The 169836-nt window shown below is 62.6% G+C and carries 164 protein-coding genes, 1 tRNA gene and 1 other RNA gene; 81 read left to right on the top strand and 85 right to left on the bottom strand.

From position 1 onward, the window contains the following. Positions 1 to 433: 433 nt before the first annotated feature. From BLU35_RS18065 to BLU35_RS18055, 3 genes are all read right to left on the bottom strand, one after another. Positions 434 to 793, bottom strand: coding sequence for a response regulator (locus tag BLU35_RS18065; RefSeq protein WP_093233952.1), 360 nt, complete (start codon positions 791 to 793; stop codon positions 434 to 436). A gap of 224 nt (positions 794 to 1017) precedes the next feature. Beyond that, a complete protein-coding gene (hpt, locus tag BLU35_RS18060) occupies positions 1018 to 1563 on the bottom strand; it encodes a hypoxanthine phosphoribosyltransferase (protein ID WP_057254766.1) in 546 nt (181 codons plus the stop codon). 63 nt (positions 1564 to 1626) lie between these two features. Beyond that, positions 1627 to 2289 (bottom strand): hypothetical protein, encoded by a 663-nt coding sequence (locus BLU35_RS18055; protein ID WP_093233945.1) that lies wholly within the window; start codon positions 2287 to 2289, stop codon positions 1627 to 1629. Between the two features lie 313 nt (positions 2290 to 2602). Between BLU35_RS18055 and ftsE the strand changes: the two genes are divergently transcribed. The 4 genes from ftsE to BLU35_RS18035 all read left to right on the top strand — a co-directional run bounded on the left by ftsE (position 2603) and on the right by BLU35_RS18035 (position 5993). Next, a complete protein-coding gene (gene ftsE / locus BLU35_RS18050; RefSeq protein WP_057254764.1) occupies positions 2603 to 3262 on the top strand; it encodes a cell division ATP-binding protein FtsE in 660 nt (219 codons plus the stop codon). Beyond that, positions 3255 to 4277 (top strand): cell division protein FtsX, encoded by a 1023-nt coding sequence (locus BLU35_RS18045; protein WP_058321087.1) that lies wholly within the window; start codon positions 3255 to 3257, stop codon positions 4275 to 4277. Before ftsE ends, BLU35_RS18045 begins: the two co-directional genes overlap by 8 nt. Before the next feature lie 97 nt (positions 4278 to 4374). Then, positions 4375 to 5073, top strand: coding sequence for a YdcF family protein (locus BLU35_RS18040; protein ID WP_093233943.1), 699 nt, complete (start codon positions 4375 to 4377; stop codon positions 5071 to 5073). A gap of 128 nt (positions 5074 to 5201) precedes the next feature. Beyond that, positions 5202 to 5993, top strand: a complete 792-nt coding sequence (locus tag BLU35_RS18035) for a lysophospholipid acyltransferase family protein (protein ID WP_057254761.1) — start codon at positions 5202 to 5204, stop codon at positions 5991 to 5993. A gap of 4 nt (positions 5994 to 5997) precedes the next feature. Here BLU35_RS18035 and BLU35_RS18030 read toward each other — a convergent pair whose 3' ends face one another. Continuing rightward, positions 5998 to 6549 carry a gamma-glutamylcyclotransferase gene (locus BLU35_RS18030; protein ID WP_057254760.1) on the bottom strand — a complete coding sequence of 184 codons (552 nt, stop codon included), beginning with the start codon at positions 6547 to 6549 and terminating at the stop codon, positions 5998 to 6000. Positions 6550 to 6751: 202 nt separating this feature from the next. Here BLU35_RS18030 and BLU35_RS18025 point away from each other — a divergent pair, with 202 nt between their 5' ends. Beyond that, complete coding sequence (locus BLU35_RS18025; RefSeq protein ID WP_058321083.1) at positions 6752 to 7762, top strand: DUF2125 domain-containing protein; 1011 nt, start codon at positions 6752 to 6754, stop codon at positions 7760 to 7762. A gap of 61 nt (positions 7763 to 7823) precedes the next feature. On the opposite strand, the gene BLU35_RS18020 is transcribed toward BLU35_RS18025, so the two are convergent. The 3 genes from BLU35_RS18020 to BLU35_RS18010 form a co-directional block, all read right to left on the bottom strand. Beyond that, positions 7824 to 8747 carry a prephenate/arogenate dehydrogenase family protein gene (locus BLU35_RS18020; RefSeq protein WP_093233942.1) on the bottom strand — a complete coding sequence of 308 codons (924 nt, stop codon included), beginning with the start codon at positions 8745 to 8747 and terminating at the stop codon, positions 7824 to 7826. Further along, positions 8747 to 9853: a histidinol-phosphate transaminase gene (gene hisC, locus BLU35_RS18015; protein WP_058321082.1), complete on the bottom strand. Its 1107-nt coding sequence runs from the start codon at positions 9851 to 9853 to the stop codon at positions 8747 to 8749. Before hisC ends, BLU35_RS18020 begins: the two co-directional genes overlap by 1 nt. Before the next feature lie 145 nt (positions 9854 to 9998). Continuing rightward, positions 9999 to 10763, bottom strand: a complete 765-nt coding sequence (locus BLU35_RS18010) for a class I SAM-dependent methyltransferase (protein ID WP_093233941.1) — start codon at positions 10761 to 10763, stop codon at positions 9999 to 10001. 81 nt (positions 10764 to 10844) lie between these two features. Between BLU35_RS18010 and gloB the strand changes: the two genes are divergently transcribed. Both gloB and BLU35_RS18000 read left to right on the top strand, forming a co-directional pair. Beyond that, positions 10845 to 11615, top strand: coding sequence for a hydroxyacylglutathione hydrolase (gene gloB / locus BLU35_RS18005; protein ID WP_057254755.1), 771 nt, complete (start codon positions 10845 to 10847; stop codon positions 11613 to 11615). Next, entirely contained in the window at positions 11615 to 12052 is a 438-nt protein-coding gene (locus tag BLU35_RS18000; protein ID WP_058321081.1) for a cupin domain-containing protein, read from the top strand. Before gloB ends, BLU35_RS18000 begins: the two co-directional genes overlap by 1 nt. A 9-nt stretch (positions 12053 to 12061) precedes the next feature. Here the strand turns inward: BLU35_RS18000 and yddG are convergent, their stop codons facing one another. Together yddG and BLU35_RS17990 are read right to left on the bottom strand one after the other, a co-directional pair. Beyond that, positions 12062 to 12952 carry an aromatic amino acid exporter YddG gene (gene yddG / locus BLU35_RS17995; RefSeq protein WP_058325832.1) on the bottom strand — a complete coding sequence of 297 codons (891 nt, stop codon included), beginning with the start codon at positions 12950 to 12952 and terminating at the stop codon, positions 12062 to 12064. 96 nt (positions 12953 to 13048) lie between these two features. After that, on the bottom strand, positions 13049 to 13825 hold the full coding sequence (locus BLU35_RS17990) for a DUF3108 domain-containing protein (protein WP_057254753.1): 777 nt from the start codon (positions 13823 to 13825) through the stop codon (positions 13049 to 13051). A 380-nt stretch (positions 13826 to 14205) separates the two neighbouring features. Here BLU35_RS17990 and rpmB point away from each other — a divergent pair, with 380 nt between their 5' ends. Next, a complete protein-coding gene (rpmB, locus tag BLU35_RS17985; protein ID WP_034806568.1) occupies positions 14206 to 14496 on the top strand; it encodes a 50S ribosomal protein L28 in 291 nt (96 codons plus the stop codon). Between the two features lie 153 nt (positions 14497 to 14649). Further along, positions 14650 to 15294, top strand: coding sequence for a queuosine precursor transporter (locus tag BLU35_RS17980; protein WP_057254752.1), 645 nt, complete (start codon positions 14650 to 14652; stop codon positions 15292 to 15294). A gap of 113 nt (positions 15295 to 15407) precedes the next feature. Here the strand turns inward: BLU35_RS17980 and BLU35_RS17975 are convergent, their stop codons facing one another. The 5 genes from BLU35_RS17975 to BLU35_RS17955 all read right to left on the bottom strand — a co-directional run bounded on the left by BLU35_RS17975 (position 15408) and on the right by BLU35_RS17955 (position 20662). Then, positions 15408 to 16412 (bottom strand): esterase-like activity of phytase family protein, encoded by a 1005-nt coding sequence (locus tag BLU35_RS17975; protein ID WP_093233940.1) that lies wholly within the window; start codon positions 16410 to 16412, stop codon positions 15408 to 15410. Between the two features lie 202 nt (positions 16413 to 16614). Then, a complete protein-coding gene (cobT, locus tag BLU35_RS17970) occupies positions 16615 to 18510 on the bottom strand; it encodes a cobaltochelatase subunit CobT (protein ID WP_058321077.1) in 1896 nt (631 codons plus the stop codon). Next, positions 18507 to 18959, bottom strand: a complete 453-nt coding sequence (locus BLU35_RS17965) for a GNAT family N-acetyltransferase (RefSeq protein WP_093233939.1) — start codon at positions 18957 to 18959, stop codon at positions 18507 to 18509. Before BLU35_RS17965 ends, cobT begins: the two co-directional genes overlap by 4 nt. A 3-nt stretch (positions 18960 to 18962) precedes the next feature. After that, a complete protein-coding gene (cobS, locus tag BLU35_RS17960; RefSeq protein WP_058321093.1) occupies positions 18963 to 19958 on the bottom strand; it encodes a cobaltochelatase subunit CobS in 996 nt (331 codons plus the stop codon). 74 nt (positions 19959 to 20032) lie between these two features. Continuing rightward, positions 20033 to 20662 (bottom strand): J domain-containing protein, encoded by a 630-nt coding sequence (locus tag BLU35_RS17955; RefSeq protein ID WP_057254748.1) that lies wholly within the window; start codon positions 20660 to 20662, stop codon positions 20033 to 20035. Positions 20663 to 20810: 148 nt separating this feature from the next. On the opposite strand from BLU35_RS17955, the gene BLU35_RS17950 reads away from it, so the two are divergent. Continuing rightward, a complete protein-coding gene (locus BLU35_RS17950) occupies positions 20811 to 21092 on the top strand; it encodes a BolA family protein (RefSeq protein ID WP_057254747.1) in 282 nt (93 codons plus the stop codon). Positions 21093 to 21095: 3 nt separating this feature from the next. On the opposite strand, the gene BLU35_RS17945 is transcribed toward BLU35_RS17950, so the two are convergent. From BLU35_RS17945 to BLU35_RS17935, 3 genes are read right to left on the bottom strand one after another with little or no spacing between them, the layout of a single operon-like run. Beyond that, complete coding sequence (locus tag BLU35_RS17945; protein WP_093233938.1) at positions 21096 to 22406, bottom strand: HlyC/CorC family transporter; 1311 nt, start codon at positions 22404 to 22406, stop codon at positions 21096 to 21098. Then, positions 22403 to 23536 (bottom strand): 3-dehydroquinate synthase, encoded by a 1134-nt coding sequence (gene aroB / locus BLU35_RS17940; RefSeq protein ID WP_058325862.1) that lies wholly within the window; start codon positions 23534 to 23536, stop codon positions 22403 to 22405. The genes BLU35_RS17945 and aroB overlap by 4 nt, the downstream gene beginning before the upstream one ends. After that, complete coding sequence (locus BLU35_RS17935) at positions 23529 to 24119, bottom strand: shikimate kinase (protein ID WP_057254744.1); 591 nt, start codon at positions 24117 to 24119, stop codon at positions 23529 to 23531. Before BLU35_RS17935 ends, aroB begins: the two co-directional genes overlap by 8 nt. Before the next feature lie 235 nt (positions 24120 to 24354). On the opposite strand from BLU35_RS17935, the gene BLU35_RS17930 reads away from it, so the two are divergent. The 5 genes from BLU35_RS17930 (at position 24355) to BLU35_RS17910 (ending at position 28514) form a co-directional block, all read left to right on the top strand. After that, positions 24355 to 24504, top strand: a complete 150-nt coding sequence (locus BLU35_RS17930) for a hypothetical protein (protein ID WP_093233937.1) — start codon at positions 24355 to 24357, stop codon at positions 24502 to 24504. Further along, positions 24501 to 25457, top strand: a complete 957-nt coding sequence (gene xerD / locus BLU35_RS17925) for a site-specific tyrosine recombinase XerD (protein WP_057254743.1) — start codon at positions 24501 to 24503, stop codon at positions 25455 to 25457. Before BLU35_RS17930 ends, xerD begins: the two co-directional genes overlap by 4 nt. 64 nt (positions 25458 to 25521) lie before the next feature. Beyond that, positions 25522 to 26475, top strand: a complete 954-nt coding sequence (locus BLU35_RS17920; RefSeq protein ID WP_057254742.1) for an acetyl-CoA carboxylase carboxyltransferase subunit alpha — start codon at positions 25522 to 25524, stop codon at positions 26473 to 26475. A gap of 363 nt (positions 26476 to 26838) precedes the next feature. Next, positions 26839 to 28278, top strand: coding sequence for a L,D-transpeptidase family protein (locus BLU35_RS17915; RefSeq protein ID WP_093233936.1), 1440 nt, complete (start codon positions 26839 to 26841; stop codon positions 28276 to 28278). Next, positions 28278 to 28514: a sulfurtransferase TusA family protein gene (locus BLU35_RS17910; RefSeq protein WP_057254740.1), complete on the top strand. Its 237-nt coding sequence runs from the start codon at positions 28278 to 28280 to the stop codon at positions 28512 to 28514. The genes BLU35_RS17915 and BLU35_RS17910 overlap by 1 nt, the downstream gene beginning before the upstream one ends. Positions 28515 to 28559: 45 nt before the next feature. Here the strand turns inward: BLU35_RS17910 and BLU35_RS17905 are convergent, their stop codons facing one another. After that, positions 28560 to 29711 (bottom strand): CobW family GTP-binding protein, encoded by a 1152-nt coding sequence (locus tag BLU35_RS17905; RefSeq protein ID WP_093233935.1) that lies wholly within the window; start codon positions 29709 to 29711, stop codon positions 28560 to 28562. A 12-nt stretch (positions 29712 to 29723) separates the two neighbouring features. Further along, positions 29724 to 30794, bottom strand: a complete 1071-nt coding sequence (locus BLU35_RS17900; RefSeq protein ID WP_502688160.1) for a D-alanyl-D-alanine carboxypeptidase family protein — start codon at positions 30792 to 30794, stop codon at positions 29724 to 29726. Positions 30795 to 30986: 192 nt separating this feature from the next. Between BLU35_RS17900 and BLU35_RS17895 the strand changes: the two genes are divergently transcribed. Together BLU35_RS17895 and BLU35_RS17890 are read left to right on the top strand one after the other, a co-directional pair. After that, the gene (locus BLU35_RS17895; protein ID WP_093233933.1) at positions 30987 to 32150 is read left to right on the top strand and encodes a M20 aminoacylase family protein; all 1164 of its coding nucleotides are present in this window, start codon (positions 30987 to 30989) and stop codon (positions 32148 to 32150) included. A gap of 19 nt (positions 32151 to 32169) precedes the next feature. Further along, entirely contained in the window at positions 32170 to 32634 is a 465-nt protein-coding gene (locus BLU35_RS17890) for an Lrp/AsnC ligand binding domain-containing protein (RefSeq protein ID WP_057254736.1), read from the top strand. 134 nt (positions 32635 to 32768) lie between these two features. Here BLU35_RS17890 and BLU35_RS17885 read toward each other — a convergent pair whose 3' ends face one another. Continuing rightward, positions 32769 to 33815 (bottom strand): NAD(P)-dependent alcohol dehydrogenase, encoded by a 1047-nt coding sequence (locus BLU35_RS17885; protein WP_093233932.1) that lies wholly within the window; start codon positions 33813 to 33815, stop codon positions 32769 to 32771. 218 nt (positions 33816 to 34033) lie between these two features. Here BLU35_RS17885 and BLU35_RS17880 point away from each other — a divergent pair, with 218 nt between their 5' ends. Further along, positions 34034 to 34972: an AraC family transcriptional regulator gene (locus BLU35_RS17880; protein WP_057254734.1), complete on the top strand. Its 939-nt coding sequence runs from the start codon at positions 34034 to 34036 to the stop codon at positions 34970 to 34972. Between the two features lie 10 nt (positions 34973 to 34982). On the opposite strand, the gene BLU35_RS17875 is transcribed toward BLU35_RS17880, so the two are convergent. Further along, on the bottom strand, positions 34983 to 35465 hold the full coding sequence (locus BLU35_RS17875; protein WP_057254733.1) for an Lrp/AsnC family transcriptional regulator: 483 nt from the start codon (positions 35463 to 35465) through the stop codon (positions 34983 to 34985). A 78-nt stretch (positions 35466 to 35543) separates the two neighbouring features. Between BLU35_RS17875 and BLU35_RS17870 the strand changes: the two genes are divergently transcribed. Both BLU35_RS17870 and BLU35_RS17865 read left to right on the top strand, forming a co-directional pair. Next, a complete protein-coding gene (locus BLU35_RS17870; protein WP_093233931.1) occupies positions 35544 to 38600 on the top strand; it encodes an aminotransferase class III-fold pyridoxal phosphate-dependent enzyme in 3057 nt (1018 codons plus the stop codon). A gap of 107 nt (positions 38601 to 38707) precedes the next feature. Next, a complete protein-coding gene (locus BLU35_RS17865; protein WP_057254731.1) occupies positions 38708 to 39718 on the top strand; it encodes an amino acid ABC transporter substrate-binding protein in 1011 nt (336 codons plus the stop codon). A 118-nt stretch (positions 39719 to 39836) separates the two neighbouring features. On the opposite strand, the gene BLU35_RS17860 is transcribed toward BLU35_RS17865, so the two are convergent. Next, the gene (locus BLU35_RS17860) at positions 39837 to 42761 is read right to left on the bottom strand and encodes an aminotransferase (protein ID WP_093233930.1); all 2925 of its coding nucleotides are present in this window, start codon (positions 42759 to 42761) and stop codon (positions 39837 to 39839) included. Positions 42762 to 42876: 115 nt separating this feature from the next. Further along, on the bottom strand, positions 42877 to 43620 hold the full coding sequence (hutC, locus tag BLU35_RS17855) for a histidine utilization transcriptional repressor HutC (protein WP_058321064.1): 744 nt from the start codon (positions 43618 to 43620) through the stop codon (positions 42877 to 42879). Between the two features lie 138 nt (positions 43621 to 43758). Here hutC and hutF point away from each other — a divergent pair, with 138 nt between their 5' ends. From hutF to BLU35_RS17825, 6 genes are all read left to right on the top strand, one after another. After that, entirely contained in the window at positions 43759 to 45135 is a 1377-nt protein-coding gene (hutF, locus tag BLU35_RS17850; protein ID WP_057254728.1) for a formimidoylglutamate deiminase, read from the top strand. A gap of 35 nt (positions 45136 to 45170) precedes the next feature. Then, positions 45171 to 46205, top strand: a complete 1035-nt coding sequence (locus tag BLU35_RS17845) for an ABC transporter substrate-binding protein (protein ID WP_093233929.1) — start codon at positions 45171 to 45173, stop codon at positions 46203 to 46205. A 141-nt stretch (positions 46206 to 46346) separates the two neighbouring features. Continuing rightward, a complete protein-coding gene (locus tag BLU35_RS17840; protein ID WP_093233928.1) occupies positions 46347 to 47204 on the top strand; it encodes an ABC transporter permease in 858 nt (285 codons plus the stop codon). Then, positions 47197 to 48024, top strand: a complete 828-nt coding sequence (locus BLU35_RS17835; protein ID WP_093233927.1) for a quaternary amine ABC transporter ATP-binding protein — start codon at positions 47197 to 47199, stop codon at positions 48022 to 48024. The genes BLU35_RS17840 and BLU35_RS17835 overlap by 8 nt, the downstream gene beginning before the upstream one ends. Further along, positions 48017 to 49498 (top strand): HAL/PAL/TAL family ammonia-lyase, encoded by a 1482-nt coding sequence (locus BLU35_RS17830; RefSeq protein WP_093233926.1) that lies wholly within the window; start codon positions 48017 to 48019, stop codon positions 49496 to 49498. The genes BLU35_RS17835 and BLU35_RS17830 overlap by 8 nt, the downstream gene beginning before the upstream one ends. Continuing rightward, entirely contained in the window at positions 49495 to 50076 is a 582-nt protein-coding gene (locus tag BLU35_RS17825; RefSeq protein WP_093233925.1) for a HutD/Ves family protein, read from the top strand. The genes BLU35_RS17830 and BLU35_RS17825 overlap by 4 nt, the downstream gene beginning before the upstream one ends. Before the next feature lie 21 nt (positions 50077 to 50097). On the opposite strand, the gene BLU35_RS17820 is transcribed toward BLU35_RS17825, so the two are convergent. Further along, on the bottom strand, positions 50098 to 50538 hold the full coding sequence (locus BLU35_RS17820; RefSeq protein WP_057254722.1) for an acetyltransferase: 441 nt from the start codon (positions 50536 to 50538) through the stop codon (positions 50098 to 50100). A gap of 315 nt (positions 50539 to 50853) precedes the next feature. Between BLU35_RS17820 and BLU35_RS35665 the strand changes: the two genes are divergently transcribed. Continuing rightward, positions 50854 to 51012: a hypothetical protein gene (locus BLU35_RS35665; protein WP_156414732.1), complete on the top strand. Its 159-nt coding sequence runs from the start codon at positions 50854 to 50856 to the stop codon at positions 51010 to 51012. Positions 51013 to 51700: 688 nt separating this feature from the next. Here the strand turns inward: BLU35_RS35665 and BLU35_RS17810 are convergent. From BLU35_RS17810 to BLU35_RS17800, 3 genes are all read right to left on the bottom strand, one after another. Next, positions 51701 to 51777: transfer RNA gene (locus BLU35_RS17810), tRNA-Met, on the bottom strand. A gap of 135 nt (positions 51778 to 51912) precedes the next feature. After that, positions 51913 to 53142, bottom strand: coding sequence for a tRNA 2-thiouridine(34) synthase MnmA (gene mnmA / locus BLU35_RS17805; RefSeq protein ID WP_058321056.1), 1230 nt, complete (start codon positions 53140 to 53142; stop codon positions 51913 to 51915). A 319-nt stretch (positions 53143 to 53461) separates the two neighbouring features. Next, positions 53462 to 54211, bottom strand: a complete 750-nt coding sequence (locus BLU35_RS17800; protein WP_057254719.1) for a helix-turn-helix transcriptional regulator — start codon at positions 54209 to 54211, stop codon at positions 53462 to 53464. A 480-nt stretch (positions 54212 to 54691) separates the two neighbouring features. Between BLU35_RS17800 and sciP the strand changes: the two genes are divergently transcribed. Together sciP and BLU35_RS17790 are read left to right on the top strand one after the other, a co-directional pair. Then, positions 54692 to 54967 carry a CtrA inhibitor SciP gene (sciP, locus tag BLU35_RS17795; RefSeq protein ID WP_003527546.1) on the top strand — a complete coding sequence of 92 codons (276 nt, stop codon included), beginning with the start codon at positions 54692 to 54694 and terminating at the stop codon, positions 54965 to 54967. Positions 54968 to 55172: 205 nt separating this feature from the next. After that, positions 55173 to 55454, top strand: a complete 282-nt coding sequence (locus BLU35_RS17790; RefSeq protein ID WP_057254718.1) for a GNAT family N-acetyltransferase — start codon at positions 55173 to 55175, stop codon at positions 55452 to 55454. Between the two features lie 301 nt (positions 55455 to 55755). Here BLU35_RS17790 and BLU35_RS17785 read toward each other — a convergent pair whose 3' ends face one another. Continuing rightward, positions 55756 to 56106 (bottom strand): flagellin family protein, encoded by a 351-nt coding sequence (locus BLU35_RS17785; RefSeq protein WP_057254717.1) that lies wholly within the window; start codon positions 56104 to 56106, stop codon positions 55756 to 55758. A 441-nt stretch (positions 56107 to 56547) separates the two neighbouring features. On the opposite strand from BLU35_RS17785, the gene ctrA reads away from it, so the two are divergent. Next, positions 56548 to 57249: a response regulator transcription factor CtrA gene (gene ctrA, locus BLU35_RS17780; protein ID WP_025424706.1), complete on the top strand. Its 702-nt coding sequence runs from the start codon at positions 56548 to 56550 to the stop codon at positions 57247 to 57249. A 249-nt stretch (positions 57250 to 57498) separates the two neighbouring features. Here ctrA and BLU35_RS17775 read toward each other — a convergent pair whose 3' ends face one another. Both BLU35_RS17775 and chpT read right to left on the bottom strand, forming a co-directional pair. Continuing rightward, a complete protein-coding gene (locus BLU35_RS17775; protein ID WP_057254716.1) occupies positions 57499 to 57861 on the bottom strand; it encodes a response regulator in 363 nt (120 codons plus the stop codon). 259 nt (positions 57862 to 58120) lie between these two features. Then, positions 58121 to 58765, bottom strand: a complete 645-nt coding sequence (gene chpT, locus BLU35_RS17770; protein ID WP_057254715.1) for a histidine phosphotransferase ChpT — start codon at positions 58763 to 58765, stop codon at positions 58121 to 58123. 276 nt (positions 58766 to 59041) lie between these two features. Here chpT and BLU35_RS17765 point away from each other — a divergent pair, with 276 nt between their 5' ends. Both BLU35_RS17765 and BLU35_RS17760 read left to right on the top strand, forming a co-directional pair. Continuing rightward, positions 59042 to 59632: a DUF1134 domain-containing protein gene (locus BLU35_RS17765; RefSeq protein WP_093233923.1), complete on the top strand. Its 591-nt coding sequence runs from the start codon at positions 59042 to 59044 to the stop codon at positions 59630 to 59632. Between the two features lie 264 nt (positions 59633 to 59896). Continuing rightward, on the top strand, positions 59897 to 61066 hold the full coding sequence (locus tag BLU35_RS17760) for a coiled-coil domain-containing protein (RefSeq protein ID WP_093233922.1): 1170 nt from the start codon (positions 59897 to 59899) through the stop codon (positions 61064 to 61066). 103 nt (positions 61067 to 61169) lie between these two features. Here BLU35_RS17760 and BLU35_RS17755 read toward each other — a convergent pair whose 3' ends face one another. Together BLU35_RS17755 and BLU35_RS17750 are read right to left on the bottom strand one after the other, a co-directional pair. Then, entirely contained in the window at positions 61170 to 62006 is an 837-nt protein-coding gene (locus tag BLU35_RS17755; protein WP_057254712.1) for a TrmH family RNA methyltransferase, read from the bottom strand. 4 nt (positions 62007 to 62010) lie between these two features. Next, positions 62011 to 62394, bottom strand: coding sequence for a hypothetical protein (locus tag BLU35_RS17750; RefSeq protein WP_057254711.1), 384 nt, complete (start codon positions 62392 to 62394; stop codon positions 62011 to 62013). A gap of 28 nt (positions 62395 to 62422) precedes the next feature. Here BLU35_RS17750 and BLU35_RS17745 point away from each other — a divergent pair, with 28 nt between their 5' ends. Together BLU35_RS17745 and rpoH are read left to right on the top strand one after the other, a co-directional pair. After that, positions 62423 to 63451, top strand: a complete 1029-nt coding sequence (locus BLU35_RS17745) for an RluA family pseudouridine synthase (protein ID WP_093233950.1) — start codon at positions 62423 to 62425, stop codon at positions 63449 to 63451. Between the two features lie 211 nt (positions 63452 to 63662). Next, positions 63663 to 64568, top strand: coding sequence for an RNA polymerase sigma factor RpoH (gene rpoH, locus BLU35_RS17740; protein WP_093233921.1), 906 nt, complete (start codon positions 63663 to 63665; stop codon positions 64566 to 64568). 116 nt (positions 64569 to 64684) lie between these two features. On the opposite strand, the gene BLU35_RS17735 is transcribed toward rpoH, so the two are convergent. After that, the gene (locus tag BLU35_RS17735) at positions 64685 to 67000 is read right to left on the bottom strand and encodes a hypothetical protein (RefSeq protein ID WP_093233920.1); all 2316 of its coding nucleotides are present in this window, start codon (positions 66998 to 67000) and stop codon (positions 64685 to 64687) included. A 63-nt stretch (positions 67001 to 67063) separates the two neighbouring features. After that, a complete protein-coding gene (locus BLU35_RS17730; protein ID WP_057254708.1) occupies positions 67064 to 68362 on the bottom strand; it encodes an adenylosuccinate synthase in 1299 nt (432 codons plus the stop codon). Positions 68363 to 68567: 205 nt separating this feature from the next. On the opposite strand from BLU35_RS17730, the gene BLU35_RS17725 reads away from it, so the two are divergent. Beyond that, a complete protein-coding gene (locus BLU35_RS17725; protein WP_093233919.1) occupies positions 68568 to 69449 on the top strand; it encodes a DMT family transporter in 882 nt (293 codons plus the stop codon). A 302-nt stretch (positions 69450 to 69751) separates the two neighbouring features. On the opposite strand, the gene BLU35_RS17720 is transcribed toward BLU35_RS17725, so the two are convergent. The 14 genes from BLU35_RS17720 to tolQ all read right to left on the bottom strand — a co-directional run bounded on the left by BLU35_RS17720 (position 69752) and on the right by tolQ (position 86557). Beyond that, positions 69752 to 70258, bottom strand: coding sequence for a GNAT family N-acetyltransferase (locus BLU35_RS17720; RefSeq protein ID WP_093233918.1), 507 nt, complete (start codon positions 70256 to 70258; stop codon positions 69752 to 69754). Positions 70259 to 70373: 115 nt separating this feature from the next. Further along, on the bottom strand, positions 70374 to 71969 hold the full coding sequence (gene serA / locus BLU35_RS17715) for a phosphoglycerate dehydrogenase (RefSeq protein WP_093233917.1): 1596 nt from the start codon (positions 71967 to 71969) through the stop codon (positions 70374 to 70376). Between the two features lie 133 nt (positions 71970 to 72102). Next, positions 72103 to 73281: a phosphoserine transaminase gene (locus tag BLU35_RS17710; protein WP_093233916.1), complete on the bottom strand. Its 1179-nt coding sequence runs from the start codon at positions 73279 to 73281 to the stop codon at positions 72103 to 72105. A gap of 254 nt (positions 73282 to 73535) precedes the next feature. Continuing rightward, positions 73536 to 74369, bottom strand: a complete 834-nt coding sequence (locus BLU35_RS17705; protein WP_093233915.1) for an outer membrane protein — start codon at positions 74367 to 74369, stop codon at positions 73536 to 73538. Between the two features lie 186 nt (positions 74370 to 74555). Next, complete coding sequence (locus BLU35_RS17700; RefSeq protein ID WP_093233914.1) at positions 74556 to 75380, bottom strand: outer membrane protein; 825 nt, start codon at positions 75378 to 75380, stop codon at positions 74556 to 74558. A gap of 363 nt (positions 75381 to 75743) precedes the next feature. Continuing rightward, on the bottom strand, positions 75744 to 77096 hold the full coding sequence (gene glmM / locus BLU35_RS17695) for a phosphoglucosamine mutase (protein WP_057254701.1): 1353 nt from the start codon (positions 77094 to 77096) through the stop codon (positions 75744 to 75746). 315 nt (positions 77097 to 77411) lie between these two features. After that, positions 77412 to 79352 carry an ATP-dependent zinc metalloprotease FtsH gene (gene ftsH, locus BLU35_RS17690; RefSeq protein ID WP_057254700.1) on the bottom strand — a complete coding sequence of 647 codons (1941 nt, stop codon included), beginning with the start codon at positions 79350 to 79352 and terminating at the stop codon, positions 77412 to 77414. A gap of 101 nt (positions 79353 to 79453) precedes the next feature. Beyond that, positions 79454 to 80794 carry a tRNA lysidine(34) synthetase TilS gene (gene tilS / locus BLU35_RS17685; RefSeq protein WP_093233913.1) on the bottom strand — a complete coding sequence of 447 codons (1341 nt, stop codon included), beginning with the start codon at positions 80792 to 80794 and terminating at the stop codon, positions 79454 to 79456. After that, positions 80784 to 81821, bottom strand: coding sequence for a tol-pal system protein YbgF (gene ybgF, locus BLU35_RS17680; protein WP_058321045.1), 1038 nt, complete (start codon positions 81819 to 81821; stop codon positions 80784 to 80786). The genes tilS and ybgF overlap by 11 nt, the downstream gene beginning before the upstream one ends. 275 nt (positions 81822 to 82096) lie before the next feature. Next, complete coding sequence (gene pal, locus BLU35_RS17675) at positions 82097 to 82630, bottom strand: peptidoglycan-associated lipoprotein Pal (protein ID WP_057254697.1); 534 nt, start codon at positions 82628 to 82630, stop codon at positions 82097 to 82099. A gap of 245 nt (positions 82631 to 82875) precedes the next feature. Then, positions 82876 to 84186, bottom strand: coding sequence for a Tol-Pal system beta propeller repeat protein TolB (tolB, locus tag BLU35_RS17670; protein WP_058321044.1), 1311 nt, complete (start codon positions 84184 to 84186; stop codon positions 82876 to 82878). 79 nt (positions 84187 to 84265) lie between these two features. Next, on the bottom strand, positions 84266 to 85345 hold the full coding sequence (gene tolA / locus BLU35_RS17665; RefSeq protein ID WP_058321043.1) for a cell envelope integrity protein TolA: 1080 nt from the start codon (positions 85343 to 85345) through the stop codon (positions 84266 to 84268). A 9-nt stretch (positions 85346 to 85354) separates the two neighbouring features. Next, the gene (gene tolR, locus BLU35_RS17660; RefSeq protein WP_025424730.1) at positions 85355 to 85807 is read right to left on the bottom strand and encodes a protein TolR; all 453 of its coding nucleotides are present in this window, start codon (positions 85805 to 85807) and stop codon (positions 85355 to 85357) included. A gap of 27 nt (positions 85808 to 85834) precedes the next feature. Next, positions 85835 to 86557: a protein TolQ gene (gene tolQ, locus BLU35_RS17655; protein WP_057254694.1), complete on the bottom strand. Its 723-nt coding sequence runs from the start codon at positions 86555 to 86557 to the stop codon at positions 85835 to 85837. A gap of 295 nt (positions 86558 to 86852) precedes the next feature. On the opposite strand from tolQ, the gene BLU35_RS17650 reads away from it, so the two are divergent. Both BLU35_RS17650 and ligD read left to right on the top strand, forming a co-directional pair. Next, positions 86853 to 87161, top strand: coding sequence for a hypothetical protein (locus BLU35_RS17650; RefSeq protein ID WP_058321042.1), 309 nt, complete (start codon positions 86853 to 86855; stop codon positions 87159 to 87161). Then, entirely contained in the window at positions 87161 to 88906 is a 1746-nt protein-coding gene (gene ligD, locus BLU35_RS17645) for a non-homologous end-joining DNA ligase (protein ID WP_093233912.1), read from the top strand. The genes BLU35_RS17650 and ligD overlap by 1 nt, the downstream gene beginning before the upstream one ends. Here ligD and ybgC read toward each other — a convergent pair. Beyond that, positions 88903 to 89388, bottom strand: coding sequence for a tol-pal system-associated acyl-CoA thioesterase (ybgC, locus tag BLU35_RS17640; protein WP_058321040.1), 486 nt, complete (start codon positions 89386 to 89388; stop codon positions 88903 to 88905). The two genes, ligD and ybgC, sit on opposite strands and share 4 nt — an antisense overlap. A 126-nt stretch (positions 89389 to 89514) precedes the next feature. On the opposite strand from ybgC, the gene BLU35_RS17635 reads away from it, so the two are divergent. Genes BLU35_RS17635 through BLU35_RS17625 form a run of 3 tightly spaced genes read left to right on the top strand, consistent with a single transcriptional unit; the run spans position 89515 to position 92491 of the window. Continuing rightward, on the top strand, positions 89515 to 90735 hold the full coding sequence (locus BLU35_RS17635; protein ID WP_058321039.1) for an NAD-dependent epimerase/dehydratase family protein: 1221 nt from the start codon (positions 89515 to 89517) through the stop codon (positions 90733 to 90735). Then, the gene (locus BLU35_RS17630) at positions 90732 to 91592 is read left to right on the top strand and encodes a glycosyltransferase (RefSeq protein WP_058321038.1); all 861 of its coding nucleotides are present in this window, start codon (positions 90732 to 90734) and stop codon (positions 91590 to 91592) included. The genes BLU35_RS17635 and BLU35_RS17630 overlap by 4 nt, the downstream gene beginning before the upstream one ends. Beyond that, on the top strand, positions 91589 to 92491 hold the full coding sequence (locus BLU35_RS17625) for an NAD-dependent epimerase/dehydratase family protein (protein WP_093233911.1): 903 nt from the start codon (positions 91589 to 91591) through the stop codon (positions 92489 to 92491). The genes BLU35_RS17630 and BLU35_RS17625 overlap by 4 nt, the downstream gene beginning before the upstream one ends. 21 nt (positions 92492 to 92512) lie before the next feature. On the opposite strand, the gene BLU35_RS17620 is transcribed toward BLU35_RS17625, so the two are convergent. The 4 genes from BLU35_RS17620 to ruvC all read right to left on the bottom strand — a co-directional run bounded on the left by BLU35_RS17620 (position 92513) and on the right by ruvC (position 95801). Further along, on the bottom strand, positions 92513 to 93415 hold the full coding sequence (locus tag BLU35_RS17620; RefSeq protein ID WP_057254687.1) for a metallophosphoesterase: 903 nt from the start codon (positions 93413 to 93415) through the stop codon (positions 92513 to 92515). Beyond that, positions 93416 to 94456 (bottom strand): Holliday junction branch migration DNA helicase RuvB, encoded by a 1041-nt coding sequence (ruvB, locus tag BLU35_RS17615; RefSeq protein ID WP_057254686.1) that lies wholly within the window; start codon positions 94454 to 94456, stop codon positions 93416 to 93418. Between the two features lie 95 nt (positions 94457 to 94551). Then, complete coding sequence (ruvA, locus tag BLU35_RS17610; RefSeq protein WP_057254685.1) at positions 94552 to 95169, bottom strand: Holliday junction branch migration protein RuvA; 618 nt, start codon at positions 95167 to 95169, stop codon at positions 94552 to 94554. Between the two features lie 119 nt (positions 95170 to 95288). Next, complete coding sequence (gene ruvC / locus BLU35_RS17605; protein ID WP_057254837.1) at positions 95289 to 95801, bottom strand: crossover junction endodeoxyribonuclease RuvC; 513 nt, start codon at positions 95799 to 95801, stop codon at positions 95289 to 95291. A 171-nt stretch (positions 95802 to 95972) separates the two neighbouring features. Here ruvC and BLU35_RS17600 point away from each other — a divergent pair, with 171 nt between their 5' ends. Beyond that, entirely contained in the window at positions 95973 to 96974 is a 1002-nt protein-coding gene (locus BLU35_RS17600) for an LLM class flavin-dependent oxidoreductase (protein ID WP_057254684.1), read from the top strand. An 8-nt stretch (positions 96975 to 96982) separates the two neighbouring features. Here BLU35_RS17600 and BLU35_RS17595 read toward each other — a convergent pair whose 3' ends face one another. The 8 genes from BLU35_RS17595 to BLU35_RS17560 all read right to left on the bottom strand — a co-directional run bounded on the left by BLU35_RS17595 (position 96983) and on the right by BLU35_RS17560 (position 106553). Next, positions 96983 to 97612 carry an HAD hydrolase-like protein gene (locus BLU35_RS17595; protein ID WP_057254683.1) on the bottom strand — a complete coding sequence of 210 codons (630 nt, stop codon included), beginning with the start codon at positions 97610 to 97612 and terminating at the stop codon, positions 96983 to 96985. A 71-nt stretch (positions 97613 to 97683) separates the two neighbouring features. Beyond that, positions 97684 to 98430 carry a YebC/PmpR family DNA-binding transcriptional regulator gene (locus BLU35_RS17590; RefSeq protein WP_057254682.1) on the bottom strand — a complete coding sequence of 249 codons (747 nt, stop codon included), beginning with the start codon at positions 98428 to 98430 and terminating at the stop codon, positions 97684 to 97686. Between the two features lie 85 nt (positions 98431 to 98515). Then, positions 98516 to 98998: a hypothetical protein gene (locus BLU35_RS17585; RefSeq protein WP_286161548.1), complete on the bottom strand. Its 483-nt coding sequence runs from the start codon at positions 98996 to 98998 to the stop codon at positions 98516 to 98518. A gap of 17 nt (positions 98999 to 99015) precedes the next feature. Next, positions 99016 to 99849, bottom strand: a complete 834-nt coding sequence (locus BLU35_RS17580) for an MBL fold metallo-hydrolase (RefSeq protein ID WP_082616147.1) — start codon at positions 99847 to 99849, stop codon at positions 99016 to 99018. Positions 99850 to 100128: 279 nt separating this feature from the next. Further along, positions 100129 to 103308, bottom strand: coding sequence for an efflux RND transporter permease subunit (locus BLU35_RS17575; RefSeq protein WP_093233910.1), 3180 nt, complete (start codon positions 103306 to 103308; stop codon positions 100129 to 100131). Continuing rightward, the gene (locus tag BLU35_RS17570; protein ID WP_058321033.1) at positions 103305 to 104459 is read right to left on the bottom strand and encodes an efflux RND transporter periplasmic adaptor subunit; all 1155 of its coding nucleotides are present in this window, start codon (positions 104457 to 104459) and stop codon (positions 103305 to 103307) included. Before BLU35_RS17570 ends, BLU35_RS17575 begins: the two co-directional genes overlap by 4 nt. Positions 104460 to 104942: 483 nt before the next feature. Beyond that, positions 104943 to 105767 (bottom strand): TIGR00282 family metallophosphoesterase, encoded by an 825-nt coding sequence (locus BLU35_RS17565; protein WP_058321032.1) that lies wholly within the window; start codon positions 105765 to 105767, stop codon positions 104943 to 104945. A gap of 213 nt (positions 105768 to 105980) precedes the next feature. Then, the gene (locus BLU35_RS17560) at positions 105981 to 106553 is read right to left on the bottom strand and encodes a 5-formyltetrahydrofolate cyclo-ligase (protein WP_057254677.1); all 573 of its coding nucleotides are present in this window, start codon (positions 106551 to 106553) and stop codon (positions 105981 to 105983) included. 360 nt (positions 106554 to 106913) lie between these two features. Here BLU35_RS17560 and BLU35_RS17555 point away from each other — a divergent pair, with 360 nt between their 5' ends. Continuing rightward, positions 106914 to 107123 (top strand): helix-turn-helix domain-containing protein, encoded by a 210-nt coding sequence (locus BLU35_RS17555; protein ID WP_057254835.1) that lies wholly within the window; start codon positions 106914 to 106916, stop codon positions 107121 to 107123. A 125-nt stretch (positions 107124 to 107248) separates the two neighbouring features. Here the strand turns inward: BLU35_RS17555 and BLU35_RS17550 are convergent, their stop codons facing one another. After that, the gene (locus BLU35_RS17550) at positions 107249 to 107467 is read right to left on the bottom strand and encodes a hypothetical protein (protein ID WP_093233909.1); all 219 of its coding nucleotides are present in this window, start codon (positions 107465 to 107467) and stop codon (positions 107249 to 107251) included. A gap of 112 nt (positions 107468 to 107579) precedes the next feature. Between BLU35_RS17550 and BLU35_RS17545 the strand changes: the two genes are divergently transcribed. Beyond that, on the top strand, positions 107580 to 108449 hold the full coding sequence (locus BLU35_RS17545) for a LysR family transcriptional regulator (RefSeq protein WP_093233948.1): 870 nt from the start codon (positions 107580 to 107582) through the stop codon (positions 108447 to 108449). A 26-nt stretch (positions 108450 to 108475) separates the two neighbouring features. On the opposite strand, the gene ssrS is transcribed toward BLU35_RS17545, so the two are convergent. The 3 genes from ssrS to BLU35_RS17530 form a co-directional block, all read right to left on the bottom strand. Continuing rightward, positions 108476 to 108633: non-coding RNA, 6S RNA (ssrS, locus tag BLU35_RS17540), on the bottom strand. 54 nt (positions 108634 to 108687) lie between these two features. Further along, positions 108688 to 109065: a cell division protein ZapA gene (locus tag BLU35_RS17535; RefSeq protein ID WP_057254675.1), complete on the bottom strand. Its 378-nt coding sequence runs from the start codon at positions 109063 to 109065 to the stop codon at positions 108688 to 108690. Between the two features lie 11 nt (positions 109066 to 109076). Next, positions 109077 to 109346: a DUF4164 domain-containing protein gene (locus tag BLU35_RS17530; protein WP_057254674.1), complete on the bottom strand. Its 270-nt coding sequence runs from the start codon at positions 109344 to 109346 to the stop codon at positions 109077 to 109079. 339 nt (positions 109347 to 109685) lie between these two features. Here BLU35_RS17530 and tkt point away from each other — a divergent pair, with 339 nt between their 5' ends. The 6 genes from tkt (at position 109686) to BLU35_RS17495 (ending at position 116990) form a co-directional block, all read left to right on the top strand. After that, positions 109686 to 111668, top strand: a complete 1983-nt coding sequence (gene tkt / locus BLU35_RS17525) for a transketolase (protein ID WP_065375261.1) — start codon at positions 109686 to 109688, stop codon at positions 111666 to 111668. Positions 111669 to 111743: 75 nt separating this feature from the next. Beyond that, on the top strand, positions 111744 to 112754 hold the full coding sequence (gap, locus tag BLU35_RS17520) for a type I glyceraldehyde-3-phosphate dehydrogenase (RefSeq protein WP_057254672.1): 1011 nt from the start codon (positions 111744 to 111746) through the stop codon (positions 112752 to 112754). 5 nt (positions 112755 to 112759) lie between these two features. Then, entirely contained in the window at positions 112760 to 113350 is a 591-nt protein-coding gene (locus BLU35_RS17515; protein WP_058325893.1) for a putative glycolipid-binding domain-containing protein, read from the top strand. Further along, the gene (locus BLU35_RS17510; RefSeq protein ID WP_093233908.1) at positions 113350 to 114546 is read left to right on the top strand and encodes a phosphoglycerate kinase; all 1197 of its coding nucleotides are present in this window, start codon (positions 113350 to 113352) and stop codon (positions 114544 to 114546) included. Before BLU35_RS17515 ends, BLU35_RS17510 begins: the two co-directional genes overlap by 1 nt. A gap of 247 nt (positions 114547 to 114793) precedes the next feature. After that, positions 114794 to 115819: a class I fructose-bisphosphate aldolase gene (locus BLU35_RS17505; RefSeq protein ID WP_093233907.1), complete on the top strand. Its 1026-nt coding sequence runs from the start codon at positions 114794 to 114796 to the stop codon at positions 115817 to 115819. A gap of 235 nt (positions 115820 to 116054) precedes the next feature. Then, the gene (locus BLU35_RS17495) at positions 116055 to 116990 is read left to right on the top strand and encodes a PhzF family phenazine biosynthesis protein (protein WP_093233905.1); all 936 of its coding nucleotides are present in this window, start codon (positions 116055 to 116057) and stop codon (positions 116988 to 116990) included. Between the two features lie 119 nt (positions 116991 to 117109). On the opposite strand, the gene BLU35_RS17490 is transcribed toward BLU35_RS17495, so the two are convergent. Beyond that, complete coding sequence (locus tag BLU35_RS17490; protein ID WP_093233904.1) at positions 117110 to 117664, bottom strand: TetR/AcrR family transcriptional regulator; 555 nt, start codon at positions 117662 to 117664, stop codon at positions 117110 to 117112. Positions 117665 to 117768: 104 nt separating this feature from the next. Between BLU35_RS17490 and BLU35_RS17485 the strand changes: the two genes are divergently transcribed. Next, a complete protein-coding gene (locus BLU35_RS17485) occupies positions 117769 to 119397 on the top strand; it encodes an MFS transporter (RefSeq protein ID WP_093233903.1) in 1629 nt (542 codons plus the stop codon). Here BLU35_RS17485 and BLU35_RS17480 read toward each other — a convergent pair. Both BLU35_RS17480 and BLU35_RS17475 read right to left on the bottom strand, forming a co-directional pair. Beyond that, the gene (locus BLU35_RS17480) at positions 119303 to 121240 is read right to left on the bottom strand and encodes a tetratricopeptide repeat protein (protein ID WP_093233902.1); all 1938 of its coding nucleotides are present in this window, start codon (positions 121238 to 121240) and stop codon (positions 119303 to 119305) included. The two genes, BLU35_RS17485 and BLU35_RS17480, sit on opposite strands and share 95 nt — an antisense overlap. 111 nt (positions 121241 to 121351) lie before the next feature. Further along, positions 121352 to 121507 (bottom strand): hypothetical protein, encoded by a 156-nt coding sequence (locus BLU35_RS17475; RefSeq protein ID WP_093233901.1) that lies wholly within the window; start codon positions 121505 to 121507, stop codon positions 121352 to 121354. Between the two features lie 305 nt (positions 121508 to 121812). Here BLU35_RS17475 and BLU35_RS17470 point away from each other — a divergent pair, with 305 nt between their 5' ends. The 3 genes from BLU35_RS17470 to rcdA all read left to right on the top strand — a co-directional run bounded on the left by BLU35_RS17470 (position 121813) and on the right by rcdA (position 124169). Beyond that, positions 121813 to 123114, top strand: coding sequence for an MFS transporter (locus BLU35_RS17470; protein ID WP_093233947.1), 1302 nt, complete (start codon positions 121813 to 121815; stop codon positions 123112 to 123114). After that, complete coding sequence (locus BLU35_RS17465; protein WP_057254664.1) at positions 123101 to 123289, top strand: DUF1192 domain-containing protein; 189 nt, start codon at positions 123101 to 123103, stop codon at positions 123287 to 123289. The genes BLU35_RS17470 and BLU35_RS17465 overlap by 14 nt, the downstream gene beginning before the upstream one ends. A gap of 361 nt (positions 123290 to 123650) precedes the next feature. Next, positions 123651 to 124169 (top strand): protease adaptor protein RcdA, encoded by a 519-nt coding sequence (gene rcdA, locus BLU35_RS17460; RefSeq protein WP_043610604.1) that lies wholly within the window; start codon positions 123651 to 123653, stop codon positions 124167 to 124169. A 76-nt stretch (positions 124170 to 124245) separates the two neighbouring features. Here the strand turns inward: rcdA and BLU35_RS17455 are convergent, their stop codons facing one another. Together BLU35_RS17455 and BLU35_RS17450 are read right to left on the bottom strand one after the other, a co-directional pair. After that, the gene (locus tag BLU35_RS17455; RefSeq protein ID WP_093233900.1) at positions 124246 to 125454 is read right to left on the bottom strand and encodes an MFS transporter; all 1209 of its coding nucleotides are present in this window, start codon (positions 125452 to 125454) and stop codon (positions 124246 to 124248) included. 13 nt (positions 125455 to 125467) lie between these two features. After that, a complete protein-coding gene (locus BLU35_RS17450; RefSeq protein ID WP_286161547.1) occupies positions 125468 to 125710 on the bottom strand; it encodes a DUF1127 domain-containing protein in 243 nt (80 codons plus the stop codon). A 115-nt stretch (positions 125711 to 125825) separates the two neighbouring features. On the opposite strand from BLU35_RS17450, the gene BLU35_RS17445 reads away from it, so the two are divergent. After that, complete coding sequence (locus tag BLU35_RS17445) at positions 125826 to 127334, top strand: winged helix-turn-helix domain-containing tetratricopeptide repeat protein (protein ID WP_093233899.1); 1509 nt, start codon at positions 125826 to 125828, stop codon at positions 127332 to 127334. Positions 127335 to 127416: 82 nt separating this feature from the next. On the opposite strand, the gene rpmE is transcribed toward BLU35_RS17445, so the two are convergent. Then, the gene (rpmE, locus tag BLU35_RS17440) at positions 127417 to 127638 is read right to left on the bottom strand and encodes a 50S ribosomal protein L31 (protein WP_034806140.1); all 222 of its coding nucleotides are present in this window, start codon (positions 127636 to 127638) and stop codon (positions 127417 to 127419) included. 207 nt (positions 127639 to 127845) lie between these two features. Here rpmE and BLU35_RS17435 point away from each other — a divergent pair, with 207 nt between their 5' ends. Both BLU35_RS17435 and BLU35_RS17430 read left to right on the top strand, forming a co-directional pair. Next, complete coding sequence (locus BLU35_RS17435; protein ID WP_093233898.1) at positions 127846 to 129648, top strand: ABC transporter transmembrane domain-containing protein; 1803 nt, start codon at positions 127846 to 127848, stop codon at positions 129646 to 129648. A gap of 132 nt (positions 129649 to 129780) precedes the next feature. Then, positions 129781 to 130773 (top strand): Bug family tripartite tricarboxylate transporter substrate binding protein, encoded by a 993-nt coding sequence (locus tag BLU35_RS17430; RefSeq protein ID WP_093233897.1) that lies wholly within the window; start codon positions 129781 to 129783, stop codon positions 130771 to 130773. A 130-nt stretch (positions 130774 to 130903) separates the two neighbouring features. Here the strand turns inward: BLU35_RS17430 and BLU35_RS17425 are convergent, their stop codons facing one another. The 6 genes from BLU35_RS17425 to BLU35_RS17400 all read right to left on the bottom strand — a co-directional run bounded on the left by BLU35_RS17425 (position 130904) and on the right by BLU35_RS17400 (position 137985). After that, positions 130904 to 132550, bottom strand: coding sequence for an FAD-binding dehydrogenase (locus BLU35_RS17425; RefSeq protein ID WP_093233896.1), 1647 nt, complete (start codon positions 132548 to 132550; stop codon positions 130904 to 130906). A 122-nt stretch (positions 132551 to 132672) separates the two neighbouring features. After that, entirely contained in the window at positions 132673 to 133704 is a 1032-nt protein-coding gene (locus tag BLU35_RS17420) for a peptidoglycan -binding protein (RefSeq protein WP_058321021.1), read from the bottom strand. Between the two features lie 3 nt (positions 133705 to 133707). Further along, positions 133708 to 134808, bottom strand: coding sequence for a hypothetical protein (locus BLU35_RS17415; protein WP_057254657.1), 1101 nt, complete (start codon positions 134806 to 134808; stop codon positions 133708 to 133710). A gap of 253 nt (positions 134809 to 135061) precedes the next feature. Next, positions 135062 to 135862: an inositol monophosphatase family protein gene (locus BLU35_RS17410; protein WP_057254656.1), complete on the bottom strand. Its 801-nt coding sequence runs from the start codon at positions 135860 to 135862 to the stop codon at positions 135062 to 135064. 317 nt (positions 135863 to 136179) lie between these two features. Then, a complete protein-coding gene (locus tag BLU35_RS17405; protein WP_245296007.1) occupies positions 136180 to 137259 on the bottom strand; it encodes a tetratricopeptide repeat protein in 1080 nt (359 codons plus the stop codon). Positions 137260 to 137337: 78 nt separating this feature from the next. Next, positions 137338 to 137985, bottom strand: coding sequence for a thiamine phosphate synthase (locus tag BLU35_RS17400; RefSeq protein ID WP_057254654.1), 648 nt, complete (start codon positions 137983 to 137985; stop codon positions 137338 to 137340). Positions 137986 to 138092: 107 nt separating this feature from the next. Here BLU35_RS17400 and BLU35_RS17395 point away from each other — a divergent pair, with 107 nt between their 5' ends. Together BLU35_RS17395 and BLU35_RS17390 are read left to right on the top strand one after the other, a co-directional pair. Then, positions 138093 to 138872 (top strand): sulfite exporter TauE/SafE family protein, encoded by a 780-nt coding sequence (locus BLU35_RS17395; protein WP_057254653.1) that lies wholly within the window; start codon positions 138093 to 138095, stop codon positions 138870 to 138872. A 101-nt stretch (positions 138873 to 138973) separates the two neighbouring features. Further along, a complete protein-coding gene (locus BLU35_RS17390; RefSeq protein WP_057254652.1) occupies positions 138974 to 139234 on the top strand; it encodes an ArsR/SmtB family transcription factor in 261 nt (86 codons plus the stop codon). A gap of 162 nt (positions 139235 to 139396) precedes the next feature. On the opposite strand, the gene BLU35_RS17385 is transcribed toward BLU35_RS17390, so the two are convergent. Continuing rightward, positions 139397 to 139570 carry a YdcH family protein gene (locus BLU35_RS17385; RefSeq protein ID WP_082616141.1) on the bottom strand — a complete coding sequence of 58 codons (174 nt, stop codon included), beginning with the start codon at positions 139568 to 139570 and terminating at the stop codon, positions 139397 to 139399. Between the two features lie 214 nt (positions 139571 to 139784). On the opposite strand from BLU35_RS17385, the gene BLU35_RS17380 reads away from it, so the two are divergent. The 7 genes from BLU35_RS17380 (at position 139785) to BLU35_RS17350 (ending at position 144135) form a co-directional block, all read left to right on the top strand. Beyond that, entirely contained in the window at positions 139785 to 139988 is a 204-nt protein-coding gene (locus tag BLU35_RS17380) for a YdcH family protein (protein WP_057254651.1), read from the top strand. Positions 139989 to 140042: 54 nt separating this feature from the next. Continuing rightward, entirely contained in the window at positions 140043 to 140507 is a 465-nt protein-coding gene (gene purE, locus BLU35_RS17375) for a 5-(carboxyamino)imidazole ribonucleotide mutase (RefSeq protein WP_057254831.1), read from the top strand. Then, on the top strand, positions 140504 to 141559 hold the full coding sequence (locus BLU35_RS17370; RefSeq protein WP_057254650.1) for a 5-(carboxyamino)imidazole ribonucleotide synthase: 1056 nt from the start codon (positions 140504 to 140506) through the stop codon (positions 141557 to 141559). Before purE ends, BLU35_RS17370 begins: the two co-directional genes overlap by 4 nt. Before the next feature lie 172 nt (positions 141560 to 141731). Further along, the gene (gene ykgO, locus BLU35_RS17365) at positions 141732 to 141857 is read left to right on the top strand and encodes a type B 50S ribosomal protein L36 (protein ID WP_034806120.1); all 126 of its coding nucleotides are present in this window, start codon (positions 141732 to 141734) and stop codon (positions 141855 to 141857) included. 74 nt (positions 141858 to 141931) lie between these two features. Then, positions 141932 to 142546, top strand: coding sequence for a tetratricopeptide repeat protein (locus BLU35_RS17360; protein WP_057254649.1), 615 nt, complete (start codon positions 141932 to 141934; stop codon positions 142544 to 142546). A 196-nt stretch (positions 142547 to 142742) separates the two neighbouring features. Beyond that, the gene (locus tag BLU35_RS17355; RefSeq protein ID WP_143032947.1) at positions 142743 to 143084 is read left to right on the top strand and encodes a hypothetical protein; all 342 of its coding nucleotides are present in this window, start codon (positions 142743 to 142745) and stop codon (positions 143082 to 143084) included. 34 nt (positions 143085 to 143118) lie between these two features. After that, positions 143119 to 144135 (top strand): alpha/beta fold hydrolase, encoded by a 1017-nt coding sequence (locus BLU35_RS17350; RefSeq protein WP_093233893.1) that lies wholly within the window; start codon positions 143119 to 143121, stop codon positions 144133 to 144135. A 27-nt stretch (positions 144136 to 144162) separates the two neighbouring features. Here BLU35_RS17350 and pyk read toward each other — a convergent pair whose 3' ends face one another. Together pyk and BLU35_RS17340 are read right to left on the bottom strand one after the other, a co-directional pair. Beyond that, positions 144163 to 145602 carry a pyruvate kinase gene (pyk, locus tag BLU35_RS17345; RefSeq protein ID WP_057254648.1) on the bottom strand — a complete coding sequence of 480 codons (1440 nt, stop codon included), beginning with the start codon at positions 145600 to 145602 and terminating at the stop codon, positions 144163 to 144165. After that, positions 145602 to 146078 carry a DUF1036 domain-containing protein gene (locus BLU35_RS17340; RefSeq protein ID WP_057254647.1) on the bottom strand — a complete coding sequence of 159 codons (477 nt, stop codon included), beginning with the start codon at positions 146076 to 146078 and terminating at the stop codon, positions 145602 to 145604. The genes pyk and BLU35_RS17340 overlap by 1 nt, the downstream gene beginning before the upstream one ends. A 193-nt stretch (positions 146079 to 146271) precedes the next feature. Between BLU35_RS17340 and BLU35_RS17335 the strand changes: the two genes are divergently transcribed. From BLU35_RS17335 to BLU35_RS17325, 3 genes are all read left to right on the top strand, one after another. Beyond that, positions 146272 to 147060, top strand: a complete 789-nt coding sequence (locus BLU35_RS17335) for an N-formylglutamate amidohydrolase (RefSeq protein ID WP_093233892.1) — start codon at positions 146272 to 146274, stop codon at positions 147058 to 147060. Between the two features lie 45 nt (positions 147061 to 147105). Then, positions 147106 to 147411 carry a DUF1244 domain-containing protein gene (locus tag BLU35_RS17330; RefSeq protein WP_057254645.1) on the top strand — a complete coding sequence of 102 codons (306 nt, stop codon included), beginning with the start codon at positions 147106 to 147108 and terminating at the stop codon, positions 147409 to 147411. Between the two features lie 126 nt (positions 147412 to 147537). Then, complete coding sequence (locus BLU35_RS17325) at positions 147538 to 147801, top strand: DUF2312 domain-containing protein (RefSeq protein WP_057254644.1); 264 nt, start codon at positions 147538 to 147540, stop codon at positions 147799 to 147801. A 160-nt stretch (positions 147802 to 147961) separates the two neighbouring features. Here BLU35_RS17325 and BLU35_RS17320 read toward each other — a convergent pair whose 3' ends face one another. After that, a complete protein-coding gene (locus BLU35_RS17320) occupies positions 147962 to 149821 on the bottom strand; it encodes a peptidoglycan L,D-endopeptidase MepK (protein WP_057254643.1) in 1860 nt (619 codons plus the stop codon). Positions 149822 to 150001: 180 nt separating this feature from the next. Next, positions 150002 to 151546, bottom strand: a complete 1545-nt coding sequence (locus tag BLU35_RS17315; RefSeq protein ID WP_057254642.1) for a sigma-54-dependent transcriptional regulator — start codon at positions 151544 to 151546, stop codon at positions 150002 to 150004. Positions 151547 to 151735: 189 nt separating this feature from the next. On the opposite strand from BLU35_RS17315, the gene BLU35_RS17310 reads away from it, so the two are divergent. From BLU35_RS17310 to BLU35_RS17300, 3 genes are read left to right on the top strand one after another with little or no spacing between them, the layout of a single operon-like run. Next, positions 151736 to 153595 (top strand): M3 family oligoendopeptidase, encoded by a 1860-nt coding sequence (locus BLU35_RS17310; RefSeq protein WP_093233891.1) that lies wholly within the window; start codon positions 151736 to 151738, stop codon positions 153593 to 153595. Positions 153596 to 153640: 45 nt separating this feature from the next. Further along, complete coding sequence (locus BLU35_RS17305; protein WP_093233890.1) at positions 153641 to 154840, top strand: aminodeoxychorismate synthase component I; 1200 nt, start codon at positions 153641 to 153643, stop codon at positions 154838 to 154840. Further along, complete coding sequence (locus BLU35_RS17300; RefSeq protein ID WP_093233889.1) at positions 154837 to 155469, top strand: aminotransferase class IV family protein; 633 nt, start codon at positions 154837 to 154839, stop codon at positions 155467 to 155469. The genes BLU35_RS17305 and BLU35_RS17300 overlap by 4 nt, the downstream gene beginning before the upstream one ends. Here the strand turns inward: BLU35_RS17300 and BLU35_RS17295 are convergent. Then, positions 155434 to 156384, bottom strand: coding sequence for a GGDEF domain-containing protein (locus BLU35_RS17295; protein ID WP_057254638.1), 951 nt, complete (start codon positions 156382 to 156384; stop codon positions 155434 to 155436). The two genes, BLU35_RS17300 and BLU35_RS17295, sit on opposite strands and share 36 nt — an antisense overlap. Positions 156385 to 156536: 152 nt before the next feature. On the opposite strand from BLU35_RS17295, the gene BLU35_RS35015 reads away from it, so the two are divergent. From BLU35_RS35015 to BLU35_RS17260, 8 genes are all read left to right on the top strand, one after another. Then, the gene (locus BLU35_RS35015) at positions 156537 to 156677 is read left to right on the top strand and encodes a hypothetical protein (protein WP_353615038.1); all 141 of its coding nucleotides are present in this window, start codon (positions 156537 to 156539) and stop codon (positions 156675 to 156677) included. 227 nt (positions 156678 to 156904) lie between these two features. Next, positions 156905 to 158356 carry a homospermidine synthase gene (locus BLU35_RS17290; RefSeq protein WP_057254637.1) on the top strand — a complete coding sequence of 484 codons (1452 nt, stop codon included), beginning with the start codon at positions 156905 to 156907 and terminating at the stop codon, positions 158354 to 158356. A 173-nt stretch (positions 158357 to 158529) separates the two neighbouring features. Continuing rightward, on the top strand, positions 158530 to 158898 hold the full coding sequence (omp10, locus tag BLU35_RS17285) for an outer membrane lipoprotein Omp10 (RefSeq protein WP_058321013.1): 369 nt from the start codon (positions 158530 to 158532) through the stop codon (positions 158896 to 158898). Between the two features lie 228 nt (positions 158899 to 159126). Next, positions 159127 to 161013, top strand: coding sequence for a 5'-nucleotidase C-terminal domain-containing protein (locus BLU35_RS17280; RefSeq protein WP_093233888.1), 1887 nt, complete (start codon positions 159127 to 159129; stop codon positions 161011 to 161013). A gap of 116 nt (positions 161014 to 161129) precedes the next feature. Further along, positions 161130 to 162167: a ferrochelatase gene (gene hemH, locus BLU35_RS17275; protein WP_093233887.1), complete on the top strand. Its 1038-nt coding sequence runs from the start codon at positions 161130 to 161132 to the stop codon at positions 162165 to 162167. 201 nt (positions 162168 to 162368) lie between these two features. Beyond that, complete coding sequence (locus BLU35_RS17270; protein WP_093233886.1) at positions 162369 to 163367, top strand: SPFH domain-containing protein; 999 nt, start codon at positions 162369 to 162371, stop codon at positions 163365 to 163367. Between the two features lie 3 nt (positions 163368 to 163370). Beyond that, on the top strand, positions 163371 to 163829 hold the full coding sequence (locus BLU35_RS17265) for an NfeD family protein (RefSeq protein ID WP_093233885.1): 459 nt from the start codon (positions 163371 to 163373) through the stop codon (positions 163827 to 163829). 110 nt (positions 163830 to 163939) lie between these two features. After that, positions 163940 to 165385 carry an outer membrane beta-barrel protein gene (locus BLU35_RS17260; protein WP_093233884.1) on the top strand — a complete coding sequence of 482 codons (1446 nt, stop codon included), beginning with the start codon at positions 163940 to 163942 and terminating at the stop codon, positions 165383 to 165385. Between the two features lie 115 nt (positions 165386 to 165500). Here the strand turns inward: BLU35_RS17260 and galU are convergent, their stop codons facing one another. Then, positions 165501 to 166388, bottom strand: a complete 888-nt coding sequence (galU, locus tag BLU35_RS17255) for a UTP--glucose-1-phosphate uridylyltransferase GalU (RefSeq protein WP_057254631.1) — start codon at positions 166386 to 166388, stop codon at positions 165501 to 165503. 399 nt (positions 166389 to 166787) lie between these two features. On the opposite strand from galU, the gene BLU35_RS17250 reads away from it, so the two are divergent. After that, positions 166788 to 168008: a lytic murein transglycosylase gene (locus BLU35_RS17250; protein WP_057254829.1), complete on the top strand. Its 1221-nt coding sequence runs from the start codon at positions 166788 to 166790 to the stop codon at positions 168006 to 168008. Between the two features lie 134 nt (positions 168009 to 168142). Beyond that, entirely contained in the window at positions 168143 to 169396 is a 1254-nt protein-coding gene (locus BLU35_RS17245; RefSeq protein ID WP_057254828.1) for an SGNH/GDSL hydrolase family protein, read from the top strand. Positions 169397 to 169508: 112 nt separating this feature from the next. Here the strand turns inward: BLU35_RS17245 and BLU35_RS17240 are convergent. Then, on the bottom strand, positions 169509 to 169836 hold a 328-nt coding region (locus BLU35_RS17240; protein WP_143032946.1), incomplete at its 5' end, for a transposase.

Below are 169836 nucleotides of genomic sequence, written 5' to 3'. Positions count from 1 at the left end.
CGGCTCACACCGTCGCTCAGCCTGTGGACGTCGAGATGGTCTTTCGAGATGTCGACCCCGATGCTATCGTTCATCATCTTTCGCTTGTCCTGTGCTTGTCATCCGGAGCCGAACTCCGGGTATCCGTTCAGGCCTCAAGGGAAAGACGAGGGCGATCCGACTCTAGCTCGACCCATCAAAAGGTCCGCAATTCCAACGATCCGACCCTCGCCGCTGCGGGAGGGCGGCGACCCTCCCGCAGCGGTTCCGTTCTGACCTGTTCGGCAGCCAATGTCATAAGACAAGCAATTCCAGGAAAAGTGCGAAACGGTTTTCCGTGCGGAATTGCGTAATTTCAAAGACTTAGGTCATCTCAGTGTTTCGATGAAACAATGAAATGATCTAGCCTCACGCCCACGACCTCGGCAGTAATCAGGTGTCGGATTGGGATTCGTCAGGCAGCCAGCGCGAGCGCAACGGCCTTGCGGATATCGGGAAGGGAAAAGGGCTTGGAGATGACGTCGACGATCTTGTCGGCCAGATCGTCGGTCCGCTCGCGCTGTTCGGCATAGCCGGTCATCAGCAGGATCTTCATTGCCGGAAAGGCAGCCGACGCCTGATGCGTCAGCTCGATGCCGTCCATGACGGGCATGCGAATGTCGGAAAGCAGGAGATCGAAAGCCTCGCTCTGAAGGCAGGCAAGGCCATCGGCACCGTCGCCCGCCTCGACCGTCTCGTGGCCATCGAGCTTCAGTGCCCGTGCGACAAAGGAACGCAACGCATCCTCGTCCTCGGTAATCAGGATTTTCGCCATCATGGCCTCCGCGTTTCCGAGGCGCGGCTTTCACGCCGACGCCCGCACCTGATCCAAAAGGTTACAGCGGGCGTCGGTCATCGACCGGACACGACGGCGCTGCAGCACCGCCAATCCGATAGGGAATCACCACGCGGTACATCCCCAACCAACCAGTTTTTCGTTTGTGTTCGGTAAACGCGCGGCGACCGGATTTCAGGGTCGGCGTGCCGTTTTGACACGCCTTACTCGGCGTCGCCGGTGACGACACCTACAAAAGGCAGCTCGCGGAAGGCATAGGCGACATCCATGCCATAGCCGACAACGAAGTGATCGGGGCATTCGAAACCGACATAATCGGCTTCGAGCTCGACCTTCCGCTTGACGCGCTTGTCGAGCAGCACGGCGATCGTCACGTTGCGCGCGCCGCGCTCGTACATCAGCTCCTTGGCGAAACGCAGTGTCCGGCCGGATTCGAGAATGTCGTCGATCAAAAGCACGTCACGCCCATGCACGTCGCTGTCGATATCCTTGATGATCTTCACGCCCTGAGAGACCGTACCGAGCCCGTAGCTCGACAGCGTGATGAACTCGACTTCCGGTGCAAGGCCGGTGTTGTGCATGGCGCGGATCAGGTCTGCAGCAAAGATGAACGATCCCTTGAGCACCGCGATCACCAGCAGATCCTTGTGCGGACCGTTGACGATCATCCCGGCCAACTCGCTGTTGCGCGCGGCAATCGTTTCGGCCGTGTAGAGAGGTTCGATATTCTTACCGCGAACAACGGGCATCAAGGCTTCTCCAGCGTTTCATCCGGAAGACCAAAGCCTTCCCATCCGCGCCGCTTAGCACAATCAGCGGGCTGAAACACCGTTTTCAGCGAAGGAAACCGTCACATCGGGCATTTTTCCACCTGCATAGGGCAGCCGCGTCCTGAAATGGCGGCTCTCGCCCGGCGCGATTGCCGCGCCTTCGGGCATCACGCGCGTGGTCGTAACCTGGCGCCCGTTGGCTGCCACCCCCACCACGACGAGCGGCAGGCGCTGTTCGACATCGGAGCGGTTGTCGATCGAGCCGTAGACGGAAAGCACCCGCATGCCGCCGGAATAGTCGAGCGAGCTCGTGACCCCTGATATCGCAAGCGGCTGGATATCGGCCTGCCCGTCGCCCGCGAAACCGACGATCACCAGAAAGGATGCGAGTGCGAAACCCGCGACCAGGCCGGCGAAGCGGCGCGCCGGCATGTCGCGCAGCCGCGCTTCGGCGAGGCTCAAAAGTCGGCCGGCAAGCGACGTTTCGTCGGCCACGACCGTCAAGGTCGGCCGTTTCTGATTTCCCATCTTGGCGTTGTCGTTGAACACCGGATAGGGCGTTCGGCGCGACGAGGGAGCAATCACCTCGAACTCGGCATCGACATAGTCGACGCGTCGCGCCATCGCGGCTGCCTCACGACCGCCCCGTTCGGGCGGCAGGAAGTCCGCCGAAGCGCCGGCGGTTTTGGTCCGGAATGCATGCATGACCAGTTCCTCCTGTCCCACAGGGGCACGGTGCGGCCACTCGACCTACCGCCTCGACTGCGAAACCATCGGGCAATGCGCGAACCCTTGGCATGCAAGAATCTAGGCATTGCATCAATTCTTTCCGACACGTAAACCGGAATGGTTAATGTTTCGGAAAGACGTCGCGAAAGCGGCACCTTTTCATGAAAAATTAACCGCTGCTTAACCATGATTCCGCTGGCGGTTTTGCCTTTCGAGGCTGGTCGTCCTATGCGCGGAGGACCGGAACCGGCCGTCGGTTGCAGGGCCGTGAGAGAGACTGGGCTGCCGCTTGATTCACTTTGAGAACGTCGGACTGCGCTATGGCATGGGACCGGAAATCCTCCGGGACCTGACCTTCGATATTCCGCGCCGTTCGTTCCAGTTCCTGACCGGTCCGTCGGGCGCCGGCAAGACCACCCTTTTGAGACTGCTGTTCCTCTCGCTGCAGCCGACGCGCGGCCTGATCCGGATGTTCGACCGCAACATCTCGTCGATCCCGCGCGAGGAGTTCCCGATGCTGCGCCGGCGCGTCGGCATCGTCTTCCAGGATTTTCGCCTGCTCGATCACCTGACCACCTATGAGAACGTCGCCCTGCCGCTGCGCGTCCGCGGCAAGGAGGAATCGAGCTATCGCGCCGACGTGCTGGAACTGTTGAAATGGGTCGGCCTCGGCGAGCGCATCAATGTCCTGCCGCCGGTTCTTTCAGGCGGCGAAAAGCAGCGCGCGGCGATCGCGCGGGCGCTGATCGACCGGCCAGAGATCCTGCTTGCCGACGAACCGACCGGCAACGTCGATCCGCCGATGGCCAGGCGCCTCCTCAACCTCTTCCTCGAGCTGAACCGGCTCGGCACCGCGGTGGTGATCGCCACCCACGATCTGTCGCTGATGGATCAGGTGGAGGCGCGACGCATGATCCTTTCGCAGGGGCGGCTCGACATCTATGAGTGACAGCCGCACGAAACGCCAGAAGGACGCGCCCGAGCAGGCGTCGGAGCCGCAACAACGCCGGACGGAAATGCGCGTGCGGCCGACCGGCCCGATCGTGCCTTCGACCAATGTCTCCGGCCATGCGCTGATGTGCGTCATCGCCATCATGTCGTTCCTTGCCTGCCTGACACTCGGCGGCGTCAGCATGGTCAGGGCAACGGCCCAGAGCTGGCAGTCGCAGATCTCCCGCGAGATCACCGTCCAGATCAAGCCGGACGATAGCCTCGACATGGAGAAGGCGCTCGCCGACGCCCGCGATCTGGCGCTGACCTTCAGCGGCACGACCGATGGCAAGATCGTTGATCGCGCCGCCACTGCGCGTCTCCTGGAACCTTGGCTCGGCGAGGGCCTCGATCTCGACGAATTGCCGGTGCCGCGGCTGATCATCATCACCATCGACGAAAACAATCCGCCCGATTTCGCCGCCATGCGCAAGGCACTGACCGAGACGATCCCGCAGGCCTTCCTCGACGATCACCGCACCTGGGTCGACCGGCTCGTCGCCATGGCCAATACCACGGCGATGATCGGCACCGGCGTGCTGGCCCTCGTGTTCTCAGCCATGGTGCTGACGGTGATCTTCGCCACCCGCGGCGCCCTTTCCGGCAACCGCCACATCGTCGAGGTGCTGCATTTCGTCGGTGCCGAGGCCGGTTTCGTCGCCTCCGAATTCCAGAAGCATTTTCTGAGAATCAGCCTCAAGGGTGCCGGCACCGGCGGCCTTTTGGCCGCGCTGTCCTTTGCGCTTGCCGGCTTCTGGCAGTCGCAGACATTGGCAACACCGCAGACCGATCAGGCAACCGCCCTCTTCGGAACCTTTACCATTGGCTATGGTGGCTATCTCGGTATCGCCGCCATCATCGTCGTCATCGCCATCCTGACGACCGTGACCGCTCGCCTCACGGTCATGCGCACGATCTACGAGATCGACCTCATCCGTTCGGACCCCGGCCGCACGGATCTCTACCAGAGCTGAACCGCCCGATGTTTCGCCGTGCCTCGATCTATTCCTTGCCGTAATCTGTGGCTATGTGAAGAGAATCATGATGGCGCGAGAATTACGCGGGAACGGGATGGCCGGAGGAGGCAAATGGCAGGGGAGAGCCGACGATGGCCGGCGGCCCCGCAGCCTCTTGCGCAAAATTCTCCGGCGAACCTTCTTCGTCCTCCTGTTGCCGCTCGCGCTCCTGATCGGCGCCTTCCTCAATTTCGCCGACACCGTCGCATCGCTGCAGCCGCCCGTGCATCCCAAGGCGGATGCGATCGTCGTCCTGACCGGTGGTTTCCAGCGCATCGACCAAGCGGTCGATCTCTTGAAGGGCGGCGCCGGCAAGCGCCTGCTGATCTCCGGTGTCCACCCGACGACCACCGGCAGCCAGATCCGCCGCAACACTCAGAGCTCCGCCGATCTCTTCAAATGCTGCGTCGATATCGGTCATGAGGCGATCGATACCATCGGCAACGCCACCGAGACGGCACAATGGATCCGTGATCGCGGCTATACGAGCGTGCTCGTCGTTACCAACAACTACCATATGCCACGCAGCCTGCTGGAGCTTCGGCGTACCCGCCCGGAGACGGAATTCATCCCCTACCCGGTGGTCAATTCGGATCTCAAGACGACGAACTGGCTGCGCAACCCGATGGTACTGAAATCGATCCTCCTGGAGTTCGGGAAGTATACGATCGCATCGGTTCGCGATCTCGCCGGCGCCCGGCCGACGAGCGGCCTGCGCACCGATTCCTCACGCGCCACGCCGGCGGAAGAATAGAGGCCATCGAGAACGTCGATGGCCTAAAGTGAGAGAGGGCAGTTTTCCTTCTGCACGGTTTCGTGTAGGCAGCGATCAATCGGCCTGACGCCGAGCCCCTTAAGAACTCGCCTACGAGAGCGTACCTGATGATCGTCTTGCGTTCGATCCTTTTCAACATGGTGTTCTACGCCAATCTGATCGTGCAGATGATCGTGCTGACGCCGATCTATTTCCTGCTGCCGCGCAAGAAGGCCTGGTTCGTTCCCAAGAACTGGGTGCGCAGCAATCACTGGCTGCTCGACAAGATGGTCGGGACGACCTTTGAGATCGAAGGCTTGGAGAACCTCCCGAAGGTCCCCTACATCTTCGCTCCCAAGCACCAGTCCTTCTGGGATGCCTATGCGCTGCTCCCCTGGCTCGACGATCCCTTCTACATTCTGAAGCGTGAGCTCACCTGGATCCCGCTGTTCGGTTGGTACATCCTCAAGCAGCGCATGGTTCCGGTAAACCGGGCCGCACGCGGCAAGGCGATGACCAGCGTCATGGATCGCACCAAGCAGGAAATGGCAACCGGCCGCGAACTCATCATCTACCCGGAAGGCACGCGCCGCCCGCCGGGCGCTCCGCCGGAGTACAAGTACGGCATCGCCCGCCTCTACCGCGACCTGAACGTGCCCGTCGTGCCGGTCGCCATGCATCCCGGCCTCTTCTGGCCGCGCCGCAAGTTCCTGCGCTTTCCCGGCCACTTCAAGGTCCGCATCCTGCCGCCGGTCGAGGCGGGCATGGATCCGGATGCATTCCTTGCCAAGCTCATGGAAGTCACGGAGAAGGCCAGTGACGAACTGCTTGTCGAAACGGTGCAGAACAATCCGCACCTGCCGCTGCCGCCAACCGCCGAGCAAAGGCTGAAGGAACTGAAGGCCGCCGGCAGGGCCTGAGCGATCAGGCCCGCGCACGCTGGCGTGTCTGCTCGAGCAGGCCCACCACCTCTTCCAGCCAGTGATCGCGGATGCCCATTTCCTTGAGATGGGCAAGCGTGTTGAACACATACTCGCTGTTCGGCCCGGATTTTCCGGTCGAAACGGCGACGATATCGGCCGCCTCACCGGTGCTGAGCGTTCCGGCATACTGGACGTGGTCGCGGTCGATGACATAGGCAAGCGCCGGCACCCGCCGTCCATCGGCAAGCAGCACCGGCATCGTGCGCTCCTTGTAGACATGCGTCACCAGTTCACGCTCGCGCAGATAATCGGTAACACTCTCCCGCTGCCCACGCTCGACACGAAAAGCCGTGCCGATGCAGGAGCCGCCTCGGTCGAGCCCAAGCACCAGTCCCGGCCGCTGTTCGGTGCCGCGGTGAACCCAGGAATGCACGCAGAGCGACCGGCGATAGCCGAATGCGCGTGCCGTCAGCTTCTCCTCGAAGGCAAAGCCGGGGTTCCACATCAGCGACCCGTAGCCAAAGACCCAAAATTCGTCCATATCCACTGTCATTCAACCCGCGCTGTCTGCTCTCGCCACCGAATCACCATCGGCTTGTAGGAATGGTCAGCCATGTCGGTTTCTACGGCACAGCATCTCGGCACGAAAGAGACAAGCTCGTCCTCGTGCACCCGAAGACAAGAATAGTTTTGCGGATCGGCGGCGCCACCCGAAAGGCAGCCGCAGTCCAGTTTAGAGTGAGGTATCCGCGCCCATGTCGGCAACCGCAGTTTCCAATCCCTCGCCGGTCAGCCGGAAGTTCCGCTGGCTGACGGCAGGCATCGTGCTTGTCGCCGGCATCTATTCGGCCGGCTGGTTCCTCGCCGCCGATCAGATCGAGAAACGCCTCACGGCCCGTCTTGCCGATGGACAGGCAGCCGGCCTCGGCGGCGAATGCACGAACATGGACGTGCGCGGCTTTCCGTTCCGAATCGGCCTCTTCTGCGACAAGGTCCACCTCGACGACACCCGCCATGGCACATCCGCCTCCTTCGGGGCGCTGCGCACAGCCGCCCAGGTCTACCAGCCCGGCCACGCCGTGATCGAGCTCGACGGCCCGGCCGAAATCCGGGCGTCGCCCGGCCTCAACGTCTTCGCCGACTGGACGCTGCTGCATGCGAGCGTGCGTGCGACCTTGTCCGGTGTCGACCGCACCTCGCTCACCTATGACAACCTCACCGGTCGGGTGCGCCTGCCGCTTGCGGGCGACGGTCTTGGCTTCGGCGCCAGCCACGGCGAACTGCACCTGCGCCAGAACGGCGCGGATCTTGATGCCGCTTTGAGCGTCGACAAGCTCGACCTTCGTCCGGAGGAAGGCCCGAGCTACGCGCCGCCGGCCACGGTGGCTGCGGACCTGACCTTCACCGACAAGGCCGGGTGGATGGCAACCACACCGACACCGGAGATGTTTCGCGGCAGCAAGGGCGAACTCCGACAGCTCACCCTCGATCTCGGCTCCGGCATGAACGCCAAGCTTTCCGGCCCCTTCTCGGTCAACGATCAGGGACTGATTTCCGGCGAGTTCTCGCTGACGATGACGAATATCGAGGCCTGGCGGGCCAATCTGGTCAAGCTGATTCCCGACGACGCCAACCTCGTCGACAACACCGCGAACATGCTGAAGGCGCTCGCCAACGGCAAGGACGAGGCGACCGTGAAGCTCAACGTGCGCGACGGCACGGCGTTTCTCGCCTTCATCCCGATCGGCGTCCTGCCGACGCTCTAGATCGTCGAACACCCGCTTCCGGACGGAAGACCGTTCCTCGGTCTTCCTCGACTTGCTCAGCTTATTTCTGATCCATGGCATGCCGGCCGAAGTCCGGCATCGCCGTATCCTGGCCCGCCTGGATGATCGAGCGGCGGATGGCGCGGGTGCGGGTGAAGAGGTCGAAGAGCTTCTCGCCGTCGCCCCAGCGGATCGCCCGCTGCAGATAGGCGAGATCCTCCGAAAACCGTGCCAGCATCTCCAGGATCGCGTCCTTGTTGTGCAGGCAGACGTCACGCCACATGGTGGGATCGGATGCCGCGAGACGGGTGAAGTCGCGGAAACCCGAGGCCGAATACTTGATGACTTCGGACTCGGTGACGGTCTCGAGATCATCGGCCGTTCCGACGATGTTGTAGGCGATGATGTGCGGCAGATGCGAAACGATCGCCAGCACCTTGTCGTGGTGCTCGGCGTCCATTTCCTCGACCATCGAGCCGAGCGTTTCCCAGAAACGCCGGAGCCGCGCGACCGCTTCCCCATCAGCGCCCTCCGGCGGCGTCAGGATGCACCAGCGGCCGCGGAAGAGGCCGACGAAGCCGGCATCCGGGCCCGAGTGCTCGGTACCGGCGATCGGATGCCCCGGCACGAAATGAACGGTCTCGGGCAGATGCGGCGCCATCTGCGCGATCACCGAGCCTTTGGTCGAGCCGACATCGGTGACGATCGCACCGAGCTTCAGATGCGCGGCAATCTCGGCCGCGACGGCACCGGACGCGCCGACCGGGACCGAGACGATCACGAGGTCGGCGTCGCGAACGGCGTCGGCCGCAGACAGTGTATAGCGATCGCCGAGCCCGAGCTCCTGCGTACGCTTCAGCGTCGCCTCGCTGCGCGTGGAGACGACGAGCGTACCGGCAAGCTGCTTCTCGCGGATATCGCGCGCGATCGACGAGCCGATGAGACCAATGCCGATGAGGGCGATCGTTTCAAACTGCTGAGCCATTATTTCCGTCCCATGAATTCGATCAGCGCCGCGATGACGCCTTCGTTGGCTTCTTCCGAGCCGATGGTCATGCGCAGCGCATTGGGGAAGCCGTAGCTGCGGACCGCCCGCAGGATATAGCCGCGGCTGGTCAGGAAATCATCGGCTTCCTCGGCCCGCTTGCCGTTTTCTTCCGGAAAGTGGATCAGCACGAAATTCGTGACCGAGGGCGTGATGCGCAGCCCGATCGCTTCGAGCGCTTCGCTGACACGCGCAAGCCAGGTGAGATTGTGATCGACTGCCGTTGCCACGAAAGCCTGATCACGGATCGCCGCAGCACCCGCCGCGATAGAGGGCGCACTGAGGTTGAAGGGCCCGCGGACACGGTCGACCGCGTCGATCACCTCCGGCGGTGCATACATCCAGCCGATGCGCAAACCCGCAAGACCGTAGATCTTCGAGAAGGTGCGGGTCATCACCACATTGCGGCTGGCCGAGACGAGCTCCAGACCGGCGGCATAGTCGTTGCGGCGCACATATTCGGCATAGGCCGCATCGAGCACCAGCAGCACACCCTCGGGCAGCCCCGCATGCAGCCGGCGGACTTCATCGACGGGGATGTAGGTGCCGGTCGGATTGGCCGGGTTCGCCAGGAAGACGACCTTGGTGCGCTCGGTGACCGCCGCGAGAATGGCATCGACATCGACGCGCGCATCCTTCTCCTTGACGGTAATGGGCGTCGCGCCCGCCGCCAGGATCTGGATCTTGTAGACGAGGAAGCCATGCTCGGTGATGATGCCTTCGTCGCCGGGCCCGAGATAGGTGTGGCAGAGAAGCCCGAGCAGCTCGTCCGACCCATTGCCGCACATGATGTTTGCCGGGTTGAGGCCGTGCACAGCACCGATCGCCTCTCGCAGCGCCCGCGCCTGGCCATCCGGATAACGTTCGAGGTTGAAGGCAGCCGACTGGAAGGCCTCGATCGCCTTCGGGCTTGCGCCAAGCGGTGTCTCGTTGGACGAGAGCTTATGCACCTTGGCGACACCCGGCGCGTGCTCCTTGCCCGGCACATAAGCGGCAATATCCAGGATGCCGGAACGCGGCTCAGGGCTCTTCGAAGCAAGGCTCATCGGGTCAGCTTTCTTTGGCCATCAAAGTGCTGCAGCGACCGATACGTGCCTTGGGAGGCGCGCGGCGCTGCAGGCAGGAAAAGAGGTCAAGCCATTAGCGGCGCAAGCGGCTTTTGTCGAGGGTCCGCCGCGGTTCCCAGGCAGGTTAGCGGGTGGGACGCGGCCTCTCGCGCGTGCTCGGCACGCCCTGCGGCGCCAGCACCGGCACGAAGACGCGGCGCGATGCGCGTGCGGCGACCGGCAGCCCCTGGTAAAGCCGCTTCTGCGCCTCGACGACGATGACGCCGGAGAAGACCGGCCAGAGCGAACGGCCGAGCCGCTCGAAGCCCCGACGCAGCCGCAGGATCGCCCTGAGTTTCGACGGCGGGAAGAAGAGCGCATCCGCCGTGGCACCTGGCGTGAAGTTGGTCTCGCGCAGCAGCGCCGTCAGCTGCCCACGCGAATAGGGTCGCCCGGAACCGAAGGGCGTGTGTTCCATGCGCGCCCAGACGCCGCGCCGGTTGGGCACGACGATGATAAGGCGACCGCCTGGCGCCAGCACCCGCCAGATCTCCTTCATGGTCTCCCGCGGGCTTTCGGCGAATTCCAGCGAATGCACCATCAGCACCCGGTCGATCGAGGCGTCGGGCAGCGGCAACTCCTCATCGAACACCAGCGCCGTCGAGGAGAGCTCGGCAACCGGCCAGTTCACCGCCCCCTGCCCCGCCGGCATGAAGGCGAAGGTGCGCTCCGTGTCCTTGCGGAACCGTTCGAGATAGGGAACGGCATAGCCGAGGCCGACCAGCCGCTCGTCCGGGAGCCGCGCCCAGACGGACGAAAGCGCCATGGTGACGGATTGCTCCGCCATCCGGCCGAGCTCGGAGTGATAGAATTCTCGCAGGTCGACGATATCGGTGTGCATTCGCAACATGTTAGCTTCGAAGCGGTAGACTTCAAGGTAAGGCTCGCTACATTCGGCAGCATTCCCTCTCTTCTGACCGGAGGACGTGCCATGGCCGCGCTCGAACTCGACCTCTTCCTCTGCCGCACCGATAATTTCGGCGTGCTGATCCACGATCCCGAAAGCGGCCTGACCGCCTCTATCGACGCGCCGGAAGAGGCGCCCATCCTGGAAGCGCTGGAGCGGCGCGGCTGGAGGCTTACCCACATCCTGACGACCCATCATCACGGCGATCACGTGGCGGCAAATGACGCCCTGAAGGAACGCTTCGGCGTCACGATCATCGGGCCTTTCGGGGAAGCCTCGAAAATTCCGGGGCTCGACAAGGCCGTGCGCCATGGTGAGCGCTTCGATTTTGCCGGTCGTTCCGTCGAGGTGATCGAGACCCCGGGCCACACGGCCGGTCACATCTGCTTCCACTTCCCGCAGGACAGGCTGCTGTTTGCCGCCGACACCCTGTTTGCGCTGGGCTGCGGTCGTCTGTTCGAGGGGACGGCAGCGACCATGTGGCAGTCTCTCAGCCGGCTGATGGCGTTGCCGGATGACACGACGGTCTATTTCGGCCACGAATACACGCTGTCCAACGCCCGCTTCGCGGTCACGGTCGACCCCGAGAATGCCGAGCTCAAGGCGCGCGCCGCCGAGATCGAGGAGACGCGCTGCGACGGCGGCTTCACCGCACCGACGACGATCGGCCTGGAGAAGCGCACGAACCCGTTCCTGCGCGCCACCGACCCGGGCATCCGCGCCCATCTTGGAATGCAGAACGCCGACGATGCCACGGTCTTTGCCGAAATCCGCAAGCGGAAAGATAATTTCTAGTGGCTGAGACGCAATCGGCGGCGGAGATCATCAAGGCACTCGGTTTGGCGCGCCATCCGGAGGGCGGCTGGTACTTCGAGACCTTCCGCGATACGGCTGGTGGCCCACGCGGGCATTCGACGGCAATCTATTATCTGTTGGAGCGCGGCGAGCGCTCGCACTGGCACCGTGTCCGCGACGCGGTCGAGATTTGGCACTATCACGCCGGTGCGCCGCTCGAACTCAGCATCGCCGAAGATGGAAAATCCGCCGAGACGCTGCGGCTCGGGTCCGACATTCTGAGCGGAGAACGACCGCAGGGCGTGGTCCCGGCCGATTGGTGGCAGTCCGCCGCCTCGCTTGGCGAATGGACGCTGGTCGGCTGCACCGTCGCGCCAGCATTTGATTTCGCCGCCTTCGAAATGGCGGCCCCCGACTGGCAGCCGCCCAAGCGATAACAAGCCCGGTTATTCCGCCGGCTGGGCCACCGTCGCACGATTGCGGAAGATCATGTCCTTTGCAGCAAGCACTGCGCCGCCGGTCACGAACAGGCAGGCGAGCGCGATGCGCCAGGACGGCTCGGCAAAACCGAACAGGATCAGGATCAGCGTCGAAAGCACCGGCGCCGCATAACTCGCGACGCCGAGAAGCTGGATATTGCCGTTCTTCACCCCAAAGTCCCAGGCATAGAACGCCGCTCCGACCGGCAGCAGCCCGAGGCCGACGACCGCCAGCCACTCGAAGGTCGTCGCCGGCCAGACGGTCGTTTCGAGCGCCAGATGGCAGACGAAAGACAGGATCGAGGTCGCAAGACAAAATCCTGTCACGACATCCGTCGAGACCGCTTCGAAGCGGCGGGTGATGAGCGAATAGCCCGACCAAGTGAAGGCGCAGAGAAAGGCGGCGCCGTAGCCAAGCAGATAGGCATCGTCGAAGGCAACGCCATTGCGCGCCACGATCAGGATCGTGCCGACGAGGCCGGCGAGTGCGCCGGCGAGATGATACCAGCGCAAGCGCTCGCCCGGCAGCAGCGCCGAGCCGACGACGATCAGCAGCGGCCAGAGATAGGCGATCAACCCGGCTTCCACTGCCGGGGCGTTGCGCAGGGCCGTGAAATAGAGAAAATGATAGCCGAACAAACCGGCGATACCCGTGATCCAGACCTTGGCGGGTTGCTTGAGCAGCGCCAGGCGCTCCGGCCTCATCCCCAGCACCACCAGGCCGGGCAGGCTGCCGATCAAGAAGCAGATCGCCGAAAGCTGGAACGGCGGCATCTTGCCGGATGCTGCCGTGAACAGCGCGAGCAGCGACCACATCAGGATGGCGGAAAAGCCGATCAGCGTTGCCTTGAATGTCATAGTCGTCCCCTCGCGCGATTTCTCTCACGGAAACCTGCGCCGATAAAATCTTCGTGCTTCGTGGTATTTAACCTTTTAGTTGCACACGACCGCGCGTCAACCACCAAATCGCGTCGCCGAGACCGTGACCGGTCCGAGCTTGGTGGGGATGCGGACATAGACGGGGGCGTAGACGTTCACGTTGGGCGCCTTGGCAAACCAGATTTCCATCGTCTGCAGACGACGCAGATACTCGACATCCTCGCGGCCCTTCTTGTAGCCGGCCTTCGGCACGAAACGGATACCGCAGACGATCACCTCCCCTTCGAAGCCCTTGGTCTTGAAAGGCTTGGTCCCCTTCGGTGAGAGCTTGATGTCGAGCCGCGACTCGCCATCAAAGATCGGCAGCGTGTTGGGGCACACGCGCGCCTCGGCGGGAATGATGAGGCCCGAGAGCGGGTCGAGCACGTTGCGCATGTCGCGTGAGGTGACGGGCACCCAGTTCTTCGGCAAGGGCGTCCGCTTCGGCGTCATGCTGGCTTGCACCACATTGCCGTTGCGATAGGTGACGTTGATCGCCCTGCTCTTCGATCCACTGCGATAGGACATCGAATAGTGCGAGGCGCGCAGGTAGTCCCTGCCGATCACACCCGAAACCTGCGTCTGGCCCGATGTGTGGCTCAGGATGTCGAGCAGACCGGCCGACTTCAGCGTTCCGGATATCGTGTAGCGATTCTTCTGAAGCTCGGTATGGAAGGAGGCGCGCGCAACCGGCAGACCGGCGAGCGAGATGCTGTAATCCGTCAGATGTTCGACATCGGCGGCCGACGATGCTGTGGAAAACGAGACCGCGGACAGCAACGCCGCCACGCGAAAGCCATTTCGCAACTTCATGCCCTTAAAAAATCCATCGCTTGAATATCGCCGCAATACCCTGAAATGCAGGCTCTTTGCGGCTTTTCTACGCCCAGTTCGCTGCAGCCGGTCGTCGGGCCGGCCCCGTGGCCGCCACACGTCCTCATGCAAGAAATAACGCATAGCAAAACCGCTTGGAATGGGTCTCGCAAGGCATTATTCTTGGGAAAACCACGCCTCATATCTGAAGAACGGTCGGGAAAAACCGCGGGTTTTCCGAGAATGCAAGAGGTTTGGCTTGACGGGCGGGCCGTCTCTGACTATAGAACCGCGACTTTCCAATAATGGCCTAGGAACGCGGCCTGGGCTCTGGGCCCGCTACCGCATTGTCCGGCGGCGATAAAGAGAATAGGTGTACCATGTCCCGTAGTTGCGAATTGACCGGCAAGGGCGTCCAGTCGGGCAACAATGTAAGCCACGCCAACAACAAGACCAAGCGCCGGTTCCTGCCGAACCTGTGCAACGTCACGCTGATTTCCGATGCTCTCGGCCAGCGCTACCGTCTGCGCGTTTCCGCTGCAGCTCTCCGCTCGGTTGAACACCGTGGCGGCCTCGACGCCTTCCTGCTGAAGTCGGACGAGAACGAGCTGAGCATGCGCGCTCGCCTGCTGCGCCGCCAGATCGTCAAGAAGGTTGCTGAAGCCGCCTAATCGGCGCCAGCGTCCTGTCTTTGACACGCGTTTAAAAGGCTTGCGGGTTCATCCAGCAAGCCTTTTTCTCGTGCGCGTGTTTCTGCCTTCATCGGCCGGATGCTCGATCCGGCTTTCATCCCTCTAGCTGGTGGCATCTCCCAGGATAAAAAAATGCTGATCAACCGCACTTTCTTCGTCTATATCGCGCTGATGACCCTCGTGGTCGTGGCTTCGAACATCCTCGTACAGTACCCGCTGCCGGGCTCGATTGCCGGCATGCAGCTTGGCGATCTTCTCACCTGGGGCGCCTTCAGCTATCCCTTCGCCTTCCTGGTGACGGATCTTACCAATCGACAGTTCGGGCCGCGCATCGCGCGCCGCGTGGTGGTCGCAGGCTTCATCGTAGCCATCCTGCTCTCCTTCGTCGCCGCCACGCCGCGGATCGCGATCGCCTCAGGTTCGGCCTTCCTGTTCGGGCAGCTTCTCGACATCTCGGTATTCAACCGACTGCGCCGTCAGAGCTGGTGGCATGCGCCGCTCGCAGGCTCGCTGATCGGCTCGGCGCTCGACACCGCAATGTTCTTCTCCTTCGCCTTTGCCCCGTTCTTCGTGTTCTTCGGACCGAACGACAGCTTCGCGCTGGAAACCGCCCCCCTTCTCGGCGTGCTCACGGCCGAAGCACCGCGCTGGATCTCCTGGGCGATCGGCGACTTGAGCGTCAAGATCCTCTGCGGCCTCGTCATGCTGCTGCCCTATGGCGCGCTGATGAGCGTCGTCAAGCCGATGCCGGCAGCGGAAGCCAAGGCATCCGCCTAAACAAGGTCTACCGAAAAGGATCGAGCCGATGATTGCGGTCAAAACGACCGCAATCATCGGCTCTGTCGTTTCAGAGCTTGGATCACTCGCCCCTTGGGCGAAACAAGCATTGCCTACTGCGTCAGCACGGTCGTGAGGCGGAACTCGAGCATCAGATTGCGCTCGAGGATGGAGTGGTTGTCGTCCGAAACGACGATCACCCGAACTTCGCCATCCGGCCGTACGACGACGTCGAGCCCTTCCATATTGTCGATCTGGTGGCGCATGTCGGCTTCGAAGATGACTTCGCCATCGACCACGGTGCCGGGCTTGATCGTGTCGCCGGCAATACGCCGGATCTGCATTCCGAGACCAGAACCGAAAGAGAAGCGCCGTTCCAGCAGCAACAGGTCGCCGTTCGGCAGGAACGCGCCGTCGGTTACCGCATAGGGATCCTTGCGCACGACGGCAAACGCGCCGCGCTGCGGCCCGTCGAGAATGCCCGCCAGCAGATTATCCGCCCTGTCGACGCTGCGCTCTGCAACGGCGATCGTCGCGCCGGCCAGGGGGCCGTCCTTTGGCGCGACTGCGATGGTCTCGATGCCGCCATTGTTGCGCAATTCCTTGATCGGGAACGGCAACGCCAGGCTCCCGATCGGCGTCGATGCAGCAAAGCCCGGGTCCGGGTAGATGTCGATGCGGTGTGCCTGCTCGTAGCTGACGACCACCTGCCCCGACCGCAGCGCCAATCCTTCCGAATCCACCTTCCACTTCGCCAGCCCGACGTCGCCGTTGCGGTCGGCCATCGGCGTGGCGGTAAGGTCCGTAAGACCGGAAAGCCGGCCGGCCGCATCACGGGTCACGGCGCCTTCGAGCCAGTGTCCGGTGTCCATGATCGCGATGAATGAAGTGCCATCCGGCCGAAAACGGATTGCCGACACGGCGCCGAACAGGGAATTCGCAGAGGTCATTTCCAGTCCGCCAACGAACTCCAGCGCGTCGAACCGGGTGGCGCTCGATCCAACCGCGAAACTGCTGATCTGACGACTGCGGATCGGCAGAATTTCGCCGTTCGAGGCGGCCCATGCCGAGCCGGTCGACGCCAAAAGCAGGAGGGCTAGAAGTCCGCGACCGAGCATGGGGAAGTACCTTCAGGGGAAGAGCATCAGGAATGAAACGGAGTACGACGACGAGAGACACCTGCCACGGCGCACTGAGATCATCGCTGCAGCTTGGTAGACTGTAAAATTTTGTCCGTAAATTGACTTCGGCTCAAGGTCGGAACGGGCTGTCGCCGATTGGCGTTCGGAAGCGGCAAACACCACCTCCGAACGAAACAAATTATCCGGCGCGACGAAGACGCGAGGAACCGCGGCGCTGGCTTTCATCCTCGAAGAGCGCGGCCAGCTGCTCGGTCATGGCACCGGCGAGTTCGTCGGCATCGACGATGGTCACGGCGCGACGGTAGTATCGCGTCACATCGTGGCCGATCCCGATTGCAAGCAACTCGACAGGCGAGCGCGTCTCGATCTGCTCGATGACAGCGCGCAGATGCCGCTCCAGATAGTTCCCGGGGTTCACCGAAAGCGTCGAGTCGTCAACCGGCGCACCGTCGGAGATCATCATCAGGATGCGGCGCTGCTCGCGCCGTGCCATCAGTCGCTCGTGCGCCCACATCAGCGCCTCGCCGTCGATGTTTTCCTTGAGCAGGCCTTCGCGCATCATCAGGCCGAGATTGCGGCGCGCCCGGCGCCAGGGCGCATCGGCGGACTTGTAGATGATGTGCCGCAGATCGTTGAGCCGGCCCGGCGCCTGCGGCTTGCCGCCGGCGAGCCACTTTTCGCGCGACTGTCCGCCCTTCCACGCCTTGGTGGTGAAGCCGAGGATCTCGACCTTGACGCCGCAGCGTTCCAGCGTGCGCGCCAGGATGTCGGCGCAAGTGGCGGCAACGGTGATCGGGCGGCCACGCATCGAGCCGGAGTTGTCGATCAGCAGCGTCACTACCGTGTCGCGGAAGTTGGTGTCCTTCTCTCGCTTGAAGGAAAGCGGCTGCATCGGGTCGATGATGATGCGCTGCAGGCGCGCCGTGTCGAGGTAGCCCTCTTCGAGATCGAATTCCCAGGAGCGGTTCTGCTGCGCCATCAGGCGGCGCTGCAGGCGGTTGGCAAGGCGACCCACAGCACCCTGGAGATGGGAAAGCTGCTTGTCGAGGAAGGCGCGCAACCGGTCGAGCTCGGCCTCGTCGCACAGCTCTTCCGAAGCGATCGTCTCGTCGAATTCGCGAGTGAAGACGGCGTAGTCGACTTTCTCGTTGAAGTCGGCGAAGGGCTGGTTCGGTCGCTTGACCTCGCCGGGTGTCTCGCTGTCCTCGTCACCCTCGTCCTGGAGATCGTCGTCGGAGATCTCCGCGCCGTCCATCTCGCCTTCTTCCATCTGCTCTTCGGCAGCCTGGTTTTCATCGGCGGGGGCGGCGTCGTCGCCGGCTTCCTCGTCGCTGGCGTTTTCGTCCTGCTCCTGGCTGCGCGGCTGGTCCTCGTCGGTCTCGCTCTCCTGCTCGTCCGGTTCGATGTCGTCGTCGCCGTACTTCTCGGCGACCTCCATCGAGGTCAGCATGTCGCGCACGACCCGGGCAAAGGCCTGCTGGTCGTTGATCGTCGACGACAGGTTCTGGATATCGCCGGCGGCCTTGCCTTCGATGAACTCGCGCCAGAGGTCGAGCACTTTACCGGCGGAGGCCGGTGGCTTCTCGCCGGTCAACTTCTCGCGCACCAGCAGCGCCACTGCTTCGCCGAGCGGCGCGTCGGCCTGCCGCTCGATCGTGGCAAAATTCGCCTTGGCGTATTTCTCCTCGAGCATGACGTTCAGGTTCTTGGCGACACCCGCCATGCTGAGCGCGCCGATCGCCTCGACGCGCGCCTGCTCGACCGCATCGAAGATCACGCGGGCGTCGGCCCCTTGCGGCGACATCGTCGCGTGGATGCGCGCGTCGTGACAGGCCTTGCGCAGCGCCATGCTATCACCCAGCCCGCGGGTGACGCTGAGTTCCTGCAGCGTCGGGCGCTTGGAAAGCTCCGGCAGACGAATGCGCTCGCCGGTCATGCCCGGCCGCTCGTTGGCGAAGGCGACTTCCACCTCGGCATCGCCCGCGATCGATCGGATGCAGCCGGAAAGCGCCCGCTTGAACGGTTCGGCAGCATTCTCGCGCGTGGTTGGCTTTGCCTTCGAGTTCGAGCTCACGAGAGTTCCTTCTTCAGCCAGATGCGGTGAAATCCCGGCGGGAAATCATCGAGTTTGCCATAAACGTCATAACCCAGCTTCTGATAGAAGCCGTCGCCCTGGAGACTGAATGTGTCGACATAGATGTAACGGGCACCGCGGCTTGCGGCGACCGCTTCGACACGCGCAACGAGCTCACGCCCGCTGCCCGACCCTCTCAGCGCCTCGTCTACCCAGAGCAGTTCGATGAAGCACCAGTTCCACGCCGTGTAGGCGACGATGCCGCCTACGATCTCGTCGCCGTCGTTACGCACCGAAATGGCGAAGCGCTTGTATTTGGCGCTTCCCGCCTTTTCGAGGTTGAAGGCCTTGAGGCCCTTGAAGACCGCGTTGGCGGTCTTCGTGACGCTCTTCTCCTCAACGAAGCGAAGCGCCTGTGCGCCCTCCGCCTCCGCCTCCGCCTCCGCCATGGCTCAGGCGGTGGCTTCCAACACGATGTTGGCAGCGCTTTCCTTGAGCTCGATCCCGAAGGCGCGCTGGTAGTGCTCGGCGACCAGCGCCCGCTCCAGTTCGTCGCACTTGTTGAGGAAGGTCACACGGAAGGCAAAGGCGATATCGCCGAAGATGTGGGCGTTCTCGGCCCAGGTGATGACCGTACGCGGGCTCATGACGGTCGAAAGATCGCCGTTGATGAAGGCGGCGCGCGTGAGGTCGGCAACACGCACCATCTTGGAGACGGTCTCGCGGCCCTTGTCGGCGGTGAAGCCCTTCACCTTGGCGGCGACGATGTCGACTTCCTTGTCATGCGCCAGGTAGTTCAGCGTCGTGACGATCGACCAACGGTCCATCTGCGCCTGGTTGATCTGCTGCGTGCCGTGGTAGAGGCCGGTGGTGTCGCCGAGGCCGATGGTGTTGGCGGTCGCAAACAGGCGGAAGGCCGGGTGCGGACGGATGACGCGGCTCTGGTCGAGCAGCGTCAGGCGGCCGGAGGATTCGAGAACCCGCTGGATCACGAACATGACGTCCGGACGGCCGGCATCGTATTCGTCGAAGACGAGTGCGACATTGTGCTGGTAGGCCCAGGGCAGGATGCCGTCCTTGAACTCGGTGACCTGCAGGCCGTCCTTGACGACGATCGCGTCCTTGCCGACGAGATCGATACGGCTGACATGGCTATCGAGGTTGACGCGCACGCAAGGCCAGTTGAGGCGGGCAGCGACCTGCTCGATATGGGTGGACTTACCGGTACCGTGATAGCCCGAGACCATCACGCGTCGGTTGTGGGCGAAGCCTGCGAGAATAGCGAGCGTGGTTTCGCGGTCGAAGAGGTAATCCGGGTCGAGGTCCGGCACATAGGCGTCGCCCTTCGAATAGGCAGGAACGCGCAAATCCGTATCAATGCCGAAAACCTCCCGGACCGAGATCGTCGTATCGGGGAGGTTGGAAATGTCGAGGTCAATCTTGCTCATCATGTCTCCAGAGCGGCCACCGGACGGCACCCGCGCATTCGCCTGCAAAAGTGCTTCTGTAATAATCCGCGTTGTTAGCAGAAACCAGCCTGTTTTAACAATTGGTAGGCTTGAATAACCGCGCGAAAACGCTCTTCGGATCCCCTATCTCCGCCATTGGCATCGGGGTGATGCTTCTTGACGAGATCCTTGTAGGCAGCCTTGATATCGGCAGCAGTGGCCGAGGCCCCGAGGCCGAGTGTTTCGAACGCCTTTGCCTCGAGCGTCTTCAACTTGCGCTGGCGCGGCTCCGGGCGACGGGCGCGCGCTTCGCTGACGAAGCCGAAGGGGTCGCGCATCCGGGCCTGGGCGCCGGCCGAGCCCGACCGCGTCTGCGACTGCGTCGGACCGTTCTTCGCATTCTTGTTGACGCCGACGGTCCAGGTCGGTCGGTGGCCGGTCACCGCTTCCTTCTGGTAGCGGGCGACCTCGCTATCGGAAAGGCCGGAGAAGTAGTTGTAGCCCTTGTTGTACTCCTTCACATGTTCGAAGCAGAACATGAAGTACTGGCCCTCGGCATTGCGGCCGACGGGCGCTTTATGCACGCCCTTCTGATCGCAGCCGTCCCACTGACAAACGGGCGCAGCCGGCTCCGCCCGGGGCTCAACCTTGCGCCGGGTGCGAATGCGATCGAAGTATTTTGAATCGAGTCTCATGGTGCTCATTATGGGGCTTGGCTGGGGCCACAACAAGAATTGACAAAACGGAATGTTGCTGGCTTTGTGCGGGCATTTTGCGCCGCCAAGCCAGCGATTACCGGGTACTGCAGATCCGCGAGGGGGCGTCAAGCAACCAAGGAAATGGGACGGAAGAATGTCGCTCACGGACACGATCGAAAAGAAGCTGATCGAGGCCTTCCATCCTGAGAGATTGGCGGTCATCAACGAGAGCCACATGCATGCCGGTCATCAGCCGGGTTTCGATGGCGGCGGCGAAACCCACCTGCGGGTGCGCATCGTTTCCAGCGCCTTTACCGGCATGAGCCGCGTCGCCCGTCACCGCGCCATCAATGATCTCCTGAAACCGGAACTCGATGCCGGCCTGCACGCCCTTGCCGTCGAGCCCGCGGCTCCCGGCGAAGCGACCCGCTGGTAGCAATCAAGACGTCGGAGCGGCACCGTCTTCCGCCGGGCGGATGCGCAGCTTGGTGATCCGGTTCTTCACCCGTTTCATCACGATGAAGCGCTTGCCGTGGAAGGTGAAGGCCTGGCGTTCCTCCGGGATGCTCTTGGATTCGTGGATCACCAGACCGGCGACCGTCGTCGCTTCCTCGTCCGGCAGCGACCAGTCCAGCGCACGGTTGAGGTCGCGGATCGGCACCGAACCGTCAACGACGATCGAACCATCCGCCTCCTGGCGCACACCCTGGATATCGAGGTCGTGCTCGTCGGCAATATCGCCGACAATCTCCTCCAGGATGTCTTCCAGCGTCACCAGGCCCTGAACTTGGCCGTATTCGTCAACGACGATCGCCAGATGCAGCTTGCGGCGCAGGAAAGCGTTGAGCTGGTCCTTGAGGTTGGTAGTGTCCGGCACGAACCAGGGCTTCTGCGCGATCTTGACGATATCGAGGTTCTCCGGCTCGACATTGGGCTCCGCCAACGCCCGCAACAGATCCTTGGAGTGCACGACGCCGATGATGTTGTCGGTCGAACCGCGCCAGAGCGGCAGTCGCGTGAACGGGCTTTCGAGGATATCACGAACGCAGGTCTCCGGCGGCTCGTCGGCATTGATCGCCCGCATGGCGGTGCGGTGGATCATGATGTCGGAGACTTCGAGTTCGCCGAGATCGAGCACGCCGCCCAGCCGGTCGCGGTCGGCCTTGATCACCGAACCCTCTCGGTGCAAGAAGTCCACTGCGCCGCGCAGTTCCTCATGCGCCGAAAGCATCGACATATCGGCGGCAAGATTGACGCCGAAGAGATTGAGCAGGCGCCGGACGATCCCGTTGACGACGCTGGAGACCGGCCCGACGATCGCGACGAAGGGCCGAACCAAGGGCGCGACAGCGAGCGCGAAGCGATCGGGCGAAGCAATGGCCCAGCTCTTCGGCAGAACTTCCGAGAAAATAACGAGCAGCACCGTCAGGGCCAGCGTCGCGATTGCCACGCCGGAGTCGCCGAAAAGGCCTATCAGCAGGCTCGTCGTCAACGACGAAGCAAGGATGTTGACGAGACTGTTGCCGATCAAGAGCGTACCGATCAGCCGGTCACGGCGTTCGATCAGCCGGTTGACGATGCCGGCACGCTCCTCGCCGTTGTTTTCGAGCGTGTGCATGCGCGAGCGCGAGGCTGCCGTCAGCGCCGTCTCAGAGCCCGAGAAGAACGCCGACAGCACGAGCAGGCAGAGGACCGAGAGGATCGACAGCCAGTATTCCGCCAGAAAAGCAATAAAGGCTTCGCCTGTCATTGCGGATGTTTTTCCCTCAGGAAGCTCAGGGCCTCCGATGCCGGAACGTCATCGGCCACAAAGGATTGTCCGACGCCGTGCGTCAGAATGAAGGTGAGCTTGCCGCCCTTGACCTTCTTGTCCTGGGCGATCGCGTCCATCAGCCTCTCGGCCGGAGGCAAGGTGCCCGGAATTTCCGACATGCGGGTCGGCAGGCCCACAGTCTTCAGATGCGCCTCGACACGAGACGCATCGTCCGGGCTCGCAAGGTTCATGCGTGCCGAGAACTGATGCGCAAGCACCATGCCGATCGAAACGCCCTCGCCGTGCACCAGCCGGGCGCTGTCGTATTCGGTCGCAGCCTCCAGCGCATGGCCGAAGGTGTGGCCGAGATTGAGCAACGCCCGCAGACCGTTCTCGCGCTCGTCCGCTGCCACGACCTCGGCCTTGGCCTGGCAGCTGATCGCGATCGCCTCGATGCGAGCCGCGCCGCCGGCAAAGACCGCCTGCCAGTTCTTTTCGAGCCAGGTGAAGAAGTCCGGCTTGTCGATCAGCCCATACTTCGCGACCTCGGCATAGCCGGCGCGAAACTCGCGTGGGCTCAGCGTGTCGAGCACGTCGGTATCGGCGAGCACCAGATCCGGCTGATGGAAGACGCCGATCAGGTTCTTGCCGTGCGGGGAATTGATGCCGGTCTTGCCGCCGACGGAGGAATCGACCTGTGCCAAGAGCGAGGTCGGGATCTGGATGAAACGCGAGCCACGGCGCACGATGCCAGCGGCAAAGCCGGTAAGATCGCCGATGACGCCCCCGCCAAGCGCGATCACCGCATCGTTGCGCTCGATCCGGGCGCCAAGCACGGTTTCACAGACCGGGATCAGTTGCTCGAAGCTCTTGGTCTTCTCGCCGGCGGGAAGCACGAGCGACACTGCGTCGATGTCACGCTCCTTCAGGCTCGCCATCAGGGGCTCGAGGTAGCGCGGCGCTACGTTCTCGTCAGTGATCACGGCCATCTTGCGCCCCTTGAGGCGGGCGGCGATCTCCTGGCCGGCGGCGGCAATCAGCCCGGGACCGATCAGGATATCATAGGAACGATCGCCGAGGTCGACGCGGACCTTGCGTTCGGCAGCGGGCGCAACATGGCTATTCATGGTTCTTCTTGTCCTGGTATTCGATAACGGCGGTGAGAACGTCTTCCACCATCGTCTCTTTCTTCACATCGCGCGACAGCACCGTCAGGTCGGCTTCCGAATAGATCGGGTAGCGCGCGTTCATCAGGTTTTCGAGCGTCTGCTTGGGATTTTCGGTCTTCAGCAGCGGCCGGGTATCGCGCTTGTTAACCCGCTCCCAGAGCACGTCGAGCTCGGCATTGAGCCAGACCGTCAGGCCGCCCTTCCTGATCTGTCGGCGCGAGCGCTCGTTGATGTAGGCGCCGCCGCCAGTCGAGACCACACGCGGACCACTTCTCAGAAGCCGTTTCAGCACCCGCGTTTCCAGCGCGCGGAACTCCTCCTCGCCGTAACGGGCAAAGAGATCGCTGATCGTCATGCGCGAGACGCGTTCGATCTCGTGGTCGGAATCGACGAAGGGAATTCCGAGCGCCTGGGCGGTCAATCTTCCGATTGCCGACTTGCCGGCGCCCATGAGACCGATGAACACGAGATTGCGTTTACCGAGTACAAGCTTCGCCCGCTCGGCAAGCGTTGCGGAAACCGGTTCGATCACGTCGTTCATTGGACTTCTTGTTCCCCATTCCCTTTCGGTATCGACAAATCGGGGTGTAGCGTCAAGTCGTCGCGCGCGTCCGCTCACGGTTCTTGAACTCGGCCGAAGCGGCGTTCATATAGGTCTGGCACCCGCCTTCGTGCCGCGCATTCATCCGAACGCGCGATGACGATGGCCGTTTGAACGCCTGCATGCATAGCCTTTGGTCCGCTTCGACCGAACGCTTCATGCAGAGGAGATTGAAATGCCGACCCTGTTCCGGTTCCTGTTCTTTTGTGCCGTCGCCGCCGGATTAGTCTACGGCACGATGGTCTCTCTCGTCACCTTTGTCGAACCGGTTGAGCGCGACGTGACCGTGAAAATCCCGTCCGAGCGGGTGAACAAGCCCCAATGAGCGACCTCTCTGCCGCCCATGTCGAGGCCTTCCTCGAAATGATGAGTGCCGAGCGCGGCGCTGCGGTCAACACGCTGCAATCTTACGAGCGCGACCTGGAGGATGCTTCCTCGCACCTGCGCACGCTCGGAACCGGGCTGACGGCGGCAACCCCGGACGATCTTCGCACCTACCTCGCCCATCTCTCGGGCCAGGGCTTCAAGCCCTCCTCGCAGGCACGGCGCCTCTCCGCACTCCGGCAGTTCTACAAATTCCTCTACGCCGAGGGTATGCGCGGCGACGATCCGACCGGCATTCTCGACGCCCCGAAGAAGGGGCGCAGCCTGCCGAAGACGCTGAGCGTCGAGGACGTCTCGCGGCTGATCGGGCAGGCCGAGAGCGAGGCCGCATCAGGAGGTCCGGACCACCTTGCGAAGTTGCGCATGCATGCGCTGATTGAGCTTCTGTACGCGACCGGCATGCGCGTCAGCGAGCTGGTCTCCCTGCCGGCAAGCGTGCTGGCGCAGAACGGCCGCTTCCTCGTGATCCGCGGCAAGGGCAACAAGGACCGGCTCGTGCCGCTCTCGCAAGCGGCAATCCGGGCGATGCGGGCCTATGGCGAGGCGCTCGCCGAGGAAATGGCCAGGGAGGAAGCGGGCAACCGCGAGAGCCCGTGGCTCTTCCCCTCCTCCGGCAAGCAGGGCTTCCTGCCGCGCCAGGTTTTTGCGCGCGATCTGAAATCGCTGGCGGCACGCGCTGGCATAAGGGTCGCCACGATCTCGCCGCACGTGCTGCGGCACGCCTTCGCCAGCCACCTGCTCGCCAATGGCGCGGACCTTCGCGCCGTGCAGGAACTGCTCGGCCATTCGGACATTTCAACGACACAAATCTATACACATGTGCTGGAAGAACGGCTGCACAACCTCGTGCAAAACCATCACCCTCTTGCCAAACAGGCGAAAAAACAGGATTAGGACGGCCGGGCACGCTGGTTTCGGCCCGCTGGTCCTTGTCGCAAAATGATCGGAAACGCATCTCATGCACAACTATCTCGATTTCGAAAAGCCCATCTCCGACCTCGAAGGCAAGATTCTCGAACTGAAGAAGCTCGCCGGCGAAGACGAGAGCGTGAACACTTCGGATGAGATCGAACGCCTGGAGACGCGCGTCCGCGACGCGATGATCGAGATCTATTCCAAGCTGACGCCCTGGCAGAAGACCCAGGTCGCCCGTCACCCCTCGCGCCCGCACTTCCTGGATTACGCCGCCGAGCTCTTCACCGAGTTCACACCGCTTGCCGGCGACCGCAACTATGCCAACGACGATGCCATCCAAGCCGGCCTTGCGCGTTTCCGCGGCATGCCGGTCGCCGTTCTCGGCCAGGAGAAGGGCAACGACACGAAGTCGCGTATCAAGCACAATTTCGGCAGCCCCCGTCCTGAAGGCTACCGCAAGGCGATCCGCGTCATGGAAATGGCCGATCGCTTCGGCCTGCCCCTGATCACGCTGGTCGATACCGCCGGTGCCTATCCGGGCGTCGGCGCAGAAGAACGCGGCCAGGCGGAAGCCATCGCCCGCTCCACCGAGATGTGCCTCAATGTTCGCGTACCGATCGTCACCGTCGTCATCGGCGAAGGCGGCTCCGGCGGCGCCATCGCGATCGCTACCGGCAACCGCGTCTACATGCTGGAGCATGCGATCTACAGCGTCATCTCGCCGGAAGGCGCTGCCTCGATCCTGTGGCGCGATTCCACCCGCGCCAAGGAAGCCGCCAGCAACATGAAGATCACCTCCGAGGACCTGAAGGCACTCGGCGTCATCGACGGCATCATTCAGGAGCCGGTCGGCGGCGCACACCGCGACCCGAACGCGGTCATCGGCCGCACCGGAACCGTGATCGCCGACGCGTTGAAGGAATTGTCCGGACGCAATGGCGACCAGTTGCGCACGGATCGCCGACAGAAGTACCTCAATATCGGCCGCAACCTCTAAGCTGGACCGGGATGCGGGCGGAAATCCCACGCCCTCTATCCGATCTGGTCCTGGTGGTTCGCGATTGCGCAAGCGGATTTCGCAACTGCAAAGCGGAGTATGGCCAAATCTTGGCCATATTCATGAGGTCATGAACAGCGCATCGGCAGGGCCACCCTGCAGGGTTAAGAATTCGTGAAGTATAATCGCTTAGTGATTCTCTAAAGAGCCCACCCTCGCGGACCTGGGCTTTCCTGCATAATTCCTTAAATCGGCATCGATTTAAGGGCAAAATTATGCAGCTATCTAAAGAGTCACAGCGTCCTTGGCGCGTCAAAGACGCGCGGCGCTGTAGTCGAGTTGGGTTTAAACGGGCCTCTGCTGATGCGTTTCAGAAACCTTGTAGCCTCCGCCGCCATTGTCGCCGCGCTTGCCGGCTGCACCAATGAAACGCTGGACACGACGACATCGGTCGACCTCAGGTCCGTCAAGAACAAAACCGAGTACCAGGTCTCCGGACCCATGGTCAAAAAGATGACCGAACTCGGGATACAGAAGCAGGCCCCGATCGCGCTGCGCATCTTCAAGGAAGAAGGCACGCTCGAGGTCTGGAAGGCCAATACGGCCAACCGCTTCCAGCTTCTGAAAAGCTATAAGATTTGCGCCTGGTCCGGGAAGCTCGGGCCCAAGGTGAAGGAAGGCGACCGCCAGGCGCCGGAAGGCTTCTACCCGCTCTTCCCGCACCAGATGAACCCCAACTCGAACTATTATCTGGCGATCAACACCGGCTATCCCAACACCTACGACAAGGCGAACGGCCGTCAGGGAACGCACCTGATGATCCACGGCGCCTGCTCGTCGTCGGGCTGCTACTCGATGACCGACGAGCAGATGATCGAGATCTTCGCGCTCGCCCGGGATTCCTTCAAGGGCGGCCAGGAAAATGTTCAGCTCCAGGCCTTCCCCTTCCGCATGACCGCGGAAAACATGGCGCGCCATCGCAACAACCCGAATATCGAGTTCTGGAAGATGCTGAAGGTCGGCTACGACCAGTTCGAGATCACCAAGCGTCCGCCCGAAGTGAACGTCTGCGAGAAGAAGTACGTCTTCAACCAGCAGGCCTCCGGCCCGTTCAATCCGAGCGGCCAGTGCCCGGCCATGTCGACCCCGCCTGCGCTGCAAGTGGCGATGGCAGGTTTCGAGAAGACCTACCAGACCGACTACGACAAGGCCATGAAGAAGTATGACGGCATGGTCTGGTACGAGCCGAGCGAAGCCGAGCGCAAGGCGATCGTCGCCAAGCAGCGCGTCGGCCGCGAACTCGCCTATGCGCCAACCGGCAACTCCTTCGACGCCGGCAAGCTGATGAAGGCCAGCGACCTCGAGAAGAAGCTCGCCGACCAGAAGGAAGCGGAAGAGACCAAGCAGGCCGTCGAGATCCAGAAGAAGGAACTCGAAAAGGCGACCGACGGCGGCAAGCACGTCCCGGTTCCAGCCGCCAACCCCGTACCGCAGCCGGTGATGCAGGCAGCCGTCGAGCAGCCGGCGAAGAAATCCTTCTGGAGCCTGTTCTCGAAGAGCGAGCCGGAGGCAGAAGCACCCGCTCCGGCCGTTCAGACACCCGAACAGCAGGCAGCCGTCGCACCGCAGGCGCAGGAACCGGCGAAGACGACCAAGCAAGCACGCACGACGGCGCCAGCTGCGACTGAGCAGCAGACGGCCGCCGTTGCAACGGCACCTGCCCCCGAGGCGGTGGCGGAAACGCCTGTGCTCACCGAAGAGCCGCCGAAGAAGCGCCCCTTCTGGAAAATCTGGGGCAATTGATGCCGAGTGAGACCAAGATCGTCTACGACCTCAGGGGGCTTAAATGCCCCCTTCCCGTTTTGAAGACGCGCAAGCGCATGTCCTCACTAGCCCCGGGCGCATTGCTGGAGATCGAGACGACCGATCCTCTGGCAGTGATCGATATCCCGCACTTCTGCAACGAAGACGGCCACACGCTCGAAGAGTCCGCTGCTGCCGACGGCGGCCACCGGTTTCTGATCCGCAAGGGCGCCTGAGACGCCGCGACGGGCCGCGGCATCACAATGCTATCTGAATGATGATTAAAACCGCATGCCGGGAACGGAGAGCGGGTTGTCGGAAAGCGCCTGCGCGTCCGGCCGGTCGATGCGCGGCTGGCCGGTGAAGGCGTCGAACAGGTCGCGGACAAAGTCTTCCGTCAATCCCTTGGTGATCAGCACCATGCGGGTGCGCCGGTCGTTCGGGTCCGGCCATGCCGTCAGACGCTCCGGCGTATGGAAGACATTCTGCACGCCATGCAACACCAGCGGCCGGTCCGGTCTGTCGGCCACCGCTACGATTGCCTTCATCCTGAGCAGCTTCTCGCCATGAGCCGAACGCAGGAGGTCGATGAACATATCGAGTGCCATCGGCTCGATCGGCCGGTCGTGCACAATGCTGAACGAGCGGATGTCGCCGCCATGCCGGTTCACATCATGATGATGATCGTGGTCATGGTGGTGATCATGATCGTGATGGTGGTCACCATGATCGTGGTGATGATGGTTGTGCTCGTGATGGGCTTCATCCTGCAGCCAGCGGCCGACATCGGCGATCTTCGAGGATGGATCATAAAGGCCGCAGGCGAAAAGCGCTGAGCGTCCCGCCTCGTCGCTGTCGCCATCGATGAGCGGCGCACGCGGATTGAGCGCCCGGATACGAACCGTCAGCGCGTCGCGCGTGGAAGCATCGGCTAGACCGGTCTTGCTGACGACGATGCGGTCGGCGACCGCGATCTGCTTCAGGGCTTCCTCGTGGTTGGCGATCGTCTGCAGGCCGTTGACGGCATCGACGACGGTGACGACGCCGTCCAGCCGGAAGTTCTGCGCGATGATGGGATTGCCGATCACCGATTGCAGCACCGGCGCGGGGTCGGCAAGGCCGGTCGTTTCGATGACGATGCGCTTCAGCGGCCTGATCTTGCCGGTCTGCATCCGGTCCATGAGATCGGCGAGCGTGTCGACCAGTTCGCCACGCACCGTGCAGCAAAGGCAGCCGTCGGAAAGCTCGATAACCCCGTCGCTGGAGGCCTCCACCAGCAAGTGGTCGATCGAGACGTCGCCGAATTCGTTGATGATGACGGCCGTGTCCGAGAGATCGGGATCCTTCAGCAACCGGTTGAGCAACGTTGTCTTGCCCGCACCGAGAAAGCCGGTGAGGATGGAGACCGGCACCGCCGGCAAGGGACTAGCCATCATGAACTCCGATCAGAAGGTCGGCCGCGGCACGGGGATCGGCACATTGGCGGCGTCGCCCTGGCCAGCTTGGTCGGCGACGACTTTCGGCGCCTTCTCACCGCTGCCGGCGATAAGACCGGCGAAGGCGAGATTCAGCGGCCGGTTGATTTCGTGGATATAGGGCGAGAGCAGCTTCTGGCGGCCGCCCTCGTCGCGGCCTTCGCTGCGGACCTTGGCCGCTGCCTTCGAGCAGATCTGCTTGCTGACATCGGCCACCATGTCGCGCGTCTCGCCATAGGGCGGGATCTGCACGAGGGAAGGTTTGCCATTGCCGCTCGTCGTCAGCGCCATCTGCATGAGCCGCGCAGATTCGTCGGCACGCGCGCCGAGGCTATCCTCGCCGAGTACGACAGAGACGACGCTACGCCCGTCACGGGTGGCAGACGAAACCTGGTTGAAGCCGGAGGCGCAGATGAAGCCGGTCTTCATGCCATCGGCGCCTTCGAAGCGTCCGATCAGCATGTTGTAGTTCGGATAGTTCTTCTTGCCGGTGGTAAAGCCTTCCAGCGAGAAATAGGAGGCATATTGCGGGAACTCGCGCTTGAGCGTAATCGCCAGCACCGCAAGGTCGCGCGCCGTCGTATACTGGCCCGGACCCGGCAGACCGTTGGGATTGATGAAGTTGGACGTGGTCATGCCGATGCGGCGCGCCTCGGCGTTCATCCGCTCGATGAAGGCGGGCTCCGAACCGCCGACCGTCTCGGCGATCGCGACTGCGACGTCGTTCGCGGACTTGACCAGCATCATCTTCAGAGCGCTGTCGAGCGTCATCGCCTGCCCGGGCTTGTAGAACATCTTGCTCGGCGGCTCGGACGCCGCATTCTTGGTCATGATGACCGGGCTCTCGAGCGTGAGCTGCCCCGACTTGATGGCGCGGAAGGCCGTATAGGCCGTCATCAGCTTGGTCAGCGACGCCGGATACCATTTCTGGAAGATGTCCTGGTGTTCGTAGACCTTCAGCGAATTGACGTCGACGACCAGCCGCGGATTGGCTGCAGCCGGCAATGCCGCAAGAAGCGTCGCGCACGTCACTGCCGTCACTCCCAGCGCCTTCATCCTGCCACGCATGAAAAAACCTGCTGTCACCACGATAGAACCTCGAAATTCCGCTGTTGCCTCGTCTCGTCCGGCTATTTAGCCTATATGGCGAGGAGATGGCAAAGCCCATTCACGGGCACCCCTGCCAATCCACCGCAGATACACAGTGATCGAACAGACCGACAGGACGAACCGATGCCGATACTCAACCGTGCCGCCGAGCTCCAGAACGAAGTCGCCGAATGGCGGCGCCACCTGCACAGGAACCCGGAGCTCCTGTTTGCGGTCGAAAATACGGCATCCTTCGTCGAAAAGAAACTCAAGGAGTTCGGCGTTGACGAAGTCGTGACGGGCCTCGGCCGCACCGGCGTCGTCGGCCTGATCCGCGGCAATCTCGGCTCGGGCCGCACCATCGGCCTGCGCGCCGACATGGACGCGCTGCCGATTACCGAGACGAGCGGCAAGCCCTGGGCTTCGGAAACGTCTGGCAAGATGCATGCCTGCGGCCACGACGGCCATACCGCCATGCTTCTCGGAGCGGCCAAATATCTCGCCGAAACCCGCAACTTCGCCGGCAGTGTCGCCGTCATCTTCCAGCCCGCCGAAGAAGGCGGCGGCGGCGGTAACGAGATGGTCAAGGACGGCATGATGGAGCGTTTCGCCATTGAGGAAGTCTATGGCATGCACAACATGCCGGGCATGCCCATTGGTCACTTCGGCAGCCGTGTCGGCCCCATTATGGCTTCAACCGACGAGTTCACCATCACCATTAAGGGCCGCGGCGGCCATGCGGCCCAGCCGCACAAGACGATCGACCCGATCGTCGTCGGCACCCAGATTGTCACCGCTCTGCAGACGATCGCCTCGCGCACGGTCGATCCGCTCGCCTCGGTCGTCGTCTCCGTCACCAAGTTCAATGCCGGCTTCGCCCACAATGTCATCCCGGAAGACGCCGTGCTCGGCGGCACGGTGCGCACTCTCGTGCCCGAGGTGCGCGATATCGGCGAGAGCCGCATCCGCACGATCGCCGAAGGAGTGGCGGCCCTATATGGCGCGACCGTCACCGTTCACTACAACCGCAACTATCCGGTGACCGTGAACCATGCGGAAGAGACCGGCTACGCTTTGAAGGCCGCGGCCGAGATCGCCGGGACAAGCAACGTCAAGCCGTCGCTCGACCCGATGATGGGCGGAGAGGATTTCTCCTACATGCTGCTCGCACGTCCCGGCGCCTTCGTGTTCATGGGCAACGGCGACACCGCCGGGCTGCATCACCCGGCTTACGATTTCAATGACGAGGCGATCCCGCACGGCATCTCCTACTGGGTGAAGCTCGCGGAAACGCGACTTGCCGCCTGAGGCATCGGCGGGAGGCACCATGCATCAGATCGACAAGATTGACCGTAGAATTCTCAACATACTCCAGGCGGATGGGCGCATCACCAATCTGGAGCTTGCCGATCGCATCGGCCTGTCGCCGACGGCGACCAGCGAGCGCCTGCGCCGGCTGTTGAAGGAGGGCTACGTCTCGGGTTTCGGCGCACGGCTTGACCCGCACAAGCTCGGCTTCGGCCTGCTGGTCTTCATCGAGGTCATGCTCGACAAGACGACGCCCGACGTCTTCGACCAGTTCGCCGCCGCCGTCAAACAGGCCCCGGCCGTGCTCGAATGTCACATGGTGGCGGGGGGCTTCGACTATCTCGTCAAGACGCGCTTCGAGGATATGGCCGCCTACCGCAACTTTCTCGGCCAGGTTCTCTGGACGCTGCCGGGCGTCAAGGAGACCCGCACCTATGCGGTGATGGAGGAGATCAAGAACGACGGGCCGTTGCCGCTCGTTTGAGCGGTCGCGGCGACCCGCGGGCGTTAATTGCGCGGGCCCTCGCTACCTTTCGGGAGACACCCCACTCCCCATACCCGCCTTTGCAATGCCGAATGGCGCAGCATGCCCGACGAGACATGCCGCGCCTTAACTCGTCACGCCGCGAGGGACGCCATGTCGATGACGAAGCGATAGCGTACGTCGCTCTTGACGACGCGCTCATAGGCTTCGTTGATCTGCTGGATCCGGATCGTTTCGATTTCCGAGACGATGCCGTGCGCGCCGCAGAAGTCGAGCATTTCCTGGGTTTCCTTGATCGAGCCGATCATCGAACCGGAAATGCTGCGGCGCGCCGGCACCAGCGAGAAGGCGTGGACCGGCACGGCGTTTTCCGGAATGCCGACGAGGACGAAATCACCGTCGACCTTCAGGAGATTGACGTAGGCGTTCCAGTCGATCTCGGCAGCGACGGTGCAGATGATCAGGTCGAACGTGCCCTGCAGTGCCTTGAAGGTCTCGGGATCGTTGGTGGCATAGTAGTGGTCGGCGCCGAGCTTCAGGCCGTCTTCCTTCTTGGAAAGCGTCTGGCTGAGAACGGTCACCTCCGCGCCCATGGCGTGCGCCAGCTTGACGCCCATGTGGCCGAGGCCGCCCATGCCGACGATTGCGACCTTCTTGCCGGGACCGGCCTTCCAGTGGCGCAGCGGCGAATAAAGCGTGATGCCGGCGCAAAGCAACGGTGCTGCGGCATCGAGCGGCAGGTTCTCCGGGATGGACAACACATAGCCTTCCTTGACAACGATGCTGTCGGAATAGCCGCCCTGGGTCGGGGTCTTGCCGTCGGCCTCGACGCCGTTATAGGTCACGATCAGACCCGGCATGTAATGTTCCAGGTCGAGGTCGCGCGTGGCGCAGGTGGTGCAGGAATCGACGAAGCAGCCGACGCCGGCGCGGTCACCAACTTTGAACTTGGTGACCTTGGAGCCGACCGCCGTCACGATGCCGACAATCTCGTGGCCGGGGACCATCGGGAAGGCCGAATTGCCCCATTCATTGCGGGCCTGGTGGATGTCGGAGTGGCAGACGCCGCAATATTTGATCTCGATCACCACGTCGTCGTCGCGCGGTTCGCGGCGCTCGAAGGTGAAGGGCGTAAGCGGCTTCGACGCATCGGTCGCCGCATATCCTCTTGCAATGGCCATCAGTCTGTCCTCATTTTGGGAAAGGGTGCAGGTCCGGAGGGAACCCGGCCTGACGCACCTCGAACTATGGGGGCGCAGACACGGTGAGCGTTAGAGCGATCCTGCAAAATTCTTGCACGATCCTACAAGATTGACAGTGAGATCCTGGAGATGGCACGTCGATGCCCTATCTGAGCGTTGCCTCACACAATGCTAAGCCGCTGGAAAGACCGCAGATTATGACAGCCACAAGACAGACTGCCCGCCACCAGATGATCGATGTCATTGCCCGGTTTGCCGAGCGGGACGGCGACCACCTGACCGGGATTTCCGGCCTGACCCTGCATCGCCATGGCGGCGACGCTCCGGTCAATTGCTCGGCCTATAGGCCAAGCCTGGCAATCATCGTGCAAGGGGCCAAACGTGTGGTTCTCGGCGACGAGACACTGATCTACGGCGCGTCGGACTATCTGCTGACGTCGATCGACCTGCCCGTTCTCTCCCAGGTCTGCAAGGCCTCCGCAGAGGAGCCTTATCTCAGTATGGCCTTCACGCTCGATCCCGGCAAGATCCAGGCGCTGCTTGCGTCCTTGTCGCAATTGCCGCAGCCTGCCGCTTCGGCGCGCGGCATGAGCGTCAGCAAGATCACTGTCGATCTCGAAGACGCGGCCCTGCGCCTGCTGCGCCTGCTCGAACGGCCGGACGATATCCCCGCCCTCTTGCCGCTGATCGAACAGGAGATCCTCTACCGGCTTTTGACCGGCCCGCACGGCCACCGCCTGCGGCAGATGGCCACGACCGACAGCCAGCCGCATCAGGTCGGCCGCGCCGTCGCCTGGCTGAAGGAGCACTATTCGCGGCCGCTGCGGATCGACGATCTCGCCAACCGTGTCTCCATGAGCGTCTCGTCGCTGCACCATCATTTCAAGGCGATCACCGCGATGAGCCCGCTGCAATACCAGAAGCAGCTCCGGCTGCAGGAGGCGCGACGGCTGATGCTGGAGGAGCAGCTCGACGCCGGCGACGCCGGCCATCAGGTGGGCTACGAAAGCCAGTCGCAGTTCAGCCGCGAGTATGCCCGCCACTTCGGCGAGCCACCGATGCGCGACATCGGCCGGGTGCGCCGCTCGCTGCTCGAACGGCTGGCTCCGCAGGCGGAGATGTTGAGCGAGGGCTGAGGAGCACGCCTCAACTCCGCTCGATATCCCTTCGCAGCACGATCGACGTCGTCAAATCCTCGACATTGTCCATCGTCGCCACCTCGTTGCGCAACTCGTTGAGCGCATTGATCGAGCCGACCTCGACCTCGACGACGAGATCGAGCTGGCCGCTGACGGATGACACCTTGCGCACCGAGGAAAAGCCGGCGAGCCGGTCGAGCACGCCGATCGACGGCGTGCGCTTCAAAGTCACCAGCAGGAAAGCCTGGATCGTGCCCTCCTCCAATTGCCCGATATCGGCGCGATAGCCGCGAATGACACCGGCCTTTTCAAGCCGGCTGACCCGCTCGGTGGTCGCACTTCTGGAGAGGCCGATGCGGCCCGCCAGCGACTTCATCGGGATGCGCGCCTCTTGCGACAGGATGCTGAGGATCGTGCGGTCGATCGCGTCTATGTCCTGCATCTCTGCTCCTCCGCGGTCCGCCGACAAGATGACGGTTATTATAAACATAGTGCCGGTGCAACCGGCATATTGCCGGATGCATCACGGCACGGCTCATGTAACTCTCGCCGACAGATGAGGGTCCCCATGAACGATATGCTGACGACGACGCCTGACTTTTCGACCGATGCGGCAGCGGCGCTGCTGAAGGAGCACTATGGCCTCGAAGGCTTGCTCTCGCTGCTTGCCAGCGAACGCGACCAGAACTTCAAGGTCGAGACAAAGGGTGGCGACACCTACATCCTCAAGATCATCAACGGTGCCGAACCCGCAGTCGAAAGCGATTTCCAGACGGCGCTACTCGGCCACGTCGGAGCCCATGCCGTCGATCTGCCGGTGCCGCATATCCGCCCGACGCTTAAAGGCGCGAGCCTCGGTTCGACCACGAGTGCGCGCGGCGTCACCCACAGCCTGCGCCTCGTCAGCTGGGTCGAGGGCCTGCCGCTTGCCGAGACGGGGCGCAGCGACGCAGCACTTCAGTCGCTCGGGCAGATGCTCGGCCGCTTCGACGCATCGCTTAAAGGCTTCATGCATCCGGGGGCGCTGCGCGATCTCGACTGGGACATCCGTCACGCCGGCCGCTCGGCCGACCGGCTGCACCACGTCGCCTCCGCTGAAGACCGCGCTTTGCTCGAGCGGTTCCTCACCCGCTTCGAAAAATCCGTCGCGCCGCGGCTCGCGACCCTTCGCGCCGCCGTCATTCACAACGACGCCAACGACTGGAACGTGCTGGTCGCCAAGGCCGACCACGACCAGATCTCCGGCCTGATCGATTTCGGTGATGCACTGCACGCGCCCGTCATTGCCGAAGTGGCGATCGCCGCCGCCTATGCCGGGCTCGATCATCCCGATCCGATCGGCGCCGCCGCTGCAATCGTCCGCGGCTTCCATCAGGAATATCCGCTGGCGGAAGAAGAGGTCGACCTTCTGTTCGATCTCATCGCCATGCGCCTCGTCACTTCAGTCACCATCTCGGCCTCGCGCCGGGCTCACACCGACGACAACCCCTATCTCGCGATCAGCGAGCGGCCGGCCTGGACGCTGCTGCGCAAGCTCGACCGGATGAACCCGCGTTTCGCCACCGCCATCCTGCGCAAGGCCTGCGGCTTCGAAGCAAGCCCCGGCGCCAGCCGCGTCACCACCTGGATCAACGCCAATCGCAAGACGTTGAAGCCCTTGCTCGCGCGCCCGGCTGCGACCTACCCGGCGGCGCTCGTGCCCTATGGCGACCCCTTACATCCGATGACCGTGAAATCGGCCGGTGAACAGCCGGACGAAGCCCAGGCGATCTGGGAAGTCTATTGCCGCGAGCATGGCGTTGAACTCGGCATCGGTCCCTTCGGCGAGGAGCGCACCGTCTATGCCGGCGAGATGTTCGGTTCGCGCTTCATCGACCACACCCGCCGCACCCGCCATCTCGGCCTCGACCTGTTCATGGCCGCCGGCACCAAACTCTATACCCCCCTTGCCGCCACCGTCGTCAGCGTCGAGATCGAAGAAGATCCGCTGGGCTATGGCTGCCTGATCGCGCTTCGCCACGAGCCCGACGGCTGCCCGCCCTTCGTCACACTCTGGGGTCACCTGGCACATGAAGCGGTGGGACGGATCAGGGCCGGCGACCAGCTTGAGGCCGGGGCGCTCGTCGGCGAAATGGGGGCTCCAAAGGAAAACGGCGGCTGGGCGCCGCATCTGCATCTGCAGCTTTCGACCGACACCAGCCTGACCGCGACCGAGATCCTCGGCGTCGGCGAGCCGCAGTTTCTCGACGTCTGGGCCGAACTGTTTCCGGATGCCCGCAACTTTGCCGGCATCGCGGAAGAGTTCTACGAGAAGAAGGGCCGCTCGCACGAAGAGATCGTCAGGCGGCGCAAGGAACTGCTGCTGCCGAACCTCTCGATCTCCTACGACAAGCCGATCAAGTTCGTGCGCGGCGAAGGCGTCTGGCTGATCGACGACAGCGGCCGCGCCTATCTCGACTGCTTCAACAATGTCTGCCACATCGGCCACGCCCATCCGGCGGTGGTCGAGGCGATGGCGAAGCAGGCGGCGATCCTCAACACCAATACGCGCTACCTGCACGACAACATCGTCGCCTATGCCGAGCGGCTCACCGCGACGCTGCCGAAAGAGTTGACGGTTGCCGGCTTCGTAAACAGCGGCTCGGAGGCGAACAGCCTGGCCCTGCGGCTGATGCGCGCCCATACCGGCCGCGAGAACGCGATCACGCTCGACTGGTCCTATCACGGCACGACACAGGAACTGATCGACATCAGCCCCTACAAGTTCCGCCGCAAGGGCGGCAAGGGTCCGAAGCCGCATGTCCATGTGGCGACCATTCCCGACAGCTACCATGCACCCGCCGACTGGCCGGTCGAGGAACACGGCAAACGTTTTGCCGAAAGCGTCGCCGAACTCATCGCGACGATGAAGGCCAAGGGCGAAGGCCCGGGCTTCTTCATTGCGGAATCGATCCCGAGTGTCGCCGGCCAGGTGTTCCTGCCTGAAGGTTATCTGAAGGAAGTCTATCGGCTCGTGCGCGAGGCGGGCGGCGTCTGCATTGCCGACGAGGTGCAGGTCGGTTTCGGCCGCGTCGGCAGCCATTGGTGGGCCTTCGAGATGCAAGGGGTCGTGCCCGATATCGTCACCATGGGCAAGCCGATCGGCGACGGTCATCCGCTGGCGGCGGTCGTGACGACCCGCGAAGTCACCGACAGCTTCAACAACGGCATGGAGTATTTCAACACCTTCGGCGGCAACCCGGTCTCCTGCGCCGTCGGTCTCGCGGTGCTCGACGTGATCGAGGGTCGGGATCTGCGCGGCAACGCCCTTTCGATCGGCAACTATCTGATCGACGCCTTCCGCGCCATGCAGGCCCGCTACGAGGTGATCGGCGACGTGCGCGGCATGGGCCTGTTCCTCGGTATTGAGCTTGTGACCGATCGCAAGACCAAGGCACCGGCGACCGAGTTTGCCCGGGCCGTTTCCAACGGTGCGCGCCGCCGGGGCGTGCTGATGGGCACCGAAGGTCCGCATGACAACATCCTGAAAATGCGCCCGCCGATGATCTTCTCGAAACGCGATGCCGATCATTTGATCGCCGTGCTCGAAGAGACTTTCGCAGACGTATCGAAAACGTTCGGCTAAGGCCGGGCGCAATACCGCCGAAACCAGAACCAATCGGCCGGGATGCGACGCGCATCCCGGCGGCGAAGACGCATGCCCTAAAACATGAAAAAGAGGAGAACAGGACAATGAAACTTGAAGTTCTAGCACTGGCGAGCGCGGCGTTTCTCGCCGGCACCGCCGCCAACGCCGGCATGCTCGATGTTATCAAGGAGCGCGGCGAACTTCGCTGCGGCGTCAGCCAGGGCGTGCTCGGCTTTTCCGCCCCCAACGACAAGGGTGAATGGACCGGCTTCGACATCGATTTCTGCCGCGCAGTCGCAGCCGTTGCCCTCGGCAATCCCGACAAGGTGAAATACGTACCGCTCTCGACCAAGGAGCGCTTCACCGCCCTGCAGTCGGGCGAGGCCGATCTCCTCTCGCGCCAAACCACCTGGACCCTGTCGCGTGACACCGATCTCGGCATGAGCTTCGTCGGCGTCAACTACTATGACGGCCAGGCCTTCATGGTGCGCAACGATCTCGGCGTGAAGAGCGTCAAGGAACTCTCGGGCGCCTCCGTCTGCACCGAGACCGGCACCACGACCGAGCAGAACATGGCCGACTATTTCGGCGCCAACAACATCCAGTACCAGGTGGTCGCCTTCGAAAAGGCCGACCAGACGATCCAGGCGTTCAACACCGCACGCTGCGACGTCTATTCGACCGATGCCTCGGCGCTCTACGCCCAGCGCCTGACGCTCAACGATCCGGATCGTTTCGTCGTGCTGCCAGAAGTGATCTCCAAGGAGCCGCTCGGCCCGGCCGTCCGCCAGGGCGACGATCAGTGGTTCAAGATCGTGCGCTGGACACTGTTTGCGCTAACCGAGGCCGAAGAACTCGGCATCACCAAGGACAATGCCGCCAAGCTTCTCGAAAGCGGCACGACCGGCCAGAAGCGTTTCCTCGGCATCGAAAACGAAGCCGGCAAGTCGCTCGGCCTTGATCCGAAGTGGGCCTATCAGGCGGTCTCCGCCGTCGGCAACTATGGCGAGGTCTTCGAGCGCCACCTCGGCAAGGACAGCCCGCTGAAGATCGAGCGCGGCCTCAACAAACTCTGGAGCCAGGGCGGCCTGATGTACGCCCCACCGGCACGCTGATCCCCCCAGCAATTCCGGCAAAGGTCTCCGTTCGGAATTGCTCGACCAAGGAAAAGCGCCAACGAAAACGCCGCGGCCCTCCCCGCGGCGTTTTCGTTTTGAGAAGGTGCCAGCCAGCCTACCAGCCTTCCTCCAGCACCCGCGCCAGCATGTCAGCGAAAAAGTCGGCGCTCTCCCGGCTCAGGCAGAGCGGCGGCTTGATCTTCAGCACGTTCAGGTGATCGCCCGTCGGCTGCATGATGACGCCGAGATCGAGCAGGCGGTCGCAGATCGCCACCGTCTCCTCCGTCGCCGGCAACAGGCTCTCCCGGTCGCGCACGAATTCGACGCCGAGATAGAGCCCCATGCCGTGCACCGCGCCGATCAGCGGAAAGCGTTCACCCAGCGCTTCGAGCCGCGCCTTCAGATAACCGCCGACGACACGCGCATTCTCCGGCAATCGTTCTTCCGTCAGGATATCGAACACGGTCTGGCCGACGACCGAGCTGACGGGACTGCCGCCGGCGGATGAGAAGAAATACCCTTCCTTCTCCAGCGCGTCGGCAATCTCGCGCCGCGTGATGACGGCGCCGAGCGGGTGGCCGTTGCCCATACCCTTGGCGACGGTGATGATGTCAGGCACGACACCCTGCTCTTCGAAGCCCCAGAAATAGTCGCCGAGACGGCCGTAACCGACCTGCACCTCGTCGGCGATGCAGACACCGCCGCGCGACCGCACCATGGCATAGACTGCGTCGAGATAGCCCTTCGGCAGGGGAATGCCGCCGGCATTGCCGTAGACTGGTTCGCAAATGAATCCGGCAAGCTTCTCGTCCGCGGCGTCCAGTTCGGTAAGCTTCTTGACGACGGAGCGGACATAGCTGTCCGCCGTATCGACGCCACGGAACTCGCCGCGATAGGTGTTGGGCGCCGGCACCGGATGCACCCAGCCAGGGCGGGTCTCCAGCGCCTGCGGATTGTCGGCGATCGAGGTGGAGATCGCGTCACTGGCGACGGTCCAGCCATGATAGGCTTCGAGCAGGGTCACGACATTACGCGCACCGGAATAGGCCCAGGCGAGCCTGAGCGCCAGGTCGTTCGCCTCCGAGCCGCTATTGACCAGGAACACCGTGTCGAGCCCGTCAGGCGCAAGCGCCGCCAGCCGCGTCGAGAACTCGGCGACGGAGGCATAGTGGAAGCGCGAATTGGTGTTGAGCAGCGACCATTGCCGCCCGACGGCGGACGCCAGTCGGGGGTGCCCGTGGCCGAGGATGGTCACGTTGTTGACCATGTCGAGATAGCTGCGGCCCTCGACATCGAAGAGATATTCCTTCCAGCCGCGCTCGATCTGCGGCGGGTGCTTGTAGTAGTTCTTCTGCGGCTTGGCGAAGTGCTGCTGTCGTCGGGTTAGCAACGCTTCGCTGTGCAGTTCCGGCGCATCGCATTCGAAGCCGAGGACGCCGGCCGGTGACGGGCACAGATGCTTCCAGGCCTCTGCCTGATGCGGCATGGCAAAGAGCGGCGGAACGAGGCCATGCTCGCGGCAAAGCTGGACGCGGGTCAGGCCATAGGACTGCTGTTCGCCGGAGACGACGCCCAGCACCGCGCCGGCGGCGGCCGTCTCCTCAAGATCGCCGCTGACTTCCACCCCTTCAAGGAAAAGACTCCCCTCGGCTCCCTCCAGAACCAGCAGCCCGTCCTGCCGGATGACGCGCCCCGCAAACGGGGCAACGATCTCGCGGCCCGCTTCCAGGCAGATGTCGACATGCAGCGCCAGCGTCGCGTCGGGCTTCGGCGAACGCAGTTGCGTCTCGGTCATCCGGTACTCGCCGTAGCGCGTGGTCGCGACACCGATCGCGTGCGCCGCGTGCTGCAACAGCGAAATCGGCAGCCCCTGGTGCTGCCAGCGCTCCTCCGGCAACAGCGGGCTCAGGATCGACAGGTCGATCTGGCGCACGTCGGTCGGCCCGAGCCTCTGGATCAGGCTCTCCCCGGTCACCGGCTGCGATGCCGGCGCAAGCCCCGCCGCCGCCAGGATGGCGTGCTCCATCAGCGCCGAAGGGACCGAAGTCGCCACGTCGAAGATCTCCCGCTCATGCGCGGCATTGCCCTCGACGTAAGTGTTGTCAGGTTCGCGCGAAAGCTGGTGCTCTGAGCTTGCGACCAGCACGGCGGCGCGGGCGACGATCAGCGGCCAGAGCGCCTTCAGCTCCACCTCGGTCAGCGGGCACGCGGCGTGAAACGCCTTGACCGCCGGCAGGATGAACCAGGGGTCGCCGTCAGCATGATGCAGCAAAGAGGCGCAGGTCACGGCAAGCTCGGCGACCAGCCACCCCTTGAGGATATCGCCGAAATCGATGACTCCGTCAGGGATCGGCCGGCCGGATGCATCGGGCTGGCTCACCACATTGTCGTCTGTGACATCATGATGGATCGCCTGGATGCGCAGTTCCGCCGTGATGGGCTGCAGACGCCGCATGGCTCCGACCATGATCTCGGCGATCCGCTTCTTGCGCTGCTGGTCCGGCATGTCGGCGAGAAGATGAAGCACGACGGGACCGGCGCGGCGCAGGTCCCATTGCAGTTCCCGTTCAAGCCCGGGATGTTCGAAGTCCTGCAGCGCCGCGGCCAGCCGCCCGGCCAGCGCGCCGAGCGCGGAAACGGCTTCACGCGAGAGATGCTTGCGCCGGGTCAGCGGCTCGCCATCGAGAAAATTCAGCAGGCGAATCCGGTAGTCCTGGTCGCGGACGGCAACGCTCTCGATCGCCTCGCCCTTGAGCGAGGGCACCACTTCCGCAACACGCGCCAAAGTCAGACGCTCGGAAAGATGCCGCAAGGCCGCATTCTGGGCCTCCAGTTCGAGCGCCCCATATTCCGCGCGGCAGATCTTCAGCACATAGCGTCGCTCGCCGGTATCGATGCGATAGTTGCGGTCCTGCTGGCTGCCGAGTTCGCTGATCGTGCCTGAGAGACCGTAGTGCTCCGCCAGCAACGCCTGCGCCTCCTCGGCACTGACATCGGGCCTGGGCAACTCGGTGCGAAGCTTCAGCGCGTCCTCAACCATGGTCTCGTCATCCTCCCACTCGGCGGTCGATCCTCCGAATCGACCGGAATATTGTCGAGATTAGAGCGGGATGAGGAAAAGATGTGCGGTTTTCTGCGGAAGCCCCAATCCCGATCTACTGCGACATGCCCTCAAGGCGATAGCGCGTGCCGGGATAAAGCAGGCGCGCCGTCGTCACATTGGCTGTCTCCGACCAGGTACGGCGTCGGATCATCAGGCAGGGCTCGTTGCGGTCGATGCCGAGCAGCTTGCATTCCCAGGCCTGCGGCGACACCGCCTCGACGATCTGCTCCGTGCGCGTGATTGGCGCGACCGCAGTCAGATAGGCGTTCGGCGTCATCGTCTGGAAATCCTGCTCCATATAACGTGGGCAGATCGCCGGATTGACGAAACGATCTTCGATCTGGATCGGCAGCCCGTTTTCCGAATGCACCATAATCGAATGGAAGACGCGCGCACCGGTCACGAGCCCGAGCGCATAGCCAATGTCCGACGGCGCGACCTCTTCCTGCATCAGCGTCATGCGCGAGGTGTGCGCGTGGCCGCGCTCGCGGATTTCGTCGGCGATATTGCGCACTTCAAGCAGCGCGGTACTGCCCTTGTGAGCCGCAACGAACGACCCTACGCCCTGAACACGGGTGATCGCGCCCTCGCTTGCCAACTCTCGAAGCGCCCGGTTGGCGGTCATGCGGCTGACGCGGAGATCGGCGACGATCTCGTTTTCCGAGGGAATGCGATGGTGAGCCGGCCACTCGCCGCTCTCGATGCGGCTGCGGATGAACTGCTTGACCGCCTCGTAGCGCGGCACCGGTCCGTCTTCGAATGCGGTCATTTCGTTCCTTCTTCCAAGCGCTGTCATCAACTCAAACCCCGCCTTTCCAGGATGCCGAACAAATCATGCGTATTCGACAATGATTCTTTTCGTTCATTTCGCGCTTGCGCGCCACCGTAAAATATCTATAGTTCCATATACAACTACGTACAGGAAAATCGCACCATGGCAACTTTTCCCGTCAACCGGCTCTTCGCCGACCATGCGCTTCTGCCGACAGGCTGGGCGCAGAATGTCGCCATTGCGCTTGACGCATCAGGCGGGATCGTCTCCATCGAGATCGATCAGTCGATCGCCGATGGCGACGAACGCGTCGCTGGTCCGCTGGTTCCCGCCGTCGCCAACCTGCATTCCCACGCCTTCCAGCGCGCCATGGCGGGCCTCGCCGAGGTCGCCGGCAGCGGCGACGACAGCTTCTGGACCTGGCGGGAAGAAATGTACCGTACCGTCGGGCTGGTGAACCCTGATGATGTCGAGGCGATCGCCGCCAAGCTCTACATGGAGATGCTGAAGGGCGGCTTCGGCCACGTCGCCGAGTTCCACTACCTGCACCATCAGGCCGACGGCACGCCCTATGCCGATCCGGCCGAGATGTCGCTGCGTATTCTCGCCGCGGCCCGCACGACCGGCATCGGCCTCACCCATCTGCCGGTCTTTTACGCGCACGCCAATTTCGGCGGCGTCGACCCCAATCCCGGCCAGCGGCCGTTCCTGCATGATCCGGATCGTTTCCTGGCCCTGCTCCAGCGCCTTGAGCCTCTTTGCCGCGAGGCCGGCCATACGCTCGGCTACGCCATTCATTCGCTGCGTGCGGCGACGCCCGAAGAAATGCGCACGATCCTCGATGCAGCGCCCGTAAGAGGGCCGATCCATATCCATGTTGCCGAGCAGACCAAGGAAGTCGACGACAGCCTCGCCTGGAGTGGCCGTCGTCCGGTTCAGTGGCTGCTTGACGAAATGCCCGTCAACGAGCGCTGGTGCGCAATCCACGCCACGCATCTGACCGACGACGAACGGCAGCGTCTGGCGCGCTCCGGTGCGGTCGCCGGTCTCTGCCCCGCGACCGAAGCCAATCTCGGCGACGGCATCTTCCCGGCGGTCGACTTCATGGCCGAAGGCGGCATCTTCGGCGTCGGCACCGATAGCCATGTGGCGACCAGCGTCGCCGAGGAACTGCGCCTGCTCGAATACGGCCAGCGCCTGCGCGACCGCCGCCGCAACCGGCTGGCCTCCGGCCCCGGCGCCTCGATCGGCCGGACCATCTTCGACGCTGCCCACAAGGGCGGCGCCCAGGCGGCCGGCCAGAAGACGTCAGGCATCGCTGTCGGCGCACGCGCCGATTTCGTCGTGCTCGACGGCGACAATCCCTACATCGCCGCCGCCAGCGACAACCAGATCCTCGACCGCTGGCTCTTTGCGCTCGGCGGCGAGAGCGTCCGCGACGTCATGGTCGCGGGCGAGTGGAAGATCCGGAACGGACGCCACGACCGGGAGGACGATATCGACCGCGCCTTCGCGCGGGTGCTGATGAAACTGAAATAGTAACAGAAGCCAAAATCAAAACAGGGAACAGCTTAATGTCGATCAGCAAATTGAAACTCACCCTTGCCGCCACCGGCCTCGTGCTCGCGGCTTCCACCGGCAGCGCCAGCGCCTCCTATTGCGGCGACGGCAAGACCGTCATGTTCGCCGGCATCGACTGGGAAAGCGGCGCCTTCATCACCGAAGTGATGAAGACCATTCTTGCCAAGGGCTACGACTGCCAGGTGGATTCGATCCCCGGCAACTCGGTGACGCTGGAACAGGCGACCGCCAACAACGACGTGCAGATCTTCGCCGAGGAATGGCTCGGCCGTTCGGACGTCTGGAACAAGGCCGTGGAAGAAAAGAAGGTCGTCGCCGTCGGCAAGACCTTCGTCGGCGCCAGCGAGGGCTGGTTCGTGCCGGAATACGTGATCAAGGGCGACGCGTCTCGCAACCTCGAAGCCAAGGCCCCAGACCTGAAGAGCGTCTCGCAGCTTTCCGACCCCAAGATCGTCGAGCTCTTCGCCGATCCGGAAGAGCCGACCAAGGGCCGCTTCCTGAATTGCCCGTCGGGCTGGACCTGCGAGGGCGTGAGCTCCGCCAAGCTTGAAGCCTACAAGCTCGGCGAGACCTATGTGAACTTCCGTCCGGGCACCGGCACTGCGCTCGATTCCGCCATCACGTCCGCCTATCTCCAGGGCGAGCCGATCCTCTTCTACTACTGGTCGCCGACCGCGATCATGGGCAAGTTCAAGCTCGTCCAGCTCGAAGAGCCGGCCTATAGCGAAGCCTGCTGGAAGGAGCTTTCGAGCGCCAACGGCAAGCGCGATGAGGGCTGCGCCTTCCCGTCGGTCGACGTCTCCTACGGCGTCAACAGCACCTTCGCTCAGGAAGCGCCGGAGATCGTCGCGATCCTCGAAAAGGCGACCTTCCCGCTCGAAGCCGTCAACGGCAGTCTCGCCTACATGGCCGACAACAAGGTCGACGCGACGGCAGCCGCCGCCGAATTCCTGAAGACCAAGGCCGACGTCTGGGGCAAGTGGGTTTCGGACGAAGCCCGCGGCAAGATCGAAGCCAGCCTGAAGTAATCGCGACCCATCGCCAGCTCGGGCTTGTCGCTGCATCCAATGCGCGCGTGAGCCTGAGCTGGCGGTTGGCCACAATACCCGAGGCAAGCGCCGTCGGCGGCTCACCGTGTCCGCAGGCAGCCCGAGCAAGGAACGCGTCCGATGTTTCCGGATTCTCTCAATCTCTCCATTCGCGGACCCGTGAATGATTTCATCCAGGCGCTGGTCAGCGGCTATGGCTGGGTCTTCAAGGCGATCAGCGCCGTCATTCTGAAAGCCGTTCTGTTCATTGAATGGATCCTGCGCGGCCTGCCCTGGTGGGTCGTCATCCTCATTTTCATGGCGCTCGCCTGGCAGAGCTCCAAGCGCTGGGGCCTGACGGTCGTCGTCGGCGTCCTTCTGTTCTTCGTCGGTGTGCTCGGCCTCTGGGACCTGACGATGCAGACGCTGGCGCTGATGCTGATGGCGACGATCGTCTCGGTCGTCATCGGCGTGCCCATGGGCATCCTCGTCGCCAAGAGCCGCGTGGTGCGCAACATCACCCTGCCGGTGCTCGACGTCATGCAGACGATGCCGAGCTTCGTCTACCTGATCCCGGCGCTGATGCTCTTCGGCCTCGGCAAGGTGCCGGCGATCCTCGCCACCATCATCTATGCCGTGCCGCCGCTCATTCGCCTTACCGATCTCGGCATCCGCCAGGTTGACCATGAGGTGGTGGAAGCGGCGACCGCCTTTGGCGGCAGCCCCAACCAGATCCTCTTCGGCGTCGAGCTGCCGCTCGCCACCCCGACGATCATGGCCGGCCTCAACCAGACAATCATGATGGCGCTGTCGATGGTGGTCGTCGCCTCGATGATCGGCGCCCGCGGCCTCGGCGAGCAGGTGCTGAACGGCATTCAGACGCTCGACGTCGGCAAGGGCCTGGAAGCCGGCATCGGCATCGTCATTCTCGCGATCGTACTCGACCGCATCACACAAGGCTTCGGCAAGAGCCAGACGGAGGATCCCCGCAATGGCTGATATCGAGATCCGCAACGTCTACAAGATCTTCGGACAGGACTCCAAGGCCGCGCTCGCCATGGCCAAGGAAGGGCTCAACAAGTCCGAAATCCTCGCCCGCTCCGGCTGCAGCGTCGGCCTCAACAATGTCAGCCTGACGATCGGCGCCGGCAAGATCTTCGTGATCATGGGGCTTTCGGGCTCCGGCAAGTCGACGCTGGTGCGCCACATCAACCGGCTGATCGAACCGACCAGCGGCGAGGTGATGTTCGACGGCAGCAATATCCTGACGCTTGACGCCAAGGCGCTGCGCACCTTCCGCATGCACCGCGTCAGCATGGTGTTCCAGAGTTTTGCGCTGATGCCGCACCGCACCGTGCTGCAGAACGTCGTCTACGGTCAGCGCGTGCGCGGCCTGCCGAAGGCTGAGGCCCGCGACATCGGCATGAAGTGGATCGAGACGGTCGGCCTTGCCGGCTACGACGCCAAGTTCCCGCATCAGCTCTCTGGCGGCATGAAACAGCGCGTTGGTCTTGCCCGGGCGCTCGCCGCCGACACCGACGTGATCCTGATGGACGAGGCCTTCTCGGCCCTCGACCCGCTGATCCGCGCCGACATGCAGGACCAGCTGCTGCAACTGCAGCAGAACCTGTCGAAAACCATCGTCTTCATCACCCACGATCTCGACGAGGCGCTGCGCATCGGTTCGGAAATCGCCATCCTCAAGGACGGACAGGTGGTGCAGGTCGGCACGCCGGACGATATCCTGGAGCGGCCGGCCAACGACTATGTTGCCCGGTTCGTGCAACGCCGACAGGGACGGCCGGAAGCCCATGAGTGAGAGCATAATCCTCGACGCGCCTTTGACGTGGCAGGAAATCGCGGCGGTCGCCAATGGCGCACCGCTCGCGCTTTCCGATGCCGCGCGGCGGCGCATCGTCAATGGGCGCCGCATTGTCGATGCGCTGGTCGAGCGCGGTATCCGCGGTTACGGCATCAACACCGGCGTCGGCGCGCTCTGCGATGTCATCATCGACCGCGAAAACCAGCAAGCGCTCTCGCGCAACATCATCCTCAGCCACGCCTGCGGCGTCGGGGACCCGCTTCCCCGCCCGGAAGCGCGCGCGGTCATGGCGGCCCAGATCGCCAACTTCGCCCACGGCTATTCCGGCGTGCGCGTCGAAACTGTCGAGGCGCTTTTGGGTCTGCTCAACGCCAACCTTATCCCCGCCATCCCCTCGCGCGGTTCGGTCGGTTATCTCACCCATGCAGCCGCAATCGGCCTCGCGCTGATCGGCCACGGAAGCGTCGACGACGGCAAGGGCAAGATCGGCGGTGCAGAAGCCCTCGCCCGCGTCGGCCTCAAGCCATTGCGATTGGAAGCCAAGGAGGGCCTGAGCCTCGTCAACGGCACGCCCTGCGCCACCGGTCTCGCGGCGCTGACGCTTTCCCGTGCCGCCCGCCTGTTCGACTGGGCGGATGCGGCTGCCGCCATGACCTATGAAAACCTCGGCAGCCAGGCCAATGCCTTTGCCGCCGTGCCGCTTGCGCTTCGCCGCTCCAAGGGTCTCGAAGAGGTCGGCGCGTCGCTGCGCACCTATCTTGCCGATAGCCCGATGCTTGCGGAAACCGCAGGCACCCGCACGCAGGACCCCTTGAGCCTTCGCGCCGTGCCGCATGTGCATGGCGCTGCCCGCGATGTGCTGAAGCAGGTTGCCGAAGTCGTCGACCGGGAGCTTGCAAGCCTCACCGACAACCCGGCCGTTTCCGGTACCCCTGAGGCGCCGGAAGTGCATTCGCAGGCCCATGCGGTTGGTGCTGCCCTCGGGCTTGCCATGGACAGCCTGTCGGTCGCGGTCGCCGAAGTCGCCGCCATTTCCGAGCGCCGCATCGACCGGCTCGTCAATCCGCTCGTGAGCCGTCTGCCGGCGTTTCTCGCCGGCGACAGCGGCGTCTCCTCCGGCTTCATGATCGCGCAGTATACGGCTGCCGCTCTTGCCGCGGAAAACCGACGCCTCGCCGCCCCCGCCAGCCTCGATGGTGGCATCACCTCGGCGCTGCAGGAAGACATCCTCACCCATGCGACGCCGGCCGCCTGGAAGGCGCTGTCGATTGCCGACAACCTCGAGACGATCCTCGCGATCGAACTGCTGGCCGCATCCCAGGCCTACGACCTTCAGCCGCGCGGCCGCGCCGCCCGCACCGACGGGCTCTACCGCCGTATCCGCGCGGCGATCCCGACCTATGCCGACGACCGGCCACTGAATGGCGATTTCGCGCGCATGCGCGCACTCATGGAAGAGAGCACGCCATGAAGATTCTGCGCGCGGAGAACTACAAGCGCATGCCGTGGAAGAACGGCGGCGGCGAGACGGTGGAGATCGCCGTCTTCCCGGACAACGCCTCGCTCGCCGATTTCGACTGGCGCGTGAGCATGGCGACCGTGGCCAGCGACGGCCCCTTCTCCAGCTTCCCCGGTATCGACCGCACGCTTTCGATCCTGCAGGGCAAGGGCATGCGGCTTATGATCGAAGGGCGCGAGCCCGCTTTGATAACCGGCGAGGCGGCACCACTGCCTTTCCCGGCCGATGTCGCAACATCGGCAACGCTCGTGGACGCTCCGATCGTCGACCTCAACGTCATGACCCGGCGCGGCAAGCTTACGCATACGGTCCAGCGCCTGGCGATCGGCCATCCGCAGACAGTGGACGGCACAACCGACACGACCATCGTCCTTTGCCATAGCGGTGCCGTGCGCTTGGCAGCGGCAGAGGGACAAGCCGACCTCGCAGCAGGCGACACGGCGATCCTCAAGGGTCCTGCCGCCGTCACGATCGAGCCGACGACCTCAGCCGTTGTGTTCGTGATCACTATCGACAAGCCGGCCGCCTGATCGGGCGCCGGCTTGCGCCAATCAACCCCGGCGCAAATGCAGCAAGGGATAGGGCCGGCCGGCATCGTCGACCGGCGAACGCCCAATCACTTCGAACCCCAGGCGCTGATAGAACCCGGCCCCAGAGGCATTCTGCTCGTTGACGTCTACCGTCAACACCGGATGCAGCGTCATCGCATGCTCGACGAGCCGCCGGCCGACGCCACTGCTGCGCGCCTCCGCGTGAACGAAGAGCGAGTCGATCTGCGCCCCGCTCATGCCCATGAAGGCGAGCGCCTGATCGTTTTCGTCAGCCGCAATCCAGAACTCGGCTGCCGGCAGATACTGGTCGCGAACCATCCTCTCAATGGCAGCGAAGTCCTCCGGCGTCAGGAAGTCGTGCGTGGCGACCACGGCGCCGCGCCAGATCTCGAAGGTGCGCGGATAATCGTCAGGACGGGAGGGGCGAATGGAAATGGTCATGCAACAATCACTTTGAAAAACGAGGCGCCGATGGGATTGCCGCGCTCAGGCCCGGGCCAAAGCAGCGCACAGGACGCCAGATGGTGAAGATGTCCGGTCCCGAATCCGATCCGGCACGACGCGCGCACTCTAGTTGAGGGCGCCCCGATCGCAAGCCGTTCGGCCAGGTGCGCTTTTCAGGCAACGACGATTAAGTTTCCAGTAACCATATCTCATGTTCCCCGGGGAACAGCGCAGCTGACGCCACACGATAGTCTCTATGTCACGGTTTCTACCGACACACGTCAACAAACGCAGGGCTTGGAGGACACGGACATGATCAAAACCGCTTTCGGCGTCAACGTCACCGTACTGGTCTTCTCGATCACCGTGATCGCCATCATGCACTTCGCCCTGTCCCAATATCGGGCGGCCGAAATCGCCGATATCAACCTGCCTGACTACTCGACCATCACTTCGTCGATCCACTACTAAGGCCCTCGTTCCGGCCGCGAAAGTCAGCCAGCGTGTCGAACTGGCTTTCCTCTGTCTGCACCTCCTTCGAGCAAAACGATCTGTAGGCGCTACCATTGATGATGGCGGCGCCTTTTTGCATCGATCAGCCGCCCCATGAACGGCCGGAGAGATTATGATAGGCAACGCCGATCGAGCGAATCGAACGCTCGAAACAGACGTCTATCAATGTTCCCAAAGGGGCCGAGGCAAATATGGCAGATCCGCAAAACGAGCTGAAGCTCAGCACCTTCAAGCTGCACGAACAGGCGGTCCGCGCATCCGTCGGCGGGAAGCAGCTGGCATTGGACGCACTCGAACTCGGCGGCGAAATCCTCGTCGTCCTGACATGGCTTGGCAACTCCGAGAAGGGCCTGCGCAAGCCGGAATATGTCCTGCCCTTGAGCGCGATCATGCACCAGAAGCTGAGCAACGATTCGGACGCGAAGTACAAATGGGCTATCGGTTCACCGCTGCCGCAGTCGCTTTTCGACGGCAGCGCGTCGAGGCAATTCAGAAGGCAGTTCGGTGTCAGAAGCGGGCCGGCACTGACGAGAATAGAAAAGGCGGCAAGCGGCGGCCGCGCCAATCTAGCCCGAAAACTCCGCCACAGGGGGTGCGTTTTCCGCGCTGGGATTACCTATGTCTCAGGTATGGACAATTGGAGAAATGGTAGCGGAGGAGGGATTCGAACCCCCGACACAAGGATTATGATTCCTCTGCTCTAACCTACTGAGCTACTCCGCCGGGTACCGCGTCAGGGCTTCGAAGGAGAAGCCGTCTTGACTGGACGGGCGGCTTATACGGCCCGCTTCCGGGCAGTGTCAAGCCAAGTCTCCGGGAAAATGTGAAGTTTTCACAACAGCCCGGAAATCAAGGGCTTCAGGCGGCCGCAGGCGCCGAAAGAAGCACCTTCAACGCCGCTTCGGCACTCGCTTCGCGCTCCGATTTGCGAATGAAACCGCCGCCATAGACGCGTGCATCCTCGCCGACGCCGGAATAGAGCGCGCAGGCCTGGCCGGGCGCGATGCCGGCTTCGCCTTCGGCGAGCTCCACATAGATGCCCTCCTCGTCCATCGCCAGCACGGCAGGCGCCGGCTGGCGGGTGGAGCGCACCTTGGCGAAACAGTCAAAGCCGCGCGCAGCCGCCACTTCGACGTCCTCGTCGCCCAGCCAGTTGACGTCGCGCAGATAGACGCGGCGGGTTTCGAGCGCCTCCTTGGGGCCGACGATGACGCGGCGCGAGCGCGCGTCGAGATAGACCACGTAAAGCGGCTCGCCGGTGGCGATGCCGATGCCGCGGCGCTGGCCGATGGTGAAGTGCAGGATACCTTCGTGCGTGCCGAGCACGCGGCCGTCGAGATGAACGATCTCGCCGGAAAGGGCTGCATTCGGCTTCAGCTTGGAGACGATGTCGCTGTATTTGCCCTGCGGCACGAAACAGATGTCCTGGCTGTCGGCCTTCTGGGCGACGACGAGGCCCATCTCCTCGGCGAACTTGCGCGTTTCGGCCTTGGAATAGCCGCCGAGCGGAAAGCGCAGATAGTCGATCTGTTCCTGGGTCGTGGCAAACAGGAAGTAGCTCTGGTCGCGCTCGGCATCGGTCGGCCGGTAAAGCGCCCGCTGGCCGGCATAGCGCGGGCTTGGGCTCGGGCGCGAGCGGATATAGTGGCCGGTCGCCAGCGCATCGGCGCCGAGCTCCTTGGCGGTCGCAAGCAGGTCGGCGAACTTGACCGTCTGGTTGCAGGCAACGCAGGGGATCGGCGTCTCGCCGGCGATATAGCTTTCGGCAAACGGATTGATCACCGTTTCACGGAAGCGCGCTTCGTAGTCGAGCACATAGTGCGGAATGCCGAGGGTTTCGCAGACGCGGCGGGCATCGTCGATGTCCTGGCCGGCGCAGCAAGAGCCGGCGCGGTGCACGGCAGCGCCGTGATCGTAAAGCTGCAGCGTGATGCCGAGAACGTCGTAGCCCTCGCGTTTGAGCAGGCCAGCAACGACGGAACTGTCGACGCCGCCGGACATGGCGACGACGACACGCGTATCTTCGGGCTTGCGGTCAAAATCGAGACTGTTCACGGGATCCAATCCGGCCTTCGGGCGGCAATCCATGCGCCGGCCCTGTTTCACGCTTCATGCGATGCTTGGCCGAGGAACTCTCGGCTCACGGTATGCTCGGCTTCTACAGCGACCCTTGCGCGTCTGATCAGACGCGCAAGGGTCGCTGTAGCACTTTGTAGCTGCATGTTTTTGTCCTTTAATCGGCTACGATTAAAGGAAACATGCGGTAGGCGCCGCGCGTCCAATGAGACGCGCAAAGGTCGCCGCAGCACTTTCATTTCCGCGACATATAGAAACTTGTCCGTCCGGCGGCAAGGCCGGCCGCCATACCCGACAGCGCCGCGCGTCCATTGGGACGCGTCATGCCAGCTCAGATCAGCTTCAGCCGCATGGCGCGGGCGATCGCCTGCATGCGGTTGACGGCGTCGAGCTTGCGGGTCGCGCTCTTGAAGTAGCTGCTGACGGTGTAGGTCGAGATGCCCAAGATGATGGCGATCTCGTCGCTGCTTTTGCCCGCAGCCGCCCAGCGCAGGCATTCCACCTCGCGGCTCGAGAGCTTCTCGCGCGCCGAATTGCCGGTGTCGAAGGTACGCTCGAGGCATTCGAAAAGCTGGACCAGCGTCAGATAGAGTGTCGCGCATTCGACGCCGACCGGTGCCTCGCGGCGGCCGGACAGCATGGCGATGAAGGGATCACCATTGCTCGTGTGAAGGAGCACGGCGAAATGGCGGGCCATCTCCGGGTGAGCGAGCAGCCGGTGCACCATGGCCTCGTCCACCGGCTTTGCGGCGATATCGAGGAGCTCGGGTCCGCCGGTTACCGGCAGCTTCGTAAACCGCAGCCGCTCGACCAATGTGCTCGACTGGAAGCTTTCGCAGGCGTCGTATTGGCGGACGAGCTCCGACGGCCAGTTGCTGAGCACCAGCCGCTCGGAGAAGCGCTGCTGTTCGGCGAGCGGCATGCGCGCGATCATGAAATGGCCAAAACCATAGCGGGCGATCAGTCGCCGCATGAGATGCAGAAGTTCGTATTCGGTGCGGACGGCAGCCGTATCGACGTCCGAAAAAATATCCGCCGCTTCAGCCTCGCGCAGCAAGGCCGGTTCATTCGATTCCTTCATCTGCGATCACCACATCCCCAGGCGCCACCGCGCCCGGTCGAGAGAATACAAAAAACGCCTCAGATCACCTGAGGCATGAAGTTCACCCCGGCGAACAAATACAGCCGCCGCTACCGGCCTGTCCGCGCAAGAAACGCGTCCGGTTGTGAAAACTATGACGATGCACCAAGAATGATTGCGGGAGCGCGCATACGACGCTCATCCTTATTTCGGCGCCTCGTTACCAAGAATTTTAGTTAAAGTGAAATGTGGTAATTGCATGGCTCCCATGACAATTCCGGGATAATCCAGGCTCTTCTCAAAGCAATTCACAAGCATAGGGCGCGCAGCCCCATGAATTGAGTGGGGCGGGCGGTCGAAATGGCGCCCCGCCGAAGTGTCTCAAATTATGAGTAAATTGTTACTTCCTGCTTAGGCAAATGTTAAATGTGGCAGGCTAAGGTCACGGTCATATGGTCTTGAGTTTGTGTAGAGAGTCCCATGACCGAAATGATGCGACCACGTGTAAAATATGTCATCGGCCCCGATGGCAGCCCTCTGACGATTGCGGATCTGCCGCCGGCGAATACCCGGCGCTGGGTGATACGCCGCAAGGCAGAGGTTGTTGCCGCCGTGCGCGGTGGCCTTTTGAGCCTTGAGGAGGCGTGCGAACGCTATACCCTCACGGTCGAAGAATTCCTGTCCTGGCAGTCCTCGATCAACGATCATGGTCTTGCCGGCCTGCGCACCACTCGCATCCAGCAGTATCGCCACTAGTTCGCCCATTACAGGGCCATAGGTCGAGCGGCGGCTTCGGGTTCCCCGGAGCCGCCGCCGTCGTTTCAGCCTCGCGGTGAAAGGCGGATTGGTGCTGTTTCGGGAACAGTCTGTGTACCGGCGGCACGGGTTTGGTGGATTTCGATTTCCGGATTTCTGCGCTAGCTTTCGGACAAGGAAACCCGGTTCGCCAAGGAAGGCTGTCATGGAAATCTTACACGAGGAAACTGGATCGCACGGCCGCTACTCGACCGTTGTCGAGGGGCATACCGGGGAAATGACCTATTCGCGCACGTCGCCGCAATTGATCATCGTCGATCACACCCTTGTTCCGGATGCCTTGCGCGGCAAGGGCGTCGGCCAGGCGCTCGCCAAACACGCTATCGAGGAAGCCCGCAAAGGCGGCTGGAAGATCATTCCGCTCTGCCCTTTCATGAAGGCGCAGACGATGCGGCACCCCGAATGGCAGGATGTCATCCAGGCATGAGACACGGCTGCGCGCCGGCAAGCCTCTCCTGATCTCAACAGACTTGCGCTGATCTCAAAATGAGAAGACCCGCCCGAACGCCAAGGCATCGGGCGGGTCTCTTCGTCTTGTCACGATCGTGCCGGATCGGGTCATGCCAGACGCATGCCCCGACAAGGCTGGAAATATCTGCCCCGAAACGGGCTACCTGCCTGACCAGCGCACAAATTCCCCGGACCGGAATCGACCTGGAGATCAAATCGTCCGCTAGATCAAGGGCTTGCGGTTCGGCTGCGCCCGATCGGGGCGCAAGAGCCGCAGCTTATGCCCGCAGGCGGGTCGATGTGTCCCGCTCTTCGAGGGCCGCCGCCTTCGCGTATTCAGCCTGCACTTCTTCGAGCGCGAGCTCGGCAGCATCCTGCTGCGCCTTCAGTTCGCGAATGGAAACCTGAAGATTGTCGGCTCTCTGACGTGCGGCCTTGGCGAAGGTGGGATAGGCGAAGTGCTGGGGATCGGAGATGCCCGACTTCTTTTCCTCGAAAATAATCTGATTTTCCAGATCCTTGGTCATCCGTTCGAACTCAGCCATCATCATCTGAAGCTGGTTCAGTTGACGCTGCTTCTCGCGGACCTGAAATTCCTTCAGGCGGACAAGGCTCTCACGTGCTTTCATACGCAATACTCCCGTGGATAACGAGACCCCGGTTACTGATTTGCCCGCGAGCCGGCCCGAACGGGGCCGGAAACGAAAAATCTTCAGCGATATTAACAAAAGCCTACCGCTGGTAACCTTTCGTTTACGGGCATCGTTAATCATAGGCGTGATGATTTAAGGCTCCGTAAATGCTGAGGCACGAAATGTGACCGCCCTGGCATTAACGAGTCGGAAGAGTCAGATAGTGGCATTTCCTCATGTTTCACATGAGATTAGCCGTTCTGGATTCACGTTTGAAATCAGGAGACTGGTAAAAATATTTAACAAACTCGATACACCTTGCCAGAGGGAATCAGAATTTGTTAACCATTTGGTGGCAGCCTCCAAATCAGGCAACGACTGGATCCGTATCGCGTAAGGGTGCCACGACGACCTTGGGCGGCGGAAAAGGGGAAGAATATGCGGGTTCTATTAATCGAAGACGATAGTGCAACGGCTCAGAGCATTGAGCTGATGCTCAAGTCCGAGAGTTTCAATGTCTACACCACCGACCTCGGTGAAGAAGGCGTCGATCTCGGCAAACTTTATGACTATGACATCATCCTTCTCGACCTCAACCTGCCGGATATGTCCGGCTATGAAGTCTTGAGAACGCTGCGTCTTTCCAAGGTGAAGACCCCGATCCTGATTCTCTCGGGTATGGCCGGCATCGAAGACAAGGTCCGCGGCCTGGGCTTCGGCGCCGACGACTACATGACCAAGCCCTTCCACAAGGATGAGCTGGTCGCCCGTATTCACGCCATCGTCCGTCGTTCCAAGGGTCATGCCCAGTCGGTCATTTCCACCGGCGAGCTGATCGTCAACCTGGATGCCAAGACGGTCGAAGTCGGCGGACAGCGTGTCCACCTGACCGGCAAGGAATACCAGATGCTCGAGCTGCTTTCGCTGCGCAAGGGCACGACGCTGACCAAGGAAATGTTCCTGAACCACCTTTATGGCGGCATGGACGAGCCGGAACTGAAGATCATCGACGTCTTCATCTGCAAGCTGCGCAAGAAGCTTGCAAACGCTGCCGGCGGCGCCAACTACATCGAGACCGTCTGGGGCCGCGGCTACGTGCTGCGCGAGCCGGATGGCGCCGAGTACGCCGAAACCGCCTGATACCCGCAAGGGCCTGCATGACCCCCGCATGATGCGGGCCCAGAGTGTTCACAAAACCCGCCACGAGCGGGTTTTGTCGTTTCTACAGCGCCGCGCGTCTTATCAGGCGCGCAAAGGTCGCTGTAGCACTTAAATTTGCATATCTCACGCCGCTTCCCCTCAATAGGCGCAGCGGCCGGCGGCAAACACGCAAAAGCCGCGGCAGTGGCCACGGCTTTCATCTCATCCGGAATATGTGCGCGTGACGGCTCAGGCCGCCATCGACTGGCTGGCGAAAACGCTGGTCAGGATCTTGCGGTCGAAAGGCTTCAGCAGGAAGTCGTCGGCGCCGGCCCGCTTGCCGGCCATCATCTTCTTCAGATCCGCCTCGACGACGCAGTAATAGATCCGCACCGAAGGGCCGTTCGGGAGCCGCCGGATGTTGCCGATGAGTTCGAGCGCGCCTTCCAGCCCGGCGTCGATGACCAGGATGTTCGGGAGTTCAGCTTCGCAGCGGACAAGCGCCTCGAGGCTGTTCGAGGCCTCGTAAACCATGAAGCCCATGCCGGACAGGATACGTTTCCCAACTTTCCGGACGACATCCGAGCCGTCGGCAATCATCAAGCGCCGCATGTCCAACTCCCTTCGCAACTTACCTATACGCGTACTCGCAGGCTTGAAACAACTCTATACAAATTTGGGAAAGAATTCGTTACGGAGTTTGCTTAATAGCGCCTTTCTTCGCCGCATCAACCATCTGAAAACATTAAGTTTTCCAGAAATGGACGCAAGCAGAAAGAAACAGGACGCACATGTGCGGCCCCGCGCCAGGGCGCGGAACCGCACATTTTAAGGACTTTGAATAGAATGATTGCAGCCGGAGAATGAAACCTCAGGCTGCAACGCGGGTGGTGAAGATGATCTCTTCACCGGTCGATGCAACCTCGATCGTCATGCCGGCTTCCTCGCCGAGCAGCACCGTGTAGTACGGCTGGATCGAATGCGCGTCGACCGCTTCCTCCGGCGTACCGGACAGCAATTCCGTCAGCCTCGGCGGTACGCGCATCATGCGGCCCTTGGCGACCAGGGTGAAGACGGCGTCGAATTCCGGGTTCTCCAGCGTGACGTCGATCGAACCGCCGCGCGGGATCGCCCCATAGGCGATGAGGAAGAGGTTCAGGAGCAGCTTGACCCGGTTCTTGGCGATGATCGCGCGCGGGCCGTGCCAGTTGACCTCGGTCTTCTTTTCGGCAGCCGCGAAATCCTTGGCCGCCTTCTCCGCTTCGCCGGTGTCGATCGAGGCACCGACCGAGCCGGATGCGCCGAAAGCGAGACGGGCGAATTTCAGGCGGACCGAGGCGTTGAGTGCGCTCGTCCGGATCAGGTCCATCGCGTCGGCGTCGGCGCCGCCCTCATCCAGCAGTTCCAGGCCGTTGTTGATGGCACCGACCGGCGAGATGATGTCGTGGCAAACCCGGCTGCACAGAAGCGCGGCCAGATCGGGTCCCGTCAATGTCAGGTTCGGATTCGTTGCCATCGTGTATCCTTGTTGGTTCCGCCGGCCCGCCGCTTGGGGGCACGCGCCATCGTGACGCCGGTAAAGCCTCACGCGAAAAGACGCAAGTCATGGGCTGCCCGGCGCAGCCGTTCATCAGTGGATCATAATGACACCACATTTGGTAAACCGATTGTTAAGACCATCGGTTCAAATTGCATGGAAATGGTCCAGCCCCCTCACTGGTCGCACAGTGGTCTGACTGGCGGCCGCTACAAACCCGCAAGCGAGCAATTTTCGCGCCTGACGGAGGAAACGATGCATCAGATCATGAAGGCAGCCGCACAGGCCTGCCGTGTTGTCCTGGCCACGCTGTTCCTGGTCGCTGCTGCCCAAACGACGGCGCATGCCCAGTCCGCGAACAACAGCCAATATACGATGCAGGAAATCGTCGATGCCGGTCACGGTTTCTTCGGCGAAACTTCGGGCGGCTTGGCGAAAGTCGTCGAACGCGCCTTCGAGCGCTACGGCCTGCCGAACGGCTACATTCTCGGCCAGGAAGGCTCCGGCGCATTCATCGCCGGTCTCACCTATGGCGAAGGCGAACTCAACACCAAAAACGCCGGCCAGCACAGCGTCTTCTGGCAGGGTCCGTCACTCGGCATCGACTGGGGCGGCCAGGGCAGCCGCGCCATGATGCTCGTCTACAATCTGCCGAGCGTGCCGGCACTCTACAAGCGCTTCGGCGGCGTCTCCGGTTCGGCCTACGTCGTCGCTGGCGTCGGCATGACGGTGCTGACCGACGAACAGATCGTCGTCGTTCCGATCCGCACCGGCATCGGCGCGCGGCTCGGCGTCAATGTCGGCTACCTCAAGATGACCCAAACACCCACCTGGAACCCCTTCTGAGGTCAGCTGCATTATTCCTTAAATCGGCATCGATATAAGGGCAAATTATGCAGCAGATCTAAAATGCTACAGCGACCTTCGCGCGTCTAAAGAGACGCGCGAAGGTCGCTGTAGTCGGGTCGGCGCAGGCAAAATCCCGGGCCGGAGACTTGCAGCGCACGAAACGTCATGTTTAGTGCAAGAATGCGGAATTAAGGAGGGCCTGCCGCACCGCGAGGTCCGGCAGGCACTCCGGTTCCGGTACAGTTTTGAAACGGCCAGCTCGTGATCCAATTCGCGCTTCTCTTTGCCCTGGGCTTTCTGACGGCGATCATCATCGGTCTGCTGGTCGCACCGGCTATCCACCGCCGCATCGTGCGCTTTGCCGAAGATCGATTGAAGGCCACCATGCCGCTCAGCCCCCAAGAGGTGCGCGCGCAGAAGGACGCTGCCCGCGCAGCCTACGCCGCTGAAAACGCCCGCACGCAGCAAGCCCTGAAGCGCGAGCGCGACAAAGGCGTGTCGCTGATGCTTGCCAACGAGAAGAGTTTGCACGAGGCACGGCGCCTTGGCAGCGAGAATGCCGACCTGCATGCGCAGCTTGCCGACATGAACGTCGAAGCGGCGGACATGCGCTCTGCCATCCGGCAATTCGAGCAGCGCCTGGAACGGATGAAGGCAACGCTCGACAGCGTCGAGCGCGACAATGCCGGAAAATCCGACGAGATACAGAAGCTCGGCGTCCACCTCGCCCAGCATGCCGCCGAAATCGACAATCTCAAGATCACCCTGGTGGCGCGCGAGACCGAGGTCGAGCATCTGAAGAGCCGTATCGCCACGCTGCGCGACGAGCGCGAAGCCCTGCGTGGCGATCTCAAGGCCGAGACAACCCATGCCAAGGAAATGGAGATTCGCCTCTCTCGCGACGAAACGCGGCTACACCGGCTGGAAGACAAGCTGGCGCGTGAGATGGCAACCAGCGCCGACCGCGAAAGCGCACTCGAGCGGCGCGCGGGAGAAATCGAGCGGTTGAAGACCAAGGTGAAGGATACCAATCAGGAAATGCGCGATGCAGCCAAGGCCCTGCGCGCCGCGGGCATCGCCTTCCCGCTGCGGAAGGAACGCCGGCCGGCCACCGAACCGGCTGCCAACGGTTCCGTATCCCCGCCCGATCAGCCGGCCAGCGAGATTGCTGGCTCCGCAGCCGCCGATGATCTGCGCAACCGCGCCACCGCGCTTTCCGAACGCCTGACCAATTCGAAATCCGCCGCCCATGACGACGCTCTGCGCGACGAGGTTGCGGCAATTGCCGCCGGCATGGTTGCCTTGACGGCGACGAACGAAGGCCCCTCCTCCCCCATCCTCAATCTGCTGGCAGGTGAAGAGCAAGAGCAAGGCGCAGCCAAGCGGGAGAGTTTGGCGAAGCGGGCGAAGGACATTCTACCGCGCGAATAGAGCCCGTTGGGGCGTGTAGACAGTTGACGCCGTTGCACCGGTCGCCAGGTCACGGGATCGAGCCATCTCCTGCGGTCACCGGAAAGCCTGGGAACCTTGAGCGTCAGATGCGGCCGTTGATCAGCGCCACCTGGTGCAGGGCAATGCCGGCCGCCGTCGAGACATTGAGGCTATCGAGGCCCGGGCGCTGGCGGATGCGCGCCGTGCGGATCGAGGTCAGCACGGATTGCGGCAACCCCTCCCCTTCGGTCCCCATGAGAAGTGCCGTACGCGCCGCCGGGGGGATCGCGCCAAGATCGGTTTCTCCGGCGGGAGAGAGCCCCCAGATCGCAAAGCCCGTCTGCTGCAGCCGCTCCAGCATCGCGGCCACCGAGCCTTCGCGCACAAAGGGCACCGTCAGCACCGAGCCGACGGAGACGCGGATCGCCTTGCGATACATCGGGTCGCAGCTCGTCTCGTCCATCAGCACGGCATCGACCCCGAAGGCCGCAGCGTTGCGGAAAAGCGCCCCCATGTTGTCGTGATTGGAGATGCCGCAGGCCGCCAGCACGAGGCTCGACGCCGGCAGCGACGCGATCAAGGCGTCGCGGCCGGGCGCGCCTTCGCGGCGACCGAGCGCAAGCACGCCCCGGTGCATGTTGAAGCCGGCGATCGCATCGAACACCTGCGCGTTCGCCACATAGACGGGCACCGTCGACGGAAATCGTTCGAGGATTTCCTGAACGCCGGCGAGACGGTTTTCGAGCAGCAGGATCGCCTCGGCGGCAAAGCCGCGCCCGCTTTGATGCGCAGCCGCCAGCATGCGCAGCACGACCGTGCCTTCGGCGATGAAGCGGCCCTGCCGTCCCGTCAGGTCGCGCTCCTTGATCGAAACGAAGCCGGCAATCCTGGGATCGGCGGCGTCGTCGATGCGCTGGACGGGCGGGAGGGCGCTCGCCATGCCGTCAGTTGGTCCTGACGGTGATGTCGGCGACGATGCGGCCGGCACCGATATCGAACACGATGGCGCGCGGCTCCGATCCCGGCAGGTTGCCGTAGAAGAGCACCTGGGAGCCGGAGAGCGCCACGTTCGTGACGGTGAAGCCGGCGGGCAGTGCTGCGACCGCATTGACCGGCGCTTCGCTCGGAACGACGGCAGTGGCGGCCTGAACGGGCGCCTTCGCGTCCGTGCGCGTCAGCTTGTAGACAATCGTCCCAAGGACGGCCATAAGCATGACCAACATGACGCCGGCCGAGACGAGCTGAAGCTTCACCATCTTGCGGCGGACATTTTCCATGGCCGGATCTAGCGGCTTGTCTTCCTGGTCATCGGGCTCGATTGCGGTCATGGTTGGCCTTTTTTCGGATTTGAACGGAATGAACGACCCCTTTAAACAAGCGACGGCCAATAGGAAAGTCCTGACGGCGGGCGAGGATGCCGCGGGACGCCTGGATTCCTTCCTGACGGACGCACTTTCGGGTGAATTCTCCCGCAACCGGATCAAGGGCCTGATCGCACAGGGAGCGGTGTCGATCAACGGCAAGGCGGTGACCGAAGCGAAGAAGAAGGTCCATCCCGGCGATGTCTTCGAGATCGACCTGCCCGAACCGGAAGATCCGGAGCCGAAGGGCGAAGACATCCCGCTCGACGTGCTCTACGAAGACGACGACCTGATCGTGCTTTGCAAGCCAGCCGGCCTCGTCGTTCATCCCGGCGCCGGCAACTGGACCGGTACGCTGGTCAATGCGCTCATCCATCATTGCGGCAGCAGCCTGTCGGGCATCGGCGGCGTCAAGCGCCCGGGCATCGTCCATCGCCTCGACAAGGAGACGAGCGGCGTCATGGTTGTCGCCAAGAACGATGCCGCGCACCGCCACCTCTCGGAGCAGTTTGCCGACCACGGCCGCACCGGCCCGCTCGAACGCGCCTATCGGGCCGTCGTCTGGGGCCGCCCGCGGCAGCTGAAGGGAACGATCGACGCCCCGCTCGGGCGTGCCGTCGACCGGACGAAACGCGCGGTCAAGCGCGAAGACAGCGACGACGCCCGCGAAGCCATCACCCACTACGAGGTCGTCGAGCGTTATCTCGAAAAGCCCGATGGCACCTGCCTGGCGTCGACGGTGGAATGCCACCTCGAAACGGGGCGCACGCACCAGATCCGCGTGCACATGGCCCATATCGGCCATCCGCTGATCGGCGATCCGGAATACGGCGCCGCCTTCCGCACCAAGGCGAACTTGTTGCCGGATGCGGCCAGGGCCGTCGTCAATCAATTTCACCGCCAGGCCCTGCACGCCTTCATGCTGCAGTTCGAACATCCGGCGACCGGCGAGACCATGCATTTCGAATCACCGGTGCCTGTCGACATGGAGCAACTGATCGAGGCCCTGCGGAGCGAAGAGTGATCGTGCCCTTGAATTCCGGTGTCGGGATTCCAATTTAAGGCTCAGTCTTTGTTCGTGACATTTCTGTCGCCCGGCGTCACAGATTGGTGAAACCGGACTCCTTGAATCATGCTTTCGCCGTACTTATTTTCTAGGCTCGTGGGGTCTTGACGAAGACCCACATGCCCGGCTTGCCGACCGGAGGCCGGAGACGACAAAGGGGGTGCTTCATATGGCCCGAAACAATTTGCCGACCATTGCCGCTGGAGAAGGCGGCCTCAATCGCTATCTCGACGAAATCCGCAAGTTTCCGATGCTGGAACCGCAGGAAGAGTACATGCTCGCCAAGCGGTACCAGGAGCATGACGACCGCAAAGCAGCGCACAAGCTGGTCACCAGCCACCTTCGCCTCGTCGCCAAGATCGCGATGGGCTATCGCGGCTACGGCCTGCCGATCGGCGAAGTCGTATCCGAAGGCAATGTCGGCTTGATGCAGGCCGTCAAGAAGTTCGAACCCGATCGCGGCTTCCGCCTTGCCACCTACGCGATGTGGTGGATCAAGGCGGCGATCCAGGAATATATCCTGCGCTCGTGGTCGCTGGTGAAAATGGGCACGACCGCCAACCAGAAGCGGCTGTTCTTCAACCTGCGTCGCCTCAAGGGCAAGATCCAGGCGCTCGACGAGGGCGATCTGAAGCCCGAACAAGTCAAGGAAATCGCCACCACGCTCAAGGTGAGCGAGGATGAAGTGGTTTCGATGAACCGCCGCCTCTCCGGCGACGCTTCGCTCAACGCGCCCATCAAGGCGAGCGAAGGCGACTCCGGCCAATGGCAGGATTGGCTTGTCGACGATCACGACAACCAGGAAGAAATCCTGATCGAACAGGACGAGCTTGAAAACCGCAGGGCATTGCTCGCCAATGCGATGAAAGTGCTGAACGACCGCGAGCGCCGCATCTTCGAGGCACGCCGCCTGACCGAAGAGCCGCTGACGCTCGAGGATCTTTCGGCCGAGTTCGACATCAGCCGCGAGCGCGTGCGGCAGATCGAGGTCCGTGCCTTCGAGAAGGTCCAGGACGCCGTGCGCAAGGCCGCTCTCGAGCGCGCCAATACATTGCGGGTCGTCGAGGGCGCATAATAAACGCTCTTCGCGGTTTCCGGGCGCTACGGTTGCCCGTCATCGATAAAAGCCAAATGAAAAACCCGGCGGATCGCTCCTGCCGGGTTTTCTTTGTCCTGTCCGACCGCGCTTGCTTACTGGCTGTTGGTCGCCGCGTCCGTTGCCGGTGCGGCCGTCCAAGCGCGCATCGCCTGGTTGAAGGCGTCGGTTCCGCTCGGCCCCTTCTCCAGCGTCAGCAGTGCGCGGCGCCCGTTCCTGTAGGTCAGCGGAATGTCGATCCAGCTCCGGCTGCGCAGCAGTTCGGTGTTGTTGCCGATCGCGTCCTTCGAATCGTTGAGCGCGATCATATGGAAATCGTCGGTGATCTTGGCCGGAACCGCAATCAGCGCATCGCCGCGATCCTGCTCCGTACGCTTCATCGAAACGCGCTGAACGCTGTCGATCGCGCCGCCTTCGAAGTTCGGCGGCAGCGAGAAGACGAATTCGACGACATGGCTGGCCGGCAAGGACTCGTCGGCGTTGCGCTTGATCGTCATCAACGCGGTCAGACCCCGGTCCGGAATGGTGATCTGCGCCTGGATGGCCGGTTCAGGCTTGGCGTCGCCACCAGGCGATTCTTCCTTTACCGACCACGCAACGGTTCCCGGAATGGCCGTCGGCGAAGACTGGCCGAGACGCTCTTCGTAGAGGAACATCTTCTCGCCATTGGCGATCGCAATCTCCGGCGTCGTCGGCTGACCACCGGTCTGCTGGCCCGCAGGCGGCGTGCCTGCAGCCTGTCCGGCCGTTCCACCTTGGGCAGTGGCCGTTTCGACGGGCTTGCTCGCCTCTGTCTGCTGTGCCACGGACTTGCCTTCCTGCGCGGCGCTCTCGCCGCTTGCGGTGGCAGGTCCATTGTCGACTTCCGAGCCGTCACCAAGAAGGCGTTGGGTGAACTTGGTCGAGCTGTTGTCCGGGACCGCCGTGTCGTCGTGCTGTGCCGGTTCCTGCTGCGTCGATTCTCCCTGGGTTTCCGCCGGCGGAGCGCCCTCTTGTGCCGGCGATCCACCGATGTTTGAAACGGCCGAGGTGACCGATGCCACGATGCCTGAAAGCCAGGCATTGCCGGCTTCCCGGTTCTGCCAGTAGGCGAAGCCGCCGCCACCAAGCGCCAGCAAAGTGACTGCAGCGATGGCGAGGCGCTTGATGCTGAAGCGCGATGGCTTCGGAGTGGCCCGGTAAGATGCCGGCCGCGATGCCGCGGGCGCCAGTGCCTCGGCGCCACGTTCCGGCTCACGCGCAGCCGTCGATGCTGCTGCACCTGCCGTCGCCGCAGCAGCGGCACCTTCGAAACCGAGCAGGTCGTCGATGTGATCCCAAGCGGTGCCTGCACGATCTTGCTGGCTCTGAGGGGTATCGGTCGAGGCCGTCTGTCCGGTCTTCTCGACCGGCCAGGACCAATCGGCAATCTCCGGCTCAGCGCTCTTTTCGGTTCGCCGTTCCTCCAAAGGCGCAAAGGGATCGTTGTCGTCGAACGACCAGTTGCGCGCGGTGTCAACCTTGGGAAGCTCTGCTTCGGCCCTCGGGGTCTCCGCCGGCGCATGCTGCTGCAGCTCTTCCACCGGATGCATGCCAAGAAGCTCGGGGGTATGGGCCGGCTCTTCTTCGCCGACCTGCTGGTCCGTGGGAGCGGCGTGCTTTGCTACGGGAGAGGCGGTCTCCCATTCCGGCAGCTCCCATTCCGAGGCGGCCGACTTTTCTTCGGCGGCCACTGCCGGAACATCATCCCATGTCGGTTCTTCGACAGACCGGGCTTCCTCGTCTATCGACGGGGGAGCGACGGTCTCTTCATAGCTCTCGACCGGAGCTGGCTCCGAATATTCCGCAGCCTCGTAAACCGGGGCATCCGCCTGCGGCTCTTCGACGACGGGGGCGCTCGGCTCCTCTACCGGAGCCTCGGTCGCTTCGACATGTTCGGCAACCGGCTCTTCCGCAACCGGCTCTGCCGGCGCTACCTCTGCGGCTTCGACGTAGTGTTCGGCGGGCTGCGCCGGCTCCTCGTAAACCTCGGCGTCGTGGTCGAGTGCCGCAGTGCTTTCCGCCTCCGGAGCCGCTTCCTCGGCAACCGCAACCGGCTGGCTTTCACCAACCGGCTCGGGCTGCGCTTCGGGCTCCGAAACGACGTCCTCGATCGGCGGCTCGGCGGCTACGGCTTCGGTCGCTTCCTCCACCACCTCCGTCTCTTCGAGCGCGGCCAAGGCTTCGGCATATTCGCTGTCGACCTCGACGATGGCGTTTTCGAGTTTCGCCAACTGGCGATTGATCATGTCGTCCGACGGACGCGGGTTCATGTTTTCGAGTTGGCGGCGCACGGCTGCGCGCGCCTTCTCGTATACCCTGTCCCGCATTTCAGGTGTGTTTTCCGACAGGCCGTCAACGGTCCTGCGAATAACTGCAACAAAATCCGCCATTAGTACTTTCTCATACGCCCAGGTATGTCGTTGCGATCGCGACGCAATGTCATTTCGCCGACACTAGTCCTCAAAGGGGTCCGTCACAAGTATTGTGTCGTCCCGCTCGGGGCTGGTCGAAAGAAGAGCAACCGGCGCACCGATCAGTTCTTCCACCTGGCGAACGTATTTGATCGCTTGCGCCGGAAGCTCCGCCCAGCTGCGTGCGCCGACCGTCGATTCCTTCCAGCCTTCGAGTGTAATATAGACTGGCTTTGCCGAAGCTTGCTGCGCTTGGCTTGCCGGCAGATGGTCGATCTGCTGTCCGTCCAGAGTATAACCGACGCAGATCTTCAGTTCGTCGAGACCATCGAGCACGTCGAGCTTGGTGAGCGCGATGCCGGTGATGCCATTGGCGGCAACGGACTGGCGCACCAGCGCCGCGTCGAACCAGCCGCAGCGGCGCTTGCGGCCCGTGACCGTGCCGAACTCATGGCCCTTTTCGCCGAGGAACTGGCCGATTTCATCGGTGAGTTCGGTCGGGAACGGGCCCTCACCGACGCGCGTCGTATAGGCCTTGGTGATGCCGAGGATATAGCCGAGAGAACCCGGGCCCATGCCCGAGCCGGCAGCAGCCTGGCCGGCAACCGTGTTCGACGAGGTGACGAACGGATAGGTGCCGTGGTCGATGTCGAGCAGCGTGCCCTGCGCGCCTTCGAACAGGATTCGCGCGCCCTTGCGGCGGGCCTTGTCGAGCAGCACCCAGACGGTGTCCATGAACGGCAGCACCTTGGCGGCAACAGAAGAAAGCTCCTGCATGATCGCCTCGTGGCTGATCTCCGCTTCACCGAGACCACGGCGCAGCGCGTTGTGGTGGGTCAGCAGGCGATCGACCTTGGCCGGCAACGTATCGAGATCGGCGAGGTCCATCACACGGATGGCGCGACGGCCGACCTTGTCTTCGTAGGCCGGGCCAATGCCGCGGCGCGTGGTGCCGATCTTCGTGCCGCTATTGGAGGCCGCATCTTCGCGGATGCCATCGAGCTCGCGGTGCAGCGACAGGATCAGCGTGGCATTGTCGGCGATGCGCAGATTGTCTGGCGTGATCGCAATGCCCTGCTTGCCGAGCTTGTCGATTTCGGCGATCAGCGCGTGCGGGTCGATGACGACGCCATTGCCGATGACGGCAAGCTTGCCGGGACGCACGACGCCGGAAGGCAGGAGCGACAGCTTGTAGCTGACGCCGTCGATTACCAGCGTATGGCCGGCATTGTGACCGCCCTGAAAGCGCACGACGATATCCGCGCGCTCGGAGAGCCAATCCACAATCTTGCCTTTGCCTTCGTCACCCCATTGGGAGCCGACCACTACGACATTCGTCATAATTCTCTTCCTGTGCAGGCGCGCAAACGAAGCTGCGCTGTTCTCAAACCCGCGCATCTATACTGTGTTGTCATCTGGAAAGCGACCCCGTTATATCCGGCGTTCCGCCCTTTTTGCATGACAAGGGCGGGATTTAGCGCCTATATCTTCGTCTCTCCCGCCATCGCGGCAACAGGTCGCCCATCCCCGCACAGGTCTGAGCATCGTGAATTCCAGGGCCTACTTCTATCTCTGCGTCACCGCACTCTTTTGGGGCGGCAATTCCGTCGCCGGCAAGATGGCGGTCGGACACGTAAGCCCGATGATGCTGACGACCTTGCGCTGGGTCTTCGCGCTGGTCGTCATCCTGGCGCTGATGACGCCGCAGATCCGACGCGACTGGGACAAGATCCGCAAGCACTGGCTGCAGCTTCTCGCCTATGGCGCGATCGGTTTCACCACCTTCAACGCGCTGCTCTATTCGGCGCTGAAATACACGAGCGCCATCAACGCCGTCATTCTCCAGGCCGGCATTCCGATGTTGATCTTCCTGTTCAACTTCGTGCTGTTTCGCACGCGGGCGTCGATCGCCCAGGTAATCGGCTTTACCGTCACCCTGATCGGCGTGTTGGTGACTGCAGCCCATGGCGACATTTCGAGCCTGTTGACACTCGAGTTCAATTTCGGCGACGCGTTGATGATCATCGCCTGCGTCGTCTATGCCGGCTATACCGTCGCACTGCGCTACAAGCCGACGATGCACTGGCAAAGCTTCATCGCGGCGCCTGCCTTCGGCGCGCTTTTAAGCGCCCTGCCGCTGCTCTTCTGGGAAATCGGCACCGGCACGGCGATCGCGCCGGATGCCACCGGCTGGATCATCGTTCTCTATGCGGCGATCTTCCCCTCGCTGATGTCGCAGGTGCTCTATGTCCGCGGCGTCGAGATGATCGGCGCCAACCGGGCGGGCCTTTTCATCAATGCCATTCCGGTCTTCGGGACGTTGCTCTCGGTGCTCCTGATCGGCGAGACCTTCCACCTTTTCCATCTCGTCGCGCTCCTGCTGGTGCTTGGCGGCATCGCGATCGCCGAAAGGGGCCGTCCGCGCTGACGCCCCCTCGCGTCTGCCGGGCAGGCGTCGCGCAATGATATCTCTTTTCATTGAAAGCTCGCTGGGGAGGCTTCGCGCCAACCAAAACCTCGCTCATTCCTGTGCTTGTCACAGGAATCTCTAGCAGTTCCGCTGGAACTGCGGCACCAGCCCAACTCCTTGGACCCGACGGACGTCGGGTTGCTGGATTCCCGCCACAAGGGCGAGGATGAGGGAGAACGGGACACCCCTCGCGGCAGAAAGCCATCTTTAGGGTTTGTCAGCAGCCTGAATGGCGCCGTTTCCGGCGCCATTTTCATTTATCAGGCAAGAAGCCGCTCCATATAGAGCGCTTCCTCGCCGTAGCTTGAGAGCTTTAGCGCCAGCCGCTCGTCCATCCGGACTTCAAAACCCTGCCTCTCCCAGAAACCGCGGGATCCGTTGACGGAGACGAGCGACATCGACCGCAACCCTTCCGTTCTGGCGGCATCCTCCAGAACAGGAAGAATTCCGCCGCCCGCTCCGGAACCACGCATCTCGGGCAGAAGGGCGAGATCATGGATATACCATGTGTCGGCGGCATCAGGGATTTCGCCAAGCATGCTGTTCAGCGATGGTGGCACGCCTCTGAGCCAAGGATGGCTCAGCACGTAGCCACGCGACTGCCCCTTCGCGTCCAGCATGAAGCAACCGGCAGGGCTCAAGGCGATGCGGTCAGCAAGTACGGCGTCGTCCTCGGGAAAGGCCTGGTGAACCACAAGCTGGATCTCCGATACGGAGGCGAGATCGGGCAGGCTTGCCTCGCGCCAGCGGAATGTCATTTCGGTCATTTCTCGTCACATGCGTTCGAAACAGGAAAACGCACCGGCGGCCACCGGTGCGTCTATATGTCCCGTGATTGGGTCGGCAAAGCGGCAGATCACACCGCCGCTTGCAGCGCCGGCGTCAATCGATGTTGAAGACCAGCGGCTTTGCCTGGCGGATTGCCTGATTGGCCCGCAGCTTGTCAAGAACAGCCTCGGAAACGGCGCCGTCAACGTAAAGCAGCGCAATCGCGTCGCCGCCTTCCTTCTCGCGGCCGAGCTGGAAGTTGGCGATGTTGACGCCGGCGTCACCGAGCGTCATGCCGATGAAGCCGATCATGCCGGGAACGTCGGTGTTGGTGATGTAGACCATGTGGCTGCCGACATCCGCATCAAGGTTGATGCCCTTGATCTGGATGAAGCGCGGCTTGCCGTCCGAAAACACCGTGCCGGCCACAGAGCGGGTCTGGTTGGCGGTCTTCACCGTCAGCTTGATGTAGCCGTCGAAGACGCCGGTCTTGTCGCGCTTGACCTCGGACAGGATGATGCCCTTTTCCTTGATCATCACCGGCGCCGAAACCATGTTGACGTCGGCGACCTGCGGGCGGATCAGACCGGCGAGAACCGCGCTCGTCAGCGCCTTGGTGTTCATGCCGGCGGTCGAGCCGTCATAGAGGATCTCGATTTCCTTGATCGCGCTCTCGGTCACCTGGCCGACGAAGGCGCCGAGAACGTCGGCAAGCCGGATGAACGGCTTCAGGATCGGGGCTTCCTCAGCCGTGATCGACGGCATGTTGATGGCGTTGGAGACGGCACCCTTGACCAGGTAGTCCGACATCTGCTCGGCCACCTGCAGGGCGACGTTCTCCTGGGCTTCCGTGGTCGAAGCGCCGAGATGCGGCGTGCAGACGACGTTCGGCAGGCCGAAGAGCGGGCTTTCCGTTGCGGGCTCGACCTCGAAGACGTCGAAGCCGGCGCCGGCAACATGGCCGGCCTTGATCGCTTCGGCCAGCGCTTTCTCGTCGACGAGGCCGCCACGAGCGCAGTTGACGATGCGCACGCCCGGCTTCGTCTTGGCCAGCGCTTCGGCACTCAGGATGTTGCGGGTCTTGTCGGTCAGCGGCACGTGCAGGGTGATGAAGTCGGCCTGCGCGAGCAGTTCGTCGAGTTCGACCTTGGTGACGCCCATTTCCTCGGCGCGCTCCTTGGAGAGGAACGGGTCGTAGGCGAGAACGTGCATCTTCAGGCCGATGGCGCGCGAGCAGACGATCGAGCCGATGTTGCCGGCACCGATGACGCCGAGCGTCTTGCCGGTGATCTCGACACCCATGAAGCGCGACTTCTCCCACTTGCCGGCCTGCGTCGAGTTATCGGCGGCCGGAAGCTGGCGGGCAACGGCGAAGAGCAGCGCGATCGCGTGTTCGGCGGTCGTGATCGAGTTGCCGAAGGGCGTGTTCATCACGATGATACCGCGGCGCGACGCAGCCGGGATATCGACATTGTCGACGCCGATGCCGGCGCGGCCGATGACCTTGAGATTGGTCGCAGCTGCAATCAGCTTTTCCGTCGCCTTGGTGGCCGAGCGGATGGCAAGGCCGTCATAGTTGCCGATGATCTCGGCGAGCTTGTCCTTGTCCTTGCCGAGCTTCGGCTGGAAATCGACTTCGACGCCGCGGTCGCGGAAGATCTGGACGGCGGTTTCCGACAGTTCGTCGGATACGAGAACGCGAGGTGCCATGAGAGGCCTCCTTAAAGATCAGGTCTGAATGGGAATGCGGTTAGCCAAGCCTCGCTCCCATGGGGAGCGAAGCGGATCACTCAAATCGGTGTGAGATGCGGGCGAAGTCCATTGTTCCTCACCCCTTGTCTGATCAGGCCGCGGCCTGCGTCAGCGTTGCCTTCTGGGTCTCGAAGGCCCAGGTCAGCCACGGCATCAGCGCCTTCATGTCGGCGGTCTCGATCGTGGCGCCGGCCCAGATGCGAAGACCCGATGGTGCATCGCGGTAGTGGCCGATGTCGAAGGCAACGCCTTCCTTTTCGAGAAGCGCAACCACGCCCTTGGCGAAGGCCGCCTGTCCGTCGGCGTCGAGCGCCAGGACGTCCCTGTCGACGATCTTCAGGCAGACCGAGGTGTTGGAGCGGGTCTCGTCCTTGACCGCCAGGTTGGCAATCCAGTCATTGGCGGCGACGAAATCGAAGATCGCCAGCGCATTGGCGTCGGCACGGGCCATCAGGCCCTTGAGCCCGCCGACCTGCTGCGCCCAGAGGAGCGCATCGATATAGTCCTCGACGCAGAGCATCGACGGCGTGTTGATCGTCTCGCCGGTAAAGATGCCCTCGATCAGCTTGCCGCCCGAGGTCATGCGGAAGATCTTCGGCAGCGGCCAGGCCGGAACGTAGGTCAAGAGACGCTCGACCGCACGCGGCGACAGGATGATGACGCCATGGGCGCCCTCGCCGCCAAGAACCTTCTGCCAGGAGAAGGTGACGACGTCGAGCTTGGCGAAATCGAGGTTCTGCGCAAAGGCGGCAGAGGTCGCGTCGCAGATGGTCAGGCCCTTGCGGTCGGCCGGGATGAAGTCGGCGTTCGGCACCCGTACGCCGGAGGTCGTGCCGTTCCAGGTGAAGACCACGTCACGGTCGAAATCGACCTTGGCAAGATCGGGAAGTTCGCCGTAGCCGGCTTCGAATTTGCGCACGTCGGCGAGCTTCAGCTGCTTGACCACATCGGTCACCCAGCCGGCGCCAAAGCTTTCCCAGGCGACCATGTCGACGCCGCGCTCACCGAGCAGCGACCAGAGCGCCATTTCGACGGCGCCGGTATCGGAAGCGGGCACGATGCCGATGCGATAATCGGCCGGCACTTCAAGAATGTCACGGGTAAGATCGATGGCCTGCTTCAGCTTCGTCTTGCCGATCTTGGCGCGGTGAGAGCGACCGAGCGGAGCATTGGAGAGAGCGTCGAGCGTCCAACCGGGGCGCTTCGAGCAAGGGCCAGAAGAGAAATGGGTATTGTTCGGACGGAGGTCCGGCTGTGCAGGCTTTGCCATGCGCTATCCTTCCAGATAGATAGCCCTTCGTTGGGGAAGGGTGTCCCGCCGTCGTCAATATTGTGGACGGGACCGGAAGTCAAGCGCTTTGTCGCAATCGAGAAAATTTATGGCGCCGCGGGCAATATCTGCAAAAGCAGAACGATGTGCGCCGACCGATTGTTGCCGGCCGGCACTTTCGTCAGGGCAATAGGCTGAGGCGATCGGCGGAAAATGTGATCCGGCTGTCGCCGAAACTGTGGCGCTTCAAGGCGTTAGAAGGAGAAGCGCAGGCCGGCGCGGATCTCGTGACGGGACAGTCCATCGTCGAAGCCCTTGTCGCCGGCAGCACCCACCAGCGCCTCGGCGCCGAAGCCGAACATCTCGCCATCGGCGATATGGGAATAGCGATAGCCGACATCGAGCTTCAGCTGCTCGCTAAGGTCATAGGAGACGCCCGCCATCAGCGCATAGGTGAAGCGCCAACTGTCGCGCCCCTCGTAGGAGGTCGAGGTGGGCGAACCGCCACAAGCACCGCCGCCGGCCACACAAGTGGCGCGTTCGATAGCCGTGTCCCAGTTGAGGCGCGTCGCGCCGATGCCGCCGCCGACATAGGGCGTGAAGCCGGCAAGCGTACCGAAATCCACATAGGCGTTCGCCATCAGTCCAAGGGCCGAGTAATCGGCTCCGGTCGAGAAGGCGCAGGACGTGCCGGCCCCTTGCCCGACGCAAGGACTAGCAGACGAGGACGACCCGCTGAACCGACCCTCAAAGTAGTCGGCCGTCAGATCGGCGCGGAATGTATCGGTAAACTGATAACCGACGCCAAGCGAACCGGAGAACGGCTTGTCAAAGCGGGCATTGTCGAAGGAGACGCTGTCATAGGTCAGCGTTCCCGCACCAAAGGTCCGGTAATAGGGATCGCCCTCGCCGCGCCAGGGCGCATAGCCGATATCGCCACGCAGATAGATCGCGCTTGTGCCGACAGTTTCTTTCTCGATGGTGATCTCCGGGGCATTCAGGAGATCCTCGTCGGCCGCCAGCGCGGCGCCAGAGAGAAGCAGGCCGGCACCAAAAGCGGCTCCGCAGAACCCGTTTCGCCAATCCATGCCATGCCCTTTCACCGCTGCTATCCGTGCGGGATGGAGCCATGCCGTCGCCGCTTCGTTCAGCGTTAACTATTGCAGCGACTGGTTAACCCGCGGTTAACCATGCCTGTTAGGAAACGGCAAAGATTTGCGGCAATGAAAAAGGCCACCCGAAGGTGGCCCTGGTACGTGGCGGATACTTTTCGATTACTTGTAGACGATCGGCGGCGGCTCGTAAGGCACTTCGCAGACATTACCGAAGGAGTAGCGCAGACCGGCGCGCGCCTCGTGGATGTAGAAGCCATCGTCGAAGCCCGGACCGCCACCGTTGGCGTAGCCGAACATGTCGCCATCATCGACCTGGCGGAAGCGATAGCCGATGTCGGCCTTCAGGTTGCAGGTCAGGTCGATCGCGGTGCCGGCCATGAGGGCGTAGGTGAAGCGCCAGCTGTCCTTGCCGCCATGATTGGTCGTCGGGTCGCAGGCTGTCGGATCGCTGACACTGCAGCTGGTGTTCCGGAGTCCGTCCCAGCTCACGCGCGTCGCACCGACACCGGCACCGACATAAGGGGTGAAGGCGCCGTAGGTGCCGATGTCCACATAGGCGTTGGCCATGAGACTCCAGGCGGAAACCGAGCTTATGTCACGCGACACGCAAGGGCCTGCAACCGTCCCGCAGCCGCCGCTGGTCGAGCCGGTGAAGTCGCCATTGCCCCAGTAGTCGGCCGTGATGTCGGCGCGCAGGTAATTGTTGAACTGATAACCGACACCGCCGCCGATTACCCAGGAATCATCGATATCAGCGGAATCGAAATCCGCGATCGAGCCGCTCGGCCCACCCTGGTAGAAATTTGCGCCGCGCAGATGGTTCCAGGCGTAACCGACGTCGCCGCGCAGGTACCAGCCGCTGGTCTGGATGACCTCGACGGGCTGCTCCGGCACCGGCTCCATAGGCGGTTGGTAGACATCCGCAGCGAAAGCTGCCGTGCCGCTGAGCAACACAGCAACAACGCCACTCAAAATTCTCTTCATGGCCCACTCCAATACATTCCGTTGCTTGGTTCACCATGAAACCGGTGCCCAAATCCCGATGTTGGTTATGGATAATGAGGAGGAAAGGTTAAGTTCTGATTAACTACAAACGTTTACCGCGATTGTTAAGAAAGCAGCCTATTCTTGCGGTTGCTGTTCCGCTTTACTGTCAGCCTACTGTTCCCATAAGGTGCAGCTAAATAATCGTCGGGACAACGCGCTCTAAAAGCCAGCAACGCTTTCAGATCGGAATTCCAAGGATGGAACGATCTCGTCCCGGGCACCGCTTTCAAGCCACAGCAGGACAAAAAAAGAGGCCGATGCGTCGCACCGGCCCTGGAGGGAAATCAGTCGCTGGGTGTCTCAGGCGGCGTTGCGAACGCTGCCGATGACATTGATCAGCTCGTCGACGATGCGCTCGACCTGGCCACGATCGTCGCCTTCCGCCATCACGCGAATGAGCGGCTCGGTGCCGGAGGGCCGGATCAGCAGGCGGCCGGACTTGGCGAGCTCCGCTTCGGCATCGGCGATCGCCTGGCGCACAGTGGCGTCTTCGAGCGGCTTGCCGGCGGAAACACGAACGTTCTTCAGCACCTGCGGCACCGGCTCGAAGCGGTGGCACACCTCGCTCACCGTCTTGCCCTGGCGCTTGATCACCGCGAGGATCTGCAGAGCAGCAACAAGACCATCACCCGTCGTGCCGAAATCGGAGAGTACGATATGGCCGGACTGTTCGCCGCCGACGTTCAGTCCGTCCTGGCGCATCTGCTCGACGACATAGCGGTCGCCGACCTTCGTGCGTCGCAGATCGATACCGCGTCCCTTAAGATAGCGCTCGAGGCCAAGGTTCGACATGACGGTGGCCGCAACAGCACCCCCGCGCAGCATGCCGTCTTCGGCCCAGCTATCGGCGATCACAGCCATCAGCTGGTCGCCATCGATGACAGTGCCGTTCTCATCGACGATCAGCACACGGTCGGCATCGCCATCAAGCGCGATGCCGATGTCGGCGCGCACTTCGTGGACCTTTTTCGACAGCGTGGCGGGATGGGTGGAGCCGCAATCGAGGTTGATGTTGAGGCCGTTCGGTTCGGTGCCGATGGTGACGACTTCCGCGCCAAGCTCCCAAAGCGCCGTCGGCGCTACCTTGTAGGCGGCACCATTGGCGCAATCGACGGCGATCCTGAGACCTTGAAGCGTGACGTCGCGTGGCAGCGTGCGCTTTGCGTGTTCCAGATAGCGATAGATGTCGCCATCGACGCGCTTCGCGCGACCGATGTCTTCCGACTTCGCCAGCTGCCCCGAGAGGTCCTGGTCGAGCAACGCTTCGATCTTCGCTTCGATATCGTCGGAAAGCTTGTAGCCGTCTGGGCCGAAAAGCTTGATGCCGTTGTCCTGGAAGGGATTGTGCGAGGCAGAGATCATCACGCCGATATCGGCCCGCAGCGAGCGAGTGAGCATGGCAACACCCGGCGTCGGAATCGGCCCGAGCAGGAAGACGTCAAGACCAGCGGCCGTAAAGCCCGCCACCATGGCGTTCTCGAGCATATAGCCCGAAAGGCGCGTATCCTTGCCGATCACCACGCGGTGGCGGTGAGCGCCGTTGCGAAAGATCGTACCGACCGCAATGCCGACCCGCATCGCCAGATCCGGTGTCATCGGAAACAAGTTGGACTGGCCGCGGATACCGTCGGTGCCGAAATACTTTCGCTTCATAAGAACTCCATCGTTCTGCCGGGTCAGGGCTGGCTTGGCCACCTCCGCCTGTCTGCGTTTTCCGCGACTGGGTTTCATTGACCGGACCTCATTCATACTTCTTGGATGCCGTCTGCCTGGCGATCAGCATTCCGTTCAAGGACAGCCATCGCAAACACGTCATGTCTTCTTTGACACAAAAGCGCAGCAAACGGCAGCGAGCCTAACATCAGAAATCGTTACATCCCGTTACCAAATGCCAGAGGCCGCGTGGCAACGAAAAGCCGCCGCTCCCCTTGAGGAGCGGCGGCTCGGATATACTGCCAACCGTGGCAATTATTGCGGCTGCGGCTCGAACCCACCTTCGGATTCTTCGCCCTTGCCCGCCGGACCTTCCTTCTTGGAACCTGCCGAAGGAACGGCCGAGCCGCGATGCGGCGGCGTGTCGTCGCCAAGGTCGCGCGCCGGCTTTTCGCCGCGGATCAGCGCCTTGATCTCTTCGCCAGTCAAGGTTTCGTATTCCAGCAGCCCTTCCGCCAGCGCCACGAACTCGTGGTTCTTCTCGGTGAGGATCTTGCGGGCGGTCTCGTAGGCCTCATCGATCAGACGACGGATTTCGTTGTCGATCTTCTGCGCGGTCGCCTCAGAAACGTTCTTCTGCTGCGCAACGGAGTGGCCAAGGAAGACTTCCTGCTGGTTCTCACCATAGGAAACCTGGCCGAGCTGGTCGGAGAAGCCCCACTGCGTCACCATCGCACGGGCAAGCTTGGTCGCCTGCTCGATATCCGACGATGCGCCCGAGGTGATGTTCTCCTTGCCGAAGGTCAGTTCCTCGGCAACGCGTCCGCCCATCATGATGGCAAGGCGCGAGACCATCCACTTGTAGCTCATCGAATAGCGGTCGCCTTCCGGCAGCTGCATGACCATGCCAAGCGCCCGTCCACGCGGAATGATCGTCGCCTTGTGCAGCGGATCGGCCGAGGGAACGTTGAGCGCCAGGATCGCGTGACCGGCTTCGTGATAGGCGGTCAGCTTCTTCTCGGCTTCGGTCATCGCCGACGAGCGACGCTCCGCACCCATCATGATCTTGTCCTTGGCATCCTCGAATTCGAGCATGGTGACAAGACGCTTGTTTCGGCGGGCGGCCATCAGCGCCGCCTCGTTGACGAGGTTCATGAGGTCAGCACCGGAGAAGCCGGGCGTACCGCGTGCAAGCACCTTGAGGTCGACGTTCGGCGCCAGCGGCACGTTGCGCACATGCACCTTGAGGATGCGTTCGCGGCCGTTGATATCCGGGTTCGGCACGACGACCTGGCGGTCGAAACGGCCCGGACGCAGCAGTGCCGGATCGAGAACATCAGGACGGTTGGTCGCCGCGATCAGGATGATGCCTTCGTTTGCCTCGAAGCCGTCCATTTCGACCAGCAACTGGTTGAGCGTCTGTTCGCGCTCGTCATTGCCGCCGCCGAGACCGGCGCCACGATGGCGACCGACAGCGTCGATTTCGTCGATGAAGATGATGCAGGGCGCATTCTTCTTTGCCTGCTCGAACATGTCGCGCACACGGCTGGCGCCGACGCCGACGAACATTTCGACGAAGTCGGAACCGGAGATCGTGAAGAACGGCACGTTGGCTTCGCCTGCGACGGAGCGGGCAAGCAGCGTCTTACCGGTACCGGGAGGGCCGACGAGCAGCACGCCGCGCGGAATGCGTCCGCCGAGGCGCTGGAACTTCTGCGGATCGCGCAGGAATTCGACGATTTCTTCCAGATCCTGCTTGGCTTCGTCTACGCCGGCAACGTCGTCAAAGGTGACGCGGCCATGCGCTTCGGTCAGAAGCTTGGCCTTGGACTTGCCAAAGCCCATGGCGCCGCGCGACCCGCCCTGCATCTGGCGCATGAAGAACAGCCAGACGCCGAGGATCAGAAGCATCGGAAGAAGCGTGCCGATGTAGCTCAGGAAGCCGGACGAGCCGTCGGTTTCCGGGCGAACCGTGACCGTCACGTCCTTGGCTTCAAGGCGCTCGGTCAGCGCCGTATCGACTGAAGGCGCATAGGTCTGGAACGTTGCGCCGCTTTCGGAATAGCTGCCGATCACTTTCGAGCCGGTGATCACGACTTCCTTGACGCGGCTCGCATCCACGTCCTTGAGGAATTGCGAGAACGGGATCTCGCGCGAGCCGGTGCGCTCCGTCGGCTGCTGGAACATGCTGAACAACGCGATCAGCAGAAGCGCTATGATTGCCCAAAGGGCAAGATTACGAAAATTAGGGTTCATCGAACTCCCCGGAACCTGTCACGGCCCGCGCATTTCGCCGGGCCGCTGTCTTGCTCCCTAACATAGGGTTCTGGCGACGCATTGCCAAGGCAAACCGGCTTCTACCGTTCCATTTCTGTCAATAGATCGTGAACCGGTGGCGGAAGATAACGCTCTCGTCCGAACAATCCCGCGATCCTGTCCGCCATGATCCTGTCGAAACCCGGCAAAAAGGTGTCGTAGAGGCCGATCCTCGGCTCGATAGCGGCCGATGCAACATTTTTGACGTCGTCGGACACGATGCGGGGCGCCGACAACGACACACGACCGGCAACGCCCGGTGGCAGGCCTGCGGCAATAAGTCTCTGCTGTTGTGGTCCGCGACCGCCTTCCACCGTCAGCGCAAGAGGACCGTCGCCACCATTGCGGATCAGAAAGCGGTCATCCCAGACGCCGGTTTGCCCGGCCTGCAACGTCAGATCCTCGATACCGCGCGCCTCCCGATAGAGATAGAGTCCGGTCGAGCGCCGGTCGAAGACGACGCGTCCCGCGGTCAGCCGCCCCGGTGTCCCCTGCTCCAGGAAATTTACCAGCCGTTCCACCGTCTCGGTCGCAGGCAGATGTGCACGGCCGCCGAGGACGGTCGCCAGCGCAAGCAGTGCCCGTTGCCAATCGATGTCGCGGCATTGGCCGGCCATCGAAGAAGGGATTTCCGCGACCAACCCCGCGTGCACCCGCACGTGCCGTTCGAGCAGAGCGGCGGCAGCTGCCGACGATCGCGCCCGGGACCGGGCGCCCCAGGCGCCGGCACCGGTCTCCAGCGAAGATGCCAACGAGGCCCGCGCACGTACCCGCTCGAAGCGCGTGTTCACGTTGCTCGGATCATCGAACCAGCCGACTTTGCGGTCGGTGAGAAAGGCGCGAATGGCTGCGCGGTCGACCGTGAGGAACGGTCGCAGCACCCAGATGCGCCGGTCATAGAGCGTGGCCTCCGCCATGCCCGCGGCACCGGGCCCCTCCCCCCGCCGTGCGCGCATCAGGATCGTCTCTCGCTGGTCGTCGAGCGTGTGACCGGTGACGATTGAGGACGCTTCGAAGCGCTGTGCAGCGTCTGCCAGCAAAGCGTAGCGCGCCTCGCGCGCCGCTGCCTGAATGCCGGTCCTGGGCTTCGGCCCGTCCCATCGGGTGATGATATGCGGTACGCCCAGGCTCTCGCAGAACGCCGCGACACCGCGCGCCTCATCGGCCGATTCCGGCCTCAGCGCATGATCGACCGTGCAGGCGGCGAGGGAAAACTGTGTGGGCTTGGTTGCCTCGATCGCCTCGTTGAGAGCGAGAAGCAGTCCTTTCGAGTCGCTCCCGCCGGAGACGGCCACGAGAATACGTGCTGGTCTATCGAAGGAGGCAAGAAATCGTTTTGCCGTTTCGACAACGGCCAGTGGCGGGTGGGCCTCAGCAGCCAAAACGGCTCTGCTCGCTCGTCACCTTTGCCTTTACCGCCGGCGAAGCCTTCGGGTAGCGCTTGTTGACCTCGCGCAGCGTCGCGCAGGCAGTTTCCTTGTTGTCGAGCGCGCCCAGCGACATGCCGAGCTTCAGCAGCATTTCCGGCGCCTTCGGCGACTTTCCGTGGGCCTGGTGCGCGTTCAGGAAGGTCTTGGCCGCGTCACTGTATTTGCCCTGCGAATACTGCGCCTCACCCAGCCAGAAGCTGGCATCGGCCGCCTTGTCGCCCTGCGGGAACGCGGCCAGATAGTCGCCGAATTCCTGTTCCGCCGTGCTGTAATCGCCGGAGAGAACGTGGCCGTAGGCCGACTGGTAGAGATCGCCGGGGTTGTCGAGCGAGGCGGTCTGCTGATTGCCCGGGTTAGCGTTCAGGCCACCATCGTCGGCGGGCAGACCCGCACCGGCTTCGACACCCGGAGGCGTAGCGTTCGCGCCGGGTTGAGCATCGGTTGTCGCCGAAACCGGATTGCCGCTCTGGTCGAAGACGATCTGGCCAAGCGTGGTCGGCGCAGCCGCGCCATTGGAACCCTGGCTACCAGCCGAAGGAAGACCGGAGGCAGCCATGTCGCTGCCGCCGCCTGCCGGTGCCATCGTCTGGCTATCCGTCACCCCGGGGGTGACGGACGCCTGATCGCTGGTCTTCGGCGTCTGCAATGCGCCGCTCTTCTTCGGGGAGGCCTTGCCGCTTTCCAGGTCCTGGAAGCGGAACTCGTTGTCCTCCTGGAACTTCCGGATCTGCTCCTGCATCTGCAGCAGCTGGAAGCTCATTTCTTCGATACGCCCGTTGAGCGAGCGGATCTGTTCCTCAAGCTGGCCAAGCCGTGCGGTCTCGGCCGACTGCACCTTCACCACGGGCAGGTTCTGCGCGCCGGCTTGAGTTTCAGTCGTTCGGGCCAGCAGCCCTGAAAGCGGCATGGCGTTCGCCGTCTGGCCCAGGCCCGCAAGGGCCGCAAGACCGATCAGCCCCGCCACGACAAATTTCTTCATTTCATTTGTCCTGTTCGAATACCGGTTGTCCCACCCTTGACCAGGGGCCCGCAATACATCTCGCCGAGTCAACTGGGTGATTGCCGCACAGTTTTCCAATTGCCCTGAAAAAGCAACGGAGTTCGGCCAAAGTGTGGTAAAAAAGCAAAGGGCGGCTGAGAGCCGCCCTTTTAATTTAGAAGTCTGTGATCTTAGGAACACGGTGTGTTCCCTGGAACACGGGCATTCCCCCGAACACGTCATGCTACCCGACCGAGCCAGGCTCGGCCGTGAGATTACATGCCAGCGCCACCGAGGACGGTAACCGCGCGGCGGTTCTGCGACCAGCACGAGATGTCGTCGCAGACGGCAACCGGCTTTTCCTTGCCGTAGGAGATCGTCTTCATGCGGTTTGCCGGAACGCCCTGGCTAACGAGGTAGTCGCGGGTGGAGGCCGCACGGCGGGCGCCGAGCGCAAGGTTGTATTCGCGCGTGCCGCGTTCGTCGGCATGGCCTTCGATCGTGATTGCGTAGTTCGGGTACTTGGCGAGCCACTGAGCCTGGCGGGCGAGCGTCTGCTGCGCGTCGGCACGGATCGAGGTGGAGTCGGTGTCGAAGAAGATGCGGTCGCCGACGTTGACGGTGAAGTCCTGCTGCGAACCCGGCGTTGCGGCGCCCGCGCCGCCGAGGCCGAGCTCGTTGGCATTGTTCGGCATGTTCTTCTTCGATGCACAACCAGCGATAGCAAGCGTCATGACCAGGGCGATCATGACCGGGTTGCGAGCGATGGTCTGCATGCGGCCTACGGCCGGGGTGTCAATTCGGCTCATGCGCCGGTCTCCTTGGGAAGTGTCTGAATTCACGGTTGCCAGACTGTAACCGGAAGCGGTTAATCGCTTTTCAACAGTTATGGTTAATAAATCGATAATTTTAGCTCGGGGCCTGCTAGACCAGCACTTTGCGGCGAGAAAGCGGCATCGTTGCCACATTTTCCCGCCGCAAAACGGGTCAGGCCGGAGCGGGATGAGGAAAACTGTGTGCGGTTTTCCGCCCGTATCCCGCTCCTCACCGTGATCTACTCGAGCAGCGGCGACCAGGCCGGGTCGGATGCGAAGCCCTGCGTCTGGATCGGCTGCTCGTTGTAGCCGGAAATATCGATCGAATAGAGCTGCGGTCCGCCGGCACCGGCGCCCTGACGGAAGAACATCAGCACGCGGCCGTTCGGCGCCCAGGTCGGGCCCTCGTTGTGGAAGCCCGTGGTCAGGATGCGTTCGCCCGAACCGTCGGTCTTCATCACGCCGATCGAGAACTTGCCGCCCGACTGCTTGGTGAAGGCGATGAGGTCGCCGCGCGGAGACCAGACCGGCGTCGAATAGCGACCGTCTCCGAAGGAGATGCGACGCTGGCCGGAGCCGTCGGCACCCATGACGTAAATCTGCTGGCCGCCGCCACGGTCGCTTTCAAAGGCGATCTGGCTGCCGTCAGGCGAATAGGACGGTGCCGTGTCGATCGCGGCCGTGTTGGTGAGGCGTGTCGTCGTGCGCGAGCGCAGGTCCATCGTATAGATGTTGGCGTTACCGTCCTGCTGCAGGCTCATGATCACGCGCTGGCCATCAGGCGAGAAGCGCGGCGAAAACGTCATGCCGGGGAAGTTGCCGACGACTTCGCGCTGTCCGGTCTCGAGCTGCAGCAGGTAGACGCGCGGCTGCTGGTTTTCGAACGACATGTAGGTGACTTCCTGGCGGTTCGGCGAGAAGCGCGGCGTGAGCACGATGTCGTTGGAATTGGTGAGCGCACGGGCGTTGAAGCCGTCCTGGTCCATGATCGCCAGCTGACGCTTGCGCGCCGTCTTCGGGCCGCTTTCGGCGACATAGACGATGCGCGTGTCGAAATAGCCCTTTTCACCGGTGACGCTCTCATAGATGGCGTCGGCGATGATGTGGGCGACGCGGCGCCAGTTTTCCGGTTGGGTGAAGAACTGCTGGCCGGTCATCTGCTTGCTACCGAACGTATCCCACAGGCGGAACTCCGCCTTCAGCCTGCCGTCGCCTTCCTGCGTCACGCGGCCGGTGACAAGCGCCTGCGCATTGATGACCTTCCAGTCCTCGAAGCGCGGCGTGGCGTCAGGATTGCTGATTTTCTCGATGAAGGCGCCCTTGTTGATCGGTGCGAATAGGCCGGACCGCTTGAGGTCCGCTGCGACCACGTCGGAGATCTTCTGGCCGAGTTCACCCTGAAGGAAGTCGGTAACAGCGATCGGCAGGGGCTCGACCTTGCCCTTGTTGATGTCGATGACAACTTCCGCGTTTGCGGGCGCTGCCGCCACGACGGCGACCAACATGCCCGCGGCCACCATCAGGGCACGGAAAAGAGAGACCTTGATCATAGAGACAAGCCTTTCAGCTTAGTATGAAGGGTTTGCAGGGTTGGTTTGCTATCCGGCATGGGTTCCAATCCCGGCAGCGTTAAAGCGCGAATTCCGAGGGGTCGAAATTCAGCACGAGGGTATTCCATCCTTTTTCGCCTTCATATTTTTCAGGCGGCAGGTTTTGTAGCGGAGCTGAGCGGCGGAGCGCGCGCATGGTGCTGCTTTCAACAGCGCGGCGCGTACCCTCAGGCCCGCCAGTTGCAGTGACCTCAGGCTCGCCGACGATGTTGCCGGCCGGATCCAGCTGTACGCGGATCGTGACGCGAACCTCCGCGACACCAGTCAAGCCGGCGGTCAGCGCCCAATTGCTCTGGATCTGGCCCTTCACGCCGTCGATCTCGTTGGCGCTGAGGCCCACGCCGACGGTCTTCTTGCCGCCGAGCGCCGCCTCTTGCGTCGAGCGCTTGGCGCCACCGGCGGACGGATCCTGCCGGTTGAGCAGCGCTGCAATCTCGTCGGCATTGAACTTGCTTTCCTCGGTGGAGGCTGCCTTCTTCTGTTCCTTCGGCGTTGCCTCGTTCTTGCGCTCAGGCGTCTTGGCGCTCTGGGCCGGCTTTTCGACCTTGGGCTTTGCGGCCGGCGTCGGCACCTTTTCGGGCAACGCTTCGGCTTCCGGGTTCTCCGCCGGCTTTTCTTCGGCTGGCGCCGGTTCCGGCTTGGTTTCCGGTTTCACTTCCTGCTTCGGTTCCGGCAATGCCGCAACTTCGGTCGCAGGCTCGGAGGCGGGCTTCGTCTCCTCGACCTTCTTGATTTCCTGTTCGATCGGATCGGGCGTCGGCTCGGGCTTTTCGTTCTTTTCGGGCGACGCCGTGGCTTCGCTCTTCGACGGCTTGGCGTTCGGCGTCGGCGGCGTCTTCAGGTCCGTGTCGTTGTCGCCGACATTCTCGGCAGGCTGGTTCGTTTCCGGACGCTTGGTCGGAACCGGCGACGACGTCTCCTTCTTCGGCGCCTTCTTGTCGCCCTGCTGAACCTGCGTCATTTCCGAGTAGGGAACGATGTCGACAGGCAGAGCCTCGACGTCGGCGACCTGAAAGTCAGCCGGGCTGCCGAGCGACACCATCGCCCAGGTCAGAACCAGGGCGTGGAGGACAGCAGATGTAGCGAGACTGCCCTTCATCGTGGACGATCACTTTTCCTGTTCTTGCAGCGTGACGAGGCCGAGGTTCTTGAAACCGGCGGCCGAGATGCGAGCCATGACCTTCATGACCGTGCCGTAGTCGGCATTGGTGTCGCCACGAACATAGATGCGCTCGTTGTAACCGGTGGTGGCAATCGCCTCGAGCTTCGGCACGACCTCTTCGATCGCGATCGGCGTTTCCTGCAGGAAGATTTCGCCGGCCGGATTGACCGAAACGGTGATCGGCTGCGTATCGGAATTGAGCGCCTTGGCCTGCGTTTCCGGCAGGTCGATCGGCACGCCGACCGTCATCATCGGTGCTGCCACCATGAAGATGATGAGCAGCACCAGCATCACGTCCACGAAGGGCGTGACGTTGATTTCGCTCATGATCGCTTTCTTGCCGCCGCGGCGACGACGACCGCCGCCCGAACCCTTGGCTCCGCCAACCGACATACCCATCAGCGTGGTCTCCGTATTCTCTGGCGATTATTGCGCGGCCTGGCGCGGGCTCTGCAGCTTCTCGTCGATCTGCCGCGACAGGATGGCGGAGAACTCGTCGGCAAAAGCTTCCATGCGCGCCGAGAGCTTGCCGGCGTCGGCCGAAAACTTGTTGTAGGCGATAACCGCCGGGATAGCGGCGAGAAGGCCGATTGCGGTGGCGAGCAGCGCTTCGGCGATACCGGGCGCCACGACCGCAAGGTTGGTCGACTTCGAACCGGCGATCGCCTGGAACGAGGTCATGATACCGACGACAGTACCGAAGAGGCCGATGAAGGGTGCGGCCGAACCGATCGTCGCGAGCGAGCCGAGCCGGGCTTCGAGCGATTCCGATTCCCGTGAAAGCGTCACATCCATGGCGCGGTCGATACGCATCTGCAGGCCGATCGGCGAGCGGGCGCCGCGTTCGAAGCTCTTCTTCCATTCGCGCATGGCGGAAACGAAGATCGCCCCCATGCCGGCGGTCTGCCGGTCGGCGAGTGTCCGGTAGAGCTCTTCCAGCGACTGTCCGGACCAGAACACCTGCTCGAAACTGTCGAGCTGACGGCGCACACGGCCGTAGTTCAGCGTCTTGTCGACGACGATCGCCCAGGTCCAGACCGAGGCGGCAATCAGCCCCAGCATGACCAGCTTCACGACAAAGCCCGCCTGCATGAACAGCGACCAGAGGGTCACATCGTGCGTCGCAGCGGCCAATCCAACCTGTTCCATCGTCTTCAGTCCCCGAATCCAAACACCCGGCAAGAGCTGCTCATGCTCGTGACCGGGTAGCCCAAACGTCCTGTTTGCAAGAATGCCCGGCACCGCCGTAGATCGCACCATCGCGACCTTTATTAGCTTTAGGTTGCCTTCTTGCCGTCAATTTTGGTCAAAGGATGACGTGCACTGCACAAATCCTGATGCAGTGATTAAGACACCATTATGGTTAAGCAACCGTTACCGAACTGTGTCTTTGCAGTATCACCTGGCCGCCGGAACTTACGTTCGCCGGGCACGTTTCTTCGCCATGGCTCAGCAGACGACACGACAGCGCGACAAACGGCCCTCCTCACCGCATTTTGATCCACGGGACCGGCTGATCCTGGCGCTTTACGCCCAACTCAAGGCCGAGCGCGAAACCCGCGCGGCGTTGGAGGACGCGCTTGCCCACGGCGTTCTGTCGTCCGATGTCCTTCAGGCAATCATCTCCGATCCAGTTCCGGTTGTCACAAGCGAGGATATCGCCCACATCGAACGGGCCCTCGCCCACGAGACCCGACCGGCTGAATCCCCTGATGGGACGCCAACCCTCCGACGATTGAGTGGAGGCGGGTAATGGCTGCACGCCGTGATCCGCTCGCCGAATACAATAAGCGCCGCGATTTCAGCGAGACCCGCGAGCCCAAAGGCACCCGCAGCCACAGCCGGTCGAACCGCAAGCGCTTCCTGGTGCAGAAACATGACGCCACGCGCCTGCATTACGATTTCCGGCTGGAATGGGACGGCGTGCTGAAAAGCTGGGCCGTGACCCGGGGACCGAGCCTCAACCCGCGGGACAAGCGTCTCGCCGTTCGCACCGAAGACCACCCGCTTGCCTATGGCGATTTCGAAGGAACAATCCCCGAGAAGCAATATGGCGGCGGCACCGTCATGTTGTGGGACACCGGTTGGTGGGAACCGGAAAACGATCCGGATGAAGGATTGCGTGAAGGCAAGCTGACGTTTCATCTGCACGGAGAGCGCCTGCAAGGTGGCTGGGCGCTGGTCCGCATGCGGCCACGCCCAGGCGAGAAGCGGGAGAACTGGCTGCTCATCAAGGAGGGTGACGACATCGCCACCGAAGATGGCGAAATTCTCTTGGAGGATCATCAGACGAGCGTCACCACCGGCCGGACCATGGACGAGATCGCCGCGGGAGAAGGCGAACGGAAGAAACATGTCTGGGCTTCCAACAGGAGCACATCGGAGAACCTCAGGGCCGGCGCAGTCGATCCGCCGTCGACGAAACAGAGCAAATCGCCCACACTCTCGACCAGGACGATTTCCGAGGGGCAACGGAAGCGCAAGGAGGCAAGTGCCGTGACACCCGAAACGCCGAAACCGGCAACGAAGTCCGGGGGCAAATCCCAGGTGAAAGCCGCGAAGGCGTCGAGCACGAAAGATAGCTCAACCGCAGCAGAGGAAACGGTCCTCGGCGTGCGGATCACCCATCCGGAGCGGATCCTGTTCGAAGGTCAGAGCATCAGCAAACTCGATCTCGCCCGCTACTATGCCGTCGTCGCGGATCGGATGTTGCCATACGCCGCCGAGCATCTGCTGTCGCTTGTCCGCGCCCCGCAAGGCGTCAAGGGACCGCGCTTTTACCAGAAGCATGCGAGTGAAGGCTTCCCGGACGAGATCAAGGAAGTTCCCGTCACGGAGAGCTCCGGCGAGACCGAGAACTACATGTATGTGCGCGACGCCAAAGGACTGGTCGCCGCCGTGCAGATGGGCACGCTGGAGTTCCACATCTGGGGCTCGCGCTTCGACAAACTCGAGACCCCCGATCGGCTGGTTTTCGACCTCGACCCCGACGAGGGCCTCGACTTCGCGGTCGTCAAGGCGGCGGCCATGGCTCTGCGCGACGCGCTCGACGAGATCGGGCTGACGTCGTTGCCGATGGTCACCGGCGGCAAAGGCGCCCATGTCATCGTGCCATTGGTAGCGCGGGCCACCTGGCCGGAAGCCAAGGCCTTCGCCAAGACCTTTGCCCAGGGTTTTGCCGAGCGCGAACCGGACAATTTCGTCGCCACCATGTCGAAGGAGAAGCGCAAGGGCCGCATCTTCATCGACTGGCTGAGGAACGAGCGCGGCGCGACCGCGATCGCCCCCTATTCCACGAGAGCACGATCCGGCGGACCGGTGGCAACACCCATCAGCTGGGACGAGCTTTCCGCGCTTGAAGCCGCCAACGGCTTCCGGATCCCCGACATTCTCGAACGGATTGAAAGCGGCATAGATCCCTGGCGGGACCTGGCGAAGGTCAGGCAATCCCTGACCAGGAAGATCCTGGACAAGCTCGGAGTCGAGGACGTCGACTAAACCGTGTTTGTCGAGGACGTGCCGGGCTGGCCGGCGCTCTCCTTGGCGTGATGGAACTTGTAGGCTAGCGCCTCCGGCAGCCGCCGCGGCCGGCCCTGGCCGTTGATGACGGCGATGATCACCTTGGAGGCGATCAGCAGTTGCTCGCCGCGACGGATTTCCTGCAGCAGCACCATCTTGGCGCCGCCGGCCTTCTCCGTGACCGTGGTGATCGTCAGGATATCGTCCATACGCGCAGGCAGCTTGAAGTCGATTTCCATGCGGTGGACGACGAAGACCAGACCTTCGCTGTCACCTTCGATCGCGAGCGTCGCCTGTTCGACGCCGAGCAGGCGCAGGAAATCGGTGCGGGCGCGCTCCATGAAGTGCAGGTAGCGGGCGTGATAGACGACGCCGGAAAAATCGGTGTCTTCGTAATAGACGCGCTGGATCAGCCGATGGCCGTTTTCGGTCAGTTCGCCTGCAAGCGAAATCAGGGACATGCTTTTCTCCGCAAGTACATCCCGTTTCCTGTGCAGGAACAAAAAGCCATTTGCAAGCATTGCAGCGTTGTCACAATCCTATCCTATCACGTGACGGACTTCCTTCCCTCGATCAGGAGAACGTGCATGAAGATTGCGATTCTCGGTGGCGACGGTTTCGTCGGCTGGCCTACGGCTCTTCACCTGTCCGATACGGGCCACGACGTCCATATCCTCGACAATCTCTCCCGCCGCTGGATCGATACGGAACTCGGCGTACAATCGCTGACGCCGATGGATTCGATCCAGGAACGTACCCGCATCTGGCATGCAGAAACCGGCCGGCGCATCCATTTCAATCTCATCGATCTTGCCCGCGATTACGAACTCCTCAAGAATTGGCTCGCCGAGCATCGCCCTGATGCGATCGTGCATTTCGCCGAGCAGCGTGCCGCGCCCTATTCGATGAAGAGCGACCGCCACAAGAACTACACGGTCAACAACAACGTCAACGCCACGCACAATCTCCTGAACGCGCTGGTCGAACTCGGGCTCGACGCCCATCTCGTGCATCTCGGCACCATGGGCGTCTATGGCTATTCGACCATTGGTGCTGCGATCCCCGAAGGCTATCTGCCTGTCGGTATCGAAACGATGGGCGGCGAGACCGTCAGCCAGGAAATTCTCTATCCGTCCAATCCCGGCTCGATCTACCACATGACCAAGTGCCTGGATCAGTTGCTCTTCCAGTTCTACGCCAAGAACGACGGCCTCAGGATTACCGACCTGCACCAGGGCATCGTCTGGGGCACCCATACCGAGCAGACGCGCCGCCACGCCCAGCTCATCAACCGCTTCGACTATGACGGCGACTATGGCACCGTCTTGAACCGTTTCCTCATTCAGGCGGCGATCGGATATCCGCTGACGGTACATGGCACCGGCGGCCAGACGCGCGCCTTCATCCACATCCAGGATTCTGTCCGCTGCATCGAGCTGGCGCTGAAGAACCCGCCCGCCCGCGGCAGCCGCGTCGAGATATTCAACCAGATGACCGAGACCCACCGGGTGCGCGACCTCGCCGAGATGATCGCAGCGATTTCAGGATCGCAGATCGCCTGGCTGCCGAACCCGCGCAAGGAAGCGGCCGAGAACGAACTCGTCGTGCACAATGAGAAGTTCTTAGGCCTCGGCCTCAACCCGACGCGGCTGCAGGACGGGCTGCTGTCGGAAATCGTCGATGTCGCGAAGAAATTCGCCTATCGTGTCGATAGAACGCGCGTGCCTGCCGTCTCCGCCTGGACCAAGGACATCGCGCCGCTGATCAACCACGACCCAGAGGGCAAGCGGCTGAAATCCGTTTCATGACATCAAACGACCCTTCGGAGGGGCTGCGCCCCTCCTCGCCACCCTTGGCCGATCATGCCTTCGTGACGCTCGTCACTAATGCCGACTATGCGCTCGGTGCCCGCGCGCTCGCACGCTCCATCCGGCTCACGAGCACCAAGGCGGATATCGTCGTGCTCCATACGGGCGGCGTAGCGCTCGAAGCACTGGCGCCGCTGGCCGAGTTCGGCTGTCGCCTGATCGAGACCGATCTCTTGCCGCTTTCCGATGCCTTCAACGAGCGTCATCAGCGCCGGAACGTGCATGAGAAGGCACCCTTCACCAAGGGCCGCAAACCGGCCTTCCACTCGCCGCTCGACAACTTCTGCAAGCTCAGGCTCTGGCAATTAACCGAATACTGCCGCTGCGTCTTCATTGATGCCGACGCGGTTGTGCTCCGCAACATCGACCGGCTGTATGCCTATCCGGAATTCTCCGCGGCCCCGAATGTCTATGAAAGCCTCGCCGACTTTCACCGGCTGAATTCCGGCGTCTTCGTCGCCGAACCGTCGTTGGCGACATTCGACAGGATGCTCGACCGGCTCGACGCACCCGATGCCTTCTGGCCACGCACCGACCAGACCTTCCTACAAAGCTTCTTCCCGGATTGGCACGGCCTGCCGGTGACGATGAACATGCTGCAATATGTCTGGTTCAACATGCCCGCGCTCTGGGACTGGCGCTCGATCGGCGTGCTGCACTACCAGTATGAAAAGCCCTGGGAAAAAGACCATCCGCGTGCCGGGGCCCTGCGGCCACTGATCGACCTCTGGTTCGCCTACCTGACCGGGGACGACATTCCGGAGATCGCCTCCCTCCCCAATCCGGCGCACCGATGAGCAGGGTGCTGGTCTCCGGCGGCACCGGCTTCGTCGGCCGCTTCATCGTCGAGCATTTGATCGCCAATCGCTACGAGGTGATCGTTAGCGGCCGCCATCCCCCCGATAACAGCTTTTTCTCGCGCAACCTCCCCTTCGTTCCGCTCGTCCTCGATCTGGATCGCGATCAGTCCGCCGCGTTCGATGGCATTGACGGCTTTGTTCATGCCGCCTTCGACCATGTCGAGGGCAAATATCGCGGCGGTGAAGGCGATGATCCGGAGAGCTTTCGCCGTGCGAACATCGATGGCTCGATCCGCCTGTTCGAGACCGCTCGCGCTGCCGGCGTCAAACGCTGCGTCTTCCTGTCGAGCCGCGCCGTCTACGGCAGCAGGCGCCCAGGCCCCATCGACGAGACATTCGCACCCGATCCGGACACGCTCTATGGCGCGGTGAAGGTCACCGTGGAAGATCACCTACGCCTGCTTGCGACCGAGGATTTCAGCGTGGCAAGCCTGCGCGTCACCGGCGTTTACGGCGCGGCCGCTCCTGGCAGGCAGCACAAATGGGCCGAGCTGTTTGCGAACTATCTTGATGGAAAACCGATCCAGCCTCGGATCGGCACCGAAGTTCACGGCGACGACGTCGGCGCCGCAGTACGGCTCATGCTGGAAGCGGATAGCGACACCGTGCGCGGTGAGGTCTTCAACGTTTCGGACCTGCTGCTCGATGTCAGGCAAATCCTGTCGGTGGTGCAGACGCTGACCAGGTCTCGGCACCCATTGCCGGAGGCCGCTTCAGCGGATGGCTATCTCGTCATGTCGACCGAAAAGTTGCGCCGGCTTGGCTGGCAACCCGGCGGATCCGAGCTGTTGGCGACGACGATCAGGGAGTTGGTCACAGACAGCAAGTCGGCGTAAAACCCCCGACGCCTGACCGGGCTAACCGAGGTCGATGACGACGATCTCCGGCGGCACGCCGAAACGGACCGGTGCAAGCGAGCAGCCGAGACCGCCGGAGACGATCAGGTTGCGGTCGTCCTCGACCATGTGCCCATAGGCATAGCGATCGCCGAAACGCGAAGGCACCACGGGCGCGAAGCCGAGAAGCCGCACCTGCCCGCCATGGGTATGACCCGACAGTGTCAATGCGACCCGTGGGGGAACGCTCGGGAAGATGTCCGGCTCATGTGCCAGCAGAACGACCGGATCACCGTCATTCACCTGTGCGAGCGTGCCGTCGAGATCGTCGAGACCCGCCATGCGCTGGCGCTGCCACTTCTTGCCCGGCACCAATGCAAGCTGGTCTTCGAGACCGGCGATCCAGAAGCCCTGCCCGTCCTTTTCCAGCCGGATTGCCCGGTTGCTGTAAACGTTGATGCCGACATCCTGCAGCGCCTTGTGCCCGAAGGTCGGACCGCCGCCATTTTTCTGCGCGGTCTTGTCCTCCCACCAGTCGTGATTGCCCATGACGGCATGCACGCCGAGCGGCGCCGAGAGGGTCGCAAGCGCCTTCGCCCATTCGCTGGAATGCACGTAGCGGGTCACGAAGTTCATGCCGGCCGCATAATCCCCGAGCAGCACCGTCACGTCGCCGCCCAGCGCGTTGGCCTGACGGCAGATCGAAGCGATGCGACCTGCCGGCATCCAGGGCTCGCAGGCATGGATATCGGCGAGCGCGACGACGCGCAGCTTCAACCCGGGCGTCCAGCCGGGCGGCGTCAGGGTGTAGCGGGTCACGTTCAGCCGGGCCAACGGCTCGACGGCGAAGGCGTAACCGCCGAGCGCCGCCATGCTGGCGATACCGCCGCCGATCACTTTCAATAATCCGCGGCGGGTAATCATCTATTCGTCCTCGAGTGTCAGCCGGAACTGCGTCGCCTCGACCTCTTTCGGCGGGTTGAGGCCGATATGTTTCCAGGCATTTGCGGTCAAGATACGACCGCGCGGCGTACGCTGTATGAAGCCCTGCTGGATCAGGTAGGGCTCGATGATGTCTTCGATCGCATCACGCGGTTCCGAGAGACCGGCGGCGATGGTTTCGATGCCGACAGGCCCGCCGGCGAAATTCTGTGCGATCATGAAGAGATAGCGGCGGTCGAGCTGGTCGAGCCCCATATTGTCGACCAGCAGCCGCGTCAGCGCCTCGTCAGCGATCTTCCTGGTCACGGCTTCGGCGCGCGCCACTTCGGCGAAATCGCGCACCCGCCGCAACAGCCGGCCGGCAATACGCGGCGTACCGCGGGCGCGGCGGGCGATCTCGCGCGCGCCATCGTCTGTCATGCCGAGGCCCATCAGCCGGGAACCTCGGCGCACGATCGATTCCAGTTCCTCGACCGTGTAGAAGTTGAGACGCACGGGAATGCCGAAACGGTCACGCAGCGGCGTGGTCAAGAGGCCGAGGCGGGTCGTCGCCGCGACCAGCGTGAACTTCGACAGATCGATCTTTACCGAACGCGCCGCCGGGCCTTCGCCGATGATCAGGTCGAGCTGGAAATCTTCCATCGCAGGATAAAGAATTTCCTCGACCGCCGGATTGAGCCGGTGGATCTCGTCGATGAAGAGCACGTCGCGTTCTTCGAGATTGGTAAGCAAAGCCGCAAGGTCGCCAGCCTTGGCGATAACCGGACCGGAGGTCGAGCGAAAGTTGACGCCGAGTTCCTTGGCCATGATCTGCGCAAGCGTCGTCTTGCCGAGGCCGGGCGGGCCAACGAAGAGCACATGGTCCAGCGCCTCGCCGCGGTTCTTGGCCGCTTCGATGAAAATCTTCAGGTTGGCGCGCGCTTCCGCCTGGCCGGTGAATTCGTCCAGCGACTGCGGGCGCATGGTCGCATCGAGATCTTCACCGCGCTTTTCCGGCGTTATCAGACGTGCCGCGTCAGTCATGCATTCGTTCCAATTGGTCAGTCGTCATGGCGCAGGTACTCACCTGCGTCCGGCCCTCTTCCGTTCTGCCTTGAGCGCCCCGCCAAGGCAAGCGATCATCGCGCCAGTTCCTTGAGGCCGAGGCGAATGAGCTTGGCACTGTCGCCCCCCTCACCGCCATTCTTCAACGCGGCGGCCACCGCATTGGCCGCCTGGTCGCGTGAATAGCCGAGATTGGTGAGCGCCGAAACCGCATCCGATACCGGCGCGGACGCGACCCCTTCGCCGAGTTCCTGCTTGAGGCCGATCGAGCCCGACATCTCGCCGGCAAAGGACGGTGCCTTGTTCTTGAGCTCGGTGACGATACGAACCGCCACCTTGGGCCCGACGCCCGGCGCACGCGAGACCGAGGTCTTGTCCTGCAACGCAATTGCATTTGCCAGTTCGCCCGGCGTCAAGGTCGAAAGTACCGCGAGTGCCACTTTCGAGCCGACGCCCTGCACGCTTTGCAGGAGGCGGAACCATTCCCGCTCCAGCGCAGTCAGAAAGCCGAAGAGCTTCAACTGGTCCTCGCGCACATAGGTCTCGATGAAGAGCATCGCCGCCTCGCCGGCCGATCCGAGCTTGGACAGCGTGCGCGCCGAACAAAAAGCGACATAGCCGACGCCATGCACGTCGAGCACGACATGATCCTCGCCGATCTCGTCGATGGTACCCTTCAATTTGCCGATCATATGGCGTCTCTCGCGGTGGGCTGGGATGGTCGCTCAGACCATCGGGAAATTTCTTGTCTACAGTGCCGCGCGTCTACAAGACTCGCTAAGGTCGCTTTAACACTTTAGATCTGCTGCAACTACGCCATCAATGCGGCGAGCCGGCTTGTCACCGATTGGCGGTTGTGAGCATGACAAATGGCGATGGCCAATGCGTCCGCCGCATCGTTGCCCTTGAATTCGACCTTCGGCATCAGAACCTTGATCATCATGTGGATCTGCTGCTTCTCGCCGTGGCCGACGCCGATCACAGCCTTCTTGACCGCGTTCGGTGCATATTCGGCGACCCTGAGGCCCGCGCGCGCCGGCACAAGCATCGCAATGCCGCGCGCCTGGCCGAGTTTCAGCGTCGCGGTTGCATCCTTGTTGACGAAGGTCTGTTCGACCGCCGCCTCGTGCGGCTGGTAGCTGTGCACCACCTCGGCAAGCCCGTCGTGCAGCTGGCAGAGTCGCGAGGCGAGATCCATCTCGCCATCGGAGGTCACCGTGCCGGAGGCCACGAAGCGCAGCGAGTTGCCGAGCGTCTCGATGATGCCCCAGCCGGTACGGCGGAGGCCCGGATCGATGCCGATGATGCGAATCGTGTTCTGCATGAAATTCACCCTATGATGCTCGCCCGGACGCTGCCAGCAAAAAGTGAACAAAACAAAAACATACGCACAGGTGAGACGGGCTTCAGGATTTCTTCGCCACTGCCCTTGGATTGAGGAAAATTGAGCTTACATAGCCTTTCATCAATTTCCCTCAATAAAGGGCTCCATGCCATGGCGACTTTCTCCGTCCTCGATCTTTCCCCGATCACGCAAGGAGGCAGCATCGCCCAATCACTCGAAAACTCGCGCCGTCTGGCCCAGGCTGCCGAGGAAAACGGCTACCAGCGCTTCTGGCTCGCTGAGCATCACGGCATGAAAGGCATTGCCAGTGCGGCGACCTCGCTGGTGATCTCGCATGTGGCCGCAGCCACGAAGACGATCCGCGTCGGCTCCGGCGGCATCATGCTGCCTAACCATTCGCCGCTGGTGATCGCAGAACAGTTCGGCACGCTGGCCGCACTCTATCCCGGCCGCATCGACCTCGGCCTCGGCCGCGCACCCGGCACCGACATGCGCACCGCCCAGGCGCTGCGGCGCAACATGGAAGCAAGCGGCAACAACTTCCCGAACGACGTCGTGGAACTGCAGGCCCTGCTCGGCCCTGTCGCAGAGGATCAGAAGATCATCGCCGTTCCGGGCGCCGATACCAACGTGCCGATCTGGCTGTTGGGCTCAAGCCATTTCAGCGCTCACCTCGCCGGCATGCTCGGCCTTCCCTTCGCCTTCGCATCGCATTTCGCGCCAGACATGCTGCTTTCGGCGCTGGAGATCTATCGCGAGCGCTTCACGCCGTCCGAGACGCTCGACAAGCCGCATGTCATGGTCGGTGTCATGGGCGTCGCCGCCGATACGGACGAAGAGGCCAACTATCTCTTCACCTCGATGCAGCAATCCTTCGTGGCGCTGCGGCGCAATGCGCGCGGACAGTTCCCGCCGCCGGTTCAATCGATGGATGGGCTCTGGAGCTATGACGAAAAGATCTTCGTCGACCATTCGATGATGTATGCCGTCGTCGGCGGGCCCGAGACGATCCGCCGGAAAATCGGAACCTTCCTCGATCAGACGAAGGCCGATGAACTGATCATTTCCATGCCGATCTTCGACATGGAGGCGCGCCTGCATTCGCTTCGCCTCTTCGCCGACGCGCAGAAGGAACTCGTCAAGGCCGCATGAAGCCGCAATCAGATCGCTCCGAAGGCCGGTGCGATTTCATCCATGCGTGAAAAGAACCGATCCGGTCCGAGCCCCTGCAGAAAGTTCGGATCGGCATAGCCCCAAGAAACGGCGCCAGCCGCCACGCCAACCTTGCGCGCAGCCTCGATGTCGCGCGCCTCGTCGCCGATCGCCAGCACGCGCGCCGGATCAAGACCGGAGTGACGGATCGCCCGCTTGAAGTGCTGCGCCTTGCCGAAAAGCGCCGCGCCACACTCATAGAGATCGACGGTCGCCGCCACGTCGCCGAGCGCGGCGCGAATGCCCTCCTCCGCGTTCGAACTGACAATCGCAATGCCGATGCCTGCCGCCTTCAATCGCAAAAGCAGATCGGCCGCACCTGGAAACAGCCGCACGGACGCGGCCTCGGACGCCATGGCCCGGCGCATGAAGCCGGCAATCTGCGGCAGCTTCCACATTGGCACGCCGAGATGCGCGATGATCTCGCGATTGCCCATCGTCCTCAGTGACTGGAATTCCTCGACGGAAAGCTCGCGGAAGCCGTAGCGCCGTGCAGCACTGTTGCACGCGGCCATGAAGCTCGCCGCCGTGTCGGCAAGCGTGCCATCGAAATCGAAGATCGCGAAGTCATAGGTCATCGGGCCATCCAAAGAAAAACCCGTGCCCTTTCGGACACGGGTGCATATTCCGGTAACGATAGGCCGTCCGATCAGGCCGACAGCTTCGCCAGGATCTCGTCCGACACTTCGAAGTTCGAATAGACGTTCTGGACGTCGTCGTCGTCTTCGAGCGTGTCGATGAGCTTCATCAGCGACTGCGCCTTTTCTTCATCGACCGGCACGGTGTTCTGCGCCTTCCAGATCGCATTGACAGTCTCGGCTTCGCCGAGCGTGTCTTCGAGCGCCTTGGAAACGTCGCCGATCGCTTCGAAACCGCAGATGATGGTGTGGCCGTCCTCGTCGGTGGTCACGTCGTCGGCACCGGCCTCGATCGCCGCTTCCATCACCTTGTCGGCGTCACCGGCGGAGAGCTTGTAGGTGATTTCGCCGACACGATCGAAGGAGAACGAAACCGAACCGGTTTCGCCAAGCGCGCCGCCGGCCTTGGTGAAGGTCGAGCGCACGTTGGAGGCGGTACGGTTGCGGTTGTCGGTCAGCGCCTCGACGATAACGGCAACGCCGCCCGGGCCGTAGCCCTCGTAGCGGACTTCTTCGTAGTTTTCCGCGTCGCCGCCGGAGGCCTTCTTGATCGCCCGTTCGATGTTGTCCTTCGGCATCGACTGTGCCTTGGCGTTCTGGATCGCCAGACGCAGACGCGCGTTCATGGCCGGATCGGCCATGCCGGACTTGGCGGCAACCGTGATTTCGCGCGCGAGCTTGGAAAACATTTTCGAGCGCACCGCATCCTGACGGCCCTTGCGGTGCATGATGTTCTTGAACTGTGAATGGCCAGCCATGGCACCCTCTGCATGCATGAATTTGAATGGAATGGGGCGCCTTATAGTTTTATTGCTGCTTTCCGTCCAGCCGGGGCGCGGCTTTTCAGTCGGCAGAGACCTGCGCACGGCTGAGCAGAAAGCTGTGTCCGTCGTCGCGGCGACAGGAAAGGCCGGTGCGTTCGGAAGCACACGCGAACGGCCCCCGTGACCAGCTTTGCCCATAGTCGAGCACCTGAGCTGCCGAGCAGCAGCTCGGATCGCCAACGGCGTGATTGAGTGTGGCGGCCCCTGCACGGCCGAGCGTGGCGCGCACATAGCGCTGCGCGACGATATCGCAGGCAAGCTCAGGCCCACCGTCCTGAGGCTGGTACACCGCGGTGCCGCCGGCCGGCGTGTAGACGCAGCCGATATTGCCCGACGGCATCATGAACATCTCCTGTTCGCCCACGGGCTGTGCTGCCGTCTCGGGTAGACTTTGCTGCTGTTGTCCTTCGGGAGAGGGCATGCGCGGTGGCGGTGCGCCGCCCGCCGCGGCAAGGGTCGAAAGGGAGAGAAAAATCGAAACGCCGACCACAAGCAACTTCATTGGGCGATCCTGAGTGTTCAGACGCCCTTGAGAATATAAATCAATGGTTTGCTTGGCAAGGAACGCAACGATACTTTGATGCTGGCGCTGTCAGCGAAGCGTTTGTCGTAGTCGTCGCCGAACATGTCCAGAAAGGCGTCGATCGGCGGGCCACGGCGGTGCATCGGCAGGATCAGCGAGGCGCGCAGCCGGCTGACCACCCGGCTCATGCTCTCGGCACCCATGGTCAGGCCGCCATCGACAGGCACCATGAGCACATCGAGCCGGCCGATCTGGCGGTAGTGGCTGTCGTCGAGCTCGTGATGAAGATGGCCGAGGTGACCAATGCAAAGATCCGCTACCTCGAAGATGAAGATCGAGTTGCCATCGTGCTCCATTGCGCCACCCGCACGGATATCCGTCGTGACGTTACGGATATAGGTGTCGCCCACCACGAGGTCGTGACGGGCGGGTACGCCGTTCTCGCCCCAGCCATGCAGCACATTCTTGATCGCCGGGTCAGGCGCCAGCGTATAGTGGCTCGAATGCGCCTTGTTCATCGTCGCGACCGTCGGAGGCGACGAGGGCGCGAACCAGCCATTGTAATCGGTCGCGATCGACACGCCGTCTGGCGTCTCGATCAGAAAGGTGGAATGGCCGAGATAGGTGATCGTTACCTCACCGACCACGGCCTTTCCCTTGGTGGCAGCAACGGGCGTGAAGCTGGCGAAGGTCGCCTGCGGTATGGCTTCTGCAATCGCCTGGCACTGACTGACATGGCGGGGTGGTTGCTGCGCATGCGCGACCGACGGCCAGAACGCGTGAATGAGCCAGATGGCGGCGAACGTGTAGACAAGGTACCGGAGCATCAGCCTTCACCTCTCTCACTTGCTTTTCTGACCTCGGGCCCGAAGGGCACGTGGCAGATAGCCGTTGCACAGCGAATGGAAGCCTTTGCCTTCGCTCGGCCTGATGATGGCGTCACGGGCAGGGAGAGAATTGTTCAAGGGCCTGTCTGCGTCCAGTTACAAACGGCTGCCCGTGCTCACATTTGCGTCACCGCCCTCGGCAGGAACAAGGAAACCTGACTCGTCCAACGACAACGCCCCGGCATTGCTGCCGGGGCGTTGCAACCTTGCGATTGCGTCCCGCTACTCTGCTGGATGGGGCGCCGGTTCGGTCATCGTCGCCGGCTTGCGCCGCCGGAAGGACCTGAGCGCGACGTAAAAAACCGGCGTCAGGAACAGGCCGAGGAAGGTCACGCCGAGCATTCCCGAGAACACCGCGGTGCCGAGCGACTGGCGCATTTCCGCGCCGGGACCGGTGGCGATCATCAGAGGCACCACGCCGAGGATGAAGGCAAAGGCCGTCATCAGGATGGGCCTGAGGCGGAGTTGGCTCGCCTCCACCGCCGCCTCGATCGGGGTCTTGCCCTCGTCCTCACCTTGGCGTGCGAACTCGACGATCAGGATCGCGTTCTTGGCCGCAAGGCCGATCAGAACGATCAACCCGATCTGCGTCAGCACGTTGTTGTCGAGACCGCGGATGGACACGCCGACCAGCGCCGAGAGCACGCCAAGCGGCACGATCAGGATAATCGCCAGCGGCAGCACCCAGCTTTCGTACTGGGCCGCCAGCGCCAGGAACACGAAGACCACCGACAGTGCGAAGATGAACACCGCGGTGTTGCCCGTCTGGCGTTCCTGGAAAGCGAGTTCCGTCCACTCAAAGGTCGTGCCCTGCGGCAGGATCTGGGCGGCGAGCGCCTCCATCTTGTCGAGGGCTGTGCCGGTCGAGACGCCCGGCGCAGGGTTGCCCTGCACCGGAACCGATACGTACATGTTGTAACGCTGCACGAGCGTCGGACCGGCGGTGTCGCGGATTTCGACGAGCGTGCCCATCGGCACCAGCGCCCCGGTTGCGGAGCGAACCTTCAGCGCCAGAATATCGTCGCGCTCGATACGGTACTGCTGATCGGCCTGCGCCCGCACCTGGTAGACACGGCCGAAGGCGTTGAAGTCGTTGACGTAGGAGGTGCCGAGGTTGATCGACAGCGCCTCGAAGATGTTGGGGATCGGCACGTTGAGCGTGCGCGCCTTGTCGCGGTCGATCGCCAGGAAGTATTGCGGGCTGGAGGCTGAGAAGGTGGTGAAGACCCCGGTCAGCCCTTCCGTCTGGTTGGCCGTACCCATCATCTGATAGGCAAGCCCCAGCGCGCGCCGCATGTCGGCGCCCTGCCGATCCATGATCTGCATCTTGAAGCCGCCGGAGTTGCCGATGCCGCGCACCGACGGTGGCGGTACGGCAATGATGAAGGCTTCCTGGATGCTCTGCAGGCTGCCATAGAGCTGGCCGATGATCTGGTTGGCACTCTGGCCGTGCTTCAACCGTTCTTCGAAACTCTCGAAGGGGGCGAAGACCACGCCCGAATTGGACGCGTTGGTGAACGTCGCACCGTTGAAGCCGGCAAAGGCGACGGCACTCTTCACTCCAGGGACGTCCTGGATGATCTTCGACGCCCGCTTGACCACCGCATCGGTGCGGTCGAGCGAGGCACCGTCTGGAAGCTGGATGACGACGATTGCGTAACCCTGGTCCATGGTCGGCACGAAGCCGCTCGGCACGATCTGTGCCATGTACCATGTGGCCCCGAGCAGGCCCACAAAGACGAGGAGCGCCGCGGCCACTGCCGTCTTCGTCGACACCAGTTTGCGCACGATCCAGGCATAGCCTTCGGCCATGCGGTCGAAACCGTTGTTGAAGCCGTTGGCCAGTGCCCGGCCGAAGCGCGTCAGCGGGTTGCGGCTCTCGTGATGGCCGTTTTCGTGCGGCTTCAAGAGGATCGCCGCCAGTGCCGGCGACAGCGTCAGCGAATTGAAGGCAGAGATCATTGTCGCCACCGAGATCGTCACGGCGAACTGCAGATAGAACTGGCCGGCGATGCCGGGGATGAAGGCCGTGGGCACGAAGACGGCGGTCAACACCAGCGAGATCGCGATAACAGCGGCACCCACTTCGTCCATGGTCACATGCGAGGCTTCGCGCGGGGTCATGCCGCGCGCGAGGTTTCGCTCGACGTTCTCGACGACCACGATCGCATCGTCGACGACGATACCGATCGCCAGCACCAGGCCGAACAGCGTCAGCATGTTCAGCGAGAAGCCGAAGGCGTAGAGGAAGGCGAAGGTGCCGACCAGCGACACGGGGATGGCGACGATCGGGATGATCGCCGTGCGCCAGGACTGCAGGAAGACGAGAACGACGATGGCGACGAGCAACGCCGCTTCGCCGATCGTCTTGTAGACCTCGTTGATCGATTCCGAAATGAACTCGGTCGGATTGTAGACGATCCGGTATTCGAGCCCTTCCGGGAAATCACGCGCGACGTCGGTCATCACCTTCTGGATCTGCTCGGCAGCGTCGAGCGCATTGGTGCCCGGCCGCGAGAAGATGCCGAGCGCCACCGCCGGGCTGCCGTCGAGATAGCTGTTGTTGACGTATTCGCGGGCACCGAGCTCGACGCGGGCGACATCCTGCAACTGCACGAGGCGACCGGTTTCCGTCGCCTTGACGATGACGTAGCGAAACTGCCGCGCATCGCTGAAGCGACCGTCGGTGGTGACGGTGTACTGGAAGGCGCTGTCGCCCGGCGCCGGCGGACCGCCGATCGAACCGCCGGAGACCTGCACGTTCTGCTCGCGCAACGCTTGCACCACGTCACCGGCCGTCATGCCATAGGCGGACAGTTTTTCCGGATCGAGCCAGACACGCAGCGCATATTCGCGCTCGCCGAACAGGATGACGTCGCCGACGCCGTCGAGCCGCACCAACAGATCGCGGATGCGCGTGCGGGCATAGTTCGAGACGTAGAGCTGGTCATAACGTTCGGTCGGCGAGAGCAGATGCACGACCATCATCAGGTCGGGCGAACTCTTGGCCGTGGTGATGCCGATGCGTCGGACCTCTTCCGGCAGGCGCGGTTCGGCGATCGACACGCGGTTCTGCACCAGCACCTGTGCCTGGTCGAGATCGGTGCCGAGCTTGAAGGTAATCGTCAGCGCCATCGAGCCGTCAGCGGTTGAATAGGAGGACATGTAGAGCATGTTCTCGACGCCGTTGATTTCCTGTTCGAGCGGCGTCGCCACGGTGTTGGCGACCGTATTGGCGTCGGCGCCGGGATAGGCCGCCCGCACGACAATGGTCGGCGGCGCGATTTCCGGGTACTGCGCCACCGGAAGCTGGAAATAGGCAATGCTGCCGACGATCAAAAGGACGATCGAAAGCACCGACGCGAAGATCGGTCGATCGACGAAGAAGTGAGCGAACCTCATTGCGTCGTCCCCGCCGCTTGCGCCTCAGGGGGAAGCTGGATCATCTCGGGCTTTACCTTGGTGCCGGGGCGCGCCCGCATCAGGCCGTTGACGACAATGGTCTCGTCGCCCGTCATGCCGCTGCGGATGACCCGATAGCCATGCAGTTTCGGTCCGAGCCGCACGGGCTTGGTCACCACCGATCCATCGGCTGTCACCTCATAGACGATCCGCTCGTTCTGGTCGGCGCCGATCGCCTCATCCGGAATGAGCACGGCCTTGTAGGTGTTCGAGCCTTCGATCTGCACACGGCCGAAGAGACCGGGCTGCAGCACCAGCTTCGGGTTGTCGAGACGGGCGCGCACGCGCATGGTGCCGCTCTGCGGGTCCACACGGTTTTCGGCAAAGTCGAGCTTGCCCTTGAACGGTTCCTCCTGCGAGTCGGCGATTGTGACGAGTACCTCGAGCGCACCGCCGCCTTCCTGCAACGCACTGCCGCGTTCGCGCGCGACCCGCGCATAGGACAAGAGCCGCCGTTCGTCGACGTCGAAGTAGAAGTCGATCGGATCGAGCGAGACGATCGTCGTCAGGACGGTCTGGTCCGCCTGCACCAGGTTGCCCGTCGACAGCAAGCGCCTGTCGACGCGGCCGCTGAGCGGCGCGGTTATGGTCGTGTAGTCGAGGTCGAGCTTGGCGCGCTCGACCGCCGCTTCCGAACCGCGCACCAGCGCCTGCGCCGAAAGCAGCGCACGACGATGATCGTCAAGCGTCGAAACCGACAGCGTGCCGGTGCCCGTCAGCGATTGCGTGCGCTTGAACTGGGACTCGGCGAATTCCAGCGTTGAGCGCGCCGATTCCAGGGTCGACTCGGCCTGGGAGAGGGCCGTGCGGTAGGGACGCTGGTCGATGACGAAAAGCTTGTCGCCCTTCTTCACCAGGGCGCCGTCGGTGAAATTGACCTCGTCGAGATAGCCGCCGATGCGGGCGCGAACCTGCACCTCGTCGACCGGCTCGAAGCGGCCGATGAACTCGTCGCTGTCGATCACGTCACGCACGACCGGCTTGGCGACGGTCACGACAGGCAACTGCGCGTCCTGTGCTTGGGCACCAACAGCGGAAAGAAGGGAAAGAGAAGCGCCGACGATCATCGGCAAATGCCATTTAGACAACATGCACGCCCTCCGAATGCACTTTGGATGGCGGTGAGCAGCCGGACCGACCAACCACCGCAATCCTTTGAATACTTCAGAACAGGACATGAGCGGAAAATCGCCGCATCACTCTCCCGCTCCGCACAAATACTCGGATCGGCAGCGACCCAAGAGGCAAAGTCACACAAGCAATTAAATGATACAGCGGTCCCCGCTCTGGGCCGGCGAACGCTGTTGGATCGAGATCGCCGGGCAGAGAGCGCCTGCTCCCGATTGTCCGGTGTCGGCAGCACAAGCCCGCAATTCAGGACTGCGGACGGTATTCATCACTGGAAAACACTCGAATACATCACGCCCCGGCCCAGCGTGATTTCGCGATAACCTGCCATCATTTGATGGGGTTGTCACCTTGAAAAAAATCAATTCCCGGAAGGCGATACGTGGCAGCGTGCGCTTCAACCGGAAGCGCGTTCGACAAGCAGGCGGTGCTGCTGGCTTCGTTTTTTAGGACCAGAAATCCGGGATCGTCTCGCCCAGCCTCGGGCCGAGGCGCAGCGGCGCGATCTTTTCGGCAAGCCCGGTGCGGTCGGAGATCTCGACGCCAAGCCCGCAGATGGTCGCGGGACCGGAGGCCGCCTCGAAACGCCCCTTTGGCATCTTCGAAATGAACCGGTTGAGCGGCTCTTCCTTGTCCATGCCGAGCGAGGAATCGTAGTCGCCGCACATGCCGGCGTCGCTCATATAGGCCGTACCGCCATTGAGGATCTGGTGGTCGGCGGTCGGCACGTGCGTATGGGTGCCGACGACGAGGCTGGCGCGGCCATCGACGAAATGGCCAAAGCACTGCTTCTCGCTGGTGGCTTCCGCATGGAAATCGAAGACAATCGCATCCGCCTGCTCGCCGAGCGGGCAGGCGTCGAGGATGGCTTCCGCCGTCTTAAAGGGATCGTCGAGCTCCGGATGCATGAAGACGCGGCCCATGACGTTGGCGACCAGCACGCGGGCGCCGTTGCGGGCGAAAAATAGGTTGGAGCCGCGGCCAGGTGTGCCGGCCGGATAGTTGGCAGGGCGCAGGAACTGATCGTGCCGTTCGCAAAAGACGACCGCTTCCTTCTGGTCCCAGACGTGATTGCCGGTCGTCACCACGTCGGCGCCGGCGTTAATCGTCTCGAGAAAGATGTCTTCGGTGATGCCGAAACCGCCGGCCGCATTCTCGCCGTTGACGACGACGAAATCGAGCTTGAGGTCACCAACCAGTCCTGGAAGCCGCTCCCAGACCGCCGTACGGCCCGTCTTGCCCACCATATCTCCCAGAAACAGAAGCCTCATGCTCGCTCAAATCCCACCAGGGCAGCCCGGCGGAAGCGCGTCAGCGGTTGTTGCGTCCGGAACTGCGTAAAACAAAGAGATAGAGCGTCTACACGATCCCGACCGCGCAGGAAACGCCTTAGATGAAATCAGCGAAAACCGCGCAACGACCTGCCGCCCCGACCTCTGCGGTCTCAAGGCTTTAGCCCACTCCACGGTCTTGGCGAAATGAACTCAGAAATGCCGAAACCCGCTCTCGGTGAGCACGGCGTCGAGCGCGACATCGTGCGGTTCGGCCGGCACGGATGTCACTTCCTGGCAGTCGAAGGCGATGCCGATCAGCTTTGGCAGGTGGCCCTTATTGCGCAGCCGGTCGATGGCGCGGTCGTAATAGCCGGCGCCATAGCCGATCCGGTGGCCGGTCGAATCGAACGCGGAAAGCGGTACGAGCATGATATCCGGATCGAGTTCAGGTGCGTCCGGTCCCGGACCTGTCGTGCCGAATCCGGTGGCGATGACGTCAATGCCATCGAGCAATTCGCGGAAGATGATCGTCTGCTTGTCCATGATCACGGGAAGGCAGAGCCTGGCACCACGCTGCTTCAGCCGCGCCATCAGCGGCCGGATGTCGACCTCGGAGCGGATCGGCCAGAAGCCGGAGACGATGTGTCCGGGATCGAGCGCGATGACGTCGCCAGCGTGATCGGCCATGGTCAGGCTCGCTTCGATCCGCATCTCCGCCGACATTGCATCGCGCAATGCCAGCCTCTCCTTGCGCAGTGCTGCCTTCAAATCCCTCGGTGACATCGCGTCCTCTCCTGCCAACCCGCCGCCCGCCATCGTCGCCGGAGAAAATCACTTCCCGAAATGGCACAAGTTCCCCATCTCTCGCCGATTCCCGGGCCGGCCACCAGCCTGTTTACGCAATGGCATCTTTCGCCCACCCACCGGCATCGCCGCATTTGCAGCAGTTTGCGACAATCATGCCACCTCCTTCCCGGTTCGGCACAGCATTAGCTTTCCATTCATCATGGGCAAGGGTTCCGCTTTCGCGAAACATGAGCCGCGTGCAAATAAGGACACGATTTCAAATAATTAGCAGGAACTAATGCCCGTGTTCGATGTATGGACGCGCTCCTGCAGGCAGCAGTGGAAAAGCCGACGTCCATGAAGGACCAGATGAACGAACTCGACCCGTTGGAACTGCGTTGCCTGACGCTCGCCGCACGCGGCCGCACGCGCCAGGACATGGTGCGCGAGACCGACATTCCGCTCGATCGGATCGATCGGGCACTAACGGATGCCATGCGTAAGTTGCAGGCGGGCAATCTCGCCGAAGCGGTGTTTCGCGCCGCCAGGCTGGACCTCATCTCCTAGAGCATCCCGCTCTCAAGTGGAATCACTGGAGGCGGAAAGATGCTCTAGAATCAAAGTGCTAAAGCGTCTTTGTGCGTTCACCTGAACGCATGGCGCTCTAATCCCGTATCTGCCGGTAAGATCGCTCACAACAGCCAGTGCGACCGGTAGGCGATCGCCAGCTTTTCCCGCTGCATCATGTCGGCTGCCTCATGATAGATCCCCGCATCGCGCAGGAGCGCCGGCTTGCCTGATGGCATGTCCACCGGCACCTCGGGAAACAGGACGTCGCAAGACCATTGCATCGCTCGACGCCGGAGCGCGATGGAGGCTTCGGAAAACGCGAAGAGGACAAGCACGCTCATGGAGAATGACCCTGCGCAAGATGATCGAACCAGCCAATCTTCGTCCTCGCGTTGACATCTGACAAACGAATTGCGAGCATGGCTGCTATCAGAATTTCTGATGGATACAACCATGTCCCTCCCCCTCGACAGCGAATTGCTCAGAACCTTTCTTGCGGTCGTCGACACCGGCAATGTCACACGCGCCGCCAATATTGTCGGGCGCACGCAATCCGCCGTCAGCATGCAGATTAAGAAGCTCGAGGACATGCTCGGCGACGCGCTGTTCGAGCGCCACTCGCGTGGCGTCGTGCTGACGCCGCAGGGATTGCGGCTGCTCGACAATGCCAGACGCATCGTCACGCTGCTCGACGACACGGCCACCGCGATGCGCCAGCCCGCTCTCGACGGCGCGGTCCGGATCGGCATACCCGAGGAATACATCAACTCTACCCTGCCGAAAGCGCTCGGAACCTTCGCCGCCATCCACCCCGGCGTCGAAGTGACCGTTCAGCAGGGCGCTTCGATGACCAACATCGCGGCACTGGAAGCCGGCGAGCTCGATCTCGCTGTCGTCTTTGAACCCGGCGGGCGCACGAAGAACGAAGTGCTCATGATGGACCCGACCGTCTGGGTGACCTCGGAGCAGCACCGCACCGACGAGCGGCGACCGCTCCCGATCGCCACCTATACCTATCTGGAAGGCGGTTGGTGCGACGACCTCGCCCAGCGCAATCTCAGGAAATGCCGCCTGGAAAGCCGCGTGGCCTATGTCAGCCGCACGAGCGGCGGCTTGACGGCTGCAGTGGTGTCGGGCCTTGCCATTGCGCCGCTCGCCCGCAGCAGCATTCCGGCCGGGTGCCGCGAACTGACGGCCGACGACGGCTATGAAGTGATCGACCACTCCAACGTCGTGTTGCGGGTATCGAAAGCGGGGAACGGCAAGGACCGGATCGTCGAGGCCATGGCCGACGCCATTCGCCGGGCCTTTGCCGGAGATTGAACGGCTGCCTGAAGGGGGGGGAGAAGGTGCGATCCACACAACCGATGGATAGTTTACGATCCCGGGTACCTACAAAGTAGGTGGGCGCCATGTGTCCAGACCCACGAGCCCGGACAGGGACGGCTCCCTTGAGATCGAGTATGGCCCCGGGGATTGTGGTTCCTGTCGGGAAGCGCAGACCGCAGTCGATATATAAAGTGTCTCGGTGCTTCGCGCCAGAGGCTCGCCACCGAAACCTTTAGCTTGCTGGTGTCGTGGTGCGGCCGTTCAGCTTGGCGGCAATGCTGTGGATCTGCGCGGTGACTTCGCTGAGCGCAGAGGCCAGCGCCTCCTCGCTCTTCATCTGGTCGGAAAGTGCGGCATCGCGACCATCAGTCAGATTGCCGACCTCGGCCTCGAGGCTCTTCAGCCGGCGGTTGACCTCGCTGAGCTCGTCCATGACCATGATGCCGGCCATGACGGTGAGGCGCAGATCGCCGATCTCGCCAAACTGGCTCTTGAGATGTCCGACATACTGATCGAATTTCGTGGCAAGCTCGGTCAGGTGACCTTCCTGCCCTTCCTCGCAGGCCATCCGGTAGGCCTTGCCGTCGATCGATACTGTGACCTGCGCCATGTCGCTTTATCCTAGCGGTCGAGTACCGCCCGAATGGTTTCCATCGCCGTCACGAGGCGGCGGGAAACCTCGCGGTTAACCTCCTCGAGCCGGTTCGCCCGGAACTGCGACTGGTCGAGTTCCTGTGCCAGTCGCGACCGGTCGGTGTTGACACGCCGAACCTCGCCTTCGAACTCGCCGAAATCCCGTTCCCTGTCAAACCGACCGTCGATCGCATTCTCCAGGGATTGCACTGCGTTCCGCAGTTCATCGATCGCCGCTTTGACAGTCTTTGCCGGCATGTGTTCCGAATACCTCGCCCGTGAGGCCGAATCGCCCGAATCCCGTCCGCCGCTTCGGCTCGATCTTTTTTAAACCTATTACGTAAGTCTCAACAATGCCAAGCTCCGCAAACAACTACGGAAGCTGTGGATGGATTGCGTAGCCGGCTTTCTTCAACGGCAGTGCGAAAGCTCTGTTGCATTGCGAGACAAGGACCGGAACGACCTGCCGTCAAATGGCCGCGGAAGGCCCGTATTTATTGACTCGCACGGCGCACCTGCTATGTGTCAGCCGCTTCTTGCGCGGTCTTTGGAGGATAGAGACCGTTCCCTGACCACCGAACGCAAAACGGAACAGTCATGATCTCTCGCGAAAAACACGACCGGATGGCAAATGCGATCCGTTTCCTTTCCATGGATGCCGTCGAGAAGGCAAATTCCGGCCACCCAGGCCTGCCCATGGGTGCAGCCGACATAGCGACAGTCCTCTTCACGCGCTATCTGAGCTTTGACCCCAAGAACCCCTCCTGGCCGAACCGCGACCGCTTCGTGCTGTCGGCCGGCCATGGCTCGATGCTGCTCTATTCGCTGCTCTATTTGACCGGCTACGAAGACATCACCATCGACGAGATCAAGAACTTCCGCCAGCTCGGCGCCCGCACCGCCGGCCACCCGGAATACGGCCACGCCGCCGGCATCGAGACGACCACCGGTCCGCTCGGCCAGGGCCTTGCCAATTCCGTCGGCATGGCGATCGCCGAACGCAAGCTTCGCGACGAATTCGGTTCCGACCTGATGGAGCACTATACCTATGTGCTCGCCGGTGACGGCTGCCTGATGGAAGGCATCAGCCAGGAAGCGATTTCGCTCGCCGGCCACCTGAAACTCAACAAGCTGATCGTCTTCTGGGACGACAACAACATCTCGATCGACGGCCCGATCTCGATCGCCGACTCGACCGACCAGCACGCCCGCTTCCGCGCCTGCCACTGGAACACCATCGCCGTCGACGGCCATGACCCGGAAGCGATCGCCGCCGCGATCGATGAGGCCCAGAAGTCCGACAAGCCGACGATGATCGCCTGCAAGACGACGATCGGCTTCGGTGCGCCGAACAAGGCCGGCACCCACAAGGTCCACGGCTCGCCGCTCGGCGCCGAGGAAATCGCCGCCACCCGCAAGGCACTCGGCTGGGAAGCCGAAGCCTTCGTCGTTCCCTCCGACGTGCTCGACGCCTGGCGTCTGGCCGGCCTGCGCTCGACCAAGACGCGCAAGGAATGGGAAGAGCGCCTCGAAAAGAGCGATGCCGAGAAGAAGGCCCAGTTCGTTCGCCGCTTCTCCGGCGAGCTCGAAGGCCGTCTGTCCTCCGCCATCGACGACTACAAGAAGAAGCTTGCTGAAACCAAGCCTTCGCCGGCAACCCGCAAGGCTTCCGAAGACGCGCTCGAAGTCATCAACGGCGTTCTCGCCGAAACCATTGGCGGCTCGGCCGACCTGACCGGCTCGAACAACACCAAGACGAGCCAGACCAAGTCGATCACGCCTGACGATTTCTCCGGCCGCTACATCCACTGGGGTGTGCGCGAGCACGGCATGGCCGCTGCCATGAACGGCATGGCGCTGCATGGCGGCGTCATCCCCTATTCCGGCGGCTTCCTGATCTTCTCGGACTATTGCCGCCCGTCGATCCGGCTCGCCGCGCTGATGGGCATCCGCGTCATCCACGTGCTGACGCACGATTCCATCGGCCTCGGCGAAGACGGCCCGACCCACCAGCCGGTCGAGCACATGGCAGCACTTCGCGCCATTCCGAACCTCCTGATGTTCCGCCCGGCCGATGCCACGGAAACGGCCGAATGCTGGCAGCTGGCGCTCGAAAGCCACAACCGCCCGTCCGGCATTGCGCTCACCCGCCAGAACCTGATGGCCGTTCGCACCGAGTATGAGGAAGAAAACCTCTGCGCCCGCGGCGCCTATGACCTGATCTCGGCCGCCGACGCCAAGGTGACGATCTTCGCCACCGGCTCGGAAATCGAAATCGCCGTCAAGGCCTGCCAGGCACTGACCGCCAAGGGCATCTCGACGCGCGTCGTCTCCGTTCCCTGCTTCGAGCTCTTTGCCGAACAGAGCGAAGACTACCAGCAGGCGATCATCGGCAACTCGCCGGTCAAGATCGCCGTCGAAGCCGGCATCCGCCAGGGCTGGGATCATTTCATCGGCAGCGACGGCACCTTCATCGGCATGTCGTCCTTCGGTGCCTCCGGTCCCTACAAGGACCTTTACAAGCACTTCGGCATCACGCCCGAGGCGGTGGTCGCCGCTGCGGAAGCCAAGCTTTCCTGATCAAGTTGCGGGGCGCGCCGAAAGGCGCGCCCCGATGTTTTCGTACTACGTCATCCAGACAGGGAGAGACCCGATATGACAGTAAAAGTCGCCATCAACGGTTTTGGCCGCATCGGCCGCAACGTGCTCCGCGCGATCGTCGAATCCGGCCGCACCGACATCGAAGTCGTTGCCATCAACGATCTCGGCCCCGTTGAAACCAACGCCCACCTGCTGCGCTATGACTCCATCCACGGTCGTTTCCCGGCCGAGGTGAAGGTCGAAGGCGACACGATCACCGTCGGCGGCCGCAAGCCGATCAAGGTCACGGCGATCAAGGATCCGGCAACGCTTCCGCACAAGGAACTCGGCGTCGACATCGCCATGGAGTGCACCGGCATCTTCACCGCCCGCGACAAGGCTGCAGCGCACCTGACCGCTGGCGCCAAACGCGTCATCGTTTCGGCTCCGGCCGACGGCGCTGACCTGACGGTCGTCTACGGCGTCAACCACGACCAGCTGACCAAGGACCACCTGGTCATCTCCAACGCATCGTGCACCACGAACTGCCTGGTTCCGGTCGTCAAGGTCCTGAACGATACCATCGGCATCAGCCACGGCTTCATGACCACGATCCACTCCTACACGAACGACCAGCCGTCGCTCGACCAGATGCACAAGGACCTCTACCGCGCCCGCGCTGCCGCTCTGTCGATGATCCCGACCTCGACCGGTGCTGCCAAGGCCGTTGGCCTGGTTCTGCCGGAACTGAAGGGCAAGCTCGACGGCACGTCGATCCGCGTTCCGACCCCGAACGTCTCGGTCGTCGACTTCAAGTTCGTCGCCAAGCGCAACACCTCGGTCGAGGAAATCACCAACGCCATCAAGGCCGCCTCCAACGGCGCGCTCAAGGGCGTTCTCGGCTACACGGAAGAGCCGCTCGTTTCGCGCGACTTCAACCATGACAGCCACTCCTCGATCTTCGCGATCGACCAGACCAAGGTCGTCGAAGGCAACTTCGTGCGTATCCTCACCTGGTACGACAACGAGTGGGGCTTCTCGAACCGCATGGCCGACACGGCGGTCGCCTTCGCCAAGCTCATCTAAGTCAGATGTTTCGCGCCCTTTCTCCAAAGACGGTCCGCTGGCGTCCGCTGGAAGGGGAAGGGCTCGAACACCTGACGCTGACGCAAACCGAAACAACCGACGGCGCGGTCATCCGCGCCGTCGGCGTTCTCATCGGCAACCGCGGCGGCACGCCCTATGGCGTGCGCTACCGGATCGATTGCGACGACACTTGGCACGTTCGCAAGCTCATGGTCGACACGACGGACGGCCGGAGCCTGCATCTGCGCTCGGACGTCCCGGGCCAATGGATGACGGCGCGAGGCGCTCCCCTCTCCGAGTTCGATGGTTGCATCGATATCGACCTCGCCGGTACACCCTTCACCAACACGCTGCCGATCCGCCGGCTCGACCTCGGTCGCCAGTCCGGCACTGTAAAGCTCAAGATGCTCTACGTGCCGTTCGACACGTTCGAGCCCGTCGTGGACGGCCAGCACTACACCTGCCTCGATGATTTCAGGCTCTACCGCTACGAGGCCGAGGATCGCAGCTTTGCCGCGGACCTGCCCGTGGACGAGGACGGCCTCGTCATCGACTATCCCACCCTTTTCCAAAGACTATCACCGGAGACTATCTGATGACTTTCAAGACCCTCGACGATCTGACCGCCATCGCCGGCAAGCGCGTGCTGGTGCGCGTCGATCTCAACGTGCCGGTCAAGGACGGCGTGGTGACGGACGCGACCCGCATCGAGCGTGTGGCGCCGACCATCCGCGAACTGTCCGAGAAGGGCGCCAAGGTCATCCTGCTCGCCCATTTCGGCCGCCCGAAGGGTGAACCGGTCGCCGACATGTCGCTGAAGACGATCGCGCCGGCCGTCGAAGATGTGCTCGATCAGCGTGTCCACTTCGGCGCCGACTGCATCGGCGACAAGGCGAAGAACGCCATTGCCGATATGAGCGACGGCGACGTGCTGCTGCTTGAGAATACCCGCTTCCACAAGGGCGAGGAAAAGAACGAGCCGGCCTTCGTCGAAGCGCTTGCCGCCAACGGCGACATCTACGTCAACGATGCCTTCTCCGCCGCCCACCGCGCCCATGCCTCGACCGAGGGCCTTGCCCATCACCTGCCCGCCTATGCCGGCCGCACCATGCAGGCCGAACTCGAAGCACTCGAACAGGGCCTCGGCCAGCCGAAACGGCCGGTCGTCGCGATCGTCGGCGGCGCCAAGGTCTCGACCAAGATCGACCTCCTCCAGAACCTCGTGACCAAGGTCGACGCGCTCGTCATCGGCGGCGGCATGGCCAACACCTTCATCGCCGCCAAGGGCATCAATGTCGGCAAGTCGCTCTGCGAGCATGACCTCGCCGACACCGCCAAGGCGATCATTGCTGCCGCCGACAAGGCCGGCTGCGCCATCGTTCTGCCGGACGACGGCGTCATCGCCCGCGAGTTCAAGGCCGGCGCCGACAACGAAGTGGTCGATATCAACGCCATTCCCGCCGATGCCATGGTTCTCGACGTCGGTCCGAAGTCGATCGCCGCCGTCAACGACTGGATCTCCAAGGCCGAAACGCTCGTCTGGAACGGCCCGCTCGGCGCCTTCGAAATCGCCCCCTTCGACAAGGCGACGGTTGCGGTCGCCAAGCATGCGGCCGCCCGCACCCGCCAGGGATCGCTGGTCTCGGTTGCCGGGGGTGGTGATACCGTCGCAGCACTGAACCATGCCGAAGTCGCCGACGATTTCAGCTATGTCTCGACCGCCGGCGGCGCATTCCTGGAGTGGATGGAAGGTAAGCCGCTCCCGGGCGTCGACATCCTCAAGCAGAAGTAACGCATCCAATCGGCGCGCGGACACAACCGCCGCGCGCCGGTCAATCAAGAAAAAATCTTGATTGTTCAATCGATTAAAAAATTTTAAATCGTTTTAGTCGCTTTTCTCGCCATTTTCCTGGACAATTTCGCCTGTTACTCGCGCCTCGTTTGGAGCGTGGCGGCTGCCCTGTGCGCCGTCGGTCCGAAACTGTTTGTTTCAGTACCTGCCTGGTCCCTGGTGATCAGCGCTGTCTAGGGAGAAAAACATGAGCGAAAGACTGGAAGACATCGCAATTGCCATGGTCGCCAACGGCCGGGGGCTGCTCGCCGCCGACGAGTCTACGGCCACGATCAAGAAGCGTTTCGATACGATCGGCCTCGAATCCACCGAGACCTCCAGGCGCGATTACCGCGAAATGCTGCTGCGCGCCGACAAGGCGATGCGCAAGTACATCTCCGGTGTCATCCTCTATGAGGAAACCCTGTTTCAGCATGCCGTCGACGGCACGCCGCTGGTCGAAATCATCCGTGCCGCCGGCGCGGTCCCCGGCATCAAGGTCGACGCCGGCGCCAAGCCGATGACCAATTTCCCGGCAGAGACGATCACCGAAGGCCTCGATGGCCTCGCGCAGCGGCTGGCGAAATATTACGAGGCGGGTGCGCGCTTTGCAAAGTGGCGCGGCGTGATCTCTGTCTCCGACACGCTGCCGAGCGCAGGCGCCGTTCGTGCCAACGCCCATGCGCTCGCCCGCTATGCCGCCCTTTGCCAGGAAGCCGGCATCGTGCCGATCGTCGAGCCGGAGGTGCTGATGGATGGAGCGCCAGGCGACCATTCGATCGACCGCGCGGAGGAAGTGACGGAGTGGGCGCTGCGCACCACTTTCGAGGAACTGGCCGCCATGCGCGTCAGGCTCGAAGGCATGATCCTGAAACCGAGCATGGTCATCGACGGCAAGAAGGCCCGCAAGGCTTCCGTCGCCGAGGTGGCCGAGCGCACGATAAGGGTGCTGAAACGGACGGTGCCTTCGGCCGTGCCTGGCATCGCTTTCCTTTCCGGCGGTCAGTCGACCGAAGAGGCGACGGCCCATCTTTCGGCGATGAACGCCACCCACGACCTGCCGTGGAAGCTCACCTTCTCCTATGGCCGCGCGCTGCAGCAGGAGGCGCTCAACGCCTGGCACGGCAAGGCCGACAACATCGGTGCCGGCCAGCGTGCCTTCTCGCATCGCGCTGAGATGTGCAGCCTTGCGGCCAAGGGCACATGGAAGAAGGATCTCGAGAAGGTCGCATAAGGCATGGTCGAGAGATGAGAACCGAGGGGCTGCAAGTCGGCCCCTCTTTGCTTCGGCTACATCCGCAGCAGGAATGCGTCGTCAACATCGCGGAGCGCCTGGACAGCGGGGCCAGCCAGAACCCGGCTGCCCGTGCCGGATGGAACTTGTCACCGGAACAAGTTGGCGCCTTTGACGCGTGCGAACGCTGGCTTAAGTCTTGGCCTCGCAGCCAACTCCAGTGAAAGCCGGTGTCATGACCTCAGCCGCCTCGCCACAATCCATCGCCTACGTCACTGTCGACGTCTTTACCACTGAGCGTTTCGCCGGCAACCAGCTCGCGGTCATCCCGGATGCCCGGGGCCTGAGCGACCAGCAGATGCAGGCGATCGCGACCGAGTTCGGCTATTCGGAGGTCACCTTCGTGCTGCCGCCGCGCGACCCCGCCAACACCGCCGAGGTCCGGATCTTCACGCCAACGATGGAGATCCCCTTTGCAGGTCACCCGAACGTCGGCACCGCCTTCGTGCTCGGCCGACAGAAGGAAATCTTCGGCCGTGTACCCGGCAATATCCTGCGCTTCGAGGAAAAAGCGGGCCTCGTCGAGGCGACTGTGTCGCGGGAGAAAGGCGAAGTCACAGGCGCCAGTATCGTCGTGCCGCGCGGCTTGACGGCCGGCCCGGAAATCGACGTCGGGACGATCGCTGCCTGCGCATCGCTCACATCGGAAGCCATCAGCACGCGCATCCATACGCCTATCCGGCTTTCCGTCGGCCTGCCCTTCGCGGTCGCGGAAATCAGTGATATCGCGTCACTTTCGACGGCACGGCCGAATGTGACGGCCTTCCATGCAGCGAATGCGCGCTACAAGCCCGAGGAAGACAGCTTCAGCCTGTTCCTCTATGCACGATCGCCGCAAACGCCGTGGCAGATCCGGGCGCGCATGTTCGCGCCGCTCGACAATGTCAACGAAGATCCCGCCACCGGCAGCGCCTCGGCGGCCCTTTCGGCCTATCTCGTCTCGCTGCTGCCGGATCAGGATATCGATGTCGAGATCGCGATCGAGCAGGGCGTGGAGATGGGCCGGCGGAGCCTCATCGGCGCTTCTGTCCGCAAACAAGGCGGCATCGTTCGCCAAGTCAGCCTTTCCGGCAATTGCATCAGTGCGATGCGCGGTCTGATCGACCTCTAGCACTTTCCTCGGCGACCGTTAGAGCATTTCACTGTTTCATTGAAACAGCGAATTGCTCCAACTGTTTGAAATTGCGCAATTCCGGACGGAAAACCGTTTCAACTTTTCCTGGAACTGCTCTAGGCGGCGTCGCCGGGCTCCGGCAACAGCTTCAGAATATCGGCGAACATGTCCTGCCATTCGGCGTCGTCCATCTCGACGAAGCCGAAACCGCGCAGCAGGAAGACGCCCTCGGTGGCGAGGAAGGCAAGCCGTGCCCGGCGCCCCGCCTCCGTCGACAGGTCGATGCCATCGAGACGCGCGCGGTACCAGGCGCGGTTCTTGGCCATGTGCTCTTCCCGCTGCAAAAGGGCTGCCATCATGCCGGATGTGCGGGCATTGTCGGCCGTGTTCATTCGCGCAGTCACCGACGCATGGGCGCGCATCGCCTTGACCGGATCAGGATCGTCGCCGCCCTCGGCCGCAACCGCGGTGTCGAACTCGTTGAACCAACGCTCCATCATCGCGTCGATCAGACCGTCCTTGTTGCCAAAGCAATATTGCACGCCGCCCTTGGTGATGCCGGCCGCCTTGGCGACGGCATCGATCGTCAGGCCGGCAGCGCCGACGGCGTTCACGATCGCCTCCGCCGCATCCAGTACCTTGTTACGATCGATTGTTCGACGTCGTCCCATCTTGACTTCCTATTTCAAATCCATACGTACGTATTTAAATAATGACCCTGACGTTAACAAGACCTAGCCCCCAATTCCCTGTGGGTGGCCAATTGAGGTGTACTATGCATCCGCAAAATCGCTGGCTCATTCTGGCCATCGTATCGAGCGCACTCCTTTTGATCGTCGTCGATATGACGGTGCTCTATACTGCCCTTCCCCGCCTGACCCATGACCTCGGCGCGAGCGCATCCGAGAAGCTCTGGATCGTCAACGCCTACGCCCTCGTCGTCGCCGGCCTTCTGCCTGGCCTCGGCACGCTCGGCGACCGGCTCGGGCACAAGAAACCCTTTATCGTCGGCCTCGCGGTCTTCGGCGTCGCTTCGCTGATTGCCGCCTACGCCCCTACCCCTGCGATCCTGATCGGCGGGCGTGTGCTGCTTGCAGTCGGCGCCGCGCTGATGATGCCGGCAACGCTGTCGATCATCCGCCTCACCTTCACCGACGAGCGCGAGCGGGCGCTGGCGATCGGCGTCTGGGCCGCGATCGCCTCCGGTGGTGCCGCCATCGGACCGGTGCTTGGCGGCTTCCTGCTCGAATATTTCTGGTGGGGCTCGGTCTTCCTCATCAACGTGCCGATCGTCGCCATTGCCCTCCTGCTCGGCCTCGGCGTGCTGCCGAACACATCAGGCAATCCGAAACATCCGTGGGATGCACTCGGATCGTTCCAGATCATGGTCGGTCTCGTCGGTCTCGCCTATGCTGTCAAGGAAACCAGCAAGCGCGAACCATCGCTGGAAGCGGGCCTCGCCGCCGCCGTGATCGGTGCCATCGCGCTCATTCTTTTCGTGCGCCGCCAGCGCCGGAGCCCGCATCCGCTGATCGATTTCGGCCTCTTCCGCAATGCGGCGTTTTCCTCCGGCGTCGCTGCCGCGCTGGTCGCATCCGCCTCCATCGTCGGCATCGAGCTGGTCCTGAGCCAGCAGTTGCAGCTCGTGGATGGTCTTTCGCCGCTTCAGGCCGGCCTCTTCATTCTGCCAATCCCGCTCGCAGCCTTCGTCGCCGGTCCGCTGACCGGCACCCTGCTGCCGCGTCTCGGCGCGGAGGTGGTGCTGCGCTCCGGCCTCATTCTCGCGGCCCTCGGTCTCGGCGGATACCTGCTGACCCATGAGGCCGGCGCGCTGATCCAAATCGTCACCCTCGTCGTCCTCGGCCTCGGCATCGGCGCCTCGATGACCGCCGCCTCCAGCGCCATCATGCTCAACGCCCCGCCGGAGCGGGCCGGCATGGCGGCATCGATCGAAGAGGTCTCCTTCGAACTCGGCGGCGCGATCGGCATTGCCGTTCTCGGCACCGTCATGTCGGTCGTCTACACCGCCTTCCTCGTGCTGCCGGAGGGTGCAGCCATTTCGCCGATGGCCCGCGACAGCCTCGACGAAGCCCTGCTTCTCGCCGAGAAACTGCCGGCGGATGTGGCTGGCGAACTGGTAACCCGCGCCCGGCTCGCCTTCGAGCAGGCCTTTACCGCAGTCGTGATCGTGGCGACGGCCATGCTCTTTGTCACCGGCGCGGCCATCTGGCGGGTGGCGGCAGCACTGCGCCGGCGGAATCCCGTCAGGCAAGCCACCACTGAAAACAACCGCCGGCACCCTCCGGCGGTTAGCGCAACCCCGCCTCGCATTGCGCGATCGCCTCGACCATCGCCTGGAAGCGGACATGGTGGCGAACCGCGTCGAGGTCGGAATCCTGCTTGAACCAGAGCAGCTGGTAGCACGAACTCTGTGGCAGCAAGGTTTCGAGCAGGTCGAGCGCCGCGTCGGTATCGCCGAGGATGGAATAAACGCAGGCCGTATTGTACCGCGCGACCACGTCGTCGGGATCGATTGCCAGAGCGCGCGCCGCCCATTCCCGGGCGCGCTGGGCTTCGCCCATATGAGCGAGCGCCAACGCGCCGCGATGCGCGGGGCCGGAGTTTTCCGGATTGAGTTCCAGCGCCCGCTCCGCCCGAGATATCCCGATCCTTGCCCATTGCGCACGTTCGACGTCACGGCCGAGCGATTTATAGGCGCTCATGAGATGGATCGGCGACAGATAGTCGTCCGGCCGAATGTCAGCAGCGCGCTTGAAGAACTGGATCGCCGTTTCGAAGGCACCCTGCATAAACAAGAAACGGGCGTAATGGAAATTCGCCTCATAGAGGCCGGCATCGAGCGTCAACGCCCGCTCGAATTCGGCGACCGCCTCATCGTCCTGGCCGTCCTGGTGCAGCACTAGGCCGCGTGAGGCATGAGCCTCCGCAAGGTTCGGATCGATCTCCAGCGCTTTCGCGGTTGTGGAAAGAATGCTTTGCAGCGGGAACTCGTCCTCGTGCCAGTCGCGCAGCGCCGACTCGCAATCGGCGATGCCGGCATAGGCGCGGGCAAAGTCAGGGTCGAGCTCCACCGCCTTCAGGAACATGCGCCGCGCGAGCAGCAGATAGGAGCGGGTCCAGGCATGCGAAAACTGCCGGCCGCGCAGGTAGTAGGTATAAGCTTCGACGCTCGTGGTCGGGTCGCTCTCGATCGCTTGTCTCTCCGCCGGCAAAAGCTTGATCTTGAGCTGATCGACGATAGCGTGGGTGATCTCGTCCTGAATGGCGAAGATATCGGTCAGGTCGCGGTCGTAGCGGTCGGCCCAGAGATGTGTACCGGTCAAGGCATCAATGAGCTGGCCGGTGATGCGCACCCGCGAACCCGCCTTGCGCACGCTGCCCTCGAGGATGTAGCGGACGCCCAGTTCCTGGGCCACCTGCTTCACCTTCACCGACCGCCCCTTGTAGGTGAATACCGTGTTGCGGGCGACGACATGCAGCTTCGAGATCTTCGAGAGATCCGTGATGATGTCTTCGGTGATGCCGTCGGAGAAGTATTCCTGCTCGGGATCATGGCTCATGTTGGTGAACGGAAGCACGCCGACCGAGAGCCCGTAGCCGTCATCAAGCACGATGGGGCCGACCCCGCTTGGCGCCGCCGCAACTTTCGTCGGCGCACCGAGCGCCACCGAATAGACATGCACGCACGCGGCAATGTTCTTCAGCGTGTGCTCACCCTTGTCGATGAAGCCGATATCAAGGCGGGTGCCGACGTGATCGCGCACCGTGGCGGAAACGGCAACGCCGGAAGGCTCCGCCAGCCCTTCGAGACGGGCGGCGACATTGACGCCATCGCCGAAGATATCTCCGTCCTCGACGATGATATCGCCGAGATGCACGCCGATGCGGAGTTCGATGCGCTTTAGCTGCGGCACACTTTCATTGCGGATCAGCATGCCGCGCTGAATATCGACGGCGCAGGCGACCGCATTCACGACGCTCGCAAACTCGACAAGAATGCCGTCGCCGGTCAGCTTGACGATGCGGCCCTTGTGGCGGTGGATCTTGGGATCGACGAGTTCATTCTTGTGTCGCTTCATCGCGGCCAGTGTGCCGGTCTCGTCAGCGCCGATCAGGCGGCTGTATCCCACGACATCGGCGGCGAGAATGGCAGCGAGACGGCGTTCCAAGAAACCCTCGAATTCACTTCCGGAGTGAAAGAGGTAATCTAGCGCGTTATTCCGCATCTGTCCTGCGCCCTTTTGTAGTTGTAGCGAATATACGTACAACCCAATAGCATCGCGCAATCGGCTCCGGAGTTTCCAAAGAAACGGGTACTTAGAGGCAAGATGGCCTGGTTAAGGCCGGATCAGCACGGTCACCATCATCATGACGATGGCGAAGACCGCGATCTTCCAGAAGTCGCGGCGGCGGCGCAGACCAGGGATGCCGAGCGGCCACAGAAGCTGGATCACCATTGCCAGGAGCAGGATTAGGGCGAGCGCCTTCTGCATATTGCCCTCGTCTTCCGGGAGGCTGCCTCAACCGGCAAAGCGTTCGCAACGCCGGCACTCTTCGTCGCACGGAGCACCGCTTCCCCCAAAGGCTAGCGATACGCTGCGCTTGGCAAAAAGGGCTAGTGTTTTCGCGGACGATTTGCAATGACCGGCAATCGCTTGTTTCCTTCAATCGTCTCCGGTCGAAGGAAACAGGCGGCAAATCAAGGCACTGTAATCAAAGCGCTGTAGAGAGAAACCGGCTGGCAATTCACCAGGCACCGCCCTAACTTGCTGACGGCAGAACGAATTTCGGATGGATGATGAGAAAGAACCTGCTCCCGGTCGCTGCCCTCCTGCTCGGCACCTTGTTTCTCTTTCTGGGCAATGGTCTTCAGGGACTGCTTCTTCCCGTTCGCGGTACTGCTGAGGGATACCCGACCACCATCCTCGGTCTGATCGGTACGTCCTGGGCGGCCGGCTTCGTCCTCGGGTGCTTCTTCGCCCCGAATGTCGTCAAGCGCATCGGCCATGTGCGCGCCTTCAGCGTCTTTGCTTCTCTCATCGCCATCGTCGCGCTGTTGACCGGCATCATGATCGATCCGACCTGGTGGCTGATCCTGCGCGCGCTCACCGGCTTTGCCACCGCCGGCACGTCGATGATCATCGAAAGCTGGCTGAACGAGCGCGCCACCAATGAGAGCCGCGGCGTCATCTTCTCGCTCTATATCGCCATCACGCTTTTCGGCGTCGTCGGCGGCCAGATGATGATCCCCTTTGGCGACACCTCGACCAGCATCTTCTTCATGATCTGCGGCATCCTCTATTGTGTCGCCATGCTGCCGACCTTGATGTCCAAGGCCGCCTCGCCGCAACCGCTGAAGAAGGTCAGCCTCGACCTGCGCGGCCTCTACCGGAACTCGCCGGTTTCGTTCCTCGGCATCCTGCTCGTCGGCATCGCCAATGGCGCCTTCGGCACGCTTGGCGCCGTCTTCGGGCGACAGGCCGGCCTTTCCGACAGTACCGTCGCGGCCATGATGAGCGTGGCGATCTTCGCGGGCGCGGTGATGCAGCTTCCGGCAGGCCGCCTCTCCGACCGCATCGACCGTCGCTATGTCCTGGCCGCCCTTGCCGGTGTCGGCGCCGTCGCCGGCCTGCTCATCTTCCTGATCGAGCCGAGCCAGGTCTGGATCGTGCTGACGCTGATCGCAATCTATGGCGCCGCCGCCAACGCGCTCTATCCGATCGCCGTTTCCCACGCCAACGACTTCGCAACCGCCGAAGACTTCGTGAAGGTCTCCGGTGGCCTGCTGCTGCTCTATGGCATCGGCACGATCATCGGCCCGACGATCGGCGGTCCGGTCATGACGGCAACCGGTCCGTACGGTTTGTTCATGATTACCGCCTGCGCCCACATTTTGATCACAGCCTATGCCATCATCCGCAGCCGGATGCGCGCGCCCGTGCCGGTCGCCGACCGCGACGCCTTCTCGCCGGTCAATGCCGGTGCGCCGACGACACCGGAAAGCCTGCAGCTTTCGCCGCGCGCTGCCCCGTTCGAGGAAGCGCATAGCGAACCGGACAACAACCAGAAATGGGAGGATCAGACGGATGAGCCTGTTTGACGACGACCGACCACAAAAGAAGCTGGTGCACGAAATCGGCAGCGATCTTTCACTGCTTTCAGTCGATGAACTCACCCAGCGTATCGCCCTGTTGACGGAGGAAATCGCCCGGCTCGAAGCCGAGCGGACGCGCAAATCCGCGAGCCGCTCAGCCGCCGAAGGCCTGTTTCGCTGAGACCTTGCGGGAGCGGGAGCGGCCGCAGCGCAGCAAAACGAGGCGCGTTTAACGGCAAATTAAGCATTATCTGCGATTGTCGGGGTATCCGGAGCTTTCCGGTTTCAGACAATTTCTCCGACTGGCGAATGGGTCTGATTTTTCTCCCTGTTTTACCTTGAGAGCCGCTTTTCGCGGCTCTTTTTTTGTTTTGGCATAGCTTTCGCTAAAGAACTGTGGAGATTAACCCTTTCTTAAGAATACCCTTGCGCGAAATGCGCTATCGGATCATTCTTCGAGCATAGAGACGGGCAAGGATTTATTTCCTATAACTGTCCACTACCTGACTGTCGTGATGCGTTTGAACCAGGGAAAACAGGTCATGTCCGAGAGAGGATTGAATACGGTCAGTTTCGCAGGACACGCAGCGTCCTCGGCACAATTCAAGACGCTCTATTCGGAAGGCATGGGTCTGGTCGAGGAAACGGCGACATACCTCGATGGTCCCGGCCGCGCCGCCTCGAAGGTTCTGCCGCGCATGGCGTCGGTGCTCTATGCAGCCGAGTCCATGCGGCTTACCACCCGCCTGATGCAGATGGCCTCGTGGCTGCTCCTGCAGCGCGCCGTCAACAACGGTGAGATGAGCCGTGACCAGGTGATGTCGGAAAAGAGCAAGGTGCGCCTCGACAGCTTCAACGTCGACAAGTCCGCTCCCGGCTGGGCCGAACTGCCGGAATCCTTCCGCGACCTCATCGAGCGCTCGCTGCGCCTGCAGAACCGCGTCGCCCTGCTCGACCGCGAAATCTACCGCCCGCACGAAGCCGCCGCCATCGTTCCGGACAACCAGAACGGCGTCAAGGCGCAGATCAAGCTGCTGCAGACGGCCTTCGGCACCAACTGATAGCTCTTCGCTTCAGCGTGCGGAAAACAGAACCCGGCCATCGCCGGGTTTTTTGTTTCTCGCGTCGCTGGTGTCACTATCGCGCGCGCCGCATCTTCGCCAGCAGAAGCAGCACCAGCACGCAACTAAGGAAACCAAGAGCCAGCGGCAGTCCCCGATGGCCAAGCCACTGCATGGCTAGTCCTGTCGCGGGCGACCCCACGATGCCGCCGAGACCCCACGCAACCGCGAACGCCGCATTGCCGGCGATCAGGGCCTGGCCGGTGAAACGCTCGCCGAGCTGGATCAGCGACATCGTGTAGATGCCGAACGAGACCCCGCCCCAGAGGAAGACGAGCGGCCAGACGAGCCAGGAGTTGAAGGCCCATGGCAGCAGCAGGCACCCGACCAGCGAGACCAGCACACAGAACAACATCGTCCGCATCGAGCCCATCTGCTCGGCCATGCGCCCGAGAAATACCTGAAGCAGCGCATTGCCGGCGATGAAACAGGTAATGAGAGAGGCGATCCGCTCCTCGGCACTTCCGAGCGTGGCGCCATAGGTGGCAAACATCGAAAGCAGGATCTGCTCGAAAGCGGCAGCGGTGAAAACCGCAAACAGAAGGAGAGGCGCCAGCGCCAGGAAAGCGCCGACGGAAGTTGCCTCGCCATCCTGCGGCATATCAGGCAGGCGCGGCACGACTGCGAGCAAGATCATGCCACAGAGAAGGAAGGCCACGATGCCGATCAGGAAGGGCGACCAGCCCTCCGTGCCGACGAGGCCGAGCGACAGCGGACCGATGGCGAAGCCGCCCGAAACAATCGAAGAATAGAGGCCCATGATGCGGCCCCGGCGCGACGGAGGCGTGATCGTGATCAGCCAGGTTTCGCTGATCACGGAAAGCGGATTGGCAAAGAAGCCGAGCAGGAAACGCAGCGGCATCCAGGCCCAGAGCTCCTGGGTCCAGGCGATCGCGATCAGGATGAGCGCGGCGAACAACGAGCACAGGATAGCAAGCCACGCCGCACCGAAGCGCCGAACCAGCGCCGGAATGAGGGGAGCGGAAACGATGAAACCCAGCGGCGTCATCGCCGCTGACAGGCCGATCAGTCCCGGGGTCGTTCGCTGCCGCTCCAGAATGAAGCTGAGCAGCGGATAGGTCAGCCCCTGGGCGACCGCGAACACCGTGACCGTTGCGATGGTGCCGGCTATCGCCGCCCAAAGGATTGGTTGTTCGCGCGGCAGGATCAGGTCGCGTGAATGACGACGTTCCGTCGCACGCAGAGACTCTTGGTCCGATATCATTTCGACACGCGCCTCATGCCTGCCAGAGATGTTTGGCGATTTCGATCTCGACCTGTCGCCTTGCGAGGCCGATATCGTCGATCAAATGCGGGTCGCTACTTGAGAGCTGCTCGGGATCCCGGCGAAAGCGCGCCCTCCTGTCCCAGGTCGCGATAACGCCTCTGAGCGTTGCTAGGCCGGCGCGCAAACGCAGCGGCTTTTCTTCGTGCACGCGTGCCGCCTGGTGTCGGGATGCAGGAATGGGAATGTGGTTCATGGCAACCTCCATATCGGCCCGAAAGACCGACGAATTCTGCAGGACACGAACCGGAGCGTAATTAAGCGCGTCCAAAAAGTTCTCAAAAACGTCCAAACGAACTATAGATGCGCCCATGCAGGAAACGCGCTTCGCCTTTGGTCCCTTCGTACTTGATCCGGGTGCGGGAACGCTTCTCCGGGACGATGATCCTGTCGCGATCGGCTACCGCGGACTGAGGCTGCTTGCGGCGCTCGTCGCGCGGCCCGGCGAAATCCTGGGTAAAGCCGAACTGATGGATGCGGCGTGGCCGAAAACGGCCGTCGAGGAAGGCAATCTCACCGTCCAGATCGCGCAGCTCAGAAAGCTGCTTGGCCCCGCCGCCGACGGCGGCGAGTGGATCTCGACGATCCCACGCGTCGGCTATCGCTTCACAGGAAGCACGAGGACGCTCGGTGCGGCGCGGCGGCGCCTGTCCCTGCCGGACAAGCCGTCGGTCGCCGTGCTGCCCTTCGTCAACGTCAGCAACGATCCCGAGCAGGAGCCCTTCACGGATGGGCTGACCGAGGACCTGATCACCGACCTTTCGAGGATGCCCGGCCTGTTCGTCATCGCGCGCAACTCATCCTTCGTCTACAAGGGCAAGGCGGTGGATGTGCGCGCGATCGCGGAAGACCTTGGCGTGCGTTACCTGCTGGAAGGCAGCGCCAGGCGCGCAGCAGGACGCGTGCGTATCAATGCCCAACTGGTCGACGCACTGAGCGGCGACCATCTCTGGGCGGAGCGCTTCGACCGCAGCCTGGAAGACATCTTCGCCGTTCAGGACGAGGTTACGGCCAAGATCGTGGAAGCGTTGCTCGGAAAATTGCGCCCGCCGCCGCTGCCACGCAACCGGCCCGGCAACATCGAGGCCTACGATCTCTGCGTGCGCGCCCGCAGGTTGATGGATGATACGCCGCAGGCCGCCCAGGAAGCGCACCTGATGCTGACGCGTGCGGTTTCGCTCGACCCCGATTATGCCGAAGCCTACCGCTGGCTGGCGATGAACCACTGGATGGGACGGGTGCACTCCGGCGGACCGACGGAGGCCGCCCGCAGCCTTGCCCTGGAGCTCGCGCGCAAAGCCGTCACGATCGACCCAAACGATGCCGGCAGCCGCTGGATCCTGGCCTACCTGCTCGCATATGAGCGCAGCTTTACCGAGGCGGAGGCGGAATTCGCCAAGGCGATCGAACTCGACCCGAACGAGGCCGACACCTGGGCGGCGTTGTCCGACATCGACGTTCTCGCCGGGCGGGTCGAAGAGGGCCTCGCGCATATCCGCAAGGCGTTCCGGCTGAACCCGTTTCCGGCAAGCTGGTACTATCTGACGCTCGGCCAGGCGCAATATGCGGCCGGTGACTACGAGGCCGCTGTCGAGACGCTGCGCAGGGACGAGACCTATCGCACGAGCTCACGCCGGTTCCTGGCGGCAAGCCTCGCCCAGCTGTGCCGCCTCGACGAGGCGCGCACGGAAGCAGAGCTGTTTCTCGTCGCCAACCCGGGCTTCACGATCCGCCACTGGGCGGCGACCGAGCCGTTCCGTGACGACGCCATGCTTGCGCATTTCGTCGACGGCTTTCGCAAGGCCGGCCTTCCCGAGTGACGGGCGAACCGGCGGCCTCTTGATCGGCCAACAAAAAGCCCGGCGCGATGGCCGGGCTTTAAGAATGCCGAGAGGCGTTCGATTAGAGGCCGAGGCCTTCGAAGCGCTTCTTGAACTTGGAGACGCGACCGCCGCGGTCCATGAGCTGCTGGTTGCCGCCCGTCCAGGCCGGATGCGACTTGGGGTCGATTTCCAGGTTCATGGTGGCGCCTTCAGAACCCCAGGTCGAGCGGGTTTCGTATTCGGTGCCGTCAGTCATGACTACCTTGATGACGTGGTAATCGGGATGGATGTCTGCCTTCATAACGATCTTCCTAGAGTTCCAGGGTCCAATTGTCGCAAGGCATTGCGACTTCGAGACCGAACACGTAAATGAAGCCGCGGACCGGCTGAAGGGCCACGGCTTCCCAATTCGATGCCGTGCCTATACATCAAGGTCTGCGGGATAACAAGTGCCGCGCGGAAGACTCATGGGCAAAGCCTTTCCTCCGTGGTTGGCGAAAGGGGTCAAGTGTCCGAACGAGAAATCCAGGCGCCAGCGCGTAAATCCATCCGCCCGCTGGCCACGCTCCTACCTTATCTCGCCCGCTACCGCCATCTGGTCGTCGGCGCAGGCATTTCGCTGATCCTCGCCGCAGTCACGACGCTGGCGCTGCCGCTCGCCGTCAGGCGCATGGTCGACAACGGCTTCTCCAGTCCCGATTCCGGTTTCATCAACACCTACTTCTCGATGTTGATGATGCTCGCCATCGTGCTCGCTCTGGCAAGTGCGGCGCGCTACTACTTCGTCATCACACTCGGCGAGCGCATCGTCGCCGACCTCAGGCGCAACGTCTTCGATCGTGTCACCCGGCTTTCCGCCTCCTTCTTCGACGTCAACCAGTCCGGCGAGATCGTCTCGCGGCTGACGGCCGATACGACCCAGGTCAAGTCGGCGGTCGGCGCCACCGCCTCGGTGGCGCTGCGCAACCTGATCCTGTGTCTCGGCGCCATCGGCATGATGGTCTATACCAGCCCTAAGCTCTCGAGCCTGGTGCTGATCGCGATCCCGATCATCGTCTTCCCGCTTGTCGGCTTCGGCCGCTCCGTCCGCCGCCGATCGCGCGAGGCTCAGGACACACTCGCCAAGGCGTCCGCCTATGCCGGCGAGGCAATCGCCGCATCCCGCACCGTGCAGGCCTTCAATGGCGAGGCACTCGCCAACAACCATTTCGGATCCGCTGTAGAAGATGCCTATGGCGCTGCGCGCGCCGCGATCAAGGCGCGCTCGGTGCTCACTGCCTTCGCCATCACCATGGTTTTCGGCAGCGTCGTTGCGGTGTTGTGGTTCGGCGCGCATGATGTGCTGTCGGGCAATCTTTCCGCCGGCACCCTCAGCCAGTTCCTGCTCTACTCGGTCTTTGCCGCAGGCAGCCTCGGCTCGCTCTCCGAAGTCTGGGGCGAGCTCTCTCAGGCCGCCGGTGCCGCCGAACGGCTCAACGAACTGCTGACGGAGATCCCAGAGATCCAGGCGCCGGCAAACCCCGTCGCCATGCCCGCACCGGCCGCCGGCGCCATCGCCTTCGACGACGTTTATTTCGCCTATCCGGCGCGACCCGACTACAAGAGCCTGAACGGCCTCAGCTTTGCGATCAAGCCAGGCGAGACTGTCGCCATCGTCGGCCCTTCCGGCGCCGGCAAGAGCACGGTCTTCTCCCTGCTCCTCCGCTTCTACGATCCCGCCAAGGGTGCTGTAACCGTCGACGGGCTCGATGTCCGCACGGTCGATCCGAAGGAACTGCGCGACCGGCTGGCGATCGTGCCGCAGGATGTCACCATCTTCGCCTCCTCGGTTCATGACAACATCGCCTTCGGCGTGCCTGGCGCGACCCGTGAGGCGGTGCGCGCTGCGGCCGTCGCCGCCCAGGCAGACGAGTTCATCAACCGCCTCGACAACGGCTACGACACGCTCGTCGGCGAACGCGGCATCACGCTATCCGGCGGCCAGCGGCAACGCATCGCCATTGCCCGCGCGATCCTGAGGAACGCACCGATCCTGCTCCTCGACGAGGCCACCTCGGCGCTCGATGCCGAAAGCGAGACGCTGGTGCAGAAAGCCCTCGATGGCCTGTTGCGCGAGCGCACGACGATCATCATCGCCCACCGGCTCGCAACGGTTCTGAAGGCGGACCGCATCCTGGTTATGGATCATGGCCGGATCGTCGAGGAGGGAACGCACGTCTCCCTCATCCGCCAGGGTGGCCTCTACGCCAAGCTTGCGCGGCTGCAGTTCGACCACGGCGCCGAGGCCCTGTTCGTCGCCACGAAAAACTGAGGCGTTGCGACGACGACCCTCCCGATTTCACACCTGGCAGTTGCCGGCTGAGAAGCGAGCCCTATTGTTATGGGGCCGGCCTGCCAAAGGCCGTTCTCTGCGGTTCGCAGACATGATCGGGAGGAAATTCGCATGGCATTTTCGCAACTGACCCGGCGCGCAACGCTGATGCTGGGCCTGATGGCGCTATCGGCGCTGCCCTTTAGCACCCCGGCCCTCGCCCAGGGCTTCCCAGACCGACCGATAACACTGGTCGTTCCCTTCGCCGCCGGCGGGTCGACCGACGTGGTCGCCCGCATCGTCGCGCAGAAAATGTCTGAAGACCTCGGCGAGCAGGTGATCGTCCAGAACGTCGCCGGCGCCGGCGGCAATCTCGGCGCGGCCAATGTCGCGCGCGCCGATGCGGACGGCTACACGATCCTGATGGGAACCGTCGCCACCCACGCGCTCAACCCACTGATCCTCAAGACCAAGCCCTATGATCCGGAGAAGGACTTCGCTCCGATCTCGCTGCTGGTCATCGTGCCCAACGTGCTCGTCGTCAATCCGGAGCTTCCAGCCAAGAACGTCGAGGAACTGCTGGCGCTCTTGAAGGCCAAGCCCGACGAATACAGCTATGCCTCCTCCGGCAACGGCACGCCGCTGCACCTCTCCGGCGAGCTTTTCAAGAAAATGGCCGGCGTCAGCATGCAGCATATCCCCTACAAGGGCGCCGGTCCGGCGCTGAACGACGTCATCGGCAACCAGGTGCCGATCATGTTCGACAACCTGCCCTCGTCCTCCGGGCACATCAAGGCAGGCACGCTGAGGGCACTTGCCGTCACCACGGCGGAACGCGCGCCCTCCTTCCCCGATGTTCCGACGGTCGCTGAATCCGGCATCCCAGGCTATGAGACCTATACCTGGAACGCGCTCTTCGCCCCGGCGAACACGCCGCAGCCTGTGGTCGCCCGCCTCAACGAGGCAGCAAACAAGGCCCTGAAGGATCCCGCCGTCATCGAACGCATGAAGGAATTCAGCGCCAAGATCGTCGGCTCGACGCCGGAAGAGCTCAGTGCGCATGTGACGGCAGAACTGGCGAAGTGGACGCCGGTCGTCCGCGACGCCAACGTGCAGATGGATTGATCGTCAGCCGACTTGTCCAGACATTCGAAGCATTTGCCAAGTTTAGCTGCACGCTCGGCCGTCCCCTCTCCCCGCGTGCGGGGAGAGGGCTAGGGTGAGGGGCAGCCCAAAAGCGAGCGGTGGGAAGCGATCACACCCCAGCAGCACCCCGCCCCGCCACGCGGCCGGAAAAGATGCAACCGCCGAGGAAGGTGCCTTCGAGCGCATTGTAGCCATGCATGCCGCCGCCGCCGAAACCGGCGACTTCGCCGGCGGCATAGAGGCCCGGCACCGGCTCACCCGATTGTTCGAGCACCTGGCCCGAGAGGTTGGTCTGCAGGCCGCCCAGCGTCTTGCGGGTCAGGATATGCAGGCGAACGGCAATCAGCGGCCCGGCTTTCGGATCGAGCAGCCGGTGCGGCTTGGCAGTACGCAGCAGCCGATCGCCGCGATAGGCGCGGGCGCCGCGGATCGCGGTGACCTGCGCATCCTTGGAGAACGGGTTGGTGATCTCGCGATCGCGCGCCTCGATCTGTCGGCGTAGATGGTCGAGCGACAGCCGGTTCTCGCCCGTCAGTGCATTCATCGCCGGCACAAGGTCCTCGAGCCGGTCCCGGACGATGAAATCCTCACCCTTGTCCATGAAGGCCTGGACCGGTGCTGGCGGATTCTTGCCGAGCCGCTTCAGGAGCAGAGAGATGCTCTTGCCGGTCAGATCCGGGTTCTGTTCCGAACCGGAAAGCGCAAACTCCTTCTTGATGATCGCCCGCGTCAGGATGAACCAGCTGTAGTCGTGGCCACTGTCGCGGATCGCCTGCAATGTGCCGAGCGTATCGAAGCCCGGCATCGCTGGCGCGGAAAAACGGTTGCCGTCGGCGTCGCACCAGAAGGATGATGGGCCGGGCAGGATGCGGATGCCATGATCCGGCCAGATCGGGTCGAAGTTCCTGAGCCCCTCGGTGTAGTGCCACATGCGGTCTGAGTTGATGACCGAGCCGCGCGCCCGGCTGCTGATCTCCAGCATGCGTCCGTCGACGTGATGCGGCACGCCCGAGACCATGGTTGCCGGCGGTTGGCCAAGGCGCTTGCGCGGCCAATTGCGGCGAACGAGATCATGGTTGCCGCCGATACCGCCCGAGGTGACGACGATCGCACCCGCCGATATCTCGAAATCGCCGGAGACGTCGCGTGAACTGCGCTCGCCCCGCCCGACCGGATCCTCCTTCAGCAAGGCACCGCGGGCGCCCGTCACCGTTCCATCCGTGATGATGAGCTCATCGACCCGATGGCGGAATCGGAAGCGCACCAGACCGCGGCTTTCCGCCTCCCGCGTCAGCCGCACGAACGGATCGAGTACCGCTGGCCCCGTGCCCCAGGTGACATGGAAGCGCGGCACCGAATTGCCGTGGCCATGGGCAAGGCCGCCGCCGCGCTCGGCCCAGCCGACGACCGGAAACCAGCGCATGCCGAGGGAATGCAGCCAGCGGCGCTTTTCGCCTGCGGCAAAGTCGAGATAGGCTTCCGCCCAAAGCCGCGGCCAGTGGTCCTCCGGACGGTCGAACTGCGAAGACCCCAGCCAGTCCTGCCAGGCAAGCTCACGCGTGTCACGAATGCCCATGCGCCGCTGCTCGGGGCTATCGACGAAGAACAGACCGCCCAGCGACCAGAAAGCCTGACCGCCAAGGTTTTGTTCGCCTTCCTGATCGAGAACGATGACCTTGCGGCCAAGGGCGGCCGCTTCCGAGGCGGCAACCAGGCCGGCAAGGCCCGCACCGATGACCAATACATCGCAATCCACGAAATGCCCTCCCCTGCACCCCATACAGCGCCGCCATACGAATGGCTGCAGCAACTGTTACGCGTACGTCAAGGTCAATTCAAGGGTCGGGCGTTGGCCGCGGTATGTTTCGCGGCCGCGGCCTATTTTTCGGTCAGCTTGAGTTCGATGCGGCGGTTCTGGGCCCGGGCCTCCGGGGTCTCGCCCGGCGCAATCGGCTGATACTCACCGAAGCCGGCCGCGACCAGGCGATCGGCAGGCACCCCCTTCGAGATCAGAAATTTGACCACCGAGGTGGCACGCGCCGAGGAAAGTTCCCAGTTGTCCGCATAGCGGCCTGTTCCGGAAAGCTGGACATTATCGGTATGGCCGTCGACGCGCAGCACCCAGTTGATCTCCGCCGGAATCTCCTTGGCGAGATCAAGCAGCGCCGAGGCGAGCTTGCCCATCTCCGCCTGCCCCTCGGGATTGAGTTCGCTGCCGCCGGATGGGAACAGCACTTCCGACTGGAACACGAAGCGGTCGCCGACGATGCGGATGTTTTCGCGGTCGGAGAGGATTTCCCTCAAGCGTCCGAAGAAATCGGAGCGGTAGCGGTTGAGCTCCTGCACGCGCTGGGCAAGCGCCACGTTCAGGCGGCGGCCGAGGTCGGCGATCTTCGTCTGCGACGCCTGGTCCTTCGCCTCCGATGCCTGAAGCGCGACCTCGATGGCGGCGATCTGGTTGCGCAGCGCGGCGATCTGCTGGTTCAGGAGCTCGATCTGGCTCATCGCCCGGGCGCTGATCTCACGCTCGTTCTCAAGCTCCGAGCCGAGGCGCCCGATCTTCTGGTTGGCGACATCGGTACTGCCGGCGCCCTGATCGAGCAGCGCCTGCAGCCGCGAGCGCTCGCCTTCCGACTGGGACAGGGAAGCCTGGAGATTGGCGAGCGAATCCTCGAGATCCTGCTTGCCGCTCTTTTCGAGCGCCAGGAGCTGCGTGAGCTCGTTGATCTGGCTGTTCAGCCGGGTCAGCACTTCGTCCTTGCCGCTGATTTCGCGGCTCAGCAGAAACTGCCCGAGAACGAAGACGGTGAGCAGGAACATGATCGAAAGCAGGAGCGTCGACAGCGCGTCGACGAAGCCCGGCCAATAATCGATCGTGCGCTGCGTGCGGCCTTTGCGGGCGAGCGCCATGGATTACTCTCCTCCGGTCTCGTCCAACTGTCCGAGCTTGGCCGGCAATGACGACCTCTCGCTTGTCACGGCGATCCGCTCGCCTCCGATGCGCGACGACAATTTGTCGAGCGTCCTGCGCATCGCCTTGGCCTCTTCCTGCTGGGCTTCGATCCAGTCCCGGAGCATCTGCTGCTCGCCGCGCATATTTTTCACCAGGCCCTGGATACCCTCGGCAAGGCTTGCCATGGCGGCGGTCGTGCGCTGGCTCGAACCGCCCTCCTGGTTGAGGCGGACCAGCTGATCCGTAAGCTTTTTCAACTCCTCGACCGGCGCACCCGACGGCGCATCGAGCGCAGAAGTCAGCTCGGAGCCGACATCGGTCACGGAAGAAAGCCAGTTTTCAAGCTCGGTATAGAAACGGTTCTGGGCGCGGCCGGCCTGCAGATCGAGGAAGCCGAGGATCAGCGAACCGGAAAGACCGAACAGCGATGTCGAGAACGCCGTACCCATGCCGGTCAGCGGCGCCGACAGGCCGCTCTTCAAGGCCGCCAGAATGTCTTCGGTGGTTCCCGAACCGGCATCCAGCGATTGGATGACCGTGTTGATCGAGCCGATGGTGCCCAAAAGACCCCAGAAGGTGCCGAGCAGACCGAGAAACACGAGAAGGCCGGTCAGATAGCGCGAGATGTCGCGGGATTCATCGAGGCGGGTCGCAATCGAATCCAGAATGGAGCGCAGCGCCGTCGTCGAGATCGCCGTCTGACGGGCACCGATCAGTGCCCGCATCGGCGCCAGCAGCACCGGATCGCGGCCCACCTTGTCGGCACTGCCGGCGGCGCGAAAGGAGTTGAACCAGCGCACTTCGGGACGCAAGCCCAGCACATGGGTGAATACGAGCAGGATGCCGATCAGCAGCACCCCAAGGATCAAGCCGTTGAGGCCGGGGTTGGCCAGAAAGGCGTTGTGTGCCTGCCGAAAGAGGATTGCGCCCACGAAACCGACGATGATCAGGAAGACCACCATGGTCCAGAAATAGTGCATGGGGCTCGAAAGCTTGTGCGGATTATAGCCTTCTTCCATGCCTTCCCGACCGTTCCATCCGGACAGATGCAGTTTCGTCATGGGTGTAAGTATCTCCCGGTTTTTACTTGTCGGAACGGCGCGGCGCCGGCCCGGAGACTACTGCATAATTCCCGAAACCGAAATCGATTCAAGGACGAAATTCAGCCGTTCCCAAAGTGGGGCGACGGCCGCGACGCGCGTAGATAGGCACAGGCATGTGGCACTGTCGTGTTGCCCCATTCCGGATCAAGCGGAAAAACAAAGCCTCCGGCGGGTGAGCGCCGGAGGCCGAGCATAGGAATAGGGTCGCTGATTACTTCGTCGGCACCGGGCGGTGCACGACGTCGTTCAGCGCCTTGACGATATATTCGTTGCCGCAGACGACCGAACCGTCGTCGACCGGCTTGGCGCCGCCGTTGATATCGTGCGCCCAGCCGCCGGCTTCCCGGATGAGAAGCACGCCAGCCGCGATGTCCCAGGCGGCGAGGTCGCGTTCCCAGTAACCGTCGTAGCGGCCGGCGGCCACATAGGCGAGGTCAAGCGAGGCGGCACCCATGCGGCGGATACCGGCCACTTCGCCCATCACGTGGCGCAGTTCGATCAGGTACTTGCCGTGGTTGCCGCGGCCGAGATGCGGCGTGCCGGTGGCGATCACGGCATCGGAAAGATGCTTGCGCGAGGCGACACGCAGGCGACGGTCGTTGAGGAAGGCGCCACCGCCACGCTCGGCGGTGTAGAGTTCATCGGTCGCCGGGTTGAAGATGACGGCGCCGACGATCTCGCCCTGGCGCTCGAGTGCGATCGAAACGGCGAAGTGCGGGATACCGTGCAGGAAATTGGTGGTGCCATCGAGCGGGTCGACAATCCAGCGATGCGCGCCGTCGGTGCCGACGATCTCTTCACCTTCCTCGCCAAGGAAGCCGTAGGTCGGACGGGCCTTGAGGAGTTCCTCGCGGATGAGCTTTTCGGCCTTGCGGTCGGCCTGCGAAACATAGTCGCCCGGTCCCTTGAGCGAGACCTGCAGGTTCTGGACTTCGCCGAAATCGCGGGCCAACGACTTGCCGGCCTTGAAGGCGGCCTGAACCATGACATTGAGAAGTGCTGAACGGGCCATCTGGCGATCCCTTGATAACGAAGGCCGATCGAAAACAATCGATCGGACGTTGAACCTGCTTGACGGAACGCGGCCGCATTGCCGGCCCTACTTGCAAATTCCCTTGATCGGAACCGATCCAAGGAAGCAGGGCAAGCCGCAGATTGAGCTCCGTCGTCAAAAAACCGAGTGAATTCTCACTCCGCTCGCCGTCGCCGCCAACTGTCGCGGCACCACGAGCAAAACCGCGGCCTCAGAACCACAAATGGCCCGCAAGTTCAAGCGAAATAGCATTTCCGCCGAACGACCGCCAAAGATTCGACCGCGAGCGGCGCCGTTCAGCTCCGGCGATATTTGTTGGCGGCACTGAGTGCCTGCTTCTGCTGCTCTTCGTTGAGACCGAGATAGAAGTCTTCGAGCGCGTCGTCTTTCAGACCGGCGCGACGCGAAAGCACATACCATTTCGCCGCCTCGACCGGATTGGGCCGGGTGCCGATGGCGTTGACGTAGAGATGCGAAAGCCGGTTCTGTGCAACCACGTTGCCGCCCTCGGCCGCCCGCCGCATCCAGCCGAAACCCTCTTCGAGATTACGCTCGCCGGCAATGCCCTCGATCATCCAGATCGCGATGTCGAGTTGAGCGGTGTCGTACCCCGCCCGCGCCGCGCGGATCAGCCATTCGCGCGCCCGCGTCCGCTTGCTTTCCTCGATGCCATCGACATTGACCAGGATCTGCGACAGCGCATATTGCGCATCCGCGATGCCCTGTTCGGCCGACTTTTCGTAATAGGGCATCGCCAGTTTCAAACCCTTGGGTCCGGGATTGTCGGCGACGAGCGTCTGGCCGTAGTTGAATTGCGCCGAGCCATTGCCGAGATCGGCCGCCTTCTTCATCAGCTCTTCGGATTTCTTCCGGTCGCGCTTGACGTAACGGCCCTCCATCAGGATCAGCGCGTATTTGAACATCGCGGCCGGATCGCCTTTTTCCGCGGCCTGACCGTACCAGAAGGCAGCCTGCTGGGGATTGCGCACGACGCCCAGTCCCTGCTGCAGGATCTCGGCGATCAGGGTCTGCGCCGCCGGGTCGCCAAGCTGCGCGCGCGGCAGCGCCAGATCCATCGCGGTCAGGTAGTAGCCGCGCTGGAACGCGCCATAGGCATCGTCGACCTTGCCGGTAAAGGGCTTTTCCGCTGGCAGTGCCGGCAATTCGGCACCCATGCGATCGAAAACAGTGACGCCGGACGATGGGACAGAGCCGTCGGCCGGCTTCTTATTGGGTCCGACAGCGGACTTGTCGTCTTTCTGGTCGGTCGGCGTCGCGCCCTCCGGCATCGCCGCCCCGTTGAAGGGCGTGATGCGGCCGCGCTTTTCGACGCCGGCGTCCTCGCCACTCTTCTGCTCCTGCGCATGCGCAGGCATAGCCAGGGCGACGGCCATGGCAACAAGGGAAAAACCTCGACTCAATCTGGAAGGCAGACGGCTCAACATCGAAACGTCTTAATCTTCAAACCGTGGCGCTTTTTCGTCAAGAAGTGCGTTGACCGCAGCAACGACGGAAGGCGCCTGGCCGGGTTCGCCGAAGACGGCAAGACGAAGCGCCACGAACTCAGCACCGGTCTCCGCCACCGCAAGTGCCGATTGCGGGTCCGTGCCGCCCATGACGATGCAGGGAATCTCGATCATCGACGCCCACCATTCGGCCAGCGCCAGGTTCTTCGGATGCGCCTCCGGCTTGATGTCGCCATCCGTCTTGCCGAAGAACACGTAGTCCGGGCGCACTTCGCCGATTTCCAGCGCGTGGTGACGGTCGGCCGCATTGCCCCCGCCGACGATCAGCTTCGGCGTGTGCTTCTCGACCGCCTCACCCAGCACTTCCGCATTGCCGGCAACGTGCAGGCCGTCGGCCTTGGCGCGGCCGGCCACGCGGGAGTCACCCTCGATGAGCGCGGCGGCGCCGGCCTCCTGGATCACCGGCACCAGACGCTCGGCGTGCTTCTGGAACTCGGAGTCATCAAGTGCGTATTGCGGCACGATCACCGAGGCGACGTCGCCGCCCTTCAGGGCATCGGCGAGCACGTTTGCGCGTTCCGCCGCATCGGGCATGTCGGGCGCGATCAGCACCAGGCGGCAACGTTCTGTTGTCATATCAAGACATCCATTTCCGGCTGCATCCGCCAGGATGGCGAAACCAGCGCTCGATTTCATTTGGGAAAACCGATAGACGGAGACTGCAAAAGGATCAACCGCCCCCCATGCTTCCTGATCTCGACTTCTATCTTATCGCCATTCCGGCAGTTCTGCTCGTTGGCCTCAGCAAGGGTGGCATGGGGGAAGCGCTTTCGCTGATGGGCGTTCCGATCCTGTCGATGGCGGTGTCACCCGTCCAGGCGGCCGCCCTCCTCCTCCCGATCCTGATCGCGATGGATCTCGTCTCGCTTTGGATGTGGCGCAAGCACGGCGATCGCACCACCCTCTTCATGCTGTTGCCCGGCGCCATCGCCGGCATCTTCATCGGCTGGGCGACCTCGGCCTACGTCTCGCGGGACCTCCTTCGCCTGATCATCGGCCTGATCACCGTGCTCTTCGTGCTGCGATACGTCTACAATGTCTGGCGCACGCGCCTTGGCATCACCATCGCGCCGAAGAAGCAGCGGGCCGGTCCCGCAGCACTCTGGGGTTCCTTTGCCGGTTATGGCAGCTTCGTCGCCCATGCCGGGGGCCCGCCTTTCCAGATCTACGCGCTGCCGCTGCAGCTCGACCCGCGCGAATACACCGGCACCATCGTGCGCTTCTTCGCGATCCTGAATGCGGTGAAGCTCATCCCCTATTTCGCGCTCGGGCAACTGGATCTGAGCAACCTGAAAATCTCGGCGACGCTATTTCCGCTCGCCATTGTCGCAACCATGTGCGGCGCCTGGATCGTTCGCCGCATGAAGCCGCAGATCTTCTACCCCTTCATGTATACCATGGCCTTCATCGCGGGCTCGAAACTGCTTTGGGACGGTATCAACAGCCTGGTCGCAGGCGGGTGAGCCGCGGACCCAAGTATTACGGAAATATTGCAAAGCAAAATTAGCATTTCGCATCGCACAAATTTCTTGCTGCTTCGCAAAATTTCGCCTAACGTCCGCGCATGACGATCGCGGACCCTTTCGATGCCATTGCGGACCCGAACCGGCGCCACCTGCTGGAGGAACTGCGGCGCGCGCCGAGAACCGTGAACGAACTGGCGGAGGGCCTGCCGATCAGCCGCCCGGCCGTATCGCAGCACCTGAAGGCCTTGCTGGATTGCAATCTGGTCTCGGTTTCGGCGAGCGGCACCCGGCGGATCTATGCGATCAACCGGCCGGGTTTCGACCGTCTCAATCTGTGGCTCGACCAGTTCTGGTCCTGAGCCCGGCGGCGCGAACGCTGCGCCCGAAAGAAACAGACCGGGCGTCAAGCCCGGTCCAAAATTCCGTATATTCCACTGTGGGGGGATTGGTTCTAAACCTTGTTGCGCCTACTCAGAGGGGAGATGGCGCCTCCCGATAGTCCTGGGAAATACCGTTGATAATCAGTGAGTCGAGGAACGAAGCCTTTCGATTTCGTCCTTGATGCGCAGCTTCCTCCGCTTGATGTCGTTGATCAGTTCGTCTTCCACCGACGGCTGATTCAAGGCCGCATGGAGCTCCTGCTCCAGGACGCCATGTTTTTTCTCAAGCGTTGCAAGATGAGCCTCAACAGTCATTTGGCAGTCCCTTCCTTTTGCTTGCATCCGGCATGCGAATGCCGGATGTTCCATGGTTTGTAACCTTACTACTGTGCCATGCCATTTTTCATTTGTCGAAGGCGAAATGATGACGTCGGATAACTTCCCGTTACCGCCCAAGATGTGATAGAGCGACGCATGGAATTCCGGTTCGAGGAGGACTTCGCAACCGGGCTGATGGGGATCGCTTTGCATGCCGGACCAGGACCAGGCCGAACTCAGACTGACCGCCGCGCGGCTGAGGCAGGAACATGAAGACTACGACGCTGCCATCAACGCTATGATCGAGACCGGCTGCGACGCGCTGAGAATCCAGCGCATGAAGAAGAAGAAGCTGGCGATCAAGGACAAGATCAGCAAGATCGAAGACCAGATCATCCCCGACATCATCGCCTGAACGCGGAACAGGACAGACGTGATCGACACCACGACCCCACCCGTCGCCATCATCATGGGAAGCCAGTCGGACTGGGAGACGATGAAGAACGCCGCCGACACGCTCGACGCGCTCGACATTGCCTATGAGGCTCGCATCGTTTCCGCCCATCGCACGCCCGATCGGCTGGTCAATTTCGCCAAGGGCGCTCGCGACGAGGGCTTCAAGGTGATCATCGCCGGCGCCGGCGGCGCTGCCCATCTGCCGGGCATGTGCGCCTCAATGACGCCGCTGCCGGTCTTCGGCGTGCCGGTGCAGTCGAAGGCGCTTTCCGGCCAGGACAGCCTGCTCTCGATCGTGCAGATGCCCGCCGGCATCCCCGTCGGGACGCTGGCGATCGGCCGCGCCGGCGCCGTCAATGCCGCGTTGCTTGCTGCAGCCGTGCTCGCGCTCAGCGACGACGATCTCGCCGACAGGCTCGACGACTGGCGCGAACAGCAGACGATTTCGGTCGCCGAATACCCGGTGGACCAGGCATGACCACCATCGGCATTATCGGCGGCGGCCAGCTCGGCCGCATGCTGGCGATGGCAGCTGCCCGATTGAACTTCCGCACCGTGATCCTCGAGCCGCAGGTCGACTGTCCGGCGGCACAGGTGGCGAATGAGCAGATCATTGCTGCCTATGACGACGAAGCCGCGCTCAGCCAGCTCGCGACCGTGAGCGACATCATCACCTACGAATTCGAGAATGTGCCGGTCGCGGCCGCCGAACGGCTCGCCGCGAAACGACCTGTCTTCCCGCCGCCGAAGGCGCTGGAAGTCGCGCAGGACCGCCTCGTCGAAAAACGCTTCATCAATGACTGCGGCATTGCGACGGCGCGTTTTCACGCCGTCGACAGCCAGGCCGATCTCGAAGCAGCACTCGCCGATTTCGGCGGATCGGGCGTGCTCAAGACCCGTCGCCTTGGCTATGACGGCAAGGGACAGCGCGTGTTCCGCTCCGCAGCCGACAGTCCTGCCGGCGCCTTCGCGGAGCTGGGCGGCGTGCCCCTGATCCTGGAGAGCTTCGTACCCTTCGAACGGGAGATCTCGATCATCGCCGCCCGCTCCACCGATGGCACGGTCGCCTGCTTCGATCCGGCCGAGAACGTGCATCGCAACGGCATCCTCCACACCTCGACGGTACCGGCAGCAGTCGGCGACGGCACGGCGGACGCGGCCCGCAAGGCCGCCAAGGCGATCCTCGATGCACTTGGTTATGTCGGCGTCATCGGCGTCGAATTCTTCGTACTTGCCGACGGCAGCCTGATCGCCAACGAGATGGCGCCGCGCGTGCACAACTCCGGCCATTGGACGGAGGCGGCCTGCGTCGTCTCGCAGTTCGAGCAGCATATTCGTGCCGTCTCGGGATTGCCGCTCGGCAATCCCCGCCGCCATTCCGACTGCGTCATGCAGAACCTGATCGGCGACGACCTCAACGATGTCCCGGCATGGCTTGCCAAGGACGATGTTCTGGTGCACCTCTATGGCAAGACCGAAGCGCGCGCCGGCCGCAAAATGGGCCACGTCACACGGCTCGTCCGCGGCTGAAGACCGCAGAAATGCGGGGCAAGACGCCAAAATGGGGCGTCTTGTGGTTGACACCTTAGGGGGGACACGGTATGTGCCATCCCACCTTAAAGGAGCGCGCTGAACGGCGCGCTTTTGATTGTTAGAAGATACCGGGCGAATTTTCGTTCCCCGAAACCTGCGGATCAGGAAAATGAAGATCAAGAATTCGCTCAAGTCGCTGAAGACCCGTCACCGCGAAAACCGTCTGGTTCGTCGCAAGGGCCGCATCTACATCATCAACAAGTCGAACCCGCGCTTCAAGGCTCGTCAGGGCTGATCTAAGCCGGGTGGCAGACATCGCTTCGGCTATGTCCCAAAATTGATTATGAAGTTGATCCATGGCGGGCTAACATGCTCGCCATGCGAGTTTTTGTACCCCTGATTCTGGCGTGTTCCGCCCTGCTCGCCACCTCCATCGGAGCTGGCAGTTTCTCCTTCGCGGCGGAAGCATCGACCCAAACGGAATCGGCCAGCCTCACCACACCCAAGCAACGACTGGACGGCCTGTTCGCGGACCTCAAGAAGGAACGCGATGCCGACAAGGCGCGTGAACTCGCCAACCAGATCCGTGTGGAATGGCAGGATTCCGGCAGCGCCACCGTCAATCTCCTGATGCAGTGGGCCGACAAGGCCATCACCGACAACAAGCAGGCGGCGGCGCTCGACATCCTCGATCAGGTGATCACGCTTGCGCCCAACTATGTCGAAGGCTGGAACCGTCGCGCGACCCTGCATTACACGATGGGCAACTATCGGAAATCGATGTCGGACATCAACCGCGTGCTGACGATCGAGCCTCGTCATTTCGGCGCGCTTGCCGGCATGGCAGCGATCCTCGGCGCCTCTGGCAAGGACGAGCTCGCCATGCGGGCATGGGAGCAGTTCCTGGACATCTATCCCGCCGATCGCAAGGCGCAGGAGCAGCTGGGCGAGCTCGCCGAGAAGCTCGCCGGCAGCAAGACCTGACTGAACGCGACACACTCGACCCTAGCCTTCAATGCCCCTCTGCACCAATGAAAGCACTCTTCTCGAAGTAGCGACAGCCGCTCGGCGTTTCATTGAGCCGATCTGGCTGGAATGGCACCGGGCTTGGGGTGGCGATCTCCCCGCGATCGCTTCACAATGGACCTGCGGCCGCTCGAGCCTGTTCCTGGCACGTGTCTTGATTGCCCAAGGCCTCGATGCCCATTGGGCCTCTGGAGCGCCGCGGAGTGCGCCTTCCGGGCCTGACATCGGCCCCTACGGCTTCTTCTGCGGGGAACGCTGGCAAAGCCATGCCTGGGTCGAATGCGGCGATTACATCGTCGACATCACCGCCGATCAGTTCGGCGCCCCTCCGGTGCTCGTTGTCGACAGCACGGACACCCGCTACAACAAGGGCGACCGGGATACCCCGCTGCCTGAGTTCGTGCTTGCCCGCCAGCGCGCCGCTGACGCCATCTGGCCACGATGGCAGGCGATGGGCTCCCCTGCCCCTGAAGCCTCGCCAACGCAGACGCCTTGACGGGCCTACGGATGCCGGAAGACAGATTGAGACAATGGTACCAGCCACATTCCTGCTCATTGGACTAGCGCTCGTCGGCATTGCCTACAGCCTCTGGCACGCGCGAGCCTTCACCCGGCGGTTTCCGAATGCCGGCGAACTGATCGACATCGGCGGTTATCGCATGAACAGCGTGCACCTGCCGGCAGGCGAGCAGGCCGATCTCCTGCCCGTCATCTTCATCCATGGCGCCAGTGGCAATCTGCTCGATCAGTTGCATGCCTTCGCCCCAGCCCTTGATGGCCGCGCCGAGATGCTGTTCGTCGATCGTCCGGGTCACGGCTACTCCGAGCGGGGCGGAGCGGAAAACGACCTTCCGGACGGCCAGGCGACGGCGATCGCAAAGCTGATGGAAAAGCGCGGCATCCGTCGCGCGGTCATCGTCGGCCATTCCTTCGGCGGCGCCATCGCTGCGAGCTTCGCCCTGCATCACCCGAAAAAGACGGCCGGCCTCATCCTGCTGGCGCCCGCGACGCACCCCTGGCCAGGCGGCATCGAATGGTACTATCGCCTCACGGCGCTCCCCCTCGTCGGCTGGCTCTTCGCCCATACGCTGGTGACGCCCCTGGGGCAGCGCCGCATCGAAGGCGGCACACACTCGATTTTTTCACCCAATCCGCGGCCCGACGACTACATCGACAAGACCGGCCCGCATCTGGTGCTGCGTCCGGCGACCTTCCGCAACAATGCGCGCGACATAGCCAATCTCCATGCCTATCTGACCGCGACGGCACCCCGCTACCGCGAGATCACGGCACAGACCGTGATCATCACCGGCGATAGCGACGGCATCGTGCTGGCCGACATCCATTCCCGCGGGCTGGCGCGCGATATCCCCGGCGCGGAACTGCTGTGGATCGGCAATCTCGGCCACAAGCCCGACTATGTGGTCACGGACGTGGTCGTGGCTGCGCTCGAAAAGATGGCGGGCCAGCCGACGGATCTCGAGCAAATAAAAAGGCGGGCCGAAGCCCGCCTGATCATGTCGTCCGAAGCCATCGGCCAAGTCTGACCCGATTCGCACTTTGCCAAGGCTGCATCAGATGCCGCTCATGCCGTCCGAACCGATATAGGCGATGCGCAGCATGTTGGTGGCGCCAGGCGTACCCAAGGGCACGCCGGCAGAGATGATGACGCGTTCGCCGGGCTTGCCGAAGCCTTCGGCCGCAACGATGCGGCAGGCACGGTTGACCATATCGTCGAGGTCCGTCGCGTCCTCGGTGACGACGCAATGCAGGCCCCAGACGACCGAGAGACGGCGTGCCGTCTGGACGATCGGCGAGAGAGCGATGATCGGAACCTGTGGCCGTTCGCGGGCGGCGCGAAGACCGGTGGTGCCGGACGAGGTGTAGCAGACGATCGCGGCAAGACGGAGCGTCTCGGCGATCTGGTGGGCAGCGAGCGAAATCGCGTCGGCACCGGTTGCCTCCGGCGGCGTGCGCTGCGCGTAGATGATGCTGGAATAGTGCGGGTCGCGCTCGACGTTGCTGGCGATCGACGCCATGGTCGACACGGCCTCCACCGGATACTCGCCCGAGGCCGATTCTGCCGACAGCATGACGGCATCGGCGCCTTCGAAGACGGCCGTCGCAACGTCGGAAACTTCGGCGCGCGTCGGAACGGGTGCGGAGATCATCGATTCCAGCATCTGCGTGGCAACAACCACCGGCTTGCCAGCGCGGCGACATGCGCGCGTCAGCTGCTTCTGCAGGCCCGGCACCGATTCCAGCGGCATTTCGACGCCGAGGTCGCCGCGCGCGACCATCAGCGCGTCCGAAAGCTCGATGATCTCATCAATGCGGTCGAGTGCCTGCGGCTTCTCGATCTTCGACATCAGGCCGACGCGGCCGCGGGCGATCTTGCGGACTTCGGCCAGGTCTTCCGGCCGCTGCACGAAGGAGAGCGCCACCCAGTCGATCTCGCCGGTGGCGAGAACGGCGTCGAGGTCAGCGCGGTCCTTGTCGGTCAGAACACCGACCGCGAGCAGCGTGTCCGGCAGGCTGACGCCCTTGCGGTCCGAAATCTTCGTTCCCGCGACGACCGTGGCCACGATGCTCTTGCCGTCGGTCTTCTCAGCGCGCAGATGCAGCTTGCCGTCGTCGATCAACAGGCGATGGCCGGGCTTGACCGCTTCGAGGATTTCCGGGTGCGGCAGGTAGACGCGCGTGTTGTCGCCGGGCACGTCCTTGTTGTCGAGCGTGAAGGTCTGGCCGACCTTGAGATCCACCTTGCCTTCTGCGAACTTGCCGACGCGCAGCTTCGGGCCCTGAAGATCGGCGAGAATGCCGATCGGCCGACCACAGTGGCTTTCCACCGTGCGGATGCGCTGAACCAGCGTGCGCATCACGTCGTGGCTCGCATGGCTCATGTTGATACGGAACAGATCAGCCCCGGCCTCGTGCAGCTTCTGGATCATCTGCTCATCGGAAGACGCCGGTCCGAGCGTGGCGAGGATTTTGACTTTTCTGTTCCGCTTCATCAATTCTGGCTTTCCTGCGTGCCGGGCGTTTCGGAGAGCTGAACCATCCAGCTCCCTTGCCGCCCCGTGTCGTATTCCTTGAATCCCATGCGCTGGAAGCCGCGGGCGAAGCAGTCCTGAACGCCCGCGATCTTGAACTCGTTCTCGGCGACGCACATGTTGACATCACCGGTCCAGCGGCCGCCGCGGGCCGCATCTTCCGCGTAGAGATAATAGTATCGTGACTCAAGCTCGCCCTCGATCAGGGTCGCGCAGGTGGTGGCCGGAACCTGCCACCAGCCCTCCGTTACCCAGCCTTCCTTGGCCCGGTAACCGATCGCCACTCCGACGAGATTTTGCGTGCCGTTGCAGACGCGAAAATCGGCGCGCGCTTCATCGGCAAAGAGAAATGAGCTTGAGGTTGCCAGGAAAAACAGGAGGATACCTCCCAGTGTCGTCAGCCCCGGCTTCGCTTTGGAAAAAGGATTTCTGGACACGGTTTCCGATGGAACTCCGTTTTGATTTGCGTGGCACTTTCTTGCGACGGCCAGCCCCGAAAGTCAACGTAACTCTAATCGATTACAATCGGCAAATTGCGTTCAAATTGCGCTAAACAGTTGCGCGTTTCTTGCGATTGACGCGCGTGCGTGCGATCAGCGAGGACGAGGCTAGACAAGAGACTGGACCGGCATGCAACACTATTCTCCCTATGAGATTATCGAAGCCAAGCCTGCAACCGGGCTCGTTTTGCTTGCCGACCACGCGATGAACCGGTTACCGGCCCAGTACGGCAGTCTCGGCCTGCCCGCCTCAGCGTTCGAGCGACATATCGCCTATGACATCGGCGTCGAGGCACTGGTGCGGAAACTCTCGCGAATGCTCGATGCGCCGGCCGTGCTCGGTTGCTTCTCCCGCCTGCTGATCGATCCCAATCGCGGCGAGGACGACCCGACGCTGGTCATGAAGATCTCCGACGGCGCGATCGTGCCCGGCAACCACCCAATCAGCGCAGAGGAATGGGAGAACCGGCTGAACCGGTTCCACCGCCCCTATCATCGCGCCGTTTCCGAGACGATCGGCCGAAGCGCCGAGGCGCATGGCGCGGCACCGCTGGTCATTTCGATCCACTCCTACACACCGGCCTGGAAGGGTGTGGCCCGCCCCTGGCACGCTGCCGTCCTCTGGGACAACGATCCGCGTGCCGTCCTGCCGCTGATCGAGAAGCTCGAGGCGTCGGGCGATATCGTCGTCGGCAACAACGAACCCTATGACGGTGCGCTGCGCGGGGATACCATGTTCCGGCACTGCATGATGCCGGGTATTCCCCACGCCCTGATCGAGGTGCGCCAGGACCTGATCGCCGACGAGACGGGCGTTGCTGGCTGGGCCGAGCGGCTGGCGCCAATCCTTGCGGGTCTCAACGCCATGACCGAATTGCATCGCTACGAGCGCCACGCCTCCCGCACCGGCGCCTATTAGAGCTTGGGTCCGGAAGTACGCAGTAACCGAAGAGGATCAACGTCCATGACCGAACTGACCCCGGAGCAGCAGACGGCATTCGAGGCAGCCGCCTTTCGCCGTCTCGTCACCCATCTGCGCGAACGCGCCGATGTCCAGAACATCGACCTGATGAACCTCGCCGGCTTCTGCCGCAATTGTCTTTCCAACTGGTACCGAGAAGCCGCCGAAGAGGCAGGCGTTGCTCTCGCCAAGGAGGAATCGCGCGAGATCATCTACGGCATGCCCTATGAGGAATGGCGCGAGCTCCATCAAAGGGAAGCGACCGCCGAGCAGAAGGCAGCCTTCGAGATCAACAGGCCGAAGGAATAAAGGCGTTTCGCCGGCGCTTGCCACGGAATTGACCGCGTTGTTGCGCATTGACCCTTGACCTTGGCGACCGTTTTCGGCACGTCACGGCACCCACGAAATTCAATTCCCCGTATCAAGGAGAAGACCATGTCGGATGCTCACGGCGTCGCACGCGATCAGCTTCGCGCTTTCATCGAGCGGATCGAACGCCTGGAAGAAGAAAAGAAGACCATCGCGGACGACATCAAGGACGTCTACGGCGAAGCCAAGTCCATGGGCTTCGACACCAAGATCCTGCGCAAGGTCATCTCGATCCGCAAGCAGGACCACGACGAGCGCATGGAACAGGAAGCGATCCTCGACACCTACCTCCAGGCGCTCGGCATGGTGCCGGCAGCCGCCGAAGAATAAGCAGGCTTGCAGGGCCGCCGACAGGCGGCCTCGTCCGGACAGCGATGGGGAGCAGGCTGCCCCCGACCCGACCAGAGACGACAGCACTCGAAAGCACGATACAGAATCAAAAAGCCCGCCGGTTCGGCGGGCTTTTTCGTGTCTGCTGTTCGGCCGAAGCTCAGTTCGTGCTGAACTTCTTCACTTCCATGAAATTGACCGCATTGCCGCTGAAGCGGGCCGTGTCCACCGTGCCAGCGCCGTTCGAGAAGCCGGCGGCATAGACCGTGGTCGGTGCGGTGCGGAGCGACTTGCTGACGAAGCGCGGCGCCTTGACCGGCTTGGAGAGCGTCGCCACACGACCCGTCGTCAGCGCCCATTCGGAAATGATCTTCTGGGTCAGCTTCGGCTCGGTGCGGACCGACGAGCGGGTCGCTGCGTCGGCGTCGTTCTTCTTCGGTCGACCGCCCTTTGCCGGCGCTTCGGCCTGCGTGTCGAAGGCGTTGTCGAAGACGGCCGCACGGGCGTTCGTGTTCGACTGCGGCGCATAGGCCGCCATTTCGATCGGCTGTTGCGATACCGGCTCGCGCTGGGCCGGCGTCGGAGCAGCAAGCGCCACACGGGTCGCAGCCTCGGCGGCAACGTCACGCGGCGGCTCTGCGGACGCAACGACCGGGCGCTCCGCGAAGGACGGAACCACGACCTGCGCATCGGCAACGGCGGCAAGGGCCGCATCACCCGCGGGCCGCATGGCCGGAACCGGAACGAAACCAAGCGCCTGCACATCCGCGGAAGGATCGGCCGAAGCGACAAGCGTATTCATGTCGCGACGGTCAAGCATCTGCGGCACCGGCACCTTCATCGAGCCGAGATCGGCGAATTCGCTCGGCATTTCCGAGGTCTGCGGCAGGGCAGCAGCAAGCGCATCCTGGGCCGCGTTCTTCTGCGGCGCCACCAGCGCAACGGCTACGCCGCCATCGGCAGGTGCATCCTTGAAGGCAGGACGGACAGCCGGGACCGGCGCGTTGATGTTCTGTTCGGCTGTTGCAGTGGCAGCAGCTGTCGGTTCGGCAGCAACCGAGCCGGCGACACCTGGAAGCGCTTCCTGGGCAGCAGGAGCGGAAGCCGTCTGTACCTTGGCCGGCGCAGCGCCGCCTTCATCGTCAGCGCCAGGACCGGCTGCGATCGCCGAGGGTTCTTCATCCTCGTCGCCGCCACCGCCAAAGAGCATGGCGAACAGGTTGCCGCGACGCTTGCCGCTTGCGCTATCGCCAGGACCGGTTGCACCGCCACCGGCGACCTCGATCGCCGAGGCACCGACGCGACGTTTGTAGTCGGCGACCGCCTGGTCATAACCCGGAAGCGGCTTGCCATCGGACGGCAGATGCATGGTCTTGCCATCAGGGAAGAGGCGAGCGAGTTCGGCGCGGCTCATGCGCGGCCAGGCGCGAACGCCGCCAACATCCATGTGAACGAAAGGCGAGCCGGAGGTCGGGTAATAGCCGACGCCACCCACCTGGAACTTCACGCCGATTTCGCGCAGCGTCTTCAGCTTCACGTCGGGAAGGTAGAAGTCCATTGCCTTGCCGAGCATGTGCTGGCTCTTCTTGGCGACACCCTTCGAGCGAGAACGCAGCATGCCGTTGGTTGCCGGCGAACGATAGGCCGAGACGACGTGAATATAATCGCGCGAACCGCTCTTCTGGTAGACTTCCCAGACGAGGTCGAGCAGGCGCGGGTCCATCTTGGTGGGTTCGTTGCGACGCCAGTCGCGAAGGAATCGGTTGATCTCCTGCAGGCCCTTGGTGTCGTAACGGCCATTGCGCTTGAAGGTGATCTGCGCCTTTTCCTGGGTATGAATGAAATAGAGTTTCAGTGTCCGGGTCTGGCCCGCGGCCTCTACGGGAGGCGCGAAACCTGGAGTCACGAGGGAAGCCGCAATAGCAACGGATGTAAGAACCTGCGGCACCTTACGGGTAAAGGCCGCGCAGACTCTCGCTAAGGAGCCGAGCGGCTTCTTAAAACCGAACAAATTTGGCATTCAATCCCCGTCCGACGGACAACCGTGCTTCGCTGTCTCAGATGACTGTCAAATAAGGTGACAGCATGGCAAATATGCCACAGTCGTCACCGCCCCTTATAATATAGTGAACACTTCACTAACAAGGTCTAAACGGCGGTGACTGAATAGCAGGGCTAATGAATTGTGAATGCGTCGATTTTATGCCGCCTCCCTCAATGGGTTCTCGGGATCGATGCCATAATCCTTCAGCTTGCGGTAGAGAGTAGACCGGCCGATGCCGAGCTTGCGAGCCACCTGGCTCATCTGTCCGCGGTAGAATTTGAGCGCAAAACGAATCAGTTCCTCCTCCACTTCGGCGAGTTTGCGGACATCTCCGCCCTCATCGACGCTGGCGATCGCGTTGTCCATCCGCGGGTCGTGCCCGGCATCGCCTTCCATCGATTTCGCCGCACTCGCGAAGTCCGGATAGACATTCGGCACCTGTTCCGCCGGCCCGCTTTCCCGTTCCGGACCGGCTTCGCCCCAGGAGAAGCCGGAGCGGTCGGAAACGACGTAGCCCGGGATCTGGGTGGCGATCTGCGGAAAATCCTTCACCGTCAGCTCGTTGCCTTCGGCAAGCACAACAGCCCGGAAGATCGCGTTTTCGAGCTGCCGGATGTTGCCTGGCCAGTCATAGGCAGTCAGCAGCGCCAAGGCGCCGCTCGAAATGGCGAGCGGTGTGTGCAGGCGCTGCTCGGCGGCAAAACGCTCGACGAAGGAACGCACCAGAACCGGGATGTCTTCCTTGCGCCGACGCAGCGCCGGGATGGTGATCGGGAAGACGTTGAGGCGGTAATAGAGGTCCTCGCGGAACCGGCCCTCGCGCACTTCGTTGATCAGGTCCTTGTTGGTGGCCGAGATCAGCCGCACATTGACCCGGTGCGGATGGCGCGCGCCGATCGTCTCGATCTCGCCCTGCTGCACGGCACGCAACAGCTTCACCTGGACTTCGAGCGGCAGGTCGCCGATCTCGTCGAGGAACAGGGTGCCGCCGTCGGCATCGACGAACTTGCCGGTGTGTTTTTCCGTCGCGCCGGTAAAGGCGCCCTTTTCGTGGCCGAAGAGAATGCTCTCGACCAGGTTATGCGGGATCGCGCCACAATTGACGGTGACGAAGGGCTTGCCGACCCGGTCGCTCGCCGACTGGATGGCGCGGGCCACCATTTCCTTGCCGACGCCGGACTCGCCTTCGAGCACGATCGGAATGTTGGACTGGGCGGCACGGCGCGCCAGGTCGATCACCCGGATCATCGCCGGGCTTGCCGAAACGATGTCCTCGAAGCCGACGGCGCCGCCGCGCGGACGGCGCGAGGTTTTGACCTTGCCGTCGCGGCTCGCCATCTTCAGCGCATTGCTGATCGCGACCGACAGCCGCTCCGGAGAGACGGGCTTCACCAGGAAGTCGAAGGCACCCGCCTGCATCGCGTGAACCACGGTTTCGATGCCGCCCTGGCCGGTCTGTACGATGACAGGCATATCGACGCCGCGCTCGGCCAGCGCTTCAAGGAAGCCGTGCCCGTTCATTTCCGGCATCAACAGGTCGAGCAGAATGACATTGATCATGCCGCCCTTGCGCTCCAGGAGCTCCAGACCGCTGCGGCCATTGTCGGCGAGATGCGCTACATGGCCGAGACGCTCGATCATGTTCGTCAACAACCGGCGCTGCACCGGATCGTCATCAATGACCAGAATATGTGATGTCACGGAAGCCTCCTGCTTTGGACACGCAGTACTATTTGGCCAACCTCATGTGCCAAATGACGTCAGGCATCTGTGCCATAAAGGGCTGAACATCATGTTTTGAGAAATGCTTGCATTTTATCCATTGCCGGCGATAGCAATGGAACCCATATCGCTTGCCTTCTTCCTGTCACGAACGAGAGAAATCCGACGATGACCTTCCGCCCCTTCGCTCCCGAGCAATCCGCTGTCCGCGCCGCCGCCGGGCAATCCCATGGCGCTACCGCGGATCTCGGCGACCTGCCCTCCTGGCGGCTCGAAGATCTCTATCCGTCGGCCGCATCGGATGCCTTTCGCAACGACCTGAAAAAGGCCGAGACCGAAGCGACCGCCTTCGAAACCAAGTGGAAGGGCAAGCTGGCCGAGGCCGCGACGAAGCGTGGTGACGACGGCATCGGCGCCGCCGTCCGGGAGTTCGAAGCGCTCGAAGATGTCATGGGCCGCATCGCTTCCTTTGCCGGCCTCACCTATTTCTCGGACACGTCCAAGCCCGAGAACGGCAAGCTTTATGGCGACGTACAGTCGAAGCTCACCGACATGTCGGCGCATCTGCTGTTCTTCTCGCTGGAGCTCAATCGGATCGATGACGAGGTCCTCGACAAGGCGCTGGAAAACGATACGCTTGCCGCGCACTACAGGCCCTGGCTGACCGACCTGCGCATGGACAAGCCCTATCAGCTCGACGACAAGCTGGAGCAGCTTTTCCTGGAAAAATCGATGACGGGTGCTGCCGCCTTCAACCGGCTGTTCGACGAGACGATGACGAGCCTCACCTTCAGCGTCGATGGCGAAGCGCTGCCGCTGGAAGTCGCCCTGAACCTGTTGCAGGATCCGGCGACAGAGGTCCGCAAGAAGGCGGCGATGGCGCTTGCCGAAACCTTCAAGGCCAATATCCGCACCTTCACGCTGATCACCAACACGTTGGCCAAGGACAAGGAAATCTCCGACCGCTGGCGCGGTTTTCAGGACATCGCCGACAGCCGCCATCTGGCGAACCGCGTCGAGCGCGAAGTTGTCGATGCGCTGGCCGAAGCCGTCAAATCCGCCTATCCGCGCCTGTCGCATCGCTACTACACGATGAAGGCAAAATGGCTCGGCATGCAGGAGATGGATTTCTGGGATCGCAATGCGCCGTTGCCGGAAACGCCGAACGCGCTGATTTCCTGGAACGAAGCCAAGGACACGGTGCTCTCTGCCTACAAGGCCTTCGATCCGGAAATGGCTGCGATCGCCCGCCGCTTCTTCGACGAGAGCTGGATCGACGCGCCGGTGCGGCCGGGCAAGGCACCGGGCGCCTTCGCCCATCCGACGGTACCATCCGCGCACCCCTACGTGCTCGTCAATTACATGGGCAAGCCGCGCGACGTCATGACGCTCGCACACGAACTCGGCCACGGCGTGCACCAGGTGCTGGCCGGGGGACAGGGCGCGCTGATGGCGTCTACTCCGCTGACCCTGGCCGAAACCGCGTCCGTGTTCGGCGAGATGCTGACCTTCCGCGCGCTGCTCGACCGGACGAAGGACAAGCGCGAGCGCAAGGCCATGCTTTCCCAGAAGGTCGAGGACATGATCAACACGGTCGTGCGCCAGATCGCCTTCTACGAGTTCGAGCGCAAGGTCCACACTGCCCGCAAGGAAGGCGAACTGACGGCTGACGACATCGGCAAGCTGTGGCTGTCGGTGCAGAACGAGAGCCTCGGGCCGGCGATCCGAATCTCCGAAGGCTACGAGACCTATTGGGCCTATATCCCCCACTTCGTCCACTCGCCTTTCTACGTCTACGCCTATGCCTTCGGCGACTGCCTGGTGAACTCGCTCTACGCCGTCTACCAGAACGCCGAAAAAGGCTTCCAGGAGAAGTACTTCGAACTGTTGAAGGCCGGCGGCACCAAGCACCATTCCGAGTTGCTCGCGCCCTTTGGCCTCGATGCCACCGATCCGTCGTTCTGGGCACAGGGACTGTCGATGATCGAAGGGCTCATCGACGAACTCGAGGCGCTTGATAAGGCCTGATCCGGGCACAGGTCCGGATCACGGCGCGATCGACAAGACGACTTTATGAGCGACACCGCACCCTATGTGCTGTTCCGGGACGACAGCGAAAACCGCACCACGGTTTTCGCTGAGCCTTCGCGCATCGTCACCGCGCGCACGAAAGCCGAATTCACCCGCGGCCTTGCCGAGCTCGAGCGCGCCCACAAGGCGGGCAAGTGGCTCGCCGGCTTCATGTCCTACGAGGCCGGCCACCTCTTCGAGCAGAAACTCGCAAGGTTTGCCGAGGAGGGCCGCGAAACGCCGTTGATGTCCTTCGGCATCTTCGACGCGCCCTCGGAAGACCATCCCCTCGCCGAGCCGCAGCGCCGGACCGAGAACGAACCCTTCCTCGCTGAGCCACGCGCCGGCTGGGACTTCGGCACCTACCGCGAGCGCTTCGATCGTCTGCACCAGCATCTGCGCCAGGGTGATTGCTACCAGGCCAACCTGACGATGCCGATCCGTGCCCGCTGGTCTGGCGATCCGCGCGCCGCCTTCTGGTCGCTGATCGACCGCCAGCCGGTGAAATACGGGGCGCTGGTTGCGCTTGACGGGCCGGTCCTCCTGTCGCGTTCGCCGGAACTCTTCTTCCGCGTCGATGCGGACGGCTGGATCGAGACGCACCCGATGAAGGGTACGGCCAAGCGCGGCGCCTCTGCGGCCGAAGACGCCGAGATCATCGCGACCATGCGCGCCGACGAAAAGACCCAGGCTGAAAACCGGATGATCGTCGATCTCCTGCGCAACGACATCTCGCGTATCACCGAAGTCGGCACACTCAGCGTCCCCAAGCTCTTCGAAATCGAGACCTACCCGACCGTGCACCAGATGGTGAGCCATGTTCGGGCAAAGCTCCTGCCCGAGATCGGTATCGAGGACATCTTCGCCGCCCTGTTCCCCTGCGGCTCGATCACCGGCGCGCCGAAGATGCGGGCCATGGAAATCCTGCACGACCTCGAAGACGGACCGCGCGACGCCTATTGCGGCGCCATCGGCTTCATCGCCCCGAGCGGGATCATGCGCTTCAGCGTCGCCATCCGCACGATTTCGCTTTTCCCCAACGGCGAGGCTATCTTCAATGTCGGCGGCGGCATCGTCTTCGACAGCAACGCCCAATCCGAATATGACGAATGCCTGCTGAAGGCCCGCTTCGCCATTGGCGACGACAAGATCGCGCAGGGCGATGACAGGGTCGCGCTGGGCGACGACGAGATCGCGCGATGACGGGCTTTTCGCTGATCGAAACGCTGCGCTACGAGCCCGAAAACGGCTTCGTCCGATCGCGCCTGCATCTGGCGCGGCTGAAGCGATCGGCGCGACGTCTCGGTTTTTCCGGAGCGGAAGGGGCAGAAGCGGCCTTGCTGGCCGCGGTGAAGAGCGGCGACGACAAGCTCGCACACCGTGTACGGCTCGAGCTTTTCCCGGACGGACGCATCGAGGTAAAGACCGCACCGTTCGTACCGTTGTCGGACGATACGATCTGGCGGGTGCGGATCGCCGCCACCCGGCTCAACTCGCGCGATCCGCTGCTGCGCTACAAGACCAGCCGCCGGGCGGCCTATGAAACGGCCCGCAGCGAATATGCAGCGAGCGAGGCTGACGAGGTTCTTCTGCTCAACGAGAAGGGCGAGGTCTGCGAAGGCACGATCACCTCGGTTTTCCTCGACGACGGTAGCGGTGTCCTGAAGACACCGCCGATCGCCTGCGGGCTGCTCGCCGGTGTGCTTCGTACCGAACTCATCTGCCAACGACGCGCGCGGGTAGCGCGCCTTTCGCCGGCGGATCTTACAAGTGGAACGCTCTATGTCGGCAATTCGCTACGCGGTATGATCCGGGTGAGACTCCTGGTCTGAGCCGGGAAGCGTGTAGCGCCTGACACGATCCCGCCCATCGCGCTTGGCGAGGTAGAGCGCCTGGTCGGCGCGCGCATAGAGGTCGCTGACGGAATCGCCATCGCGATATTCCGCGAGCCCGACCGAACAGGTGTAGAAGAACTCCGGAATATTCTCGAGCGGCCGGGAGCTTCTGACCCTTTCGAGCAGACGGTCGAGAATGCGATTGCCTTCGCTGATGGTGGTATCAGGCAGGATGAGCATGAATTCCTCACCGCCGATCCGGCCGAAGCAATCCGAGCGACGCACGAATTCCTGCATTTGACGCGCGAAGTCGAGCAGAACCTCGTCGCCGCGCTGGTGCCCGTGGCGGTCGTTGATCGCCTTGAAATAGTCGATGTCGATGATCGCGACGCAACCCCACATATGCGGATTTTCGGCACAGTTGGCGATGAACTCGGTCAACCGCCCCATCGTGTAGCGACGGTTGGGCACACTGGTCAGCTCGTCGACCTGGGCCGCCCGAAGCGCGAAATCGCGGTCCTGCCGGAGCTCGCGCTCGCCCGCATGGATAGTGGTGACATCGACGGCAATGCAAAGCATATAGCCGTCGGAATCCACCGTCTCCGTCATCCACAGCCAGCGGCCGTCATGCAAGTCGGTTTCCATGGCACGAAAAGGCACTTTGCCGCGCCGGTGAGCCGTCGAGGCAATCCAGGCGTTGACGTCGTCGGTTTTCAGGACGGTCCCCTGACCGGCCGCGTAGTTGCGGCGCATGATCTCCGCCCAGGTCGGGCTCTCGTCTGGACCGACGTGATAGGCCGCGCGAAATGCCGTGTTGGCAAACCGCAATCGATCGTGCTGATCGTAGAGCGCGATCAGTACGGGTGTTTTGCTCTGTAAGGCCGCAAGAGCCTTGAGATGACTACCGGTCACGGTCTGTCACGCCTCCGGGTCGGACAATATCAATCATGGCGCGAAGCGGATGCTTCAGACGAAGCTATAGCACGAAGTGCTTGTGACAAGCGTTTACGCGTGTGAAACGATGGGGATATGGTTAAATCACCGTCTTGGACCGGCCGAAGTGCATGAAGCATACGCCCTACGACGGTTCCTCCAAGCCCCTCACCATCGGCCCTGCCCAGCTCGATCCCGATCGCTGGATCGAGCCTGACGAACAGCTACAGCACTATCTCTCAGAAAAGAAGTGCCTTCTTGCGGAAGCGTGAGGCAGTCGCGGCCCTGCTTTCGATCGCCGGTTAAGCACTATCTCAGATAGCGGTTGACCCGCCGGCTCTTTATTGTGACAGCGATCTATGCTCTACAGCGCCCGCGTGCCGCATTCGGCACCGAAGCCGCTGCGGCACACCCGTCAAGCTGGAACAGCGGCACCAGCCGCTTCCTCATGCTTAGTCACCCACCGTCACAGGAAAGTTTCCTCAGGAGTAAGACAAAAATGGCAGATACCACCTACCCGGTTTACGGCGAGATCACCGGTCCGATCGTCATGATCGGTTTCGGTTCGATCGGTCGCGGCACCCTGCCGCTGATCGAGCGCCACTTCAAATACGACAAGAACCGGTTGATCGTGGTCGAACCCCGTGAGGACGCCGCCGACAACGAGATTTTCGAACGGCATGGCGTACGTCACGTTCGCGCTCATGTGACGAAGGACAACTACAAGGAACTGCTGAAGCCGCTGCTCACCGAAGGCGAAGGCCAGGGCTTCTGCGTCAACCTGTCGGTCGATACCGGCTCGCTCGACCTGATCAAGATGTGCCGCAAGCTCGACGTTCTCTACATCGACACGGTCGTTGAGCCGTGGCTCGGTTTCTATTTCGACGCCGAAATGGACAATTCCGAGCGCACCAACTATGCGCTGCGCGAAACCGTTCGCAAGGAAAAGGAAAAGAACCCGGGCGGCACCACGGCCGTTTCCACCTGCGGCGCCAACCCCGGCATGGTCTCCTGGTTCGTCAAGCAGGGCCTCTTGAACCTCGCCAACGACCTCGGCGTGAAGTTTGAAGAGCCGCATCAGGACGACCGCGAAGGCTGGGCGAAGCTGATGAAGAAGGTCGGCGTCAAGGGCGTGCACATTGCCGAGCGCGACACCCAGCTGACCAAGAAGCCGAAGCCGCTCGACGTGTTCTGGAACACCTGGTCGGTCGAGGGTTTCATCTCCGAAGGTCTGCAGCCGGCCGAACTCGGCTGGGGCACCCATGAAAACTGGATGCCGAAGAACGCCAAGAAGCACAAGAAGGGCTGCAAGGCTGCAATCTACCTGGAGCAGCCGGGCGCCAACACCCGCGTACGCACCTGGTGCCCGACGCCTGGCCCGCAATACGGCTTCCTCGTCACCCACAACGAGGCGATCTCGATCTCGGACTTCTTCACCGTTCGCGATAAGGACGGCGAAGTGACGTACCGTCCGACCTGCCACTACGCCTACCATCCGGCCAACGACGCGGTCCTGTCGCTGCACGAGATGTTCGGCAACGGCGGCAACGCCCAGCCGGTCCATCACGTTCTCGACGAGAAGGAACTCGTTGAGGGCCTCGACGAACTGGGCGTCCTGCTCTACGGCCACGACAAGAATGCCTATTGGTTCGGCTCGCGCCTGTCTCTGGAAGAGACCCGCCGCATCGCTCCCTACCAGAACGCCACCGGCATGCAGGTAACCTCTGCGGTTCTCGCCGGCATGGTCTGGGCGATCGAAAACCCGAAGGCCGGCATCGTCGAAGCCGACGAGATGGACTACAAGCGCTGCCTGGAAGTACAGCTTCCCTATCTCGGACCGGTTGAAGGCCACTACACCGACTGGACCCCGCTCGACGGTCGTCCGGGCCTGTTCCCGGAAGACATCGACACCAAGGATCCCTGGCAGTTCAAGAACATCCTCGTTCGCTAAGCTTTTGACGTAAAACGTCATCCGGCCCGGGGCACGACCGTGTCCCGGGCCTTTTCATCTGTGCAGGAAAAGGCGCCGGCCGCCCCCTGCCGCTCTTGCTTTCAACTCATGATCGCGGCATGGTCATGCCGGAATGAAACAGTCCGCTCGGCCCAATGCGGGGGAAATCGCCTATGAAGCCATTCGCAGTTCTGACCCTTATCGCAACCGCCGCGGCCTTGGCATCCTGCCAGTCGTCGCCCCGGATCATCGATGAGGGCGGGCCGTCGCGCCAGGCGACCGGCGTCGAAGGCTCCTGGGTAGACCCGAACGGCATCGTCTCGACTTTTGCGGGCGGCACCTTCTCGACCCGCACGACCGACACCAACCAGCTGCTTGCTTCGGGCAACTACATCAAGACGAGCCCGACGCTCGTCGAGATCAACATGACCTCGCTCGTGCGCAATACCCAGTCCAAGGTCGCTTGCGCCCTGGTCACCCAGAACCAGCTCAATTGCACCACCGATGCCGGCGCGCAGTTCTCGCTGGCGCGGCGCGGCTAAAACAGCGCATACGCAAGTATCGAAGCCCCCGATCGGGGGCTTTTTTTGTTGCAGGATCGCAGCTTAACCTCGTTATAAATTGACAAAGCGAGCTTGGTTTTAGCGCTTGAAGTCACCTTCAAGTGATGAAAACATCCGGCCCGGCAAAGCCACTCCGACCGTGGGGAACGGTTCCGTCTTGACGGCTCCGGAAACGGTCGGCTGACAACCGGCAAACAGGAGAACATCATGATCAGACACATGCGGACCGGCCTGATGACCGCGTCCATTCTTGCCCTCTCCTCGGGCGCAGCCTTCGCCGATTATGAGCTGAACATCCTGCACATCAACGACCTCCATTCCCGCATCGAGTCGATCAACAAGTTCGACTCGACTTGCTCGGCGGAAGAGGAAGGCAAGAACGAGTGCTTCGGCGGCGTCGCCCGTCTGAAGGCCCTGATCGACACGAAGCGCCAGGAACTCTCCGGCAAGAACGTGCTGCTGCTCAATGCCGGCGACAATTTCCAGGGCTCGCTGTTCTTCACCACCTATAAGGGCCTGGCCGAGGCCGAGTTCCTCAACCTGATGAAGTTCGACGCGATGACCGTGGGCAACCACGAATTCGACGAGAGCGAAGACGGCCTGGCCGGCTTCCTCGATAAGATTACCTTCCCTGTCGTCACCGCCAACGTCCTGCCGAGCCACAAGTCGAAGATCGGCGACCGCATCAAGCCGTCGATCGTGCTCGACGTCGGCGGCCAGAAGGTTGGCATCGTCGGCGCCGTCGCCAACGACACGCCGGAACTGTCCTCGCCCGGCCCAGACATCCTGATCGGCGATGACGTTGCCACCACCACGGCCGCCGTCGAAGAACTGAAGAAGCAGGGCGTCGACAAGATTATTGCGCTGACCCATGTCGGCTATCCGCGCGATCTCGCAGCGATTGCCAAGATCCCGGACGTCGATATCGTCGTCGGCGGCCACTCGCACAGCCTCTTGTCCAACACCGACCCGAAAGCCGAGGGTCCTTACCCGACGATGGTCGACAATCCCGGTGGCTACAAGGTTCCGGTCGTCCAGGCCGCATCCTACACCAAGTATCTCGGCGATCTCGTCGTCACCTTCGACGACAAGGGCGTCGTCAAAGCCGCCAAGGGCGATCCGATCCTGGTCGACTCGTCCGTCAAGCCGGATGAGGCCGTGCTGGCGCGCGTCGCCGAACTCGGCAAGCCGATCGAGGAATTGCGCTCGAAGATCATCGCCAAGACCGAAGCGCCGATCGACGGCTCTCGTGAGAATTGCCGCACCAAGGAATGCGAAATGGGCAGCCTGCTCACCGACGCCATGCTCGACCGCGTCAAGGGCCAGGGTGTCACCATCGCCATCACCAACGGCGGCGGCCTGCGCGCCTCGATCGACGCCGGCGACGTTTCGATGGGCGAAGCGATCACCGTTCTGCCGTTCCAGAACACCGTCGCGACCTTCCAGATCAAGGGCGACGGCATCCGTGAAGCGCTGGAAAACGGCCTCAGCAAGCTCGAGGAAGGCGGCGGCCGCTTCCCGCAGGTGGCCGGCATGAAGTTCTCCTTCGACAAGTCGAAGCCGGTCGGCAGCCGTGTCGTCTCGGTCGAGGTGAAGGAAGGCGAAGGCTACGTCGCCCTCGATCCGGCCAAGACCTATTCGCTCGTCACCAACAACTACATGCGCAATGGCGGCGACGGCTACGACATCTTCAAGGAGAAGGGTGAAAACGCCTACGACTACGGTCCGGGCCTCGAAACCGTGCTCGCCGACTATCTCGCTGCCCACCAGCCGTTCAAGCCCTATACCGATGGCCGCATCACCGAGGTCGCTTCGGCTGCAGGTGCTGCACCGGTAGAACCGGCGACGGAAACGAAGCCGGCGACGGGCACCGACACCACGGCAACCCAGCCGGCAGCAACCTCCGGTGATGCATCAGCGCCCGCGGCAAGCGGCCCGCAGAAGCACGTGATCGCCAAGGGCGATACGCTCTGGGACCTCGCCAAGTCGTTCTACGGCGAAGGCTCGCTGTGGAAGAAGATCTCCGAAGCCAACGGCAAGCCGGCGCCGCGCGCGCTGCATGTCGGCACGGAACTGGAAATTCCGGCAAAGTAAGACAATTTGCCTCTACTTTCAGAGCCGGCGCGGGCTTCCCCGCGCCGGCTTTTCTTTTTAGAAGGATTTGAAACCGAAAGCAGTGTCCCGATTGAACGGGGCCGACGAGGACCGAGATGACCGAACAGCTTGACGTGACCGCCCCTGCCGACCACCCTTCCGTCAAATCCGGAAAGGTCGGCATTCTGCTGGTCAATCTCGGCACGCCCGACGGCACCGACTATACCTCGATGCGCCGCTACCTGAAGGAGTTCCTGACGGACCGCCGGGTGATCGAATGGTCGCGGCTGTTCTGGTACCCGATCCTGTTCGGCATCGTGCTCAACACCCGTCCCGGCAAGGTGGGCAAGGCCTATGAGACGATCTGGAACAAGGAGCTGAACGAAAGCTACCTCAGGACCTACACCCGCAACCAGGCGCAACTGATGGCCAAAACGTTCGCCGATCGCCCTGATGTGATCGTCGACTGGGGCATGCGCTACGGCCAGCCCTCGATCGCCTCGCGCATGGAAGCGCTGCAGAAGGCCGGTTGCGAACGCATCCTCGTCTTCCCGCTCTATCCGCAATATGCGGCAGCCACGACCGCCACCGTCAACGACAAGGCCTTCGAGGCGCTTTTGAAGATGCGCTGGCAACCGGCGCTGCGCACGGTTCCGCCCTACCACGACGATCCGGTCTATATCGACGCGCTCGCGACCTCGATCGAGCGCCATCTGGCGACGCTCGACTGGGAACCGGAAGTGGTTCTGACCTCCTTCCACGGGATTCCGAAGAGCTATTTCGACAAGGGCGACCCCTATTATTGCCAATGCCAGAAGACCGCGCGGCTGCTGCGCGAAAAGCTCGGCTGGTCCAAGGAGAAGCTGCAGGTCACCTTCCAGTCGCGCTTCGGGCCCGAGGAATGGCTGCAGCCCTACACCGACAAGACGGTCGAGAAACTCGCACAGGAAGGCGTCAAGCGTATTGCCGTCATCAATCCCGGTTTCGTGTCCGACTGTCTGGAAACGCTGGAGGAGATCGCCGAGCAGGCGGCCGAGAGCTTCCACCACAATGGCGGCGACAAGTTCACCCACATTCCCTGTCTCAACGACAGCGCCGAAGGCATGGCGGTCCTCGAACACGTCGTGCGCCGCGAACTCGCCGGCTGGCTCTAGCTCCCATTCCTTGCCGCGCCGCTTGAAAACGGTGCCCCGATCACCACTTCTGGATGAATGGAATACGCACGCGCTCACCGGCGAGTGCGTGTCCCTAACATTTTGAATCTACGCGCAATCCGCGGAAACCGATTCCGGACCGACAACTATTGCGCTAAAGTGCTGTCTCGGGTCGGGATTGCAAATTTAGGGGGGCTTCTCTTGGGCGGGTTGGATTATGCGGTCATCGCATTGGTGGTGCTGATGATCATTGTGATCATCGCGATGGTTAAGACGGTACCGCAAGGCTATCGCTATACGGTCGAACGCTTCGGTCGCTATACGAAGACGATGGAGCCGGGTCTGAACGTCATCCTTCCCTTCATCGATCGGATCGGCGCCAAGATGAACGTGATGGAGCAGGTGCTCGACGTTCCGACCCAGGAGGTCATCACCAAGGACAATGCCAGCGTCTCGGCCGACGCCGTTGCCTTCTACCAGGTGCTGAACGCAGCTCAGGCCGCCTATCAGGTCGCCAATCTGGAAAACGCCATCCTCAACCTGACGATGACCAACATCCGCTCGGTCATGGGCTCGATGGATCTCGACGAACTGCTTTCCAACCGCGATACGATCAACGACCGATTGCTGCACGTTGTCGACGAGGCTGCCAGTCCCTGGGGCATCAAGATCACCCGCATCGAGATCAAGGACATCGCACCGCCGAAGGACCTTGTCGACGCCATGGCAAGACAGATGAAGGCCGAACGCGAAAAGCGCGCCCAGGTATTGGAAGCGGAAGGCTCGAGAAACGCGCAGATCCTGCGCGCCGAGGGCGCCAAGCAGTCGGCGATCCTTCAGGCCGAAGGTCAGCGCGAAGCGGCCTTCCGCGATGCGGAAGCCCGCGAACGTCTGGCCGAGGCCGAAGCCAAGGCGACGCAGATGGTCTCTGCCGCGATTGCCGCCGGCGACATCCAGGCGATCAACTACTTCGTCGCGCAGAAGTACACCGAGGCGCTCGCCTCGATCGGCACCGCCAACAACCAGAAAATCGTGCTGATGCCGATGGAAGCCTCCGCACTGATCGGCTCACTCGGCGGTATTGGCGCCATCGCCAAGGAGGTGTTCGGTGACGGCCAGACGGGGCAGGCTGTGCGCTCGCGCCAGTCGGCGCCACGCAGCACGCCCGCCTTCCCTACCGATCCTTCGCAAGGGAAGTAGGCGATGATCGAACGCGCCATTCAAGAACTCGGGCCCTGGAGCTGGTGGGTTCTCGGCTTCGCGCTGCTGGCAGCCGAACTCGTGGCACCCGGCGTGTTCCTGATCTGGATCGGCATCGCCGCGCTCATTATCGGAATTCTCTCCCTTATGCTCTGGGAGACCGGCTTCTGGATGTGGCAAGTTCAGTTCGTCCTCTTCGCCGTCCTCTCGGTGGTCGCTGTGCTGCTCGGCCGCCGCTTCGTTCTGTCCTCAGCCGAAACCACCGACGAACCTTTGCTGAACCAGAGAGCGGAAAGTCTCGTCGGTCGTACCGCGGTACTGGAGAAACCGATCGCCGAGGGACGCGGCCGTGTCCGGCTCGACGATACGTTCTGGATCATCGAGGGACCGGACCTGCCGGCTGGCACCCGAGTCCGCGTCGTTTCCAGCCATGGCCGAAACCTGACCGTCGAAAGCGCCTGATCGGCAAGCGGCTGATGCCACGACGTTTTTCCCATTTGGAAACGATTGCTTAACCACGTCGCTTTACGATTGCGAAAGGATTGCAATCAGGCTTCGTGGACAAACGGCATATGGTGCCAGGCTCATCTCGCTCGACCAAAGGAGACGCGCGGCGTTCGACCTCGCTGGCGTTGCTATTGGCCGGCACTGCCCTGTTCGCACCATCGTCATTGCGCGCGCAAACGGCCACGGCCCCGACGACCTCCTATGGCGTCGCCACCACCCCGGCAACAGTCCCGGCCACCACGCCCGCAATCGCCGATCCGCAAACCACCGGCGCCGTCAGCGGCGACGATCTTCCGCCGGCGCAGAACGAGGATTTCCTCCGCCTCAACCAGCGGGAGCCGACGATCGATGGCCTGAGGCTTCGAACCGATACGGAGGGGTATCGTACCACGCCGGGCGTTCGCATCGGGACCTTCACGCTGCGCCCCAGCGTCAGCGAGAGCATCAACCATGAATGGCGCAACGACGGTGACACCAAGACGAACCGCGGCTATCTCGAAACCGGCATCCGCGGCACCCTGACCTCCGACTGGTCGCGGCACCAGTTGACCGTCACCGGCGAAGGCATCCTGCAAAACAACATCTCAGGCGAAGGGGAGGAAGAGCCGCGCACCGATGTAGACGCGGAACTGCGCCTCGATCTCTGGGACGAAACGATTGCACGACTCCGGGCCGGATACAGTTTCTACCGAGAAGACGCCGACGACCCGAACGCGATTTCGAACGCCAAGACCCAGTCCGCGGTCAACACCTACCGCCTCGGTGCCGCCATCGAGCGCGATTTCGGTCTGATCCGCGGTTCGGTCGGAATCGATTTCGACCGCCAAACCTATGGCGATGTCGAACTCGAAAACGGCACGACACTGTCCGAGAAGGACCGCAACCGCAACACCGGAAACTTGATTGCCCGCGTCGGCTACGAACTGTCGCCGGCGCTGATCCCGTTCCTCGAAGCCTCCGTCGGCAAGTCGCTTTACGACCTGCGCGAGGACACGTTCGGCTTCGAGCGTTCCTACCAGACCTATGCCGGACGCGGCGGTATCGAGGTCGATCTCGGCGAGAAACTCTATGGTGAGCTCGGCCTCGGCTACGAGACCTATCGCTTCGATGATGACAGGCTCGAAGACGTCAGCGGCCTGTCCGTCGACGGCCGCCTCAACTGGTCGCCGCAGCGCGGCACCGATGTGCTCTTCGCGGTTTTGACGGATCTCGATCCGTCGACGACGGCGGGCGTTTCCGGATCGATCGACTATACCTTGACCAACATCATCACCCACCAGATGCGCTCCGATCTGGTCGCACGATTGTCCAACACTCTGATCATCCGCAAATATCCGTCGGACTCCCGCTCCTCCGACGAGACGACCTGGCGCACGGGCGCAGGCCTCACCTGGGATATGAACCGTTACCTCGCATTGACCGGCGACGTCAGCTACGAGCGCACCACGCCCGACGTCGGCGATCCGACCGACATCACCCGTGTCGGCGTCGGCCTCGTCCTGCGGCGTTGAGCCAAAGGTCAGCCGCCGGCAAAGCTAGAGCGGTAACAACACTCATTGCCAGCAGCCAATGAAAAAGGCCGCATTCCTCGGGGAACGCGGCCTTCTCGTTTCGGTGGAACCGAAATTACCTCAGGCTGCCGAGCAGCGTCTTCAGCGGCCCCTCGACGCTCGGGCGGATGTCGCCGCGTTCCAGAGCAAAGGCAACGTTTGCCAGGATGAAGCCGTCCTTGGCGCCACAGTCATAGGTGTCGCCACGGAAGTGATAGGCGGCGAACTGCTGGCTGTCGGAGAGCTTGAGCATGCCATCGGTCAGCTGGATTTCGTTGCCGGCGCCGCGTTCCTGCTTTTCGAGGATCGGGAAGATCTCCGGCTGCAGGATGTAGCGGCCGTTGATGAAGAAGTTGGACGGGGCTGTGCCCGGTGCGGGCTTCTCGACCATCTTGGTGATCTTGAAACCATCGCCCACCTTGTCGCCGACGCCGACGATGCCGTATTTGTGGGCCTGGTCCGGTGCGCATTCCTCGACGGCGATGACGTTGCCGCCGCTCTGCTCATAGAGCTCGACCATGCCCTTGAGGCAGCCCTTTTCGCCCTTCATGATCATGTCCGGCAAGAGCAGCGCAAACGGCTCGTTGCCGACGAGGTCACGGGCGCACCAGACCGCGTGGCCGAGGCCGAGCGGGGCCTGCTGGCGGGTAAAGCTGGTCGTGCCGGCCTTCGGCAGAATGCTGTCGAGCAGGGCGATCTCGGCCTTCTTGTTGCGCTCGCGCAGCGTCTGATCGAGCTCGACCTGAATGTCGAAATAATCCTCGATCACCGCTTTGCTGCGGCCCGTGACGAAGATCAGATGCTCGATGCCGGCTTCCAGCGCCTCATCGACCACATATTGAATGACCGGCTTGTCCACCACCGTCAGCATTTCCTTCGGCACGGCCTTGGTAGCCGGCAGGAAACGTGTGCCCAGCCCTGCGACTGGGAACACGGCTTTGCGGACTTTACGCTTGTCGGTCATCGATACCTCCTTGATAGGAACTCACTCATAAGTCTTACCGGATGGTCCCGGACTACAATCCGTCTGAAACCATACAGCGCTCCGTAATGGAGCCGCAATCTCTATGCCGTCAGCTGAACACAGCCTGAACCGACGGAACAAATGCATATGCGAACTCCACGACCATGGCTTGACATTTTCTACAGCGGAAGACGCCACCACAATTTCATGGTAAAGGGTTTGTTGACCACGTTTCTGTAGATTCGTTGCAATCCGGCAATGCAACAATCGCGGCCGGATCCGAAACAGGAGCCGCCGACGACTGCCCCCACCGTCGAGGCTGGCCCCAGACTGCCACCTTGCGGAGTGATTCGGGCCATGACGGCCGAAGCCCCCGCAGAGAAACGGAACCGACAGCTGATGATCAGAAACCGCAGGACGTTTTTCCGTCATATCGCAGCCGCCCTCGTCCTATCCGCCGCAACACTCGGCACCTCGCCCGCGCGCGCCGATGCCGGATTCCAGAACTGGATCAACGAATTCTACACGACGGCCGCCAAGGCCGGCATCAGCAAGTCGACCTATCGCCAGGCCTTCGCCGGCGTGAAGTCGCCTGACCAGACGGTGATCGAGAAGGCGAACTACCAGCCGGAGTTCAAGCACAAGATCTGGGAATACATCGATTCCCGCGTGAACCCGTACACCAAGCGCGTCGGCCAGGAGATGGCGACGAAGCACGCCCGCACGCTGAACGCGCTGGAAAAGCACTTCGGCGTCGACAAGACCATCCTGCTGGCGATCTGGTCGATGGAATCCAACTACGGCGCCGTGCTCGAGAAGGATGACCGCCTGCACTATGTGCCGCGCGCGCTCGCCACCCTTGCCTATGCCGATCCGAAGCGCTCGAACTACGCCAAGAAGCAGCTGATCGCCGCGCTGAAGATCCTCCAGAGCGGCGACATCACGCCGCGCGAGCTGACCGGGTCCTGGGCGGGCGCCATGGGCCACACCCAGTTCATCCCGACGAGCTACCTGCTCTATGCGGTTGACGCCGACGGCAACGGTCACCGCGACATCTGGAACTCGGTGCCCGATGCGCTGGCGACCGCCGCCAACCTTTTGAAGAAGAACGGCTGGCAGCCGGGCGAAACCTGGGGCTACGAAGTCGCGCCGCCGGCAAATGCCGCGAAATATTCCGGCCAGACGAAGACGCTCGCCGAATGGGCGTCGCTCGGCTTCGGCCGACCCAACGGCAAGGGCTTCCGCAACGGCAGCATACGCGCCGAACTCAAGCTGCCGAGCGGTGGCGAGGGTCCCGGCTTCCTGATGACCAAGAACTTCTTCGTCATCAAGCGCTACAACGCCTCCGACAGCTACGCTCTCGGCGTCGGCCTTCTTGCCGACCAGATCGCCGGCTATCAGGGCATGCAGCAGCGCTGGCCGCGTCCGGACGGATCGCTCGACATCAGCGAAAAGTTCGAACTGCAGAACCGCCTGAAGGAGCTCGGCTACTACAGCGGCGAAGTCGACGGCAATTTCGGTTCCGGCTCGAAGGCCGCGATCCAGGCGTTCCAGTCGAAGAACGGCCTGGCGCCGGACGGAGAGCCGACCCAGATGCTGCTGCGCGCCCTTCGCAACTAGCGGCTCGAAACGGTTTCACGATCGCCACATCCGTGAGATAAATGACGAGTAGCGCGCTGCACCCCGTGCGGCGCGCTGAAACGTGAGGGCGGTTGAAAACCGGCGAACACGCGATCAACGGGGCAGAAGAGCAGATGACGAGCAAGCGCCGCAACCAACCGCGCCGAACGCCCTTCGGGATTGCGACGATCTGCATCGCCGCAATGGCGATGGTCGCCGTCAGCCTCTTTGCAAGCTTTGCCGAGGCGCAGGAGCGCGCCCAGCGGCGCACCCTGTTCCAGATGCTCTTCGGCGGCTTGTCGCGCGAGCGGCCGGTTCTTGAAGACCGCTCCTATTTCCCTGAGCAGCCGCGCCCGAAACGCCAACGCCAACAGCAACAGCAGCGCCAAAAGGGCCAGGGGCAACAGAAGCAGAAGCCGAAGATCGCCGATGCACCGGCAGTCGCGCCGGTGGTGGTGGAGAAAGCGCCCGACGCCAAGAAGGTTCTGGTCGTCGGCGACTTCATGGCCGGCAGCCTCGGCGACGGCCTGAAGACCGCCTTCGAGATGACGCCCGGCATCGCCGTCGAGACACGGGCGAACGGCTCGTCCGGCCTGGTGCGCGAAGATTACTTCAACTGGCCGGGTACCCTTCCCGGCTACGTCGGCGAATTAAAGCCATCCGTGATCATCATCAGCCTCGGTGCCAACGATCGGCAGCAGATGCAGATGGGCGACGTCAAGGAGAAGTTCCGCAGCGATATCTGGAACGAGGAGTATCGCAAGCGCGTCAATGCGCTGGCGGCCCTTGCCCGCAAGGAGAAGCTGCCGGTTCTCTGGGTCGGCATGCCGCCGTTCCAGTCCGCCGCAATGACCGCCGACATGGTGACCTTCAACGGCATCTATCGCGAGGAAATCGAGAAGGTCGGCGGCCAGTTTGTCGACATCTGGGATGGCTTCGTCGACGAGGGCGGCAAATTCGTCCTGACCGGCTCCGACATCAACGGCCAGCAGGTTCGTCTGCGCGGCGCCGATGGCATCAACCTCACCAAGGCCGGCAAGCGCAAGCTGGCTTTCTACGTCGAGAAGGACATTCGGCGGTTGCTCGGCGATGCCGCCGCGACGGACAAGAACGTGCCCGGGGCAGGCGAACTCAAGGACCTGGTGGTGACGGCGCCGCTTGGCAACGAGGATATCGTCAAGACCCAGCCGATCGGCTTGACCGATCCGGCCCTGGATGGCGCCGGCTCCCTGCTTGGCAACGCCGCACCGGACAAGGGCAACGGCAAGAGCCCGCGCGACCTTTTGGTTGACAAGGGGGATGTCGCCGCCGCACCGACCGGCCGCGTCGATGACTTCCGCCTGTCGAAGCCAAGCACTGTCATCAGCAATCCGGTGATCCGCAACTAAAGCCTGTCGCGCAAAAGTGCGCAGCGGTTTTGCGGTATGCGATATATCAAAAACTTAAAGCGCAAGGAGCGAATCTGAAAGATCGCGACGCGCTTAAGAGTATCCGTGTTGGTCAAGTACGGGTTGGTTCCCATATGCGGCCATCCCTGAGCAATGCGTTTGCGATGATGATGAGCTTTCGCATGACGGCGGTAATGGCGAGTTTTGAGGCTTTTCCGGCGGCCTTGAGCCGGTCGTATTTGGCCTTGAGGTCGGGATTGAAGCGGATGGCGACGAGCGCGGGCATGTAGAGTGCTCGTCGGACATTGGCCCGGCCGCCGCGGATGAAGGCGCGGCCGATCCACTGTCCGGACTGGCGAGCGACCGGAGCGAGGCCGGCGAGGGAAGCGACCTGGGCCTGGTCGAGTGTACCGAGTTCGGGCATGTCGATGAGAAGCGCG

It is taken from the genome of Sinorhizobium sp. NFACC03 (genome assembly GCF_900103435.1).
In the GTDB taxonomy this organism is placed as follows: Bacteria; Pseudomonadota; Alphaproteobacteria; order Rhizobiales; family Rhizobiaceae; genus Ensifer.
The sequence above is the reverse complement of the archived record's forward strand: the minus strand, read 5'-3'. Positions and strand labels throughout refer to the sequence as shown.

Bases quoted from the DNA above. Each gene is read 5' to 3' on its own strand.
- ybgC (WP_058321040.1), bottom strand. From the start codon at position 89,388: ATGTCCCTGATTTCGCTTGCAGGCGAACTGACCGAAAACGGCCATCGG.
- BLU35_RS18065 (WP_093233952.1), bottom strand. From the start codon at position 793: ATGGCGAAAATCCTGATTACCGAGGACGAGGATGCGTTGCGTTCCTTT.
- BLU35_RS17650 (WP_058321042.1), top strand. From the start codon at position 86,853: ATGGCTCAGCAGACGACACGACAGCGCGACAAACGGCCCTCCTCACCG.
- ruvA (WP_057254685.1), bottom strand. From the start codon at position 95,169: ATGATCGGCAAATTGAAGGGTACCATCGACGAGATCGGCGAGGATCAT.
- rpoH (WP_093233921.1), top strand. From the start codon at position 63,663: ATGGCCCGAAACAATTTGCCGACCATTGCCGCTGGAGAAGGCGGCCTC.
- BLU35_RS17570 (WP_058321033.1), bottom strand. From the start codon at position 104,459: ATGTTGTCTAAATGGCATTTGCCGATGATCGTCGGCGCTTCTCTTTCC.
- yddG (WP_058325832.1), bottom strand. From the start codon at position 12,952: ATGACATTCAAGGCAACGCTGATCGGCTTTTCCGCCATCCTGATGTGG.
- BLU35_RS17250 (WP_057254829.1), top strand. From the start codon at position 166,788: ATGATCAGAAACCGCAGGACGTTTTTCCGTCATATCGCAGCCGCCCTC.
- BLU35_RS17700 (WP_093233914.1), bottom strand. From the start codon at position 75,380: ATGAAGAGAATTTTGAGTGGCGTTGTTGCTGTGTTGCTCAGCGGCACG.
- tolR (WP_025424730.1), bottom strand. From the start codon at position 85,807: ATGGGTATGTCGGTTGGCGGAGCCAAGGGTTCGGGCGGCGGTCGTCGT.
- rpmB (WP_034806568.1), top strand. From the start codon at position 14,206: ATGTCCCGTAGTTGCGAATTGACCGGCAAGGGCGTCCAGTCGGGCAAC.
- BLU35_RS17870 (WP_093233931.1), top strand. From the start codon at position 35,544: ATGAACGATATGCTGACGACGACGCCTGACTTTTCGACCGATGCGGCA.
- BLU35_RS17975 (WP_093233940.1), bottom strand. From the start codon at position 16,412: ATGCTCGGTCGCGGACTTCTAGCCCTCCTGCTTTTGGCGTCGACCGGC.
- BLU35_RS17885 (WP_093233932.1), bottom strand. From the start codon at position 33,815: ATGGCCATTGCAAGAGGATATGCGGCGACCGATGCGTCGAAGCCGCTT.
- BLU35_RS17380 (WP_057254651.1), top strand. From the start codon at position 139,785: ATGCCGGACCAGGACCAGGCCGAACTCAGACTGACCGCCGCGCGGCTG.
- rcdA (WP_043610604.1), top strand. From the start codon at position 123,651: ATGTCCGAGAGAGGATTGAATACGGTCAGTTTCGCAGGACACGCAGCG.
- BLU35_RS17920 (WP_057254742.1), top strand. From the start codon at position 25,522: ATGCACAACTATCTCGATTTCGAAAAGCCCATCTCCGACCTCGAAGGC.
- BLU35_RS17370 (WP_057254650.1), top strand. From the start codon at position 140,504: ATGACCACCATCGGCATTATCGGCGGCGGCCAGCTCGGCCGCATGCTG.
- BLU35_RS17905 (WP_093233935.1), bottom strand. From the start codon at position 29,711: ATGGCTAGTCCCTTGCCGGCGGTGCCGGTCTCCATCCTCACCGGCTTT.
- gap (WP_057254672.1), top strand. From the start codon at position 111,744: ATGACAGTAAAAGTCGCCATCAACGGTTTTGGCCGCATCGGCCGCAAC.
- BLU35_RS17305 (WP_093233890.1), top strand. From the start codon at position 153,641: ATGAGCGACACCGCACCCTATGTGCTGTTCCGGGACGACAGCGAAAAC.
- BLU35_RS17395 (WP_057254653.1), top strand. From the start codon at position 138,093: ATGCTTCCTGATCTCGACTTCTATCTTATCGCCATTCCGGCAGTTCTG.
- BLU35_RS17875 (WP_057254733.1), bottom strand. From the start codon at position 35,465: ATGTTTATAATAACCGTCATCTTGTCGGCGGACCGCGGAGGAGCAGAG.
- BLU35_RS17510 (WP_093233908.1), top strand. From the start codon at position 113,350: ATGACTTTCAAGACCCTCGACGATCTGACCGCCATCGCCGGCAAGCGC.
- ligD (WP_093233912.1), top strand. From the start codon at position 87,161: ATGGCTGCACGCCGTGATCCGCTCGCCGAATACAATAAGCGCCGCGAT.
- sciP (WP_003527546.1), top strand. From the start codon at position 54,692: ATGACCGAAATGATGCGACCACGTGTAAAATATGTCATCGGCCCCGAT.
- BLU35_RS17895 (WP_093233933.1), top strand. From the start codon at position 30,987: ATGCCGATACTCAACCGTGCCGCCGAGCTCCAGAACGAAGTCGCCGAA.
- BLU35_RS17405 (WP_245296007.1), bottom strand. From the start codon at position 137,259: ATGCCTGCGCATGCGCAGGAGCAGAAGAGTGGCGAGGACGCCGGCGTC.
- ruvB (WP_057254686.1), bottom strand. From the start codon at position 94,456: ATGACTGACGCGGCACGTCTGATAACGCCGGAAAAGCGCGGTGAAGAT.
- BLU35_RS17290 (WP_057254637.1), top strand. From the start codon at position 156,905: ATGGCAGATACCACCTACCCGGTTTACGGCGAGATCACCGGTCCGATC.
- glmM (WP_057254701.1), bottom strand. From the start codon at position 77,096: ATGAAGCGAAAGTATTTCGGCACCGACGGTATCCGCGGCCAGTCCAAC.
- ruvC (WP_057254837.1), bottom strand. From the start codon at position 95,801: ATGCAGAACACGATTCGCATCATCGGCATCGATCCGGGCCTCCGCCGT.
- BLU35_RS17280 (WP_093233888.1), top strand. From the start codon at position 159,127: ATGATCAGACACATGCGGACCGGCCTGATGACCGCGTCCATTCTTGCC.
- BLU35_RS17790 (WP_057254718.1), top strand. From the start codon at position 55,173: ATGGAAATCTTACACGAGGAAACTGGATCGCACGGCCGCTACTCGACC.
- BLU35_RS18045 (WP_058321087.1), top strand. From the start codon at position 3,255: ATGAGTGACAGCCGCACGAAACGCCAGAAGGACGCGCCCGAGCAGGCG.
- BLU35_RS17260 (WP_093233884.1), top strand. From the start codon at position 163,940: ATGGTGCCAGGCTCATCTCGCTCGACCAAAGGAGACGCGCGGCGTTCG.
- BLU35_RS17320 (WP_057254643.1), bottom strand. From the start codon at position 149,821: ATGCCAAATTTGTTCGGTTTTAAGAAGCCGCTCGGCTCCTTAGCGAGA.
- BLU35_RS17835 (WP_093233927.1), top strand. From the start codon at position 47,197: ATGGCTGATATCGAGATCCGCAACGTCTACAAGATCTTCGGACAGGAC.
- ykgO (WP_034806120.1), top strand. From the start codon at position 141,732: ATGAAGATCAAGAATTCGCTCAAGTCGCTGAAGACCCGTCACCGCGAA.
- BLU35_RS17430 (WP_093233897.1), top strand. From the start codon at position 129,781: ATGGCATTTTCGCAACTGACCCGGCGCGCAACGCTGATGCTGGGCCTG.
- cobS (WP_058321093.1), bottom strand. From the start codon at position 19,958: ATGAGCAAGATTGACCTCGACATTTCCAACCTCCCCGATACGACGATC.
- BLU35_RS18030 (WP_057254760.1), bottom strand. From the start codon at position 6,549: ATGACAGTGGATATGGACGAATTTTGGGTCTTTGGCTACGGGTCGCTG.
- BLU35_RS17495 (WP_093233905.1), top strand. From the start codon at position 116,055: ATGACCTCAGCCGCCTCGCCACAATCCATCGCCTACGTCACTGTCGAC.
- BLU35_RS17545 (WP_093233948.1), top strand. From the start codon at position 107,580: ATGTCCCTCCCCCTCGACAGCGAATTGCTCAGAACCTTTCTTGCGGTC.
- BLU35_RS17575 (WP_093233910.1), bottom strand. From the start codon at position 103,308: ATGAGGTTCGCTCACTTCTTCGTCGATCGACCGATCTTCGCGTCGGTG.
- BLU35_RS17415 (WP_057254657.1), bottom strand. From the start codon at position 134,808: ATGACGAAACTGCATCTGTCCGGATGGAACGGTCGGGAAGGCATGGAA.
- rpmE (WP_034806140.1), bottom strand. From the start codon at position 127,638: ATGAAGGCAGACATCCATCCCGATTACCACGTCATCAAGGTAGTCATG.
- BLU35_RS17860 (WP_093233930.1), bottom strand. From the start codon at position 42,761: ATGGTTGAGGACGCGCTGAAGCTTCGCACCGAGTTGCCCAGGCCCGAT.
- BLU35_RS17950 (WP_057254747.1), top strand. From the start codon at position 20,811: ATGTCGCTCACGGACACGATCGAAAAGAAGCTGATCGAGGCCTTCCAT.
- BLU35_RS17830 (WP_093233926.1), top strand. From the start codon at position 48,017: ATGAGTGAGAGCATAATCCTCGACGCGCCTTTGACGTGGCAGGAAATC.
- BLU35_RS17360 (WP_057254649.1), top strand. From the start codon at position 141,932: ATGCTCGCCATGCGAGTTTTTGTACCCCTGATTCTGGCGTGTTCCGCC.
- BLU35_RS18010 (WP_093233941.1), bottom strand. From the start codon at position 10,763: ATGTTGCGAATGCACACCGATATCGTCGACCTGCGAGAATTCTATCAC.
- BLU35_RS17630 (WP_058321038.1), top strand. From the start codon at position 90,732: ATGACATCAAACGACCCTTCGGAGGGGCTGCGCCCCTCCTCGCCACCC.
- BLU35_RS18055 (WP_093233945.1), bottom strand. From the start codon at position 2,289: ATGCATGCATTCCGGACCAAAACCGCCGGCGCTTCGGCGGACTTCCTG.
- pal (WP_057254697.1), bottom strand. From the start codon at position 82,630: ATGAGCCGAATTGACACCCCGGCCGTAGGCCGCATGCAGACCATCGCT.
- BLU35_RS17765 (WP_093233923.1), top strand. From the start codon at position 59,042: ATGCATCAGATCATGAAGGCAGCCGCACAGGCCTGCCGTGTTGTCCTG.
- BLU35_RS18025 (WP_058321083.1), top strand. From the start codon at position 6,752: ATGTCGGCAACCGCAGTTTCCAATCCCTCGCCGGTCAGCCGGAAGTTC.
- BLU35_RS18020 (WP_093233942.1), bottom strand. From the start codon at position 8,747: ATGGCTCAGCAGTTTGAAACGATCGCCCTCATCGGCATTGGTCTCATC.
- purE (WP_057254831.1), top strand. From the start codon at position 140,043: ATGGGAAGCCAGTCGGACTGGGAGACGATGAAGAACGCCGCCGACACG.
- tolA (WP_058321043.1), bottom strand. From the start codon at position 85,345: ATGAAGGGCAGTCTCGCTACATCTGCTGTCCTCCACGCCCTGGTTCTG.
- hpt (WP_057254766.1), bottom strand. From the start codon at position 1,563: ATGCCCGTTGTTCGCGGTAAGAATATCGAACCTCTCTACACGGCCGAA.
- BLU35_RS17310 (WP_093233891.1), top strand. From the start codon at position 151,736: ATGACCTTCCGCCCCTTCGCTCCCGAGCAATCCGCTGTCCGCGCCGCC.
- hisC (WP_058321082.1), bottom strand. From the start codon at position 9,853: ATGAGCCTTGCTTCGAAGAGCCCTGAGCCGCGTTCCGGCATCCTGGAT.
- BLU35_RS17600 (WP_057254684.1), top strand. From the start codon at position 95,973: ATGGCGACTTTCTCCGTCCTCGATCTTTCCCCGATCACGCAAGGAGGC.
- BLU35_RS17865 (WP_057254731.1), top strand. From the start codon at position 38,708: ATGAAACTTGAAGTTCTAGCACTGGCGAGCGCGGCGTTTCTCGCCGGC.
- BLU35_RS17930 (WP_093233937.1), top strand. From the start codon at position 24,355: ATGCCGACCCTGTTCCGGTTCCTGTTCTTTTGTGCCGTCGCCGCCGGA.
- BLU35_RS17535 (WP_057254675.1), bottom strand. From the start codon at position 109,065: ATGGCGCAGGTCACAGTATCGATCGACGGCAAGGCCTACCGGATGGCC.
- BLU35_RS17300 (WP_093233889.1), top strand. From the start codon at position 154,837: ATGACGGGCTTTTCGCTGATCGAAACGCTGCGCTACGAGCCCGAAAAC.
- BLU35_RS17480 (WP_093233902.1), bottom strand. From the start codon at position 121,240: ATGCGGAATAACGCGCTAGATTACCTCTTTCACTCCGGAAGTGAATTC.
- omp10 (WP_058321013.1), top strand. From the start codon at position 158,530: ATGAAGCCATTCGCAGTTCTGACCCTTATCGCAACCGCCGCGGCCTTG.
- BLU35_RS17560 (WP_057254677.1), bottom strand. From the start codon at position 106,553: ATGTCACCGAGGGATTTGAAGGCAGCACTGCGCAAGGAGAGGCTGGCA.
- BLU35_RS17755 (WP_057254712.1), bottom strand. From the start codon at position 62,006: ATGGCGAGCGCCCTCCCGCCCGTCCAGCGCATCGACGACGCCGCCGAT.
- BLU35_RS17385 (WP_082616141.1), bottom strand. From the start codon at position 139,570: ATGACTGTTGAGGCTCATCTTGCAACGCTTGAGAAAAAACATGGCGTC.
- BLU35_RS17595 (WP_057254683.1), bottom strand. From the start codon at position 97,612: ATGACCTATGACTTCGCGATCTTCGATTTCGATGGCACGCTTGCCGAC.
- BLU35_RS17745 (WP_093233950.1), top strand. From the start codon at position 62,423: ATGAACGACCCCTTTAAACAAGCGACGGCCAATAGGAAAGTCCTGACG.
- gloB (WP_057254755.1), top strand. From the start codon at position 10,845: ATGGCCGCGCTCGAACTCGACCTCTTCCTCTGCCGCACCGATAATTTC.
- BLU35_RS35015 (WP_353615038.1), top strand. From the start codon at position 156,537: ATGAAGCATACGCCCTACGACGGTTCCTCCAAGCCCCTCACCATCGGC.
- hutF (WP_057254728.1), top strand. From the start codon at position 43,759: ATGGCAACTTTTCCCGTCAACCGGCTCTTCGCCGACCATGCGCTTCTG.
- BLU35_RS17750 (WP_057254711.1), bottom strand. From the start codon at position 62,394: ATGACCGCAATCGAGCCCGATGACCAGGAAGACAAGCCGCTAGATCCG.
- BLU35_RS17485 (WP_093233903.1), top strand. From the start codon at position 117,769: ATGCATCCGCAAAATCGCTGGCTCATTCTGGCCATCGTATCGAGCGCA.
- BLU35_RS17625 (WP_093233911.1), top strand. From the start codon at position 91,589: ATGAGCAGGGTGCTGGTCTCCGGCGGCACCGGCTTCGTCGGCCGCTTC.
- BLU35_RS17470 (WP_093233947.1), top strand. From the start codon at position 121,813: ATGAGAAAGAACCTGCTCCCGGTCGCTGCCCTCCTGCTCGGCACCTTG.
- tkt (WP_065375261.1), top strand. From the start codon at position 109,686: ATGATCTCTCGCGAAAAACACGACCGGATGGCAAATGCGATCCGTTTC.
- BLU35_RS17935 (WP_057254744.1), bottom strand. From the start codon at position 24,119: ATGAACGACGTGATCGAACCGGTTTCCGCAACGCTTGCCGAGCGGGCG.
- BLU35_RS17325 (WP_057254644.1), top strand. From the start codon at position 147,538: ATGTCGGATGCTCACGGCGTCGCACGCGATCAGCTTCGCGCTTTCATC.
- BLU35_RS17445 (WP_093233899.1), top strand. From the start codon at position 125,826: ATGCAGGAAACGCGCTTCGCCTTTGGTCCCTTCGTACTTGATCCGGGT.
- ctrA (WP_025424706.1), top strand. From the start codon at position 56,548: ATGCGGGTTCTATTAATCGAAGACGATAGTGCAACGGCTCAGAGCATT.
- BLU35_RS18035 (WP_057254761.1), top strand. From the start codon at position 5,202: ATGATCGTCTTGCGTTCGATCCTTTTCAACATGGTGTTCTACGCCAAT.
- BLU35_RS17845 (WP_093233929.1), top strand. From the start codon at position 45,171: ATGTCGATCAGCAAATTGAAACTCACCCTTGCCGCCACCGGCCTCGTG.
- BLU35_RS17585 (WP_286161548.1), bottom strand. From the start codon at position 98,998: ATGAAGTTGCTTGTGGTCGGCGTTTCGATTTTTCTCTCCCTTTCGACC.
- BLU35_RS17465 (WP_057254664.1), top strand. From the start codon at position 123,101: ATGAGCCTGTTTGACGACGACCGACCACAAAAGAAGCTGGTGCACGAA.
- hutC (WP_058321064.1), bottom strand. From the start codon at position 43,620: ATGACAGCGCTTGGAAGAAGGAACGAAATGACCGCATTCGAAGACGGA.
- BLU35_RS17400 (WP_057254654.1), bottom strand. From the start codon at position 137,985: ATGACAACAGAACGTTGCCGCCTGGTGCTGATCGCGCCCGACATGCCC.
- tolQ (WP_057254694.1), bottom strand. From the start codon at position 86,557: ATGGAACAGGTTGGATTGGCCGCTGCGACGCACGATGTGACCCTCTGG.
- BLU35_RS17720 (WP_093233918.1), bottom strand. From the start codon at position 70,258: ATGACCGAAATGACATTCCGCTGGCGCGAGGCAAGCCTGCCCGATCTC.
- BLU35_RS17555 (WP_057254835.1), top strand. From the start codon at position 106,914: ATGAAGGACCAGATGAACGAACTCGACCCGTTGGAACTGCGTTGCCTG.
- BLU35_RS17820 (WP_057254722.1), bottom strand. From the start codon at position 50,538: ATGACCATTTCCATTCGCCCCTCCCGTCCTGACGATTATCCGCGCACC.
- BLU35_RS17420 (WP_058321021.1), bottom strand. From the start codon at position 133,704: ATGGCGCTCGCCCGCAAAGGCCGCACGCAGCGCACGATCGATTATTGG.
- BLU35_RS17635 (WP_058321039.1), top strand. From the start codon at position 89,515: ATGAAGATTGCGATTCTCGGTGGCGACGGTTTCGTCGGCTGGCCTACG.
- galU (WP_057254631.1), bottom strand. From the start codon at position 166,388: ATGACCGACAAGCGTAAAGTCCGCAAAGCCGTGTTCCCAGTCGCAGGG.
- BLU35_RS17620 (WP_057254687.1), bottom strand. From the start codon at position 93,415: ATGATTACCCGCCGCGGATTATTGAAAGTGATCGGCGGCGGTATCGCC.
- BLU35_RS17735 (WP_093233920.1), bottom strand. From the start codon at position 67,000: ATGGCGGATTTTGTTGCAGTTATTCGCAGGACCGTTGACGGCCTGTCG.
- BLU35_RS17910 (WP_057254740.1), top strand. From the start codon at position 28,278: ATGCCGAGTGAGACCAAGATCGTCTACGACCTCAGGGGGCTTAAATGC.
- serA (WP_093233917.1), bottom strand. From the start codon at position 71,969: ATGGCACCTCGCGTTCTCGTATCCGACGAACTGTCGGAAACCGCCGTC.
- BLU35_RS17915 (WP_093233936.1), top strand. From the start codon at position 26,839: ATGCGTTTCAGAAACCTTGTAGCCTCCGCCGCCATTGTCGCCGCGCTT.
- chpT (WP_057254715.1), bottom strand. From the start codon at position 58,765: ATGGCAACGAATCCGAACCTGACATTGACGGGACCCGATCTGGCCGCG.
- BLU35_RS17550 (WP_093233909.1), bottom strand. From the start codon at position 107,467: ATGAGCGTGCTTGTCCTCTTCGCGTTTTCCGAAGCCTCCATCGCGCTC.
- BLU35_RS35665 (WP_156414732.1), top strand. From the start codon at position 50,854: ATGATCAAAACCGCTTTCGGCGTCAACGTCACCGTACTGGTCTTCTCG.
- mnmA (WP_058321056.1), bottom strand. From the start codon at position 53,142: ATGGATTGCCGCCCGAAGGCCGGATTGGATCCCGTGAACAGTCTCGAT.
- BLU35_RS18040 (WP_093233943.1), top strand. From the start codon at position 4,375: ATGGCCGGAGGAGGCAAATGGCAGGGGAGAGCCGACGATGGCCGGCGG.
- BLU35_RS17350 (WP_093233893.1), top strand. From the start codon at position 143,119: ATGGTACCAGCCACATTCCTGCTCATTGGACTAGCGCTCGTCGGCATT.
- BLU35_RS17490 (WP_093233904.1), bottom strand. From the start codon at position 117,664: ATGGGACGACGTCGAACAATCGATCGTAACAAGGTACTGGATGCGGCG.
- ybgF (WP_058321045.1), bottom strand. From the start codon at position 81,821: ATGAAGAAATTTGTCGTGGCGGGGCTGATCGGTCTTGCGGCCCTTGCG.
- BLU35_RS17410 (WP_057254656.1), bottom strand. From the start codon at position 135,862: ATGGCCCGTTCAGCACTTCTCAATGTCATGGTTCAGGCCGCCTTCAAG.
- BLU35_RS17980 (WP_057254752.1), top strand. From the start codon at position 14,650: ATGCTGATCAACCGCACTTTCTTCGTCTATATCGCGCTGATGACCCTC.
- BLU35_RS17825 (WP_093233925.1), top strand. From the start codon at position 49,495: ATGAAGATTCTGCGCGCGGAGAACTACAAGCGCATGCCGTGGAAGAAC.
- BLU35_RS17390 (WP_057254652.1), top strand. From the start codon at position 138,974: ATGACGATCGCGGACCCTTTCGATGCCATTGCGGACCCGAACCGGCGC.
- xerD (WP_057254743.1), top strand. From the start codon at position 24,501: ATGAGCGACCTCTCTGCCGCCCATGTCGAGGCCTTCCTCGAAATGATG.
- BLU35_RS17450 (WP_286161547.1), bottom strand. From the start codon at position 125,710: ATGAACCACATTCCCATTCCTGCATCCCGACACCAGGCGGCACGCGTG.
- BLU35_RS17565 (WP_058321032.1), bottom strand. From the start codon at position 105,767: ATGAGGCTTCTGTTTCTGGGAGATATGGTGGGCAAGACGGGCCGTACG.
- BLU35_RS17705 (WP_093233915.1), bottom strand. From the start codon at position 74,369: ATGGATTGGCGAAACGGGTTCTGCGGAGCCGCTTTTGGTGCCGGCCTG.
- hemH (WP_093233887.1), top strand. From the start codon at position 161,130: ATGACCGAACAGCTTGACGTGACCGCCCCTGCCGACCACCCTTCCGTC.
- BLU35_RS17890 (WP_057254736.1), top strand. From the start codon at position 32,170: ATGCATCAGATCGACAAGATTGACCGTAGAATTCTCAACATACTCCAG.
- ftsH (WP_057254700.1), bottom strand. From the start codon at position 79,352: ATGAACCCTAATTTTCGTAATCTTGCCCTTTGGGCAATCATAGCGCTT.
- BLU35_RS17800 (WP_057254719.1), bottom strand. From the start codon at position 54,211: ATGAAGGAATCGAATGAACCGGCCTTGCTGCGCGAGGCTGAAGCGGCG.
- BLU35_RS17590 (WP_057254682.1), bottom strand. From the start codon at position 98,430: ATGGCTGGCCATTCACAGTTCAAGAACATCATGCACCGCAAGGGCCGT.
- BLU35_RS17530 (WP_057254674.1), bottom strand. From the start codon at position 109,346: ATGCCGGCAAAGACTGTCAAAGCGGCGATCGATGAACTGCGGAACGCA.
- BLU35_RS17330 (WP_057254645.1), top strand. From the start codon at position 147,106: ATGACCGAACTGACCCCGGAGCAGCAGACGGCATTCGAGGCAGCCGCC.
- pyk (WP_057254648.1), bottom strand. From the start codon at position 145,602: ATGAAGCGGAACAGAAAAGTCAAAATCCTCGCCACGCTCGGACCGGCG.
- BLU35_RS17785 (WP_057254717.1), bottom strand. From the start codon at position 56,106: ATGAAAGCACGTGAGAGCCTTGTCCGCCTGAAGGAATTTCAGGTCCGC.
- BLU35_RS17840 (WP_093233928.1), top strand. From the start codon at position 46,347: ATGTTTCCGGATTCTCTCAATCTCTCCATTCGCGGACCCGTGAATGAT.
- BLU35_RS17955 (WP_057254748.1), bottom strand. From the start codon at position 20,662: ATGAGCACCATGAGACTCGATTCAAAATACTTCGATCGCATTCGCACC.
- BLU35_RS17730 (WP_057254708.1), bottom strand. From the start codon at position 68,362: ATGACGAATGTCGTAGTGGTCGGCTCCCAATGGGGTGACGAAGGCAAA.
- BLU35_RS17990 (WP_057254753.1), bottom strand. From the start codon at position 13,825: ATGAAGTTGCGAAATGGCTTTCGCGTGGCGGCGTTGCTGTCCGCGGTC.
- BLU35_RS17710 (WP_093233916.1), bottom strand. From the start codon at position 73,281: ATGGCAAAGCCTGCACAGCCGGACCTCCGTCCGAACAATACCCATTTC.
- BLU35_RS17335 (WP_093233892.1), top strand. From the start codon at position 146,272: ATGCAACACTATTCTCCCTATGAGATTATCGAAGCCAAGCCTGCAACC.
- BLU35_RS17505 (WP_093233907.1), top strand. From the start codon at position 114,794: ATGAGCGAAAGACTGGAAGACATCGCAATTGCCATGGTCGCCAACGGC.
- tolB (WP_058321044.1), bottom strand. From the start codon at position 84,186: ATGATCAAGGTCTCTCTTTTCCGTGCCCTGATGGTGGCCGCGGGCATG.
- BLU35_RS17965 (WP_093233939.1), bottom strand. From the start codon at position 18,959: ATGGCGGAGGCGGAGGCGGAGGCGGAGGGCGCACAGGCGCTTCGCTTC.
- aroB (WP_058325862.1), bottom strand. From the start codon at position 23,536: ATGAATAGCCATGTTGCGCCCGCTGCCGAACGCAAGGTCCGCGTCGAC.
- BLU35_RS17265 (WP_093233885.1), top strand. From the start codon at position 163,371: ATGATCGAACGCGCCATTCAAGAACTCGGGCCCTGGAGCTGGTGGGTT.
- BLU35_RS17455 (WP_093233900.1), bottom strand. From the start codon at position 125,454: ATGATATCGGACCAAGAGTCTCTGCGTGCGACGGAACGTCGTCATTCA.
- BLU35_RS17945 (WP_093233938.1), bottom strand. From the start codon at position 22,406: ATGACAGGCGAAGCCTTTATTGCTTTTCTGGCGGAATACTGGCTGTCG.
- BLU35_RS17245 (WP_057254828.1), top strand. From the start codon at position 168,143: ATGACGAGCAAGCGCCGCAACCAACCGCGCCGAACGCCCTTCGGGATT.
- BLU35_RS17775 (WP_057254716.1), bottom strand. From the start codon at position 57,861: ATGCGGCGCTTGATGATTGCCGACGGCTCGGATGTCGTCCGGAAAGTT.
- BLU35_RS17515 (WP_058325893.1), top strand. From the start codon at position 112,760: ATGTTTCGCGCCCTTTCTCCAAAGACGGTCCGCTGGCGTCCGCTGGAA.
- BLU35_RS17880 (WP_057254734.1), top strand. From the start codon at position 34,034: ATGACAGCCACAAGACAGACTGCCCGCCACCAGATGATCGATGTCATT.
- BLU35_RS17475 (WP_093233901.1), bottom strand. From the start codon at position 121,507: ATGCAGAAGGCGCTCGCCCTAATCCTGCTCCTGGCAATGGTGATCCAG.